A 224,570-nucleotide genomic window follows, 5' to 3' on the forward strand; every position below is an offset into this window, starting at 1 on the left:
ATTCAATAAGAAACAACTATTTAGTTAGGCATCGAAGTGTTGGTGCTTTTTTTTTGTGTTCTGCTTTATTCAATGATTCTATCTTGCTTAGAGGCGAGGGAGATGAAGTTTTTTTCGATTCATTATTTTTAGAGGCCTATCCATGGAGAAATTGCAGCCAGTTGTCGATTTTCTTCTTACTTATAAAAGTATTTTCAGTGTACTAATTTTATTCGTCATCTGGTTGTTGCGTCGTTTCTTGCTGTCCGTGATTCGCGGCAATGATGCCTTTATCTCGGAAAAGCAACGTAATTGGATGTCAAAAACCAAGAACGGCAGCTTTGCATTTACTCTGATTATTCTGTTTATCCTATGGCAGTCGGAGATCAATCAATTTGCGCTGAGTGTTACTGCGATTGCGGTTGCTATTGTAGTGGCGTCAAAAGAGATTATTCTTTGTTTTACTGGTTCAATCCAAAGGGCAAGTTCTCGTTCCTTTCGCATTGGCGATTGGATTGAGGTTGGCAAGTTAAGCGGAGAGGTGATAGAGCACAATATGATGGCGACAGTGATCCAAGAGATCGATCTTCATCATGGACAATATCATTACACAGGTAAAACAGCGACACTGCCAAACAGCATGTTCTTTACCTACCCAGTAAAAAACCTCAACTTCATGAAGCGCTACGTTTACCATAATTTTTCAATTGTGGTGAAGGACTTCGTTAATCTGTATCCGATGATCCCTGAGTTGACGGAAAAGATTGAGGAGCATTGTGCGTATTTTAGTGATGTTGCGATTCGCTATAACGCTATGATTGAAAAGCATGCCGGCTTGGACCTGCCTGGCGCGGAGCCGCATATTCACATTAGCAGCAACATCAACGCAGAGCAGATTGTGCACTACATGATCTTCTGTCCAACGGATAAAGCGAACCATCTAGAAAACTTGATTCGCAAAGATTTTATGGACATGTATGAACAGCGCTTTCCAATAAAGTCTGACTGATATAAACGTAAAACCTCCGAGCCTCAGCTGAATTGCTGGGGCTTTTTTATGGGTGAAATTGTCATTTGATATCCATGTTACAATTTGAAATAGATCTGCGGTTATAAATAACGCATTTTGCGGTTCAACTGTTGCTAAGATCACGTTTTCTTGGTAAATTCCCGCGCAATCTCAGAACACTCTGAGGGACACGCGTAATAAGCATTCAAGCTGATTGTGATATTACGTAGGGTAGGTATCAAACGACCTTCGTTTGATAGATGGGAATAAGATGCCAAGATGGCATTGAGAAAGGCACCCAACATGTATCATCAATCCAATTTGACAATCAGCTTCGTTCTACCGGCTTACACTATTATTACTGAGCCATGATCCGTCACATCTGACAGTTCACCCCCTTTAAATACTATTTTCCTAAGCATCTCTTTTTGAGTGATGTTTGCGTACTATATACCCCTAATGTTGATCCGTTGTTCTCAAGAATGAACAAGGGAAGGCATTACTCTAATTTAGGTAAATCTATGAGCTCTGCATTTGAATTTGAGATTGCGGCCACTAGCGCTGTTTTTTCAAGTGATGTCCCTGTTGTTGAAGGCATTTATGACCTAACACCAGATCAAATGTTAATTGACCAAGCTGAGCACGAATCTGAGGTTCGTTCTTATCCACGTCGTCTACCCCTTGCTATCAAACGTGCGTACGGTGCGTTAGTTGAAGATACACGCGGCCAAATGTTTTTGGACTGCTTAGCAGGAGCGGGCACGTTAGCCTTGGGTTATAACCACCCTGAGATTAATCAAGCGTTGAAAGAACAGCTCGAAAGTGGCTTGCCGTATCAAACACTGGACATTACGACTCAGGCTAAAGATACCTTTATTAAGCGAGTAAAAGCGTTTCTTCCAGAAGAGTTTTCTAAGAACTCTGCAATTCAGTTCTGTGGTCCTTCAGGTGCCGATGCTGTTGAGGCCGCAATTAAGCTTGCTAAACAGACAACAGGGCGCAATACCGTATTCGCATTCCGTGGCGCCTACCATGGCATGACCAACGGCACTATGGGCATGATGGGTAACCTTGGCACTAAAGCGCGTCGCACCGGTTTAATGTCCGATGTCCACTTTATGCCTTTCCCGTATAGCCTTCGTTGCCCATTTGGTCTTGGTGGTGATGCCGGTGCTAAAGCGAGCATTCGTTACATTGAGCGTCTTCTTTGTGATGATGAAGCCGGCATCATGAAGCCTGCGGCAATCTTCGTTGAACCTGTCCAAGGTGAAGGTGGTGTAATCCCCGCACCGGCTTTCTGGCTACGAGAACTGCGCCGCATCTGTGATGAGCACAATATCCTGTTAGTGCTGGACGAAATTCAGTGTGGTGTGGGTAAAACAGGTTACCGCTTTGCATTTGAAGAAGCAGGTATTTCTCCTGACATTCTATGCCTATCTAAGGCGATCGGCGGCGGCCTTCCTATGTCTCTACTTGTGTTCAAGAAAGAGAACGATACATGGAATGCTGGCGAACATACGGGCACCTTCCGTGGCAACCAATTGGCAATGGTATCGGGTGCTAAGGCACTAGAGATCATTGAGCGCGATGGCTTGGTTGAGCATGCAGCAAAAGCAGGCCAGTACCTCAGAGAAGGGCTTGAAGCGATTCAACGCCGTGTTAACTGCATTGCTGAAGTACGCGGCAAGGGCTTGATGCTTGGCGTCGAAATCGTTAAGCCTAGCGGTGAGCGCAATAAGTTTGGTGAGCGTGTGGCCGATGGAGAGCTCACTCTTGCGATTCAACGCGCGGCTCTAGAGCGTGGCTTGATGGTAGAAAAAGGCGGTCGTGATGGCAGTGTGATTCGTTTCTTGCCCCCAATTATCATCTCTTACGCACAGATTGATTTTGCTCTCAAAACTATGGAGCAAGCAATCCTAGCTGCGGGCGGTTCTTTGGTCGACCCTGAGCCAACTAACAAGCAGTGGCAAAAGCACTTTATCCATACTGGCGCACAGGGCGCAGATGAGTTTGCGAACGTTATGCATCACACCGTTGATGCAATGAAATCTGTATTTGAAGCGGTAGATAAGCCGTACTCTGGCATGGATCCTAAGGCTCTAGAAGCTCAGATCAATAAAGTTGACCTAGATGCTGGAAACCAAAACCTAACTGACGTTATTGATAACGCTTCAGATTTGGTTGCCAAAAACTCTATCATGGTTCAGCACCCTAACTGTATAGCGCACCTACATACTCCGCCGCTAATGCCTGCCGTTGCAGCGGAAGCCATGATTGCGGGTCTTAATCAGTCCATGGACTCATGGGATCAAGCCTCTGCCGCTACCTATGTCGAGCAAAAGGTTGTGGATTGGCTTTGCGAGCAATACCAGATGGGTGAGAACTCAGATGGCGTATTTACCAGTGGCGGCACTCAAAGCAACCAAATGGGTCTATTACTCGCGCGCGATTGGTTTGCTGATGTGACGAGCAAGCACTCTATCCAAAAGCTAGGTAACCCAGACTATGCAGATAAGCTTCGTATAATCTGCTCAGACAAATCACACTTTACCGTGCAAAAATCTGCAGCCTGGATGGGCCTTGGTGAGAAGTCAGTGATCTGCGTGAACACCTTTGATGATGGCACAATGGATACTGAAGCACTGGCTGAAACCATTGCCAATGCAAAGGCTGAGGGCTTAATGCCATTTGCTGTTGTGGCAACGGCGGGCACTACTGACCATGGCGCGATTGATGACATTCAAGCAATGGCGAGTATTGCAGAGCGTGAAAACCTGTGGCTTCACGTAGACGGCGCTTATGGCGGAGCTCTTATTCTGAGCAGCCATAAAGAGCGTCTAAAAGGCATTGAGAAAGCAGACTCAGTATCGGTGGATTTCCATAAGCTGTTCTATCAAACCATTAGCTGTGGCTCTTTACTGGTTAAGAACAAAGCGAACTTCGATTATCTGTTGCACCATGCCGACTATTTGAACCGCGAGCATGATGAGCTGCCAAACCTGGTTGATAAGACGATGGCGACCACTAAGCGATTTGATGCGCTCAAGGTTTACATGACCATGCAAAACGTCGGCCCCAAAGCGCTAGGTGCAATGTACGATCACCTGCTAGAGCAAACTCAGCAAGTGGCGAAGATGGTTCAGCAACACGAGATGTTTGAGCTCTTGGCTGATCCTGCATTGTCGACAGTCTTGTTCCGCTGTAAGCACTTAGATGCGTCTCGTCTAGATAAGCTTAATCAGAAAGTGCGTATCGAAGCCTTAGTGCGTGGCGTAGCGGTATTAGGTGAGACCGTGGTAAATGGTCACTCTGCGCTGAAATTTACAATTTTGAATCCGTGTCTGACCCTGTCAGATTTCGAAAAACTATTAAATGACATTGATAAGCTAGCGGTAGAGCTAGCGGCACAATAAAGGAAAGTAACAAATGGCAGTTTTGCAAATTGGTGCAGGTGGTGTTGGTTGGGTTGTTGCGCATAAAGCAGCTCAAAACAACGAAGTATTGGGTGACATCACTATCGCTTCTCGTACCGTCGCTAAGTGTGACAAGATTATTGAATCGATCAAGGGCAAAAATAACCTTAAAGATCCGTCTAAGAAACTAGAGTCTCGCTCTGTAGATGCCGACGATGTTGCTGCTCTTGTTGCGCTTATCAATGAGGTAAAACCTGACTTAGTGATTAATGCTGGTCCTCCGTGGGTGAACATCACCATCATGGAAGCCTGTCTACAAGCCAAGGTTTCTTACCTAGATACGTCTGTAGCGGTAGACTTGTGCTCAGAAGGTCAGCAAGTGCCTCAAGCGTACGATTGGCAGTGGGGCTTCCGCGACAAGTTCAAAGAAGCAGGTATCACTGGCATTCTAGGCGCAGGTTTTGATCCTGGCGTAGTAAGCGTATTCGCCGCTCACGCTGTGAAGCACCTCTTTGATGAAATCGACACTATCGATGTGATGGATGTTAACGCTGGCGATCATGGTAAGAAGTTTGCCACTAACTTTGACCCAGAAACGAACATGCTTGAGATCCAAGGCGATTCTTTCTACTGGGAAGATGGCGAGTGGAAACAAGTGGGTTGTCATGAGCGTATGTTTGAGTTTGACTTCCCATTAGTGGGCAAGCATAAGGTCTACTCAATGGCGCATGATGAAGTACGCTCAATGCAAGAATTCATTCCTGCTAAGCGTATCGAATTTTGGATGGGCTTTGGCGATGCATACCTAAACTACTTCAACTGTATGCGTGATATCGGTCTACTTAGCCCAGACCCATTAACATTACATGATGGCACGGTTGTACAGCCACTGCATGTTCTTAAAGCATTACTACCAGACCCAACGTCACTAGCACCGGGCTACACAGGCAAAACCTGTATTGGTACTTGGGTTCGCGGCACTAAAGACGGTAAAGCGCGTGGCGTGTTCATCTACAACAACGCCGATCACGAAGTGGCTTATGAAGATGTTGAGCACCAAGCGATCTCTTACACCACTGGCGTTCCAGCAATCACCGCGGCACTGCAATACTTCCGTGGCAAGTGGGCAGACGCTGGCGTATTCAACATGGAACAGTTGGACCCAGATCCGTTCCTAGAAACCATGCCTGAGATTGGTTTGGATTGGCACGTTCAAGAGCTAGATCCTGAGCAAGCACCAGACATTCAAGTTCTTAAGTAGAGCTTGAATCTCATTTTTTAGTGTTAAAGCCGGTAGTGATGCCGGCTTTGTTAGCTAACGAGACAACGATTTTATGAACCATTCTCAGTTGCAAACACCTTACTTCATGATTGATGAAGCAAAGCTTATTCAAAACCTTGAGACGGCTAAGAAGCTTAAAGAGCTATCGGGCGTGAAATTGGTTTTAGCGCTTAAATGCTTCTCGACCTGGGGAGTGTTCGACATTATTAAGCCCTACCTTGATGGCACCACAAGTAGTGGCCCTTACGAGGTGAAGCTAGGTTACGAGACCTTTGGCGGTGAGACTCATGCTTACAGTGTGGGTTACACAGAGCAAGACGTTATTGAAGTCGCTGATATTGCAGACAAGCTTATCTTCAACTCTCAAAGCCAATTGACGCACTATCGCCACTTGGTTGAAGGTAAAGCCTCATTGGGTCTTCGATTAAATCCTGGAGTGAGTGTTGCAGGGCAAGATCTCGCAAACCCTGCACGTAAGTATTCTCGTTTGGGTGTGCAGGCAGACCAAATTGATGCAGCGGTGTTTGATACTTTGCAGGGCGTGATGTTCCACATGAACTGTGAGAACAAAAGCGCTGACTCTTTCATCGAATTACTGGATTCGATCTCCGTGCAGTTTGGTCACTATCTCGATAAGTTAGAGTGGGTGAGCCTTGGCGGTGGCGTGTTCTTTACGTGGCCAGGATATGAGCTTGAAAAACTGGCGTCAGCTCTAAAAGCTTTCTCTGTAAAGCATGGCGTTCAATTATATCTGGAGCCTGGTGAGGCGATCATTACCAAGACCGCTGACCTTGTAGTGACAGTTGTTGATATTGTTGAAAACGAGAAAAAAACAGCGATTGTTGACTCTGCGACTGAAGCGCATCGCTTAGATACACTTATCTATGATGAACCTGCATCTATTCTTGAGGCGACCGAAGGGGCGGAGCATCATTACGTTATCGGTTCGTGTTCATGTTTGGCTGGCGATCAGTTTTGCGAAACGCAGTTCTCGCAACCACTGAAAATAGGCCAACGCCTGCACATTATGGATAGCGCAGGCTACACCATGGTGAAGCTCAACTGGTTTAACGGTATCAAGATGCCGTCAATCTACTGCCAGCGCACCAGTGGTGAAGTCGTTAAGCTTAACGAATTTGGGTACTCGGACTTTAAACGTTCGCTGTCACAGTGGGCAGTGTAATGTAACTTCTTGTCGAGCAGTGAAGAGCTGATAATCGGCTTTAAAACTACGATAAAAGGTCTAGCGATTTAGCTAGACCTTTGTTCTATCAGCAGTGCTAAGAATAACTCGATAGTTATGATGAGCTTCCCGCGGGATGTGGAACGTTTACACGAAACCGCCGCCTCCAGAGCGCTCACTAGGGTCGTCCCAGTCATAACCGCCCCCTCCAGAACGCTCGCTTGGATCTTCCCATTGATAGCCAGTTGTTAGTTTATCCGTAGGGTTTACAAGCACAAAGCAACCTCCAGTTTTCTCACTTGGATCTTCCCAAGTATAGCCGCTGTCTTCCTCTTCATGGTCGCTGCATGAGTAGAAGTTATAAGGGTTTAACAGCGGGGAAGTGTTGCTTTCCTTAGCAAGTGCAACCGGAGCCACGAACAAAGATGTTATCAGTAGAGTACTTAAAGTTTTCATTGTTTCACCTATACAGCTTTTATCTCAATACCTTAATTACATTCCCTGTCGAAGTAGAATTTCTTCGTGCCCGAAAAACACCGTTGCAAATGGCTTTGTGGAAGCCTCGATCCCAATTGGGATTGTTAATAGGCAGAAAATGCGTTTAGTTGTTAGTGGTTAGAACATAGAGTGTTGTGAACGCCCCCGATCTAAACCTTTCATGGATGTTTTACGGGGGATTAGCGTAGTTGGATTAGATATTATTGCCCGCATTGGCATTAGATGGTTACAAGCGCAGCCGTTTTTGTAGCCTGACCAACGGGCTTTGTTACTCTGAGTTTTTGTTTTTTGCTTTTCCGATGAGTAAGTGGAAATCGCTATGGCAGTGCACTATCGTCGGTAATTAGTTGAACACAGATGATGTCTTTTTAGTTATGCAGACGTATCATTGCCGATAGTTTTGATTTGGATACATTGCATGGAGACGACGCGATGAGTAAACAGGTAACGAAGGAAGCCCAAGTCTGCATTTTCAATTTTGACGACCTGGCAGAGGTGGCGAATTACTCTCTACTGGATAATCTGAACCCCGATCCAGAAGCAACTCCAGAGGGTATTGACCATTATCCTCGGCAAGTATTTTCCGGTCACTATGTCCCTGTTAAGCCAACGCCAATCGCAGACCCCGTTTATGTAGGTCATAGTCCCGGATTTTTCAAAGAGCTAGGGATAGATGATAGCTTAGCGCTTACCCCTGAATTCGGGCGCTTCTTCTCTGGCGATATGGGTCACCTGCCTGCGCCTATGCGAGATGTGGGATGGGCCACAGGCTATGCGCTCTCAATCTTCGGTACCGAATATGTTCAGCAATGTCCTTTTCAGACAGGTAATGGCTATGGCGATGGGCGAGCGATCTCCGTTTTTGAGGGCGTATTTAATAATAAAAGATGGGAAATGCAGCTCAAAGGTGCTGGTCCAACACCGTATTGCCGAGGCGCGGATGGCAGGGCGGTGCTTCGCTCGAGCGTACGTGAGTTTCTTGCTCAGGAGTATATGCATGCATTGGGCGTAGAGAGCACTCGCTCTTTGAGCTTGTTTGCCTCGCGATCAGAGACTGTGGATCGCCCTTGGTACAGTGAAGGATCTCAGTCAGAGAATCCAGATATTATGGTTGCCAATCCTGTGGCGATTACGACGCGTGTAGCACAGTCGTTTCTGCGGGTAGGCCAGTTGGAGTTGTTTAGTCGAAGGGCTCGTATAAATGAGCATCCAAATGCGATGTCAGAGCTTGAGATGATGGCGCTGCACATTATAGAGCGTGAATACAGCGAGCGGATAGATGTCGAGTTGCCACTCACAGAAAAGCTGCTTACACTAGCATCAGAGTTTAGGGCACGCCTAACCACCTTGGTGACTCAGTGGCTTAGAGTTGGATACTGTCAGGGTAACTTTAATAGCGATAACTGTTCTGTTGGGGGAGTTACCTTAGATTACGGCCCGTTCGGCTTCTGCGAGTATTTTGACCCTTATTTTCAACCTTGGACTGGTGGTGGACGCCACTTCTCTTTCTTTAATCAGCCCCTAGCTGCTGAGAAGAACTATGAAACATTTTGTGGCGCTCTTAAGCCGCTACTGAATGAAGAGGCACGAGCAAAACTAGATAGTCTAGTTGAGGGGTTTTCTTCGGTTATGACAGAGAAATCCAACAAGATGTGGGCTGAAAAACTGGGGCTAGAAACTCTGGATATCGAACTGTTTAACCAACTCTTAGTCTTAATGATGAAAACCCATTTAGACTACACTTTGTTTTTTCGCCAACTCTCGAACATACCTAAAGCGGTATCTGATTTAGCCTTAAGTTTTTATGCCAAGCCTGACGAGGAGCTTATTGATGAGTGGGCGCTGTGGCTAAACGCTTGGAGAGAGCGACTAGATCCCAATGTAGATATGGCCGAGATTTCACGCCGAATGAAACAGGTAAACCCTAAGTACACTTGGCGAGAGTGGTTAATTGTTCCTGCCTACGAACAAGCACAGAAGGGTGATTTTTCGATGATTCATGAACTGCAACAGGTTTTCGCAAACCCTTATGAGGAGCAATCTAAACAGATGGAAGAGAAATACTATCGATTGAGGCCACTAGAGTATTTCTCCGCTGGTGGTGTGTCTCACTACAGTTGCTCTTCTTGAGTGGGAAACGAAATATTACCGCCGTTGCATGGCTAAACATCTCTGGCAGTAGCAATACAGCTTGACCTGTCTAGAGCTCTAGAGTTTAACCTTGGTAATAACAGACTACTTGAAGACGCTAAAATAGAATCCGAATTTGGCACCTTAAAGAGCGATACCTTTAGCTCCAATTATTGGAGCTAAAGGGCTTTTGCTAACAGCTGGTTTGGAAGATAAATCGATATTGCCAAATAGAGCACTCAAGTGCTTATCCCCTATGGTACCCGCCACCAGTTCTTTCACTTGGGTCTTCCCAAGTGTAACCACCACCAGTTCGCTCACTCGGATCTTCCCAAGTGTAACCACCGCCAGTTCGCTCACTCGGGTCCTCCCAAGTATAACCACCACCGGTTCTTTCACTCGGGTCTTCCCAGGTATAGCCGTTTTGGACACCCATGTGTGTATTAAAATTAATGCTCGATGCAAGTGCTGCAGGCGCGACTAACAGAGAAGTCAGCAGTAAAGTAGTTAGAGTTTTCATGGTTTCACCTATGTAGTTGTTGTTCTCAATAGCTGAACCGCATTCCCTGTCGACGTGAAAATTAGTGCGTTCAAATTAAGAGACCCTGTCGAGTAACTAAAAATTTCATTATTTTTTTAGATCGGAACATAGTCGCAGTCATGAACATTGGTTTTCAAAGAGGTTGGAATCCAAGAAACTCTTAGGGTCTGTTGACCTTTTGCGATTAAATGGCTTCTGGACGAGCCCTTCTTGCCGAGCCCTTCGGGTAGCGCTTTGTTGGGCATTTCTACCGCGTTAGTCACTTTTCATGTGGAACCACCACACCTAAAAGCGACTGCCTTGTATTAATACCCAACAAATCGCTACAAAAATAACCTCAAAAGGTCAACAGACCCTAGTTATTTGGTCATATGCAATAGACTAGGGTTTACGATATCTAAGACTTCCTAATTCGCGGATGTGAAGTTTTGTCACCCTTTATGTATCAGTAGGCATTAATGATGAGCCGATTTTCTAGAGTGTTAGCCGAAGTAGAGTCCTGCACGCTGTGTAGTGAACATTTACCGCTGGGTGCAAGGCCAATAGTGCAGATGCACCCAGGGGCAAGGATACTCATCGCGGGACAAGCGCCTGGCAAGCGAGTGCACGATACAGGCATTCCATTTAATGACCCTAGTGGCGATCGATTACGTGCCTGGATGGGGATATCAAGGGACGTATTTTATGATCCTAAACAAGTCGCCTTGCTGCCTATGGGCTTTTGTTATCCGGGCACTGGCAAGTCGGGTGATTTACCACCGAGACGTGAGTGTGCACAGAGATGGCGTGAACAGTTGTTGGCAGAGCTGCCCAATATAGAGTTAACACTGGTACTCGGCAAATACGCTCAGAACTATCATTTTCCACAAACGAATCATTCATTGACCCGATTAGTGAGTGAATGGCAAAGCCATTGGCCTACAATGGTTCCTTTACCTCATCCAAGTCCAAGAAATAACATCTGGCTAAAGAAAAACCTTTGGTTTGAGAAGGACCTTATACCGCAATTACAAGCTAGGGTAGAGGAGGTGCTATCAAATTCTAAAAATTAGTCTCTAGTGCTTTGTCTCGAACATTTTTATTTCATTTACTAGTGAACTTAGGTACTTTGTAGGCTTCGTTGTTACGGTTTCTGGTAAATCTCGTCATGCCTCAATCACAAGTCAAATTCATCGCCGCTGATATGGATGGCACACTCCTCGATGAACATAGTCAGCTCAATCCTGAATTCTTTGAAATATTTGAAAAGCTCTACGATAAAAAGATCACCTTTGCGGCTGCATCTGGCCGTCAGTATTACAGCTTGATTGATATGTTTGCGTCGGTCAAAGACCGTATGATGTTCATTGCTGAGAACGGCACTATGGTGATGCACTTAGGAAAAGAACTGTATAGCTGTGAGATCGACACGCCAAGTGTAAAAGAGATTATAAAGTCTGCTCGGCAAATTGATGGCACCTATGTGGTGCTGTGCGGCAAACAGTCTGCCTATATTGAAACCGAAGATCAGCACGCTTTGGATGAGATCAAAAAATACTATCATCGTTGCCAGTATGTCAGTGACCTTTTGGCGGTCGATGATGAGTTTATTAAGGTAGCGATCCTCAATTTTGATGGCTCTGAAGAGCTTATCTATCCAAGCTTTAGTGAGCAGTTTGGTGAGTCACATCAAGTCGTAGTCAGCGCGAAGATCTGGTTAGATGTCATGAACAAGCATGCATCCAAAGGGGCGGCGATTAAACACCTGCAAAATACTTTGGGTTTTACATTTGAACAGACGATGAGTTTTGGCGATTACCTGAATGATTTTGAAATGCTCAAGGAAAGCTATCACTCTTATGCGATGGCCAATGCACACCCTAGAATCAAAGAAGTAGCGCGCTTCTCAGCGCCAAGTAATGTAGAAGCTGGTGTACTGACAACCATTAAAGAAAAAGTGCTAAAAGCCTAGCTTTATCTTTGCTGAGTCATCAAATCTTTTATAAAGAGCAGCAATGTATCTGAAGTGGATGGGAGAAAAAATGTGGGCCTTTAGACCTGTGCAAGCCGCGGTTGCGCAGCACAAAGCAACATTTAAAGAGTGGCCTGCTTTGACACCAGAAACCCCAGCAGAGAGAAACGGTGGAGTCGGTAACTAACGCCGTAAACACTATAAAAGCTCGCTTTCATAAGCGAGCTTTTTCGTTTTATCTAGCTAAACTAATGTTCTAACAAGCTAAGCTAGGGTTGCGTTTCAAGCTTCGACAACAACTCGAGTGTCTTCGCTTAGTGATTCCAGTTCTCGTGTGACATCATCAACATTAAGCTCTGCTGGCAACTTCAAAGCCAATTCAGCTGTGAACAGGCTAGAACTTACACCGCCGCCACCGGCGATAAACACGCGATGGCAATCCATGTCGAGGATGCTGATGCCCTGCCCATCAAGGACTTGGGTTATCTCATTGACGATGCCTGCTCGATCAGTAGAGTCGACTCTGAGGCTAAATATCTCCTCTTTATCGTGCAAAGAGGCATCAGCGTCAGTGAACTGACAGACAATATTCTCCGTGCTACTGAAGGCGCTCTTAACGGTTTCTGCGTTGTTCGCGGGTAAATCAACCTTGATGACTCCAGCGACTTGCTGGTCAATGAAATTAACCTTACTGATTAGCCACTTGCCGCCGTTTTCATGGGTGATTGCGGAGAGGCGCTTAATCGTCGATGGCGATGCAGTGCCGATGAAGTTCACGATAAATGTAGTATGCATGGTGGTTCCCCCCACAGTTTTGATAAGTCTATGAAATTCAAAACTAAATAATTGATATCACTAGTTTAGAAAACATTACCAAGGCTTGCATGATATTGGTCAAGAATTCACTCAACACATTGATTTTAATGTGAGAACTTAGATCTCAGATGTGTCTAATTTGCTTATAAGTGCTCCAACCACTGGCTATTAAGCGCAGATCTTCTATAAATAGGGTGAGATTTTGTGGAGAACCTTTTATGCTACGCAAGTTTATTTAAGGAAGTGAATATGATTATAAAACCTCGAATTCGTGGATTTATTTGCACCACAACACACCCTGTGGGCTGTGAAGCTAATGTAAAAGAACAAATCGCTTACACTAAAGCGCAAGGCCCAATTACAAACGCACCTAAACGCGTTCTTGTTGTAGGTTCTTCAAGCGGCTACGGCCTATCTTCTCGCATTGCGGCTGCGTTTGGCGGCGGTGCAGCTACTATCGGCGTTTTCTTCGAGAAGCCAGGCACGGAAAAGAAACCAGGCACAGCAGGTTTCTATAATTCAGCTGCTTTTGACAAATTGGCTAAAGAAGAAGGCTTGTACTCAAAGAGCCTAAATGGCGATGCTTTCTCAAACGAAGCAAAACAAAAGACCATTGATCTAATCAAAGAAGATCTTGGCCAGATTGATATGGTGGTTTACTCACTGGCTTCTCCAGTACGTAAAATGCCTGAAACGGGTGAAGTGATTCGTTCTTCACTTAAGCCTATTGGTGATACCTACACCTCTACTGCTGTAGATACGAACAAAGACCAAATCATCGAAGCAAGCATTGAGCCTGCGACCGAAGAAGAAATTGCAGACACTGTTACTGTAATGGGCGGCGAAGACTGGGAACTTTGGATCGATGCACTGTCTGAAGCGGGTGTATTGGCTGACGGTTGTAAAACTGTGGCGTACAGCTACATCGGTACTGAGCTGACGTGGCCAATCTATTGGGACGGTGCTCTAGGCCGCGCTAAGATGGACCTAGATCGTGCGTCAACAGCATTGAACGAAAAGCTATCGGCAACGGGTGGCACAGCTAATGTTGCAGTACTTAAGTCTGTTGTGACGCAAGCAAGCTCTGCGATTCCAGTAATGCCTCTGTATATTGCAATGGTATTTAAGAAGATGCGTGAAGAAGGTGTACACGAAGGTTGTATGCAGCAGATCTACCGCATGTTCAGCCAGCGCTTGTACAAGGCAGATGGCACTGCCGCTGAAGTCGATGAGAGCAATCGTCTACGCCTAGATGACTGGGAGCTTCGTGAAGACATCCAGCAACACTGTCGTGATCTATGGCCTCAAATTACGTCTGAGAACATCAGAGAGTTGACTGATTACCAAGAGTATAAAGATGAGTTCTTGAGCTTGTTTGGTTTTGGTGTCGAAGGCGTGGATTATGAAGCTGACGTTGATACGCTAGTGGACTTTGACGTTATCGATATCTAATGAGTTAGTATCTAAAAATACATCTAAGCCCCAGTTGTTTTTTGAACGACTGGGGCTTTTTTTGGTTCTAATACGCAATGAACCTTTTTTGCGTCTAGAGAACTCGTTTTAATTCTAGCGAAGCACTAATTTTATGGTCGTTTTATGAGCTATCCTTGTGGTGGGCTGATACAAAGCAGGTGCAGAGTATGAAAGTCAACGTAGCGATATCGCAAAAGCCACCAGTGCTGTTGGAATTGGAAAATAGTATTGATGTTGCTTTAAACATTATTGAAGAGGCTGCCGAGAAGGGCACCCAGTTATTGGTTTTTCCTGAAGCCTTTTTGCCCGGTTATCCGACGTGGATATGGCGGTTAAAACCTGGTGGAGACATGGCGTTGGGAAATGAAATTCACAGCAGATTGCGAAGCAATGCCGTTGATTTGCATAATGGAGGATTAAATAAGATTTGTGGTGCTGCGAAAGCCCACAATATGGTCATTGTTATAGGGTTCACTGAACTTGATTCCGAACATAGTGGTAGTAGCTTATATAATTCCGTCGCAGTTATTGATGCTGATGGCACCATAGTCAATCGTCACAGAAAACTCATGCCGACCAATCCTGAAAGAATGGTTTGGGGTATGGGTGATGCATCAGGATTACATGTCGTTGAAACAGCAGTGGGTCGAGTAGGCACTCTTATCTGTTGGGAGAATTATATGCCGATGGCGAGATACGCACTGTATGCTCAAGATATCGACATTTATGTGGCACCAACATGGGATAGTGGCGAAACTTGGTTAGCGTCAATGAATCATATAGCTCGAGAAGGGGGGTGTTGGGTATTGGCAACCGCGACAGCGCTTCATGGTCGAGATATACCTGATAATTTCCCTAGCGGCAGTGAACTGTTCAGTAAAGAAGAGTGGATTAATCCAGGGGATGCAGTTGTTGTTAAACCTTTTGGTGGAGTAGTAGCTGGCCCTTTGCATGAAGAGCAAGAGCTGTTGTATGCCGAAATTGAAACAGAAGAGTCAGCGAAGTCACGAAAAACTCTCGATGTTTCAGGTCATTATAATAGACCGGATATATTCCACTTTGAAGTTGATAGGCGTTCTATGGCTCCTGTCACCTTTTGGGATGATGGGGACTTCGAATAGACTATAATTACTTGGATAAAAATACGTTTCTTAGAAGCAGAATAAAGGTTAAGAAAGGACTTCTCAATAGACCGCGTATTGATGTTATTGCGGACGATTTAAGAAGCGCAAGATAGATTTGGGTACCTTGCCTTGTCGTATAAATCCCTTCGACCTAGGAAATTGGCTATGTCTAGATACTATATCGATTGTCGAGATTACCCTGGAGAAATAAATTGTTCTGTAGCTTTAGCCGCAGACTCCAAAGAAGAGTTATTGTTAGCGGTGGTTGAGCACGGTACTAAAGTGCATGGGTATGAAGACACCCCAGAGTTTCGTGAGCAGATAGTGAAAGAATTTAAAGAAGGCACACCTCCAGTATAAACATTCTGAAGTTTAGTTTTGCCGTCTCAGTGAGGCGGCTTTTTTGTGTATTGGCAAACACAAAAATGAATGGTCCGCCCCGATATTGCAACGACAATTAAGTAATAACGGAGTTGGTTTGCGTTAATGTATTCGGAGTCCACGTTGGAAACATTAAAAAGACCCTCAGTAATTAGTTTCTAATTACTGAGGGTCTCTTCTTTTTGTTTATGATAAAGCCATAAAAATACTACTTCTAATCAATTAAGCCATATTCTTTGCTTAAGATTTCAACAATCTCAGACTTTGGATTGGAGCTTAGCTGGATGGCATTGCCTGTGATCTTTTCGGCTATATTGGTATACGTTTTTGATAGATCCATCATCGCTGAAAGAGGCAGTTCATTATCGTTTGCTAATGCTTCACGCTCATTCATGCGGTCTTTGTTTAAAAGGATATCTGGATCTGGGAAGTGATTAAGCAAAAACTGACGGAAACCTTCTTTAGAGTTTTCCACGACTTCACCATTCTTATAAGCTTGCTCATCCCAAATACGTGAAGAATCAGGCGTACCTACTTCATCCATGTAGATAAGCTTTTCATTGCCTTTGCTATCCGTTACGTAACCAAACTCAAATTTGGTGTCGACAAAGATCTGTCCAATCTTCGCAAGTTCGTTGTCGATAACACTGAAGCCTTCTTTGAGCAGCACTTCGTATTGATCAACATCTTCCTTGGTTTGGAAGTTGAACGAGGCATAGTTATCCAGTAGGTCTTGGCGTGTGATATTGACATCATCAACTTCAGGGACATTAGGTATGCCCTTTAAAATGCCTTTAGTCGATGGGGTAATCAGTAGGTCTTGTAATAAGCCATCTTTAATTTGGCTTTCAGGTAAATCAATACCACAGAAGTTACGCTCGCCTTTTTCATAAGCACGCCACATAGAGCCTGTGATGTATTTTCTACAAATTGCTTCTACCATTACCGGTTTAGCTTTTTGTACTATCCAGACGAGCGGGTGGGGGATATCGAGAATATGGCTATCTGCTAGACCATTATCTTTAAACAGCTTGAACCAGTGATTTGAAATTGCGTTCAAAGCTGCGCCCTTACCAGGAACACCTTTTAGGTTCTCTTCACCATGCCAAATACAATCAAATGCTGAGATACGATCGCTAATAACCATAATAGCCAAAGGTGCATCATCAGACACATCATAGTTTTTTTCTTTGATTAAGCGACGGCTATCTTCTTCAGTTAGCCAATATACAGAACGTACCTTACCACTGTGAACAGGCTTGTCCGTGCGGATAGGCAGGTCATCGTTAACGTCTAATACTTGGTCAGCAAGATTCATAATTTATACCTAATAGGGCAAATACTGATGCGAATAATACACAGATCATTTTCACTATTCCAATAGAAAAGCAAACGATTGCGCCTAAGGTATTCTCTAAGGGGAGGTTTCCCCTTGGGTATCTTAAATTATTGTTAACTTAGTGAAGGTATTGAGTGTTTGACGTTGAGAAAAACACATCACAATCGTGATCTTTACCTAATTGCTGTAGCTGTTTCTGAGCGACGGCGTCAATGTTACCACTAGCAACAACTGCACTCGCGTTACCTGAGGTAATGGCTTTGATGACGACTTCCATTTCGTTACTTTTGTTCGAAGGCTTTAACTGAATAATTTTTTCGCAATCTACACTGTATGTTTGAAGGTCTTTAAGTTCAGGTAAATGGGTTTGCGCTGTAAATAGAATCCACTTACGGGCAGAGGATGCTTTAGCCAATCGCTCAAGGTTACAAGGCTGATAAGCGCTAGGTGAAAGACTTAAAGTATTGCTGTTATTCAGGTTTTGAAAGCGCATTTACTGTATCTCCATACATACTGTATGAATAAACAGTAATACTGATTCGATTAAAGATCAAGCTTAACAAATAAATTTTGTGCATAAAAAAACCCAGCGCTAGGCTGGGTCGTTGAACTTGCTCGAGGAGCTTAAGCTCTATGTCCGCTTAGAGATTCTTTTTGCGGAGTGACTCGTTCTTCATGATTGTAGCGTTTCACATCGATTAGCGCGGTTTGCTTGCAGGATTCGCAGCAAGAGTTGACGTAGCCGTCCATGTAAGTCAATTTTTCGACAAAGGCTAATTTTTTACACCAATCGCAATGTGAGAAGGTTTTTTGCATACCGTTAGTTACTCCATAAGTATTTGCATGTGATACTACCTTGTTTAATTCCGAGACAAGCTAGCATCGTTATTCCGATCCTCGCTACAAGGTTAAGTACGTAAGATTACACTAATAAGGCGCAAATGTTAAATATTTGTTTCATTTATTAACATTTAACTGCCTGTAACTATTATTTAAGTAATTTTTTTGCTTGTGCCCCTTCTACCGGACGACTTACCGATAGGGTTCTACCTTTCTTTAGCCCAACTTCATAGTCAGCAGTGAGATTTTTCATTGCTTCTTGAAGTTGCTTTTTAAAAGTTTCACGGTCGATATTTTTGAATTCTTTATCGATGTAGTTTTTAATTTTTTTGTCTGACTCGTCATCGGGGGCGATAAGAGGCAGTTTTTCGAGAGCGCCTTCTATCCAACCGGATAAAAATGAATTTACGCGCTTTGTCACCTCAGAAGCAGCAGTACCAGAACCTGCAAAGCTATTTCTGAATTTACCCGTATGTTCATTCATCTCTCGATAGACGACGTCGAATGCAAATGCAGCGAATATAGCGCGATCAGCCTCGCCGATGAACTCTACTCGTTTTAGACCTTTGTGGTTAAGTAGCACAGCTTCAACACCAAATCTGGTATTAATCCCACGTATGATTCGTAGAATATTACTACCTACGTTTGCAGGAAGCAGATGAGAGGACTGGGTTTTACCCATTTTGATGAACTCAATATCGTCTTTTTCAAGACCGTATTTGAGCATAAGGTTGTGTGCCATTTTGATAGCATTAGCCGCCTCATTAACATTGGCTGAATTTCCCAACTCAAGACACTTTGCTATTTTTTTCAACGCTTTTTGCTTGTTCATGCTTTCTCGGTACCACCAAAAGGGGGACACATTTTACTCCTTTTTTAACGACTCTGAAAGCCCAATTTGTGAGCATAGTCTCAAGTGGTTTTTATGCAGGAATAAATCATGTAAAGTGTTAGAAAATCAGACGAATTACTAAAGATCACGCCGAGCACAATGGAGTAGAGCGTGATTATCGCAGGAAGCAATATGTTACCAAGACTCAACCAAGACTCTTCTATCAATCCAATTGTCGAACGCTATCTCTCTGAGCTGCAACAAAAAGGCTTTCAGGGTGATATCGAAACTCAGTATGCAAGCAGGTTAGCTGTTGCTACTGACAACAGCGTTTATCAACAACTGCCACAAGCGGTCGTGCACCCTAGAACCCAGAAAGATGTTGAATTGCTAGCACAGCTTGGTAATGAGCCTGACTTTCATACTGTCCGATTTTCTCCACGAGGTGGCGGTACGGGTACCAACGGTCAGTCCTTAACTGAAGATATCGTTGTAGACCTTTCTAGGCATTTGAATCAACTGATTGAAGTCAATGTAGAAGAAGGGTGGGTGATTGTAGAAACGGGAATGGTTAAAGATAAGCTTAACGATCTTGTTAGACCGCACGGTTTTTTCTTCTCTCCAGAACTTTCTACCAGCAACCGCGCCACTGTTGGTGGCATGATAAATACCGATGCCTCAGGACAAGGTTCATTACGCTACGGGAAGACCTCTGATCATGTATTAGGGCTTACCGCCGTGTTAGCTGATGGTTCCGTACTTGAAACCGAACAGTGGAAGAGTGTTGAAGAGAATACATTTGCCGCTTCTGCCGTGAACGAAACCCAAAGAATCTGCCGAGAGCATCGCGCGGCTATTGAAGAGCGCTTCCCGCCGTTGAACCGTTTTCTAACGGGCTACGATTTAAAGAACTCTCTTCAAGACGATGAGTTTCTGCCCGAACGAGTACTGTGTGGATCTGAGGGTTCGTTAGGTTTCATTACACGAGCAAAGCTTAACCTGACGCCGATTCCTAAATCTCGCGTTTTGGTGAACGTAAAGTACGACAGCTTTGATTCAGCACTGCGCTCCGCAACCATGATGGTGGAAGCCAATGCTCTGTCTGTTGAGACTATTGATTCAATTGTTCTTAACTTGGCAAAGCAGGACATTGTTTGGCATACGGTGAGCGACCTATTAACCGAGGTACCTGGACAAGAGTTATTGGGTGTTAATATTGTTGAGTATGCAGGTAATGATGTTGCCGAGATAGACGAGCAAGTCAGTGCGCTTTGTTCAAGGCTCGATTCGATGATTGAGCGTGAAGAAGCGGGCATCATTGGCTATCAAATTTGCCGTGACCTAGGCAGTATCAACAAGATCTACGGTATGCGCAAAAAAGCAGTAGGTTTGCTAGGGGCGACAAAGGGCGCTGCTAAGCCGGTTGCTTTTGCCGAAGATACTTGTGTACCACCGGAAAATCTCGCGGACTTCATTGTCGAGTTTCGCGCACTGTTAGATGCTCATAATCTGCGCTATGGCATGTTTGGTCACGTAGATGCTGGCGTACTTCACGTTAGGCCTGCACTGGATATGTGCGATCCAAAGCAAGAAGAGTTAATGCATCAAATCTCCGATCAAGTGGTTGCCTTGGTTGCCAAATATGGCGGATTGATGTGGGGTGAACATGGCAAAGGCTTCCGTTCAGAATACGGCCCAGAATTCTTTGGTGAGCACCTTTTTGAGCAATTACGCCGTGTAAAGGGATCCTTTGATCCACTCAACAAGATGAACCCAGGCAAGATTTGTACCCCGCTAGAGTCTGATGATGAACTGGTAAAAGTGAAAGGCGTCAAGCGTGCGCATTTTGATCGTCAGATCCCTGTTACCGTCCGCGATAGCTTTAATGGTGCGATGGAGTGTAATGGCAACGGTTTGTGCTTTAACTACGATGTCGCTTCACCAATGTGTCCATCAATGAAGGTACTTGCAGACAGACGTCATTCGCCAAAGGGCAGGGCAGGTATCGTTCGAGAATGGTTGCGCCAGTTATCGGAACAAGGCGTTGATATACTCGATCTAGAAAGTAAAACACTCAAAGGCTCACTGTCTTTAAAGAGCATGCTAGATCGAATGACTAACCGCTTTAATAAGCGACACCATTATGATTTCTCTCATGAAGTGTATGAGGCTATGCAAGGCTGTTTAGCGTGTAAAGCCTGTGCCACTCAGTGTCCTATCAAAGTAGATGTGCCAAACTTTAGGGCGCGCTTCCTCAATTTGTATCACTCTCGCTATCAAAGGCCTCTTAAGGACTACTTTGTCGCTAATATTGAGTCCTTGCTTCCGGTAATGGCGCTGTCACCAAAACTAGTTAATACAGTGCTTGATGCGGGGTGGGTTCAGTCGTTAGTGTCTTCAACGGTCGGTTATGTGGATGCGCCATTGCTGTCTTCTCCGACATTGAAGCAACGTCTGAAGAGCCAACACGTTGAAAAATACGATCATCACAAACTTTCAAGCTTAAGCGATGAGCAAAAACAGCGTCATGTGATTGTGGTACAAGATCCGTTCACCAGCTACTACGATGCTCAAGTAGTGGATGACTTTGTATCTTTGTTGGTGAAGCTTGGATTTACTCCAGTAATGCTACCGTTTAAGCCCAATGGCAAAGCTCAGCACATCAAAGGCTTCTTGAAGCAATTCACTGATACAGCACAAAATACCTCACAATTTCTTGCTGAGGCTGCCAAGCTCAAAATGCCAATGGTGGGAGTAGATCCTGCGTTAGTGCTTTGCTATCGCGATGAATACAGAGAAACCCTGAAAAAAGATTACCCTGATTTTTCCGTAAATACAGTGCATGAATGGCTACTACCACAGTTGGAGACGCTTCCTTCTCGTGACAGTAACAGTCAAGAACCCTGGTACTTGCTAGCGCACTGTACCGAGAAAACCATGCTACCCAACGCGGAAAAAGAGTGGGGAGCAATCTTCAATCACTTTGGCGCTTCACTTGCGGCTGTGCCGGTTGGCTGTTGTGGTATGGCAGGTACCTTTGGTCATGAGGCAGATAAATTGCAATGGTCAAAAGACATCTACGGATTAAGTTGGAAGCCAAGCTTCGAGCGCTTACCTATAGAACGATGCTTGGTTACGGGATACTCGTGCCGAAGTCAGGTAAAACGCTTTGAGGGCTCAGTGGTTAAACACCCACTCCAAGCGCTATTAGAAGTGGTTTGACAGAGAAAAGCGAGGTCCTGATGGCCCAAGGCATTGCGCTTTGGTGGTGCTCATACCAAAAGGAACGCTCTGCGTTCCTTTTTAGTGCTCTGTGGATTTAAAGCTTGCACTTTTTAGCTACAAATAGGGGATGCAGGTAAACTCATTTGTGCCCCTTTTCGCGTTACGATCTATTTCACTCATTTCAATTAAGCGTAATTTGACTTACTAATAGTAATTTCATAGAAGTAGAAATGTAGCCAGATGGTACCTCCAATTCGTGGTGGCGACTTTACCTCCTAATTTAGTGTCCGTGATCATTAGACCACTACACTTGCTGGTATTCTGATTTATAAACAAAAAGCCCGTGCATTTTCATACACGGGTCTTCTAAACTACTTTTTTGCAGACGTTAATCTACGTATTTGATTGTGATCTTACCAAAATGTGAGCCACTTGATTGGTACTCGAATGCTTGTCCAAGTTCATTAAATTTGAAACTTTTGTCTAGCACTGGATGAATGTTATTTACTTCAAGTGCCGCGACCATTTTATTCTGCATTTCTCTACTACCGACAGCGAGCCCTGATATTTTGATATGACGTAGGATCAGCGGCACCATATCAATCTCGGCGGTTGTTCCACCCAATACGCCGATTAAAGCCAAATGGCCACCAGTGGCAACGGCATCAATAGAGTGTTTCAATGTTGCGCTCGCACCCACGTCTAAAACATGATCAACACCGCCAGAACGCTCGGCAATGGTCTTACCCCAATCTGCGTCAGTGCGGTAGTTAAAGACTTCGTCAGCACCAAGTTCTTTTAAGCGTGCCATTTTCTCTTCAGATGAAGACGTCGCATAGACATACGCACCTGCCGCTTTTGCTATCTGTAATGCGAAAATCGACATACCGCCTGTACCTTGAACGAGTACTGAATCACCCGCTTGTAATTTGCCTTCGACCATGAGTGCGCGCCATGCTGTGAGCGCAGCACAAGGTAAAGTTGCAGCTTCTTCGAAACTGTAATTACTTGGCATGCGAGTAAGAGCTTCTTCATTAACACATGAATATTCACTAGCAAAGCCATCAGCTGTGTCTCCGCTAATATCTAGCGTATTTTCTGTCGTTGGCTTGCCATTTATCCAGTTAGGGAAAAACAAGCTCATGACCTTGTCACCCGGTTGCCATTCAGTCACATCGGCACCAACGGAAACAACTTCGCCTGCACCATCTGACATAGGAACGCGACCATCGGCAACCGGAATACCACCAACACCAACTAGATAATCGTGAAAGTTTAAAGAGGTAGCATGCCAACGCACGAGAACTTCACTTGAGTTGGGCTGTGGCATGTCTTGATCAACGATGTTTAGGTTATTGAGGCCGCCGGGTTGGGTTACTTGATATGTTTTCATGTTTTATCGCTCTAATAATTTCTTGAATGATTTAACTGCTACACGCTGGTGTGGCAGATTTTTATAGGGGAGCTTATATGCTTATTCAGGCATGACCAGTTTATCAACGATATAGGCTTCAATATTGGTGGTTGCAGCCAAACGAATCGCCTTTGCGTCGGCATATTCTGGGTCGTTATGCCAAGCCAAAGCCGATTCTTTAGTTGGGAACTGAATGATCACACGAACGTGAGAAGGTGTACCGCTAACGCTAATTTCTTCATTGGTGCCAACGATAATCTCACCGCCATGTTTTGCGATAGTGGAGAAGGTGGTCTGTGCTGAGCCAGGGTTATATTGTGCGTACAATTCTTGGTCAGTAACATCATAATTAATTACGAAAAAAGCGGTCATGGTTAACTCCAATTAAAGGATTGTTGTTGCTCAGGTTCATAAACAATAAAAATAGGCGTTTAGAGCACTAAGTATGGCTTCTCACAGCAATCAGTCTCCTAAAGAGACTTTTATCTTCGAATAGTTCGAACATAACATCAATGTGTAAAGCACTTAGCGCGAGTAGCTGCCTTTAAGTTTTATGTAAGATAATCAAATAAGTCCTCTAACGCAACTTAAATTTAGATTTATTAGATTAAAATTGGTTGATTGGCAAGTTTTAGGCTTTATTTACAAGAGAAGTGGCTACTTTTCACTTAGGCTAACTTTAATAAATTAGTGACATTGAAGTCCTCTTAAGGGACTTAAATGTGTTGCGGTAGAGAGGTGGTATAAGTTAAAATCGATAAAGATTACAGAATTGAGTGACAATTATGACTCGAAAAAATATCGCCAACTACCCTTGTTCAGTCTCACGGACCCTCAATATCATTGGGGACCAGTGGTCGATTCTTATTGTCCTGGCCTCATTTCGCGGTATTGATACATTTTCAGGCTTGCTTCAACGACTTGGCATATCTAGGAATATTCTGACTGCCAGATTAGACAGTATGGTGTCTAACGACATTTTGGAAAAAATCCCAACCAGTTCAACACGTTCTCGATACGTGTTAACGCCAGCAGGAAAAGAGTTGTTACCAACACTTATGGCGCTTATGCAATGGGGAGATAAATGGTTGGCAGAAGGAAAAGGGGAGCCTTTGCGAGTTCTCGACCGAGAGAGCCATGCGCCGATCCAAAAAATGGGGGTAGTTTCACGAACGGGGAAATACCTTGAGTTGGACGACTTAAGATTTGAGAATGGTCCAGGGTTTATCATCCCTGATAGCGAATAAAGTAAGGGTTTTCTCCCATGCACCCCTTAAACAATGTATTCAAGGTATTAGTTTAAGGGGATGTCTTTATTGTCGGCGAATGTTTTTTGACAATCATTGATATTCCGATTAAATCTCCATGCAGAAATGTGGCAAATACATACAATAAAGCCAGTCCTAAAATTACATCAATTCATTAGTAGTCATATCTATTAAGGCGATATGAATCGAGCGAATACAACCGTCCTTGGTAGGGAAAATGGAAGTAAAAAGGCCAGAGTATTTTCATTCTTTGGCCTGTTGAGTATGTGGCCGTATCTTGAAACCCAATTAAGTGTTAAAAGTCATTCTTTTTATAAGGCAGGGTCGCTAACGCATAGTCCAACACTATGGCTAAAACCTCAATCTTTTGACCAGTACGAGCTTGTACTGCCAACCCATAACTTACAGATAATAAGTAATCGACTAGCATTTCTATCGTCGTATTTTTTGGCAAATCCTCGTTGTTAATCCCAGAGTTAAATAGCGTCATCAAGATCAGCTTTGTCTGTGATCCACAATCTCTCAAGTAGACAGTGGCCTCATCTGGAAAGCCAATACTGTCCGATTCATTCACACTTTTTACCAATAAGCAGCCTAGCGGGGTATCGTTATCCGTGAACAGTTGGATAAGCCCATGAAAACAGGCATGTAACCTTGTTTGTAAATCAGCTTCAGAATCAGTGGTGAGATGCTGATAATGAGGCTCAGCATATTGCGTTAAATAGTGTTCGAGTACTTCTTTAAATAACTGGTCTTTATTGCCAAACGCTGCATACAAACTCGGAGAATTGATGCCAAGCTCTGACGTTAAATTCGAAATAGACGTACCAGCATAGCCGTTATTCCAAAATAGGCGCATTGCTTTATCTAATGCAACATTTTTATCAAATGTTCTTTTTCGCCCTGCCATCAGTGAGTTACTCCCAAATAGATTACTTTCTTCCCGATTATTCTGTATCAATCGATACAAAATGTCAATTAACCCATTGACATTCTATATTGATCGTTACAGAATGTCATCACGCAAACTGTAGTGATCGATACAAAATGTACATCACACCAGTATTCAAGCGTAGGAATTGATTATGAATACCAATATTGAAAATAAAGTTGTTGTAATTACAGGTGCAAGCAGCGGTCTGGGTGAAGCAATGGCAAGAAAGTTGGCCGCCCAAGGTGCAAGCGTAGTATTAGGTGCGCGCCGTGTTGAAAAACTGAACGCGATTGTGGCTGATATTCAGAGCACTAATGGTCAAGCAGTGGCATTGGCGACAGATGTCACTAAGGCTGAGAGTGTTAAAGCATTAGTGGATTTAGCGGTATCTACGTTTGGTCGCGCAGATGTGATGATCAATAACGCTGGCATTATGCCGCTTTCCCCTTTAAGTGCACTGAAAGTGCAAGAGTGGAACGACACCATTGATGTGAATATTAAAGGTGTGCTCAATGGTATTGCTGCCGCGCTTCCAGTGTTTGAGCAACAAGATACGGGCCATTTCATTAATATTTCGTCTGTCGCGGGGCATAAAGTTTCGCCAGCGAGTAGTGTATATGCCGGCACCAAATTTGCGGTTCGTGCAATCAGTGAAGGACTACGTATGGAAGTGGGGCGTAATATTCGCACAACCATTATCTCTCCAGGACTTATCGAATCTGAACTCAAGCTTGGTAGCTCAGATGCCGCAACCTCTCAATTTGTGAACGAGGTGTATAAAGATGCCATTTCAGCGACGTCTATTGCTAATGCTGTTGCTTATGTGATTGAACAACCTGCTGATGTCGATGTTAACGAGATCGTATTACGCCCTACCGTTCAAGAATTTTAACTCGAAGCAATATCCTATCGGTCAGTGCGTAAGACGCATTGAAAATGAGAATGACAATAAAGTACAGGTTCGGAGTAAACGATGTTTAAGATGTTCATAAAGTTGACTGCTTGGTTCAATTTTCCAATAGCGCTTGGGCTCATGCTCCCTGAGCTTGTAATACCAAGCTCCGACACGCTGGTTATAGGGGTTGTATTGGGAGCATTTCTGATCTTTTCTGGTGTTGCCTTACTTTGGTCCACGGCCGATTTGAAAACGCGTTCATCAATTGTTGTGTGGAACGGCTTAGTACGTTGTGTTGGGTTTCTTGTCGTTGCCTATGCTTGGTCATTAGGATTATCTCCCCTTATTTTTGTTGTTATTGGTGCAATGGATTTAGTTACTGCGGCTATCTATTTCATTGGAAGCGTAAGGGTATCTGGCTTGTCTTTTAAGAGATTACTGTTAGGAGGCTCACCGAATAAAAATGCCGCAATATGATTGTCTGTTCTACCCATTCAATCCCTAATTACGAGAGAGAAAATTATGACTATTAACGCATTAAGAACACCAGATGAACGCTTTTCTATTTTGCCTGCGTTTCCATATCAACCAAATTATATAGATGATTTAGAAGGGTTTGATTCTCTTCGTATGGCTTACATTGATGAAGGTGATGTGACGGCTGAAAATACCTTTCTATGTCTCCACGGTATGCCGTCATGGAGCTACCTATATCGCAAGATGATCCCGGTATTTACCGAGGCAGGTCATCGTGTTGTAGCCCCCGATCTATTTGGTTTTGGCCGTTCAGATAAACCTGTAGATGAATCGGTCTACACCTTTGATTTCCACCGCGATAGTTTACTTCGCTTTATCGAACGTCTTGATCTGAAAAATATCACGCTGGTATGTCAAGACTGGGGCGGAATTTTGGGGTTGACCATTCCGATGGAAATGCAAGATAGATTCAAGAACCTGATCGTCATGAATACTGCAATATCAGTAGGAGAAACAGCGCCTGAAGGGTTTTATCAGTGGCGTGATTTCTGTGCCAATGCACCGGACATTCCTGTCGGTGGGATCTTTGCGTGTGATGCGGGCCCAGAAGTAAACCTGCTTGATGTACTTGCCTATGATGCGCCATTTCCTGACTACAGCTATAAAGCAGGGGCAAGGCGTTTTCCTACAATAGTCCCTGTTGAGCCTACAATGGACGGTGTTGAGCATGGCATTCGTGCCCGTGAATTTTGGTCAAACCAATGGGATGGTCAAAGTTATATGGCAATTGGTATGAAAGATACCGCGTTAGGTGAGGGACCAATGGAGTACCTACGCACCTTTATTAAAGGCTGTCCAGAGCCGGTGAAGATTGCCGATGCCGGTCATTTCGTTCAAGAGTATGGCATTGAGGTTGCGCAAAATGCACTGGTTGCATTTGGCTTAGAAAAGTAGTTGCCGATAAACGCGCCATATATTTTCGTATTTGTTTTTACGATCTCGTTTCAATCATACGGTCAACAGAAAGTTTACTGACTACGTTTGATATGAAGCGTTCATATTCAGATACTTACCCTCTCATTTAATTGTTAAAATAGGGGGTACGGAGTCAATGATGTTCAAGATATTAAGTTTACCTCTTATCGCTGCTACGTTCTTTTCTGGTGGTGTTTTAGCGAATACAACCGAGCAAGTGTTTTATGATTTACAGCCCGATCCTGTGATTGCCAATGCTGACCCTACTAATTTGAAACAAAGACCTTTTATTGTTGATAAAGAAGAGTACCCATTTAAGAGCCACTGGTATGATCGCAATGGTGTTTCTATGCACTATGTCGATGAAGGCGAAGGTATTCCGATTGTATTAACCCATGGTAATCCAGATTGGTCTTTCCTTAATCGAAATATCATTAAAGCAATGTCTAAGCATGCACGCGTGATTGCCTACGATCTACCTGGCTTTGGCTTTTCAGATACACCAGAGAATTTCAAATTTACACCCCAGGAACACTCTGAGTGGATTGAATCACTTATCTTTGATCACCTTAAACTTGATAAGTTTATCTTAGTGGTTCAAGACTGGGGTGGTCCAACTGGTTTGCATGTCGCGACCAATCATCCTGATAGCATTTATGGTCTTGTTATTAGTAATACATGGGCTTGGAAACCTGAAGGCCCGCTTAAAGAATTCTCTATGCTCATGCGTACACCTGAAATGGAGCGTAAGGTTATTGATCTTAACTTCTTTGCCGGTCCACTGATGACTCAAGGGCTTAACGAAAAATCGGCAGGTAATAAAGCGATCACTGATGCTTATGCACATGCTTTCCCTACACCGGAATCACGTAGAGGAACGATTGTATTTCCTCAACAGATCACCGAGGGTGAAGAGTGGGTGCAAAAGATTGAGGATCGCCTAGATACGTTAGCGGGTAAGCCGGTTCATTTTATTTTCGGGTTGAAAGATGAATTAACGGCCAACGATGAGAGTATAGCAAGGTGGCGTTCGCACTTTCCGAATGCGGATTTGTTGTTATTGCCAAATGCCAACCATTTTACGCAAGAAGACAGCCCTGAAAGCTTTGTCTTTGCACTGAGAAAACTCTTGAAAGAGGTAGGTTCAAATCTTGGTGAAAAGTGAACCTCAAAGGGCTATATGGAAATAGCCCTTTACTCTATACATTTAGATAACCGATAAAGTGGCCGACGGAGTCATACCTAAGAGCCTTTATACTGACGGCTAAATTGCGCGGGACAATGATACTGATCAGTCCCAGAAAGACTTACCATAGTCCAACTAAGGAATGTTTTACTAAATTAGCAAAAACGCAACTCGGAATTGTCCAAAACCTTCACAAGTTGAATTTTTACCCGTGGTTCGTTCTACCTCAGAAATGCCCCAAAGCTTGCTGCATCAATTAATAATGACAGAATACGGTTTGGTATTTGACCTAGTTAAAGTAATTCCATAAACCTGAAAGCATAGCTATGCGGCAGACCTTAATCAGAAGGCCAAAAACAGTGTCTCACAACACTGGCAACGGACCTTGTCAGCGAGATTGGTTTATTTACTGCACACTTTCAAGGTGAACCGGTAACAGAACAAAATGGCTATGCGGGTTACCTAATTCGTAGCAAGCCAGCAAGCCAGCAAGCCAGCAAGCGAGAATGAGGGTGGCATTCATAGTGGCCAGGGTATATTAGACTCACTAGTGCTGATTGATGCCTAGCTTTTCTCATGACGTGGTCAAGGTGAATGTCTGATGAAGAACCAGACTCGATCCCTGGGTTAAACAACTAGGCTTCCACAGAAATAACATTAGCTACCCCCAATAAAGGCCTGATTTTCAGGCCTTTTTTAATTCATCTTCGATGAAGGGGTTTTAGTTAAGTGGGGGGCGTTTTACACACTACAGCTATTTGATAACAGCAACTGAATATGGATCTCCATAATTAAGGAATGAATATTCTTTGAAATAACACTAGACCGACCGGTTTGTTTTGTGTAATCTGTGTACATCCTAAACAAAGAGGTGAAATTAGTGAATAGCATTACAACTTTAGAAATGATGCAGTTGCGTCATGCTCAGATGAAGAAGGCATACAGCTTAGAACCAATGCCATCAATGGATTCTCGTATAGAAAAGTTATCTCGTTTAAGAAAGAAATTGATTGATTACAGTGATCGATTTTGCGCTTCGATGAATCAAGATTATGGTCAGCGTAGCGTACAAGATACCTTGATTGCGGACGTGTTGCCGTGTATCGCCAACATCGACTACAGCATTGAGCATATGGCTGAGTGGATGGCTCCTTCTGTGCGAAGTTCTGGTGCTTTGTTGTCACTTTCTAATGTTGAGGTTGTATATCAACCAAAAGGCCTAGTTGGGATTGTTACACCATGGAACTTCCCTGTAATGCTATCTATTGGTCCACTGATCTCTGCAATCACTGCCGGAAACCGAGCAATGATAAAAATGAGTGAATTCACTCCAGCAACAAACGCTGTTATGAGTGAGATGTTGAGTGAGGTATTCAGCGAAAATGAGGTCGCCGTTGTTGAGGGTGAGTCTGGACTTTCTGCTCAGTTTAGTGGCCTGGCATTTGATCACATGCTGTTTACGGGTTCAACGGCTGTAGGTCGTTTGGTCATGAAGGCAGCAGCTCAAAATCTAACCCCAGTGACACTTGAACTCGGCGGTAAATCTCCGGTCATTGTGGCTGATGATGTATCAATGGAGCTTGCAGTTGAGCGCATTATTTATGGTAAGAGCCTAAACAATGGTCAGGTATGTGTGTCACCAGATTATGTTTTGGTGCCAGAAAAGAAAAAAGAAGCCTTTGTTAATGAATATAAGCGCCAGTATCAGGCTTTATTTTTAGAAGGTGTTGAGTCTGAAAATCTGACTTCAGTGGCGAACGAGCGTCAATATCAGCGCATTATTGGGCTTCTCAACACTGAAATTACATCAGGTACTCGGGTTGAACCTTGTCATGATTTGAGTATTGACGAGACTAAGCATCGCCTAGTGACTCACCTTGTAGTGGAACCAAAGCTTGAATCTAACATCATGAATGAAGAGATATTTGGTCCCTTATTACCCGTGATCGGTTATCAGGATATCGAGGTGGCGATTGAACTTATCAATAGTAAGCCGCGCCCATTGGCGTTGTATCTCATGTCATTTGATGAGGCGCTTCAACATCGAATCAAGAATACCGTTCATTCTGGTGGCATGTGTATTAATGACTGTGTGTACCATTTAGCCGTAGACGATACGCCATTTGGCGGTGTTGGTGAGTCGGGTATGGGCAATTATCACGGTAAAGAGGGCTTTATTACCTTCTCTCATGCCAAGACGGTAATGACCAGTGGTCAAGAGCACCAAGTTAAACATTTGTTCTCAGCGGAAGATAACGAATTCAAATCAGCTGTATTGGCGATGCTAGGAAAATAGTCGCCCCATCGGAATCTGAGAGTAAATTATGTTAGAACGATTTTTTGAAAAAACCATTCGTGGCTATTTGTTGATAACCGGTCTGCTGACCGCCAGTGCCTTTGCAACCTTTGTCGCTCCTGAGTGGAGTATGGTGAACCTGTTCTCCTACGACGAGCAAATGATGCAGAACAAGGAATATTTACAAGCTACCTACCAACATTGGGGCGTGATGGTTGGCTGTATCGGTGTGCTGTTAATGGCGTCGGCGTATGTGAAACCGCTTCGTACCTCAACCATGATTTATAGTGGTTTTGAGAAGGCGATGTTTGTCGGGTTATTTATCTACAATGTGTGTGTGAACGAGTACACATGGTTTTGGGGATGGAGTGGGGTACTTGCACTCGATGGCTTCGTTACATTGTATTCACTGCTCTACCTTTACTATTTTATTACTCGCGACAAAAGCCGTGAACCCGCGCATCTGCGTTAATTTATTTACATTAAATTCAATCAATTAGTTAAAAATTAAAGCAGTAACATGTCTCTGGCGAGTCACATGTACTAGGAAATAACAAATTAATACTAGACCGACTGGTCTGTCGGTGATATTGTTACTGCAACCAAACAAGAGGTAACAACCATGGCAACAACAAACTTTAGCTTTAATCTAAAAACTATCATTCATGCTCATGAAAATGGAATTCAAGATATCCCTGCTTTGTTTGAACGCATTGGCGCGAAGAAAGTGGTGTTATTTACGGATAAAGGATTAGAGTCGTTGGGTTTTGTTGAAAAATTTGGTGAGGTGTTTGCAGCTCAAAACCAAGTACAAATCGCAGGTGTTTATACTGATATCGAAGCCGATGCATCTTGTGACAACATCAACGCAGCTATCGCGTTCACTCGTATGGTGGGAGCTGACGGTATCCTATCAATTGGTGGTGGTAGTGTGATTGATGCCTCTAAAGGCGTTAAATATGCGATGCATAAAGGCATCGACGATATTCGAGAAGTGATTGCAGGCGGTGGTCATATGGAAGTGTGGCCAAATAACCAAGATATCCAGATCCCTCATATCGCGGTTCCAACAACTGCGGGTACTGGTGCTGAAGCATCGCCTATTGCTGTGTTCTTCAACGAAAAAGAAAACATCAAGGCGAGTCTGGTTGTATCGGGTCTTGAATCTGATATTGCGGTGTTAGATCCGGCACTGACTACCAAATTGCCAGCAAGTTTGACTCGCTCAACCGGTATGGATGCATTGACTCATGCTGTAGAAGCCTTGGTTTCGCCAATGAGCAACCCGTTTACTGACGCTTACGCGATGCAAGCAACCAAGCTCATCATGGCGAATCTACCGATTGTGATCAATGAGCCTGCCAATGTGGAAGCTCGCGCTAAATTACTTCAAGCAAGTACGATGGCAATCTCTGCTTTCTACTCTTCGCTAGGCGGTATTCCGATTCATAACTGTGCTCACGCCTTTGGTGCCATCAGCCATATTCCACATGGTGATGCGAATACAGTGTTATTGCCGATTGTGATTGAGGCACTACCTGAGTTCTATTTGCCACAATCAGACAAACTGGCGCAAGCCATGTCAGTAGATTCGTCTGGTACTCAGGAGATGATCTACGCACGAGTCGTCGATAAGTTGCAATTATTCCAACGTGAGATTGGTGCGATGACTGATTTTAAGCGTTGGGAAATTAATGCTGAGAAGAAAGTACAGATCGTCGATGCGATTAAGAAAGACATCTGTTTTCAGTTCTATCCAATCACTGACCACCACATCGATAACATCATTGAAGCGGTGATTTAATCAATTTCCATGTCCAGTAATTAGGGAAGACCTGGTCAAAGGATTGACGCTTTTTTTACTTAATTACCTCGCTTTCTTCGTCTGTGTTCAACAGATGAGGCCTGCATCATTGTACTGAAGGTTTTTACATGAAAACGCAAAATCTATTTCTATTAACCGCAGCGCTAGGCATCTTTCCTGTCGCTATGTCTTACGGCTTGTTCCCTCAACTGTTCTTTGGTATCGAGACCAACAGCATAGAGATCACCAATATTCTTCGTGCCATCATGGGCCTATATACTGCTATGGGTATCTATTGGTTACTAGCGGCCTTTAAACCACAGCTCACACTATCCGCGCTTTACAGTGTGGTGGTGTTTATGGGTGGCCTCGCTCTAGCTCGAGTGATAAGCATTAATCTAGATGGCATGCCAAATATGATTTTGTTGGGATACACGGCAATTGAGTTAGTGATTGGTGCCACGGCTTATGGATTGATCAAGGCGAACTATTCCGAAGCGGATGCGCAAAATCAACGTTTAGGAGAAGCATAATGAAAAGCAAGATTGTTATAAGCCTAGGGCTTGTTGCTCCTTTTATTGCGTATCCTGCTATTGGTGCGGCTTCAGCCGATGCGACCACAGAGAAGAGCCAACCGAACATTCTTTTGATTGTTGGTGATGATATTGGCATGGGTGATTTGCAACCATTTGGTTCAGAAATTAATACACCGACGCTCAACGCTCTGGCTGAAGAGGGTATTCGGTTTAATAACTTCCACGCCTCTCCTGTATCCTCGGTAACTCGTGGGCAGTTGTTCACTGGTGCCAATAGCATTGAGGTTGGCTTGGGATCATTTGACTATTCTATCTACCCCCCATCTAAGGGGAAGAAGGGCTATGAGGGATATTTGACTCGTGATGCTGTTACCATCACTGAACTGCTTCGAGACAGCGGCTATAACACCTATCATTCGGGTAAATGGCACTTAGGTTCAGGTGGCGGGCACGGTCATCCACCACAAGATTGGGGATTCTCTCAAACCTTTGGTGTCTACTCAGGTGGTTCGGCGCACTGGGATGATACTGACATGTACCCATCGGTAAAGGTGGCAGAAAAAGCGATCGCTGAGGGCAAGCAACCACCGGTGACTCAACAGAAGTTCTTTGAGAATGGCCAACAAGTTGAGCGTGTGAAAGGTATCTATTCTGATGATCTGTATACAGGAAAGATGATTGAGTACATTGAGGGCGGTAAGGAATCTGGAAAACCCTTCTTTGGTTATCTTGCTCTCACCACAGCGCACTTCCCATTGCAGGCTCCTTCAGCCCTTATCGATAAATACACCCAAATGTATGAGGAGTTGGGGTATGAAGGCCTAAAGAGGCAGCGCTATGAACAAATGATTGAGGCTGGGGTTTACAACAAGAATACGCCTTATCCAGCGGATAATCCGATTACAAAAAAATGGGATGACCTCTCTGATACAGAGAAGAAAACTCAGGCAAGGCTAATGGCTACCTATGCGGCAATGATTGAGGCGCAAGATTTCTATATTGGTCGCCTGCTAGATTACCTCAGAGAAACCGGCGAGTTAGATAATACGCTAGTGATTTATATGCCGGACAATGGTCCTGAGGGTTCTGATGCGATGGGACCATTGGCAAATGAACTGTGGACTAATTGGACAGAAGATCACTTTGATATGTCTGATGAAGCCATTGGTACTTCTCGCTCAAGTCGTCAGTTAGGCATCGAGTGGGCAAATGCCACCACGGGGCCATTACAGTGGTGGAAGTGGTTTGTCTCTGAGGGTGGGGTGAGAGTTCCTCTGATTGTGACGCCACCAAGCGATACTGGATTTGAGCAACAGGGCGTAATGTCTAATACCACGCTCAGTGTTAAAGATTTGCCGATGACCATTCTAGATTACGCTGGAATCTCTCATCCTGGTGAAACCTACAAAAATCGAAAGGTTGCAGCACCTTCGGGTCAGTCGATGCTCCCGTTCTTGTCAGGACAGGCAGATACGGTTCGCAGTGATGATGATTGGTTTGCCTTTGAGTTGTTCGGTAATGGCTTTTTGATTCAAGGAGATTACAAGTTGATGAAATTAAGAACAGGTATGTACGGTGATGGCGAATGGCACCTGTACAACATCAAACAAGACCCTGCGGAGTCTGTTCCTCTAGAAGAACAGCACCCAGAAACCTTTAAATCCATGATGGCACTGTATGAGCAATACGCCGAAGAACATGGCATTGTTGACGTGAAAGAAGATTGGAATCCGTGGCTAGGAGCCGCTGGCCATACAATGTCACATTAATAAATCAAAAAGCCCTCTTGTTGAATGACTTGAGGGCTTTTTGTTGTTTATAGATCTAGACCAACCAGTCGGTTTATTGTATTGTGTATGTCAAATAGAGATATGGATTCGATTGGGAAGGAATCTCCACCACTGGAGAAGAATATGACTGGTATAAATGCCCCGCAGTTTAATGGTAAAGCGCACACCAAAATGCAAGCCTTAGCTAAACCGATTGGTGCTGTGTGTAATATCGATTGCACCTATTGTTACTACCTGGACAAGAAGGAGCTTCTAAATTACTCAACGTCGGAATCTAAGGTCATGTCAGATGAACAATTAGAAACCTATGTTCGCCAATACATTGAGGCACAGAACACCCCCGAGATCATCTTTTCCTGGCATGGCGGGGAACCGACTCTACTTGGTGTCGATTACTTCAAGCAAGTCGTGTTATTGCAAAAAAAATACTGTCCAGAGTACAGTTCGATTACCAATGACATTCAAACTAACGCCACCTTATTAGATGATGAGTGGTGTCGCTTCTTCAAGCAGCATGACTTTGTGGTTGGCGTCAGCATTGATGGGCCAGAGGCGGTTCACAATCGTTATCGCACGAATAAGGCCGGCAGAGGCACGTTTAAGCAAACCATGAAGGGCATTGAACTACTGAAGAAACATCAGGTTACTTTTGCTACCTTAAGCTGCGTAAATGATGTGAGCGTTGAGCATCCCCTAGAGGTTTATCGGTTTTTACGTGATGTCATTGCACCTTCTCAGATGCAGTTTATCCCTGTTGTTGACAAGATAGATGCCCCTATCAATGGAAAGTGGCATACCTATGGCGACATGTCGATCATCCCAGTCAGCACGAATCTTGTTTCAGACTGGAGTGTAAAAGCGGAGCAATGGGGGCAATTTCTGATGGCTATTTTTGATGAATGGCTAGCCAATGACTTTGGAAAAGTATTTATCCCTTACTTTGATAACTTTTTTGCGGTGTGGTCAGGTCAACAAAGCACTATGTGCACGCTGAGTGAAATTTGCGGTAAAGGCCTTGCTGTTGAGCCCAATGGTGATGTTTATTCATGTGATCATTACGTGTATGAGGAATTCAAACTAGGCAATTTTAATCAACAAAGCCTAAAGCAATTAGCTTTCTCTCAGCGCCAGCAAACCTTCGGGTTTGCTAAACAGAAATCTTTGCCAAATCAATGCCTAGAATGCGACTACAAGTTTGCATGCCATGGAGAGTGCCCAAAAAACCGCATAATCCAGTCTGTAGACGGGGAAGATGGTCTCAATTATTTATGTTCAGGCTGGTTGCGTTTTTTTTCACACATAGATCCGATCCTTACCCGCATCCTTGTTCGTAATAATATTCAACTTGGAGAACGTTAATGTCGAATATCGTAGAAACCTATTTTGTTGTTGCACTGACTATGGCGTTGTTAAGCCTGTGGAAGACCTATTCGGGGCCAGCAATTGCAGGCGTCATGTCTTATTCCTATCCAGAAATGCTGATGTTCAACATGCTCCCGGCCTTACTTGCAGGTTATGCTGGTTGGAGTCTTGGCCCAATGACATCGTCGCTTTTTAATAGAAATCGACGCGTTGTATTTAGACCCAAACTTAAGCGATTTATGATTCGTTGGAATCGTTATGGACAGATATCCATGGCCATATTAGCACCGGTTTTAGTGGGGATCCCGAGCTATACCTTTGTCTCAAAACGATTGAATCAAAGAGGTATCAAAACCTTCGGTTTACTGAGCGTATCAATACTGTTTTGGAGTGGGTCAGCTTACTTTTGTTTTTTACTCTTGGATGTAGGGCAATACATACCGGTGGATAGCGTGATTCCCCAAAATATTTTAAACAGAATGGAATAAAAAACGGCTCACTTAATAAGTGAGCCGTATTTGTTTATTGAGTGAGCTTGATGGTTTCTTTCATGGCGCTTTCAAGCAGGCTACGGTCTTTTTGCATTGCAGCAAGAAGCGTACTGCCCAGCCACAACCCATAGATGGTTCGAGCGGTTTCATAGCCATTGTCTATATTGAAGTCCCCCTCCTTGATGCCGTGCTCAAAGAAGTGGCTCATTCTAAGAATGACCTTTTCAGCACCCTCATTTAAAGCCTTTTGCATTTGATTTGATGTACCAGAGATCTCACCGGATAATTTAACGACCAAGCATTTTATCTGGTATTCATCGGTCAGCTTTTCTGTGCACCAATAATCGAAATAAGCCTTAATACGCCCTTGAGGCGATTTATCTGTGTCCAGTAGGAAGCTTTCTAGAGTCTCAAGGTGATCCTCAAAATAATCGGTAAGTAATGTAGTACCGAAGTCTTCTTTGGATTTGAAGTGATGGTAAAAGGATCCCTTGGTTGCATTTGCTTCATTTAGGATCTTGGTCAGGCCAATACCAGCAAAGCCTTGCTCGCTGATCAGATCGAAGCCAACATCTAGCAGCTTTTGTCTTAAATCTTTCATTGTATCACCTCGATTTTAATTTCTGCTGTATTGTAAAGGGATATTATACCGACCGTCCAGTCTGTTTTTATAAAAATGCGATAAATAACTAGACCGGTTGGTCTGTTTGGGTTATATTAACCCTGTCCCATAAATCCAAGCGAGCGAACAGTTCGCTTCAACTGTATGAGAGCTTATGACATTGAACACTTCTATCGTAATTGCTGGCGCTACTGGCTTAGTAGGCAGAGAAACACTTAAAACTGTATTAGAAGACCAAACAGTCGAACGGGTAGTGAGTCTTTCTCGCCGAAAGATAGAAATGGAACATTCGAAATTACAACAATGGATTACCGCAGACTTGTCTATTCCGTCGAGTCATCAAATCAATCAACAACCGTCTGTGGGTATCATCGCTTTGGGTACCACATTGAAGAAAGCGGGCACTAAAGAGAAGCTAAAGGCTATCGATGTGGATTTGGTGGCAGAGACAGCGACTAAGATGAAGTCTATGGGCGTGAAGCAGTTAATTGTCGTCTCTTGTTTAGGTGCAAGTGTGAATGCAATGTCTCACTACCTCAAGTGTAAGGGTGAGATGGAAAGTCAGATAGAGGCTCTAGAATTTAATCAAACGACCTTCATTCAACCTGGCCCATTGGCAGGGGATCGCGAAGAGAAGCGACTGGATGAAAAAGTCTTACAAGGTGTAATGCAATTCATTTCGCCCTTGATGATAGGTAAGTTGAAAAACTATGCTCCTATTCAAGCCATTGATGTTGCTAAGGCAATCAATGCAATTGTGCATAAGAGACCTAGTGAGGAGATTACTCGAGTGAGTTCGTCAGAAATGCTGTCTTTGCTTTAGGGTTAACGTCAAAAATCAATGGCGTGATAAACAGCCAAACCTAATGATCTTAACGGGCGAACATCGCCCTTTATTTTAATACGAAACAAAACAGACCGGTCGGTATATAATGAAAGCGAAATGTATTCTAACTCTTTGTCTTGCCATGGTGACGACTTCAGCAGTAGCAAACAAAGACGTCGGTTTTTCCAGTGACAGTGAACTTGCTGCTTGGAGTTCTACAGATTATCAAACAGTGCAAACAGGTACCCGTACGACTTGGTTTGTGGATTACTACACACTAGACCACAAGCAAGATACCCATGGTAATAATGTTTTGGTCATGACCTTTTTACCAGAACAACTAACCAAGCAAAAAGTATCAACTGCCTTTATTGATGCGCTGGAAGGGGCAAACCCCGCTATCACTATGAATGACCCGATTATCAACGGCCTAATTGAGGGTTTAACTCTTAGTCTGAATGCTGGCGATACTGTCACCGTCATTGAAAAAGGGCATCAAATACAAGTACAGCATAATGGTGTTGTGGTTTACGCATTTGCTGATGCTGGTGGTCAGAAGGATGCATTGCTCAATATTTGGTTGGGAGAGAACCCAGTAGATGACTTTCTTAAACAGGTTTAAATCTGGGGTTAAATCCTTAGCAATATGCTTTGTGATTATCCTGCCAATTAAGGTCAGTAGTGAGGAATTAGCCATGTATGAACTAAATAGTGAAACAACCAAAGAATTTACCAAGGGGCTTAAGTATGAGCTTATGTTCCGAAAACTAAGTCGTCAGGTCTTTGAAGAACTAGAAGAAAATCCTGCTGGTGGGATGAAAAGCAAGAGTATCGCACTGTTGAATCGAATTGAGGCACACAACACTGTGGTAATGGAGCCGGTAAGGCGAGATTTTGGCGTCAGCACTCATATCAGTTGTACCGATAAATTGTTTGCTAACACAGTCACTGTTTCTCTGAAGGTAATGCCTTCCATTGGCTTTCGCTATCTCGAAGGCAGTGCGAGCCGCTTCGTTGATCAGCTTGAAGACATTGCGAGCTTGAGTCCAGCTAAATATGAAGAAGAGATGCGTTTTATGGTTGAGCATGAGCGAGCGTTACATGGTTACCTAGTGCACTTTAACCAGGGTCGATATATAGCCGCAGACTCCATCTTCGAAGAGTTTATTGAGCGCCATCAAATCAACTGACGCTAGATAGAAAGGGACTTCTTTATATCAATTGAAATATCCATTTATTTTAGATTTAAAGAGACATTGAATATGAAAAAACTTCCTATGATTGCCTTACTGGCGTTCCCTTTATTCGGTTGCAGTACTTCTGTAGATAATGAGGCTCATACAGCGAACCTTAATAAAGTTGATGCCATCGCGAGTAAGGTACAAGGCAATGCAAATCAACAAAGCTTGGATCATGTAATGACCATAGATCATGCCAGATTGGCGGCAAAAGACGGAGAACATCTAGATGCAAGCAGAGTTGAGTTTTTTGTCGACAACGAACTGAACACGGAACTGCTGCAAGAGAATATTGTTGCGGGCTTAGACTTGCCATTAAGGGTGTTGAGTTACTCTGAAGATAGCAAGATTAAAACCATGTATACGGATGCCGATTTCTTAGCGAAGCGTCATGGGTTGAATAACTCGGTGACACTGAATCAATATGATCAGCAAGTACAGTCCTTAATTGAAGGCAATGAGCAAGCCAAAGCCGCCCCCACTGAACAGTTAACTAGAGACTATGGCATCCAGAAGGTGGTATCAGACTTTGACTTCGATACCACTATTGAACGAATTGAACACGATGTTCTTGATGAAGGCGATACCGTTTGGTTTATGAACTGGGATTATCAGGAACAAGCGTCAAAATTAGGCAAAAGCCTACCTAAAGCCACGCTGTTGGTCTTTGGTGGACCTGCGCCAGGTGCTAAGGCAATGACGGACTTCTCAAGCATTGGTTTAGATGCATTTGGACAAAAGGTGTTGGTCTTTGAGCAAGATGGCGAGGTTATGATTGCCTATAACGATATCGTTGATTTTGCACAGTTGCACTATGACGATAGCGCCATTGCTCATCGAGTGATCAATTATCGTCTAGGCAGCACCTTAAAAGGCGCAATAGTCGATATTAACTAAGTACATCGATAACGTTAAATAAAGTTTCTCACCGCTACCCATACGTAAATAATTAATACCCATATTAGGTAGGCATTATTACGCATATTGGTAGTGGAATATATAAGCACAAGGTGTGCGATCAGTCTATATGGAATTTACCATGCATATGCCTTTAATTATTAATAAAGGTTTTGAATACTCGGAATAACCATGAAAATTAAATTAATTTCACTATCTTCAATTTTATTTATTTCAATGTCTGCTTATGCCTCTGAAGAAGAGCAGCAAGTAGAAGAAAATAAACAAGTAGCAGAAGTGAAAGCTCAACGCACAGGCTACCACGCTCAAGATATCCGTAACGTACAAACCAAGCTTGAGGCGGATTACTTTACTCACGATAACTTTGATGGTTATGCGGTAGGAGGGGACTTTGGTATTGGAGATAGTGCGAGCATCGGTGTTCAATATACGGCACTTGAATATACCTGGAATGATTTCCGAGGCAGAGAGAAAAGCTCTGACAGTGATGCTGTAGCAATTACAGGTCAGTACAACATCAATGAAAACATCGTGATTGATGCTCTTTGGAATGTGTCGGGTGATTATGACCAATTAACCTTTGGTGCTAATTACGTTGCAGATGCATCGTTTGGTGTATGGAACCTTGGTGCTAATTACTCTATGGGTGACCTAAATGACAGTGCTGATTTTGAAGCGGGTGTATTAATTCCATTCGGTGGCGATTTTTATTACCGCGGTGACTTTACTTATTATCTTGATTCTGGTTATGACAGTGAATTCGAAAATAAATTGGGTTGGAGTAACGGCACTATTGATATTAATGCCTCATATAACATGTATGAATTCGATGATTCGTACATAGGCGTTCATTTCGGTTACTTGTTTTAATTCCCAATTATTTAAATAAGAAGATATAATGAAAAACTTTAAAAAGACATTGTTAATCTCCGCTGTTGCGCTGAGTGTTCCTACACTTTCTGGTTGTGTGGGCAGCAACTTTGTGACGAAAAAACTAATGGAATTCAATGTTAAGGTAGTGGATAACCGTTACGCGCGTGGCGGTGTCAACTTCCTATTGGCACCAGTGTATGGCTTCACCACGCTAGCAGACTACTTTGTGGTGAACTCCATTGAATTTTGGACTGGTAAAAACCCTTTTGATGGCAGTCCACACATCTTTGATAGCAAGGTCGATACCTACATTGATATTAATGGTGACCTTGATCCTTCTCTTCATGACGCACCGGTTGACCCTATCAGTCAAAAGCAGATCGAAGAGAGCCAGATCCGCTCAATTGATGAAAATACAATTGAGATGGAGGTGACCTTTGTAGATGGCACTCAATCGACGGTTCAGGGGGTTAAGGATGGCAATAGTGTCACCTTTAGCGTTGATGGCGAGGTTGTCTCTACCACCAGCATTGGCGCACTAGAATCAGCGTTTGCGCAGCAGTCGTAATAAAAAGGGCTCCTCATTGATGAGGAGCCCTTTGTCATGATCTTCAATGATTAGTTAGCCGCAGCGGCCCACGGATTCCAATCTTCTGCTACATCAACAATGTTGTGGTCTTTTGCGTATTGCTGATAAGTCTTCATCATAGACTCAAACTTTTCAGGGAATTTATCCTCAAGAGGGACCGTTTCTGCAGGGTTGTCCTTGATATTGTACAGATGCCATTTACCATCGCCGTACATGCCCGTTCTGAGCTTCATTAGCTTGTAGTCACCTTGAATCACAAAGCCATTGCCAAATAATTCGAAGGCAAACCAATCATCTTCAGTACGCACCGTTTTTGAAGAACCTTCCAAGAAGGACTTCATAGATACGCCTGATGGGACAGGTATTTTACGATCTTTATAGCTATCACCAGGGTGCTTGACCTCAGCGTAATCCAGCATCGTCATCGGCAAGTCTTTCACACTCAAGGTGGTGCTCGACATAGTGCCTTGCTGATCAAAACTGCTGCTCTCTGGTGGGCGAATGATTAATGGCACTCGAATGCCACCCTCAGCTATGAACCACTTCCACCACTGCAAAGGACCCGTTGTCGCGTTTGCCCACTCTAATCCAAGCTGACGGCTAGAGTTTGCAGAGCCAATCGCTTCATCACTCATATCGAAGTGATCTGTGGTCCAATTCTTCCACAAGCTGTTAGCCAGTGGACCGAATGCGTCTGAACCCTCAGGGCCATTATCGGGAAGGTAAACAACCAAGGTATTGTCCAGTTGTCCACTTTGGCGAAGGTAATCAAGTAAGCGACCAATATAGAAATCATGAGACTCGACCATAGCGGCAAAGGTTGCCATCAAGCGGGCCTGAGTCTTTTTCTCTGCGTCCGTCAAGTCATCCCACTTCTTCGCAAGAGGATTATCTCCTGGGAATGGGGTGCCTTCAGGGTATATTCCTGCTTTGATCATGGATTCAAAGCGTTGTTTCTTGAGCCCTTCCCAGCCAAGCTTTTCGTACATGGGAACGTACTTTTCAATCAGCGCAGAGGGAGCTTGTAGCGGGAAGTGAGCAGTGGTAAGTGCGAGATAACCAAAGAAGGGTTTACCTGATTCACGACCCTCTTCAATATACTCAATCATTTTACCTGTGTAGAGGTCATCGGAATAAATGCCACGCACTCGGTCGATTTTTTCTCCGTTCTCATAGAATTGCTGATAAGTAATCGGTGGTTTCTTTCCTTCTTTTAGGGCTTTGTTAGCCACTTTAGTAGAAGGGTACATATCGGTGTTATCCCAGTGCGCAGAGCCCCCAGAGTAGACACCGAAGGTTTGAGAGAAGCCCCAATCTTGAGGTGGATTACCGTGTCCATGACCCGAGCCCAGGTGCCATTTACCCGAGTGATAGGTGTTGTATCCACCGTCTCTGAGAAGCTCAGCAATGGTGACAGTGTTGCGGGTCATGTAACCTTCGTAGCCTGGCTTTCCTTTTGCTGGGGGATAGAAGGAATAATCAAACGATCCCAGACCAACTTCTATGCTGTTAGCACCTGTGAGCATTTGTGCTCGGGTTACCGATGAAACGGGTGAGGCATGGAAGTTGTTAAAACGAATACTTTCTTCAGCCAAGGCCGTGAGAGTAGGGGTGTTGATCTCAGAACCAAATGGGGCGAGATCGCCTAAGCCAACATCATCACTGACAATGAGTAGAATGTTTGGACGGTCGTCTTCGGCCGCCATAACCATGCTAGGGACAACCAGTCCAAAACAGATCGTTATTTTTATCTTCATTAAATCTTCCTTAATCTATAAAAGCTTTTCTATTCAGTTTTGTCTTTCAGTAACATTAAACCGAAAACGCCAAATCCGAACTCCAGGAGCAGATAGAGCCATAACACTCCATTTGGATTACCGTCCACAACGATGCTTAGTATTCGCCCAGAGGCAAGACCAAACATAAATATAATGAGATTGATCAGAGCGCCACGAGTGTGTTTTTCTGATAGCGCGCCCATCACCCAATACGCCGCAGTAGCTAAATACAAGCCCATTACCGCTCGAAATATATGGGTAACCTCGATGCTATCTACGTTAAGGTCAAACAAGAATGGCAAAGAAACCTTTGGGGCTAACCCATACGAAAGTGCTATCGGTATGAGTCCGGCAGTGGCAAGGAGGAGAAATATCTTGTGTTTGTTCATAAGCGTTCCTTGTTTATAAAAGCGGTTACAGAGTTTTATATTTGCCATGGGTGACGGATTTATTATTTATCTTCAGCAGTTGGCTTATTTTGGGATCAACATGGTTGAAGAAATCCAGCCAGCCACTGCAAAGGTAATTCAGGCCTGGTTCGCCGTCTTCAGTGGTGAGGAAGCGGTTTTTGGGGCACTCCCCGTGGCAGGCGAAGCGGTAGTCACACTTTTGGCACTTCTTGGGTAGAGATTTGTATTTAGCTAAACCGAAGTCGGCTTGTTTTCGAGACAACGCTATTTTGCCAAGGTCAGTTTGAGTAATGTCTCCAATTTCAAATTCCGGATAGACATAGTGGTCACAAGAGTAGACCTTGCCATTGGGCTCAACAGCCAGGCCTTTACCGCAAAGCTCTGCTAGAGTGCACATGGTGCTCTGCTGTCCCATCCAAATGCCAATAAAGTTCTCAAAGTAAGGAATGAAAACCTTTCCAAAATCATACTTCATCCATTCGTCGAATACGGTTTTCAGAAATACACCCCAGTCTTTGGCTTGGACTGACCAAGGTTCCATGGTCTGTGTCACGGGGATAATGGCGTTGGAACCATTGCTGGTCCATTGGCTGTTAGTCGCAGAGTTACTCTTGTCGACCACAGGAATGAATTGGATCTGCTGGGGCTTTATTTCGTCACGCAAAAACCGGTAGACCCTCAATGGGTGTTGTGAGGTGACGTCATTAACGCAGGTAAGAGTCGCAAACTGTATGCCGTATTCGCGCAACAGCTTTGCCCCGCGTAGGGTTTTTTCAAAGGTGCCACGACCGGCGTGGTTTTTACGATAGTGGTTGTGCAGCTCCTCAGGCCCATCAATACTCAGACCGACAAAGAAATTATGTTTCTTGAAGAACTGGCACCACTTTGCATTGAGCAGCGTTCCATTGGTTTGAAGGTCATTGACGATAGTGGAATGCTCAGGAAGGTATTTTGCTTGCAGTTCAACCACTTTTTTAAAGTAGTCGAGCCCGAGTAAGGTAGGCTCACCGCCATGCCAAGTAAAGACGATTTCAGGGGTGTTTTGCCCTTGAATGTATTGTCTGATGTATTCCTCTAATAACTCATAGGTCATTGTCTTCTCTTCACGCTTGTCGTAGTCGAGAAGTTGTTGCTTACCTAGGTAGTAGCAGTATGAGCAATCAATGTTACACACTGCGCCTATGGGTTTGGCCAGTGCTTGAAACTTAGTGTGGGCTTTGCCTTGGTATTGCGGTATCTGAAATTCCATTTACGTGTCACTTATACATCGAGTGAAAACTAAAGTGTGAGCTAGAAATGAGCAGCCCAACCGATCAAAAAACCTTGGGACGCAGTGTTGTACGCGAAGGTGTCGCCATTGTCGTAGTCGACCCAAGTGGATTTGTAGGCGAGGTTTAAATCAGACCAATCATTGATGTGAAATCGAACACCTGTTTGGATTGAACTGGTAAAACTGGTATCACCGCTTAAACCTATGTCGCCATTGAGATAAAAATCCCAGTTCTCACTGAGTGGGGTGGTTAGACGGGCTCCAATGAGGTAGTCGACCCAATCTTCTTTCACATTGGGATTTAGATCTAAGTTGCCATCTGGGCCTCGAATAGACCAATCTATATCATTGTCCCACCACCTTATACCGGCCATGTAATCGATAGACCCAAAATTGTAGCTGTAACGTTTAAATACTTTTGCCTCTAAAACACCCTGTCTAACTTTTATCTCGTTATTTGCATTGCTGGGGCCATCACCAGACAGCTTCATATAGCTGTAGTCGACATAAAAACCCCATGTATTTTTATACAGTGTTTCCCAGTGCAACATAGCACCCATGTCGATATTATTTATGATGAACTCAGGATTGACATCGACGTCGGCTGAAACACCGCCAATCCGGCTATCACCGCGAATATTCAGAGCCAGAGCGTAGATCTCGATGGAGTGCTGCCACGCTGACGTAGTCTCTTTTGCTTCTTGAGCGTGAATAGTTGGGGCGATGAAAAATGCACAAGGTATGCACAGCAGATTTTTCTTGATTAACTGTTTCATAGTGTCACGATCCATGTGTATGAAATGTTGTAAGAATTTAATTCAAATAGTAGTCTTGTTGCAGATTGTTAACAATATTTATTTAATTATCAGGGTTATACGCAACAAAAGTGTTTATGGTTTGAATAAGAATAGTCACCAAGGATGGTTATGATGAAAAATTCACTAGTGATGATGTTAAGTCCCATCGTTTTAATGGCTTGTAGTCATGGCCCTATGGAATCGACGCCGCAGGACATTGCAGCTGTAGATACCAGAACAGAGTTGGTCACAAAAAAAGCAGAGCAATTGCAGTTGGAGCCTGTACTGTCTATTGACCACTCTCGTCTAGGAGCCGATGCAGGGGAAGACCTATCAGCGAGTCGAGTGAGTTTGTTCAGCGACGACAAGCTGAATGCTCAACTACTGCAACAAAACGTAGAGTCGGGGTTGGATCTACCCTTTAGAGTATTGAATTATGCTGAAGATGGCGTTGTCAAAACCCGATATACCTCAGCTGAGTTTTTAGCAAGACGCCACGGGATCACCAATAAACCGTCTTTAACAGCCTTTGACCAAACCGTAAAACAATTGGTTGAAGATATTCCCAATGCGACGCCAGCCTCCACGGCAGGCTTAACGCAAGGGTACGGGATCAGTCGAATTGTGTCTGATTATGACTTTGAAACCACAATCGAAAATATCAAGACATCGGTGTTATCTCAGGAGGGAACGATTTGGTTTTTGACCCTTGATTTTGCCAAGCGAGCTCAAGTTCAAGGGGGGACCTTACCTAAGGCGACTTTATTGGTATTCGGAGCCCCAGGCCCTGGCGCTAAGGCGATGAATGAGCACCTCAGCATTGGTTTGGATACCTTTGGTCAAAAGGTATTGGTATATCAAACCGGAGAGCAGGTTACGGTCGCATACAATGACATAGTTGAGATGGCGCGTCTGCATTATGACGATTCCGCGATAGCACACAGGGTCGTTAATGGCATGCTGGGTAAAACGGTTTCAAAAGCCGTTGAAAAATAGCAGTCACTCAATACAAGACGTCATCAATTGGCAGGGACATCCCCTGCCTAGTTTATGAACTAGGAATGAATGATTGGACTTCTTGTTCGGTATGGTATCCCCAGTCACCCTTATTGATGTCCAAAGTCACTTCACCTCGCAAGAAAAACCTTCCAAACTTGGCGAGTATCGCCTGAAACATAAAGGGTTTGGGTTTTGGATGAAGAAAAAATGAAATAAACCAAAACACAAGGACGCAGTAAACTACGGTTGTATATGAAGCTTTGGGAGTTTGGAAAGGTAGCGATTAGTTTAAGTGGTTGATGGAGTTTGACCAAAAGACTGGACCTTTCACAATAGCTTAGGTAATCCGTTAAATACTAATTTAGCAAGATCACTGGCAAACTTCTGTCCAATCACGTGTTAGAAAGTCGTGCCGAAGAATGTGATCACCAAGCAATTCTGTCGTACCTTAATTACCAAGCGACTTTGTCATTACATTAACTACCAAGGGATTTTGACGGAACTCATTTAGCTTACCTTTTAAAGTAATTAATGGAGCTTTAGAAGGGGCGAAGGATGTTCTATATGGATTCTAAATCCCAATTTACCGTCGATATTATCTGCAAAATCATCGATGGAAAAATCAGTATCAATAGCGCTACTACCTTGCTCAACAAGTCTCGTCGAACCGTTGAACGTTATCTCTGTCGATATCGGAAAGAAGGTATTCGCTTCATCATTCACGGTAATCGAGGGCGAACTCCAGCCAATAAGATCCCTGAATCGCTCAAGAAAGAAGTTCAAAGCCTCATACAAACTAAGTACTTCGATTTCAATTTGCAGCATCTTTCTGAAGTTCTCAAAAAGAATGAAGGTATCGTCATTAAGCGTGAAACTTTACGCTCTTGGGCACACGATATCCATCATGTTAAACGTGCAAAGCGACGTAGAAGCCGCGTCAGAAAGTACCGAGAGCGTATGGAGTTACCTGGGCTTATGCTTCAAATGGATGGGAGCCCTCATCGTTGGTTTGGGGATGAGAAATCTTGTTTGATAGCGATGATTGATGACGCTACGAGTGATATTCATGCTCAGTTTTTTCCCTCGGAGACCACTGAAGGCTGCATGAAGGTGATGAGAGCTTACATTGAGAAGCGAGGGATATTTAAGACGCTCTACGTCGATAGAGCGGGCATCTTCGGTGGTCCCAAACGGAGCAACTTCTCGCAGATGCAACGAGCTTGTGAAGAGCTCGGTATTGAAATTATCTTTGCTAACTCCCCACAAGGGAAAGGGCGTATCGAACGATCATTCGATACTTTCCAAGATAGGCTGGTACCAGAGCTACGAGTACGCAAGGTCACCGACATGGAGAGTGCAAATCGGTATCTACAAGAAGAGTTCATCCCTAATTACTGGGATAAAAAGGTTCGAGTTCAGCCCAAAAGTTCCCGCTCTGCTTTTAAGCGCTTACCTCCCAATTTAGATCTGAATGGCATCTGCGTACAAAAAGAATATCGAACAATACGACGTGATCATACGTTCGGCTTTAATAACAAAAGGTATGTCATCGATTCGCCCATTCGTTACTCTATTGAAAATCAAAAAATAGAGATCCGATGCCAGTTCGATGGCACATTCTGCGCTTATTTTGGCCACCGCCGATTAGATATCACGGAGTTGGTTGAGCCTCGTAAATGCAGTGAATATGGCAAAGAGGTTCAGCGGAAAATTGAAGCACTGGAACTCGTTGAACAGCTCGGCAGTATATCTAAAGCCGCCCGTATCCTTGGCTGTTCTCGCCAATCGCTTTATACCTATCAGAAAATCATGGCAGAAGAAGGGCCTATAGGTCTGAAACGGATCAATAAACCCCTCAAGCGCAACAAGAAGCGTATATCGGAGCATGCAGAAGACAAGATTATCGAGCTGACGCTACAGAACCCTTACTTTACATTGATGCAATTGATGATGGAGTTAAAACAACATGACATCACCGTGAGTATCGGCACGATTAAAAACATCTGGAAGGAAGAAAACCTTAATACCAGAGAGCTTAGGATTAAAAAATCACAATCGCTGAATATCGAGGTTTAAGGCGAGAAGTATCAATCCTAGCTAGAATGAAAGAGCATGACAGAATCGGTTGGTACTTATCCCGTCAAGATCCCTCAGTAATGACAAAGTCGTGCCGAAGAATGAGGCTTAGAACAAATATCTGCCCAAGAAACCAACGCCTCAATGAGTTTGATGTGACTATACACTGAGGCGCTTTGAGCACATATACTCGGTTGAAGCACCCCGATTTCAGATAATAAGTGCGACATTCATGGCAAGGTGTAGAAGAGGAAGCCAACTGCTGAAAGTGGTACGCTCTTCTCGCCAAAGAAACAAGCAGTACTACCATGAATTATCAGCAGTTGACCGAGGGCAAAAGATATCAGATTTCTGCCCTTTTGGAACGGGGAATTTCAGTGTTTGAGATTGCCAAAACAGTTAAATGCCACCGCTCAACCATTTATCGAGAGTTCAAGCGATGTGGCAAGAAAGAGCATTATTTGCCAGCCAGAGCACACCAACTGTCAGTAGCGAAACGACGGTATGCCCGCAAGTTTCGAATACCTCAGTCACGTATAGACTTTATAGAGATCTTGCTGACTATTGATTGGAGTCCAGAGCAAATATCTAATGTCTTAACGCGCGCTGGCGCAAAGGTGAGCCATGAGTGGATATACCGTTACGTTGCTCGTAATAAGCGACAGGGTGGCAAGCTGTATCGGCACTTGCGTCAAGGGCACAAGCGGTATCGACGAGGCAAAAAAGAGAAAGCGCCGGCTATCAAAAATGCAATTTCGATAGAGGAAAGGCCAGAGATTGTTGAGAACCGAGAACGTATTGGCGATTGGGAGATTGATACTGTATTGGGCAAGCACGGGACAGGATCCATCGTTACTATTTTGGAGCGTAAAACGCGTTTTTATCTGACAAGAAAAGTGCACTCAAAGTCAGTGAAAGATGTTACGAAAGCAACCATTGATATGTTGATGCCTTATAAAGATTTCGTGCATACGATTACAGTAGACAATGGTCGAGAATTTGCTGGCCATGAAGAAATAGGAAATGCACTGGAAGCCGATGTGTATTTCGCTCACCCCTACAGCTCTTGGGAGAGAGGTGCGAATGAAAACGCTAATGGCTTATTGCGACAATACGTTAAAAAAGGAACAGACCTAAGAACGGTTAGTGATGACGATATTGAGAGGGCGCAACAACGGATTAATTATCGTCCGAGAAAGTGTTTAGGGTTCAAACAGCCAGCTGTCATTTTTTAAGAAATGATGTCGGCTGCTTGAAAATTAAGAGTGTCGCAGTTTGGAGTTGAATTCGGGCACCACAAAAGCGCAATGCCTTGCTGATGGCCTCGCTTTTTCTTTAATAGTGGTCATTAGTGAAGCTCAATAGCGAATAGGTTACCCCACTCGAATATTCCAGAGCTCTTTGTTAACAATAAATTCATATAAAACTAATTTAATACGCACGCTCCTGTCATAAAACCTTCGTAAATTGCATCTCTTGTTTCGGGGGGCTTTATTCTTCGAACTATCTCATTGCGTTTTTTCCTATCCCCCCTTGGATTCTGTGCGTAATGCTAGGTAGTGACATTGAGTAGTAAAATGAAGTACAGAATTTCTTCAGTAATGGCGATCTCGATAGCTATTGCTCTTACCGGGTGTAAATCAGCATCTAATGACAATAACGATTCAAATACTCTCCCAGTAATGCCAGATGGTCGATGGACTTTTGGTGATATGCACGTTCATTCAACAGCCTCTGATGGCCATAATATTATTACCGGTGTATTAGATCGTGGATTTGAACGTTATGGTGGTGATTTCATCGTGACTACGGATCACTCTGGATTTAATGCTTATGAGATCAACGATGCACTGACACGTTTAGCGGTATCTGGTGAAGAGATCCTTAATCCAACGCCAAATGAAGAGCTGCATAGTCATGATTATGCCAAAGAATATTACGAAGACGACAAAGTTGGAGGTCATCGTCGCCATAATATAAGCATGGTGTATGAGAAGATCGTTGAATACCGTGAAAAATTACCGGAAGGTAAGTACCTGTTTAAAGGAATGGAATGGACCATTCCTTACACAGATGAACACGCGACACTTTTCATTCTTGATCAAGATGGCAATGTCGATATGCTGGCTGACTTTCATGATGAATACGCTAAAGGAGGAGGCAACTCCAAAGAGCTAGAACATAGCCTCAACGCTGTTCGTGAGTTGGAGGAGCACGATAATGCAGTCTTTGCATTCAATCACCCTTCTCGTAAACACAAGGTGACGATTGGTGATATACGTCATTTTCATAACGCAGCACCGAATGCAATGATTGGTATGGAAGGGGCACCTGGACATCAACGTAATCCATGGGCACGCGGATCTTATGCTGAGATTGAACCTATTGTCATCCCTGAATATGAAGACGAGTATGGCATTGCGTACAATGGTCAAACCTACGGTGGCTTTGACTACATGACGACACGTATTGGAGGCGTTTGGGATGCCTTGCTTTCAGAAGGCCGTCAGTTCTCAGTACTATCTCAAAGTGACTTTCATAGTTTTATTAAAGATTTTTGGCCGAATCAATACAGCAAAACTCATGTTTATCTGCAAGAAGAGTCTGGAGAAGGTCTGGTTGATGCACTTAAAAGCGGCACAATGTATGTGACTCATGGCGATATCATAAGCAATCTACATTTTGCAGCAACAGGCGCGGGTAACACAGCTTGGATGGGTAATACTCTTAGTGTTGATGCAGGGACTGATGTGGAGTTAACTATTCGTTTCGATATCCCTGAGTTAAATCACTCAGGACAAGAGCCCGACGTGGCCTTCGTTGACGTGATTGGCGGTGAGGTGACTGGTTATGTAAATGAACAAGATCCAGATTTCGAAAAGCCATTTACTGATACGACACGCATTCTGAAAAGCTTTGAAAAGGGTGATGCTGTGTGGAACAAAGAAGGTCGAACAGTCACTTTACGTATGACACTTGATAGCGTTGAAAGTGATATGTATGTCCGACTGCGTGGTAGCAACAATGAGAAAGGGACACCTGGATATGTTGATGATCAAGGCAACCCGGTATTAGATCTTGAGAAGTTTGATGATCAAGGGAATCCTATCGCTAATGCCAATATGCAAGCACGTTTTTCATCACCTGAAGAGCTAGCTTGGAGCGATCTTTGGTTTTATGCCAACCCTATATACATTCAAGTTAAGTAGTCTTGTAAATTTAGGTCTAGATTAATTCGCTCCTTGCTCAAGGAGCGAATTTTCATTTGAGTAAACTTATCTAATAGGCGCACAAGACCTGATCTAGTGCTTCTCGCCAATATCCTTCTTTAAATTTCCCTAGATAGAATTGAGTAACTATTTTACTTGCCCACTGCACCTTCAAAAGAGGAAATATGCAGTGCAAAAGTTTACCGCAATTTATATTACTACCTGTGGTTACAATATTAAGGTGTTTGATTCTACTTAGTCATTCAACCTTAAAGTGGAGCCACTATGAACCAGAAAGCAAAACAACTTTTACAGCACCTATGCGCTGAATACGATAGATTATCCGAAGAATTCAAATCTCGCTCTTTCCCTGAATTTTCAGAAACCATTAACCATGCATTGGGACATTGCTTTGTTCGATGCCCCGTTGGTAGCCAGCGTTTTTCAATCGTGTCGGTTAACTTTGATACTTCTGTGAGAGGGCAAGGGGTTCTAACCGAGTTCATCGATTATGTGAAACAGCACCCTTACCATTACCAAGGGGTGGAAGTGGCAACCATTGAGAATAAAAGCTTGGCAAAGCGGCTACGATCTCATGGGTGGAAATACAAATCTCTGTTTGGAAAAGTTTTCTTTTCAAACACGCCAACGCTGATCCAAGATTTTCAGTGAATCTACGGCTTCGACATTCAATGATTCGTTTAAAAGTCTGTTAGCATACGTAAAAAGCCTTGCCTTGACTCAGGCGCGCTGTCTCTATGGGTTGTGTACTCAACGTGCGCGCTTGCATCAGCTTCGTGCGATAGTTTTATACTCCAAAGTGCTCTAATTTCATTGGGTACCATAGAGTAACGCACATCGATAATTTTGAGTTTATCGGCTGGATCTTGTGCCAGAAAACCATTTGAAAATTGCCTGAAACGCTTGATGTCTTTCGCTTGTTGAGAGTTCGGGTCTAGCCAAGGAAAGTCTTTTGTAACGTTTAGCTTGTCGATGGATTCGCCAGAATACGTTTTTACCGATGCCCCCAATCTGATCGCATCCACATAGTATTTATCTTCTGTTTCGTAAATGACCTTCCACAGCAAAATGTTTGCGAATGTAGGCTTTGCTTCTAAGCGTAGCGGGGTATGTTGTCGCTCATTAACTAATTGCCATGCGCTCGCTTCTGCTCTGTCTCGCTGGACTACCCCTAGAGTTAGATAGATTAAGCCCCATAGAAGGGCAATACGTGCCAATAAAGGATTTCTCTTAAGCGTCGCAAATACCAACAAAATCAATATCGGTAGAGTAAAAGCAGGGTCAATAACAGAGATGGTATTCCATGCAAAACGTTCACTGGTTAGTGGCCAAAATAGCTGAGTGCCATAGGAGGTGCAGGAATCAAGTAGCCCATGCGTGCCGTAACCTAACGCACAAAACCCCCAGCTTTGCTTAAATGAGAGGCCACGCGGTTTCGCTATTAACCAATGCAAAACCAATGCACAAATAAAACTACCAATAGGGATGAACAGCAGCGAATGAGTAAACTGTCGATGAAATTCCAAAAACAATAGTGGATCACTCGATGAACGTATAAGCACATCTAGATCTGGGGCCATCCCAGCAAGCGCGCCTAATACACCAGCAACAACAATATGCTGTTTCTTAGTCAACGACTGAGGCACAGAAGCCCCGAGCAATCCTTGCGTTAATGGGTCCATTACTTACTCTTCGGTAGGTGTAGCTTGATACACGGAGTGCGATTAGTTTTAAAATTGAACCTAGTTTAGAAACAAGGTTACTCTTTAGCATAGATTAATCGCATTGGGTTGAGATGGAATAGAGGCCTAAATTAGACAAAAGGGTTTAGATGTAAAGCGCTGAACTATGATTTGCTAACGGTGCTGGATAACTAGAATTCTAGATCCAATAGTCCGTAAACATCAGTTGGTACTTGTGTGCAACCATGCAGAGAACTCGCATGGCGAAAGACACACTAAACGTTTTGTCAAACTCTAAACTAATTGATCATACCGCTTATGAACTAGTCTTATGTACACCAATGCATATAAGAAGCCACATTATAATGAATCATCGGCGGCATTTAGTTGAAGAAATGACAGTACCTACCCTCTGTTACACTGGAATAGATACGGAGCTGCTCTTCACCCATAATCAACCACTTCCCGGATATGCGTCTTATCCACTTCTCGCCGAACCGTCGACTCGTGCAATAATAGAAAAGATGTATATCGACCTCATAGCGCTGGCAAAACGTTATCAAACAGCGGTTATTTTGGATGCGATGACATGGATAGCCAGTTCACAACGAGGAGCAATGATTGGCCTTAATGAACATCAGCTACGAGACTTTAATCTGGATGCCATCAACCTAATGGCGCAAGTGCGAGATAAATGTGGCGATTTGCCTACATTGCTCTCGGCACAAATCGGCCCTCGAGAAGACGGTTATCAAGCAAATAATCAAATGACGGAAAAGGAATCTTTAGACTATCACTCAACACAGATAGCCACTTATAAGTCGACTCAAGCTGACTTTATTACAGCTGCCACATTGAGTTATCCCGAAGAAGCCGCAGGGATAGTATTAGCAGCAAAAAACGCAAAAATGCCTATTGTTGTCTCTTTTACCGTCGAACTCGATGGCAACCTTCCGAACGGACAAACGCTTGAAGACGCGTTAGCTAAGCTTGATGGATTAACGAAGCGTTACGCGTCTTACTTTATGATTAACTGCGCCCATCCATCGCACTTTTCACATATATTCACCCAGCAACCATGGGAGCAACGCATTAAAGGTATCGTGGTTAATGCTTCACAATGCAGCCATGCAGAATTGGATCGGTGTGAAACATTGGATTCAGGTGATCCCTTCGCATTGGGCAAGGAAGTTGCAGAGATTTGTCGTCACAATACTCAGATATCAGTAGTGGGTGGATGCTGTGGGACGAACCTTGAACATCTAGAACAGATCATGATAAATCTACGCGAGAATTGATGGTTAATAAGGCGAAGAAATATCGAAAACGATATCGCATAAAGGCCTTGTTAGAAGTTTCTGCTTTGAGCTTAGTTGCTGCAGGCGATTTTAATCAGAAGCCTTGTTCTTCTTGATGTACTTGTACGCCGCCCAAATAAGATAACCCGTTACACCGACGATGAGTGCCGAGCGAATGAGAATAGGGGCGTCATGCTCTAGTTCATTAACGTGCGGGACTATACTCGCGTACAGTCGTGTGGTGAAAAGCAATCCCATTATTAGCATAAAAACTTTGTTCATGTTACAGGCCTTTATATCAGTGCTTTATACAGAACAATGTAATCGTGAATGCCATCTCATTGAGAGCATGTTTTGTCCTGTTTGGATAAGAAGAATGCGCTTCTTAAACAAGCTCGTCAACGCGACATCCATTTATAACAGGTAAGCTAATTTTCCAAATTTGAAAATGCTCTATGCTTGGTTGGGTTAACTCTCTTGGGGATGAAGATTCATACTCTATCCTGAGGGCTATCTTTCAAACTCTAGTGATTGTATGGCTTCTTCAACGGACAGAAACTGTATCTTCGTCAGGCACATTTCTGCTTTGGAAAACTCATGCTCTTGAATCAATTGAGTTACGGATTGCAGTGATAGCGATGCCTTATTGGGTTCGAATAGATATGTGTCCCCTTTTTGCTTGATGGCGTAGCTTTGGCCTTTGCTATCAATCAGACAGTCGGAATCACCCCAAATGAGTCCTTCTAATTCTTGCTCTAACGTTAATTTTGAGTCGATAAATAGTAGTTCAGAGTCACCGTCTAACTTTAAAATACATGGCCATTGAATCATCGTCTTCCTCAAGAACAAAACCTACAATCCTGTTTTTCTACCGTAACATTAACCATCTAGGTGTTCTACTTATCCCAGTATGTGAACTCATTATCAAGGGGATGGGCAGTTTGATGATTTGCTATATGAGATAATTTTAGTAGTATCTCGTTTCCTGATCTTTGAGATAGAACTATGACCTTTAAAGCCGCAATTTTTGACATGGATGGACTGCTTCTTGATACTGAGCGCGTGTGTATGAATGCGTTTGAAAAAGCATGCCATACATTGGGTCTTGAATTTTTGAAGCCGGAGTACCTTGCTATCATTGGCCAAAATGCCCAGGGCGTAGAGCGTACTATCCGTGCCGGCTATCCTGATGATTTGGATTATCCAGCACTGCGTAAAGTGTGGATGGAGTATTACCACGATGTCACGCATCATCAGGCGATTCCCATTAAAGAGGGAGTGCTAGAGCTTCTTGATTGGCTAAAGGACAATAATATACCGATAGCGGTCGCTACATCCACAGAGCTAAGCTTGGCGAAAACAAAGCTTAAACTGGCGGGACTAGAGAGTTACTTCGATGTTCTGGCTTGTGGGTGTGAGGTGACTCATGGTAAGCCTGATCCTGAGATCTATTTATTGGCGGCAAGTAGATTGAATATAGATCCACAGCAATGTTTAGGTTTTGAGGATTCAAACAATGGTGTGCGCTCTGGTATTGACGCAAACTTGCAAATGTATCAAGTTCCAGACCTAGTTTCCCCAACCGATGAGATAGTCGCACTAGGACATCAAATTCTTCCTTCTATGCGTGATGTACTGCAACATCTAAAACAAGCGGGTTAAGCTTCCAGTTGACGGTAATCTAGGCCGTCCCAAATAACAAAATGCATTGCGAAGGTAAGACCTTCTGCAATGCATTTATCCGCTCTTATTTATCGAAATGCTATCTAGAATTTAGCGAAACTGAGGCATGTAGTCCAAGTTTGCTTGGATAGTTTCCTCTAGCGCTTTCTCCAAGATTGACCCTGTAGTCACCAGTGGATTCAATATCAAGGCTCTATGCGCCACGTTACGATTGCCGGTTACAGCAGCTTCAACTGTTAAAGATTCAAACTCTTTTAACACCTGAATGAGGCGCAAGGTATCGCTAGGAAAGGGCGCCACGCTGAGAGGTACAGGGCCTGACTTTGTGATCATACTGCTTACTTCTACGGTGCAGTCATCAGGTAGTCCTTGGATAGTGCCATTATTGCGTGTATTAACATGCATAATAGAGCGCTTGTCGTTGTAAATAGAGCTCATCAACTCGCAGGCCGCTTCCGAATAATATTGACCACCACGCTTTTCTAGCTCTTTTGGTTTTTCGCTTAGCTCAGGGTTTTGATAGATATCGAACAGACGTCTTTCCATGGCTTTCACCACTTCGCCACGAGTACCTTCACCGCTGGCTTCTTGTTGTTCTTGTTCCATGATGTCTTCGCTAGTGTAGTAGTAGCGTAAGTAAGCGCATGGAATCATGCCCATGTTGCGCAGTAATTCTGATGGCCACTCAAACTTAGGGATGTTTTGTGGAACCAAAGGATCGTTTCCAGATAGCATGGCATCTACCACATTTTGAAGCTTATCTTGACCGTTATGTAAAACTTGGCGAGCCCAGATAAAGTGGTTAAGCCCTGCAACTTGCAATACGAAGTCTTGCTCGTCCGCTCCTAATATTTCAGCAATGCCTTTTTGCATAATGACAGGTACATTGCACAAACCAACGGCTTTTACCTTGGTGTGCTTTAAAATAGCCTCAGTAACCATACCCGATGGGTTCGTAAAGTTGAGCAGCCATGCATCAGGGCACAACTCTTCCATTTCACGGCATATTTCCAAGGCTATAGGGATAGTGCGACACGCATTGGCAAACCCTCCTAGTCCATTGGTTTCTTGACCAATCATTCCATATTTAAGCGCAATACGTTCATCACGAATACGACCCTCTAAGCAGCCAGCACGGAATTGAGAACAAACAAAATCAGCATCTTTAAGTGCAGGCTTACGATCTAGGCTGACATGGACACTGATGTGCGACATGCCGTTCTTCGCCAACATACGACGAGTGAGCTCGCCAATAATCCTTACTTTCTCTGCACCATCTTTAATATCAACCAACCATAACTCACCAATGGGTAGTTCGTGATTACGCTTGATCAGACCTTCAATAAGCTCTGGTGTGTAACTAGAGCCTGCGCCAATAATAGTAATTTTTAGGTTCTGGTTCATGATGATGATTCTCGCTATGGATAAGATGATGTAATTTAAAAGCATTAAGGTTGGCTTTACAAACCAGAAATAAAAAGCTATGAATTAGCAAGTCTAATCCATGAGTGATGTCAAAGCGCTATGAATAAAAATCAACAAATTCTGTCCAATATGTACACCTTCGCCATTGCAGGAAAATCCCTTAGCTTTACCAAAGCAGGCGAAGAGCTGTTTATAACGCAAGGTGCGGTAAGCCAGAGAATTAAGTCCCTCGAAGCGCAATTGGGCTTTAGTTTGTTTATAAGAATGACGCGCCGTTTGGAGCTTACGAAAGAGGGAGAGCGATTACTTCAAGCATTGAATCAATCATTCGAGGTAATCTTTTCTGAGTTAGACGATATTAAGTTTAATGAGTTACGTGGTGAGCTATACATAGGTGTGGCGCCCACTTTTGGACAAAAATGGTTATTGCCAAGGCTTAAGAGTTTCCAAAACAAGTATCCAAATTTGAATGTTAAACTGAGGGTAAAAGCCAGTAGATTGGACTTCCAGCATGAGCCTGTCGATATCGCGATTTATTACAGCCAAGAAGAGCATCAAGGCTTTCATCGTCAAAAACTTTACGATGAAGAGCTTGTTCCAGTGTGTAGCCAAGAATACTTCAATGCACACTTTGGTAGCGAGGTACCAAGCGTAGAGCAATTTTCAAAAGCTACGATCCTGCACTGCACTGAGTCTTTAGAAGGTGGCGAGTCAGGAAAAGAATGGTCAATATGGCTTGAGAAACAATCAAAACAAGAGCTTAAATCATTTGATGCAATGCAGCGCACCTATCACTTTAATCACTCGGATATGGCGATGATCGCTGCTAAAAACAGCATGGGAATAGCAATAGCTAGGGCGTCACTAATACAAGAGTACTTAGACAGGGGGGAGTTAATTACGCCATTTGAGCGAGTTAATGCAGGGCGCGCATACGATTTGATCTGTTTAAAGGGGCAACAGGATAGAGCAAGGATTTCAGCATTCATTGCGTGGTTAACGAACCAAGTAGCACAAGAACAATGAGAGTTTCAGAAAAATAGCAAGGGAAGGGAAGTTTTGCTGACAGCTTTAAGCTAGATGTTAAAAAGGGCCTAATAGCTTTAGGCCCTTTGTCAATTTCCGACAGTAACCGCAGTGTTACTTGTTAAAGTTTGTTTTCGCTGCGTTGAACTTGTCTACGTAAGCCATCATGTCTTCTTCAACCCAAGGGATAAGACCGCTAGCAATCATACGTTTGCTACCTGTACCTATAACCTGACCGTCTCCCTTAAACTCGAAGTTCAGGGTTACTACACCGCGCTTACCATTAACATCAAAGGTGGCGCTAGACAGTTCTACTGTCGGCTCTTTGATATCAAAGCGATTAAATTCAAGCTTCATGCTTTCATAAATGATAAGAGGGCGTTTAGTGTTAAACATCATTTGCTCTTCTTTCATAAGAGGAACCATGATGTGCGGGAAGTTCATGCCTGAGAATTGTACATAGCCACGAATTACATTCTCAATTAGCTCAGCATCGGTGCAGATGTCACCGCGACGCTCCATGCTCAGATATTCTTTTCCTTTTTCATCTACCACCGCACTGTTTTCATCACATGCGTGGTTTAACTGCAATTCAACGCTATCACCCACCATTCCAGAGAAGGTGAATTTCATGTTCTGGCTTAGTCCTTCGTTCTGCAGCAATACCGCGAATAACAGGTCGCCGGGTACGCAGAAACGCTTGTTGTCTTCATCATGTATAGGGTTGAAGTCACCCGCAATGCCTTTAGCAAAATCGCTAGCTTGCTTGCGAGTAAAATGAATTGATGAATTATCACTTACGAAGTAGGGGGATAGAAACATAGTTGCGGCTTAAAGTCTTTGTAATTAGGGCAGATTTTAACGGAGTATATCAAAGGATCAAAACTTAATGGTCTATCCAGTGTGTAATTAAAGTTATATCAGTGTAACCAAGAGTGTTAAATAAAGGGAGTGTATCGATTGTTTGTTGATGCTCTCGCCTTGTAAACCTAGTAGTAGCAAGAGATTCGTTGTCGAATCAAAGTTATATCTAGAGAGGTACTGTCTGTGTGATTTAATCTCACATTTTTTAGCTGAATGCATGCTCTGCAAATCCTATTGATGAGATTCAGATCTACAGGTTATTATATTCAAAATCTATAAACTTATTCATTATTTCTAAGTATTATCAATGCCAATCGACATTGGTAAGCTTCTCCGCACAATGAAACAGATCATTTAGCACGCAAAATGTGCCTTAGGTGGAGAAACGATAATGCAATACGAAGGTAAGGTTTATAGACCTTGGACAGAAGCGAAAAGCATCCTCATCCAGACAACGCTGGGTTGCAGTATCAACACCTGCACGTTTTGTAGCATGTTCGATGATAAACGCTTTAAGGTTCGTGATATTGAGGATGTGTTTAAAGATATTGAACAGGCACGAGTGACTTATCCCCTGGTCGATTCGATCTTTTTGATTGACGGTAATGTGATGGCGGCTCGTACTGATTATCTGGTGAAAATACTCGACAAGCTTCGCAGTACCTTTCCTGAAGCGAACAAGGTCTCTATGTATAGTGGCTTGAACGATTTTAGGCGAAAAACAGTGTCAGAGCTCAAAGAAATCAAAGATGCTGGCTTGGACATGTGTTACTCGGGATTGGAGTCAGGTGATCCCGTGGTTTTGGAGAGAATCAAGAAGCGAATGACAGCGGAGCATGCCATTGAGGGTATGGCCATGGCTAAAGAAGCGGGGATCCAAACCCTGTTGTCGTTTATCTTTGGTTTAGGCGGTCGCGAGCGTTCAACAGAGCATATAGTTGCCACAACAGAGATCTTGAACATTACTCAGCCAGAAGAAATTGCACCGATGGCTTTGGCTGTGCAACCTGGGACAGTAATGGAGCAAGAGGTTCAGCGTGGCGAATTCATCATGCCGACCCAGATGCAGGTTTTGGAAGAAGAAAAGTACCTGATGGAAAACCTGAATATCGATACCTTCTATTGGGGAGACCATGGGAATAATTTAGTGCCACAAAAAGGGTACTTTCTTGATTCTAAGGCGCTATTTTTGGCCAATCTCAATCGAGTGATTAAGGCTAATCCGATGGCCTGTGATAATGTGATTCAAACCTTTTCTTGGTAACAATCTTAATGGCCTCTATTAAAGAGGCCATTTTCTTATTTGTTGATCGCTTGGTCCCAGTATGGGACATCACCAAAGTAGTCCTTAAAGAAATCAATAAATGCTCTGACCTTTGGTGCCAGCATTCGAGAGCTAGGATAGACGGCCCAGATTGCAGACTCTGAGACAATCGGAAAGTCTGTGAGTATTGGAACTAACGCACCACTTTCTAAAAGCTCATGGCAACACCAAGTAGAGCTGACGGCAATCCCTAGACCGTGCATACATACATCCCTTACGGCTTCACCATTATCGGCCCTAAAATCCCCTTTGGGCTTGACAGTTTTTTGCCCTTTTGGGGTTTCGAACGTCCAACTATTAAAGCTGGTTAGGTTGATGAAGTTATGTTCAAGAATCTCCTCGGGATGAGAGGGTACTCCGTGCTTGGCGATGTATTTTGGAGAGGCACAAACGATGCGAGTGTCTGCGGCAAGTTTTCGAGCGACTAGGCTTGAGTCTTTGAGTTCAGCATTTCGTATCGCAATATCAAATCCCCCCTCGACCAGATCTATGATTGAATCGGAAAAGCGATAATCGACCTTTAGACCTGGGTGGGCTTCCATAAACGCTTCCATCGCAGGGATAAGATGCATTCTGCCAAATGAAGCCGGAGCCGAAACCCTAAGTACGCCGGTAGGGGTTTTGTTTCCTGCACCGACTGATGCTTCGGCAGCCTCTACTGCGTTAATAACTTCTTCGGCATGGGGTAAGAAGGCTATGCCCTCTTGGGTTAATGACACCTTTCGGGTGGTTCGATGAACCAATCTTGTGCCCAATGCTTTTTCTAGCTTCGCAATATGAGAACTGGCTACGGCAGGGGTGAGAGACATCTCTTGTCCAGCTTGGCTAATATTGTGGGTTGATGCTAGACGTACAAATAATTTCACGTGCTCTATATTCATTAATTTTCAACACTATTAAACGTATTGACTAGAATACTAGTTGATTTTCAATGTATTGGACATGAATAACCAAGTGATTAATCGGTATCTAGACCTGTTAATTTGATGGATAACAAGGGGCTCTTTCAACAAAATGTGGAAAGTAATTCAACGGTTTAGTGTGTTGTCGCTTGCGCGTGCTTAGACTAAATTAAACGTGTCGAGAGCAATGATGTCGCTTTCACTAAAGGGGCAGGGACCTGTGTTAGGTGACTGCTTCTTAATACTTATTCGTAATATTGCACGTCAATATAGAGAACTAAAAAGGAAACTATCATGTCAAATAAATATTACTCAGTGCTAGAAGTTACTCCAACCAATGATGACTGGGTGGCAGATTACATAGGCCCAGCTAACGCTTTGGTGACTAAGCATGGAGGTAAGTATTTGGCGCGAACAAATAATCATGAGCGCTTGGAAGGCAGTCGAGAGAACCCAGCACTGCGCATCGTGATAGAGTGGCCATCTCGTCAAGCAGCCTTAGATTTTATGAATGATCCTGGTTATGTCCCGCATTTAGAGGCTCGCACCGCAGGCTCGGTAAGCCATCATGCCCTAGTTGAAGCAAAAGACGACCTCGCATAGTTTTAATTGTTGCTAAGAAAAGGCGTTGGGTAGTGATACTCAGCGTCTTTTTTGTTTTTTATCTCTTGGATTTGATGATTACGTTGTGCCTAGCAAAATATGTCAGGTGCAATATCGGGGTTGATTACTGTGAAAACTTGGAGGCTCTGCCATTACCTTTTAATACAGTCAGCCCCTTCTGTGTGACATTGCTCAGAAAATCGGTTGAGATTTTGACTCTTTTCTTTAAAATGCTCGTTCGTGCAAAGTAGGGCGTACATTAGTATTTGTACCAAATCTTGTACTCGATGCGCAGAACGGTATGGCTTCTCGCGCCAAATTCATTGCTTATCAAGCAAAAACAAAATTCATGTGTTGCTTCGTATGTAACACCACTGGAATAGGATATAAAATGCCTGTAATTACTCTTCCTGACGGCAGTCAGCGTCAATTTGACAACCCTGTATCAACTCTAGATATCGCAGCTTCTATCGGCCCTGGCCTTGCAAAAGCAACCATCGCTGGTCGTGTTGATGGCGAGCGTGTTGATGCTTGTGATCTTATCGAACAAGATGCAAGCCTAGAAATCATTACCGCAAAAGATGAAGTTGATGGTCTTGAGATCGTGCGCCACTCATGTGCTCACCTTCTTGGTCATGCTATCAAGCAACTTTACCCTGATGCGAAAATGGCTATCGGTCCAACGATCGATAACGGTTTCTACTACGACATCGATATGGAGCATCACCTTACGCAAGAAGATTTAGACAAAATCGAAAAGCGTATGAAAGAGCTTGCTAAGACCAAGTATCAAGTTGTTAAGAAAAAAGTCAGCTGGCAGGAAGCTCGCGATGCATTTGAAGCACGCGGAGAAACCTACAAGATTGAAATCTTGGATGAGAACGTTTCTAAAGACGATCGTCCAGGTCTTTACCACCACGAAGAATACATCGACATGTGTCGTGGTCCACACGTACCGCACATGGGCTTCTGCCAACACTTTACGCTACTTAATGTAGCGGGTGCATACTGGCGTGGTAATAGCGACAACAAGATGCTACAGCGTATCTACGGTACGGCATTCCACGACAAGAAAGCTCTTAAGGCGCACCTAACACGCCTTGAAGAAGCCGCTAAGCGTGACCACCGTAAGATTGGTAAGCATCTAGACCTGTTCCACATGCAGCAAGAAGCACCAGGTATGGTGTTCTGGCACCACAATGGTTGGTCTATCTTCCGTAATCTAGAAGTATTTATTCGTGAAAAACTGACTGAATACGATTACCAAGAAGTAAAAGGTCCTCTAATGATGGATCGTGTTCTTTGGGAACGTTCTGGTCACTGGGACAAATACGCTGATGCGATGTTCACCACGAATTCAGAAAACCGTGAATACGCGATTAAGCCAATGAACTGCCCAGGTCACGTTCAGATCTTTAACCAAGGTCTAAAATCGTACCGCGATCTACCGCTACGTATGGCTGAGTTTGGCTCATGTCACCGTAACGAACCATCAGGTGCGCTACACGGCATCATGCGTGTTCGTGGCTTTACTCAGGATGATGCTCACATCTTCTGTACTGAAAGCCAGATCCAAGATGAAGTAATTAGCTGCATCAAGATGGTCTACGATACGTACCAAACATTCGGCTTCGATAACATCGTAGTTAAGCTGTCTACACGTCCTGAAAAGCGCGTAGGTTCTGATGAAATCTGGGATGAATCAGAAAAAGCACTAGAGCAAGCGCTGCAATCTTTGGATATTTCTTATGAGATCCAAGAAGGTGAGGGTGCGTTCTACGGACCGAAAATTGAATTTACTTTGTATGATTGTCTGGATCGTGCGTGGCAATGTGGTACAGTGCAACTCGATTTCAACTTACCAGGCCGTTTAGGTGCAACTTACGTAGGTGAAAATAACGAACGTCTAGTTCCTGTTATGATTCACCGTGCGATTTTGGGTTCACTAGAGCGCTTCATCGGTATCTTAATCGAAGAATACGCTGGCTTCTTCCCAACATGGTTGGCGCCAGAACAAGCGGTAATTTTGAATATTACTGACAAACAGTCAGAATATGTTCAAGAAATCGCACAAAAATTGCAAAAAAGTGGAATTAGAGCCAAAGCGGACTTGAGAAATGAGAAGATTGGCTTTAAAATCCGCGAACATACTTTAAAACGTGTACCGTACATGTTGGTTGTCGGCGACCAAGAAATGGAAGCTGGCGAGATTGCAGTGCGTACTCGTAAGGGTAAGGACCTAGGCAAGTTCAAAGTGGATGATTTTATCTCTTACATCCAAGCCGAGGTTTCAAGCCGTAAGCTCAATCTGGAGGAATAAGCTATTAAAGGCGGAAGACGTGGTCAACAACAACCGGCCAAACAAAACCAGCATCGTTTAAACGATGAAATCCGAAGCGTTCGTGAAGTTCGTTTAAGTGACGCCGAAGGCGAACCAGTAGGTATCGTTTCTTATCAAGAAGCGCAGACTATAGCAGACGAAGCTGGTATGGATCTCGTAGAGATCAGCCCTAACGCCGAGCCACCAGTTTGTCGTGTGATGGACTATGGCAAGTTCCTCTTTGAAAAGAGCAAAGCTCTTAAAGAGCAAAAGAAGAAGCAAAAGCAGATCCAGATTAAGGAAATTAAATTCCGACCTGGGACTGATATTGGAGACTATCAGGTAAAACTACGCAACCTGACTGGTTTCCTTGAAGACGGCAACAAAGTGAAGGTAACAATTCGCTTCCGTGGCCGCGAAATGGCACACCAAAACATCGGTGTCGACGTTCTAAATCGTTTGAAAGCGGATACTGAAGAATTTGCAGTAGTCGAATCTTTCCCATCGAGAATTGAAGGTCGCCAGATGATTATGGTGTTGGCCCCTAAGAAGAAGTAATTATCGGCCTGCAAGTAATCTAACCTTGCTGCTTTAAAGTGGCAGGGTTTTATTCGCCCTAATTACTATGTTATTAACAACTCAACAATGCGGAGTTCTTCATCATGACTAAGATGAAAACCAACAAAGGTGCTGCTAAGCGTTTTAAGAAAACAGCTGGTGGTATCAAATTTAAGCACGCTGGTAAACGTCACATTCTGACTAAGCGTACTACTAAGAACAAGCGTCAACTACGTCCTAACGCAATCCTTCCTAAGTGTGAAGTGGCTGCTGTTATTCGTATGATGCCATACGCTTAATTCTTTTTAGTTTATCAATCGTTTAGTTTAGGAGAGACATAATGCCTCGCGTAAAACGTGGTGTACAAGCTCGTGCACGTCATAAGAAAGTTCTAAAACAAGCTAAAGGTTACTACGGAGCACGTTCACGTGTTTACCGCGTAGCTTTCCAAGCAGTTACTAAAGCTGGTCAATACGCATACCGTGACCGTCGCAACAAAAAGCGTCAGTTCCGTCAGCTATGGATCGCTCGTATCAACGCTGCATCTCGTCAAAATGGTCTATCTTACAGCCGTTTCATTAACGGTCTTAAGAAAGCATCTATCGAGATCGATCGTAAGATCCTTGCTGATATCGCAGTATTCGACAAGGCTGCATTTGCAGTACTAGTTGAAAAAGCAAAAGCCGCTCTATAATTTTTAGAACACTATAGCTTTATTTAAAGGAGACCCTAGGGTCTCCTTTTTTATTGCTTATAATTCCTGCCTGTTTGCAACTTTTATTCTGAATGAAAGTGTTTCTTTCCAAGTTCAATGGATTTGCTTAGGTCGTCCTTAATCAGTGGTAAGCAAAGCTCTCTAAACCACTGATGCTCTGGATCGTTGTTATACCGGGCGTGCCAAAGTAGGTAATAGCTGTGTTCATCGGTATCAAAGGGCATGGGTTTAACAAGCAAGTCTCTATCAGCAAAGCCTGCGGCAATGTGCAAGGGAACCGTCATCAATGTTTGGGTGAGTAGCAAGGCTTCAACACCTGAATCAAAGGAGGGTGCAGTGGCGAATATGCGCCTTTTTTGTCCAGCATCTGCGATCAGTCGATCCACTTCTCTTTGTTTATCAACAACGCCATTCACCAAAATGTGTTTAGCATCGGCGTAGCGCTTTGTGGTCATCGACCTATCGGCCAGGGGATGTGAGGCCGACATCAGCACAACGTACTTATCTCCACCTAGACGTTTTCCATACAGATTATCTGGGATCTCTTCTGCCATGGTCGCCACCACATCAACACTTCCCTTATGCAACTGACTAAGGTCTTCGCTTTGCCAAAGTTGCGTCGTTAAACTGGATAAAGGTGATTGCTTCTCTAGTTGCTGGCAAATAACCGGCAGTATCTTAGGGGCAATGAAGGCATTGAAGGCGAGGGTAAAGCGCCGAGTGATTTCTTTTGGGATGATTTCTTCAGGGGAATAGAGTCGGTTTAGCCTTTGCAAAAGCTCGGGCAGTTCTTTTTGCAAATGGTTAGCACGCTGGCTCAGTGAGAATTGATTGCCTTCACGGATCAAGATGGGATCACCGAAGGCATCTCGGATCTGCAGCAGTGTTTTACTCATTGCAGACTGACTGACATTCAACTCTTGGGCAGAGAGTGTCAGGTTACGGGTTTTGAGCAATGAATCCAGCGCGATTAACAGTTTATAATTGTGCATCTTTTCATCCTTGATAAGACTGAAACCATCCAACGAGCGGTAATTTCTACAACGTTTTTAGCATCCACACGTCACACATATTGTGTAGCGTCCCTTCTAACGGAGCGGACAGATGTTCAAAACCAAGCTTTTCGTAAAGACGCACTGCAGAGTTCATATTGGATAGGGTATCTAAATAGCACTGAGTGAAACCTTGCTCTTTGGCAAACTCTAAACAGTGGTTAGACAGGGCTTTGCCTAGACCTAGTCCTCTTGCTCCCTCTAGCAGAAACAATTTTTTTAGTTCACAAGTCGATGAGCCTTCAGTAAACGGTGCAACGCCACAACCGCCAACCACAACCCCACCTTTGAGCGCTACAAAGTAACGGCTCTTGCTCTCTAATGTGTAGTATCGACTCATATTTTCTACTTCAGGATCTGAAGGTCCATAGCCTTCACCAACGGCGCCAAATTCCTCACCTACTTTCTTGATGACCTCTTTAACAACAGGGTCAAACTCTGGGCTTATACTTACGATTTCTAAAGACATAGGATTTCCTCACTCTCTATTGCTGGTTTTTTAGTCTGTAGTAACAAGTTACGGTTATTTATCGCCATAGAGAAATGGATAAAATGACTACTTAGTATGAATTTTTCTCAAGTTTAGCAGAAAGGGAAGAATTATTATCATGCTAATTTGCTGAGTATTGTACTTGTCACAAGAGTAGGTTTGATAAATACTGAATTGTTATGAATCAGTATTTTAGGGATAAGAGATGAGCAATGTGTTGGTTGATTGTGTTTGGCTAAACGAGCATTTAGATGATAAAGATCTGGTACTGCTTGATGCCTTTATGCTGAAGGTCGTGGGCAAAGAACCTATTGAGTACCCAGAGTTCGTCACCATACCTGGCGCGTTGCCTTTTGATATTGAAAACGATTTTTGCGATAACGAATCGACGCAACTGCACGCACTTCCTACATCGCAACAATTTACTGAAGAGGTTCAGAAGTTAGGCATCAACAAGCAAAGTAAGGTCGTGATCTTCGACAATCAAGGCATTTATAGCGCCCCTCGTGCATGGTGGACGTTCAAGGTAATGGGCTTTGATAATGTGAAGGTTTTAGACGGTGGCTTACCTGCTTGGATCGAGAGCGGATACCCAACCAGTTGCGCTTATGCACAGGTGGCTGACAGTGGTGATTTTGTCGCTAGCTATGACTCTAATAAAGTGACTGACTATCAAACGGTACTATCAGGGCTTAACAATTCTCAACAATTGGTAGTGGATGCCAGAGGCAGCGCGAGGTTTAATGCCGAAGTAGCAGAGCCAAGACCAGGCGTTAGAGCGGGTCGAATCCCCAATTCTGTGAATCTACCTTTTGCATCGCTGATGGAGGGGAATGGTTTTAAATCGAAACAGGCACTCTCACAGCTGTTTTCCAATATCAATACTGCCAACTCTGAGCGCATAGTGTTTTCCTGTGGCTCGGGGATCACTGCTTGTATTCTTATCTTGGCCGCTCATGAAGTTGGTCTATCCAACACGATTTTATACGATGGCTCTTGGGCAGAATGGGGCTCTAATGAGACACTTCCACTAGGAGAGTAAACACAAAAAACGACATTCTGGAACAGAGAATGTGAGAAACTTTCATGTGTATTGAGTCTGTTATTTTATTAACAGACCCTAGTCAGCGTCGAATTATCTCACAGATAAGGCTTGTTTATAGGATAACTAAGGTAGCAGTCGCATCACCTTGCCACTGTCTGTGGTGATATATAGATAGTCATCGGGAGAGACCTGTATATCACGAATCCTTTCGCCTAGATCTTCAAACAAGCGCTTCTCTTCAATCAGTTCCTTACCGGCTATCTTGATAACGTTGATGTGAGTGAGCTTCAAGGCTCCTGCGAGTAGCTTACCGTTAAGATCTGGATAGCGTTCACCTCGATACATAATGAGTGAGGAGGGCGCAATCGATGGGGTGTAAACAAGTGAAGGTGCGGTAACCCCTTCTTGGTATTCAGAATCACCGACCATTAAAGGACCCCAGTATTCCTTGCCGTGAGAGGTCATGGGCCAGCCGTAGTTATGTCCTTTCTCAATCCTGTTTATTTCATCTCCTCCACGTGGGCCATGCTCTATTGCCCATAGTGTTTTTGTTACTGGGTCAAAGGTTATCCCTTGCGTATTTCTGTGCCCGTAGCTCCATATCTCAGGTAGGGCATTGTCACTGGTTACGTAAGGATTGTCTTTTGGTACTGAACCATCAGCGTTAATACGTAGAATGGTGGCAGCATGGTTAGAGATGTCTTGACCGTTATCTCTATCACCCCTATCACCAATAGAAAAATAAAGCATGCCTTCATCATCAAACACAATGCGACTACCAAAATGTCTGCCTGTATCTGAGTGAGATTGGGTAGGTAGCACTTCCTTGAAACTAGTGAGTGAGCCTTTGACATAGGTTGCTGAGGCTAAGGTAGTGCTCGGACCCTTTTTGTTATTTTGGCTGTAGGTGATGAACAACTGACGGTTGTCATTAGGGTGAAAGGCGAGGTCTAGTAATCCGCCTTGACCACTAGCATATACATCCTTAGGTTTGTATAGAGCTGTGACTTTTCCTGAGGGGATGTCTAGTTCCACGATAGAGCCATTACGCTCGCTAATGACGGCGGTTTTGCTATCTGCAAATTCGATTGACCAAGGCACTTTTAATCCAGTAGCTACGGTTTGCAAACTGTAGGCGTGGCTTAGGTTTACATAACCCAATGTTCCCAACGCAACTGCGAGTAAGTGACTTTTTTTCAACCTAAGCATGCCTGTTTCCTTTTAGCGCGACTGTCCAACTTGATCCCCGCAACGCTTGAATAGTGACATCCAGTATTGCGCGTGATTGATTGTTGCCTGTTTATATTCAGTATATGCACTTTGTACAGGATGATGGTATTGCTTGTCGAGATTGGCAGTATAAAGAATGCCGATATGCGGAGATAACGTATGGTAGGCGGAGTTTAGGTCTGCGAGGTAGGGCTGAATTTCCCCAACATAGTACTTCTGAAATACGTTTTTTAGTCTGCGATACTTTGTTGTGTCTCGGTTTTTCCCGCAGAATATAACGCTATCGTACTGCTTAAGTTGTTGTGTACTCGCGTGCAAATAGACAGTCGCAGATTGCAACGAATAGCTTATTCGACCGAGTTGGTCGTATTTTTCTATCTCTTCTTGATAACTAAGGATATCGAAGTATTCGGGTAACTCTCCCTCACGGTAAAGGGCGTGTAGTGAAGATAATTCTTCAAGCGCACTTTGCAGGCTATATAGCCCTTGATTAGTCTCTTCTGTGTACCAGTTTGTTGAGAATGCATTGGCGTAGAGAGCGTCACTGCTGTAGAGAGTATTAGTGATATGTAACGGCAGTTCTTGCCACTTAATGTTATAGATCCTTTGTAAGTCTTGGTTGAGGTCTGCGTTCAATTCATTCGTGGCTAGACACGATTTTAGTCCACTTAATAGAGCGACTTCATACTCTAAGCTTCGGAACTGATCTTGCACCTTACCCAGTACCGTGTTTCTCTGTGCGACCAACTCCATGAGATGACATTTAGAAAGTTGGAGGGCATCAACCAGTCCGACGGTTTGCCTAGAAGGTTGCTGAAAGAGATCGCGCTTTCTTGGGTATTCATAGGTTGAAGTTGCCACTTCTATCGCTTCATTTTCTTGTACGTTAGCAAGGCGTTCTAGATAGTTTTCGAATTTAGCTTCAACGCTCGATGAGCGTTCACAACCAAGTAAAACTAGGCATGCAGCCATGATAATAGAAATGGCGATTGCGCTTTTTGCTCCCTTCACACACTGCCCTCGAATATTATTCATAATCAGGTATACGCATTGCAAGAACAGATAGTCTAAGTAAGCTTGCTCATCCCCTTGTTCATCGAGTTGTCATCATGCTTCAAGCGTTGGAATAACCAACCTATGGCAACTAAGCACAGCCCTAAGCCTAAGAAAGACAAAGCGCGATATAAGCCCGTCAGCTGAGACATATCAATGACAAAGGCCTTAAAGATGACGATAAACAGAATGCCAAAGCCAATGTGGTGAGCTAACTGATTGACCTGTTTTTGTGACCAGACAATAGCGACAACCGACAGCAGTAGCCAAACAGCAGAATAGGTATAGAGCTCTAGTTCTTTGATGCCAAGCACTATGCCAATAGAACCACCATGAAAGTAATGCCGAATTAACGCATTGATGCCTAGGGCGATAAACGCACCTGAAGCGGCTAGCGCGTAAACAGAAAGTTGGGTTGGTATAAGCTTGAACCACCAACCAATAGCAAGAATCGCCCCAGGAATGACCCATAGAGGAATCAACCAATTAACAAGAAAGTAGTCCCCAAGGAATTGGTTAGTGAATAGTGGGTTTAATGTGGTGAACAGATGTACGTGAAGCAAGGCAGAGCCGCCAATTAACACGCAGGCAAAGTATTGATAAACCACCTTTATATTTTCTGTGCTGACTCTTAAACGGTATAGATAAATGAAAGAAAGCGCCAACCAGTTCATTGCTAATAGCGCTGACTCCTTGAAGGTAAGTGTCAATACCGAAGGATAGTCACCAACAAGAAAATAGCTTGTTTCAGTGGTGACGAATAACGCAATGAGGTGCAGTCGAGATCCTGATAACCAAGGCTCTATGGACGAACGCTTCAATTGAGCGCTGGTGGCATATAACAAAGCAAAACAGAAAGGGTAAATGATCAGTGTCCAATGAATACCCAAGATGGTTTCTGACTGATACTCAGGTAGCCATGGCGCTAGAGTGAGGCGAATTATTACCACCGCAACCATCACTTTGATTAACCAGTCTGGGGCACTGAAGTTGAATCGACGACTCCAGAAGGCAAGAGCAAGCAACTGAACCGTCAATGCCACGGTGAGCGTGCCTGCCTCAAGAAGCATGGTAAATATCAAACACAGGTTAGCGTTAGCTAGCAGCCAGCCGGAAACCAAAATATGAGGCTCTTGATACCTCTTGGTAATGAACACACCCACAATAGCTAAAATGGCTAGCTCCACAGACCACAAGGAGTAGAGCAGTTGGCTTGCTTCAGTGCTGGTTAATATATAGCTTGTAGCAAACAGCAAAGGCGTCGCACTCGCAAACAGTAGTGAGAATGCTGGGCGATTGGGGTAGCGACGGTGCATCATTGCGGAAAAAATCAAAAACGCGATGGCGCAGAATTGGGTGAACTGATGTGCTCCTGTGTACATGAATAGCATGTCGCTGACGTCAGATGTGGGTACATGAAGTACTAAGGTTATTATGGTGATCGCTAGTGCCAGCATTGGCCATGTATCAAAAGCAGAATGTCGGACAGACGCAGCGCAAAGGAAAGCAGCATAGATCAAGCTGCAGGTGATGAGCTCCGCTTGAAATCCATAGAGCGTGTAAAAGGCAATAAGTGGCGCCAGAGAACAGATTAACCCTGCTTGCTCTTTACGTGGCATGAGCAAGACCTTAAGAGACATTGCTACAGTGTTTTGTTGCAATAAACGCCATCCTAAAACAGGGACGAGAGTAAACAAGTAAAGGGATAACAGGCTAAAGGTAAGAAGCACGTAGATCTCAAATGAGGTGCTAGATATTAGCATCGTAATGAGAAGCCAAGCGAAATTCCCCGCAAAGCAGAGTCGCCACAACCATTCGCTACTTACTTTTTCAGAGATATAAACAGCAGAAGCACTGATAAATACCACAAACAGGGTGAGCTGCAACGTATTGGGTTGCAGTTCCCAAAATAATGCGGGTATCGCGTAACTGCCAATAACGCCAATGAAAGCAACAATAGGACCAAACCTAAGTGCCATAAAGGTGGCCAGTGAGGTAACAATGACAGTAAGAATCAACGCTGGGGTTGAGGAGATAAACTGATAGTAATGTGTCGAAACCACTATCATGGCAAAGCAGGTGATCACACCCGCCGAGGCCAATGCGGCGCTCACTTGATTGGTTTGGATATTAAACCGCTTAGGGTATCGAACAAGATATTCAGCACCAACCAACAGCGCAATACCAAAAGCAAAGCCTAGTGCGACACGAGCATGAGCTGAAATCAACCCAGCTTCAACCGCATATTTTGCAAGAAACACACCGCCAAGCGCTAATACAAAGCCCCCCAGCCAAAGCAGACTGTTGCTACTGAGATGTTCAAGCCACTGCTTGAACTTGATTTGTCCAGCCTCCCACGAAGGAGCGCTTTTACTTTGTGGTTCTGATTTCGGCTGATAAAGCTCTAAAGTCGGCGTTGCACTTGTTGGATTAGGGCTCTGAGTCTTCTCCACAGCGAGGTCGGATTCTTGGTTGTGTCTTTCTACATTTTGCAGCGCTACCTGAAGTTGCAGTTGTTCCAATTCACCTTGAAGCTTGGAAATTCGTTGATGGGCATAGCGAGCCATCACCAAACCAACAATGATGGCGATGAGGAGGACGAATTGTAGTAGGAGCATTATTTCAAACATGTAGGCCAAGTAATCCAGGTTTCGTTTCTTAAGCATAGCACCTTGAAACGTGTTGAATTACTTGGTTTTTCTTTACGCTTCTACATACTTCCTTTGGACAAAACCCTTAGCAAAAGCGACCCACTTATTGAGTACTATCCTTACGCCACGTATTGTAAGGTTTTAGTTTTTTTAAAGACAAATACAGTCCGGTTCTTATCAATTGCAAACTAGTGATCTCGATGTTTAATCGGTGGCGACCACTAATGCGATAACTGCTTTGGTAAGTAAGCGGCATTTTAGGAATATAGCGCTTATTTTGTCGGCAATATGTGTCTAGTTGCGTCTGTTCGAGGCAAAGATTTAATTAATCTTGAATTTCCGTTCATTTGGGTTTGGCTTTGTGGCTTCCTTTTATTACTATGTGTAGCTATTCAAAATACCCTAAGTCCCGATGGATACTGCCACTAGGCAGATGAGGAAACAATGCAACATCTACAAGAGATCATTGCTAATGCGACTGCTGCTATCGAAGAAGCACAATCGCTAGTCGCACTGGATGAAGTGCGCGTTCAATTCCTAGGTAAGAAAGGTGAGCTAACGCTTCAACTTCAAAGCCTAGGTAAACTACCACCAGAAGAGCGTCGCAGCGCTGGTCAAGAGATCAACAAAGCGAAAGGTGCAGTCCAACAAGCTATCGCAGCTCGTAAAGACGGCCTGCAAAAAGCTGAGCTAGAAGCTAAGCTTGCGGCTGAAACCATTGATGTGACCCTACCTGGTCGTCGCATTGAAAATGGTGGTCTACACCCAGTGACTCGTACTATCGAGCGTATGGAACAGTTCTTTGGTGAACTTGGTTTTGCAACAGAATCAGGCCCTGAAATTGAAGATGCGTTCCATAACTTCGATGCACTGAACATCGCAGATGATCATCCAGCTCGTACTGACCACGATACCTTTTTCTTCAACCCTGACTTGATGCTACGTACACACACCTCTGGTGTGCAGATCCGTACTATGGAAAACGGTAAACCACCGTTCCGCTTCATTGCTCCGGGTCGTGTATATCGTAACGACTACGACCAAACTCATACCCCAATGTTCCACCAGATTGAGGGTTTGTTGGTTGATGAGAACGTTAACTTTGCACAGCTAAAGGGCATCATCTCTGATTTCCTAGTGGCCTTCTTTGAAGAAGAAGTAGAGGTTCGTTTCCGTCCATCTTACTTCCCATTCACAGAACCTTCTGCTGAAGTGGATGTTAAGCGTAAAGACGGTAAGTGGTTAGAGGTTCTTGGTTGTGGCATGGTTCACCCGAACGTACTTCGCTCTGTAGGCATCGACCCAGAGCAATACCAAGGCTTCGCCTTTGGTATGGGCGTTGAGCGCTTGACTATGCTTCGTTACGGCGTAACTGATTTGCGCGCGTTCTTCGAAAACGACCTTCGTTTCCTTAAACAGTTCAAGTAATCCAGGGACACAATTAGATGAAATTCAGTGAATCATGGCTTCGTCAGTGGGTTAGCCCTGCGGTTACGACTGACGAACTAACACACCAAATCACAATGGCTGGCCTAGAGGTAGACGATGTTCTTCCTGTTGCTGGTGAGTTTACCGGCGTTAAAGTAGGTAAAGTTGTTGAGTGTGGTCAGCACCCTGATGCTGACAAACTGCGCGTAACTAAAGTAGATGTTGGCGCTGAAGAATTGCTAGATATCGTATGTGGCGCTTCAAACTGCCGCGAAGGTATCCTAGTAGCGGTAGCTACTGTGGGTGCTGTTCTACCTGGCGATTTCAAAATCAAGAAAGCAAAACTGCGTGGCCAACCGTCACACGGCATGCTGTGTTCATTTACTGAGCTAGGTATCGACATCGAGTCTGATGGCATCATGGAGCTTCCAGAAACAGCGGTAATCGGTACTGATTTCCGTGAGTTCCTAGACCTAAACGACGTAACGGTAGATGTTGACCTAACCGCTAACCGTGCGGATTGCTTTAGCATCCGTGGTCTGGCTCGTGAAGTCGGCGTTCTAAACCGTGAAGCGGTAAAAGAGCCTGAATTCGCAGTAGTTGCTGAGAGCATTCAAGACACAGTTTCTGTTGAAGTTAACGCGTCAGAAGCATGTCCACGCTACCTTGGCCGAGTGGTTAAGAACGTAAACGTTAAAGCCTCTTCTCCTATCTGGATGCAAGAGAAATTACGTCGCTGTGGCATTCGCTCTATCGACCCAATCGTTGATATCACTAACTATGTGATGCTAGAGCAAGGTCAACCAATGCACGCATTCGATCTAAGCAAGATTGAAGGTGGTATCGTGGTTCGTATGGCTGAACAAGACGAGAAACTGACTCTTCTTGATGGCAACGAAGCCAAGCTAAATGCAGATACACTGGTTATTGCAGACCACAACCAAGCGCTAGCAATCGCAGGCGTATTTGGTGGTGAAGGTTCTGGCGTAACAACAGAAACGACAGACGTATTGCTTGAGAGCGCATTCTTTGCACCGGATCATATCCGTGGCCGTGCACGCGCTTACGGCTTGCACACTGATTCATCTATGCGTTTTGAGCGTGGTGTGGATTACGCACTGCAGCACAAAGCAATGGAGCGTGCAACACAGCTTCTTGTTGAGATCTGTGGCGGTGATGTTGCTCCTATTGCTGGCGTTGAATCTGAAGCCGATCTTCCAAAAGCAAACACAGTATCTCTACGCCGCTCTAAGCTAGACAGCTTGCTAGGTCACTCTATCTCTGATGCTGACGTGGTTGAGATCCTTGAGCGTCTTGGCTGCACAGTTGAAACCACTGATGCTGGCTGGAACGCTGTAGCTCCAACATGGCGCTTTGATATCGCTATCGAAGAAGACTTGATTGAAGAAGTTGGCCGTATCTTTGGCTACAACAACATTCCAAATCAAGCGCCAATGGCGGCTCTTACAATGAACGACCACAAAGAGGCAAACCAGCCACTTAAGCGTGTTCGTGATTTGCTAGTAGACCGTGGCTACCACGAAGCGGTAACTTACAGCTTTGTAGAGCCAGAGCAGCAAAAGCTGATTGAACCAAACATTGAACCTTTAATTCTGCCGTTCCCAATCTCTGCTGACATGTCAGCGATGCGTGTGCAGTTGATTCAAGGTCTTCTAAATACCGTTGTTCACAACCAAAAGCGTCAGCAACCACGCGTACGTCTATTTGAATCAGGTCTTCGTTTTATTCCTGATGCAAATGCTGAAAATGGCATGCGTCAAGAATCAATGCTTGCGGGCGTTCTTGCGGGTACTCGTAGCGAAGAGCATTGGGACATTGAAACCAACACGGTTGATTTCTTTGATCTTAAAGGCGACCTAGAAGCGGTTCTTGAGCTAACGTGTGAAGAAAAGGCATACAGCTTTGCTGCAACTAAGCACCCAGCACTTCACCCAGGACAAGCTGCGGCTATCATCCTAGACGGTAAAGAAGTGGGCGTGATTGGTACGGTTCACCCAGAGCTTGAGCGCAAGTTTGGTCTTAACGGCCGCACTGTTGTGTTTGAACTTGAGTGGTCTGCAATTGCAACTCGCGTATTGCCTGAAGCGGTAGCGGTATCTAAGTTCCCTGCAAACCGTCGCGACATCGCGCTAGTTGTAGACGAAGCAGTCGCTTCTGGTGACGTAGTAGCAGCCTGTCTTGCAAGCGGTGGCGAGCTAATGACAGATGCAAAACTGTTCGACGTTTACCAAGGTAAAGGCGTTGAAGAAGGAAAGAAGAGTCTTGCGATTGCGCTTACTCTTCAATCAGTTGAGCGTACTTTGGAAGAAGCTGACATCTCTGGCGCTGTTGAAGCAACAGTTAACGCTGTTTCAGAGAAGTTTGACGCTGTATTGCGTGACTAGTTCTTATTAACTAGTACTAAAAATCTCAATATGAAATGGGGAGCCTGATGGCTCCCCATTTTTTTTCTATCTTCTAAGAAATTGTCCGTATTTGCACCGAGAATGGACAGAAAGTCGTTAGTACTACTTCAATGAGTCGAAATACGCTAGAATGCGCCTCACAATTTAAGTCTGAGCCTAATAATCTATGACCCATGCCACAACCCCTAACAGCTTTGCTGATCTTGCCTTAATTAAACCTCTTTTAGCGCGACTAGAAGAGCTGGAGTATCAACAGCCTACACCTATCCAAGCGCAAATCATTCCTAGTGTATTAGCGGGTCGTGACGTCATTGCCGGTGCGAATACTGGCTCAGGTAAGACAGCTGCATTTGCATTGCCAATGCTACAGGAGCTGTTCACCAAACATGATTTAGTTAAATCTAGCGCGAGCAAGGGTAACTATGTGTCTGGTTTGATCTTGGTTCCGACGCGCGAGTTGGCAAAACAGGTTGCCGATAACATCAAGTCTTACGCGGTGCACTTTAATGGTGAGATCAAAACTGTAGCCGTATTCGGTGGCGTATCGACTAATGCGCAAATGCAAGCATTGCGTGGCGGTACAGATATCTTGGTGGCAACGCCAGGTCGTTTACTTGACCTTATCTCTAGCAATGCCATCAAGCTTGATAGAGTTAAAACCTTAGTGCTTGATGAAGCAGATCGCATGTTAAGCCTTGGCTTTACCGAAGAGTTGTCTGAGCTTTTGGCAAAACTGCCTAAGCAAAAGCAAACACTTCTATTCTCTGCTACTTTCCCTGAACAAGTACAGGCGCTCACTCAAGAGTTGCTTAACGACCCTGTTGAAGTGCAGTTGCAAAGTGACGATGAGAGCACCGTAGTTCAGCGTGTATTTAACGTCAACAAAGGCGAAAAGACCGCTGTATTGGCGCATCTGATCAAGAAGCATCAATGGCGACAAGCGCTAGTATTTGTAAACGCTAAAAACAGCTGTGAGCACCTAGCCGATAAACTGTATAAACGTGGTATTGAAGCCGATGTGTTCCACGGTGACAAAGGTCAAGGTTACCGTACGCGTATCCTTGATGCGTTTAAGTCTGGTGAGATTGAAGTACTTATCGCAACGGACATCGCAGCTCGTGGTCTCGATATTGAAAAGCTGCCAGTGGTTATCAATTTCGACCTTCCAAGAAGCCCATCAGATTACATGCACCGCATTGGCCGTAGTGGCCGTGCAGGTGAAGTGGGTCTGGCTTTGTCACTCATCGACTATGAAGATCTGCACCATTTCAAGGTTATCGAGAAGAAGAATAAGATTCGTCTTGAACGAGAACAGGTCGCAGGGTTTGAAGTCGATGAAACCGTCACTCAAGAAATGATTGATGCGAATAAGCCAATGGCGGCACCGGCAGGCACTGGCAAGAAAAAGCGCAAGAAAAAAGGTCAGGGCGGCTCTGACATTTGGTTACAGAACTCTTAATCAAACACAGTCAATGCCAGCTCATCGTAGCTGGCATTTTTAATTATTTAGACCCTATTGATAAGGAACAGAGCATGAGCGGAACTCAAAGGTCGGACATTCACGCAGGATTAGAAGTGAAAATTGTTCTTAAAAAAGACCAACGCACCGGAACATTAACTTCGGGCGTAGTGAAAGATATTCTCACTAAATCTCCGAACCACCCACATGGCATCAAAGTTCGCCTAGAGAGTGGCGATGTGGGACGCGTAGAAGAAATACTATAAGCGTTACTCGTTAATCTTATCTTCAAATCCACCGAGCCTATCTAACGGGCTAGTGGTTCCAGCAAAATGCTCTCCAATGACATGGGTATAGATCTGGGTAGTGGCAAGATCTCTGTGCCTAATTAAATTCGGTTTTCAAACTATAACCTCGTGTACGGAGGCCTTGGCGAACTTCAGCTAAAAACAAGCTGGGCATAACCACATCTAACTTTACGGTAACCCGATATAGCTTATTACTCCCTTCACTTTTTCAGGTGTGAAAAAAGTGGTACTTCGCATTTTGAATTGCGAGTGATTTGTAATCAGAGTTCTTTCTGAGACTTGCTTGTTTGATACTAGGAAACCGGCTATCTGATTAAATGGGACTTCCTACTAACAAGTTGTGATTTTCTAACGTAATGGTAGATTAGTTCATTTGAATCAGTGAGTTAACGTTACTAGCTACACCATTGTGCAATTGCCAAGTAGGATATCTCACTAATAAGCTGTTAAATTACAAGGAGAGTTTCGTGGAAATAAAGGAAGTAAGTACCACATCAGTCTTAGTCGAACAGCTAAATTCGTTGCTAACTGATTGTATAGAAAGTGGAGCCTCTGTAGGCTTCTTAACACCTGTCGATGAAGAAGAAGTAAAGTTGTATTGGTTATCTGTAGAGTCCGACCTCAAGTCGGGAGCGAGAAAACTGTTTCTCGCTTATGAAAATGAAAATGTTGTAGGTGCAGTTCAACTGTCTCTTTGTTCTAAGCCTAATGGCTCACACCGAGGGGAAGTTGAAAAACTTATGGTTCATACGGGATCACGGGGAAAAGGTGTTAGTAGAAAACTAATGTCGCTAATGGAAAGCGTAGCTTGTGAACTTGGTTTATCATTGCTGATTCTTGATACACGTTTAGGCGACATTGCATCTTCATTATATCGTTCAATTGGTTACACCGAAGCAGGCCAAATTCCTCAGTTCGCTCGTAGTTCTACAGGTGAGCTTGAAGGCACAGTTTACTTCTTCAAACTATTGTAATTCAACAAACAATTTAAGAGTGATTCAGCACGCTTGGCATTTTTGGTTTGGGTTTAGTCCAGTGTTTACGGTGGTCAAATGAAGTGCCGTGGTCGCGTGCTTCACACCTTAATTGGGCGTTATGTACTAGGAGGAAAAATGGAATATTTTCAGTACTATGGAATCGACTGGATTGCAATGGTACTTACCTTCCTTGCTATTTGGCAGATAGGAAATAAGAACAAAATTGGATTCATTTTAATGATGTGCGGCAATACTAGTTGGATAGCTGTCGGTTATCTTACTGGTAGTGTGGCAATGATAATTGCAAATATCATCTTTTTCTCAATGAACCTTAGAGCAATCATCAAATGGTCGACACCAGAGAAAGAGCCTAAAGTCAGCGTTGCTGAACAGTCATCTACCAACTAAAAGGAAGTTAATGGCTCAGTTGTACTTTATCAGTGGTTTTATCGGTTCTGGAAAAACCACGTACTCCAAGGAATTGGCAGAAAAAACAAATGGTTTTCGGTTCTCAATCGATGAATGGATGATTCCGCTCTTCGGTGAACATATGGAGCGAGATGTACTTAATCAGCGGCTCCGAACATTGGAAAGCTTGTTTCAAGACGCTTCATCTCAACTCGTAAGGCTCGGTGTACCAGTTGTTTTTGATTTTGGCTATTGGTCACGAGATGACCGAGCAAGAATAGTATCTTGGGCTTCGGAGCAGGGTTATAGCTGCGAAATGCATTACCTTGATGTCTCATTTGACACATGTTGCCAGCGTGCTTTCGAGCGCAATGCAAACACTAGAGGAAAGTCCTACGAAATGACGCCAGAAATGTTGGAGTTGTTTTGGTCTTGGTTCGAAGTACCAACTCAAGACGAAGACGTCATTTGGGTTTCTAACTAGCTGAAAATACGCTTATAGCAAAGCGTTTAAAAGCGATTCCGTACCGTGTGCCAGTTTCGCTTCGCTCAATTTTGGCACTCGTTACTCCGCACTTTAACGCGGCGTTATCTGTCACAAGCCACTCGCTAATTTGGGTGAAATGTTGAGGATTGAAAATGAAAGATACAAAGAGTCAAGATGACAAAATTGCAGGGATGGTCTTTTCAAAAATCTATCCGCTGTATGTGGCAAAGGTTGAAAAGAAATTCCGAACGAAAGATGAGTTAAATGAAGTCATTTCTTGGCTTACTGGTTACGATGAAAGCGAACTTCAAAATCATATTGAAGGCTCAACTACATTTGGAGAGTTCTTTTCTAACGCAACAGTTAACCCGAATTCAAAATTAATCACAGGTAAGATTTGTGGATATAAAGTTGAAGATATAGAAAACCCTATTACTCAACAAGCTAGATATCTTGATAAATTAGTTGATGAACTTGCAAAAGGTCATGAAATGAAAAGGATTTTGCGCATATCGTAGAAGCGACAGATAACAAAGCGTTTAAGACGGGTTCCCAATGCTTGGCATTTTAGGCTTACTTCAGTTTAAGTGTTTATGTCACAATGATTTAGGTATGGTGGTTGGCGTTGCTCACCACTTAACGCGGCGTTATGCCTTTCTAAAAAAATGGACTTTTTACATGGAAATAGTAAAAGCAAAAATCGAGAACTTAGACGTTATTTCAACTCTTTTTGATTCATATCGAGTGTTTTATGGTCAAAAAAGTAATCCTGATATTGCCCGTGAGTTTATTCAATCACGCATTAACAATAATGAATCAGTGATATTTTTAGCACTTGATGACGAAGGTAATGGCTTAGGTTTTACTCAGTTGTATCCAAGCTTTTCTTCAGTTTCGGCTTCTAGGACTTGGGTTCTCAATGACTTGTTTGTTGCTGATACAGCTAGACGGATGGGTGTGGCTAAGAAATTGATGAATGCAGCGAAAGACATGGGGCTAGAAAACCAAGTAAAAGGTCTTGCTTTGGAAACGGCAGAAAGTAATGTGAATGCTCAGAAATTGTATGAGTCTTTAGGCTATGAACGAGAGTCAGGGACGTATCATTACTTCTTGAAACTACAGGCATAACAAAGCGTTTAAGAGTGACTCCAAACGCGTGCCGTTTTGTTTCGCTCACAGTATGGCACGCTATGTTTGTCGCACCTTAACGCGGCGTTATGTGGTTGCCATAAACGGAGAAATCAATTGATAGAATTTAAAACAATCGGCTTGTTCTTTGTTACGGCAATCGCGGAAATACTTGGTTGTTACTTACCTTATCTCTGGTTAAAAGAGGACAAGTCGGTTTGGCTTTTATTACCGGCAGCATTCTTCTTAGGGTTATTCGCATGGTTGCTGTCTCTTCACCCAACTGCGGCGGGTCGAGTTTATGCGGCGTATGGTGGAGTCTATATTTTTGTAGCCATTATTTGGCTTTGGATGGTAGATGGTATCCGTCCAAGTTTGTGGGATGTACTCGGCGTGTCAGTAGCACTGTTAGGTATGGCAATCATAATGTTCGCACCGAGAACCACATAACAAGCACTTCAAGACGGATTCGCGAACGCGTGCTGAACTCGCTTCGCTCAGACATAGCATACGTTCACACACAGCTTAGCTTGGCGTTATGTGCTTGGAGGGGAAATGCAATTTATCGAAGTCAAAAGTAGCCAAATTCCGCTAAATTTGCTGCTCGAAGCAGATCCTTCTGAAGCGAGTATTTCATCATATTTATCCAAATCATGGTGCTTTGCTGCACTAGATAATGAGCGTATTTTTGCGGTATGTATAGTTAAGCCAGAAACCCAAACCCTTGCTGAAATCTTCAATGTTTCTGTATATCCCAAGCTACAAGGTCAAGGAATAGGCTCTCAATTACTTAAGTCAGTTCTGTCTCAGCTACCAAGTAAGGGAATCACTCGTGTTGAATTGGGTACAGGTACCTTTGGTTATCAACTGACTTATTATCAACGCCTTGGTTTTCGCGTTGACTCAATCATCAAGGATCACTTCTTGCTGAATTACCCAGAACCAATCTATGAAAATGGTATTCAACACAAAGACATGCTGAGATTGTACGCACAGATTTAGCACGCACATAACAAACGTTTAAGAGTGATTCCATACGCGTGCCGACTCGCTTACGCTCAAACATAGCACGCGTATGTCACCGCTTAATGCGGCGTTATGCGTAAATGGAGGAAACATGGAAAATCAGGGAAAACTGTTCTTCTTCTGTGGCAAGATGGGAGCAGGAAAATCGACTAAATCTAAGATTGTGGCTGCTGAAAACAAAGCAGTTCTAATTTCAGAGGACGATTGGTTGTCAGCTCATTATCCTTCTCAAATTCAAGCATTTGACGACTACATTAAGTACTCCAATCTCATCAAGCCTTTTGTTAAAAGCCATGTTCAAAGTTTGTTGAATGTTGGGGTCAATGTTGTCATGGATTTTCCAGCGAATACTATTAAGCAAAGAGCTTGGTTCGTATCACTTTGCGTCGAAGTAGGTAGTGAACATGAGCTTTGGTATTTAGACTTAACAGATGAACAATGTTTATCCCAAGTTGCTAAACGTCGAGTTGAACAACCAGAAAGATCCATGTTTGACACAGAGGCTGTATTTCATCATGTGACTCAGTATTTTGAAGCTCCAGAAGCGAGTGAAAAACTCAGTCTGGTGCGTGTGGGAGAATACGCATAACAAACTGTTTGAGAGTGATTTGCAACGCGTGGCTTTTTTCTATGCGTTAGTTTTAGTGGTTAAGGTGGTATGCGGTAGCTTTAGTGTTGCGTTGCTCACATCTTAACAGGGCGTTACAAGCTAAAAGGAAGTTAATGGCTCAGTTGTACTTTATCAGTGGTTTTATCGGTTCTGGAAAAACCACGTACTCCAAGGAATTGGCAGAACAAACAAATGCTTTTCGGTTCTCAATCGATGAATGGATGATCCCGCTCTTCGGTGAACATATGGAGCGAGATGTACTTAATCAGCGGCTCCGAACATTGGAAAGCTTGTTTCAAGACGCTTCATCTCAACTCCTGAGGCTCGGTGTGCCAGTTGTTTTTGATTTTGGCTATTGGTCACGAGATGACCGGGCAAGAATAGTATCTTGGGCTTCGGAGCAGGGTTATAGCTGCGAAATGCATTACCTTGATGTCTCATTTGACACATGTTGCCAGCGTGCTTTCGAGCGTAATGCAAACGCTAGAGGAAAGTCCTACGAAATGACGCCCGAAATGTTGGAGTTGTTTTGGTCTTGGTTCGAAGTACCAACTCAAGACGAAGACGTCATTTGGGTTTCTAACTAGCTGAAAATACGCTTATAACAACGCGTTTAAAAGCGACTCCGTACCGTGCGCCAGTTTCGCTTCGCTCAATTTTGGCACACGGTTGTCACACCTTAGCGTGGCGTTATATGCTCAATGTGCAACTTTGTGGAGATTCTATGAAATTCAACCATTTAGGTATACCAACAACAGAACGATTCGAGGGTGAAATAGACTTACCTCACTTAAAGATGACCGTATCTGATCATGAAAATAATCCTTATGGTATCCAGTGGCAGCGCTACTGGGCTGATGCTCCATATCCTGAGTTGGTAAAAACTGTTCCCCATGCCGCTTTTGAAGTGGATGATTTACTGGCGGAAATTAAAGGTAAAAAAGTCATTATTGAACCCAATTCACCAAGTGAAGGCTTAATGGTAGCTTTTATTGAGGTAAATGGCGCTCCAGTTGAATTGATGGAATATTCTAAATAGCTGGCACTTGTTTATTGGTTATACATTACTGATAAAGAACAGAGCATGAGCGGAAGCCAAAGTTCGGGTATCGACACAGGCTTAAAAGTAAAAATTGTTCTTAAGAAAGATCAGCGCACTGAAACATTAACTTCAGGCGGTGTTAAAGACATTCTTACCAAGTCACCTAACCACTTGCATGACATCACAGTTCGCTTAGAGAGTTGCGATGTAGGACGTGTAAAAGAAATCGTTTAAGCCCAGTTACGCTATATTTCCTTCTAATACACTAAGCCTATCTATAGGGGGGGTGAATCCAACAAACTGCTCGCGAATAACGTAGGGCGTTATCTGACTATCTTCAGCCCCTTGTTTACTAATGTGAAACCGACAATGGGTTAGGTGAGAGTTCGCATTACCAGCAGTAGCTTGTGGGGATATTATTAGATTAATAGCTTGATGAACGGCTTGAACTCATGAGTTTGTCTAGTTGCTTTTGAGCTTTCTTTGGGTTCTCTAGGTCGACAATTTCTATCATTTCGCACTCATCTCTAACCATTTCATTGATAAGGCTGGGGTAGAGGCGACAATCTTCGGGTCTGTCCAAGTAAATGCTACAGGTGTATTTGTCTGCTTGTTCCGTTTTGGTTTTTGGTTCTAATTCTAAAAATGGGCAGCGGTGTAATTGCTCTTTTGTTTTCGGATCAAACCAGATATTCCCATCTTTCACATACTCAAAAATGTCTGGGTTAAATAACTCCCAAAGGTCTATCTCTTCTTGTGTGGCAGCTAAATCACCATTTCCATATTTGATGCAACATTTCCCGCACTGGTTACAATCTTTCATGGTGTTTCCGCTGAGTTGTGGTTAATACCCTTGAGTTTATCATCAATAGTCATACTGAGAACTAGCGTTTCAGGGCGCTACCTATTAATCAGTCGTTACACGCACGGAAAATGCAATGCACTATCTTCTTCGGTATTCCGTTATAATTCTTCCAATTATCAAAAATTTATTAAGATAGAGCATGAGACAGTACTACATCGTTGAAGGTGACACTTCTTCTAAAAAACAAAAATTGGCTTACCCAAAGATGGCACTTTGTGAAAGGTGTGTGGTTGATTTCGTCGTTATTAGTGAAGGTGAGAGAACTTATGAGCCGTGTCGAAAATGCGGCACTGACGACTAGGGTCTGTAACTCATTTCACAAAACAAGGAGGCTTTATGATTGAAATTGAGCGACTGAACCCCTCGCATATCCCTTCTGTAAAAGACATTCAACTCTCCGATGAAAGCATCAAGTACGCTTCTACAGCCGATGACTTCTTGCTTGATGGGAGTGATGCCACGCATCTTTGTGTGGTAAAGCATCATGGCTTGGTTGTGGGCTTTTTTAAGCTAGATCTCGCTTATGCGTCGACTTACCGTTTCTGCTCTAAGAACAGCATTGGTCTAAGAACCTTTGCGGTTGATCAAAGACAACAGGGCAAGGGTCTTGGCACTAAAACCGTAGAGGCTTTGAAAAGCTATCTTGCCCATCACTATCGACGCTATGACTTTGTGTATTTGACCGTAAATTGTAAAAACCTAGCGGCAATTGCGTGCTATCGAAAGGGCGGCTTTGAAGAGACAGGGGAGCTCTATCTTGGCGGTGAAGCGGGACCGCAACATGTGATGCGTCGCAGAATTACGGTGTAATTGTTTAATACTCCTCAAAATGATGATCAGAGCTTGCTAGTATTACGGTTCATAAGGATGAGTGCCAGTTAAAGGATGAACGATGGACTTTGAACTCTCTGAGCTAGAAAGCCAAGATAAATATCGCCTTCTTAACGGTGGCGTAACCCCTAGGCCAATCGCTTGGATCAGCTCACGATCAAAGGGAGGCATTGATAATCTTGCCCCGTACTCCTTTTTTACCGTCGCTAGTTGTAACCCTCCTGTACTTCTCTATACCCAAGTGACCCAAAGAAGTGGAATAGATAAAGACACTTTACAAAACCTAAAAGAAACGGGCGAATGCGTCGTTAACATTGTCGGTTCAAGCTTGTTAGAAAAGATGAATAGCACTAGTGCTGCCCTGAATGCCGATGTGAGTGAGTTCGATCACGCAGATATAGAACATACTGCCAGTAATAAGGTAAGCCCTTTATCAGTAAGAGATTCACCAATTCGTTACGAGTGCCATTTAAGAGAAATTATTTCATTAGGTGACCTTCCTGCAGGTGGAACAATTGTTCTGTTAGATGTTAAGTCTGTTTACGTTCGTGATGATTTGTATGTTGATGGGGTGATCAACCAAAAGCGGGTTGATACGGTGGGTAAGATGGGTGGTAATGACTTTAATGTTAATGCCAATATCGTTGAGTGTATTCGACCTTAAGTGCGAACAATCAATCGGTTAATCAAAGCATTTTTTAATTGTAAGGGAGCGCAATAGGGTATGGAAATCAAGATTTATCAGGTGGATGCCTTTGCCGATAGGGTATTTGAAGGCAATCCCGCTGCAGTGTGTCCCCTTGATGGGTGGCTTTCAGATGAGCTGTTGCAGAACATTGCCCAAGAGAACAATCTGTCTGAAACGGCGTTTTTTGTTGCAGAGGATAATGGTTACTCACTGCGATGGTTCACACCGGGCGGAGAGGTAGACTTGTGTGGTCACGCGACCTTAGCTGCCGCCCATGTGTTGTTTCAGCATCTTGGCTACTCTGATGAGGTCATCGCATTTCATACCATAAGTGGCGCTTTGCTGGTGGGGAAATCAGGCACAGGATATAGCATGAGCTTTCCTGCGAGCGACATTAAACCTGTAGAAGCACCCAGCGAGTTACATGCAGCTTTGGGCGTGACACCTGTTGAGATACTCTCAGATTTTGATTATGTGATCATCTTAGAAAGTGAATCCCAAGTTGCGTCCCTAACACCTGATTTTACAAAGCTTTCAAATCTAGGCTTACGTGGGGTTGTGGTATCGGCGCCGGGAGAGAATGTTGATTTCGTGAGCCGCTGTTTCTTTCCAAAGTATAACGTGGACGAAGACCCCGTCACTGGCTCAGCACATTGTGAATTGGCTCCCTATTGGGCGAAAAAGCTCGGTCGTGCTCAGTTAGTTGCTAAACAGCTATCAAAAAGAACGGGAACGGTCCAGTGTGAGGTCGTTGATGACAGAGTTATCCTGTCTGGGAATGCGATAGATTACATGTCAGGGATAATAACCCTCAAAGCATAGAGAATATTTACTATGAGAATGAAAAAGAATGGATGAGAGAAGCCAATCCTATTTAGATGCGTATCTAGAGTCCTTACCTAATGAGATCGCTAACAAATACACCTCTTTCAGCGCCGATTATTTTTGTGCAGACGAGTACAACGCCGATCTATGCACGCAGCTGATATTAAGCGGAGAAAAACGTGCTTCATGCAGTATGGAGTATTGGTACAGTCATGAGGGTGAGGTGATGCCTGAGGTTGGGCATTTGCAAGTCGTTACCAACTGGCAGGGTGAGCCCATTTGCATTATTGAAATCAGCTCTGTGGGCATTTGTAAATATTGCGATGTTACCGCTGAGTTTGCGGCGCTTGAGGGAGAAGGTGATAAATCCTTAGCGTGGTGGCGAGAAGCACACTGGAAATTCTTTAGTTTAGAGTGCCAAGAGCTGGGGATTGAACCTACTCAAGAGATGCGACTCGTTTTAGAGCACTTTAAGGTTGTCTACAGTGCGTCTTGATAGGTTTGTATGCAAAAGTACCGAACTCACTAAAGCTGAAGCCATCGAGCAGATCCACCAAGGAGCCGTCAGCGTTAATGGCGAGGCGATTACCAGTGAAGCTACTCAAGTTCATGAAAACAATGAAATAATCCTTAATGGTAAAAAACTTATTGCTCGAAGATTCCGATATATTCTGATGCACAAGGCTGCAGGCACTATCTGTTCTAATAAAGATGAAGTCTATCCTTCGCTGTTTAATCAAATCGCTATTGATAGGATTTCTGAGCTTCATATTGCAGGGCGTTTGGATGCGGATACTACCGGCATGGTATTAATAACCGACGATGGGCGCTGGTCATTTGACATCACCACGCCAACCAAAAAGTGTGAAAAAGTATATCGAGTTGGGTTAAGTCGTCCTATTGCTGACGATGCTGCTATTAAATTTAGCCATGGCCTTAGTTTGCAAGGCGAGGATAAATTAACCTTACCTGCCGTGCTAGAGGTGATAAGCCCAAAAGAGGTGCTGCTAACGATTACCGAAGGCAAGTTTCATCAGGTAAAGCGTATGTTTGCCGCGATTGGCAATAAAGTGGTATCACTGCATCGTGAGAAAATTGGCATGGTGTCACTTGATGTGGAAGCCGGGCAGTGGCGTTATCTTACTGCTGAGGAAATACTGTCGTTTACTAACGGTAAATGAATTTAAGGATGACTATGATCCCAGTTAATACTGCTATCGTTTCTGGAGTGGCACTATCAAAGATTGATGGCGAGATGAAACTGTTACTCATGAAAAGAGTGAAGGGGGACTTCTGGTGTCATGTGGCTGGTTCTATAGAAAATGACGAAACAGCAGTTGAGGCCATCATTCGTGAGTTTGATGAAGAAACTCAGATACAAGTCACCGAACTATATAACGCGCAGTTTCTAGAGCAGTTCTTCGAGGCTACTGTAAACGTAATTGAGCTGATCCCTGTGTTTGTCGTGCTGTGCTCTGAAAATCAAGAAGTCGAGCTTAACGAAGAGCATACAGAATATAGGTGGTGCAGTTTAAGCGAGGCGCTAGAGTTGGCACCGTTTCCCAATCAGCATGCGGTTTATAAGCATGTATGGTCTTATTTTGTTGATAAACCAGTAAACTCGCTGTATCGAGTTCCTTATCGTAATTGAGTAACTTGTAGGCAGAGTGTGTGACGCTCTGCCTACAAGTTAGTTGTCGTATCGCATAGCACCCACTTACCAAGGAGAATGGATGCTATAAGCTACATTATTGGTAGCGCTGTTTGAGTTCACGGTAGATGCAAGATGGTTGATCTTTACATTCTTCACGCAGGTTATCCCAAGCAGCACGTTTCTCGCGCTGCTCTTTAGCCTTAACAGTGATGGTTTGTTTTTGCTGATCATCAATTAGGTTAGAGTCCAAACCAAAACCGCCTAACGCTAATGCGCCAGACGAAACACTGACTAGTGCTAACAGGGTTAATAACTTCTTCATGACAACTCCTTATAACTTAAATTCGATGTTGAATGTGGTGTGAGGGTATTTAATCACCAGCATTGAAAAACAAACAGTTAGCTACCATCGGTATATCCGATAGGTTTGTAGGTGTATAGGTAATGAGAGTTAATAGATGTTTTTGAAAAAGACGAACTTTCTAACGTTAACAACCTGATTTTTACATTAGGGATTAACGGTATTCAATCACTCGTGCAACGTAACGGAATACGCCAGAGTCACCGTAGTAATCTTTGTATAGATCTACAGAGAAGAAATCAGGCTGATCTTTTTCAATGTGTTTAGCAATATCTGCGCTCAACTTGTCGATGTCATGTTGGTTGTATACGTGGAAAGTATGCACCTTCTCTAGACCCATTTTCTTCGCGTCGCGGCGAGTCACGTAGATGTCTTTGTATTCAGAGATAACGAAACCTTTGTACTCAATTTGTTGAGCATTGGTGTCGATGTCTTTTTCAATCTGAACCATTACCGGAACAGACGTTTCTAGTGAAGCCATATCAGCGTCAATTTTTTGCTGTTCTTGGCTGATGTTTTTTGCCATAGCGCCAGTAGATAGAAGAGTTAGAAGGCTTACTGCAATCAGTGTTTTTGTCATGATGTTTTATCCTATTGATACGGAGCGTTTGTTGTCCGTACTGTTGTGTTGATGGAGGTAATTTAAGGCAGTTTTTGCCCGTCACCAACACGGTTATGTAGGATTAGATCCATCGAGAAATACAATAAAAGAAGCGGAAAGCTTCGAGCTTGTCTGTTGAACAAAAGTCAGGTGCCAAGCTCCAAGCTCCAAGATTTCAGCTACAAGTCTCTACTTGATACTAGTCATCCCCGAGCGCTTTTCTGGGCCAGCACTCTGGTCGGGGATCTGTTTACTCACGCAATCAGATTCCCGCTAACAACATGCGGGAATAATGAAATGGACCCACCCTTTACACGGCGTCACAATGCGCCAAGATGAAGTTGAACAAACAAGCATCTAAATAAGGGTAGGTCCACATGACAAATGTAACGGTCGGATTAGATATTGCCAAGAATGTTTTTCATGCAGTGTTCGTCACATCACGCGGAAAAATCACTCGCAAGAAGCAACTTAAGCGAGCTACGACACTTTCATTCTTTGCCAAATTGACACCTCAAGTGATTGCCATTGAAGCCTGTGGTGCCTCTAATCACTTGGCTCGGGAGCTCATCAAGCTTGGGCATAAGGTTAAACTCGTCCCTCCACAACATGTCACTTCATATCGTCGTAAAAATAAGAATGACTACAACGACGCAGAAGCGATAGCGGAAGCCGCACAACGTGACAATATGACGTTTGTACCGATAAAAACCATTGATCAACAAGACGCTCAAATGTACCTGCGTATTAGGCAACGCTTGATTAAGCAACGCACTCAACTAATGAACCAGATACGAGGATTACTGCTTGAGTATGGGCTCTGTATGAATCGAGGTATCTCAGCCTTGCGTAGGTCCGTTCCTGAGTTCTTAGAAGACTCAGGTAACGAACTGACCTGGGTCGCTAGAGAGTTGTTCAATGAACTGTACCTGGAGTTCTTGTCCTTAAACGACCGTATTGAACAGGTCGAGAGCAAGCTAAAGGCTTTTGCTAAAGAAAATTATGTCTGTCAGATAGCGCAAAGTGTCGTGGGTATCGGACCTATCACCGCGCTAGCGTTGTATGCAGCCATTGGGAAAGGGACACAGTTTAAAAGTGGTCGACACTTCTCTGCTTGGTGTGGTCTGGTTCCGAGACAGTTCTCAACTGGAGGGAAATCTCAACTGTATGGCATCACCAAGAAAGGTAACGTCGTACTCAGAGCGCTTCTGATACACGGAGCGAGGAGTGTACTCCAATATGCAGATAGGAAAGAAGACAAGGTGAGCGTCTGGGCAACTAAGCTGAAGCATGAGAAAAGCTTCAACAAAGCCTGTGTAGCGTTAGCGAATAAGTTGGCACGCATTGTCTGGGCTGTGATTACACACAATAAACCGTACCAACTTAAAGAAGCATAACTTGATAGTGCTAACGCTTTAAAAAGTAAGGAATTAACCAGTTAAATAACACTCATCGTCAGTTGCGAAACATTTTACATCGATGGTTAGCGGTCATCCCGCCCCAGTGAAACTCTGACACCGTCATTGGCTCATCAGAAGCCGTGGGAATGATAAAGAGCATTGGGTGCAGATTACATCAAGGCCATGAGCACGATAGAGCTCAGTAAACAGGCCGAATATATGAACGACAATGACTCAATAACCAAGAATGTAAAATGACTTGCAAACTGGGTGGGTCCATATATGACGCTATAGTTGCCAGGACTGAATGATATGAGCTCAATAAACTAAAACCCCGTGTCTACTTTCACGGGGTCATATCAATCTCCCAGCTCCAAGATTGAAGCTTTCAGCTACAAGTCTCTTCTTGATATTAGTCATCCCCAAGCGCTTTTCTGGGCCAGCACTCTGGTCGGGGATCTGTTTCCTCGCGCAATCAGATTCCCGCTAACAACATGCGGGAATGACGCTATAGTTGCTTTATGGGGTTATGTCAGACTCCCAGCTTCAAGCTGAGAGCTAACAGCGAGAGCTTAGTCTCTCTCTTCAAACACTACCGCACTCCACGGTGGCACAATAGCCACATCATCAACCATTTCCGTGCCGTTTGCTAACGAGAAGGGACCAAGTTGAGAGTGGAAGCGGTGAGGCTTAAAGCTGCTCATGTTCAATTGATCTATGGTTTGAATGTCGTTGCGTGCGTTGATCACCACCACAATTCGCTTGCGCTGCGGATCTAGGTTCTTAAACGGCGCTCGGTCATCAATGCTCATGACGATTAAGCCTGGAAGCTGCTTTGAGCCAGTGTTATGGAATTTAATACGCTGACTGATTTCTCTGCCATCACCGAGTGTAAAGAGTGGGCTACTGGTTCTGATTTCCATCATCTCCTTAAAGTAGCGCTCCATAGTGGCGATATCACGCGGTGAAACATCCAACTTGCCCTCTGTGCTCTTATAGATGTTCTCAATTAACGCCCAGTTTTGCTCATCTTCGTCTGCACTTGGTAGCCCAATGTTCGAGTTATTGGACTGCTTGGTAAAGTCGACGCGGTTGTACCAATCTCCAGAATCATAAGAGTTTCTTTCCATTGATTTAGAGCGCAACAGCTCGCTGCCCATGTGGTGGAATACGACATTCTGTCCATACATGACAGTGCCCAAGCTGGTGGCGTGCATTCGGATGCGAGTATTAAGGTCGGCATCAAATGGTGTTTTGTATTGGTGATTGTCCCATAGGGTTTGGTTGTCATGTTTTTCAACGTAGTTGATGATTTCCCAAGCATCCTTGGCGTAGCCTGCGGGTTCGTTGTTGTAGTCCAACTCGGAGCCTTTGACGGTGCGGTCTTGGCTATCGGTAAACGAAAAATCTCTCAAGTTGCCCGCCATTCCAAGACGTACGATATCGGCTAGGTGTTTTGCTTGGACTTCATCGACCTTGTTTAACTCGTTGGGGTAAACAAACGCGCCATTGCCAAAGCCTTGTGAGGCTCTTATCTGCTCTTCTTTATCAAACGGAGAGCCGCCACGCACTGCGTCGCGCATGCGATCGGAGAAGGTGCCTATGCCTGTGCCATATAAATTGAGCTGAGAAGCTTGTTTAAACTGACTATCGCTTTTCACTTCACCGAAATCCCAGCCTTCGCCATAGAAATAGACCTCTGGATTTACTTCTTTTGCGGCATCAAGGGTGGCGAGTATCTGTGATTTTGGATGGTGCCCCATCAAATCCCAGCGAAATGCGTCTACCTTGTAATCCTTAGCCCAAACAACCACAGAATCCGTGATTAACTTTTCCATCATTTGTCGCTCTGGCGCTGTGTTTGCACAGCAGGTGCTTTCTTCTACCTCGCCAGTGACAGGATCTAATCGGTGATAGTAGTTAGGAACAATTTTATCGAGTACCGACTTGTCCGCCATGCCAGATTCATTGGTGTGGTTGTAGACCACATCCATGACGACATTCATCTTGATATCTGATTTTATGGCCAAAATCATCTTACGAAATTCGACAATGCGCTGCATGCCATTGGCTTCGGTCGCGTAGGAGCCTTCGGGTGTTGAATAATGGTAGGGATCGTAACCCCAGTTATAGCTGTCGTTTTGACTAATAGCGCGGCTTAACTCTTGAACAACCGGCGCTTCAAGAGAGTCTTCGCGAGAGAACTGTTCCAACACTTTTTCGCCGGATAATCCGCCATCGCAATACACGCCAAATTTAGGGTGGCGTATTAGGTTGGGGTTCATCTGGCACAGCCTTCTAAACGACTCATTAATATCTGCACGCTCTGTAAGCTCTTCGTTTACGGTTGCGAAGTCAAATACAGGCATTAGGTGCAAGTGAGTCGCGCCACGTCTTGAGAGCGATTTTAGGTGCGTCACAGGCAATGAATCACCTTCGGTAAAGGCTAGGTATTTACCTCGATAATGTTCCGTTGTGGAATCATCTAGCGCTGAAAAGTCACGAACATGCGTCTCGTAGATGATGAAGCTGGCGGGATTCTGTTGTGAAATAGGAGAAGAAAGCTCGTTCCAACCCGCTGGTGTTAACTCTGCGCTGTTAAGATCGACGATTTGGCTGTGTTGAGAGTTGGTGGACAAGCTAAGAGAATAGGGATCAGTCACTTGCAGTGTTTCCACTCGACCGGTTTCTGGATGATACAGGGTGACTTCATAGCGATAAAAATCGCCATGAGCTAGCCCTGTATATTCAGCAAGCCAACTACCAGAAGCATTGTCTCGTCTCATTAAAATCGGCGTTTTTGCTCTTAAGTCTTCATCGAAGGGTATGAGCTTGACCTGTTGCGCTGTAGGAGCCCAAAGTCTGAATGTGGAGGTATCCGATTCATGGTCAATAACAGCGCCGTATTCGAGCTTGGTTGCCTCATCTGCATATAAGCTGTCTAACAGCTCTGCGGTCTGCACTCGTGTTACTGAACTCAGTGCTCGCGCACCTTCCTCATCAGCATACGAAACTAGCCAGATTTGGCCGCGGATCATATTGGCAATGATATTGCTATCACCATCCTTGATTTCAAACGCTGCAAACTCATCGCTGAGATGAGGATAGTCTTGTTGCCAAGCTGAGGCGCTAGACGGTGCCAGCGTTAACGTTGTCGCAGTTCCTTCTATAAGGTTGTCTCTTTCATTAATACTCATGCCACCGGTTGTAGACATGACCAGTTCCGCTTCAGTGGTATTCTTGGGAACCAATATGAGCGAAGGTGATATCCAGTGGGAGTTGGCACCCTTTAGGCTAACCGCAGTTTCTGGAGGTGTGGTTGAGGGGGTATAAAAAACACGATTAGTATCTTTAAACACATAACCTACCTTAGCGCCTTCGTTAACATTATCTGAAAAACGCAGTTTTAAAGCGGATGTTTGATAATCAGGATTGAAGCGATGCGGAGTAAAATTGATACACTCAGCGTTGGGGTCTACCTGCAGATCCCAATACACCCCATAATCGGGATGCTGGCCACTAGGCTCTAAACCTGCGTTCCAATCGGTATTATCACCCATATAACCGTCACAGGTTTGATCATTCCACACATGCAGAACGTAATCGGGTTGAGCTTCAGCGGAGTTGAAATATATTCGGGCGATATCAGGATTAATTAGCGCGGTATCTTGAACTTCGTCTTGCGTTGCGCATCCAATACTAGCGAGTGCAAGAGCAATTGAAATAGACAGCTTGCACCTTGATGCAGGCATTGGAAACAATGTAGGCATGAAATTCCTTTTTCAAGCGGATGTTAATGAGATAAGTGTACTCAAAATTTTAAAAGTACCGTGTGAGCCTGTTCACTTTGCTCAACTATTATTCATAGGATAGTAGAACAAGTCACTGAATTTGCTCTATAAAACTCACGTTTTTGTAAACTTTACTTATTAAATAGTCTTGTTTGTTGACAAAATTTAACGTAAAAACACTTGAATTATCTAAGTGTCTAATTCTTATAAATATTATTTAGAAAAAAGTTGGCGAAAGTGAAAACCTTGGCATACACTTTCGATCGAGTCATCAATATGTAGTTGATTGTAGAGACAAATTTTAGGAGCTATCGTTGGTTTCAATGTAAGTGAAGCCTAGGAGTGACAAACTCTAGCGTAGCAATGGTTCATCTAGCTTTGAGGAAAGTTTTATGGCGCTCACCAAGGCCGATTTGGCTGAAAACCTGTTTGAAAATCTTGGATACAGTAAACGGGATGCCAAGGAAACCGTGGAAGTGTTTTTCGAAGAAATTCGAAAATCACTTGAAAGTGGCGAACAGGTAAAACTGTCTGGTTTCGGCAACTTTGATCTAAGAGACAAGAAAGAACGACCTGGTCGTAACCCGAAAACAGGTGAAGATATACCTATTTCCGCACGTCGTGTGGTCACGTTTAGACCTGGGCAAAAGCTTAAAGCACGAGTAGAAGAGCTTAAGAAAGACGACGTTAAATAACACGCCATTTGAGCAAAACAAAAAAAGAGGTCCTAGGACCTCTTTTTTTGATTTTTTGGAAACGTAGAAAACTAACGCTTTCTGCGTTTGTACCGAGCGTGATTCATACCAATTACAGTTATTTACTACGATTGGTTAGTAATGAATCTTAACCTTCTTGGCTGCATCGATAGCCGCATCAACGGCGCGCGTTGTATCTTTAGCGCGGGTCAAAATTACACCTAAACGGCGGCGACCATCAATGTCTGGCTTACCAAACAGTCTGATCTGCGTATCGGGGTTGCCTACTGCATCTTCAATACCTGTGTACGATAGATTGCTTGAAGTACCTTGACCTAAGATAACCGCAGAAGCTGCAGGGCCGGTTTGACGAACCTTGTTGATAGGGTTACCCGTGAATGCGCGAACGTGCAAAGCAAACTCTGACATATCCTGAGAGATCATGGTTACCATACCCGTGTCATGCGGGCGAGGGGACACCTCGTTAAAGATAACCTTGTCGGCTTTGATAAATAGCTCAACACCAAATAGACCGTAACCACCCAGCGCATTGACAATTTCTTCTGCAACGTACTCTGCCGCTTTAAGCGCAACATCAGACATTTGTTGTGGCTGCCATGATTCGCGGTAGTCGCCATCTTCTTGACGGTGACCGATAGGAGCACAGAAGTGAACGCCATCGACAGCACGTACGGTTAGTAGGGTGATCTCGTAGTCAAAATCAATGAAGCCTTCAACAATAACGCGACCTTCACCACTTCGACCACCTTCTTGAGAGTAGTCCCATGCATTCTGTACATCTTCTTGTGTGCGGATAACGCTTTGACCTTTACCTGAAGAACTCATCACAGGCTTAACCACGCAAGGCATGCCCACTTCAGTAACCGCTGCGTTAAAGTCTTCAAACGTGTCAGCAAAGCGATAGTTTGAAGTGTTCAGGTTTAACTCTTCTGCTGCTAGGCGGCGGATGCCTTCACGGTTCATCGTCAATTGCGTAGCGCGTGCGTTAGGCACAACAGTTGTGCCTTTTTTCTCAAGCTCTACCAAGGTGTCAGTAGCAATTGCTTCGATTTCAGGAACGATGTAGGTGGGTTTTTCTTTATCAACAATATTTGCTAGTGCTTCACCGTCAAGCATGTCCAATACATAGCTTCGATGCGCCACTTGCATTGCTGGAGCGTTTTCATAACGATCACAGGCAATAACTTCGATGCCTAGACGTTGACACTCGATGGCCACTTCTTTACCCAGTTCGCCAGAGCCTAGTAATAAAACCTTAGTTGCACCTGATGCCGTAGCCGTACCCAACATAGTATTTCCTTTAACAAGATGATTTTTTTCAGCAGATAATACTCAAATTTTCGCGTAGCGCAATCGTTTGCATGGCGAATTTGATGAATTTTTTGTGAGAACACCACAGACTAGGCTGTGGTGTTCGAATATGAAGATATTCTGTGGAGATTATTCGCCAATCGCAACGTAAGCGACAGGGATATCTGGATTAATCGCCTCGATAGTACTTTGAGTATCTGCAAGGTGCGAAATAGAGCCTTGGTTCATTTCAGCTAAACCGACTTCAGCTATCTCAGAGAAGGATATGCCAGCCATTTGCAGTTGCACTAGTGCTACCTGCAATGGTGGTAGGCTTGGGTTGAAGGCTGCGTTTTCTGCGTAGCTTCCACAAAATAGAGAGCCATCTTTGGTCTTGATAGACACGCCACTGTGATCTTTTGTGTAAGGGGCATGGCTGCGATTCAGTGCGTAGATAGCCTTTTCAAGTAGCGGATCGTTTTCAGTAAAGCTGTAGCCATGATCAACCGGAGACATCAAGCCCGACTCGATACCTAGGTCTTTTGGACCAAAGGACTCAGGTAAATACTGCTGTAGCGTCATTTCGTCGCGCTCTGGCAATTGTACAGAAAGGTGCTCAGCGGTAGAGAGCTCATTCATGAACTGGCGGCAGTGACCACAAGGGCTGAAGTTAATCGTGATATCAGAGATACCTTCTTCGCCTTTCATCCATGCATGGCTGATAGCAGATTGCTCTGCATGTACCGTTTGACCAAGTTGGGCACCCGCAAACTCAAGGTTTGCGCCAAAATACAGCTTTCCTGAAGTCCCTTTAACAATTGCGCCAACATAGAACTTTGAGATAGGCGCGACAGAGTAGGCTGCAGCAAACGGAAGTATAGCTACCTTCAATGCTTGTTCGTCAAGCTTGGTGATCTGCTTAAGCGTTTGAAACTGCTCATTGCTTAGCTCACCAGCAAACGAAGGAGAATCAAAGATAGATTTGAAGCCATCTACGTAGTTGGTTGGAAGGTCTTTGTAGAGGTCAATAAAACGCTGGCTCATTGCCGGTTCCTATTAGAAAAATCATTGCAAACAGCATAGTGCAACTCATTGCGAATAGGGAGACTAATCGGTGAGGTAAACGGTTTCGTTCACACTGAATGCTGTTTGTTTGCTCATTTTGAAGCCTTATCGGCTATAGAAAAGTGCTCAAGAACTGAGGCTAAGCATGAGTGTCATGACAAAGGGCGCCAGTAGAGAGGTGATAACGCCACATAAAACTAATGCTAGCGAGCTAAACGCCGCATCCTTTTGACTGTGTTCAAAGGCTGTGGCTGTGCCAAGTGCATGGCTAACGGTACCCATAGTCAGTCCCTTAGCAATAGGGTGTTTGATCTTTAAGAGCTGGTATACAGGATAGGCGAGTAGCGATCCGGTTAGTCCAGCCAGTAATACCAAAATGGCTGCAACGGCGGGTTCACCACCAAGTTCCGATGATACCTGCATTGCTATCGCAGTGGTCACGGATTTACCCATAATGCTAGCAAGTAACTGTGAATCGGCGCCAAGCAACACAGCTAGAAGGCCCGAGGATAGCATAGCGCCTAGGCTGCCTATAACGCAGGTGGTGAGAATTAACTTCCACTTTGCACGTATCTCGTTTAACTGCTCATACAGGGGATAAGCAAGGGCTACCACCGCTGGTTGTAACAGGTGTTGAATGAGCTCATTGCCTTCGTAATAGGTTTGATAAGGCACCTTAAAAAGCAATAAGAACGGGATAATAATCGCGAGACTAATCAGTAAAGGATTCGCCAAGGGGTGATGGGCTTTCTTGGCGATAAATCTGGCAATGAAGTAGACAACAATACTGAGCAATAACCACATATTATTTGTCCTCCGCTAAGAGCTTATCCAGCGCTAAAGAGAGGACAACCAAGATAAATAGGCTACCTAATACCGTACTCACCACGATGGCAAGGGCATTATCTAGCAGCATGTGGTAGTGGTTCATTAGACCGGCACTGATGGGAATAAACAGCAAGATCATGTACTTGATCAATAGTGAAGCACTAGGTTGTACCCAGTGAGGCTTGACCACTCCACTCACCAAACCTAGAAACAAAATCAACAGCCCAATCACACTTCCTGGTACAGAAAGTGCGAAAAAGTCCTGTATCCAATCACCGATAACAAGTGAAAGGACAATTAAGCCTGCACTAAGCAGATAGAAGAATGCCTTGCTGACCATTAACTAAGAAACCAACTGTTCAACGTAGTGATAGATGGCCTTGAGGATCTTCATCTTGTGCTCATCCCCTTGATGCTGCGCACCAAGGTTTTCTAGGTTTAACATATAATTAGGCAGTTCTTGCTCAAACTTATCACGGCAGTGAAGTAGCCATCGTTTCTGCTCTTGATCGGTTAGAGTATGAAAGAAATTTCGAGCTCGGTAGTTAAACAGCAAAGGAGCGATACGAGGATCTGTGACTTGAATATCCAGAGATCCTAATACCTCAGGCTTTGCATCTCGGATAATGCGCATCTGCGCCTTATCTGATGGTGAGAAAAAGCCGTTGTACAGTTGCTCTTCGATGTTTGGGCTGGTTGGAAACTCTCGATTTTCTGCGAACACCTCATCGAGTTTTTCTCGAATCTGCGGATGTTGCTGGAGCAACTGCTGTCTTCTCAAGCATTCTTCTTTGTCTATCTGCGTGCGTTCAATAGCGTCGTTCGTCAACACACCGAGAGGAGCAAGAATAGGGCACTTGTTAAGATGCACCAGTTTTACTGGGATAGGCAACTGACCCTCTTCAAGGTCGCTGCGTTTGGTATACAGTCTGTCTTTGATTTCATCGGCTGAAAGCTCAATTAACGGCGTAATGTCTTGAGTAAGATCGATGGTGATTAACGCCTTAATCGGTGTCCAACCAATTGGAGCAATTAGAGCGGTTTTCTGGTGCTCAGTGCTCAGCATGCCAGATACGTGAACCAGAGGCGTCATATTTACAATGTCGACTAGGGCGTTTAGCTTCTGTTTTCCTCTATGCTTATAGAAGAAATCAAATAGCTTAGGCTGGCTTTGCTTAACCTTTTTTGCCATCTCAATCGTGGCATAGACATCGGCCATAGCATCGTGGGCGTTGCTGTGTTCGATGCCGTTTGCAACCGATAAATGCTCTAATCGAAAACTGGTATTGCCTTCATCATTCTCTGGCCAGTTTACCCCTTCCGGTCGCAGTGCATGACAGGCACGCATCACATCCAGCAGATCCCATCTAGAGTTGCCGTTTTTGTAGCTCCACTCATAAGGTTCGATAAAATTACGATAGCAAGTGTAGCGAGTGACCTCATCGTCAAAGCGTACGCTGTTATATCCTAGAGTGCAGGTATTTGGGCGACTCATTTCATTGTGAATTGCAGTGATGAATTCTGGTTCAGATAACCCTTCCTTCATCGCTTTTTGCGGCGTAATACCGGTCACAAGCGCAGCTTCAGGGTTGGGTAGATAATCTGCAGGGGGTCTGCAATAGATGACGAGCGGCTCTCCAATGACATTTAGGTCGGCATCGGTGCGCACGCCAGCAAACTGACACGGTCTATCTTTTGCAGGACTGACTCCCCAAGTCTCGTAATCAAAGAAAAAGAATGTGGGTTGGTCCGTGTGCATAAAAAATATCCAAATATCAGTATGTTGTCAGTTATTAGACCATTGCCGAATGCGGATAGCAAACCTCTTTGGCAATGTGCGTATTCAAAGCTCAGCCTAAGTAATAAAACCAGCGTTTTTCCTACGCTATTTCTGACCACTTACTGTGATTGGTATAAGAGCCGTCGTATTGCTCGCCTAATACATCGTATTGTCATTGAGGCTTTCTTTCGGGACTTGCTGTATTGAATCCCAGTGCTCGACAATCTTTCCATTGCTGTCAAAGCGAAAGAAATCCATGGTGACGTACTGATCATCATCAGGCCATGTTTGATGGGTATGAAGGGCTACTAAGTCACCTTCTGCAATAGCGCGCACGAACTCAATCTCTTTATCAGGGTAGTGTTGATGCATTTCTGTAAAGTAGTCGATAAAGGATTGTTTACCATCCCCAACTAACGGGTTGTGCTGTATATAGTCATCTCCCACATACAACTCTACCGCTTGCTTAGGACTACCTAGATAGGCCATTTTGTAAAAGGCGATGGCGTTCTTTTTGTTGGATTCGAGCTTCATAGAGATGTGCCTTAGCGTTAACGTCATAGTGGTTAAAAGCTAGGCGATATTGTGTGATTGCGCGAACTCTAAATAAACAAAAACCGAGGCAAAGCCCCGGTTTGTTAGTAGTTGAAGGAGACCGCGAGCGATTAAGCGTTGGCTTGTTCCAACTGCTCTTGCTTCTCTTTACCTAGGATACGTGAAGTAATCGTACCTGCAGTCATTGCGCCAGAAACGTTTAGGGCAGTACGCGCCATATCAATCAAAGGCTCGATAGAAATGAGTAGCGCGGCAATCCATACAGGCAGTCCCATTGCTGGCAATACGATTAGAGCTGCAAAGGTTGCACCGCCGCCAACACCGGCAATACCAAATGAACTGATGGTGATGATAGCCACAAGCGACAAGATGAAGCTGAAGTTCATTGGGTCAATACCTACTGCCGGAGCCACCATGATGGCTAGCATTGCAGGGTAGATGCCTGCACAGCCGTTTTGACCAATGGTTGCGCCAAATGATGCCGATAGGTTTGCAATTGCTGGTGGCACGTTCAGTTTAGTGATCTGTGCTTCTACGTTTAGCGGGATCGTTGCTGCTGAGCTGCGTGAGGTAAATGCAAACGTCAGTACTGGCCAGATTTTCTTGAAGTACTCTTTCGGGCTAACGCCTACAAGAGACACAAGCAAACCGTGCACAACAAACATTAGGGCGATTGCCACGTAAGAGGCGACGATAAAGCCAAGCAGATTCAGGATGTCTGATGCGCTAGAGGTTGCAACGACTTTCGCCATCAATGCAGCGATGCCGTAAGGCGTTAGAGCCATAATCATTTTAACCAGACGCATCACCACAGACTGAGCCACTTCAACGAAGGTGCGAATTGGTTGCTCTAGTTCTTCTTTCTCGATCATTACTTTACGAGCGGCAATGCCCATAAGCACGCTGAAAATCACAACAGCAATGATTGAAGTAGAGCGAGCACCAGTCATGTCGCTAAACGGGTTTGTAGGAATAAAGCTTACCAGCATTTGCGGGATAGTGAGATCTGCAACGCGGTCAATACGACTCTCTAGTACGGCGATACGTGCAGTTTCGCGAGCACCTTCAGCCAGTCCTTCAGCCGTTAGACCAAATACTTGTGTAACGGCAATACCAACTAATGCTGAGATGGCGGTAGTAAATAACAACACGCCGATGGTCAGTCCACTGATTTTTCCAAGAGAGCCTGAGTTGTCCAGTTTAACGACAGCAGAGACCATAGATACCATTACCAATGGCATGATGATCATCTTTAGAAGTCCAACATAACCACTGCCGACCACTTTTACCCAATCTAGGGTTTGTGTAATAGCAGGATTCCCCTCGCCATAGATAAGCTGTAGCGCTAAGCCGAAACCACTACCAGTGACTAAGCCTAAAAGCACCAGGCGGGAGAGTGTATTTTGTTGTTTTTGTTTAGAAAATAGAAAATAGATGATACCAACAAAGACCGCTAGGTTGGCAACGACAGCAACTGACATAGTTATTCCTTTAAAGTGTAAATCCGTGTGTTTTTATAATCAGATCTTGAAAGAGAACATAGATTATCGAATTTTCCACTCAGTCATAAGTTCAAAAAGGAATAACATATTCCAGTTGTGGTTATAGAAGGTTAACTAATTCAACAACTTGATGGTTTCAATAGGTTAACGATTCATCTCTCGATAGTTGGCAATGGTTTCGTCACTGTCGTTAACATCAATACACAGGTGATCCACCAGATATCTCGCCACGGTTTGTGCATGAATAGGGCGCAGGTTTTCCAGCGGACCAAGCATAATAGGTTTCACGACCTTAAGGACTTTCTGCAGTACGACCTCGTCCCATCTAGGCGCTGTTCGGTCCCCTTGTAGCGGACCTGGCCTTGCAATAACAAGCCTCTCAAAGCCGAGTTTTCGCAAGTCTCGCTCCATCTCGCCCTTACATTTTAAATAGTGAGAGGGGGAATCAGCTTTAGCACCATAGCTAGAAACCACGCCTAATCGCTTAACGCCTAAGCTCTTCATTGTTTTCGCGAATGAGATAACTAAGTCATGGTCAATGCGATAGAGTGCTTCGTTGCTCCCCGCCTGTTTTTTGGTAGTGCCCAAACAAATAAGCCCAAGAGTTGCATTGATGTCTAGTGAGTGGTCGAATTCCTCATTGGGTAGGGTCACCAGTGAATCTGTCGAGAGCGCTAAGGGACGCCTTGTTGGCGCGTAGATTTTATCAACATATTCAGGGTGCTGCAGAAGATAGTCAATGGCGTGCTGGCCTATAAGACCGGTGCCGCCGGCGAGAATGAGATTGGGCTTTGTGATTTCCATAGAGAATGCCTATTAATAATACAGAGTTTCGGTATGATGTTGCTTCAATGTTACATCTAGATAGTAGGCTTAGGAAGGGAGAGTCCATGCCAGCACCATTATTTGAGTCCTCATTTTTACAAGACACACTACAAGCATCTGTGACTTCGCCTCGCTCTATTACACTGAGCAATGGCGTGCAAATGAGTTTGTTGCAAAAGGGAGTACTTAAAATATCCCCGCCTGCTGAGGCAAAACAAGCGAAACACATCGTTATTTCTAGCGCAATTCATGGCAATGAAACGGCGCCAATTGAAATGGTGGATGATCTTGCTAGCCAAATTGCGACGGAGTCTATTGTCCCTTTGCACCATTTACTGCTGATTATTGCGCACCCAAAGGCAATCCTTGCAGAAGAGCGATTTGTGGAAACAAATTTAAATCGTTTGTTTGGCGATGCTGAATATCCGCAGTCTCAAGAACTCGCGTTGGCGATTTCTCTAAAAGAGCAAGTCACTCATTTTTGGCAAGATGTGCCAATGGCAAATCGTTGGCATTTGGATATGCATTGCTCCATTCGCGCTTCTAAGCACTACACCTTTGCTATCAGTCCGCAATCGGCTTATCCAACCAGACAAAAAGAGTTCATCGACTTTATGCAAAAGGCAGGTATAGAAGCTGTGCTGTTATCCGAAGAGCCTTCAAGTACCTTTAGCTGGTTTAGTTCGAGTAAATTTGGCGCGCAGGCAGCAACCTTGGAGTTGGGGCAGGTGGCAAAGTTTGGTCATAACGACATGAATAAACTGGCGCAGTTTAGCAAAGCGTTTTTAGAGCTTGTTCAATCTGTAGAATCCAGCACCGCAGGAGATATGATCACCTACCAAGTAGACAGTTCAATCTATCGTGAGAATATGGACTTTGAATTCTACTTTGACAAAGCGTTACCTAATTTCTCAAGATTTTCTGAGGGTGAAGAACTGGGTAAAGATGGTGACAAGGTGTTGACCATGCCAGTAGAGCAGGGAGGGGTTGTGTTTCCTAACCCTAATGTCGAGCTCAAACAAAGAGCCGCACTGATTGTAAAACCCTGTGCGACTCGCTATGTCGACAATCAACTGACGGTAATAGATTAGGGTCATCAGACCTTAGTTGCTATTGTCAGCGAGAAAGTGATTCAACTTTTGCATACTTTGATCAAAGTAAGGGTTCCAACTTATCCGAGCCCTTACTTGAGTTTCTTCACCATCCCCAAATGCTGCAAACCAGACTTGGTCACTGGCCACTTCTGAACAATCTTCAGGCATGCCTTCTGGTTGCTCTCTAAAACACAGCCTTACCTCACCATCGCGTTTATAAATGGGATTGTCCGGTGAGAATACTAAGGATATGTGTGACGCACTCAGGATCTTCTGCTGGGGAAGGTCCATGCTATAGGTGGTAATGCGCTCGTCTTTATATTGAGTCTCACCAAACCACAGAAGCTCATTCTGACTGTTGGTGAATTTCTCGGAAAACTGTTCCACGGCATATTGCGAGTCAATGGTTTCGTCAGCTTCACTCAGCATTACAAAAGTAGGCTTGTCGTAATTAGCATCATCTATGTAATCTCGAACTACTGCAGATGTTTCATAATAAGTCGCGGCTCCATTCATATGCAGTGAGTTATAACGGGTATAGTTATCCTCTTTTGTTTTGTCTTCCCAATCGATAAACCATTTAGCGTAAGGGGAATACTTTGCCAATGAGTTACGTGGCTTAAATGCAGGAGAGAACAGCAATAGCCCTTTAACCGTTGGCTGTTGATAGGCTAAGGCGGTCACTAGGTTTGCGCCAGTGGAGAATCCTCCAAGCCAAATACCATCGACTTTTTCATTGAGTAACTGGTAATGATGAGCGACAACGTTTTGCCAATCCTCTAGTTCAGGAAGCGACAAATCCGCAGCTCGCGTTCCGTGACCGGGTAACAAAATAACTCGCACTAGATAGCCTTGGGCGGCAAGATCGGGAGCGATATCGACATAAGAGAACGGAGAATCGCCAAGCCCATGTACTAACAGAATACCTTGTCCATTTGGATTTTGGGGCACAAGCTCAAAAGGTGCTACGGCGGAGAGTTCGATTTGCCTATCGTCGGTAAAGAATACGCGATTTTCAAGTAACCACTCTTGTGTCTCGGCAAGGTAGGTTTGATAGTCTTCTTGCATGTAAGGCTGTAGTGATTTTGATGCGATAAATTGCGGATCTTCAGGTTCACTGGCACATCCAGAAAGAGTTAAAGCAAAGACGGGTAATAAAACTAGGTTTTTGCACTTGAACATTACTTATATCCTTATAAATGGTCAGTATGCTGGTTTATGTGTCCACATGCTTTAAGTGGGTTGAAATAATCTACTACAAAGCAAATTTGAGGCAATTTTGGTTGTATCAGTCATTTGAATGTAACTTAAATTTATACCAAGCATAGGTTTACTGTAATAAATACTCAGCATTATTCAATTAGATTAAGAAACTGATTTCAAGCTTGGTATCTATTTTGCTTTTTCTGTGAATTATCAAGCAGAAACCATAGATTTGAGTGATGAGTGGCGATGAAAGGATTGTTTGAGATTTGTACAATCTGTGACATTATTCACCAAATTGCATCTTGCTCACATGTTTGCGTGACCTATCTCTCATTATGATTATGTTGAGATTTGATCTTTTTAAAAGTGTGAGTTTAAGCAGATATATTTTGAAGGATTAATTTATTATCCCTGCAATGACGAACAAAAGAGCTTTTGAAAAGCCGTATGTCGTTTTTTTTTAAATTATATTAGTTCAATGTTAGAGGCCCCCAAAATGACGGAACATAATAATAATTACTCGCATTTGTCGAGTAACAAATTAGTACGTAACACAGTTGCATTAGTACTAGCAGGCGGGAAAGGTACTCGCCTCAAGGGATTAACCAAAGAGATCGCAAAACCAGCGGTTTCTTTTGGTGGTAAATACAAAATTATCGATTTCACACTTTCAAACTGCATCAACTCAGGTATTCGTCGTGTAGGCGTACTGACTCAGTTCATGGCACACGATCTTATCGATCACGTGCAAAAAGGCTGGGGCTTTATGACCAACTCTACGCTTGATGAGGGTGTAGCCATTATTCCAGCACAACAGCGTGTTGGTGAATCTTGGTACCGTGGTACAGCAGATGCTGTATACCAGAACCTTGATTTGATTCGCAGACGTAAATGCGAACAAGTTCTGATCCTTGGTGGCGACCACATCTATAAGATGGATTACTCTCGCATGCTTAACTTCCATGCTGAAAGTGGTGCGGACGTAACCGTTGCATGTATCAAGAAGCCAATCGAACAAGCGTCTTCATTTGGTGTAATGTCACTAGATGATAACGGTCGTATCGTTAGCTTTGATGAGAAGCCAGAAAATCCAACGCCACATCCAAAAGATCCAAGCCAATCACTTGTTTCTATGGGTATCTACATTTTCAATGCAGATATCTTGGACAAAGAGTTGAACGACGCTCTTCTAGATCCAGAGTATGGTCACGATTTCGGTCACAACATCATTCCAAACCTTTTAGAGCGTGCACGCGTAAATGGTTATGTATTTACTGAGCGTCACCCTGGTAACAACGGTTACTGGCGCGATGTAGGTGATTTGGATGAGTACTATGCAGCAAGCATGGACCTTGTAGCACCAGATCCTGAGCTAGATCTATACGATCACTCTTGGCCGATCATTACACAGCAGCAGCAACGTCCGGGCGCAAAATTTGTGTTTAACGACGAAGGCCGTAAAGGTTTCGCTGTAGATTCTGTTCTTTCAGCGGGCACTATTATTTCAGGTGCAGAGATTAATCACTCTCTTGTTGCAGGTAACTGCCGCGTTGAAGAAGGCACAGTACTTCAAGACAGCATTATTCTTCCAGAAACAGTCATTGGTAAGAATTGTCGTCTAACTAAGGTTATTGTGGGTGAGAACACTATCATCCCTGATGGCACAGTTATCGGTGAGAACCTAGAAGAAGATTCTAAACTGTACGAAGTTACCAAAGGTGGCGTTGTACTAGTGACTGAAGCAAGCTTCCAGTAAGCATTGCAAACGTTGATAAAATGGAGCCTATTGGCTCCATTTTTTTTGCAATCGAGATATGGTAGCGCGGTAATTATTCCAGGCAAAAATGCCTGCGAAAGTGTTACCGATTGCGGCCCCAATAAACAAACCTTGCAAGCCACCTAGGTATGCGCCGGCATACAAACACGGCAAAAAGAAAATAAACAGTCGACAAGATGAAACCAGTAATGCCTTCATTGGTTTGCCCAAGGCATTGGAAACAGAAACCAATAAGATACAAACGCCCAGCGGAGCAAGGCTAAAGGGGACAATGACCAAATGCATGTCCAAAATTCGCTCTACACTTTGTTCACCTGTCATTAAGGTAGCCAGTTGTCCCGAGATAATTAAGGTGATCAGCGCCACTAGTACTTGTGAGCCAAGAATATATACGCAGGCTATATTGACCAACTTGATGATCTTATCGCTGTCTTTTGCTCCAACAAATCGACCTATCATCGGTGGCATGGACATAGTTAAGGCAAGCACGCTGACAATAGCAAAAAACTCATAACGACTTCCCAATGCCCAAGCTGCAACCGCTGCTGTGCCGTATGATGCGAGAAGCTTAGTTGAAAGCATTGCTGCTAGAGGCGGCATCAATTGACTGGTCATTGCTGGCATCATGATACCGAACAGTGAACTGATGCTTTGTTTGATATCTAGGTTACCCCAGTCAAAGGAATAGTAGTGCTTAGATTTTATTCGGTAGATCACGTAGAGAATACCGATACCAAAGGCAATGATGGTTGCCAGTGCCGCGCCATGGATTCCCATATCAAAATAGAAAATGAAGATGGGATCGAGCACCAGGTTTAAGAGGCTGGTTACCACCATCATGATGCCGGGCAACATGGTATTGCCGTTTGCACGACATACGCTGTATAGAAAATACAGCACCGCACCAACCCAAGAACTGATCAGCCACACAATCCAATAAGTATCTATGATAGGAAAGACTTCTTCGGTTGCTCCCAGCAGAGACAGCAATGGTGAGCGAATCAAATACAAAAATAAGCAAATAGTGGCACAGCCAACGCTACCGAGTGCAAGCACCAATCCACCCAGTTGCTTGGCGTGCTTTTCATCGTTTGCACCCAATGCATGGGCAATGACAGAAGTGGTCGCGATGCCAAGGCCTACTTGCACCCCAATGATCAGTTGACCAATTGGAAGGGTGAAACCTTGCGCGGCGAGAGGGAGAACGCCAAGCTGTGCGATAAAGGCTGAATCAATAAGTTGGAAACTCATTAAAGAGAGTACGCCAAAGATCATTGGCCAGGTCATCTTGTAGAGTTCGATACCCAAGGTTCGGCTAGTTTGTGATTTCATTGATATCAGTTTGATTATTATAGGAATTATTTAGAGTAATAAGGGTAGTCGCTATCTGACCTCGCCGCGAGCGAGGTCAGCGGAATAAATCAGTATGTATCTAACAATTGATTGTTACTTAGCTTGTGTTGGTCGTCGACTTTTTTTGCGAATTCCGCAATTTCTGCAAACTGCTTCTTGGTCCATACATGACGCTCTTTAAGATGCCCCGGTAGGGCACTAAAATGCTTCTCAGAATTTGTAGCTACTAGAGTAAGGTAGCCAAATTCTTCTAGATGCTCATACTGTTTTAGTGACGTTGTCACTCTATCATCACTGTCACCCCAGTGTGGAGTGATGGTCAGTCTAGGTTGGTAGTCACGGGTTTTTACAACCCATTTGTCTGGTAGTCGTTTACCACTATCCCACCATTTTCCGTCTAAATCATCCATGACTTCTTCGGTTCGATCTTTATCTTGAGCCTCAAGTTCTTTCAACTTACGTAGGAATATTCTTGAGAATGCACCTTGGTATTGTTCTTTGGTGGGGGTTTTATTGTGCTCTAAAATCTCGATAGTAATCAGTGCACCAAGCATGTTGGAGTACAGATCTTCCGGCGAATAAGCGGAAGGGTATTCTTTAAACCCTGCGACTGACGTATATCCAAACCACTGAGCGACCTCATGCCACTGAGCTAAGCGATATCCTAGCAGTGCGCTAAGTTCGATCTCGGCTTTTTCCTGTTCTCCTGGTGTCATGTTCACAGGTTTTTCCGTCAATTTAATTACCCGACTGCGGAGCTCATCCTCAAGTACAATTTGTTTTTGCGTTCCAAGCTGGCCTTTGATTTGACTATATAGGTACAAGGTGTAATCGGCCGTATCCCTAACATGAGCAGTATCTATAATCCCGCCCTTTGCGGTATAGATAAGGCCATTAGACTCATCACCCGTTCCCATTAAGCTACTTGCAACCCCCTGTTCTCCGTCATTGTAAAGGTGAATATGAATATCATCTAATTCAACAATGTTGTTCACACGAAAAAACGGTACTGGAACAATGCCTAATTCGGATTTCATATTAATGCCAAATGCACAACAAGGGCGCACTCCACTAGGCGTATCTATTGCATAACTTGCAGAAGAAAAGAGAGTGATTCCAGCGATAAGTAGAGATTTAAATTTCATTAAATGCCTTTAAAGGGTTGTTTAGAACGCTTCATGTATATTGAAATAAACAGTGGTCTCGTCTCCAAAGCCTAGGTCAAGACGAACGTTGACTCTAGGTTTGAAAGCAAAACGATATCCGACTCCATAGGTAGGGAGCCAACTGTCTTCAAATAATCCTTCAAAGTGAGGGGCGATATTTCCTGCTCCGCCCCAAATTACAGCCCCATGTCGTTCGTTAAACTTGTGGCGGTATTCTAGCTGTGCGGCCATCTGATAGCGGTCTCTGTACCGGCCGCTATAATAACCGCGCATGCGATCGTCCCCACCCAATTTGCTCATAGCAAACCAAGGGAGGTCTTCATCGTTACTTAGCCCTTGCACAAAGTAATCAAAGGCGAGGATGTTATCGTCGTACACATTCACATACTCACGATAATTGATGGTCAGCTCTTCATAATCGTAATCACCCCCGAAGGTTTTTACATACCACCGATGTTCAAAGCTAACTAAGCGACCAGAGTAAGGATTGGTTTCATAGTCTCGGGTATCGTACTCAAGTGCCAAAATAATACCCAGGTTAGTCGTATCTTCTAATTGCTCTGGTGTTAATGCGCTACCGTCTGATTCTTGATGGTATAAGAACGTGGCGTCGATACCCGTTTTGATAAAGTAGCCATCAACAAACTGGTAGGAAACGGTGGGTTCTAATCTAAGGTATAGCGCCTCATGCTCAGTTTCATTGCCATCTTGTTCGGCTGCGTCTTTTCCCACCCCCCAATATTTACTTGGTGTTTGAGATAGGCGTCCTATCAAGCCCAACTTCCACTGGTTCTGATTTAAGAATGTGGTGTTGTCGACGCCTATTCCGTAGGTACCCTCAGACGATACATAGCCACTTAACGTTAGAGTCGAGAGCTGATTACCTGTTTCAAGGCCTTGAGGCGCATACAAACCCACGGCGGCAACACCAATACCGACACCTTGTTCAGGGTTGGCAAAGGGGCCCGGTAAAACGCCCCAATCCATGCCATCAGACAAATCCACCTCATTACTAGAGCCAAAGAATTCCAGTAAGTCGGTCACCCAACCCGTACCTTTGTTTGTAAGATCGTTACCTTCAGCAAATACGCACAAGGGAGCACTAGAAAGTAGCAGTACCGCTATGGGATTAGGACAACGCTTCATTAACCGCGCACACCAGTTTGACCTAAGGTGTTGGCCTTAGGCTTAAGTGCGTTGGGAAATAGGGTTAAGTTTGAGTGCATATCTAAAAGCGGGTGTCCAAAGAGATAAAGGCACTTTGACGGTCGCCGAAACCGAATTCACCAATGATGTTAAAGGTTGGGTTAATAACGTAGTTGAAGCCAACGACGGTGTTCCACTCAGATTCCAGCTCTTGCTGTACAACGAATCCAGCAGTTTCACCATCAGCCTCTATAAGGTCGACGAACTCAGCAGGAAAGAGATCTCTAAGATCGCCTTTAAGGGTTTGTTGAATATTTTGGTATTGGCCACCGACCCAAACACGAATAGGGTGACCATGATTGGTAAAATCATAGCCCACACGAGGCGTGACAACGATAGAGTCGATGCCACCATCAATCACGGTAAGATTTGTTTTGGTGTAGCTAGCATCAATAATGGTGAACCACTCTTCGTATCCGCCAGCCACAACAAAGCCACCGCCATACATATTACCGTCAAGGTCAAGTTTGAACGGGAGTTGTGGTAGTGTTAAGTTACGGTCATTGCCATAGTTGACGTTTACTATTATGTCGGTTTCAGAGTAACCGGAGATCTTTCCTGCAATGGCATAAAAGTTTAAAAATGGGAATAACCACATATCAGCACGAACAGTCCAAACTTCACTCTCTTGATAGCCACCAATTGTTTCAACATCAATACTATTAATTGGAATATCAGAGGGTATACCAGGTATCGCTGGTATTTCTGGAATACAAATTCCTGTCAAAGGAATACATTGCTCCGGTCGGCCTGGATAACCAGGAGTCCCTTCATTTCCTAAACTTGTTTTTAGTCCATTTAAGTCTATCGAAGTAACATTGATCCCTTGTTCAACCTTCATGTAACCCACGCTAAGTCCAAATGCTTTAGGCAAAACATAACCACGTTCTTCTGCTTCTGACTTCCAAATAGGGAGTTCGAATGATGAGGCGTATGAATAGGTGGGAGCAAAAGCAGTGCCGACTATGGCGGCGGCTGTGGAGAAACGTCTAAGTTCCATTCAGAAATCCAAAAGGTATAAAATTGTGATACGGATAACGCAATTATATACTCTTTTGGAAAAAAAGTGAGGAATTACACAGATTTAGAATTAACCAAGTGGGTGTTTTATATGCGCCTTGCTGAGTATTTCATCGATTAGGTGCAGTGTTGCAATGGTCTGCTCAGGAGATATCACCTCACTGAATAATTTTTCTTCTAGCAGACAGCTTTGCACTTCGCGAATTTGATACTCAAATCCCGAACCTTCGTGAGGTAGATTGAGCACAACGGGATCGTTGCCGTACACCTCAAGCGTTGCTTTCGTGGCATCCCAAAAAGCGCCATCAATGGTTATTTTTCCGTCACTACCATAGATGGTCATGCTGTTATCTAAATTGGACCTAAAAGAGCAGGTGAACTGGCTAGTGAAGTCGCCGTAATCCAATGTCGCAGAGCAGCGTTCATCAACATTGGTTTCGCCAACGAACACATTTGACGAGATACTCAGTGGCTCTCGTTTAGCTAAATACTGAGTTAAAGAGATATTGTAGATGCCTGCATCGAGCAACACCCCACCCGCAAGTTTTGGATTGAACAAGCGGTCTTCATAATTACGCTCTGCCTTGAACCCAAAAGTAGAGTGGATATTCTCTAGTTGTCCAACTTGACCTTCTTCAACCCAGCGCTTTACTTCAAGCCAAGTGGGAAGAAATCGGCTCCACAAGGCCTCCATTAAAAAGACGTTGTTGTCTTTAGCAATCTGAAACAACGCTTTTGCTTGAGAGGCATTAACGGTCAGCGGCTTTTCACACAATACAGCCTTACCGGCTTCAAGACACTGCTTAGCAGTATCAAAGTGAAACTGATGGGGACTGGCGATATAGATAACATCGATTTCTGGGGAGTTGATGAGCTCAGCATAACCATCAAACACATGCGTTATATTGTGTTGATTGGCAAAAGATTCAGCGTTAGGGCGGCTGCGACTGGCCACACCATGTAATCTGCCATCATTGATCGCGCTAAATGCTTCAGCGAAGCGATTAGCTATACGCCCCGGTGCGATAATTCCCCAGTTGATCATCTGTTATCCTTTTGGTTAGTCTTCTGATTTGAGTTCGTTCAATGGCAGCCAATCAATGGTGACAGCTGCTTGATTGAACATGTCTTCACTGACCTTGATCTTGTCTCCCCAACGCGAGAGAAAATCCGGTTCTTGTTCTGGGCAGTGTACCGCAGAGATGCCTGTTTGAATGATCTTCGCCGCACAGTTTGGACAAGGAAAATGGGTTACCCAGATCTCACAGCCGTCTAAGTCACGCTTGGCGAACAAGATCGCGTTTTCTTCGGCATGCAAGGTTTTCAAATACTTCATATCACGTTCATCGGTTTCAGCGCTGTCTGTAATACCGTGGGGATATCCGTTAAAGCCAACTGACACAATACGGTTGTGTTTGGTAATGACAGCTCCAACTTGAGTCGAAGGGTCTTTACTCCAAGAACCTACCAGTTCAGACATCTGATAAAAGCGCTTTGCCCATTTCGTTAGCATGTTTAATTCCTTGATTTAACTGAAAGTACAACGTCAACCTTAAGGGTTTTAGCTTAACGGTTATTCCTTACAAGCCAAAACATTTTTATTCGATTAACCGTATCTGTTTGTAATTTAGCCCAGATGTAGTTCGAACAAGATTCTGCTAGGCTTGTCGAAAATTTTGTCTATATGGTTGACCTATTGGTTTACTTGAACCAATAGTTAATCGTTGATTGCATAGGGTGATGTTTAATCTTGTTAATCCTTATTCGTGGCTTGCCTGGTTCAGGTAAGTCCACACTAGCCAAACAGCTAGAACGAGCCGATGATTTAGTGCACTTAGAAGCGGATATGTACTTCAGTGATGAGAACAATGAAAATTATCAATTTGATGCAAGCAAGCTTGGAGCGGCTCATCTTTGGTGCCAAAAGCAAACGCTAGAGCACCTCAAACAAGGCAACTCTGTTGTGGTTTCCAACACCTTCACTCAAGTATGGGAAATTAGGCCTTTTCAAAGAATGGCACAACAGTGCTCTATTGAGCTATACATATATGAATGTGAAGGGCAGTTTGCGAATGTTCACAATGTTCCATTAGACAAGATTGAAGCAATGCGCAAGCGCTGGGACGTCTTACCACGAGGTCTAAAAAAGCGTCTAAAATCAATTAAGTACTAATGCACAAGGAGAGTGGTATTGCGACAGTTTATCGAAGGCCTACCTAAAGTAGAGCTTCATTTACATATCGAAGGTACGCTAGAACCCGAACTCATGTTCGAACTGGCGAGACGAAACAACATTCAGATACCATTTTCTAACGCTGAGGAAGTTCAAAAGGCTTATCAGTTTAATAATTTACAATCCTTTCTTGATATTTATTATCAAGGAGCAAACGTACTGATCACAGAGCAAGATTTCTTTGATTTAACTTGGGCCTACTTACTAAGGTGTCACCAAGATAATGTGATGCATACTGAAATCTTTTTTGATCCCCAAACCCATACCAATAGGGGCATTTCCTTCGATACAGTCGTGAATGGCATTCATAGCGCCCTTATCAAAGCTCATGAAGACCTTGGTATAACCAGTCATTTAATTATGTGCTTTCTGCGTCATCTCGATGAGGACTCGGCGTTAGAAACACTTCAAAGCGCTTTGCCTCACAAGGATAAAATCATAGGAGTGGGTTTAGACTCTTCTGAATCTGGACATCCGCCGCAGAAGTTTCAAAAGGTCTTCCAGTTGGCATTAAAGGAGGGCTTTCTCACGGTTGCTCACGCTGGAGAAGAAGGGCCTTCAAGTAATATTCAAGATGCAATGACTATGCTGGGCGTGTCTCGTATTGACCATGGAATACGTTGTGTCGATGATCCAAAGCTTATTGAGACGTTACAAGTGTTGCAGATCCCATTGACAGTGTGCCCATTATCAAACGTCAAATTAAAGGTGTTTGATACCATGGAAGAGCACAACATTGTAGATCTGCTGCATCAGGGGCTGTGCGTGACCATTAACTCAGATGATCCTGCGTATTTTGGTGGCTATATGACGGATAACTTTCATCAAATAGCCCTGACTCACCCAGTGGAGTCCAAAGAGCTTGCTCAATTTACCCGCAATGCCATCAAGGCAAGCTTTGCAAGCGAAGCTCGTAAGCAAGATCTACTGCGACACTTAGAGGGTTACCTTGTCCAAGGGATCCACTGATTACTGATATTTGCCTAGAGCCAAGGTCAGGTTATTGATGACCTTGGCTCTGATGTGCAAAGGTTCAATAACCTCAACAAGGTTAGCGTTTTTCATTAACCACCACTCAAAGCCTAAGCTATCGCGTATTTTTGCTCGAATAGTGGTGTGCTCATCATCGGACTCTACAATGGATTGACACTCAGAAAGCTGAGTTTCTTCGATAAGGTGTAAGCCCTCATAGTTGTTGATTTTGAGCACAACTTGGGTGAATTGGCCCCCGGAGAAGTGAGGCACATGCTCTTCAATATATTGCTTAGCGCTAAAGTTTTGATGGGGCTTTAATACCGTAAAGCCGAGCGACATATCTGTGATTCTATGGATAGCAAAGGTGCGGTAATCTTGGCTGTTTTCTTTCACCGCCAGTAAATAAAAACTGCGACCATGCAAAGCAATACCAAGAGGCTCAACACTGTACACCTCGTCATGCAAACTGCCACGTTTTCGGTATTTCATTTTAAGCAGTCGCTTTTCTAATATTCCTTGCTCGATAGTGTCTATTAGTGATTCATCAAAGCTTGGAGAGGTGAGTTGAAACTCAATGGGCGCATAGCAAAAGCGCTCCTTCCAAAGCTCAATTCTTTTGTCTCTCTCGGCTTTACCTGTGCTGATAAGGTTTGATACCTCTTTGCGCATGGTTGGAGGAAGCATTTCTAGTACTTCGTGCTCAATAATTTGCAAAGAAAGGACGCTACTCATTGCAGCTGGATTGATAGGGTGCTGTTGACCCTGAGAGATCTTTATTTGATGAGGGCGTTTTTCAGTATCAATTTCGACAGAGTAATAGTCTGACGCCACCTTATTGATAACCCTTTGCACTGTCTTCATTTGGCTTTTGTCATCTAGGGTGGAGTCGATAAGATCCTTTGAAAGCAATATCTGGCGCAGTTCAAGACTGGTGACATAATCGGGATGGCAGGGGATATTTTGTAGAACGAGTTGATAGCGCTCAAACGTTTTGGACATTGCTTTACACCTTCTCATCAGATAACGTTGAATATTCTAGTTAAAGAGACAGTTTTTGTCTCTATATTGACCATAATTAGGGTCTGTTGACTCTAGTAATGTCATCGTTAAATGGAACAGAAAATATGCGATTTACTCTCGCAATCTGCATGATGGTATTAGCAACCTCATTCAGTGCATTTGCAGACAATACCTGCCGAACAGACTCTCTAGGCACAACGCGCTGTAGTGATGGCACTACTTATCGTACCGATTCATTGGGCACGGTAAGAGACAACAAAGGCAATACATGGCGCACTGACTCTTTGGGTACAGTAAGAGGCAGTGACGGAACAACTTACCGCACCGACTCATTAGGGACGGTAAGGGACAATAAAGGTAATAGCTGGCGCACAGATTCTCTGGGAACCGTTCGGGGAAGCGACGGCACTACCTGTCGAAAAGACTCTCTTGGCACGGTTAGATGCACTAAATAACAAGGAATTATAATGACATTAACCTATGTGATTTTTGGCTTAGTGGTTCTGCTGACATCAGCAGTGGCGTATTGGGTCGCTCAGCGTCCCGTTGGGCAGTTGAAGATCGAACTGGAGCTGGCCAATGCGGAATTGGTGAATCAGTCTGAACTGGCGCAGAGTACGCAACAAAAGCTAGAGCATGCCGAAGAAGATGTGAGCGACTTAGAAGTACGCTGTGCTCAACTTGGCTCTGAATTGCAGTCTGTTCGAGTTTCAGAGCATACCTACAGAAAACAGCTGAGCGAGAGAGAACAAACCTTGCGCCAGACCTCTGAATTGCTCAGTGAAGCAAAGGTAGCGGAGAGTTCAGCAACGGCCAGTTTCAAAGCCAAATTTGAAGAACTACAGCTTGAAAGCCAAAGAAGTCAGGCACTCAACGTTGAACTTCGTGAGCTAAATGAAAAATATTCCAATGCCATGGGTAAGATTGGAGAGCTTAACACTGAGATTGAGACCAAGCAGACGCATTACGATCAGCAAATAGCATTGCTTAAAGAGAGCAAGCAAGAACTGAGCAAAGAGTTTGAGCGTCTAGCGAATGAAATCTTAGAGCGCAAAGGTCAGGCATTTAAGCAGCTGAATACTGAAAGTATGAGTTCAATCTTGAACCCTATTCACCAGGAGCTAAGAGGCTTTAAGAGCAAGGTTGAGGATATCCATAGCAGGGAGACTGAGCAGCGCGTGCAATTGCGCACTGAACTACAGAATCTGCAAAAGCTTAATCGAGAAATCACCGATCAAGCGGATAAGCTCACTACGGCGCTTAGAGGCGAGAAAAAAGTGCAGGGCAACTGGGGCGAATTAATGCTTGAGAATGTTCTGGATAACTCAGGGCTTCGACTTGGCACTGACTACAAACGAGAAGTGAGTATTGATAGTGAAGAGGGACGCTTTAGACCTGATGCTATCGTTTATCTTCCGCAAAATAAGCACTTGGTTATTGATGCCAAGACCTCACTAAACGCCTATACGCGTTATGTGAATTCAGAAGATGTGAATGAGCGAGAAATTGCTCTGCGTGAACATGCCTCAGCGGTGCGCGATCGCATTAACGAGCTAGCAGCAAAAGAGTACAGCAAGCTACCGGGTCTTAACTCGCCAGAAGTGGTGATCATGTTCATTCCTATTGAATCAGCATATGTGGAAGCGTTAAAGGCGGACTCAAACTTGTTTCAGTCGGCTCTGGAGAAAAACATCCTTGTGGCCACCCCAACCACGCTACTAACTAGTCTAAACATAGTCAGACAGCTGTGGCGATTTGAAGAGCAAAACAAACATACAGCTGAGTTGGCGAACCGTGCAGAGAAGTTCTACACCAAACTCAATACGTTCCTGAATTCTATGGAAGGGGTGGGTAAGCAACTGGATAAAGCCAAAGAAACCTATGACAGAGCACTAGGGCAATTGCATACCGGTAAGGGAAACCTTATTAAGCAAGCGTCAGAGTTTAAAGAGCTGGGCGTTGCAGTCACAAGAGAGTTGCCAGCCGAGTTAGTCGAGAAGGCGAATCTGGAGCTTGAGTACCATCATACAGCACCTGAGTTGACTGTTATTGATCACAGCAATAGCTAAACGACTAAAACCACAAACACTATACTTAAGGCAATCAGGGTCAAGGCGATTGCCTTACGAGACAACGAATAATAAAGGAATAATCATGGCATCACGCGGCGTAAACAAAGTCATCATCGTAGGAAATTTGGGTACTGACCCGGAACTGCGTCACTTCTCAAACGGCAATGCAGTCGCCAATTTTACGGTGGCAACATCTGAGACTTGGCAGGATAAAGCGACCGGTCAGCAGCGAGAAAAAACGGAGTGGCACCGCATTTCTGTAATGGGCAAGCTGGCTGAGATTGCGGGTAATCACCTGCGAAAGGGCTCTCAAGTGTATATTGAAGGGCAATTGCAAACCCGCAAGTGGCAGGATAAATCAGGCCAAGAGCGTTACACCACAGAAGTAGTCGTGCAAGGCTTCAACGGCACGATGCAAATGCTAGGTGGCCGTCAGCAAGGCGAGCAAAGCAGTCCAGGCAATCAATATGCTGGTGGCTCAAACCAAGGCAATCAGTTTGGTTCGGGCAATGCACCTGCTAATGCACCGACTAATCCAAGTCAATCTGGCGCGCCGGGTGGGTTTACACCAAGCCCTGATGACTATGATGATATTCCGTTCTGACGTCATCAGTTAACCCGCAAAGATGCAAAAAAGCTCAATATACTGTTGAGCTTTTTTATGTCCGTTTGAGTGAGGCGTTCATTTTTATTTACTACGATTGGTATAAGGACACTTGTAGTCGCTAATCTTGGTATCTTGAGCTAATACCAATCGTACTAATTAACTGGTCATTCTAACTTGTTAAAATGCTCGACAACGGTGTTAGAATTTTTGATTGTAGAATAACTACTTATCGAAAAATTCTGCCTTGTTCTCGAGCATTTTTCCTGCGTTATTTCTGATCACTTACTTAGTGTGATTGGTACAACACGATGTCAGTAACGTTTGCTACTGTCGTCAATTGATAAGAACAAGATAACCATCAGCTTTATACTCTTTAGATGCTGAGTAAATACTCGGTAAAGACTCTAAGTTGATGATAAGAGAGATGTAACTGTGTTTGACGAAGAACTTGAAGAAGGGTGTGGCAGTATTATTGGCGATATCTTGGTTGGCTTTGGTCTGTTCTTTTTGGTGATCGGTTTTTTTAAGCTAATTTTTGCTGCCATTGAAGCCTTTTTTATTCTGCTGAGTTTCTTGTTCAATTGCATACTGTGGGTGTTCTATAAAGCGAAGTTAATATCGGGAAGGAGAAGCGGCGACCCAACGTCAGAGACAAATGATGAAGAGCTTGCCAGTTATGACGGGCGAAGCCCTTATGCCCATGGTCTAGCAGCCCTTGTGATGATAGTCGGTGGCTTATCTTTGTTTATGGGTAACGATGCGAGCAATGTTTCGGCAAATGAGCCTTATCGAGTGCATAGAGAGGTGGTTCAAACAGAGCCGGCTAAGTTACCTCTATTACAAGCAAAGGTGCTCGCGACTAAGCTCAATGCCCGCAAAGAGCCACATACAAAAGGCAAGATACTCTACAAGCTAAAACGCAACCAAACCGTTGACGTCTATATGAAACAGGGCGGCTGGTGGTTGGTCGAAGTAAATGGCGTTAGGGCTTGGGCAAGTGCCAAGTACCTGCAGGGTCAATAGGCACTATTGCTCAACGGTATCACTGGAGAACAAAATGGAAACGCCCAATTTTAATCTACAAATTGGGCGTTTTTGTTTGAACTGAGGTTTTCTAGGTCTTAATTACGGAGCTTTGCTAGATAACCAGTCAAAAATCGCAATCAAGCGCGAATCATCAAGATTGAAAAGCGCATCACCCACATACCACTCGATCATAGATTGATGCGGATTGCCGGTCACTTGAGGATTTCCAAGCCAGACCCGTTGCTCTTTGGCAAGTTGGTCTCTGATCTCAACAGCGGTTTCATAGTCGAAAGGTAAGATCAGGTGAAGCATATTCGCCTGTGGCACGACAGGGTTCAAGGTGAACTGTGGAAATGCCTCGAGCAACGAATAGATTTGTTGAGTGCGACTGTATAGTGCTGGCATTTGCTCTAAACGCTGCTCAAACTGCATCGCTGCAGAAACCACATAGGGGGTTCTATGGTAAACATTACCACCTTGGCGCTGCATCCACTTTCTAGCTAGAGCGATAAAGGATTCATCTCCCAATAATATTGAGCCACCGAGTCCGCCAAGCCCCTTATAAAGCGATACATAGGTAGTATCAAAACCAGTTGCTATCTCGTGGTATGGCTTGTCATAGAAAGCGGCAGACTCCCACAGGCGAGCTCCGTCCATATGCAGGTGTATGCTGTTTTCCTTGCAGTAGGCTTTGATGGCTTGTAGCTCATCCCATGGCAGCAACTGACCACCAATCTCGCGCATAGGGAGTTCGTACAATACCGCTGACAGTTCATCAGGACAAGAGGCCAAATCATCGACCTTCCAAGGTCGATAACGGTTTCCTAAATTGAGAATATTGAAGCGCTGTTGTAGCTGAAAGTTTTGATTCTCATGACGCAAAATATGACTGGTTTCATGCATTCCAACCAGCTTGTTGCGCTTTTGTCGGCAGACTAAATCTAACACTGTCGGTTGAGTAAGCGTGCCTGTCATTACGAATAGGCCGGCTTGGTAACCGAGTAGCTTTGCTATTTTTGCCTCAAAGCTCTGAATTAAGTCCCCTTCGCCATAGACGTCGTGCTGAATATCGTTATCTTCACACCATGTTGCCATTTGAGAGAAAAGCTCGGCGGGAGTAGGCGTGTGATGGCCTGATAATATGAGATCACATTCAGCGCGTAGGTTGTTTGCCATGTTACCCTTCCTTTGGTTTTAATTATTCATGCTATAGGAGTTATTAATTCGCCTCAACACTCTCTTTTATCAAACCAAACCTTTGCGATATTCATAAACCCGAGGCTGTTGATGTCTGTACCCCTAAGAGTGTGATGACTTTGGAAGGCAATCGACTTTTTCCATAGCGGTATGACTCTATGTTGTGTCAGATAGCGATGCTCTATTTGTGACAGTGTCTCTTTTAGGTCATCTGCATGCCTTGCTTCAGTGAGCCATTGTTGCTGTTTGAAAGGGGTGAGCAGGTTTGTGGCTGATTCACTAAGCAGCAACCAGTAATAATGGTCTAGAAACGAGTCGTCACCGACTAAGAAGTTGTTTACCCACACATCAGCGCTATGGATCTCGTTCACGTATTCGATGTTTACATCTAGACCAGAAAGATGCGTCCAGAGATGGCCTAAAGCATGACTGTTTCCTCTATATACCCTTAGCGACTTAGGAAGTTCCAAGTTAGTGTGGTCAGTTTTGTGTTCATGTTGAAATGAACGATCAAACAGTGAATCGCACAGTTGGTGTTGGCTTTGATAGTGCTTTAACAACACTTTTTCAGTTATCCCCGCCAGTGAAGCGCGCTGAATGTCATCTAAACGATGGCTTACACACAAGGCTTTAGTGCCAAGGTTGGAGGTAAGTTTTTGCTGCTTATTACCAACTAAAGTATCAGAGTCTTGGAACTCAAACAGATGTCCTACTGACGTTTTATTGGTCTCTAAAACATGCCAAAACTCGGCAGACTTGATGATGCCGTGATTGGCAAAATATTGCGTGTTTTTAAGTAGTGTCCATTTATCATTGGATTTAGCTCCCCAATGATAGGCTCCTGTGCCATACGGAAAGTCTGGGTCTGTAGGGTTGTCTAGATATACAGAGGCATGGATATCAGCAATAGCGTGCAGGAAAACGGGATCGTCATAAGTAAGCGTGACTTCTAGCCATTGATGATTGACCTCAATGGATTCAATGCTTTGATAGAGTTCGCTTGCGACTACGTCGACGCTCTTGTGCTGAAGCAGCACCTGTTTTACATGGTCTGGCGTTAGTAGTACCCCGTTATGAAAATGGACATCGGGACGGATGCGAAAGAAGTAGCTTAGACCTTCTTGATAAAACTGATGAGCAAGATGGGGCGTAAAGGTTTGAGTTGATTCATCAAAGTTAATCAAGGTATCAAACATGGCGGAGACATAAACACCCGCATTGCGGTCGGTCATGTGCATAGGATGACAATTGGGTAGTGCATAGGGCACTAACGAGACAAGTTCATCAGAGCGCTCATTTCCATCAGAGAACTCGGCCATCCATTCGGGAAGGTTTTGTTTGAATACGTTTTTATAATCGAAAATATCCGCATATCGAGAAGCCTCGTCTAGCTCCCCCTTCACCACATATGATTTGATTGCACTGCTTAATACATCGTGGAATGAGTGCACGATATGCAGCTGTGTTTTAATTCCTCTTCCTCTGCCTGGTTGCCATTTTATCCAGCCTAGATCAGAAAGGTTCTTCATTGTCTTTGCCACATTTCGAGTTGAGCAAGACATGACCCGAGCCAGTGTTTGACTGTCTACTGTTGTCGCTTCGGTACCAAAGTAACGATCGAGCTGTTTTAAGCGATTGAGTTGAATGGTGCTGCTTGGTTTTTCCATAATAGCGACTTAAAAGCAGAAAAGCTGGAAAGGTTAATTAATAGAATAGTTCATCTTTAATGAGGATCAACAAAGGTGGGGGGATGTTGATCCTCGATTAAATCTAGTATCTAGGGTCTGTTGACCTTTTGCGATTAAATTTTGCTCGACCAGAAGCCATTTAATCAAGGCGAGGGACTTGCCGCCTAGTCATCTAAGCAAAAGTCGCTCAACGAAGAGTAAATGGCTTCTGGACGAGCCCTTCTTGCCGAGCCCTTCGGGTAGCGCTTTGTTGGGCATTCCTACCGCGTTAGTCACTTTTCATGTGGAACCACCACACCTAAAAGCGACTGCCTTGTATTAATACCCAACAAATCGCTACAAAAATAACCTCAAAAGGTCAACAGACCCTAGCAACGAGACTAAGAATCGTTGTTTTCAGGTCTCCAGCTTAATGCGCTGGCAATGCTGCCCACAACTACAGCGTCTTGCTGTTGTTGTGTTAGCTCTGGAAGCATTTGTAGAGTCATAGAACCGTTGGTTTGTGTAGCCGCAACTTCTTTACCATCGATGGTGAAGCTATAACCCAATGGTTGACCCACCTCAAATGCAGAGCCTTGCGCTTTTTTCACTGCAGCAAGTTCGACTCTAGTTCCATTTACCGTGACAAAGCCTGCTTCTTTGCTTGAGCCCATTAGGCTTTTTTCAGGTGTGATTTGGTAATGGCCTACAGACTTACCCTCTTCAGTGACATCACATTGGAATGGGTCACTGTCGGACATTGAGATTCCACCAAGAGAGAAGCTAGATTGTTCGCCACTGCATTGGATCTTCCAGTGTTGACCTTGCTTGCTATCGACACTAGCAACCATACCGCCTTCACTAGAACCAACAACGCCAAACCAACTTGATTTTGAGGCGTCTCTAGAGAATCTGCCACTGTATTGGTCTGCAATCTTAAACGTGCCTTCATCGCCAAACCCGCCAAATTTCCCATCAACCGAAATCGGTACAATAGGTTGTGCGGATACTGCGTCAGATTTCACCATTATTGCGGTAGATGCGCAGCCAAAAAGACTGCTTGCGACCAATAAACCTAGTATTAGCTTTTTCATAATAGCCCTCGGAGCTGTTCTTTAGATGCAGTGAGTATATGAAACTAAAACTGGAAAAAAGAGGAAGTGCGTAAATAGAGGTGTTCTACTTTTATAGTCGATAACCAGGTTGACGACAAGAATGTTGCTAGAGGGATTACTGCTTACAAAAGAAAAAGACCGAAGTGATAAACACTGCCGGTCTTTTTTGTAGAGGTTATACATTAGGAGCTATACATAGAACTCGAAAATTTATCCAGAGACTGTAATTACTCTTTTTTCTGAGTCCAAGTGTGGAATGCGTTGCGGTGCTGCTTCTGCTGCATTCGTTGCTTATGTTTACATTGTCGTCCAATACGAGTTCTGCGTGTGCGGCTAAGGCGGTTCATTAGTTTTACCAAAATGTGTGGTCTATTACGTTATGCAACAAACAAAAGGGCGAACAGCTGTACAATAACTGGTCACCTTTTAAGTATGTATTCAAATGTAGGATCTTTCCCAATTATTTTGCAGGAGAGATCACAATGAAGCACATTAATTGGGCAATCTTAAGTGTAGCGCTTGTCGCGGGTTTAGCGAACGCTAGTGAAATAGACAACGGCGGCACATCTGATGAAGCGACAAGCTTTTTCTCTGGTATTACATTGGGAGCAGGTTACGCTCAAGATGACTTCAATGGTATAAACCTGAGAGGATATAGCGTATTTTCAAGAGGCTACTTAGTACGCGATTGGAAAGAGTATTTGTTTACAGATTTTCGTATCAGTACAACATCAAAAGACGATATAGATCTTGACCGATATCAAGCAAGTATTGGTGTTGATTATCCTTACCAAGTGAGCGAAAGCATTACATTAAAACCTTATCTAACTTCAGGTTGGGCTTGGGACAAAATTAAAGCTGGGCCTTATAAAAATCATGATAACGGCTATTTGGCTGCTGTCGGTGTAGAAACCCAGTTTGGCGACCATGTTGTGACTAACTTAGGCTATTCAGAGCAATTTTCTGGAGACTTAGACGCAAATCAATTCATATTAGACGTAGGCTATAAATTTAAGTAATCACGTTAAGGAACCCACTGATATAAAACAGTGGGTTTTTTGCATCTTTAAATCGTACTTGGTATTGTTTTGTTTTTTAAAGACGAAAAATGTCGCCAATTAACAGTATAATGAAAACTAGTGAACAAACGAGGTACTGACAAATGTACACCCAAGGTGATTTATGCCCCCATTGCGGGATTCTTATCATGATGCCAACAGATTTAGAGCCAGTTTGTCTGTGTTGTGGTAAAACTATTAATGAAGACGAAGAAGAGTAGCCTCGTCTTATTAAGCGAATTAAGCCCTATCTTTCATAGATTTAGGCTATTGTGAAATGTTCTATCTCTTTACTTTTTAAACGACTTTCCTACGTTGGTTTTGATGAAAATACTGCACACCTCTGACTGGCATTTGGGCCAGAATTTTTTTACTAAAAGTCGCCTAGCTGAACATGAACAATTTATTCAGTGGCTTTTAGGTACCGTCGAGACCGAAAAGGTCGACTGCGTCATTATCGCCGGCGACGTGTTTGATACGGGGACTCCTCCAAGCTACGCTCGTGAGTTGTACAATCGCTTTGTTGTGGATATGCACAGATTAGAGTGCCAGCTTATCGTTCTTGGTGGCAACCACGATTCAGTCGCCATGCTCAATGAGTCAAAACAGCTTCTCAAGCAGCTTCATACTCAGGTGATAGCGAGCGTAGGGACAGAGATCTCAGAGCAAATACTAGAGATAAACAAGAGTAGCGGGGATGTTGGCGCTATTGTATGTGCCGTTCCTTTCATTAGACCAAGAGATGTGATTAAGAGCGTTTCTGGAGAGTCGGGAAGTGAAAAACAAAAGGCACTCGGTGAGGCGATAAAAGCCCATTACTCAACCCTTTATCAAAGCGCTTTGCAGTTGCGTTCACGCAAAGAGTTAGATGTGCCTATCATTGCGACAGGGCATTTAACCGCGCTTGGGGTAACCACCTCCGAGTCAGTTCGAGATATCTATATTGGCACGTTGGACGGGTTTGCCGCTGATGGATTCCCGCCAGCAGATTACATTGCCCTTGGCCATATCCACCGCCCGCAAAAGGTCGCTAAAAGTGATCATATTCGTTATAGCGGTTCGCCAATCTATCTGAGCTTTGATGAGCTTAAATCACAGAAACAAGTGGTGGTGGTTGAGTTTTCTAAGAGCCAAGTAACGGAAATAAAACCGGTTATGGTTCCTTCGTTTCAGCCGATGTATTCCTTAAAAGGGGACTTGGCGAGTTTGCAGCAACAATTGGATAGCATCGACGTTGCAGAAGGGACATCTGTGTGGGTGTCTATTGAAGTTGAGGTTCAAGATTACTTAACGGATCTTCAGCAAGCCGTACAAAAGATCATTGGTGACAGAGAGATTGAAGTATTACAACTGCGCCGTTCAAGAGCGCATAGAGAGCGTACGTTAAATCAGGAGCAAGCCGAAACCTTGTCAGAACTTAGCCCAATAGAGGTGTTTAGTAAGCGTTTAGCCAATGAGGTCTTTGATAGCGAGGAAGACAAAGCGAGAGAGCAGAGAATAACAACGCGATTTAAGCGGATAGTTGAAGATGTCGAAGGGGAGAAACCATAATGAAGATCCTTAATCTCACCTTCGAAAACCTAAACTCACTCAAGGGCAAATGGCATATCGATTTCTCTTCGCCTTCTTTTATTGAAAGTGGCTTGTTTGCGATTACTGGTCCTACTGGCGCAGGCAAGACCACCATTCTCGATGCCATTTGCTTAGCCATCTACCATGAGACACCAAGACTGGGTGGGATCTCAACATCAAACAATGAAATCATGACTCGTGGCACTGCCAGTAGTAGTGCAGAAGTGGAGTTTGAGGTTAAGGGTAAGGCCTATCGAGCACACTGGAGCATGCGCCGCTCTCGTAATAAGGCGGACGGCAATCTGCAACCTGCTACGGTTGAACTAGCCGAAGTAGAGTCTGGTACCATTATCGCCGACAAGGTGAAGACAAAGAACGAGCAGGTCAACGAGATAACGGGGCTAGATTTTTCTCGATTCACGAAATCCATGATGCTTTCTCAAGGGCAATTTGCCGCATTTCTCAATGCCAATGCCAACGATAGGGCTGAGTTACTAGAAGAGCTCACAGGCACCGAGATCTATGGCCTGATCTCAGAGCGCGTTCATCAGCACTACAGCGATGCAAAAGTCGCTTTAGGCCAGCTCAATGCACGCGCCGAGGGCGTTGCATTGCTGTCGCAAGACCAACTTAAAGGGTTAAACGAACAACAAGTCGCACTCACAGCATTGAGCTCAAGCCAGCAGTCGCAGCAAGCGTTATATCAATCACAGCTGAACTGGTCGGGGCAACAAGAGTTGCTAGAACAAAAAGTGACAACGCAACAAAGTAGCCTTGCGAATGCACAAGCCGAGCTTCAAGCCTTGCAACCCGACATTGAAAAATTGCAGCGAAGTGCTCCAGCAGTAGGTATGCGCACCAGCTTTGAACTATGGGCCAATACCAAGTCTGAAAGCGAGCAATTAGAAACGCAAATTGCGGGTAAACAACAATCGATTGATGGACAAAACAAAGCTCTTGAGCCACTTCAAGATGGGGTACATCAAAGCCAGCAACGCCTGAATCAAGCAGTAGAACAACGAACTCAGTTACAAGAGTTAGTGCAGCAGCAGATCGTTCCGCTAGATACTCGCATTGCTGAGCAGAAAAAGTCAGTGACACTGCAAGCGACGGCAACTGAGGAGTCTGTTCAGGCACAACAAGGCTTAAACAAGAGGAAACTTGAGCTATTAGCTGAAGTCGAGTCTGCGCAAAAATCCGTGACTGAAGGGAAAGTCTATCTAAACGCTCACGCTAAAGATGAATGCCTACAAGGTGCCTTACCTTTGTGGATGCAGAGCTATAAGCAATATGCGCAATCGTTAGCTAAGTCCAAACAAGCAACAGAGTCGGTTACGTCCCTCAATAGTGAGCACAGCAAGGGTAAACAGGCTCTAGATTCAATACAGCAAAAAGTGGAAGAGTTGAAGCGCGTTTTACTGGAAAAAACCAAGCTATTTTCTGGTACACAAGAGCAGTTAGAAATCGCCCTTAAAAATGGCGATACGTCATCATTGCATGACCAACTGCAGGCTTTGCAAAATAGTCACCCTAGCTATATAAGACTGGAAAATGGCAATGCTAAATATGCTGAGAACGGTAAAGAATTACTTGAGCTTACTCAGTTTATAGAGCAGCAAACAGACTTGATTGCGAAACAGCGACCACAGGTCACTGAACTTCGCAGTAAGCAGGATCAACTTGAGCAAAGTATATTGGATATTAGGCAGCTTCTTGATCAAGAAAGTGAGCTGGCTAAGTACAGATCGCAGCTAGATAATCACACGCCGTGCCCGCTTTGCGGCTCCGCCGAACATCCTGTGTTGCAGTCTAGCGACAGTGTTGATGTGACTAATTTACTGACGCGACAAACAGACACAAAGCATCAACTCACTCAAACTACGACAGCGTTAAAGGCGCAAGAAGCACAGTTAAATACACTGCTTAGCCATCTGCAACATTCTGAGAAAAAGTATCCATCTCTGTTACAAGAAAAACAGAAGATACAAGAACTGTGGGGCACGCTTACTGCATCACTTGGCTTAGTTTTAGAGTTAGGTGACAGTCAAGGTGTTGAGCGCCTGCTTCAGCAAAACGCTGAGCAACAAAACCAAATCAATGCTCAGCTTAAGCATTTGGACAATCTTCAGAAAAGCCGAGATGAAGCGAATAAGGCGCAGCAAGAATGCCAGGCCTCGGTTTCATCGATGACTGATAATTTAAATGCACAATCGAACGCCCTTGCTCTTATCAACAGCAAACTAGAATCCGCGCTAAATGAAGCCAAACAATGGAGTGATAGGGCAAGCACTGTTTGGAGTGAATTGGCGACGCAAGTCAAAGCGTCAGGGTTTGATTTGCCAGAGGCCGATACCGAGCAGTGGTTTAACCAAAAGCACGAAGACCTCACTCTCTGGCTAAAACTAACCGCTGAAATACAGCAATCAGAGCTGCAACTAGATAGATTGCGTACTCAAAGCCATTCTTTAGAAGAGACGCTAGTTTCTGCAAAAGTAAGGCTTGAACAAGAGCGCTCTCGCTTAAAAGAGATGCAATCAAGCCTGCTAGACGATGAAAAACTGCGCCAAGAGTTATTTGCGGATAGATCAGTAACTACTGAATCTGAACGTATGCGCCTAGAGGTTGAAGGGGCAGAGCAGCGCTATAAAGTAGCGACGGAAAATAGAGATTCGTGTAAGAGCAAGATTGCCACGCTATCGGGCGAGTTAACATCAATGCACCAGCAGAAACAGCTTGTTGGAGACAAATTATTGCAACGCACCAAGGCATGGGAGAGCGAATTACAATCGAGCCCTTTCTCTTCCATTCATGAGTTTCAAGCAGCGTTACTGCCTACACAAGAGAGGGATGCGCTCACTGCAAAGATTGAAGAGAGTAAAAAGAATCTAGAGCATGCAAAAGCCACCCTTGCCAGCGCAAGCTCTGCGTTGCTTGCACATAAGCAAGATGCAGAAGAAAAAGGCTGGGATCTGCCCCCTCAGGCTACCCTAGAGCAAGAATTGACTCTAATAAAGCAAGAAGCAGAGCAAACGCTCAAACAGCAGGGCGAAATTACTCAGCAGATCGCCTCTGACCAGGTTAATCGTCAGCGTTTAAGTGGTTTGCTGGATGAAATAGAAAAGTTTGAGCAAGAGTACAATGATATCTCACACTTGAACTCGCTGGTGGGTTCGGCAAAGGGAGACAAGTTTAGAAAGTTTGCTCAAGGTCTGACCCTAGAGAACTTGGTGTATCTTGCGAATAAGCATTTGGCGCGCTTTCATGGTCGATATGAACTGCAGCGTAAGTCCGATGATGGCCTTGCTCTTCAGGTTCTGGATACCTGGCAAGGAGATGCGGTGCGTGATACCAAGACCTTATCCGGCGGTGAGAGTTTCTTGGTCAGCCTTGCATTGGCATTGTCCCTTTCTGATTTGGTGAGCCATAAAACCAGTATCGATTCGCTGTTCCTTGATGAAGGCTTTGGCACGCTTGATGCGGAAACCTTAGATATGGCGCTCGATGCACTCGATAACTTGAATGCGTCGGGTAAGATGATCGGTGTTATTAGCCACGTCGAGGCTATGAAGGAAAGAATACCACTGCAGATCAAGGTATCTAAACGAAGTGGTCTTGGTGTCAGTGAACTCAGCCGAGAATACGCCTTGTAAGGCTAGGCAAATAACTGAACACAAAACAGTCGCTACTATAGCGACTGTTTTTGTCTTAAATATCGCTATTGTGGAACAAGTTTAGCAATTGATTCTATAAGGGTGGGCGATGATTAAGTGGGGCGTGGGTATAGCTGTGGTGTTGGCGTTGTTAAGCTACTGGGAATTGGCACTGTTAGCCATTATCTGCATCCCAATTATTATGGTAGCTCTTCCGACTATGGTAATTACAGCAGGTGCTATGCTAGGTGTACTGCTTGCCAAAGGGCTATTGATCTTATTGCTAATCTTGATTTTTGGGTAGGCGTTGAAATGATGTGGAGTCTGTGATGAATTACCAAGAATTCAATAAATTTTGTCGCTCATTTAAGGCAACAGACCATGTTGTGCAATGGGGTAATGCTGATGTCTGGAAGGTAGGCGGCAAGGTGTTTGCTATTGGCGGATGGAGTAAAGACAAAACACCCGCATTTACGTTCAAAACCTCAGATCTAAACTTCCAGTTTTTAAGTGATCACCATGGATACATCCCAGCACCTTATTTTGCCAGTCGCGGAATGAAGTGGATCCAACAAGTGGATACCGGTGGCCACTTGGATGAAGAACTAAGATATTATCTGTCTGAATCTTATCGCTTGGTTGCCCTGGGTTTAAGTAAACGTAAGCGAGCAGAGCTTGGTATCGACCTCTAAACTATTCCTGTGACATCTCACTGTTACCACGTCAACATGCTTGTTATTGCCAAATTGTACTAAACTCACTCGTCTGACCACTTTGAATTTTAATTATCCACCAGTTCGGAAAAGGAGAGCCCAGCATGTACCCATTTTTTCGCCTTGCTAAGGTGTATTGGCAAGCACGAAAACAATCTTCATTAAAGATAAGTGATAAAACGACGACGCATTTTTCTTGCCGTCCATGGGATCTTGATATCTTTAACGAGCTTAACAATGGTCGAGTGTTAACCCTTTACGATCTCGGACGAACGGCATTAGGCATTCGTTGTGGGCTGATGAACGTGCTAGCAAACAAACGCTGGGCGTTAGTGGTAGCAGGGAGTTCAGTACGCTATAGAAAGCGTATCCATATGTTCAACAAAATCACTATGCACACTCAATGTGTAGGCTTTGATGATAAGTGGCTTTATGTAGAGCAATCCATGTGGGTAAAAGGCCAACCTTGTTCTTCGGTATTGATACGAGCCGGTGTGACATCTAAGCAGGGGATTGTAAGTCCAAGCGAGGTGCTAGAAGCGATGGGTGAACCCAATCTGTTTGGCGCACTGCCACTTTGGGTCAATGAGTGGGTTGATTCAGAGCAACATCGTCCATGGCCGCCACTAGATGGTGAAGTGGAAGCTAAACCTCAAGTAGAGCAAGCTTAATCATTCTAACGAAATGAGAGGGTTAGGGTGTCTTGTTTGTAAATGTTGTTTAAGGGGGCGCTGCGAGTCAGAGGTTGCCAGTTCGAGAAATGAATTTAATACGAATTAGGATGTTCCAGATACAACAAAGCCCGCTTTAAGCGGGCTTTGTTGTTAATTTGGTGGGTCCGGGCGAATTCGAATCGCCGACCCCTACCATGTCAAGGTAGTACTCTAACCAACTGAGCTACGGACCCAAATTTATACAGGATGATTGTCCTGTGCGAATTAATATACGATGGTAGTTCCCACCACGCAACACATAATTAGGCTAGGGTCGATCGTTTGATTAATTCTCAATCAATGTGCCTTATTTCTACCACATAACCCATACTGTCACGGTTTTTACCGTTTATCTTTTCCTCATTTGCGTTCGCTATTTTAAGTGCACTGTTTCATTACTCAGTCAGCCTGATTACAACATGCAACTTAATCAAACAGATCATTCTAGGAAGTCCGAACTAACATACATTTCACGGTTGATCAACAAACCTAAGATGAGGTATGAAACAACGAGCAATTCAACACCTAAACAAGTTAAGCTTTGCGATATCAATGGCGTACCAAGGTGAGTAGCTCGCCTGAAGCGACGATTGAATAACAGAGGTAAGCTTTACATCAGCTTAAAGTTGGTAGAGTTATAAATAGTTACAGAAGAAGCAAAACTGAAATTCAGATTACGCATACACTCCTGTTATCACAGGTCATGGTAATTAGAGAGCCTATGACATGGTGCTGAGCTTCAACGGCTTAATGAGCTTTATGACAATAAAACCTAATAGAGAAGAGACCATGAAAAAACGTATATTCGCATTAATACTACTCACCGCAACTTCAGCGGTTGCCGATGTTCATACTCCATATGAGCGAGAAGACACAGCTGTTCCAATATACGGTACAGAGATGGGTGGTATTGATGGTCTCAACTTCGCTTGCTTATCGAACGAAGCCTACAGCACTGATGAGTTCAACAAGATTGGTAATGCTATTCAGCAGTACTACATTTCGCAACACGATATGGATATCAAGGCAATGATCGGGTCGCCATATTGGGATGAGGGCTTTCAGGCAGGGGCGAGTCGCTACGAGACGGGTTCTGTATCTAAACAACTCAAACTCTGCGATAGCTTGCGTTCGCATGACATCGAAATATTAGCCGAGAAAGATATTTGGAAAGAGCTTTCTAGCGCGGCTGACAAGTACTATTACGGTGCTTGATTCTGAACAAGCCATACAGACTTTATGTTAATTAACTAACACCGCAATTCCGTTTTTCTTCATATTGACGGTGTGGTTTATCCCACATCGTATAGTGAAGACAATACACTCTCGAATCCCTTCGCTAACAGCTGCTTTTCTGACTATAAATACGACTGATGTATCGAATATTCGTCTAATGTACTAATCAATTACGATGGGTAGATAAGTTGAGCGGACAGGGATATTTTACGATGAATGTTTAAAAATTATGAGTACCGCTATCTTGTTTAGAAAGAACAGTAGTTTAAGAGGTAAAGAATAGAAGTGCTGAAGTCACGTAATACTCTAATTGAGATACGAGCTCATATTTTGTTGTTCAATACGATTGCAGGTTAATTCAAGAGGATGGTGGGTCCGGGCGAATTCGAATCGCCGACCCCTACCATGTCAAGGTAGTACTCTAACCAACTGAGCTACGGACCCATCTTCTTGAACGAGAGAGATGTTATCCATAAGAGGGCTAGGGTTCAAGTACAAATCTTCTGTTTGTGAACTGTTTGCCGTTTTTGTAATCGAGTGAGAAAGTTTTTGCTTGGATTTTCATCAATTTGCATCTATTTAAGATGTTGCATTCGTCAGAGCTCGATACAAAAGTGCATTGCATGTTTGTCTTTTACTGAACCAGCTTAAAGCATCTGACTGTTTTGGTTTTTTTATCCAGTGCATCACCAAAGAAAGCGCCACCATTACTCTCATTGATACCAAATAGGATGTGTTTGTCTTTTTGAAAATTGGTCTCAGCCCTGACCTTGCTCTCATACATACCATCACCTCTAGGCTTCATTATATTTAGCTTGTTGGGTAATCCATTCGGAGCGATCGATTCACCCAGTTTGTAGTGTAGGAACGTACTATTTGATAACTTCGAGACAACGGTGTCTCCGCATACGAAGATGTCTTCAAAATTGAATGATTTTGCTTCTACTGATACCGAAGAGAGGAGTAGTGCGAAAGTAGCGATAAATTTTTGCATTTTTCAATCCGTTAATCAGCCATCCTTAGCTATTGATACCTTGTTATGCATAGAATGCTTGCAGTGCTAATAAAGGAAAAATCTTCACCAATTGAAGATTGCCAAAGTCGGGAATACAACTTTCATTTCGAGTTACTTTTTCTAACTCGGACGTATCTTGTATGTTCATTTGCTCGTTGTTCTTTGTACGAGTAGGGAACTGGGTTTTAAATGCCCAGATGGAATAGAAGAGTTGGCCTTCGATATAGTAGATGCCGTTGCTTCGATACTCTTTTGATTGTTTGCTATACATTTTCAATTCCTATTTAGATTTAGGTGATTGCCTTAGTGTTTTGATTCAGTGTCTTGTATACGCTAGTTATATAGGAGCAGTAAAAGTAAGACCTACTTTGACTTTCATCTCAAAATAGGTATCTGATATCTTTGCTGATTAACTATTGGTCAAGTACAACTGTCCGTGTATGGGGTTTCAAAAGAGCAAGATTCAAGAGTTTCCAGAAGGGTATCGAACATGCAGAAGCGTTTGACTTAACCTCCGGTATTCCTCACAGACAAGGTTGAAGATTTATTCAACACTATCTGATTGCCTTACAGCGAGTTGTGTTATTGATGGTAGATTTGAGGCGATGTTTTAGCGATTGCACTTCATAAGCTTGGGGAGAATCAAAGATCAGGCTCCAGGTAGTTGAATATTCAGCTAAATTTGTCATTCTGATCTAGACAATTATTAACGGAAGCTAGCTTGCACATGGAACAGTCGGATCAATCGATAAACCTCATCCGCGTTGAAGATATTCGGTTTTTTGTCGATCTTCTCATGCAACTGGATGGCGATGCCTATCAAATTTTGCGTGAAGCAACCATACCGAACGATATTCATCAATCGGACAGCTATGAGTTTTTACCTGAAAGTGCACTGAAAAATGCAGTAGAGGTGCTAGGTTCACATCATACTCAAGCCGATCTAGCGTTGATTTTCTGGGAGGGGATTCGTAGGGACTACATTCGTAGATTCGTATCTAGGCTGTCCAAACACGATACCTTGTTAGAAGCGTGCGAAGAATTATCACAATTGGTTAAGTTGGCCTCACCAAGCTCAAGGATCTATCCAAAGTATACTGCCGGTTCTTGGTGGCTCACCCGTGAAAAAGCAGGGCAACATGAGCAATGGTATGAACATGCTGAATTGTTTTCGGTGTTGTTTATGATTGAGTTCATACGTTCGCTAACCCATGTAACCTGGTCACCAGAACAAATCGCTCTAGTGAGCAGCAATAGTGATGCGTTTTCTTCACTACCAACCTTGAACAATGTGAGCTTTATCTGTGAACGAAACCTGGCTGGGATTAAGATTCCAGATTCATTAATGGAAGGAGAAATTAAGAATCTAAGCAAGGCGTTTGAAACTGATAGAGTGGGGATAGATCATATCGCGTACTCAACACCTAGCTTTATGGATACGTTCAAGCTAGCACTATCACCTTACCTATCTATGGGGAAACTCCCCATCAAAATTGCGGCAGAAATTCTACGGCTCAATGTGCGCACCTTACAAAGGCGTCTTGCCAAGGAAGGCTTGGTTTATCAGGCTTTAATTGAAGATATGACCTTTGAGCTTATTAAAGACGCAATGCGTTCTTCTGATGAATCCATCACTGCTATAGCCAATAAATTTGGATATTCAGATGCAGCGCACTTTAGTCGCGCCTTTAAGCGTCGATACGACCAAACTCCCAGCGCCTACCGTAAAGCAGGCATTTCCAAATAAAATTTAATCACTATTTGTTTCGTTGTCACCAAATGGCAATTATGAAGATTCGTAAATCTCTATTATTGCACCTAAGCTATTGAGAGTTACTGATTTTGGCACACTGTGTGTTTAGTTCAGCAGTGAAAGAATCGGCAATTTGGGTGAGCATCATAAGCCCAGTAATGGCTTCATTGTTAGATGGAATTACCGTTACCTAGTGTGACGAATCACAATGGATATTGAGTTTGACGCTTCATAGGAAACAAACATGAAAAACGTTTTAAAGCTAACGGCAGTTGCAATTTCTTGTTCAATGGCATTCTCAGCTTCCGCTGCGACGACCATATTTAAAAATGTAGACATCTTTAACGGTACTGAAGAGAAGCTTTACGAAGATTATAGCGTGAAGGTGGTCGACAATAAGATTGCAGAGATTTCGTCTAAAGAGATCCAAGCAGAAGAAGGCGCAACGGTAATCGATGGCCAAGGTAAAACGCTGATGCCTGGACTGATCGATGGTCACGCGCACGTAATGATCAACTACAGCTTTGATGAGATTGAAAAAAACAAAGACCTTACTGATATCTCTATTAACTCAGTCAAGGTAGCAGAGCGCTTTCTAGACGATGGTTTTACAACGGTCCGTGATATGGGTGGCCCTGCGTTTGGTTTGTCTCGTGAGATTGAAGCAGGCAATGTGAAAGGCCCTCGTATTTATCCATCAGGTGGTTTCATTTCTCAAACATCTGGACATGGTGATTTCCGTGACCGTGGTGATGCGGGTTACAACATTTCGACCACTGGTGATATTTCAAACTTTGAAAAATTTGGTATTGGATCAACAGCCGATGGCGTGCCAGAAGTGCTTAAGGCAACGCGTATCAATCTGCGTAATGGTGCAACCCAGATTAAGATCATGGCCGGTGGCGGCGGTTCGTCTCGTTTTGACCCAATAGACACCACTCAATACTCGGTCGAAGAAACCTGTGCAATCGTTGAGGCTGCAAAAGACTGGGGCACTTATGCCGCAGCGCACGTATTTAACGACCGTGCTGTCAACCGCCTTCTAGACTGTGGGGTGAGAACATTCGAGCACAGTTTCTTTATCAATGATGAAACCATGAAGCGAATCTCAAAAGAGGGTGGCTACGTGGTTCCACAAATGTGGGGTCTCTCTCCTGATCTTGCTAAAAACCCATTGATGCCAAAAGAGAAGCTTCCAATGGTCGCTCAGCTACAAGAAGCTTACGGTGATTATGGTCAGCGCCTTCTAGAGAACGATGTGAAGGTGGTATTTGCGTCTGATTACGTTGGTGTTAACTCAGATGCTGAACGAGCGCGTCGTTATGAAATCTACTGGCGCACTCAAGCCTTTGGTAGCAACTTTGAGGTGCTAAAGCAGATGACGTCAACGGCTGGCGAAATGCTAGCGATGTCAGGCCCGCGTAGTATTGCCAAGGGTAAGTTAGGTGTCATCGAAAAAGATGCGATTGCAGATATCTTGCTTGTAGAAGGTAACCCGTTAGAAGACATGGGCGTACTAGGTGCAAACGAGAAGTGGTTTGATGCGGATCCTGAATACAAGAAAATCGACACCATTAAGCTGGTCATGAAAGACGGTAAGATTTACCGAAACGAAATGTAATAGCTGTCATTGTGGTGAATAAGAAGGGCGGAGTTTGCTCTGCCCTTCATTTGTAAAATAGTTGTCTAAGGTGTTGATAAATGAAGTTTCTAAAACAAGTTTTGCTGGGATGCACATTATTATGTTCTTTGAATGCGGTCGCCGGTGACGACGTCACGTTTTGGCAAGAATTGATTCCCCAGATACAAACGGTTGAAGACCCATTTGCCGCCTTGGATTCTAATCAACTTTATGATCTTGGAACCATCGCCCGTTTTCGCGAAGCGACTAAAATCGATGGATTTACACCTTCGCAAGAATCTGTATCTGAAGTAAAGGCGTTAGAGGGAAAGCTTCAAAAGCAAGGGGTGAACGTCGAGCAACTCTTCGTAGCACGTGAAACCATTATGGAACAACGCACGCAAATGGCGACATTACCCAACTCCAATGTCTTAAACAAGAAACATAAGATCCCGGGCTTTATTACCCCTTTAGAGATGGAAGGTACGCTAGTCACTAAATTTTTCTTAGTCCCAACAGCAGGAGCTTGCATACACACACCGCCACCGCCACCGAATCAGATTATTTTGGTTGATTATCCGCAAGGAATTGAATTAGTTAGTTTAGCTACGCCTATTTGGGTTGAAGGGGAGTTGACGGATGGCAAAGTGACGGAAGATGTGAACTATGCCGACGGTGCAGCAAATGTAGAGGCGGTATACCAACTATCTGCTGACGATGTAGAACTTTACCAAGCTCAGTAATCATCCTTCATCAAATATGTAGCTGGCGCTAAATGGGCGTTTTAGCTGCAGCATAAATAGTAAAATTTCTAAAATTCAAAAACTCAGGCCAAGACATGATAGATATCTCTAAACGTACTCGTATTGCATTTAGCCTTGCTTCTATTCTTAGTACTCCTTTGGTATTTGCTGAAGGTGCCAACTTTGAAGGCCCAGACTCTGTAGAGAACACCATTGCCGCACAAAAAGAAGATCAAAAGGATTGGCGTGAGCATCTAGCCCAAAAAGGTTTTACGTTTGGCGCAGATTATTTTGCTCTGGGGCTGACCAGCAGCGATGGTGCTAATGGAGACAGTGCTTCGTCCGCATCGGGTGTAGCGCGTATCTATGGCCAGTGGAATCTTGTTGGACTTGAGAGTGGCAATACCGGTGGTCTGGTATGGAAAATCGAGCATCGTCATGCTTATACAGATAATGCACCAAAAGACTATTCAGGGATCACTTTCCAGGCCGAAGATAACATCGGTTATGTAGGAATGATTGCACCTGCTTTTAGTGACCAAGGTTTCCGTGTAACTGACTTAAACTGGAAACAAAAGATCAATGGTGGTCGAGGCACCATTCAATTTGGTTGGCAAGATGTCACCAACTATGTAGATACTTACGCATTAGCGAGTCCTTGGACTGGCTTTACCAATCTCGCGTTTTCAACAGGCTCAGGAGCAATGGGCCTTCCTGATGATGGTATTCTGGCGCTGTCTGCGGGTCACATGATTGGCGACAACTTTTATGTCGTAGCGGGTATCGCGGACGCTAACGGTGAATCTGACGATATCTTCGATGGCTTTGATACGGCTTTCGGTAGCGACGCGTCTTATTTCACTACACTAGAATTGGGTTGGACTGCTTCACAAGAACAAATCTACACCGAGAATTTCCATGTCACCTTATGGCATATGGATGAAGGGTCACGTCACAGTCTTTCTTCATCAACGCTACCGGATGGCACTGTTATCGGTGGTGAGTCAGGTCAAGGTATTAACTTTTCTTACAGTACCTTCATAACACCCCAATTGATGCCCTTTATCCGAGGTGGTTTCTCTGAAGGTGATGTAGCCTTGTACGACACGTCGATTTCGGTTGGTTTTGGATACTTTGGCTTGGGTGCACCTAAGAATAATCTTGGTTTTGCCATTAACTGGGCAGAAACCAACAGCGATACCTTACAAGCATTTGCCGATGATGACCAAGTCACTGCAGAGCTTTACTACAACATGCAATTTGGCAATCATTTCCAGCTAACGCCTGATGTACAGTTTATACATAATCCTGCTATGTCTAATGAAGACACGGCGTTGGTATTTGGTGTGCGTGGACGCGTATTCTTGTAATACTGTTACTCACTCCTAATTCCATAAAAGGGTCCTGATTTTGTCAGGACCCTTTTTGATCTTGCTAGGCTAGCTTTACCTTTTTGATTTGTTATAGTGAAATAAATCAATAGCTTGATGAATTACTAGGAGAGTTGATGGAAGTAACAGTTAGACGTTCAGAGCCGCAAGACGCAAGAGCCGTCAAAGAAATATATGAGTGCACCACTGCCTATATGGGTACTCTGCAACTGCCTAATCCATCACTAACATTATGGGAAGGGAGACTATCTAATGTTCCTGACCATGTATTTTCCTATGTAGCGGTTGCTGGTGGCGAGATCGTTGGCAATATCGGCTTTGAAGTATGTACAAACCCAAGGCGTCGACATGTGGGATCATTTGGTATGGGCGTTAAGGATCTGCACCAAGGAAAAGGTGTCGGGACGGCATTGCTCGCGACCGTGATCGACTTGGCCGATAACTGGCTTAACCTGAAACGCTTAGAACTGACGGTCTATGTAGATAACGAATCTGCTATCAATTTATATATGAAGCATGGCTTTGTCATTGAGGGCGAGTCCCAAGCCTATGCATTTCGAAATGGAGAATATATCTCTGTGTATCACATGGCGAGAATCAAAAGTTAGACCATTACTGAGCTTGCAGTAATATAAACCTGCACACTATTTAAATGTTATCTTCGGTTGAGTTTTCAGCCCTAACAGGAAGTCTTATGAATTTGGATAAAGCTAAGAAACGAATCGCGAAACAGGTTAAAAAGGGCTTCAACGGTTATCCAAAAATTACTTTGATGTACTTTGGGTCTTCAAAAGACTGTGCGACTGAAGTGGCTGTTCAGTTTACTTTGAGTGAAGGCGATAGTGCTCAAGAAGAGCGTTTCGCTTGTGAAACAGAGATTAGAAACAATGAGTTAATTCAGACCACGTTACTTAAAATAATCGAGAGAGCTAAAGTGAACTCAGTTATTGAGGTTGAAGGCGTTACAGTTCTTTAGTTCAGTTGAATAGTCTCATTGCAATAGTCTCATTGCTTTCCACTTATGGTTTGGAGTTCATAATCTAGGGTTAGCTTAGCGTTAACTCTATCTCGAAATTACGGAGTATTGAATGTTAGAACACTCAGCGACTGTTCGATGGAAACGCGGTGAAACTGAAGCTTTCAGTGACAACAACTACAGTCGAGGTCACACTTGGGAATTTGATGGCGGCGCATCTGTTTTAGCTTCAGCATCACCTCATGTTGTTCCTCTACCACTTTCTGTTGAAGAAAACGTAGATCCAGAAGAAGCCTTTATCGCCGCCTTGTCTAGTTGTCATATGCTTGTCTTTCTATCGGTTGCCGCAAAGAAAAAATACGTCATTGAAAGCTATACGGACAATGCAGTGGGTACGCTAAGTGAAAATACCAAGGGCAAGATGGCCGTCACTCAAGTAGTGCTCCGTCCTAAGATAGTATTTTCCGGTGAGCGTATTCCGACAAGACAGCAATTAGAAAAAATGCATCATCTGTCTCATGAAAACTGTTTTATTGCTAACTCAGTAGAAACAGAGGTAATCACGGAAATAATTAGCTAAAGACTTAACCTAAAACCGTACAAGGAACAGTAATGCTCGTATATGGAGATCTGCAGTCTGGGAACTGTTTAAAGGTAAAATTGATTCTGTCATTCCTTGGCATAGAACATCAGTGGATTCACGTGAATATTCTAGAAAATGAAACCAAAACCCCTGAGTTTCTTTCTATCAACCCAAACGGGAAAATACCTGTTGTCGTCTTAAATGACGGGCGCACTTTAAGCGAATCAAATGCTATCTTAGGCTACTTTGCTGAAGACACTGATTTCCTCCCAAATGAGACATTCCAGAAGGCCAAAGTGTATGAATGGTTGTTCTTTGAGCAGTACTCACACGAGCCTAATATTGCGGTGGCTAGGTTTATTCAAAAATACCAAGGAATGCCTGAAAGTCGAATTGACGAGTTCAATTCTCTACAAGAAGGTGGCTGCAAAGCGTTGGCGCTAATGGATAGCCAGTTGTCTCAATCACGTTTTCTCGTAGGCGAACAAGCGACTATCGCCGATATTGCTTTGTATGCTTACACCCATGTTGCAAACGAAGGTGGGTTTAATTTGTCAAACTATCCTCACATACAGCGCTGGATTGCGAGCATCGCAGCAATAAATGGCTATGTGGGCATGTCTTGATTACAAGGTAACGTTAAATGATGGAAACAACCCGATTGCGCTTAACTCCTCCTTCATTAGAGGATCAGCCCGCTATGCTGGTGGCCATAAAAGAAAGCGAGAGAGAACTTGAGGAATTCTTACCTTGGGTCCCATTTGCGCTTTCACAGCAGGCATCCATTGAAAATACCCAGCAGGCCATAGAAAACTTTGCAGGCTTTAAGGATGAACTTCGCTACTCTCTAATAGAAAAAACATCGGGTAGATTAATAGGCGCTATAGGTCTGATTATTCGCGATAAAGAAGTGCCTTTCTTTGAGATAGGTTACTGGCTGCGAAGCGATAGTGTCGGCAAGGGTTTTATCACCGAAGCGGTGACTAGGTTAGAAGAGTATGCCTTTGATGAGCTTAAGGCGAACCGCATCGAAATAAGAGCGGCGCAAAGCAACGTTAAAAGCAGGAGTGTTGCTGAACGCTGTGGTTATGAACTTGAGGCAACCTTGCGCAATGAACGACGACTACCTTCAGGAAAGTTGGATAACACCCTTGTGTTTGTAAAGGCAAGTAATACCAATCGTAGTAAATAACTGGCCATCCTAGCTTGTTAAAACACTCGATAACGGCGTTAGAAATTTTGATTGTAGAATAACTGCTCATCAACAACTTCTGCCTTGTTATCCAGCGTTTTTCCTACGCTATTTCTGACCACTTACTTACTGTGATTGGTATAACTAGCGAGCCATGTTGGCTCGCTATCTTAAATAATCTTATTCTAGCTCTCACAAACTTCGTAATTGGATTTACGTCGACAAACCACATACCAAATCAGTGGCAGTGACATGAACAGTGCCATCATCTGCAATGATCCTAGTGGCAAGAAGTTAACGATACCGATCAGTGTAGAAGCTCCTGCCATCTGGAAGAAACCTAATAGTGAAGCGGCGGTTCCTGCGCGTTCACTAAATGGTGCTAATGCAGCGCTACAGCAAATGGCCAGCGTTAAACAGAAACCAGTACTTGCAATAAATACAGGCCCCATGAAGGCAATAGGACTATCTACGCCTTGCAGTAGCAAGATTGAAGCCGCTGCCAGGGTGCACATAGCAATCGCAAGTTTCAGTGCTCGTGATTGACCTAAACGGCGAATGATAATCGGCGCGGTAAACGAACCTAAGATGTTGATGAGGGCATTGCTGCCAAACCATAGAGAGAAGGTGGTTGGGTCTAAGTTTAACTCGACCATAAGGCGCACTGGAGCCACGCTAACAAAGGCAATAATAATGGCCATTGCTAACATCACAAGACCTGCGTTAAATCTAAAGGTGTGGCTTTGCAAAATGGGTTGGTATTGTTTCCAGTTTATAAGCTTAGGGCTAGATATGGTATTAGACGGGCGAGTTTCCGGTAAACGCAACAAAGCAAATAGAGTCACGAATAAGGCATAACCTGCCATAAAGTAGAAGGTTGCTCTCCAGTCCCATGTTTCACTCAACCAACCGCCTAGCATTGGCGCCAGTGCAGGAATGACGCAGATAACACCATTAATGTAACTGTAGATAGATGCCGTTCTCTCGGTACTATAGCTATCGCGCACGCCAGACATTACCCCCACGGATACCGCACATGTGCCCAAACCTTGCAATATTCGGGCAAGCCATAGCACTTCAATTTGCATGGCTAATGCGGCAACTGCAGAGCCAAAAATATACAGCAGTAGTCCACTTAGAATAAGGGGTCTACGTCCGTAGCGATCAGCCAAAGGTCCTGCAAGCAATTGACCCAAACCTAAAGCAGCGAGAAAAAGTGTGATGGTGGTTTGGATGTTTGCCATGGGGGTCTGTAGATTGTCTGCCATTTGCGGGAGCGCAGGGAGATAGATATCAATTCCCATAGGGCTTATGACGATCAACAGTAAGAAGAGATAAATAGGGGCTTTGTGGTTCATTTGTATCTTTGCCTGTGAAGTGTAGGGCGGCAGTGTATCAACGTTGCGATATGACTAATATTGAATTATTGTCATCAGATACTTTCTTAAATGGAATATCTGATGAAGCTGGACCATATAGACTTAAATCTGCTCAGGTTGATGTTAATTCTGCTTGAGGATGGGAGCGTGAGCCGTGCGGCAACACGATTGAACCTCAGTCAGTCGGCAGTGAGCAAGCAATTAACTAAGCTACGAGAGCAGCTTGGTGCTGTGTTAGACGATCCACTGTTTATACGTACAGGTAGAGGGCTAACCCCAACAGCCAGAGCCTTAAAGCTGGAAACACCGCTTCGCCAATGGCTAAGAGATTCGCACATTATGTTGCTTCCTGAATCTTTTGATGCAGCGAACGATGAACGTACCTTTACCATCAGTATCTGTGAGACAGCATTCCCAGTTATTGTCCCTAGATTGATGCCTAAACTGACTCGGCTTGCGCCAGGGATGCAACTGAGCATCGTTCCTAAATCTAAGGCAAGCCTGAACCATTTGAATCAAGGTGATTTGGATCTGCTGATCGTGGCAAGAGATACAGATCACCGTGTAGAGGCGCCTTATCATGTCTGCGATCTTGCAGAGCAACCGAACCTAGAGCTATATCGCGATAATCATGTCTGCTTGGTTAGCCAATCTCACCCTATTTCTATAGAGGCATGGGACGAACAAGGCTTTTTGGACTCAGACATCATTCGAATCTTTGTAGAGGAGAGTGAGTTTTGGTTGTTAGACCGAGTGGCAGCCGAACAGGGTCAACGATTGAAAGATAAGGCTAAGGTGCCTGATTTTCATAGTGCAGCGTTACTGGCGCAACACACCAATATGTTTTTTGTATGCACCTCGATCTTTGCTAAACAGTTGGTGCAAAGGTACCCGCTGAAACCATTACCCCTGCCTTTTGAATTAAAGCCGGTAAGCTACCGCATGCTCTGGCCAAGTATGTTGCAACAGGATTCTGCCCATCAGTGGCTCAGAGAGTTAATCACAGAATGTTGCCAGGATCTGGTTTAGTCATTCAGTGGACTACGTTATATGTTGGCTCTAAACACTGCACGCCATTGCGTTGGCGAGACATGATATGCTTTTTTGAAGTGTTTTCGAAATACACTGTCAGAGCCGATACCAATTAGCTCAGCAACGGTAGAAATAGAATAATCAGTTGATTCTAAGAGAGTCTGGCTTAAGTCCAGTCGTTGCTGTGTTAACCACTCCCCAAATGAGCACCCATATTGAGCTTTGAATTGTCGAGTAAAGGTTCTTCTACTCATTGCACATTGTGCAGCAACACTATCAAGGTCGTAACTGTTACCCAGATTTTGTGCAATCTCGTTGATCACTAACACAAAGCTTACGCTTGTATCGGCACGTTTATCTATGGGGGAGGGAATGTACTGTTTCTGCCCCCCGTTGCGAAATGGGGCGGTAACCATGGTGCGGGCGATAGTAGAGGCAATTTCATTTCCGTGTAAACGCCGAACTATATGGAGGCAACAGTCTAATGATGCGGCCGTTCCTGCGGAAGTAATGATGTTACCTTGTTCAATAAATAGGGGGTTACAGTCGATGCTCACATTTGGGAAATCTTGTTTAAATTTCTCTGAAAATGCCCAATGGGTTGTGGCCTTTTTTTTATCCAATAGACCGGTTTTCGCTACGACGTAAGCGCCCAGACAAAGGCCTACTATAGTGGCTCCTCTCTGATGAGCTTCAATTAATTTGTCGAGTAACGCTTTGCTTGGTTCAGGCAATGCGTTGGGCCAACTTGGGATGACCACTATGTCTGCGCTGTCGATAAAGGATAAATCTTTCTCAATAGAGATAGTAAATCCAGAGCTTAGGGAAACATCTGCTGCGTTTTCGCTACACAAGCAAAGGTCAAACATCGATTGCTGTTGAATGAACACATCCTGAAATACCAAGCATGGGACAGATACGTGGAATGCGCTTATATTGTCTACAGCAACGATCGCAATAGTGTGTTTGTTCATAGGGTTTCCTGAGGAACCAGATTGGCCCAATATGACTGAATGTTGTCTTATGGGCAGTGTTGTATAAAGGTATCTTACTTCATACTGAGTTATCAATGATTTGGGGGAAGTTATGAAAATTCATCATCTAAGAAGCGCAACATTCGTTATTGAGTCTAATGATAAGATCATTTTGATAGATCCAATGCTGGGAAATAAAGGAACCTTACCACCTTTTTCAGTGTTTAGATTTAGTGCGAAAAAAAATCCAACCGTTGATTTACCCTCAAATGCGAGTGAGATTTTAGATAAAGTGAATAACGCTCTTATTACCCACAGCCAAACTTTTGGTTTCAAGCCTTTGCAGCATGGTGATCATCTTGATAGTGCTGGAGAACAGTTCTTGATTGCAAACAATATTCCCGTGGTTACACCAAGTAAAGACAAGGCTTATTTAGAACGATATCGCTTAACAGTAGAGCAGGGTTTAGAGTCTTGGAAGAGAACCCCTTATCTAGGGGGGCATATTACCGCTATACCAGCACAGCATGGTCATGGTTGGATACATAAGGTAATGGCAAATGGTTGTGGCTTCTTTTTGGAGCTGCCCAATGAGCCGAGTCTCTACATCAGTGGTGACACTGTACTCACCGATGATGTTCGCAAGGCATTGAGTGAACTCAATCCAGATATAACGGTCGTTGCGACAGGGCAGGCACAAATGGATGTTGGGCAGCCGTTATTGATGTCGTCAGATGAGATACTGACGTTCATTCGCCTTTCTCCAAACAAAGTCATTTGCAATCATATGGAAGCGTTAAATCATTGCCCATTAGATAGAGAGACGTTAAGACGTTCTCTGCGCGCAGAAGGTTTACTCGATAAGGTCCTTATTCCAGATGATGGTGAAGTACTGCATATCTAGCGTAGGGGTGTGCCGCAATCATCAAAGTGATTTATGCTGCATTAAGGTCCATTTAGAACGTTCACAGGTGGACTCTATTAGAAAGTTGTCCGACTTTTCCTTAAAGCTTGCCATTGAAAAGGTGGCATAAAACGGTCTTAATTTGGTTTGCTTCGACGCAGCATATGCATGGAAATGAAAGTTTGAGTTACCTAGAGATAAAGCAAGTTGCTCTTTTTCACTTGGAGCGACTGCTAAGAAAACTCACTCAGCCGCAAGAGTCACCGCACTAAGCGCTATGTACCTCAAAAGACCTCCCAAGTCCATGTAAATAACAATACCGCAATAATGACGGCCAAGCTAACGTGACACTTTTTAGCTCCTCGTAATTGAAATTAAGGCAACGCTTATCAGTATAAAAACGGCTGTTACTGCCGGGATAAATATTTTGAACAGCGACTTTTCTTTCTTGCTTGTTTGGCTTTTTTCATTGCAAGTCATATGCTTACGCCTTCAGGAAATAGTGAAAGTAGTTTGAGAACTCATTTAACGGATTTTTGAGATTGAACAGGAATGTGTGAATTTAATTATTGTTTTAGCTTTCCGGTTACTTGTATGTAATTGAATAGCATCGAGTTAGAAGGATACTGCCGTCGTTATTGTTTACCTACTCGCTTATGTCTGATTAAACTCTACAAAATGCAACCTATCGCACTATAACTAATGGTGTTTGTTGATTTTAAAGGACGGCTTTGATGGTAAAACTGCATTTATAGAGCACAATTCTCGGGTCTATTTTAGGCAATACAAGTGTCAAAAATGGTGAGTTGATAACATGATTAGATGGATTAGCGTTCGGGTGTTAATAGTGGATATACGGGCTACGCTAAGCACCATTCAAACAAGGGAATTCATATTGTAAGGTATGAGTTGCTGGTGGATGAGGGTAAAGTTTTATGCATGGAAAAACCGGCTTGATAGGATTGGTGACATCGATTAAGAAAAAGAGAAAGACACATTATGCTTTGGCGCCGTATCTTTCTCTTCTTAATCCATCAGGAGGCAATCTAGCGAGAAGCGAACTCTAACTGAACTTCAGGGCTCTGGCGATGCATCCACTTAATGCGCATTGATAGTAATACTGCAGCAGTGGTTAAACCAATAATAAAGCCATACCAGTATCCGTGAGCGCCCATAGGCTCAAATAACCAATCTGTAGAGCCAAGTACATAGCCGATTGGCAAACCGATCATCCAGTAAGAGATAAAGGTGCGATTAAAGATAGATTTCATGTCTTTGTAACCGCGAAGTGCACCTGCGCCCACCACCTGAACGGTATCACTAAATTGATAAATGGCGGCAAGCAGCAACAATTGGACTGCGAGATCAGTTACTGCTCTGTTGTCGGTGTACAGGTTTGCGATATTATCTCTAAATAAAACGGTGAGTATGGCGGTAACAGCGGCAATCGCTAAACCTAAAAATATACCGACACGGGTCGCAATGCGTGCACCTTCTGTATCTTCCTCTCCCAACTTGTGGCCAACACGTATGCTTACCGCGCCACCAATGCTCATGGGGATCATAAAGACCATTCCCGATACGTTGATAGCGACCTGGTGGGCTGCAACGATAATTGGGCCTAATGGAGAAACTAATAGGGCGACGACGGCAAACAAGGTTACCTCAAAGAAAATAGCCAGCGCCACCGGAAGCCCAAGCTTGAATAAACGATATTGTGCTTTTAGATTTGGTTTATGCCACTGTTCAAACAGACCAACTTTTGCCAGTCGTTTAGAAGTCATGGTATAGAAGAGCAACATGCTAAACATTATCCAGTACACTATGGTTGTGGCCACACCACAGCCAATACCGCCTAGAGCAGGCGCACCCAACTTTCCGTATACAAAGATGTAGTTCAGTGGAATGTTAATCAGTAGCCCGACAAAACCTATGACCATTGCGGGTTTGGTTAAAGACATTCCATCGGTAAAGCTTCTGAGTGTTTGGAAGAATAAGAATGCTGGCACTGCTGGAAGCATTGCATACATGTACCCAGTCGTGATGTCTGCCATGGACACATCGACATCCATCAATCCCAAGATAGTACTGGTTTGCAGTAAGACGAATGCTATTGGGAAGGCGATTAATACCGCTAGACTAGCACCTTGCTGAATCTCGTTAGCGATCTTGTGTTGATGCCCTCTACCGTTAAGTTGTGCCACGATAGGGATTAGTGCCATCAAGATTCCGATACCAAATAAAATAGAAGGTAGCCAAATACTTGAGGCGATCGCAACGGCTGCCATATCCGTTGCACTAACGCCGCCGGCCATGATGGTGTCCACCACACCCATGCCTGTTTGAGCCACCGAGGCAATGAGGATCGGGGTCGCTAGCTTTATCAGGTTCTTGGCTTCTTTTTGGTAACGGTGCACGGCGTTTTCCTATATTCATTCAGGGGAGGAATAGTAATACCAAACTGTTGAGCGTGCTATGGTTTTTCCAGTTTTTATTGCTCTATTTATCGATGCCTATGTAGCGATTGCCTTGATGCTTTAAATGTCTCTAAAAAGGCCCGCATGGTATACTTTTGAAAAATTAGAAAGGGTGTTAAGGGGAAATATGTTTACAGGAATTGTTCAGGGAACGGCTCGCGTTATCTCAATAGAGCAGAAGCAAGATTTTCAAACTCATGTCATTGAATTACCAGACTCATTGAGTGACAACATTTCCGTTGGGGCGTCTATTGCTCACAATGGTTGTTGTCTTACGGTGACCAAGGCAGATGACAGTAGAGTCACTTTTGATCTAATGAAGGCAACCTTGGATCTGACCAACTTGGGAGAGCTTCAATCAGGTGACTACGTCAACGTAGAGCGGGCTGCGCGCTTTGGTGACGAGATTGGCGGGCATAATATGTCCGGTCATATTTCTGGAACCGTCACCATTACAGATATTGTAAAAAGCCCCAATAACCAAACTATTTGGTTTGAAGCTAACACTGATAGTATTCGTTATATCTTGAAGAAGGGGTACATAGGCCTTGATGGATGTTCGCTAACCATTGCCGAAGTAGAAGGTAATCGATTTAGCGTGAATCTTATCCCTGAGACCCTTACTCGTACTTTATTTGGCCAGCGTGCCGCAGGCGATAGGATTAACCTTGAGGTTGACCCTCAAACACAGGCAATTGTTGATACTGTGGAGCGAGTGCTAGCTCAAAAAGCACTCTAGAAGATTTGCTCGTCGTCAGCATCAATCCTTAGTTCTACTTTATCTCTGACCTCGTCAAGCTCCATACTGAGGTGGATAGAGTGGCAACAGGCAGGGCAATCATCATAGAAGTCTTGATTGCCCTGCGTCGTATCTAGGGGAACCGTAATATGTTGTCCACAGTGTGGACAAGAAACATGTCGTTCAGCATATTCTTTCATAATGGTGCTCCTGACGCTGGGTTCAGTCTTCACGCATATTGTTTGAGTAGTTCGTCTATCCTCAGTTGCGCGTCATGTAAATAGTGCCCGCCGAATAGATTACAATGGTTCAACACATGGTAAAGATTATAGGTGTTTTTGCGCTCTTCATAACCTTCAAGTAGGGGTTTGATGCTCTTGTAACCTTGATAGAAAGCATCAGGGAAGCCCCCAAATAACTCGGTCATGGCAATATCACACTCTCTATCTCCCCAATAACAGGCAGGATCGTAACAAATAGGTCCAAACGGCGATTCGGCACAGTTGCCATGCCACAAGTCACCATGCAACAAGGCTGGTTTTGGATGGTGATTGGATAGCGAGAACTTGACGCTGTCTATGATTTCTTCCAGATTCCCAAACTCGATGCCTTTTTCTTTCAGTAACTGTAGTTGCCAGCCTATGCGCTGTTCTGCAAAGAACTGACACCACTTTTTGTGCCAACGGTTGGGCTGTACAGTGGCGCCAATATAATTGTCATTATCAAATCCGTACTCCTGCTGATCACCCCAAGAGTGTAAACGCGCAACAGCTTTACCAAACTGGTAGCTGGCTTCGTGATTAGATAATGGGTGTGTAGGCAGGTAATTGAGAATCAAAAAAGAGGCTTCTTTGGTTGAACCAAAGTGCACAATCTCTGGAGTGGCAACGGTATTAGAGAGTCTCAATTCGTTAAGGTTATCAACTTCAGCAGAAAAACTAGCAAGAAAATCCTTACTATTTATCTTGATAAAGTAACGCTGCTCTCCATCACTGATCATATAGCTTTCGCTGATATCACCGGAAGTGATACGGATCTTTTCTTCGATCTTGAATTCAAACATTAATACGTCTGAAAGTTGTTGGGTTATCGCCTGCCACATAAACGTACGCCTCAGCTGATCCTTACGTAGTTAAGTTTAGGCTAATTCTCGTTGGGTAATAGCAGTAGAGTGGTATTACCTAGTCTGGATCAAAAATTTTTTGTAGGAGTTGCTAGTTTACACGGCGAATTTGCCAGAATACGTCGGCCCAGTAAGGGGAGTCCAATCTGGATATGATGACGCCGCGAGATGTAGAGGCATGCATGAAGCTGTTGTCTTCTACATAGATCCCTACATGTCGCGTGTTGAAGCCTGTTTTAAAGAACACTAAGTCACCAAAACGTCTGTCGCCGTAGTCTACCTCGACACCCATCTGGCTCTGCAGTTCAGTGGTCCTTGGTAAGGGGTGTTTGAACAACTGTGAATAGGCGATTTGGGTAAACGCAGAGCAATCTATGCCGTTTCGTGTTGTCCCTCCCAGGCGATAGGGGGTCTGATGCCACACATTGTAAAACCGAAATAACTCATCACTTTTTTGTGCAGACACCTTGTCGTCAATTTGCTGGTCAATCTGGTTTGTGTTTACTCGTGCTTGAGAGTTCGTTTCGGGACCAGAAGCACACGCTGTAAGAAGCGAGCTTAATGTAAAGAGTAGTATTTTATAACGGCTTAGGTGCTTCATTAATTCTTCCTAAAAGGCTGAGTCAGCATTTTATCAATTCGTTGCTCTTGAGGCTCTCGGAAAACACCAATACCAATGTTCATCCCTTGATGACCCAACTTTGGTTGCTCTATGTAGCTACCAAATAGGCGATCCCAGATAGATAGGCAAAAGCCATAGTTGGAGTCGGTTTCTTGTCTTATGGTGGAGTGGTGGACCCTGTGCATATCAGGTGTCACTATCCACTTGCGAAGCATTCGGTCTACTAACAAAGGTAGGCGCATATTGCTGTGATTAAACATGGCGCTGGCATTGAGTACGACCTCAAAGATGATAACTGCAACCGGTGGCACACCGAGGGCGATGACTATGCCTATCTTTATCCACATGGACAACCAGATCTCAATGGGGTGAAAACGAGCGCCAGTGGTAACGTCAATGTCTTGGTCTGCGTGATGGACTTTATGTAGGTTCCACAGCGCAGGTAGCGTGTGAAATAAACGATGCTGCCAATAGATGGCACAATCTAGTGCTATTACAGCAACCGCAGTGGCGATAGGTAAAGGGACAGACAACCAATACAGCAACCCAATTTGGTTTTGCTCAGCCCATAGTGCGGCCTCTACGGCTAATAAAGGCATGGTAATCATCAAAATCACTGAGTTAACCCCGGTTAAACCGAGGTTGTTTAACCAACGAAAACCTTTTGGCTGCGTCAGTGGACGCTTGGGTTTAAGAGCCTCTATTAGTGCACAAATACATAGCACCGCTATAAAAACACTCAACCTTATGGATGCAACGTCCATTAATTATTTTTCTCCAAGGTGATGACAATTCTGGTGTGCTTCATTACTCTTACTTCCTTTTACGCAGTAGGGCGAAAAATGCGTGTACATGCCGTTCATAAACTCGTTGAGTACAGACTGAAACAATCCACTAAGCCCTTTAGTGCCAGAGGCTCCAAGGTAGATCGTTGCCCACATTGCCGCATTGCACAACAGTATTGTATCTGTGCTCATCAGCCCAAAGCTCACACTGGCTTTGCATCCTTGTTGATATACTCGGACAACGAAGTGCTAAAACCGAGCAATACTGGGCGACTCATTGCCGATATTTGTGGTGACGTCCATGCATATCAATGGAACCGTACTGAGCCTGATGCGCAGATGCTATCTCTACTACAAGATACAAGGTATCAGCCCATTCTGATATTTCCAGAAAATTATCTATTTGATTCTAATGAGCTTGTTCCAGATGATAGGCAAAGCTTTGTTCAGGATAAAATGCCGCTGTTTATTTTTCTAGATGCCAGTTGGCGTGAGGCGCGTAGGATCTATAGAAAGTCAGAGTATCTGCATCATTTACCTGTTGTGTCTATTCAACCAGAAAAAATCTCTGAATATGTAATGAGAAAATCAGAACATGAACAACATCTCGCCACTTGCGAGGTTGCTTCGCTTGTTTTTCAAGAGTTTGGATTAATCCTTGCGAGTGATGAACTGCAATCTTGGTTCGAAGTGTTCAAAGAAAGCTACATGCTGAGCAAAACTCGAGAAAAGAGAGATTTTAGCCGCCCAATACTCAATCAGTATTTATCAAAGTAGGGTTTTTAGTTACATCTTCGAGCGTAGTTTAACCGAATAGACTGATCGGGCTGTATTTTATGGCAGTCATCACGGTATGTATGCCATAAGATCTGGATAATACGAATTATTTTTCAATGAATTATACGGTTTAGTTTAGGAGATAACTGATGTTTTATGGCTTTGATGTGGGCGGCACTAAGATTGAATTTGGTGCGTTTAATGAGAGTCTGGAGCGTTTAGCGACAGAACGAGTGCCAACACCTGGTGATGACTATGCAAAGCTAGTTGAAACATTGGCAGGTTTGGTAGAAAAATACGATGCGCAATTTGGTGTAGAGGGTCTTATCGGCTTTGGTCTTCCAGGTATGGAAGATGCAGAAGACAATACTATTTTGACGGTAAACGTACCAGCAGCAAAAGGTAAGCCTTTACGCGCTGATCTTGAAGCTCGAATTGGCCGCAGCGTCAAGATCGAAAATGATGCGAATTGTTTTGCGCTGTCTGAAGCATGGGATGATGAACTAAAAGATGAAGAGTCGGTAATGGGCTTGATTCTTGGCACTGGTTTCGGTGGCGGTATCATTCATGAGGGTAAGGTTTTCTCTGGTCGTAACCACGTAGCAGGTGAGGTGGGTCATACCCGTCTTCCTATCGATGCATGGTTCCACTTGGGTGAGAACGCGCCTTTGCTAGGCTGTGGTTGTGGTAAGAAGGGTTGCTTAGACAGCTATCTATCTGGTCGTGGCTTCGAGCTAATCTACGCTCACTACTTTGGTGAAAAGAAGAAGGCTATCGACATCATCACCGCTTATAACGAGGGTGAAGAAAAAGCGGTTGAACACGTAGAGCGCTTTATGGAGTTGCTAGCAATCTGTTTTGCCAACATCTTTACGGCTTACGACCCGCATGTGGTTACTCTTGGCGGCGGTCTATCAAACTTCGAATTGATTTACGAAGAAATGCCTAAGCGTATACCTAAGTATTTAATGCCAGTGGCTAAGTGTCCTAAGATCATCAAGGCGAAACACGGTGATTCAGGTGGCGTACGTGGCGCAGCATTCCTAAATATTCGATAATCTTATCCCTTAGATCATCAAATAGAAAAGAGCACTTCGGTGCTCTTTTTTTGTCTAAAGATTCGCCCATAGATTGATCAGATGAATATGAATTGTTAAGTATCCTGTTCTGTTTATTCTATAAATGTAATTTTCGGTTCTTTTCACAGCAAAAATCTACAAATATTGGCGCTACTTTGCTATAAACACGCTTCAAATTTTCATGCCTGCTGAGAAGCAGTGAACAGGGGAATCATTTAATGAGACTTGCACACAAACGAAACGTGCAGATGAAGCTGCAAAAGCGCATCAAAACGAGCACTAAAACTGCTGCTTCTAAGACAGTGGTTAAAGCTGAAACAAAAGCAGCATTAATGACTGCAACCGTTGAAGTTAAGGTTGAAAACAATGCAGAAGCGAAGGCTTCAGACATTGCACTTACTCCAAAGCAACAACAGGTATTGGATATCGTTGTCGCTAACGCTGAAGGCATTAACCCTAAAGGGATTGGCTTAGAGGCAGGACAAGAAGAATCTAAAGCGGCTTCTTGGGCAACTGGCGCACTAAAAAAATTACTGACTGAGCATCTTGTTCAAAGAGAACAGTTGTCAGGAAATAAGGTTATCTACAAGGCTTTATAGTTTGAGCTTACGATACTAAGGTCAACAGACCCTAACAATGCCTCGATAAGTCGGGGCATTGTTGTATTTGGGGGAAGGTAATACCAATAGTAGTCAATAACTGATCATCCTAGCTTGTTAAAACACTCGATAACGGCATTAGAATTTTGGATTGTAGAATAACGACTTATCAAAAAGTTCTGCCTTGTTATCCAACATTTTCCCTACGCTATTTCTGACCACTTACTTACTGTGATTGGTATAACAATTGCGTCTTGGGTTAGATAAATTATCAAATTTGCGGGCTCCTGTGTATTTATACAGTGCCTGAATGAGACCCAATAAAAAGGGACCGTTAGGCCCCTTATGTTATTTTTTGCCAATCGGCTTGTTCTCTTTTGGTTTTAGCGTGATCTTGCCAAAGCCCAACTTTCTGAAGTAGTTGTCACGATAATCACGAACAGCTTTAGTATCAGAAACCGCTTCAATTTGTTGTTCCATCTTCAGGAACTCTTTCAGATCGATTCCCTCAGCTTCCGCTACCGCTTCATGAATATTGCGGTGTTCCTGATAAGAGAACAGTAGTTCTTTGTGTTCTTTGTTGTATACGTATTGAATCGTTCTTGCCATTGTATTCTCTGTTTAGTATTCGACGAATCATCGATGGTTAAGCTGGTTGTGAACTCACAGCAATGCGCGGTGGAGTAATGCCGTTCTTCTTGAACTCTTTCATTACACGCAGTGTGATATCAGTTTCGAACAGTTTCTCATATCCCGTATCGACAACATAGGCCTTACAGGTCAATTGTATCGCTAAATAGTTCTCAGTGATGGTTTGTTTGACTAAAACAACAACGGGTTTAGGAAGATGTATGTATCGGCTCGATGAAGCGGCCTCTTGTATCAGGTTTCTTGCTAGGTCTATGTCCTGATCCATTCCGATAAAGAAGGGGATAACTACTTGCATATCCAATGCACCGTAGTTGCCACTGACGGTGACTTCATTCAAGAATTTGTTATTAGGAATGGTAATGATGTCATCATTCAGGGTTCGCATTCGTACTGAGCGCAATCCAATGGTAATAATGTCGCCATAGTTCCCTTCAAAGGTGACACGGTCACCCACTTGGAAGGGACGGTCGATCATTACCGTTAAGCCTGCGATAAATGAAGCCGCTAGATCCTTTAAGGCAAAGCCCACCGAAACCGCAAGCGTACCGCCAATCAGTGCCAATATATGGTCGTTGATTCTGAAGCTGATCATGAACACCACAATACCGGCCGTGATGTAGATGAAAAACTGCAGGAAGGACTGTGCTTTTTGCAAAAGCATTCGGTACTGAACGAACTGAGTACTAACACTATCCACTATAGAGTCGATGAATCTTAGCAGTAACCAAGTACAGGCAATGATCAATACAGAAAATAGTACACCGCCCCAACGAACCAAGCTTGCAAAGTCCTGAATAGCGGTAACATCTGGCACTTCTTGCATTGCGAAAGAGAGACTACTGAAAGTAGTGATGAAAACAAGGAACAAAATTCTTAGCATATTATTTTACCAGTAGATGCTGACGGTGAAGGACATTAGTAACGTGGCGATACCAGTGATCTGAAATCTTTGCCTTATCGTCACTCCATTCAATGTAGCCACGGCTTTGGAAATAACGCAGAGTTCCTAATACTTCAGAGAGACTCAGCTGAGTACACTCAGACAGTTCTTCTTGGTTTGCCACTTCTAATTGAACAATTGAGCGAAGCACTGCCAACATAGGTTTTGGCATTTTTTCTAGCTCTTCAGATTCAGGTGCTCTAAATAACCTAACCACTATGCTGTCATCACTTTTATTGCGACGTAAAGACAATCTAAAGAATCTAAGGGCTACCGTTGGATTGCCATCGGCGTAGTGCCAAAGGATTCGATAGAAGCCATTTCGAGCACGGTCTTCTTCACTGATATTGTCGTGATCCCACTGTTTTGGTACCACAAGTCCCTCAAACGAGAGTCGATATTCATCTGATTGGTTGATTCGGGATTCCAATAGTTGAGAAACTTGCGCCTCGTTCCAGTTTGGAAGAAAAGAAACCCAATCAAACAACAATCTTTCTCCGCGAGCTCTATCTACAAAACGCCAACTCGCTTTCTCGATAGCGAGTACAGCGCGGTGGTTCTTCTTAGAACGACGTAATAGGTTAGTAAACCTAATTAAGCCATTGAGTCCACCCACCATAGGTTTTACTAAGCGCTGACCGTTATCAAGGGCAATGAGGTAGCTTTCATTACTTTTTCGAAGGTGGTTAAGGATTTGTATCTCGCCAGCTTCTCGATCAAGGCCTAATTGCTCGGCAAACTCTTGGATAAGTTCTGAATAACCCGCATAAGGGCAGTTGAGATAGATAGGCGTGGCATTCTTGACCTTATGAAGCAACTGTTTAAGGAAGGTAGTTGTGCCAATACCGCGCTCACCGGAAATAACACACACAGCAGGGTTGTTAGACAGTACGTATCGAGAGACCTGTTTGAACTCATCCGTTGCGTAGTCAATCAAGGTGCTGTCTTCGTGTCCTGGTGTAATGTACTTGAAGGTTTCGTCACCCTTAATGCGAACAAAGTTTTGTGAGTGCGCTTCACTTTCATTTTGTTTAGCGACTTCAATTTTGAAGAGGTAGGCGAGACCTTGACTGAAGAAGGTAAAATTCGACAGTTTGGCAACGATCATGCCCTGACATGTTGCGGTGAAAATCCAAATAATACCCAATACGGTGGCGATGATATTGAGCAGAAAGGTATTCTCATTCTTTTCAGCCCAAACAATCCATAGGGGTTTCTCTGGCATTTTTGCAATGCGACGGAAAACAATAGGTCGCCACTTACGCAAAACATTGATGGTAATAAGTACAAACCAGAAGAACACCAAACTAGATATCCAGTAATAAATGGTGCCTTTACCCACCATTCGCTGTGAAATCTGCAGGAATACGCCAACAAAGATAAAGCTCCATACATACCAACGTATCGTAGACAATCGAAGTGCGACGATTTCTTTACTGGAAGTGCGGCTGTTGCGGTAAGCGAATTCTAGAATAAAGCTAATCGCAATCGAGCCTCCTAAGATCCACCATGTGAAAATCTCTAGGACAATAAGCTGACTTAAACTTGGTATTGTAGAGAGCACACGCAGCGATAGAGTGATGGCAATAAGTACCGCTATAGCGCGATTTGCTCGACTGATATACCAAACCAAACGCATCCATAGAGGAGGACGAGTGCCATATTCTGTTTGTGCATTTTTGAAGGCTTCAATAAATCGCTTACTGTTGGCTAGCCACCAAGTCAGCACAAAGTAGATAAATAGAACCTTAATTACCGCCCACATCAAAGGGATCGGAGAAATAAAGATATCTTTGAGCAGCGCTTTAAAGCTGCGTATTTGCAGATGAAATAGAAACTCGCCGTTTAAACGCGTGATATACCACTCTTGCTTAAACTGAATCACACCAGACGGGCCAAAACCAGCAACTAAGTCTTTGGTAGAACTACTGGCGAGCCTTAGTAGCTTAGCCTTACTTTTACCTAAGCTACTTAGTGTCAGCCAAGAACGTTCAGCTATTTGCCAGTTTTCATCAGTGCTGTCGTCACTATAGGTGTTAATCTGCTCGTCGAACTGGTCAGCGTGTTTACGTTGCTCTGTAATGACCGCTTCCATCAACTGATTGACCTTGTCTCGATCCGCTCGCGACATAAACAGTGGCTCTGGCAATGTATCTATCTCTGTAGCAATGCTGATAGACACTTTGTCGATATTCGGTTCATCTGCTAAATCGTATTCCCAATTGGCATGAGCGCCAAAAGAAAATAAAGCGAGCAGCAGAGGAAGGAAGAATAGTTTTGAACGCATGATTCTCTCTTGTCGGTTTGATTCCTTGAAAAGTTTAGTGCAGAGAATGTGTTTCACGAAATTTTTTGTGAAAAAACATTGAATTAGAGGTAAAACATTTCACTAAAAGATGCGATCTCAGTCTCTTTATTTACCCCTTGTATGAATGTTAATCTTTATTAACAATTCATTAGCAATTGCTTTGGGGCCTCTATTATGAACTTTCCATACAAAAACATAGTCGTGTTAACCGGTGCTGGTATCTCAGCGGAATCGGGAATCCAAACGTTTCGAGCTCAAGATGGGCTTTGGGAGAATCATCGTATTGAAGACGTTGCAACACCAGAAGGCTTTGCTAAAGATCCCGTGTTGGTGCACTCTTTTTACAATATGCGCCGCCAGAAACTCTTGTCTGAGTCTATTCAGCCAAATGCGGCACATAAAGCGTTGGGGCGTCTTGAAGAGATGTTGGATGGAACTGTCACGGTAGTGACGCAGAACATCGATAACCTTCACGAAAGGGGCGGGACCAATAACATAGTGCATATGCATGGTGAATTACTGAAGGCTCGTTGCAGCGAATCAGGTCAAGTGGTTGAACAACTGACAGACCTTAATGATGGTGATCTGTGCCATTGTTGTCAGATACCTCATCAAATGCGACCGCATATTGTTTGGTTTGGAGAGATGCCGCTGCAAATGGATAGAATCTATGCCGCGATAGAAGAGGCGGATCTTTTTGTTTCTATCGGTACATCAGGGGTGGTTTATCCGGCAGCAGGTTTTGTGCATGATGCGAAAATGCACGGCGCGCACACCATAGAAATCAACCTAGAGCCGAGTGCGGTGCAGAGCGAGTTTGAAGAAAAGCGCTATGGCCCTGCAGGTGTTGAAGTGCCTAAATTGGTCGAAGAGTTGCTCTCGTAAACCAAAGTGTATTAGCGCCTTTTAACGTCTAGGAATAGTTGTTCGTATTTCAGGCGACTGTCAGGTGAATTGAGCTTGAAGTGACCATTTTCAATAGTCTCAGCAGATAGCAATTGCAGTCGTTGGCCCTCTATAGAAAGGCCATCAATCACAGGGGTTAAGCCTGAGTAAAGTGAAATTTGTGACTGAACGGTCTTATGCATAAGGAAATTCATTAGCAAAAGCGCGTCTTCTTCTGCGTCGCTGTCAATGTTCATAGACAGGGCATAGGCATCTAAAATAGCGCCTTCAGTAGGCCACTCAATTGCGATGTCCGCATCTTCTAGGCTGCCAATATACGCGTGGTCATTACTCAATATACCAACAGAGACTTGTCCCGATAGAAAATGCATCTCTGGGTCTTCTTTTGATAGGAAGGCCGCATTATTTCGCATATCGAGGAGCCATTGTTTTGATTGTTCTAGTTGCTTGTCGGTTGCATTGTTGATGGGATGACCCATGGCCAGAAGTGCAATAGAGACCAGTGTTTGAGCATCATCTAAAATGAGAAGTTGCCCAGTCCACTGTTCATCATGAAGATCAACCCATTGTGAAAGCATCGAGGGTGGCAACATTTTAGAGTTGGTCGCTATACCGACACCTTGAACCATCAAAGGCACTGAGTATTGGTAATGTTGGGCAAGTTCGACTCGATTTAACTCGGGTTTAATCTTGCTTGCGTTGGACAGCGAGCCTTTTGCTAGCGGCTTAAAGTGGCTCACGAGTTCTGTTTGTGCTGGGAAATAGCTGTACGGAATTAACGTAAGATCTACGGCGGAATAATCTCGTCTACTGATATGTTGTGGGGTGTCTATATTATAAACACGTTGCTCTACGATGATACCCGTTTGAGCGGTAAACTCAGATAGAACAGACGGCGGGATCAGATTGTTGGGTAGATAGATACTGACGGCACGCGCAGTGATACTATCTACAGATTCTTCTTCAAGCGGCTGCTCTGATTTAGAAAAAACAGAAAAGCTAAAGAATAAGGATAGAAGGCCGAAGGTCTGAGTAATTCGCATTAGTAGAGCCATAGTTGTAACGTTAGCTTTCCCTTAAGTATCTTTTAGGGCGCGAGTATAACAGAAGCGCAACGGTTTGCACTTAAAGAGGTTTCGTACGATTCACGCCACGATTTTGAGATGTTGAAAATTTGTACGAGAAATGGTGCAGATGGTTTGTTTGTATGCTCAAAACAGAGTTAAGTGATAGGACCTTATGCTTAGGACTATGCCGTAACGCCAGTTTACAGGTATACTTGCGCCAGAATATTTTCTTTTAAAGGCAAGGACCTAAAGATTCAATGAGCGATCCGATAGAGAAAAACTTCAACCTTGGTGGTAGCGTAGAAAAGGCACTGGCTGGGGACTTTGAATTAAAGCCCATCAGTGTGATTAGTGAAGCATGGCAACTGACGATGCGTAACTTTTTGACTTTTTCTCCCGCTGTTATCCTTCTTATCGCCATCCAAGCTGCCATTTTTATCGTTGCACTTAAACTGCAAATTGGTGATCTCTCAGCAATCTTAGTTATGTTTCAAGACCCTGAGTCTTTGCAGCCTGGCATCTTTCAATCGATCTTTGTGGCGAACTTTAGCTATGAAGTGGTAGCAGCGCCTATCTATGCTGGCGTTGCGTTGATGGCAATGAGTCATGCGGCAGGCCTGAGAACCGAGACCAGACACATCACCAAAGGTTTGCCCTTTATGATGCCTGTAATTCTGGTCACTATGCTCAATCTATTGTCTCAAGCAATTGCTGGAGCATTACTGCCGTTCTTATCTCTTTATCTTTCTCTTGCCTTTAGTAATGCGGTTTTATTGGTCTGTGAGAAGCGTCTGACCCCAGTTAAAGCCCTATGGACATCGATGCGCGCAGTGAATAAACGCATCTTCTCTATTGCGGTTATCTATCTTGTGACCATGTTTGCATTTGTTGCTGGCATGATGCTGTATGGTCTAGGTCTAGTTATCGCTGTACCGTTTTTCTTCCATGCAAAAGGTATTATCTACCGCAATATGTTTGGTATTCGCTTGCAGGTTGTTGCCACACAACAAGATGCACCAAAGCAAGAGACGGAGCAAGATGAGCATATTGATGAGTCTGACGATGACAACACCCCTCCAACATCGGGTACCCCTCGAGGTGGCTCAAACACATTTGATGCATAGGAAAATCGCTTAAAATGAAATGTCGTATATTGACCGCGGCGCTTTTGGTCATGGGCCTAAATACAGCACAGGCCGAAGAATACATGTTTACCTACAGCAAGCTGTATTCGCCATTAAAACACAATCTGAAAGAGCCACAACAAGACGTCAAAGTAGGGCTCTTCTTTACAAACTTTGAAACCAAACAACCTTGTTCAATAAATAAGGCTTGGATGGAAAAAGAAGAACACTTTGAAGAGTTGACTATCAGTGAGAACGGAGAGGTGAATGTGCCTCTAGATAGTAACCTTAAGAGTGCCAATCCTTTAGTTTATATTCACACGCAAAAAGACGCGCGTTGTGATTACTCTTTGGTTGTCTTAACAAAAGAGCCTTTGAAAGGAGAAGTAGGGTATGCAGAGTTAGAGAGTAAAACCTCTCAAATGAAAACTGTGCTTGGCGGTCTAGGTGGTATGTTCTCGAGCTGGTTTACTCCAGATATTGAAGGCGTAACACTTGAGTTCACCCCGGATACTGTTAAGCAAATCATGCTTTCAAATGGCAAGGCTGTCCCGGTCAACGAACAAGGAAAAGCCATCCTTAAGTTAGAGGATTTGAGTGACGGTGTCACGGCTAATATATCTGAGCAAACTCAACGGGTTATGCCATACATTCAACAGTAATGCAGATACAAAAAGGCCGGAGCAATTTAGTCTCCGGCCTTCTTTTATTCGGTTGGTAATTATACCAATCGTAGTAATACCAATCGTACTAAATAACTGGTCATCCTAGCTTGTTAAAATACTCGATAACGGCGTTAGAATTTTTCATTGTAGAATAATGACTTATCAAAAAGTTCTGCCTTGTCCTCGAGAATTTTTCCTACGCTATTCCTGATCACTTACTTAGTGTGATTGGTATAAATAACTGATCATCCTATCTTGTTAAAACACTCGATAACGGCGTTAGAATTTTTGATTGTAGAATAACGACTTATCAAAAAGTTCTGCCTTGTTATCCAGCGTTTTTCCTACGCAATTTCTGACCACTTACTGTGATTGGTATTAAACGTTAGTTACGTCTAACTGAAGCTTAGGGTCAAACTCCATTGGTTCATTTTCTGTCGTTGCTACAGGCATCTCTTCTTTATCAAAACCAATATCACCGCCATTGATCACGCCAGAATCTTGGTCAACCGATTTAAAATCGAACAAATCAAAGTCTGCTAGATGGCTAGGTACTACGTTTTGCATAGCACGGAACATGGTTTCTATACGGCCTGGGAATTGCTTGTCCCAACCGTTTAGCATCTGCTTGATATTTTGACGCTGCAAGTTTGGCTGTGACCCACAAAGGTTACACGGAATGATAGGGTATTCGCGCATATTGGCAAACTTGATGATGTCTTTTTCACGACAGTAAGCCAATGGACGGATTACAACGTGCTCGCCGTTATCTGAAACCAACTTTGGTGGCATTGCCTTCATCCTACCGCCATGAAACATGTTCAAGAACAGTGTTTCTATGATGTCATCACGGTGATGGCCAAGGGCAATTTTGGTTGCGCCAAGCTCTTTGGCTGTACGATACAAGATACCGCGACGCAGACGTGAGCAAAGAGAGCAGGTTGTTTTGCCTTCAGGGATCTTGTCTTGAACGATAGAGTAGGTGTCTTCTTCTACAATCTTATATTCAACACCAAGAGTCTCTAGATATTCTGGAAGAATATGGTCAGGGAATCCTGGTTGCTTTTGGTCAAGATTAACAGCAATCAACGAGAAATCGATTGGAGCACTCTTCTTAAGGCTCATCAAGATCTCAAGCATAGTAAAGCTATCCTTGCCTCCAGATAGACAAACCATAATGCGATCGCCTTCTTCAATCATGTTGAAGTCTCTGATTGCGTTGCCTGTGTCACGACGAAGACGCTTTTGCAACTTGTTAAAGTTGTATTGTTGGGCCTTGGTGCGCTCTTGAACTTGTTCGCTCATTTAACTATCCGGATCTTGATTAAAAAGAGAGTGCGTATGATACGGATATTCTAGGCAGTTTCCAGTGAAAAAACCGCGAACATAAAAAAGCGGTGTTGCCACCGCTTTAACTATGAACTTGTTTGATCATTTACTGAAGCTAACTGCCGTGCGGATCCAGTGGGCTTACATAACCGCTCGGTTTGAGAGCCAATACGTCACAATTAATTTCATCAATGATGTTTTCCGCTGTGTTACCTAGGAATACCGCTGACAAGCCAGTTCTACCAGAAGTACCAAGTACAACTAATCCAGCGCCAAGGTCTTTCACCGCTTTAGGTATAACATCTTGAGGTAAGCCTTGCTCAACAATGGTTTGCTCTTCCGCTATGCCATATTCTTGTCGAAGGGCTTTCATGCTTTTCAGGTGGTGACCGCGGACAGAATCGGTGTAGATGGTTGGATCAAACTCAGGTAATTCGACGGTGATGTTTGGAGGAGTGATAGGGTAAGAGTTGACTAAGTGCATCTCAGCATCAAGTCGGCTTGAGAGATCAAGTGCCTGTTCAACCATTCTGTGGTTGAGCTCAAGGTGAGCCTCATTCTCTGAACCAACGTGAACGGATACCACTACATGACCTTTCTCTGGCCAATCATGGTTTTTAACCAGCAGTACGGCACAAGGGCATTTTCGTAGTAGGTGCCAGTCTGTTGGGGTAAATAGCACAGATTCGAGAAGGTCATGTTGGCGTGTTGTTTTAACTACAAGCTCATAGTCTTTAGCAAACACTTCGCTGATGATGGCTTCATAAGGTCTGTTGTGCCAAACCACCTTAATATCGAGCTCAATGTGCTCATCATCTCTATAGGGTTCTGCGACTTCTTTCATCCATTGTTCACGTTGATGGATCACACCAGCGCGCATCGCATTTCTTTCATCAGGGGAGAGCATAGATGTCATTTCATACGAAAAGTCATATATTGCGAGGAAAAAAGTAATCTTACTTGGTGACTTACTTTTCTTTCCGATTTGCATGGCTCGAGCCAAGGCTGGCTGCTGCTCTGCGTCGATATTGGCAACAACCAGAATGTTGTTGTATATACTCATAGACCACCCGTTTCATTCTATTAACGATAAGTACAATATAACTCTACTGTGAAGAAAAGTGTTAGATTGCAATCTAAGATTAGACGAAAAAAGAGTGACTTATTAGTGATTTAGAAGAAAAAAATGAGGAATTTGAAGTGACTCAACTAAGAGTCACTTCAAAGAGTCGGTTAGCTACGGCTAGCGCCTGCTAATTTTGCGAGAGCATCGTGGTCGTTGATCGTAATGTACTTACCTTTAACAGCAAGAATATCTGATTTTTGGAAGCGACCTAATAGACGACTGATAGTCTCGACCGTTAGACCAAGGTAGTTGCCGATATCACCACGTGTCATGGTCAATCGGAATTCTCTTGGGCTGAAGCCACGCTGAGAAAAACGCTCAGATAGGTTATACAGGAAGGCCGCTAAGCGCTCTTCTGCATTCTTCTTAGAGAGAAGCAAAATCATATCCTGATCGCCTTTGATCTCACTGCTCATCAAGCGCATGATCTGCTGGCGCAGTTTTGGCATTTTACCTGACAAGTCATCAAGAATTTCATAAGGGATCTCACACACCATCGACGTTTCCAAAGCTTGTGCGAAGCTTGGGTGTGATTGCGTGTTGATCGCATCGAAACCAACCAAATCGCCCGCTAGGTGGAACGCGGTAATCTGCTCGTCGCCTTGTTCGGTAATTGTGTAGCTTTTGATTGTCCCTGAACGAATCGCGTACAAGGATTTCAACTCGTCACCAGCCTTGAAAAGCTCTTGGCTTTTCTGAATCGGCTTCTTGCGTTCAATGATCTGATCGAGTTGATCAAGCTCTGTATCATTCAGCGTAAATGGAATGCAAAGCTGTGAAATACTGCAATCTTGGCAATGAATAGCACAACCACCGGACTGTATACGCTTTGTTGCTGGTTTCTCAATATTAATCATATTTATTAGATTTACATATAATTGATTTACGTCAATATACTAGCACTTTCAACCCTAAATGGGTAGCCATATAAACGTTCGTTATATCAGATAGTTAACTAATTCATTTGACTAATTAGCTAACAAAAATATTGAGTACGTTGCATAAGCAATCATCAAACTTCCAATTATGCGACGAACGATAGGAGATCGAAAAAACTGAGAATACTTAGCGGAACCCGCGCCAATGAGAATCATTGCGGGTAGGGTGCCTAATCCAAAGCACCCCATAATTAGTAGGCCATTAGTTGCGCTGCCAGAGACCGCAGCCCAACTCAACATCGAGTAGACCATTCCGCAAGGAATCCAGCCCCACACCATACCAAAAGGGTAGGCATACCAAGGAGAGCGCAAAGGAATCATTTTAGTCGCAACAGGAGAGAGAAACTTCCATAAGTACTGTCCCATTTTTTCTATCTTTAAAAGTCCGTTCCACCATTGCGCCAAATACAAACCTAATAACAGAATCATCACAGCAGCGATGGCGCGCAATACGGTTAAAAAGTGGGTGGAATCAAAAACATTGACACTACTTGCGACTGTACCGCCAACGAGTGCGCCAATGACAAGATACGAGGATATGCGCCCAAAGTTATACAATAGAGTAATTTGGAACGAGCTCTGGCGTCCATTTAAAGCAACAGCGCTGGCTATTCCACCGCACATTCCCATGCAGTGACCTGCGCCGGCTAGTCCAATAAGAAAGGCACCTAACCAATCAATATTGCTCATTTCTCTTTCTTACTCTCGTCAGACGGAATGTCATCTTCTTCGAACAGGATGTTATGTCCTTGGCGATCAAGATCTTCAAACTGCTCCGACTTAACTGCCCATAGAAATACGGCCACCGCTATGGCGACCAGTACGATTGCTATGGGAATCAGAATGTATAGACTTTCCATGTTTATTTAGTAATCTCAGTGAGTTAGTAACTACGATGATGGAGCTTGCTGACATGCCCACCACGGCAATATAAGGCGCGACCAATCCGCAAACCGCTAGTGGCAGAATGAGTAGATTGTATCCAAGCGACCAAGCTAGGTTTTCTCTAATTATCTTACGAGTTTTAAGGGCAAGGGTGCGCGCCTCGATTAATTTATCTAACTTATCTCCCAAAAGTACCATATCCGCTGAGGATTTGGCGACATCAGTCCCGCCGCCCATTGCGACAGAAAGGTGGGCACCAGCAAGGGTCGGGGCATCATTAATACCATCACCGATCATGAGTGACACATCTTTCTTAGGGAGGCTATTGAAATAGTTGAGCTTTCCCTCAGGGCTTACACCAGCTTTGAGCTCGTCAATGCCTAACTGTTTGGCGACAGGCGCCGCATTCAGTTCGTTGTCGCCGGTAAGTAAGGTCGTGCGAATACCTAAGTTTTTAAGAGATTGAATGAAGCCTTGGCTGCTGTCTCTGATTGGGTCACTGTAAGTAAAGGTTGCCGCCAATTCATCATTGATAGACAGATAAACCGTATGCGGTGTGTTTGCAATTGTGCTGTCACAAACAAACTTATAACTGCCTATCTTACAATCTAGCAAATCCACTTTTCCGGTGAGACCAGAGCCTATATGGTTTTCTACCGCTTCAGCCGTTATTGACTCATCAATGTGTGGTCTAAACGCCACGGCGATAGGGTGGTTGGCGTGAGCTTCAAGGGCGGATGCAATTGCCAGCACCTGTGATTTTTGCCACTGTCCAAAAGTCGTTACGCTAGCGAGCGATACCTTTCCTTCAGTGAGCGTGCCTGTTTTATCGACGATGACGTGATTGATCTTACATAGTGTCTCAATGGCATGCGACTTTCGTAATAATATGCCAAGGTCGCCCATTCTTGAGGTTGAACAAGTAATGGCGGTTGGCGTCGCTAACGAAAGGGCGCAAGGGCATGTGGCAACCAATACGGCCAACATGATCCAAAATGCGTCTTCAGGTTGGTTCTGCTGCCAATAGAAGTAGGTGCAGGCAGAAATAATCAAGATTGCGGCTACGAAATAACGGGCTACAACATCCGCTATTTCAGCGATCTTTGGCTTGGTTGCCTGTGCTTCATCCTGAAGCCTAACAATATTGGCAATCATGCTTTCTTGTTTGCGACAGGCAACTTCTAAAGTAAAGGTTTGCTCACCGTTGATAGTGCCGGCATACACTGTTTCGCCAGTACTTTTCTTAACGTGCAAAGACTCTCCGGTCAGCATCGATTCATCGACGAATACCGCTTTATCCAGTACATAGCCATCGGCGGGAACGTGTTCACCCGCTAGCACTCGCACACGGTCTCCGATGCTTAGGGTTTTAACCGGCACCTGGTTGCCATCTTCTAGTGTCGCCATAGCAGGGACAAGCTTTAGTAAGTTGGCACTGGCCGCGGCTGCCTTGCGACGTGCTCGCATCTCGAGAAATCTTCCGAGTAATAAGAAGAAGGTAAACATTGAGATGGATTCAAAAAACACTTCGCCACTTTGTGTAAAGGTAGCGATTAAACTTGCGAAGTACGCAAAAATTAAGGCAATAGAAACGGGTACGTCCATACCGAGTGTTCTGGCTTTTAAGCTTCGCCATGCATTCATGTAAAAGGGCAGAGCAGAATATAGCAGAACAGGTGTAGCGAAAATCAGACTGACAATTCTGAAATAGTGTTTAAACTCAGGCTCTAAGTTACCGAATACCTCAAGATACAAAGCCACGGCCAGCATCATGACCTGCATGGTTGCCAGTCCCGCAATACCGAGCTTGTATAGGTATTGCTTCATCGCTCGATAATAGGTTTCTTCTTGTTTATCGGCTTCGAAAGGGGCTGCTTTGTACCCTAGTTTATGGATCGCGCTCAGTAATTCACTCAGCTTGGTTTGTGTTTTATCCCAAGACAATAGGGCTCTATGAGTGGCGGTATTGACGTGAATACGAACCACGCCCTTGTGTGCATTCATTTTCTTTTCAATTAGCCAAGCACAGGCGGCGCAAGATACCCCTTCGAGTGACAACGTCACTTCCGAGGTGTTTTCATCATTGCGTACAAACTCGGATTGCACTTGCTCGTTGTCGTAATGGATCAACGATTGCAACTGTTCAGGAACGAGATCGACTCGCTCTGCTTTCTCTGTACGGTATTGATAGTAAGAGCTTAAACCACTATCTACGATAGTCTGTGCCACGGATTCACAACCAGGGCAACACATCTCTCTCGATTCTTTTAGAATCGTGACGCGATAGTTCGTGTTCTCTGGTACATCTTCACCGCAGTGATAACACGATTTTTCCATAATAATCAGTTCATTAATGGTGCTGGAGTGGAACTAGGGAAGGTCATTCGACCTTGAATTAGCCATTGCTTATCATGCGGGCGCAGTTCAATAAACCATGGGCCTTGCAGTGGTTCGTCTAAGTGAATCTTGTACGTGCCAGAAGGATTGGCCGTCGCGAGATAGTCAAAGTCTCTGTCAGGTAATGTACGGTGGGAAAACTCGATATTGAGAGCAGGGAAGTTACTGAGCTCACCTTTGTTTAGCTCAATGACGATATCACTATCACTAGAGTATACCATTGCAGAAAGGTTGAGATCTTGAGCCACACTGACCTTAGACAGGTCTATGTTGATGCCTTTGCCTTTTTTATAGTAATCCTCTGAAACCAGCGAAACGGTATGTTGAGATAAGATATAAACGCGAAAAAGTGTGCCGAATACGGTGGTTAAGATCAAAAGAAGTATGAACCAAGCCCAAAAATGCTTATACCAAGGCTTTACCATAAAAAAGTTCTCTAATTGAAAAATGAAAGGATGATTGTAAAGAAAAGTCAGCCCCTATGGGTAGGGGCTGTTATTGAGTTGTTACTATTTATCTTGGTTGCTCAGGCTCCACACGTAAGCTGAGACAAGTTGTACCTTCTCTTCGCCTAGGATGTCTTTCCAAGCAGGCATAACGCCCATACGACCGTTAGTTACCGTTTCGGTCACTGCCGCTCTTGAGTCACCATACAGCCAATTGTTATCAGTTAGATCAGGTGCGCCAACAGCAGGGTTGCCTTTACCATCTGTACCATGACATGCAGCACACACTACAAAGCGCGATTTACCTGCCGCTGCTTCACGAGCATTCACCTTACGGCCCGATAGTGAAAGGGTGTAACTAACGACTTCTTTAACGCCGTCTTCTCCTAACACATCAATCCAAGCGGGCATCTCGCCAATTCGACCGTCCATTACCGTTGAAACGATCGCTTCAGGCTCCCCGCCATACAGCCATGCGTTATCCGTTAGGTTAGGGAAGCCGAGCTGACCACGCGCATCAGAACCGTGACACTGAGAACAGTTTTGTAGGAACAAACGTTGACCTACTTTTACTGCTTCTTCGTTAGCTGCGATTTCAGGGATAGGGCGCAAGCCACTACCGTTGTCGGTCATCGCAAGCTTGCTGAATGCTTCGCCAAAGTAGGCATCAGCATCTTCCAACTCTTTTGCGTATTGAACCAATTGCTTGTTCTCTTGAGAACGAGCGATAGAGGCTCGAGACTCTTCAATGCTGGTTACCGTTTGGTCAGAACTCTGCCAGCCTAATAGGCCTTTATAGTTACCAAGACCTGGGTAAAGCGCAAGGTAGACAATCGCGAAGATGAAAGTGGAAATGAACAAGTACGTCCACCACTTAGGCAAATCATTGTTGAGCTCACGAATACCATCGTATTCATGTCCCATGTCATCGCCTGGATCAACACCCATTTTGTCCTTAACACACCAGCGAAGGATGATAGCAACACCTACCAAGGTCCCTACGGTGATGAAGGTAATCCAAAGACTCCAAAATGTAGTCATTATTTAGTCTCTCCTTGCTGGTCTTTCTTCGGGCTTTGTTCGTCCGCAAATATAAGATTTGCGTCCTCTTCGAAGCGAGCCTTGCGGTTTTTACCGAAAGCCCACCACACAACGCCGCCAAAGCAGACAAATAGTAGAATTGTCCAGATGCTGTGAATAACACTGATATCCATATTCACTCCTTACTTCATCGCATGGCCGAGAGACTGAAGATAAGCAATCAGAGCGTCCATCTCTGTTTTGCCTGCTACGTCTTGAGACGCAGAAGCCACTTGCTCGTCAGTATATGGTACGCCAAAGTTGTTCTTGAAGATCTCTAGTTTCTTCTGCGTTAGTTTGCCGTCCAATACGTTTTCTTCTAACCAAGGGAAGCCAGGCATGTTTGATTCAGGCACAAGCTCACGGGGATTAATCAGGTGAACACGATGCCATTCATCAGAGTAGCGACCGCCTACACGAGCCAAATCAGGACCAGTACGTTTAGAACCCCAAAGGAAAGGGTGCTCCCAAACACTTTCACCCGCAACAGAGTAGTGACCGTAACGCTCTGTTTCAGAACGGAATGGACGAATCATTTGGCTATGACATACGTTACACCCTTCACGGATGTAGACATCACGACCTTCCATCTCTAGTGCAGAGTACACGCGCAGGTTCTGTACAGGCTCTGTGGTTTGCTTTTGGAAAATCAATGGAGTGATCTCTACCAATGCCCCCAAGCTGATTGCAAATACAATCAGAATTGCCAGTAGTCCAACGTTTTTCTCAACTAGCTCGTGGCGATTTTTTGGATTATTAGCCATATCAAATCTCCTATTGTGCTGGTTGAGGAACAGCTTTAAGACTGTCCTTTGGTGCAGCGATGGTCTTGTAGGTGTTGTACGCCATTAGGAACATACCTGCCAAGAAGATAGCGCCGCCGATGAAGCGAACCGTGTAGTACGGGTAAGACGCTTGCACAGATTCAACGAAGCTGTAGGTTAGAGTGCCGTCTGGGTTAACACTGCGCCACATCAGGCCTTGCATTACGCCAGAGATCCACATTGCTACGATGTAAAGTACGGTACCAACAGTCGCTAACCAGAAGTGAACGTTGATCAGGCTTACTGAGTACATACGCTCTTGACCGAACAGCTTAGGAACAAGGTGATATACCGAACCGATAGAAACCATTGCAACCCAACCTAACGCACCAGAGTGTACGTGACCAATAGTCCAGTCGGTGTAGTGAGACAGTGCGTTAACCGTTTTAATCGACATCATTGGTCCTTCAAAGGTAGACATACCGTAGAAAGACAATGAAACGATTAGGAATCGCAAGATTGGGTCATAGCGCAGTTTATGCCAAGCACCAGACAGCGTCATGATACCGTTGATCATGCCACCCCAAGATGGAGCAAACAGAACAAGGGACATCACCATGCCTAGAGACTGAGTCCAGTCTGGCAATGCTGTGTAATGAAGGTGGTGCGGACCAGCCCAAATGTATAGAGACACTAGAGCCCAGAAGTGAACGATAGAAAGACGGTAAGAATAAACAGGTCGTTCAGCTTGCTTAGGTACGAAGTAGTACATCATACCAAGGAAACCAGCAGTCAAAAGGAAACCAACAGCGTTATGTCCATACCACCACTGAATCATGGCATCGACGGCACCGGAGTACATCGAGTATGACTTCATTGGAGAGACAGGAATTGCCATGCTGTTTACGATGTGCAATACCGCAACAGTAAGGATAAAGGCTCCAAAGAACCAGTTGGCGACGTAAATATGCGATGTCTTACGCTTAACCATAGTTCCGAAGAACACGATTGCATAAGCTACCCAAACGATAGCGATGGCGATATCGATTGGCCACTCTAGTTCTGCGTACTCTTTGCCGGATGTAAATCCTAAAGGCAATGAAATAGCAGCGGATAAAATAATCGCTTGCCAACCCCAGAAGGTGAATGCCACTAAAGGACCACCAAATAGGCGCGCTTGACAGGTACGCTGAACCACATAATAAGATGTGGCAAAAAGGGCGCTTGTACCAAACGCAAAAATAACCGCATTAGTATGAAGCGGTCGTAGACGAGAGTAGGTTAACCACGGCGTATCAAAGTTAAGCTGTGGCCAAACCAACTGAGCGGCAATCAAAACACCCACACCCATGCCGACAATACCCCAAAGAATGGTTACCAGGGTAAATTGACGAACAACGGTGTAGTTGTAGTTTTGTTCAAGCTGCTTTTCTTGGCTCATTTGCATGCTTCCAATTTATTATTAACTACACTTTTCCAACACAACGCCAACAAGTTGACGCAACGACATATACCAACAAAATCCGAGGAAAATGAGTCAAAAACGCTCGACTTCCTAAAATCCATTTTAAAGATGGTATTAACAGCATGAATTATACGGAATTAACATTTGAATGACAGAGACTTAACTATAGGAATGAATAGAGTTTTCCTATTTAATGTAAAAAGTTTGAAGTTTGTTACAAAGGAGTCATTTAATGGCCGCAGAAAAATTGACCAAAGGGCGTTTAATTCAAATTATTGTGACATTTGCTGTGCTTATCGCTGCGTTCACTTGGCGAACAATTGAACATAGTGATAACAAATTAACAAGTGAAACGAGTTGTATAGCCGCGAATTCGTGCCATTTTGAGTTCAACAACAGCGACTATCAGCTAGAATTGGACCGTGAAAACTCGGCGTTTCGTGTGATTAGAGTGTCAAAACGAGAAAACGATGACTTCGTAGAATATCAGGGAGGAAGTCATCATATTTCAGAGTTTATACCTATTGATAACAGCAGTGAGTTTACTTTTAGTGTCAGAAACAACGAGCAAATATTGCAGGTGAATGTTAACGACAAGTGATATTTATCACCTAGGCTATGAGGCTAGGTTTATCTTTACATCGCGCGCACTCAACACACCAAACAGGGCACAAAAAACACCCGTAATCGCAATGACCATTAATGAGGCTGTCCAGTTCCCAGTGGCTTGATGCAAGTATCCAAGAAGTGGTGGCCCTATCGTCGCAAAGCCGTAGCCTAAGCTCTGAGACATCGCGGATAAAGCTGCTGCTTGAGAGGCGTTATTGCTTCTTAGGCCAACAAACGACAAGCCGATGACAAAGGTCGAGCAGTTGCAAAACCCAAACATAAGGGTCCAAAAGATGGCCAAGTGTGGAAACCAAATTAGTCCTAGAGTCGCTGCTACAGTGCCTATTGCGGTCAATAAGAACAGAGCTTGTGTGCTCTTAAGTCTTGATAGGAAGGGGATCAAGACAAGCCCAGGCCATATCGTCGCGAACTGTAACAATCCGTAGATGTAACCTGCTTCTGTTTCGGTCATACCTTGGTCTAACAAGATTTTTGGTAGCCAACTAGCAAACGAGTAGAAGGTAAATGAGTTTAAACCTAGCGCGAGTGTGACTTGCCAAGCAATAGCACTCGAAAGAAGCTGCTTGATGCTTACTCCCTTATGGTGACTGTTATGGTTTTTTGTATTTTTCGAACGAAACCAGAAGACCAACGCCAGCGTGACGAAAAACAGATTAAACAATAGTGCAAACTGCCAGCCTGATAGGGGCGTTACCGTTAGGTGTGATAAGGGAACCATTGAGGCGGAAGAGAGAGTCGAACCAATCCCCATGGTGAACGTATATAAAGATGTCATCACCGCTATACGTGTAGGGAAATTCATCTTAACGGCTACAGGCAGCAGGACATTGCCAATAGCGATACCTGCTCCAATAAACACAGTGCCCAAATATAAGGTAGCAACACTACCAATGGAACGTAGGCACACCCCTAAAAATATGGAAAACAGGGCTAGGCAGACACTCTTCTTTAAGCCAAACCGTGTAAGAACGGTTAAGGCTAGTGGAGATATTAAGGCAAAAGAGAGTAGTGGCAGCGAGGAAAGCATGCCCAAAATAGTGGAGCTCAGATGCAGCTCAACCATAATCTGATCAAGTAAAGGAGCCAGACTGGTAAAGGGACCGCGTAAATTGGCCGCTAGCAATAATATACCACATAGAGCTAGGTAGTGGTTGCGTGTAAGAGACACAGATATTCCAGTAGTGAAGAGCAAGTGATAGATTATAAAGGAGTAATGTTTTCTTGTAGAGTGTTGATTTGTAGTAATTTATAGCCTTAGCAATCCATGTATATAATCACTTAATGCACTATAACTAAATCTTTATTGGTTATTACATTACTACTTGAGACCTCGTTTTCACCATGAAAGCTAAGGCTTCTAGCAAAACACAAGATAAAATGGGCTTGGGGCCTTTCTAGTTGATGAACAGCATAAACGATCTACACATTTAGACATAGATCGACTTTCAAATAAGACGAAGCGTGCAAAATGTAACGCATGTAACAGTCTGCTTATATGATAAGACAAGCTTATTGCTAACAATGATATTTTTAGCGCCTCTTTAAAATTCTAGAAAGTGCCTTTATGTTAAGAACTATTGTCGCTAGTACCATTGTATTGGTGTTAGCAGGATGCGGAGGAAGCAGTGTCAACTCTCCAGCATCAACTAATCCTAATCAACCAATCAATCTGCCAATTGATGAAACAGGTCAATATAGTGTAATTAGCTCTACAGAGCTTAACTCGGACGGCCCAGAAGGCATGGAAACCTATGACTTGATTGAGAGTGTTTTGGGTCGAGGTGCCATTGAGGCCCCAGATCTCTATTCAAACAACGACCCTGATGGCGGTAGACATATCGTTGAAGAATACGACGAGGTCATCGGCAATCATTTTAAGTTCATCATGCATCTCGAAGATGGAGATCGTGATAAAGGGCGGGTAGATCGACAAAGAAACGAGATTAAGGCATATGATAAATCGGCTGATAAATTAAAGGGTTACCTAGGTAAGACCTTTGAATATAGCTGGAAATTTAAAATTGGTGATGACCTTAAGGTAACGAAGCACTTTACTCATCTATTTCAGTTAAAGGCAGTAGCCGAGAAAAATAGTGATGACTTTGTTATTACGAGCAGTCCGATACTCACACTTACTGCTAACGTACGCAGCAATCAAAGTGGCCTTGAAGTAAGGCATGTTCATTACAACAAAGACCGCACAGGTACAGTAAACAACACGCTGGTTCATACCACAAAAATGGATAACGTAGATTGTATCGCAGGACAGTGGATTGAGGCCTTTGTGAGAGTGAATTACAGCGAGTCTGGAGGTCTGTACATGACACTCACGCCATTGGGCGAATCTAAGCCAATGATTGAGATCAACGAGAGAAACATTGAAATGTGGCGCTCAGGATTAGATGGACGTGACGGAAACTTTGTAAGACCTAAATGGGGTATTTATCGTTCGCTTAAATCTGAGGAACTATTAAACCAAGATAAGGATGAGGTTTATTTTGCGGACTTTAAGATAAGAGAAGTGAAACCTGTTAGCAACGAAACTACAAAGTAGCTCATTCAAAGCCAAGTCTTATGGACTTGGCTTGTTAGTTTCTATTTATTAGTAATATATAGAAACTAAGCAAAAGAGTGAGAGCGGTTTAAGACTCTCGAGACAGTAACGCAAAAAACAGAAGTTGGATTGGCAGCTACTTGGACCAACTGAAACTTCAAAGAAATACATCAGCAACTATGAGCAATAAGTTCTAAGTTGCTATCGAGAGAAATGGTTAGAGATAAGTTGAGGGAGGGACGAGTCACAGGTATTTAGTAGCCATTCATAAAACCTTATTTAACATAATATACATAATGCGCACTTAATCTAAAGGTTTAAAATGGCGGTTATAATGCTTTAAACTCAGCCCCTAGCGCTTATGAGCGTGATTTTTTGCACCTGGCAACGCGCTACGTAAAATATGACGTGTTTTGTTAGGCACACTCTTTGAAAACTTAACTCGGAACTGTTCTCTAGACTTGTAAACCTTCATCGTACCGTTGAATGGATTTTTACGAGCGATGTCTTTGCACTTGTGAAGAAATGACTTATCAACTTGGCCTGTGTGCGAGCTGACTTCACCTTCTTTAAACGTCAGCTTCATTTTTGGTTTATCGTAAAGCACGATCGCAAATATAAGCGCTGCTGCGATCAAAATGACATATAACATGATTGCCTCCTACATCGAGTGCGAATTAGTCTGATAAAAGTTTGCTGAGGTCTTCTTTGAGTAAGTTGACCTTTTCGTTGGCTTTTTCACTGCGCTGAGCTTCACTAAGTAAATACTCAATGGCGTCAGACAAGGTGCAACCCAACTCGTTGGCTCTATGAGAGAGTTTTTCCCAAACACGATAATCCAAATCTATGGATTTCTTGCGTGTGTGCACTTGTTCTGCGTTGAAATGACGCTTTCGCTTGGCCCGAATGGCTTGTTTGAGCTTGTTATCTAACTCAAGAGACATGTGATTATCAATCCATTCCAGCACTTGAACCGGTTCGTGTTCGATAGCGCGAAGTAGTTCTACTGCTGCAGCGTCTGCGCTGCTGTCTAGATGGCGAGTGACTTTCTCACCTTCTTTCCATTTTTTTACTAAATAGTTCCACTTCCAACCACATTCTAGGTTTTCAAGTTGTTGATATTTCATGATTGTTAATCTAAGTCCATTTAAAAATTAAGACGTACAGTGACAGCGTAACCCTAGTCACTCAATTTGACAATGCAAAGACCTTGCATATTTGTTGTAAAGCACAATTTGATGTAACCAAGTCTAAAATAAGCGCTCTGAAATGCATCAAGTACACTATTTTTCGGGTTATCTGTTAATAGCTTAGGTATACTAAGCAGATAGTATATTTTAGTAAGTTTTTATGAAATCGATAGATTGGCAACTCGCAACTCCACAACACCATCAAGTAATAGACTCTAGTCTATCTCTTTTTCAATACCAAGAAGCCCCTTTTGTCTCATTACAGCCTCGATTAGACGCAAGTTTAAAGCGTTTTGTTGCGTTAGCAGATGATGCGCCTTTGTTGGCTATCAACGGCTCTGATACCGTATCAGTAAAGAAAGATGTTGCCTCTATCCTTTCTCAGTTAACGCAAAAGAGTGTTCATCATACAGAATCTATTGTCGCTGAAGAATTGCTAGGAAGTTACATTGTCACTGATTCTGGTGATGTTCAATCATCAGTGGGTCTGTTTGAAAAACACAGTAACGGCTACCTAATTATTTCCGCCAACGCGGTGTTATCGCAACCGACTACTTTGTTGGCCATTCGTGCATTATTGGCTGGTGAAGACGTCGCTAGAGTGGCAGCAAGCAAGAATGGGTTTTCACCTAAGCAACGCTTTAAAAGCGCTGTTAAGCTCATCATTGTCGGTGACCGCAATCAGTTGGCTGATTTAGATTATCTAGACCCAGCCTTCTCTTCTTCTCACACAATGTTTACTGAAGTTGAAATGGACATTCGCGTCGATACGACTACAGCACCACTCTATTTAGGCTACATTGCGAGTCTAGTTCGAAGTGCTGGTTTGCCCGACATGTCTGCTGAAGCAATCCATAGCTTCTTAACGGCTGGTGCCCGCGTATGTGAAGAGCAACACTTTGCTCCACTATCAGCCTCTTGGATTCGAGCTTTGCTGCGAGAAGCTGCGCTAGAATCTAATTCAGAGACGATTGAAGCCAAGCATATAGATGCCGCACTTGAAGCTCGCTACTACCGAGAGTCTTATCTTCCAAATAGAGCACTTGACGACATTCTTGATGGCCAGGTTTTAATCCAAACCCAAGGTAATGAAGTTGGTCAGGTTAACGGCTTAACGGTAATTGATATCCCAGGTCACCCTGTTTCCTATGGAGAGCCTGCTCGTATTTCTTGTGTTATTCACTTTGGCGATGGTGATGTATCCGACGTTGAACGCAAGGCAGAACTGGGCGGCAACCTTCATGCTAAAGGCATGATGATTATGCAGGCCTTCCTGAGTAGTGCTCTTAATCTTGATGAGCCTTTGCCTTACTCTGCTTCTATCGTATTTGAGCAATCATATAGTGAGGTGGATGGCGATAGTGCTTCTTTAGCGGAACTTTGTGCCTTTGTGAGTGCCTTATCTGGTTATGAAATCAAGCAAAATATTGCGGTAACCGGCGCTGTTGACCAGTTTGGTCGTGTTCAAGCGGTTGGCGGACTCAATGAGAAAATTGAAGGCTTCTTCTATGTTTGTGCCCATCAAGGATTAACGGGCGACCAAGGGGTTATTCTGCCGAAGTCGAACCTAAGACACCTTTCATTGCACAAAGATGTTGTTGACGCAATTAAGCAAGACAAGTTCCATATCTGGAGCGTAGAGGATGTAAACCAAGCTTTACCTATCATCACAGGACAAGCATTTAGTGGCGAGAGTGATGATACTATCTTAAATAAAATCGCCGAGCGCATCGACCGACTCAATCAGCACGATATCAGCGAAAGTTTACTTGATCGCTTAAAAAGAGTGCTGTTTAGGGACTGATCGGAGTTGTAAGTACTATACTGCATCACATAAGATGCAGGTTCAAAAAATCTGGAGACTCAATACAATGCAACAAAAACCTTGCGATATCGCAAACTCATATGATCGTGACGACCTATTAGCATCAAGCCGTGGTGAGCTATTTGGCCCTCAAGGTCCTCAATTACCAGCTCCTAACATGCTGATGATGGACCGAGTGACTAAAATGTCACAGACCGAAGGTGAGTTTGGCAAAGGTCTTATTACTGCAGAACTAGATATTACTCCAGACCTTTGGTTTTTCGATTGTCACTTCCCAGGTGACCCTGTAATGCCTGGCTGTCTTGGTCTAGACGCTATGTGGCAACTCGTTGGTTTCTTCCTTGGCTGGATCGGCGGCGAAGGTAAAGGTCGTGCACTTGGTGTAGGCGAAGTTAAATTCACAGGTCAGATTCTTCCTACAGCGAAGAAGGTAACCTACGAAATTAACATGAAGCGCGTAGTTAACCGTAAACTGGTTATGGGCATGGCTGATGGCCGCGTGCTAGTAGACGGTAAAGAAATCTACGTTGCTAAAGACCTTAAAGTGGGTCTTTTCCAAGATACATCTAAGTTCTAAGACTGATTTAAATCTTTTCTTCTAAAGCCATGACCTTGTGTCATGGCTTTTTTTGTTGCGCCCTTTTCTATTGTTCTAGTAGATAGTTTTTTGAGGAAGAAGTGGATTAGATCTATATTATGCATCTAAATATTTTAGTTATAGTGCGTTAAGCATGTAAAAACAAGACCCCATCTGGGGTCTGTTTGGATGAGGTTATTTATATAGACCGGATTCCATGTCACCTTTCGCGTCTCTCCAACCGCCCAACCATTGTGATTTGGCATCGGTTTGCTGGTATGGGCAAGTATCGCTTGAGCGACCATTAAGCCCCGCTTTGTAACCTTGGGACTGTGCTCTCTCAAGACGGTCGCGTTTTTGTCTCTTCATAGTTAAATCCTCTAACCTTTCGATAAACAAACTAAAGGCGCAATAAATTTCTTTGTACGCGAGTATGGGATATATCAGTCCGTTAATGTTTTCTGAAGTATCTACGTTCAAAGAATGTCGAAGCGCCCATATAAGATTCGTCTATAAATGGCATTTTCTCAAGGTGAAAAAAAGGACAACACACAAATTGTGATGTTGTCCTTCGTTAACTATACCGTGGGTCTTCTTTAGAAATATTGAAGAATTACTTTTTCAGTTTTCTGCGAAGTCCTATAAGACCAAGTAAACCCAGCATCCAAGGAGCCACACTGCCCCCCTGACGTTCAACGGCTTCCTGCTCTACACTTCGAGGGGTAATTGTTGCGGTCGCTTCTGGTGAATTAAAATCAATCGTAGGTACCAACTTAACGGCTACGACAGTTTCAGTTCCTGTACCACCATCACAGTATGCATTATGACCAGTATTATCATAACCGCCAGCACAGTACAGCGCTGTCGCCGCAATCTCACCTTTATCGTTAATGTCTGAAGCTGCAATGATACGGAACTGGTTGTTATTCCCGGAGGTATCATCGTCATTTGTTAGGTCATCAAGCCACCAAGCACGGTTTTGAAACAATGCTCGACGTGTAGTATGTGTGCCAACATCGAAATCGTATGGGTTAATAAACCCACGATGTCTACGTTGCTTACCATTGTATTCACGTGCTGTTTCAGCATCAATAATACCTACAATTTCATTGTAGTTATTCACCGCTTTCGCTTCGCCACCAGAGCCGGAGAAGAAGATAGACTCTCCCGTTTCAGACAGGTAAGTCGCCGAAGGTGACTCGGCCGCCGCATCCGCTACAAAAATACGATTGGCCGCGGCACCATTTTCTGGATAGAAGCCACTACGCTTGGATTCACCAATAACAAGCAAATTGTTATTGATATCAGTTGCACGAGTGTTGGCGTAGATGTAATCGCCATCATCTTCTACTTCAGCTCTAGCAATGTACTTCGTTGTCCATTGATTGTCCGTTGTAGGTAAAGGTTCACCAACTGCGAAATTCGGATAAAAAATCGAGGCTTGCATTAGAAGGTTATTATCATCTCTTCTGGTGTTATAACCAACAAGTAAAGGCTGGCCTTCATATTCAGTAGGCTCCGCTGTGCTACCATCCTCATTTTGGATAAGCGCACTGTTAGGTACTACAGCGCCACGCACACTCGACATATACGACTTCTGATCACGAATAAACTCTGTGTCTTCACTCAGCTTATTCCAAGTAGCAACTGATATACCGGTTGAACCATCGCTACTCCAGATAAAGCCCTTTGTAGAAAAAGCAAAATTCTGACAGTAATCTTTCGCGCCAGGATCAGCTATAGATTCTCCGTCGCTAAAGCAGCGACCAACATCACGACCATCGTAGTCTTTATCGCCATCACCATAATCAAAAGGCGCTACCGATGCACTTCCTACTATGTAAGTTGGTCCTGTACCAGCGGGATAAACAAATGAATCGAATGCCATGGTTCGCCCCATTTTAGTGACAATGTCACTAACTGGTTCATCATTGAAAGTGGTAGCTGGCGGCAAGATAGTTGTGCCCACAAATCCACGCTCACGATAAGCAAGCCCATAATTACCAAAGTCATAGTAGCCACTACTTGTGGTTCCCATAACTTGGTCATCTACACTGTATTTGTTTACGATAACGTTGTTAGAGCCAGAAACTAAGGTGCCACCACCAGGGACATAAGCACTAGTTGGTGTAGCCATTATCTGAGCGCCGTTATCAAATCCATTTGCGTTAGCGGTATAGCCCCAATAATAGGCTTCACGTTCGCGCTCTAGACCACCCGAATTGTTTATTCCTTCCCACTCCCTTGTAGCCCAGTTCTCACAACTGTTGTAGCCAAGTTGGCGGTAACAATAGCTTTCAATATCGCCAAAGTCTTGATAAACAAAAGTGTTATCAAGGCCAAAAGGGGCTTCATCGCGAAACGGTAAACCGTCTGTACCATTTCTGGTATCACCGGCCACACTACCCGTTTCATCAATGGCACTACCATAAGATTCAAGGCCAAGGCCCGTTGGTAGTGTGACCATCTCTACGTTGTAAAGATTGGCACTTGCACTGTAAGATGCCATAACCAAAGTGGCTACGGCTGAAAGTTTAAAGATACGACTGCAATTCAAAATATCTTATTCCTGCTGCATTGCTTCGAGCTCTTCCCAGCGCTCAAATGCTATTTCTAGTTCCTGTTCCTTGGAGGCTAGCTCCTCTAGCACAGGCTGTGTTTCCTCTACTGGAAGTGCAAAAAATGCGGGGTCATTAACCCTTTCCTGTAGGCCTTCTAATTGTTCTTCAAGTTGTTCCAGAAGCTGTGGTAACGATTCTAACTCACGTTGCAACTTATACGACAACTTTTTACTGGTATTGCGACTTGGTTTGCTTGCTGCCTTGTCTTTAACCACAACATCAGACGAACTCGCAACAAATTCCTGCCTAGAGGCCTTAACTTGTGCTCGCTGCTGCTGTGCGTCATGGTAACCACCAACAAACTCTTCGATACGGCCATTGCCTTCAAAGATCCAACTCGCCATTACAGTGTTATCCACAAACTCACGATCGTGGCTTACCAAAAGTAATGTTCCCTGATAGTTGGCAAGCAAATCCTCTAAAAGTTCCAAAGTTTCGATATCTAAATCATTGGTTGGCTCATCGAGCACCAATAAATTGTTCGATCTTAAGAAAATTCTAGCCAAAAGCAGGCGGTTTTTCTCACCACCAGAAAGTGCTTTAACCGGAGAACGAGCTCGACGTGGCGAGAACAAGAAATCTTGGAGGTAGCTAAGTGCATGACGCTCCCTGCCCCCCACCATAACTTCCTGTTTACCGTCTGCAAGGTTATCGATAACTGTCTTTTCTGGGTCTAATGCTTCACGGTACTGATCAAAATACGCAACTTCAAGCTTAGTGCCGCAGTGTAAGCGACCTGAGTCAGCTTCTAGTTGGCCTAACATCAGTTTAAGTAAGGTACTCTTACCACAGCCGTTAGGGCCAATCAGGGCAATCTTATCGCCTCTCATTACCGTAAAACTAAAGTCATCAACAATCTGCTGACCATCAATTTGGTAGCTCAGGTTCTGTGCTTCAAACACAATCTTACCACTGCGGGTACCATCATCGATTTGAATATTGGCTTTACCCTGCACTTCAATGCGATCTTTGCGTTCACGGCGTAACTGTTTAAGCGCTCTTACGCGACCTTCGTTACGGGTACGACGAGCTTTAATGCCCTGGCGAATCCACGTTTCTTCTTGTGCGAGCTTTTTATCAAACTCGGCGTTCTGAGCCTCTTCTACACGTATCGCTTCTTCTTTATCGATAAGATATTGCTGATAGTTGCCAGGGAATGACGACAGCTTACCTCTATCGAGATCAACAATTCGGGTCGCCATAGATTGGATAAAGCTTCTATCGTGCGAGATAAAGATTATTGAACCGCGAAAATCCTTTAGAAACGTCTCTAACCACTCAATGGTAGTGACATCCAGGTGGTTTGTGGGCTCATCAAGAAGCAGTACGTCTGGGTCACACACTAATGCGCGAGCCAACGCGGCTTTACGTTGCCAACCGCCCGAAAGGTCCGTCAGCAAGGTATGACCGTCTAAACCTAGCGCTTCCAATACATTGGTAATACGGCTTTCAAAGCGCCAAGCACCACTGTGCTCTAGCTGTTCCTGTACCTTGGATAAGCGGTTAATATTCTTTTCGCTAGGGTCCTCAGCGACAAGATCCAACTGATCTTGATAGATCTTAAGCTGTTTTCCTATTTCAGCTAGGCCTTCTGATACGTAATCAAGGACAGTGCCGGCTTGGTTTCGTGGTGGATCTTGCTCAAGGCGGGATACCACCACATCTTGAGTGATCTGCATGTGGCCATCGTCCATCTGCACATCACCCGCGATGACCTTCATCAGGGTAGATTTACCGGCACCATTTCGACCGACTAGACAGACGCGCTCTTTTTCTTGTAGCTGGAAGTCGGCGTTATCCAATAAAGGGATATCACCGAATGCCAATTGACCATTATGAATGGTAAGTAATGCCATTATTCTCTAACCACTGTTGTAATTGTTGTAAGTTGAAGGGCCAGTTAAGCTCTGAGTTTTCAATGTGAACCACAGGTATTGTGACCCCGTAACGTGAAAACAGCTCATCATCGAATGCTATATCAAGGATTTGGGGTTCAACTCCTACTGTGAGCAGCAGCTTATGTGCTTGCTCACAGAGATGACACCCTTCAGTGCTGTATAGAATTACGCTCACTACGCATTCTTCTCCAAAGAGACCAACCAGCAATTGTGAATGTGCTTGTTGCGAGCAAAGTCCAGTGGCAACGTCTTATCTGAGATATTCTGCGCTCTAAGGCCCAGCTCTTTAATCGCCTCTAGGTCCATTTTGAACTGGCGCTTATTGTTTGAGAAAACAATGGTCCCTTCAGGACGTAACAATCTCTTTAGGTGCGTCATGAGTTGGATATGGTCGCGCTGAATATCAAATGTCTGCTTCATTCTCTTAGAGTTTGAGAATGTAGGCGGATCGATAAAGATAAGATCGTACTGCCCTGTTGCCGTTTCTAGCCATTGTAAGCAATCCGCTTGTACAAATTGGTGTTGCTTGCCCTTGATGCCGTTAATGGCTAAGTTCTCTTTTGCCCAATCCAAGTAGGTATTCGACATATCAACCGTTGTAGTTGATTTAGCGCCACCTACAGCGGCGTGAACCGTTGCACTGCCTGTGTAAGCAAACAGGTTCAGGAAGTCACACCCTGCTGCCATCTGACCTATCTTACGTCGCGTCAGCTTGTGATCGAGGAATAAACCCGTATCTAAGTAGTCGAACAGGTTTACTTTTAACTGAACACCATATTCGTTCACTTGCATCTGATGGGATTTTTGCGCCAATTTTTGATATTGGTTGGTGCCTTTTTGTCTCTGACGTACCTTAAGAACGACATTATTGGCCTCTACTCCTGTTACTTGAATAGATGCACGAATGATGTCAGTCAGCCTACGCTTAGCCACTTCTGGGTCGATAGTCTTCGGCGCCGCATACTCTTGAATAACCAGGTGATCTGGATAGACATCAATAGCAACATTGTAATCGGGAAGGTCAGCATCGTAGATTCTGTAGCAATCTAGGTGCTCTTTCTTTGCCCACTTACCAATTTTGCCAATGTTCTTTTTCAAGCGGTTGGCAAAGTCTGGTGCCACAATGGCTTCAGTCTTTGGCGCATCTGTAGTGGAGGCAGCTTTAGCAGAAATCGCGTAGTTCTTCTGTAAACAGTTCAAAGCACCATTGTTCACTTTGTATTGCTTATCAGCGCGCATACGAAGACAGCTAAGCAGTTCATCGGAGCTTGAGAAGATAGACGCATTCCAGCCACCAAACTGTGCCTTCATCTGCGCACCAAACTCAGAGTAAAGAGCAATTAGGCCCGGCTCAGTACTTAGACGCTCACCGTATGGCGGGTTACAGATAATGGTACCTTCAGCTGAATCCTTAGGCGCTTCAATTTGCGTTGCATCGCCCAAGCGAAAATCAATCAAGCCTTCGATGCCCGCTCTTACCGCATTCTTTTTCGCTGTTTCTAAAACGCGCGGATCATTGTCGTAGCCGATCACTGGCACTTCAAACTTGTTGATACCGCGACGTCCGACAACTTTAGCTTCAGATTTTACTTCAGCCCACAGTGCGTAATCGAAATCTTTAAGGTTCTCAAGGCTCCAACTAGTGCGAGCGTGACCGGGTACCACATTGGCTGCCAGCATTACGGCTTCTATCAGTAGAGTACCTGAACCGCACATTGGGTCGATAAGCGGAGATTGCTTATCCCAGCCGCTTCTCATCACGATGGATGCCGCTAGCGTCTCACGCAAAGGTGCACGTCCGGCTTCGGTACGATAACCGCGCTGGTTGAGCCCTTGTCCCACCATATCGACACCCAATATTGCATCTTCTCTATGAAGACGAACATGAATGCGAAGATCTGGACGATCTTTGCTGATCTCAGGTCGAGGCAGGTTAGCTTTGGTGAAGGTATCAACGATGGCGTCTTTAACCTTCATTGCACCATATTGGCTATTGCGTATTTCACGGTTAGTACCATTAAAGTCCACAATAATAGATTTGTTTGCGTCAAATAGGTTCGGCCAACGTACGGACATGCATGACAGATATAAATCCATATCGTCTACGCATTTGAACTCTGCAAGAACACGTACAAAACGCGAAGCGGTACGGCTAGACAAACAGGCTTTATAGATCTGTTCTAAATCTGCCTTAAATCGCACCCCTGCCTGTACAGGTTTTAGGTCTTCAATTCCCAAGTTCTTAAGTTCCTCTACCAATAAATTTTCTAAACCATTGGCCGTTACCGCAAGGTATTGATGCATGTTAATCACTAAGCTGCTAATAAAATGGCGTTAATTATAAACCCTTCTAATTGGAAATTCCGAAATTTCTCCCTTAATTGGCTCTAATTGTTCATTTCTAGAGCACCACTTTGTGTTGGTTGACTTTCAACACGCTTGTCTCAGCAGATAATCACTCTTCTCTATTTTTCACGGCAAATTGGTACTCATACCGATAGTGAATGCTTATTCATACTATTTTTGGTATATACCAGTGCGCATTTAAGACTGAAAGTTACCTACAAAAAGCGCTAAAAAGGGAAATAAAACCGGTAATCCCCCCTCCAATTGGCACGTTGCAGCGGTAATGAGGACAAAAAAGAATTTAAAAAATGTGCACTTGCAACAGCTGGCATCACACTAATAAGGATTAATTAGAGTGACTTAGTGAAATTGTGAGATGGGATTACTCAACTTGATGGGTATTCAAGCAAAGAAAAAGGCCGCTTTAGAGAGACTCTAAAACGACCTTGGGGAATAACAGTGAGTGTTTTTTATCGCAATTAGCGGGAGCTAGGACACCATTTGAATGTGGCTTTGACAGAACATGGTATTGGCTGAGCGCATTCTGTCGTGCATTACCTTAATAGGTTCACAAAACGACATCGCTTTACTTCCGGTAAGGTAAAAGTCTTCCGTACTGACTGATATGACGATGCTCGCTGTTTCTGACGATTCCACCACCATAAAGTGGCCAGTATTGTATTCGTTTTGCAGTTCAACAATCTCCCCTTCCTGTGGCTGATATCCTGCAGACTGGGTTTCAAAGAACCAGCTTTTTGGCTGCACAGGCTTATGGAAGCGCTTAACTGTCACTGCTTTAAGTACAAGTTCAGCTTGTCGTGGGATAGATAAAGGTAGGCCTTTAACAGAGTCTTGGAATACATGATAGATATCGGCGTCTTCAACTGAAAACGGCTGCGGAGTAAATGCAGATTCGATAAGAACTTTGCGAGGGAGATCAGAGCGAAATACCATGTCTTCGCTAATCTCAAGCATCAGAGAGGATTTATCCTCGTCGTAGTACCAATTCCATGTATCGCTTAGCTTAAGCATAACTCTGTCCTGTTTTAAACTCGGTTTAAGTAAGGCGCTACACCATCCCTTTGCAGGGTCCACGTTACTTTCCGATAATTCTACTAACAGGAGACGAAAAAAAAAGGGGAAAACAATTCCCCTTCTCTTTAGCTAAACAGTTGGTTTTACTGCAAATTGATTACAGATTCTTAACGATATCTTTAACCAAGTTGGGGCCTTTATAGATAAAGCCCGAGTAAACCTGCACCAATTTAGCACCAGCCTGCATCTTTTCTTTTGCCGAAACGTAAGAATCGATACCGCCAACACCAATAATTGGGATCTCATCGCCCAACTCCTGATGCAGCTTAGCGACAACCTCAGTACTACGCAGTTGCACTGGGCGACCGCTTAAACCACCCGCTTCATCTGCATGCTTCATACCAGCAACGATGGTACGGTCTAACGTAGTGTTAGTCGCGATTACTCCATCAATGCAGTGCTTGCGCAGTGAATCACAAATCTGAACAACCTCATCATCACTCAAGTCTGGAGCAATCTTAAGAGCAACAGGTACATAGTTACCGTGTAACTCATTAAGTTCTTTTTGTTTGGCTTTCAAGTCACCAAGGAGTGAGTCTAATGCCTCACCATACTGAAGTGAACGAAGATCCGGTGTATTCGGTGAAGAAATATTGACTGCGATGTAGTCAGCGTACTGATACACTTTCTCCATACAAATCAGGTAGTCACTGTTACCCTCTTCGATTGGTGTATCTTTATTCTTGCCAATGTTAATACCAAGAATGCCATCAAATTTGGCCTTCTTAACATTTTCGACTAGCGCATCAACACCTAGATTGTTGAAACCCATTCGGTTGATGATGCCTTCCGCTTCTAGCAAACGGAACATACGAGGTTTGTCATTACCTGGCTGCGGACGTGGTGTCACTGTACCCACTTCTACGAAACCAAAGCCCATCGCATCGAATGCTTCAATACATTCTGCATTTTTGTCTAGACCCGCAGCCAAACCCACTGGGTTTCTGAAGGTTAGACCCATACATTCAACAGGACGATGTGGCAGTTTTTGACGATAGAAAAGATCGAGAGGAGTGCCGGTAATTTTTGGAAGATAATTAATTGCGAGATCGTGCGCCGTTTCGGCGTCGAATTGAAATAAGCCAGTTCTGGCAAGACGGTAGAGCATTGTGCCTCCGATAAAAAAAAGCCCCGTGTAAACGGGGCTGTATTATTTACTTTGTAGCTTCACAATTCAAGTTCAAAAGCATCAACTCTCTCAAAGCAACGGAAAATTTAGCAAATTCATGCACATTACCCACCTTAAACTCGTTCAAGGTATTCTCCCAACGTTGCAATGCGATACGATTGCTGACGATCCAGTTTTCAATGGTCTCTTCTTCTGAAAGAGGTGAATCGCCACAATTGCATTTCAACACTTGCACAGTCAGTTGACGTTGCTGCCAATCGAGGTCTTCTCTGAAGGCGGCTCGAGCTAATGCCTGCCAGTTGTTATCCACTACCTGATTATTAATTTGATCAAGGAACCAATGTAGAGACAATCTATCACCTAAGTAGAAATAGAGTTTTGCAGTGCGTTCTATGGTGGTACCACACTCTTTTGCCGCTAGGGAAATATCGTAACAGCAGTACAGGCTTGAAAGTCTGGCTAAGTAATTAGCCAATGATTTATCAACGCCCTTCTCAATCCATTGCTGGGCAATGGTTTGATGTTGCTCCACTTCACTTGGCACCAAGAATTGATCAAGCTTACTCACGATAACCTCAACGTCAGCTTTGAAACGCTCAACCAGTTGTTCGACACTACTATTGTGTGAACGATTTCTTAGCATCCAACGGGTTAATCGTCTCAACGTTCGACGTATCACGACCATGAGTTGGTATTGGACACCGGTTTCAATGCGATTGTCATGTTTACGAATGTTGCTAAACACCTCAGAGAACTTAAACAATTCTTTAGACGCAGCAAAGGCATTCGCTATATCAACAACACTTGCGCCTGTTTCTTCTTGAAGACGGGTAACGAAATTACATCCCATTTCATTAACTATCTCATTAGCAAGTGCCGTTGCAATGATTTCACTACGTAGTGGATGAGAATCCATACTTGCAGAATAGTTACGTCGTAACCTATCAGGAAAGTACTCCACCAGCATACGAGAGTGATATTTATCATTTGCGATCGCATCAGTGGCAAGCTGCTCTTTTAATAGCATTTTTCCATAAGCCACCAGCACAGAGAGTTCAGGTCTACTCAGGCCAACACCCTGCTTTTCTCGCTCTTGAAGCTGCTCATCATCAGGAATGTATTCAAGTTGTCTGTCTAGATGACCCGCTTTCTCCATAGTGTGAATAAAGCGCATTTGCTCTTTCATACCATTAACGCCTTGCTCTTCTGTCACAGAGATTGACTCAGCTTGACAATAGGCATGGTGCAATACGATTTCCGAAACGTCTTGTTCCATCGAATCAAGAATTTCATTTCTTTGCTTTAACGTAAGGTCACTATTTTGCACTAAGCCATTGAGCAGGATCTTAATGTTTACCTCATTATCAGAGCTATCCACTCCGCCTACATTATCAATAAAGTCGGTATTGACACGCCCCCCGTTCAGCGCAAATTCAATTCGCCCAAGTTGGGTCAGTCCGAGGTTGCCCCCTTCACCGACAACTTTTGCACGGAGTTGATTGCCGTTGATGCGCAATGAGTCATTGGCTCTATCGCCGACTTCAGAATGGCTTTCTTTGCTCGATTTAACATAGGTGCCGATGCCGCCATTCCATAATAGATCCACTTGCATCTTTAAAATATGCTTTATAAGTTCATTGGGCGCCAGCGCGTCTTCACTTGTGCCTAACATTGCCTTTACTTCAGGTGACAGTGTCACTGATTTTGCTTTTCTAGAGAAAACGCCACCACCCTTTGAAATCAGAGACTTATCATAGTCATCCCAACCTGTTCGCGGCGTATTGAATAAACGATCGCGCTCTTTGTAGGAACTTGCGGCATCCGGATTAGGATCAATGAAAATATGAAGGTGGTTAAACGCTGCTTGCAGCAAGATATGTTTAGACAACAGCATGCCATTACCAAACACGTCACCCGCCATGTCACCCACACCAATAACCGTAAAGTTTGTTGTTTGACAGTTCACGCCTAACTCACGGAAATGTCGTTTGACCGATTCCCACCCCCCTTTTGCCGTAATACCCATGACTTTATGGTCATAACCATTTGAACCGCCAGAAGCAAATGCATCCCCCAGCCAGAAGTTGTAGTCTTCAGACACGCTATTGGCGATATCAGAAAACGTAGCGGTGCCTTTGTCCGCAGCTACAACCAGATATGAATCATCTTCATCGTGACGAACAACATTGGTTGGCGGTACTAAGTTGCCTTCTACAATATTGTCAGCCACATCGAGCAAAGAGCTGATGAACATGCGGTAGCAACGCTGTCCTTCGGCAAAGATCTCGTCTCTACCCGACAGCGTATGTTGTTTTTTACAAACAAAGCCGCCTTTTGCTCCGACAGGTAAAATCACCGTATTTTTAACTTGCTGCGCTTTCACTAGGCCCAGCACTTCGGTTCGAAAATCCTCTTGTCTGTCCGACCAACGTAAACCGCCACGCGCGACTTTGCCTCCGCGAAGATGCACGCCTTCTACGTCTGGCGAATATACGAACATCTCAAACTCTGGCACAGGTTTCGGGATCTCAGGGATCTTCTTAGGACTGAGTTTTAATGCCAAACACGGCTTGCGCTCGCCATCTTTGGTTTGCTGATAGTAGTTGGTACGTAGCGTTGCTCGTATCATCTCTACATAACGACGCACGATACGATCATCATCGAGGCTCTCTACTTTCTCTAGTTGATCTTTGATCTGCTTGATCACTTTCAACTGAGAGGCATCGTCACCGTTATTTTTTGGAAGGAAGCGTTTTTCAAACAGCGTCACCAGGTTATTGGCAAGCTTAGGGTGCGCGGCTAACGTATCTCCAATGTAGTGCTGACTGAAAGGAAAACCAACCTGGCGCATATACTTAGCGTAAGCACGTAAGATTGTGGTCTCCACACCGGTAAGACCCGCACCTAGAATGAGTCGATTAAAACCATCATTCTCTAGCTCCCCTTTCCATACACCGGCAAACGCTTGTTGGAAACGGTCTCTGACCTTATTAAAATCAACCGCATTACTGCCTTTATGCAGCATAGAGAAGTCCAAGATCCAATAGGTCTCACCATTCTTGGTCTCGACTTGATAAGGAGACTCGCCGATGACTCTTAGATCAAAGTTCTCCAGCATAGGCATCACATCTGACAAATGAATTGGCGAGTGCTTATGATAGAGTTTAAGGTGAACTACCTTTGAATCGATTAGCTCTTCTTGTGGTCTGTAGAAAAGCATTCCAAGCTGATTAAACTCATTTAAGAGTTCTAAACGCTCTATATCCGCAACGGCCGCATTGGGTAGCACCGCTTCTTGATACGATCTTGGGAAGGCTTCCATATAGCGCTTAGCAATAGGTAAGCCTCGACTTTCGCCCAAACTAGACACTACCGCTTGCTCTAATCTATCGCCCCACGTAGACGACGCTTCCATCAAGTCTTGTTCAATGCTCTTGGTATCGAAGGTCAGGTTACTGTCTTCAACACGCACAATGTAATGAGTGCGAGCAAGCGGGCTTTCAGAAAAGTAGGTGGTAAACTCTACTTCTTGGTTTGTGTTGAATGCGCGCTTGAAGATGCGTTGAGTTTGGCGTCGAAGCTCGGTGTTATAACGCTCTTTTGTCACATACACCATACAGCTTAAGAAGCGACCAAACGGGTCTTTACGCACAAACAATCGGATCATGTCTCGATCTTGCATCTGCACTACGCCCATCCCTATGTGCAAAAGCTCTTCTTCACTGGCTTGTAGCAGTTCATCTCTAGGATAGGTTTCTAAGATGTTGTGTAGGGCTTTGAACGCATACGACCCTTTTAAAAAGCCGCTGCCTTCTAGAATACGCGCTACTTTGTTGCGGACTAAAGGAATGCTCTCAACGCTTTGGTTATATACCGCTGAAGTATAAAGGCCGGTAAATCTATGCTCTCCAATGACTCTACCTTGCTTATCAAAGGTTTTAATACCTATGTAGTCATTGTAAGCAGGTCTATGGATACGAGATGGACGGTTGCCTTTAGTTAGAATGAGGATATACGGCTTAGTGGCCTCTTCTCTCGCAGACTCAGAAAAATTAGAAAGCTTAGTCGCGCGTACGCGAGATTGATCGGTAAACAAACCTAGCCCAGCTTCTTCTGTTGGCTCTAGGATTTGTTCGTCATTAACTTCGACAAGTCGGTACTCTTTGTACCCCATCAAAGTGAAGTTGTGATCGCCTAGCCAATTCAAAAACTCGAGGGATTCTTCAACATGTTTGTTATCTATGCCTTTAACTTTTTCAAGTCCCTTCACCTGCTTAACGACTTTCTTTAAGGCGTCTGTCATAGGTTGCCAATCATTCACAACCGAATGTGTATCGCGAACGACACTCTCTAACTCTTGTTGCAGATCATCCATCTGACTCTTATTAGAGAGTCTATCCACCTCAATATGGAACACCGACTGCAGTTGGCCATCGAGGGTTTTGTTGTTGATATCAAACACTTTGCCATTCTTTAGGTGCAGCTTGGCTGGGCCATGCAACATTATGTGACTGGATAGTCCCATACGTGACAGTGTCATTTTAATGGAGTCAACCAAGAAGGACATATCGGGTAAGATGATCTCAACTATGGTGTGCGTTGACTGCCAGCCATGTCGGCTCAAGGTTGGGTTAAATACCTTTACCGATAAATCATCCAGATCCTTCTCTTTCATATGTTGCCAGAGGCTTACCACAGCGCCATACAAATCAGACTCATTTCGAGAAACTAGGTCATCATGCGAGATATTGCTAAATAGATGTTGCGCAAGCTTAGTCACTACAGTTTGATGAGCGGGATCAAGCTTGTCTTCGATCAGTTGATAGACTTTTTCAAGTAGTACAGGGACTAGGGGTTCACGTGCATTCATGGGGCACACTCCGTCAGAGATTTTTATTGTTATGTTAATGCAAGGCTAGTAAATCACGTCACACAAGCAGATAAATCTGCCTATTGGCGCTATTGTAGGTTTTTTATTTCATCATCGTTACATAATTAAAGGCGCATTCTCTAAAAATCTTCAATATGTGACGAAACTGTTAATAAGCAAATCTTTCCCTTGAATATAGAACAAAAAAAGGCTTAGCGTCATGCTAAGCCTTTTCATTCATAAGCAATTGTTTGTTATGTAATTATTTAAGTGCAGCTTCTACTTTTTCAAACAAATCTTTCGCCAAGTTAGGCGTATCGCGCAATACCTCTAACTCTTTGCGCATCATTTGCTTTCGTTGCTCGTCGTATCGGGCGAATTTAAGCATTGGGTCTATTAAACGTGATGCGACTTGCGGGTTGCTTGTATTCAATTTTGCTAGCATCTCCCCTGCAAATTGATAGCCACTGCCGTCTATAGCATGGAAGCCGTAAGGGTTGTTAAAGAATGAACCCAATACACTGCGAACTCGGTTAGGATTCTGCATGCTAAATGCGCTGTGCTCCATGGCAGATTTCACTACAGATAGCGCATTCGAACTCGGCTTTGAACCTTGCAGCATAAACCACTTATCCATCACCAATCCATCGTGACTCCAGCGTTCACTAAACGCATTCATCAGGACGTCACGGCTTTCTAGATCAGATTGGTTTGCCGACGAAAGTGCCCCTATGGTATCGGTCATGTTATCGCTGGCTTCGAACTGCAGCTTCGCAAGATGCTGATGTTCTTCTAAACACGATAGAAACCCTAAACAGGTATTACGAAGAGCGCGCTGAGCAATGCTTTGATGGGAAATGTCATACTCACCCCCATTCAGTGATTGATAAGAGAGTAACAGTTCGTTCTCAAGGCCTTTGCCAAGTGCTAGCTTAAGCTGTTTAAGCGCCTTTGAAATGCCATCAATATCTATGGTTTCAAACCAACCGCTGACTTCACTATGAGGAGGTAATGTTAACGCTTCAGCAACAAAGGCTTTGTCTAAGCTCTCATCAAGGAGCAAGGCTTTGAACGAATTAATCACATCAAGAGAGAGCTCAATATCGACTCCCTCGGTAACCGCATGCTTTATGTATTGAGACAGTAGTGTCTGCCCCGCATCCCAGCGCGAGACTTCATTGGTAGAACACTTCATCAGCTGAACCAACTGAGTTTCCGAATAGTCATATTCTAGCTTCACAGGAGCGGTAAACTCTCGAAGCAATGAAGGGGTTGGCTTTTCGTCAACGTGCTCAAATACAAAACGGTGCGATTCTTGGGTAATGTGCAGTAGTGACCCTACTTCCTTTTCATCGATGATTAGTGGAATAACAGAGCCATCTTGGCGATACAGTTCAATATCAAACGGTATATGCAGAGGCAACTTCTCTTCTTGAGTGGCAGTTGGCGCCGTATATTGACGAACATTTAGGGTGTAGGTCTTGCTAGTCGCGTCGTACTCATCGGTAACCGTTACGGTTGGCGTGCCTGATTGACTGTACCAACGCTTAAACTGGCTCAAATCAACACCAGAGGCATCTTGCATTGCCGCGACAAAGTCATCACATGTCGCAGCAGTGCCATCGTGACGCTCAAAATACAGCTTCATGCCGGATTGGAATCCTTCCTCTCCCAACAAGGTATGAATCATTCGAATCACTTCACTGCCCTTTTCATATACGGTCAAGGTATAGAAGTTATTCATCTCTATTACTTTGTCCGGACGTATTGGGTGCGACATTGGGCTTGCGTCTTCGGCAAACTGTGGGCCACGAATAATGCGCACGTTATTGATTCGGTTTACCGGACGAGAACCCAGATCACTAGAAAACTCTTGGTCTCTAAATACCGTTAAACCTTCTTTTAGGCTTAACTGAAACCAATCACGGCAGGTGACTCGGTTGCCTGTCCAGTTATGGAAATACTCATGACCAATAACGGCTTCGATGCCTAGGTAATCTTTGTCTGTTGCAGAGGCTTGATCCGCAAGGACATATTTTGAATTGAAGACATTAAGTCCCTTGTTCTCCATCGCGCCCATATTAAAGAAATCTACCGCTACGATCATGTAGATATCAAGGTCATACTCTAAGTCGAACCGCTCTTCGTCCCACTTCATGGAATTTTTGAGGCTGAGCATCGCATGATGAGCTCTATTAAGGTTGCCCTTATCAACAAAAATCTCTAGAGCGACTTTACGCCCAGAGCGCGTAGTATAGCTATCGACCAATTGGTCAAAATCACCGGCTACTAAAGCGAATAAGTAGCTTGGCTTTGGGTGCGGGTCTTGCCATTTCACCCAATGACGACCATTTTCTAGTTCGCCTTCTGCGATCTTATTACCGTTACTGAGTAGGAATGGAAAGTCAGCTTTGTCTGCTTCTATTGTGGTGGTGTACTTAGCCAATACATCCGGTCTATCAAGGAAGTAAGTAATGCGCCTGAAACCTTCTGCCTCACATTGAGTGCAAAACGCGCCATCTGAAAGATACAACCCCTCAAGCGCAGTGTTGGCAGATGGATTGAGTTCAGTGGTGATAGCCATATCAAATTGAGTCGGTAAGTTTGAGATAATCAAACCTTCATCATTCAATTCATAGTCACTCCAATCAACGCCATTGATGTGCAGTGCTTTGAGATTCAGCTGTTCCCCAACCAAGCTTAAACGTGTCGTATCGTCGTTGGCCAAAACCGTCGATGTTGCAACCACCACTGTTTGCGTTTGATGCAGTTTAAATACCAGATCGATGCTATCGATATTGTGAGAAGGGGTTGCGTAGTCTTTACGATATTTAGCGACAGGCTGAACAGGAGCTGCGTCTTTCATTCCTACTTCCTATGTAATGATGTTGTAGAGGGTTTAGGGTCTATTTTTATTACAAAAATTACAAGTGTTAGGCACGTTCGAGCTTAATAATTTGTAGCCTAGATAGAACTTATATCCGGTCTTGGTTATTTAGCGCTCAATCTAGACTTCGTCAATCAAATCTACCTAGCAATGTCTGCCCTTTATTCAATCGTTACGACATAAAAAAGGCACCTTGTCGGTGCCTTTTCCTGAAACAAGATTCACCGCATTCGCGCCAGTTCGGCGTACATATCTGTGCCTGTACCGGACAGAGTCAGTGTGTCGTCATTTAAACTATAGCTCGATTGGGTTTCGCCGTTTTCATAGAGCAACACTAAGTGCTCGTTTTCAATGTAATAGATGCCGCGTTTGATGGACTCTTGGCCTTGTTCTCCACTGGCACGAAACATAAACACAAAGTCTGGCTGAAGTATCAGATCCAATTTTTGAACCTTACTAGCAAGGATATCTTCGCCCGCCAGTACCTGGCTTGACCAAATGCCTGCGAGAGGTTTCGACAGCGCTTTATGAAAGGTTATGCCGTTAAGATTCAGGCGATTGTGAGTAGTCTTGTATGCGTAAATTTGCGGAGTTGATGTGTTCAGGCCGAGTACAACGGTATCGTCACTGGCGTTGTACAATCCTTCCCAGCGTTCTACAGAATAGTCTTTCTTCTGAATGTCGATTGTAAAATAATAGTTTGAGTCAAAGCTCAGTCGAATAGTTAAAAAGTCATCCTGTGTAGACTCCGGAGCAGGATTAGTGATGTACCATTCCCCTAACAAAAACGGATAGTCAAAACTCGGTTCTTTATTTTCATTAGCACTGACATTAAATGACTGTAGCGCGACCAAGAAGAAGATAAACAAAATTCTGCGCATCATTAATCCTTAGTTTTCCCCAAACAATTAAAGCTTAGGTACTCTTCTACGATAATGCGAAGAATTTTGATCTAAATCACATTTATTATACCAATCGTACTAATTAACTGGTCATTCTAACTTGTTAAAATGCTCGACAACGGTGTTAGAATTTTTGATTGTAGAATAACTACTTATCGAAAAATTCTGCCTTGTTCTCGAGCATTTTTCCTGCGTTATTTCTGATCACTTACTTAGTGTGATTGGTATTATTTATCAAGAAAACAATAACAGCATAAAAAAAGGTGGCTAATAAGCCACCTTTTACATCGTATATTTCAGCAATGCTAACTGCTCGAGGTATCAGACAACATATCAACCATTATTGAAATTGATTCATCGAGATAAGCATCAGGCGCTTTATAATCACTTGGTACATCGTCTAGTGACTTAAAGGCCTCTTCATCGTTCGCTTTTTGGCGCTCGTTAATTCGCTCAAGACGTTGTGCTTCGCGTTTCTCAGACTCTTGTTCACGAGTCTTAAGATTCAGAGAAAGCGCATTTGAGTCCTTCTCTTCTTTATAGCGAACAATATCGTCTTCGATGAAACCAAATTCCATGTCATTTTGAATACGCTTGACATGTTGGTCGGTCAATTTCTTGATCAGTGCTGACTCATCACTCAGCTTGGTGTACTGAGCAGGCTCAATACTATCCCAAGGTAATGCGTTATCTTCCACACTCTCACCTGTTTCAGCAGGGTCGATAGGCGTTGGATAATGAATGTCAGGGATCACACCTTTGTTTTGCGTACTGCCACCGTCAATTCGATAGAATTTTTGAATGGTGTATTGTACATAGCCTAATTCGTTATCAAACAGATCATAGATATGGTTTAGCGAGCGATGCTGCTGTACCGTACCTTTACCGAACGAATTTTCACCAAGAATAACCGCACGTCCGTAATCTTGCATCGCAGCCGCAAAGATTTCGGAAGCCGATGCGCTATAACGGTTGACCAATACCGTCAGTGGACCGTCGTAGCTAATGGCATTGCCATTGTCTGCGTTAACATTGATACGGCCATAGCTGTCTCTCACCTGCACTACAGGACCACTGGTGATAAACAGCCCAGAGAGCGCCGTTGCTTCACTTAATGCACCACCGCCGTTATTGCGTAGGTCCACTAAAATGCCATCAACATTCTTCTCTTTAAGTTCGGTAATCAACTTGTCAGTATCTTTGGAAAGTCCCACGTAAAAACTAGGCACTTCAAGAACACCAAACTTCTTACCGTCTTTTTCAATGATCTCAGACTTAACCGCTCTGTCTTCTAAGCGAACTTTATCGCGAACGATAGTGACGACGCGAGTTTTAGCATCTTTACCATCAGGCAAGATTTGTAAGTTAACCTTGGTACCTTTTGGTCCCTTAATAAGATCAACAACATCATCAAGACGCCAGCCAATGACATCGACGATCTCTTTACCATCTTGTCCAACGCCAACAATTTTATCGCCTTCACCGAGTTCTTTACTGCCCGCAGCTGGACCACCAGCAACTAATGAGCGGATGACCGTGTAGTCATCAGTCATCTGCAGTACCGCGCCAATCCCCTCTAGAGATAGATTCATCTCAGATTGGAAAGTATCGGCATTACGTGGAGAAAGGTAACTCGTATGAGGATCTACCTGACGAGCAAATGCGTTCATGTATAACTGAAAGACGTCTTCGCTTTGAGACTGTGAAATTCGCTTCATCGCATTGTTGTAGCGTTTCGTCAGAATCTCTTTGATCTCTGGCCATTCTTTATCGGTCAGAGCCAGATTAAGCGCGTCGTACTTCACTCTCTTGCGCCACAGCTCGTCAATTTCTTTCGAATCTGTCGGCCACGCTTCTTCGCTACGATCTAGCTCAATAGATTCATCAACATCAAATTTGATTTCATCATCAAGAAGGTCAAGGGCATAAGCATAACGTTCAAAGCGCTTTCTCATTGAAATGTTATACATCTCAAACGCAATGGTGTTATCACCCTCTTTTAAAGAATCATCTAGCTGTGTTCGATAGGTATCAAAACCATCGACTTCAGATTGAGTAAATAGGTTGCGACTAAAATCCAACATATTGAGATATCGGTCGAAAATCTCTGCTGAAAACTGATCGTCTAATTTGAATTGCTTGTAATGAGAGCGAGTAAAACGTGAAGTCACTCGTTTAGCAGCAGTTTGATGCTGAACTTCAGGGGTGAGAACAGGTAAGTCTTTTACCGTGAGGTTTGCTTCGACAGCATTTGCAGAAGCAGCTAGCATAACGCTAGCCGCAATCAGCGTAATCTTTGAACGCATTTTCATTCGCAGGATAAGCTCCTTTTAAGCGCGAAGATGCTCCGCTTTAACGACCATTTGCAGGCCATTATTGAGTTGCACTCGCACGTCGTCCTTGTTTACTTCAACAATGGTCGCAGCCATGTTGCCTTTACCCATGTTCACATTAACATTGTTACCAACAGAGATCTCATCGCTGTTCAATGCACGTGTTTCCACTGGGGCTTGCTTAGGTTTTTCTGCTCTTGGCTTAGGCTTGCGAGCCGGAGCTGCTTTTTTAGCTTGAGCGCGTTTTGCTTTTTGCTCTTCACGGGCTTTATCAGCCTGTTCTTTTCTGCGAGCCGCTACGCGAGCCTTGCTTTCTGCAAGTGCTTGTTGCGCATGGTCCACATGTTCTTGCTCTAGTACGCCACAGTCGTTGCCATCTAGGTCAACACGTGTCGCACCAGCTTTAACGCCATGTAGATAGCGCCAAGATGAAGTGTACTGTCTTAGTGCAGCTCTAAGTTGAGTCTTGCTCACTTTAGAGTCTTCACTTAGACGCTCTGCTAAATCCTGAAAAATACCAATTTTCAGTGGCTTAGCTTCGCCTTCTAAAGTAAAGCACTTAGGGAAGCATTCGGCAATATAAGCAATCACTTCTTTACTGGTTTTTAATTTTTCGGTGTTTTCCATGCGGGTTCCTGATTAAACGCGACTCTTGCGCGAGATTCTCAATAATATTCAGCGCTATTATAAAGACATGACAAGTAAAAACCACACCCGAGTGGTATTTTACTTAGAGTTAATTGGCTCATTGAGCAATTTTTCGACCATATCCATCAACAATACTAACCCTTGTTCGTCAATTTCGCTAAATCGGTCATGCAATGGGCTGTCGATATCTAACACACCCGCCACTTCGCCATTTATTGAAAATGGGATAACAATTTCTGAATTACTGGCTGCATCACAGGCAATATGCCCTTCAAACTGGTGTACATCTTTAATGCGCTGAACCGTATTGGTTGCTGCTGCTGTGCCACAGACGCCTTTACCCCAATTAATACGAACGCACGCCGGGTTGCCTTGGAAAGGCCCCAGTACTAATTGGTCGCCCTCTTTTAGATAGAAACCTACCCAGTTAATGTTCGCCAATTCCATGTTCAGTACTGCACTGATATTCGCTAAGTTTGCGATCAGGTTACTTTCACCGCTAATTAATGCTTCAACTTGTAGCGATACCCTTTGGTAGTCTTTGATGTCCACTTTTTGTTACCTATATTGAAATTGTAACCAAACTCTTTGAAATCCTTCACAAAAGGACTCAATATCCAAGATTGCGTATATACTGCAAACTGTAACCGATAAATCATTGAATCTAAACCACCTACGGCAACAAATGTGCTAGCGTAGCAACCGACATAATCTAGGTACGATAAACTGCATGGCAACAACTCACAATGCAATTACCAGTAATTCTGAACTGCGCCTGTGTCAGGGGTGCGGATTAGCTGTGTCTTCAACACCTATCAATGAAAGCCAAGACGCCTATTGCCCTCGATGTGACACACAGCTCTACCGTGGTCATAGACACTCTTGCTCCGGAGATGTTGCCCTAGCCACTGTGGGCCTTTTGCTCTTCATCCCTGTTATCCTCTACCCTTTTCTATCAATACGTCTTTTTGGAGAGTACATCAGCGCCACACTGCTTGACGGCGTATTCTTACTGATTGATGAAGGCTTTGCATTTGTTGGGTTTCTTGTTCTTTTTTGCGGCTTCTTAGTTCCCCTTGCTCACTGCGTCTGTGTCATTACTGCCAATCTTGCCCTCAAGCAAAACAACACACCGCTGATGCGCTGGAGTATGTACGGCATTTATCATCTTAAGCATTGGATGATGATAGACGTGTACATTGTCAGCATCGCAATTTGCTGCTTCAAGCTCACCGATTACAGTGATCTTATTTTTGGCTTAGCGCTGCCTGTATTAGTTGTGCTCCAGTTAGCGTGCTTAGCATTAGTATTGCGCGTAAGTCCACGCAAGTACTGGCAAAGACTGGATGAGATTCAAAACCTAGAGCGCCCAATCAGTTCCACAATACCCCCTGACCAGTTACACGATTGCCCTCAATGTCATTTAGTACAGACTCATACCGAGCATTGCGTTCGTTGCCACAATAAAATGAAGCGCAATGCTAAACAGTCCCTGCAAGCTACATGGGCCTACTTGATTGTTGCCACTATCGCCTTAATACCAGCCAACGTAATCCCAATTTCTATTTTGTTTACCAATGGTGCTCGCCTCGAGGATACGATTTTTTCTGGCGTAATATCCCTAGTAAACAATGACATGCTAGTAATCGCAATCATCATCTTTATTGCCAGTATTGTGGTACCCGTCGCCAAGATACTCGGTATCCTCTATCTACTACTTTGTATTCACTTCAAGCGCACGGTTTTTCATAGACAGCGTATGATGCTGTTTTATATAGTAAAATGGATAGGGAAATGGTCGATGGTGGACCTCTTTGTTATGTCTATCATGCTAACCTTAGTAGATAGAGGACAAGTTCTTAATTTCACACCCGGCTATGGCGCGGTCGCATTTGGCATCGTAGTTGTCTTTACCATGTATTCTGCGGATGCATTAGATCCGCGTTTGATTTGGAAAAATCATACTTATAAGCATTCAATCTCAACTGGTGACACTTTTTCATGACAGAACAAAATCACTCACCCCTACCGACTCCTAAGGTGAAGCGCTCAACGGGACTCTCACCGCTTTGGGCACTGCCTATCTTGGCGCTACTGCTTGGTGGTTGGCTAATGTACAAAAGCATCAGCGAAGCAGGACAGCAAGTCCGTATTCATTTTGCCAATGCACAAGGCTTAATCGCGGGGCGCACAACCATTCGCTTTCAAGGCCTCGAAGTTGGGATGGTGCGTAAGCTTGAACTGGCTGAAGACCTCAATGGGATCTACGTAGATGCTGAGCTCTACTCTGATGCACTACAGCTGTTAGGTGAAGACACCCAGTTTTGGCTAGTCAAACCCACCGCCAGTCTATCTGGGGTATCTGGATTGGATGCGCTTGTTTCAGGTAACTACATCGCGATACAAAGTGCGACAAAAGGCTTTAATACTCCTCCAAAGACATTCGCTGCACTGTCTAAGGCCCCACAGGACTTGCACAGCGGCAGTTCAGAAGGTTTACGCCTTACTCTTAGAAGCAAGGACCTTGGCTCTGTGAACGTCGGATCAAAGATCCTGTTTAGAAAAATACCGATTGGTGAGGTTTACAGCTTTAGTCTCGATGAAGATGGGAAATCCGTTGTGTTACGCGCTTATATAGACGAAGAGTATGACCACATCATTACCAGTGAGAGTCGTTTTTGGAATGTATCGGGCATCAATGCAAAAGTCGGTTTCGATGGCGTTGACGTCAGAGTTGAAAGTCTTGCTGCATTGATTGGAGGCGGTATAGCCGTCGACTCTCCTGCTCAAGGCCATCACGTAGAGTCCGACACTGAATTTAGGCTTTATCCTGATCTCGCAACCGCCGGTCGCGGTATTCCTATCAAGATAACCCTTCCAGACGACAACAATATCAAGCCAACAGGGGCTCCTCTTATTTACAGAGGCATTGAAATCGGTCAAATCACCAATGTGCAACTCAGTAAAGATCGACAAGACATCATCGCTCAAGCCACCGTTGAACCGGCTTATCACGACCTATTGAATTCAGGGTCTCAATTTCTTCTTGAAGAGGCAACCCTGTCTTTAACAGGCGTTGAAAACCTAGGTAACTTTGTAACTGGCAATTTTTTGACCTTATTACCTGGGGATGGAGAAGCAACCCGCTCATTTAAAGCCGTTAAGCAAGACGAACTCAACACTCAAGACAGTGGAAATCTAGCATTGTCTTTAATGGCTGAGCATAGCTTTGGATTAGCCAATGGATCGGCAGTGCTTTACAAGGGCATTCAAATTGGTCACGTTACGTCGTCACAATTGCATGACAATGGTGTCAAAGTTAACGTACTGATTGACTCACAGTATCGTGCATTGATTCGCTCTAAAAACCGCTTCTTTGTATCGAGCTCAGTATCAGCAAGTTTTGATGCTGGCGAGCTGAACGTCAACGTACCTCCCCTTCAGCACCTTTTGGCGGGAAGCATCAGCTTTATTCGGGAAGGCAGCGAGTCCGTTAGTTCAAGCTATACGCTCTATTCCAGCGAAGCGTTAGCCGAACTTGCCGTTTACACTAAGTCCGGTAGCCAGGTAATTTCTCTTCTCGCTTCTGAGATGCCCCCTGTAAACGTTGGAACGCCTGTTTTGTACAGAAACCTAGTCGTGGGGCAGGTATTGGATTACAAGCTAGGACACTCGGGCATGGAAGTAAAAATAAAGCTCGATAATCAATACCATCACCTTATCAACAGCAATACCGTTTTTTGGAACCATTCTGGTGTAGAGATTGACGCGGGTCTATCGGGCGTATCTGTTAAAGCAGCCCCTTTATCTCGAGTGCTACAAGGGGGGATCGCCTTTGATACCTTGCCTGGTGTTGAGAATAAACTGGGCAAACACTATAAGCTTTACCCTAATCAAGATGACGCTCGCCAGTTTGGAAAAATCATACGCATAAATGCGGCTGATAATGCCACTGTGACCAAGGGAACCAAGATCAAATATCAAGGTGTCGATGTGGGAGAGATTACTCTTGTGTCGCCGCTATTTGAAAAATCCGGCGTTGAAATGCTCGCACGCATCTATCCTCAGTATGTTTCCAAGATTGCCGTTAAGGGTACCCAACTTTGGCTCGTGAACCCTGAGATCAGCCTGAGTGGCGTTAAGAATCTAGCCAGCGCTATCATTCCGACCATTGAAGTGAAACCGGGTAAAGACAGTGCCAAGAAAAATCAATTCACCCTACTGCAAAAAGCACCATTAGAAGATGGCGTCACCTTTTATTTGCAGAGTGAAATCAAAGGCTCGGTATCAAAAAACACCCCTATCCTCTACCGTGAAATGGAAGTCGGCTACGTTAGCGACGTTCAGTTGGGCGAACTCGCCGATCGAATCATCATCACTATCAAAGTGGATAAAGACTACGCCTATTTAGTGAGACAAGACTCTTTGTTCTGGAATGTATCAGGCCTAGATGTCTCTATTGGCTTAAGCGGCGCAAACGTAAAGGCTGGGACTGTTGATAGTCTGCTTAAGGGGGGTATTGCGTTTACTACACCGGAACAGCAGAATTTGCTACCAATGGCAAAAGCAGAGCGTTCTTTCTACCTGTACAAAAAGGCTGAACCCGCTTGGCTGGAATGGCGCACCGCGATTCCTAAACCTTAGAAGGGTTCTCTTAGAAGAGAGACGCTATCAATGCAACGCGTCTCTCCTCTTTCAACGCTATACACTTTCAAGATAAAGCGAGCATTGCTACACTTCGCATGCTCGCCTTTCTCACAGGAATCCTACCTTGCATCAAAACGTATATATCCCGGAGCAATTTGTTCAACTTATGAAAGAACAAATGCCTTCACACCTAAAACTAGATGAATTGCTAGAGGCGTGTAAGCGTCCTTTAAAACGCAGCATTCGAGTCAATACTCTGAAGATCTCCGTTGAAGATTTTAAAGAGCAGGCATTAACAATGGGCTGGACATTAACACCGGTACCTTGGTGCAAAGAAGGCTTTTGGCTTGATAACGTCGATGAGTCTACCACGTCACTAGGCAATACCAGCCAACACCTTGCAGGCCTATTTTACATTCAAGAAGCCAGTTCTATGATGCCAGTAACGGCACTATTCGATGACCTCGCCGTTGATGCTAATTTTCGAGTATTGGATATGGCCGCGGCGCCGGGTTCAAAGACCACACAGATTGCCGCCAATATGGGCAAACAAGGCTTAGTGGTTGCCAATGAATTTTCAGCAAGCCGAGTCAAGATACTGTTTGGTAATTTAATGCGCTGTGGCATTGGCAACATGGCAATGACCAATTTTGATGCTCGTGTGTTTGGTCCTTGGCTTCCAGAAACCTTTGATGCCATTTTGCTCGATGCGCCATGCTCTGGTGAAGGTTCGTTACGTAAAGACGCAGACGCAATGAAGAACTGGAGTTTGTCCTCTGTTGAAGAGATTGCCAACACTCAGCAAGACTTAATAGAGAGTGCCTTTCACGCCTTGAAGCCAGGTGGAACACTTGTCTATTCAACCTGCACGCTAAACCACCAAGAAAACCAGCACGTGGTCGATCACCTGTTGCAAACCTTCATCGGTTCTATTGAAGTTGAATCCTTAGATGACCTTTTCCCCGATGCTTCTCTGTCACTAACAGAAGAGGGATATATTCATGTATATCCCCAAATCTATGACTGTGAAGGCTTTTTTATTGCTAAGTTCAAAAAGACGGGCTCAGTAACTGCGCCAAAAGTGAAAAAGCGCTTAGGTAAGTTTCCTTTTCAACGAATGTCCAACAAGGACAGTGACATTGTCACAAACTCATTAATTGAAGCCTTAGGGATTCAGATATCGGACAACTTTTCCTTATGGCAACGAGATAATGAAGTATGGTTGTTCCCAGTACTGATAGAACCCCTACTCGACCAAATGCGCTTTCAACGTATTGGTATCAAACTCGCCGAAACTCATAAAAAAGGATATCGCTGGCAGCACCAAGGCGTTGTCGCTATGAGTCAACACAACGAAGACAATGCCGTGGACCTAACCATAGATGATGCGCGTGAATGGTACATGGGGCGCGATATTCGACCAGAGGTTCCTTCTAGTAAAGGTGAAGTACTGGTTCGCTACGATGGTGTGACCATAGGTATTGGAAAATGGGTGGGTAATCGCATAAAGAATGGATTACCAAGAGAAATGGTTAGAGACAATAACTTGTTCTAATTCATAGAGATGAAGTAGAAGCCTGCAACTTAGTGTTTGAAGATAGGCGCTCTTGTGTGGCAAGAGCGCTTTAGTGTACTAAACTTATTCCAATTAATCGGTTAGCGCAGGCTCTTACATAGAGCCATTCCCCAAAGCCTAGGTCAGGATAGCCTAGGCTATTTTTTGGCAGAAATTCACTATTTTACTAAGTGAATTCCATCAGTTTCGATAGTAATCAATCCTGCTTTGTACAACCCGCCAATCGTCTTTTTAAATGTGCCTTTACTGGTGCGGAACACCTTAAAGATGGCATCTGGAGAAGACTTGTCATTAAGAGGCAGGAAGCCCTCTTTTTTATTCAGTAGATCCACCACTTTCTCACTAAGATCATCCATCTTAGCGACACCAACTTTCTGCAATGACAAATCAATCTTGCCGTCATCACGTACTTGTTTAATGTAGCCCTTAAGGCGCTTGCCGATGAACAGCTTACCAATGACATCCGAGCTAAAAATCATGCCCCAATGTTCACCATTGATAATGGCTTTGTAGCCGAGGTCACTGCGTTCAGCGATCAACAGTTCCACTTGGTCATTCGCTTTATAATGATGCGGCGTTTTATCAAGCCATTTGTTGAACTTAGTGGTGCCGACGATACGACCGCTGGCATTGTCAGTGTAGACATACACTAATATTGTCTGGCCTTCATTAAAACGAGCACGTTGTTCACTATAAGGAACCAGCAAATCTTTCTTTTCGATACCCCAGTTAACAAATGCACCCGTGGCGTTGATACTGGTAATTTCCATCAAGCCCCACTCGCCTACTTGTGCGATAGGATTTTCACGCGTAGCGCAAAGTTCGTTGTCGGAATCAAAGTAAAGAAAGGCTTTCACTATCTGACCAACTTCATGCTCCTCACTGAGCTGTTTTTTAGGCAAAAGCACGCTTCCATAATCGTAAGCGTCTAGAAAAACACCAAAGTCAGTGATTTGGGTGATTTTAAGTGAGTTAAGTTGGCCAATTTTAATCATATTATTACTCGAGTTTGACGATATCGCGACGATTGTATTGCCTTACCCCAACAATACAAAGACTTTTCTAGCACTTTGCACATTACAAAGGATTAGCACTCGTTACTTAATCTAAATTAATAACGTCACATTGTGGATGCTCTAGCAAAAACTCTTGCAGTTTCGCTTTGCTTGCCAAGTCTTCTGTAATCAAAATCGCAGGCTTACGAGCCGCATTGGCTTGTGTTAGTACCAGTGATAGCAACTCAGTGACTGATTCATGTTCCACATTGTAGCCAGCTGATACCGCTTCGTTATTCCTGTCCACGCCGAGAGTAAGCTGTGTAAGTGAAGCTAGGTCGATGCAGACACCATCGAAGTACTTTAATAGGCGCTCTGAAAGCAACACAGAGGACGGCGTGTCAGCGCCAAATAGAACCTTAAGGCCGTTTAATCCACGAGGTAGACCTTGCTCTGCCAAATTATCGATGACCTTGGCGGCATCACTCAAGCTACGCACAAAGGGAACAACAATCTCTACAGCAACGCCTTGCTCTCTGAGGCCCTTAATGAACTGACACTCAACCGCAAAGCTGGATTTATAAAAGTCTGAGGCATAACGCGAAACGCCCCGCATTCCCAGCATAGGGTTTAGCTCTTGCTCTTCTAAGCTGCCGGCAATCAACGTAGATAAAGAATTGCTATCGCAATTGCTCAGTTGCACGCGTACACGCTTATGCTCAACTAGCTTAAGATCTTTTGCCGTTTCGTTTAGAACTTCTAGATAGAACTCTCTTAGATCTTGACCGTTCACAACAGCGTCAAGGGCCATTTTGTCCGCATCAGTTAGCGTAGAGTCTTGGCCAATAAGTGCAGGATGAAAGAACACGCGCTCTTGAATGACATCCCCAATAGACAGCAATACATGCTCTGCAGTGTCGTTAACTTGTTGCAACGAAGAGCCTAATATAATTTCCGAATTTAGCGTGTTTGGCATTTGCGTCCCTTTCTAGATCTAAGTAGCTATTATCTGATTCAAAATACCACCTCACACCGACGATTCAAATACTTAACCGAAAATTTAGGCGAAGAAAAATACTGAGTAACCCCCTTACGCTGACTAAGGATGCTGCTCACTGTTCATAACCCTCTTTAGCGTGCATTTCTTAGCCAAATAACTAAGAATTTCTCTATTTTTGGGTAATGAAGTTTATTCCCTCTCGTAATTCCGCTATCTTTAGCCCAATTTCGCTATAAGAAGAAAACAAAATTATGTCTCTAAAAACTGATGAGTTGCGCACTCAACCACTCGGTCCAATGCCAACGCCAGCTGAGTTATCTCAAAATCACCCTCTTACCGCTGATGTTGCAGCTCGTATTGAGGAATCTCGTCGCCAAATCGAAGCTATCTTAAAAGGCGAAGATAAGCGCCTGCTCGTGATCGTTGGTCCTTGCTCTATTCATGATACAGAAGCGGCGATGGATTATGCAGGTCGTCTAGCGGCAATTCAGGACCAATACAAAGACCAACTATTCATTGTAATGCGAACCTACTTTGAGAAGCCCCGCACCATCATCGGTTGGAAAGGCCTGATTACGGATCCGAATCTAGATGGCTCATACGCACTAGAAACCGGCCTAAACAAGGCGCGTAAGCTACTTCTAGATATCAACAAACTAGGACTGGCTACCGCAACTGAGTTCTTAGACATGATCACAGGCCAATATATTACTGACCTTATTTCATGGGGCGCAATTGGCGCTCGTACAACTGAATCTCAAATTCACCGTGAAATGGCTTCTGCGTTATCTTGTCCTGTAGGCTTTAAGAATGGCACAAACGGCAGCGTAAAAATCGCTATTGACGCAGTGCGCGCATCTAAGGCTTCACACTACTTCTATTCGCCGGATAAAAATGGGCGTATGACGGTATATCGCACTTCAGGTAACCCTCACGGTCATGTGATCTTACGCGGTGGCGACACTGGACCAAACTTTGATACACAATCAATAGAGAACGCTTGTAATGCGCTTGGCGAAGTAGGCTTGCCGAAACGACTTGTTGTCGACTTTAGTCACGCGAACTGCCAAAAGCAGCACCGTAAACAACTAGACGTAGCAAAAGAAATCGCAAGTCAGATAAAATCAGGCAGCACCTACGTTGCAGGCATCATGGCAGAGAGCTTCATCGAAGAAGGCAATCAGCCAATGGACGACCTTTCTGCACTGCAGTACGGAAAATCTATCACTGACCCATGCCTAAGCTGGGCACACACAGTAGAGATGCTGGATATTTTATCAGACGCTGTTAAAACACAACTTTAAGGAGAAGAAGTAAATGCCTTCATTTGATATTGTTTCAGAAATCGAAGTTGTCGACGTGCGACACGCGGTAGAAAACGCGAATCGTGAACTTGCTACCCGTTTTGATTTCAGAGGCGTACAAGCCAGCTTTGAATTCAAAGATGAGCAAGTAAAGCTGACCGCTGAGGCTGAATTCCAACTGCAACAAATGCGTGACATTCTGCGTGGTAATTTGACCAAGCGTGGTGTCGACGTCAATACAATGGATTCTCAAAAAGAAGAAGCATCAGGCAAGAACTGGTACCAAACCGTGCTGTTTAAGCAAGGTATCGATAAAGAAATGGCCAAAAAACTGGTTAAAGCAGTGAAAGACGCCAAGCTTAAGGTTCAAGCGAGTATCCAAGGTGAGAAAGTTCGTATTACAGGCAAAAAGCGCGACGACCTACAATCAGCTATCGCACTAATCAAGAGCTCAGACCTTGGTCAGCCATTCCAATATGAGAACTTCAGAGACTAACTTTCAGTAAAGTCTAAAAATACTAACGAGGGCCATTGCCCTCGTTTTTTGTATTTCTACCCTGCCACCATTTGCTGTTTTGTTTTACTTGCTGCCACTAACATATAGATGCACGTTGCTAACAAAGCTGCGAACAAATAGCCAAGCAATCCGTGTACTTGAAAAAGAAACCTATCTGCTACGACAGGACCTGCAACGGAGCCAATGCTATAGCTAAACAGCATCACTTGTGTTGCTGAGACAATAAAGCGCTCATCGAGCTTTTCGCATCCAAGGTTTATTGCCACCGGGTAAATACCAAAGGTTGCCATTCCTAGCAGAAACAGTGCCCCCGAAAGCAGAGCCACCGAAGACGAAACAAACGTTAAGCCTATAGCAAACATACCTAGCATACACAGCAGCGCCATTAGCATGACTCGGCTCATGAATTTGTTAAGCTTGTTGACCAAAGGCTGAACCAACATTCCCCCCAAGATCACCAACGCCATCAAACTGCCTATATCAGTATGCTCAATTTTACGGTTCGCTAATTCTACCGGCATAAGTCCATATATGGCACCCAGCGTAAGGCCCGATACAATACAACCGATAATGGCTGCGTGGTTAAGCCTTGATATTTGCTTAAAGGAAAGTGCTGCCGACTCTTGGCTATTAGGCTGTGTGCAGGCAACAAACTTTAAGACTAAAACCGCCGCAACGATGGGTGAGACAATCACAACAAATGGCATAACGCCATTGATTCCAAAAACGCCAATACCCAGTTGTCCAAACGCAGAACCGCCATATAGCGAAAGCATGTATAGGCTTAATCTCTTCATTCGAGACTCTTCATCACCAGACATTAGCCAAGACTCAACAATGACGAAAATACCCGCAACGGCAATACCTGCAGCAAAACGTGCAGCTAACCATACAAAACCATTGGCAAACACTGGTAAGACCACAACCGTTAGGGCAAATGCCACCAAACACCCAATGAAAGCGCGTCGATGCCCTACCTGATGAATAATACGTTCAACAATGACGGCACCGAATAATAAGCCTGCATAAAAAGCACTCGCAAGCCAACTCGCATAGTGTGTTGGAATATTAAACTGACCCAACATTAGAGGGATCAAGCTCATTAAATAGCCCGAAGCCACAGCGTAAAAAGTCAATGCGATAACGGGTACGGTGATACGAGATACACCTTCAGGAAGAAGTGCTTTTTCCAATGTCTTGCGCCTAATTTAATTAATGATTTGGAAGGAATTAAGGCGCGAATATGGGATTAATTTAGGGCTAAGTAAAACAATGAATTTTTAAGGATTCGATAAAAGATTTTTATGACAATATCACAAGGAAAGCGTCCGTAATTTAATGTTACGGACGCTGTGAATTACTTGGTAAGTGCTTGATTTAGCCACTGATCAAACTGAGATTTCGGTAAGGCGCCACTGAGCATATCTACGCGTTGGCCATTCTTAAACACCATGACCGTTGGAATGCTTCTGATTTGAAATTGTGCGCCCAACTGTTGCTGCGCCTCGGTATCAATTTTGACACAGCGAACCTGACCTTCGCGCTCTTTTGCCACATCAGAAAACACTGGCGCAAACCCCACACACGGATTACACCAAGGTGCCCAAAAATCTACGACGATAGGTGTATCACCTTCAAGCAAGGCTGCAAAGTTGTCGCTTGTTCCTTCGATAGGAGCCCCATCAAGTAGAGCCTGTTTGCATTTCCCACATTTAGCGCCTTCTGAGACACGTTCATTAGGGATTCGATTTAGACCGCCACACGAAGGACAGCGGGTTTTAAATGATGACATAACTTCCTCATTTTTATTAATAGATTGATTGTTCGAAGGCTTTCGCTGTTATCTCGCGTATCCCAAAACTTGTATACGCCCGTAACATAAGGAAAGCTCTGACAGCAGTCCCTTGTTGACCTCAGGGAGTAATACCACCACAGAACGGCGCAGTTCCTGTTGCTCTTCTAGTCGTTTTTTAAGCTCAGGCACCTCACTCCATGAAATACGCTCCGCATCTCGTCGGCAACTATCAGCAAATACGGAATCTAATTCATGATGATAGAGCACCATCTCTGCCGATTGCATCAGGCGTAAGGCCTTGAGAGTAAGCATTTCAAAATCACTGCCTGTCTCAATCCAATTGACACAGTAACTTGGCTCAAACTGTTTGCTGTCCAGCGTAACCTCATAACAGGCTTGCAACTGTGATTTCGACTGTGAAGATTTAACCTCAGTTGCCTCGAAAAAGTACTCCCAAAATAATCGTCTGCGAGTCACATCTGGCAATCTCTCTTTGATATCGGCACGTTTAGACGCTGCAAAGTCAGCCAGTAGACCTAAATTTTGTGGAAGAACCGCCTCAAAGGTACGCCTTAGGTTGCGAATAAGGACAGGCGAACTACCGCCACTTGAAAACGCAACCTGAATGCGTCCACGATTTATCATGGAAGGCGTAATGAAATCACAATACTCCGTATCATCAACCACATTGACCATGATCCCTGCTCTTTTCGCATCGGCATGCACTCTGTGGTTGAGATCTGGGTTATCTGTTGTTGCCCAAATTTGCACGAATTCTTCGATGAGTTCTTGTTGGTAAAAGCCTTTTATCCAACTGAGCTTATCTTCTTCATACAAAGAAAGTAAAAATGGCTCTAATGTAGGTGAAACTACCGAGACAAAAGCGCCAGCCTTGAGCAGGCTCTCTACTTTTCTGCTTGCTACTTCCCCCCCACCTACAACCAAAACTGGTTTGTGATAGAGATCATAAAACAGAGGAAAATATCGCATTATGTTCCTTAAATGTTAATTGCCCAAATTAAACCCAAGTCACCATTTTGGTGCACACTAAAAATTACACCGCTAAGTGTGACATTGAAATACTCTGTAATATTTGCCCTGGTGGAATTTATCACCTTAAATATATTAATACTCCACACATTACACTGCTCGGGCTATTTATATTGGAAATTTTCTCCGATTCCCCAAAGTTACACAATGTTGCACTATTTACAAACTGACAACATTTAGTCATTCTAAAGTGGTTAGTTAAGAGTAAATCACAATTTGTAATTAATTGAGATACTTAGCAACCTCAACTACTTTGTATACGGGTATGAAAAATATGCCCCAATTTAGTGAATCGTACAAACGAATTCACGTTTAATGCAGAAATGCAAAGTCGTACTAGGTGATGCCTCATCACCCATGGATTTTAAAAGAAAGGATACGAATAGATGGCGAATAAACTCACAATTCTAGCTTCAGTAGTAGCTGCATCGGCAGCTGTCGTAGCGACGTCTGCATCAGCAGCAGATAGCACGCTAGACAAAGTATTAGCTGCAGGCTCTCTCACCTGTGGTGTGAGCACTGGCCTTCCAGGCTTTTCGAACCCTAACTCAAAAGGTGAGTGGGAAGGTATTGATGTTGAGTACTGTCAAGCGCTTGCTGCAGCGGTTCTAGGCGACAAAACTAAGGTTAAATACGTACCTCTTACAGCGAAAGAGCGTTTTACGGCGCTTCAGTCTGGTGAGATCGATGTACTGTCTCGTAACACGACTTGGACTCAGCACCGTGATACGGCACTAGGTCTAAACTTCGTAGGTGTTAACTACTACGATGGTCAAGGTTTTATGGTTAAGAAAGACCTAGGTGTTTCTAGCGCGACAGAACTTGATGGCGCAGCGGTATGTGTACAGTCAGGTACAACTACTGAGCTAAACCTTGCCGATTACTTCCGTGCAAGCGGCATGGAATACAAGCCAGTAGTATTTGATACAGCTGCGCAGACTTCTGCAGGTTTCGATGCAGGACGCTGTGACGTGCTGACTACTGACCAATCTGGCCTATACGCGCTTCGTCTAAACCTTAAAGATCCTTCTTCTGCCGTCGTATTACCAGAAATCATCTCTAAAGAGCCGCTAGGCCCAGTTGTTCGCCAAGGCGACGACAAGTGGTTTAACGTAGCTAAGTGGACGCTTTCAGCAATGATCAACGCTGAAGAGTACGGTATCTCATCTAAAAATGCGGATGAAATGCTGAAGTCTTCAGATCCAAATGTTAAGCGTATCCTTGGTGTTGACGGTCCTAAAGGTACTGCACTAGGCATTAAAGATGACTGGGGTTACCAAGTGATTAAGCAAGTAGGTAACTACGGCGAAAGCTTCGAACGTACTGTTGGTACTGGCTCTCCGCTACAGATTAGCCGTGGTGTTAACGCACTATGGAATGCGGGTGGCTTTATGTACGCGCCACCAATGCGTTAATCCTGAAGTAGTAACCAAAGGGCGGCCTCACCGCCCTTTTGTTTAAATGGATTTAATTAAAGGTTAGTTGTATGACGCCACCGAAAGTAAACCCCGCCGCCTCGAGTTCGGCATCAAAAAGTTCCAACCTCCTCTATAACCCCACTTTCCGAGCCATCGCCTTTCAGGTTATTGCTGTATTAGGCCTGGTTTGGTTCTTTTACAGTATCGTCAATAATGCACTGAGTAACCTCGATGCACGTGGCATCGCGACAGGTTTCGATTTCTTATCAAAAGAAGCCGGTTTTGGTATTGGGCTTCACCTAGTCGAATACGATGAAACTTATAGCTACGGCAGAACCTTCATTGTTGGCCTACTTAACACCGCCTTAGTGGCAGTATTGGGGATCTTTTTCGCTACAATACTCGGCTTTATCATGGGTGTTGCTCGCCTATCGAGTAACTGGCTAGTCAGTCGCTTAGCTGCTGTATATATCGAGATATTCCGTAATATTCCTTTGTTACTGCAAATTTTCTTCTGGTATTTCGCAGTATTGCAGGCGCTCCCATCACCAAGACAAAGCTTGAGCCTTGGAGAAGCGGTCTTCTTAAACGTTCGCGGCTTGTTTATGCCCGGACCTGTTTTCAATGAAGGCAGTGGTATCGTTATCGCAGCACTGGTCATAGCGATTATCGCGTCAATCTTTGTCAGCATTTGGGCTAAAAACAAACAAAAACTAACCGGTCAACAAACCCCTGTTGGTCGTATTTCTGTTGCACTAATTATCGTTCTACCTTTGATTGCCTATTTCATTGCGGGAATGCCAATCAGTACTGAATACCCTGAACTTAAAGGTTTTAACTTTAAGGGTGGTATCAGTATCATTCCTGAGTTAGCCGCCCTTACTTTGGCACTGAGTATTTATACGGCCTCGTTTATTGCCGAAATCGTGCGTTCAGGTATTAACGCAGTTAGCCATGGTCAAACCGAAGCAGCAATGTCATTGGGTTTACCTCGCAGTCGTACGCTACGTTTAGTCGTCATTCCGCAAGCATTGCGTATCATCATTCCACCACTGACTAGCCAATACCTCAACTTAACTAAAAACTCTTCTTTAGCCATGGCTATTGGCTACCCAGATCTTGTGTCAGTATTTGCTGGAACAACACTGAACCAGACGGGTCAGGCAATCGAAATCATCGCAATGACAATGGGTGTCTACCTGACATTAAGTCTACTGACCTCTCTAGTCATGAATATCTACAACAAGAAAGTTGCGCTGGTGGAGAGATAATATGAGCATACATCAATTTCAACCTGATCTTCCGCCACCCTCTAGTTCTGTAGGAGTTGTAGGTTGGTTACGTAAGAACTTATTTAGTTCACCATTAAACTCCATCGTATCTGTGATATTGGGCTACCTTGCCTTTGTCCTTATCAGCAACGTTGTGAGCTGGGCATTTGTCAACGCAGATTGGGTCGGCACTACACGTGATGACTGCACCAGTGCGGGGGCATGTTGGGTGTTTATTAGTGTCCGTTGGGAGCAATTCATGTACGGCTTCTACCCTGAAGCTGAACTGTGGCGCCCTCGCCTATTTTACGCAACATTAGCACTATTTGTTGCTGCGTTAATCTATGAAAAGACACCGAAGAGAACCTGGATTTGGTTGTTCTTCGTGAACGTCTATCCATTTATCATTGCAGCTTTGCTGTACGGTGGTATTTTCGGATTAGAGGTAGTAGAAACGCACAAATGGGGCGGCTTGTTAGTTACACTGATTATCGCTCTGGTTGGTATCGTCGTTTCATTACCTATTGGTGTGGTTTTAGCACTGGGTCGACGCTCCGAGATGCCAATCATACGTAGTATGTGTACCGTCTACATCGAAGTATGGCGTGGTGTACCGCTAATCACCGTTCTATTTATGGCTTCAGTAATGCTACCTTTGTTCCTTTCTGAGGGAATGGAGACAGACAAACTGATTAGAGCCTTGATTGGTGTGGTGATGTTTAGTGCTGCTTATATGGCAGAGGTGATTCGTGGTGGTCTTCAAGCGATTCCAAAGGGACAATATGAAGCAGCGGATGCGTTAGGGCTCACATATTGGAAGAAAATGCGTTTAATCATTCTTCCACAAGCGCTTAAGATTACCATTCCTTCGATTGTGAATACCTTCATTGGTTTGTTTAAAGACACAAGTCTGGTGCTGATTATTGGTATGTTTGATGTACTTGGCATTGGTCAGTCTGCGAATACCGACCCTGAGTGGCTTGGTTTCGCTATCGAAAGTTATGTATTTGTCGCGTTAGTGTTCTGGGTATTTTGTTTTGGCATGTCGAGATACTCGATATGGCTAGAAAACAAACTGCACACCGGTCACAAACGATAATTATCAAGGACGTATTATGACGCAACAACAAGATTACATGATCCAGTTGAAGGACATGAACAAGTGGTACGGTGAGTTTCACGTACTAAAGAACATTAACCTAGAGGTTAAGAAGGGCGAAAAAATTGTTATCTGTGGACCATCAGGTTCCGGTAAATCAACAATGATTCGCTGTATTAACCGCCTAGAAGAGCATCAGCAAGGGAACATCTTTGTGTCCGGTACTGAACTCACCGAGGACTTAAAAAACATTGAAGCGGTTCGTAAAGAGGTAGGGATGTGTTTTCAGCACTTTAACCTATTCCCTCACCTTACTGTTTTGGAAAACTGCACTCTGGCTCCAATTTGGGTTAAAAAATTGCCTAAAGGTGAAGCTGAAAAGATAGCAATGAAGTACCTAGAGCGAGTCAAGATCCCTGAGCAAGCAGACAAATACCCGGGCCAGCTTTCCGGTGGTCAGCAGCAACGTGTCGCTATCGCTCGCTCTCTTTGTATGAACCCTCAGGTAATGCTATTTGATGAGCCAACGTCTGCGCTTGACCCTGAGATGGTACGTGAAGTATTGGATGTAATGGTTGAGCTTGCCGATGAAGGTATGACAATGCTATGTGTAACGCACGAAATGGGCTTTGCAAAAGAGGTGGCAGATCGGGTTATCTTCATGGATGCCGGAGAAATCATTGAAGAAAACAACCCTGTGGACTTCTTCGAAAACCCACAATCGGACCGTACACAAAACTTCTTGTCGCAAATACTGCACCACTAACGGCAATTTTCACGTAGAATAGAGGTCAGCTAAGCTGCCCTTTTTACTTTGCTTTAATTATAGCCGTTACCATTTGTTACACTTTGCGGTTCACTCGGTAACACTATTTGCTTAATATCAAGTTGGCTTAGGCGAATGTCATACTTGAAATATGGAACTTTTCGCCACATATCTATACTAATTATTTAAAAGGTCTTTGAGGAACTCTATGAACAGTCCAATGGTATCACGCACTCGCACGCAAGAAAGTGTGCTGCAAACCAACAAGGTTTTGCGTAACACCTACTTCTTGTTATCACTAACACTACTTTGGTCTGCTATCGTTGCGGGCTTCTCTATGGCAATGAACCTACCTCGTCCAGGTCTGATCATTATGCTAGTTGGCTTTTACGGCCTACTTTTCCTTACTGAAAAGAACCGTAACAACAGCATGGGTCTAGTGTTCACATTCCTATTCACAGGCTTTTTGGGTTACACCACAGGCCCTATCCTGAATGCATACATCGGCGCTGGCATGGGTGACACCATTGTGACTGCGCTTGGCGGTACAGCACTAGCATTCATGGGTGCATCAGCATACGCTCTAACCACAAAACGTGACCTTTCTTTCTTAGGTGGCGTATTAATGGCTGGTTTCGTTGTGCTATTGGTTGGCATGGTTGCCAACATCTTCCTACAAATGCCAATGATTCACCTAGCAATGAGCGGCATGTTCGTGATGTTCTCTACTGGCGTAATCTTGCTAACAACACAGCAGATTGTTCGCGGCGGTGAGACTAACTACATCTCAGCGACAGTAAGCCTGTACGTATCAATCTACAACCTATTCATCAGCCTACTAAGCATTCTAGGCATCATGAACAACGATTAATTTTGATTAATCTCTGAGTTGTTAAGCCCGCACTAGTTGCGGGCTTTTTGTTTTTTAATGATAATTCAATGTATGGAATCCAAATTAGGAACAGACTATGTTTGAATTTAACGGCAAAAGCATAGAAACCGACGCGCAAGGCTACCTACTCAACTTTAAGGATTGGGAAGAAGGCATGATCGCTATCTTAGCCGAAGAGGAAGGCATTGAACTGACAGAGGCTCACCTGGAGGTGGTGCATTTTGTACGAAACTTTTATATAGAGTTCAATACCTCACCTCCAGTTCGAATGCTGGTCAAGGCGATGGAAAAAGCGCACGGTCCAGAAAAAGGCAACAGCAAATATCTTTTCAAGCTGTTCAAAAAAGGTCCCGCAAAGCAAGCGACCAAATTGGCAGGACTGCCAAAACCGGCCAAGTGCTTATAGGATATTAAAGCCTGAATAGTGCCTAAATTCGGCTTCTGATGGAATACAGCTTTCTACAGAAGCCGTTCTTGGTCCTTGTTTAAGCCAGTCACCTAACTGGTCTATGCCCGACTCAGAACCACAAGCCATTACTTCTACATTGCCATCATTGAGATTTTTCGCATAACCGGTCAAACCCAGCTTTAACCCTTCATGAGCTGTGTGATAGCGAAACCCCACCATTTGTACCCTTCCCGACACTAAGAACTTTCTACAGATCGACACCATATCGCCTCCTGATTGTCCAAAATAGATTCAACTATAAGAATATCTAAGAGTATAAGCCCTTCTGATTTGCTTTTAGCGGATGCTTACACGACAATGTCACAAAATTTCCTTCGAGAACTACATTCCCTATGAGTGCATCTATAAAACTTGCCAAAGGCAGAGATAAATCTGTTCGCCGTCGCCATCCGTGGATCTTTTCTAGAGGTATAGAAACGGTTTCAGGTGATCCTCAACTTGGCGATACTGTGGATGTGTTTGCACACAATGGACAATGGCTAGCAAAAGCAGCCTACTCGCCTCACTCTCAAATTCGCGCTCGTGTATGGAGTTTCGCTAAGCAAGAGATCGACACTCAATTTTTCATCAAGCGCATCGAGCAAGCGCAAATGTTGCGTGATGAATGCATTGCTGAGGGCGGACTTACGGGTTATCGCCTAATTGCTGCAGAATCTGATTCTATGCCAGGTGTCACCATTGACCGCTACCAAGATTACATGGTGTGCCAATTTTTAAGTGCCGGTGCTGAAAAACTTAAACAGAACATTGTAGATGCTCTTGTACACTGCTTTCCAAGTTGTTCCGTTTACGAACGCTCTGATGTTGCCGTACGCAAAAAAGAAGGCTTAGAAGAGAGTACAGGCCTTTTACATGGCACAGACCCAACAGAGCCTGTAGTGATTGAAGAGAACGGCGTTAAGATTCAAGTGGATATTAAGACGGGTCACAAGACCGGCTTTTATCTTGATCAGCGTGACAGCCGTCAACATTCAATGAAGTATGTGAAAGGTAAACAGGTTCTCAACTGTTTCTCTTACACTGGTGGTTTTGGCTTGTATGCTTTGAAAGCTGGCGCTGAGCGAGTCATCAATGTTGACGTGTCACAGCCTGCTCTTGATATTGCAAAGAAGAATGCAGAAATTAATGGCTTTGACGTTAAAAAAGCGGTCTTCCTTAATGCTGACGTATTTAAAATCCTGCGTGAATATCGCGATCAAGGTACACAGTTTGATGTGGTAATTATGGACCCACCTAAGATGGTGAGCTCTAAAAACAACCTCACTAGTGGCGCTCGCGGTTATAAAGACCTAAACATGCTAGCCATTCAGATCCTCAAACCAGGAGGTACGCTACTCACTTACTCGTGCTCAGGTTTGATGGAGTCCGGTTTGTTTCAGAAAATCATTGCAGATGCCGCGCTTGATGCAGGACGTGAAGTGAAGTTTGTTGAATCCTTTACTCAGGCAAGTGACCATCTTTTTGATACTGCCTATCCCGAAGGACTGTATCTGAAAGGGTTTGCTGCTAAGGTAATTTAACTTAACGTGAAAACAATAAAGGCTTGCATACGCAAGCCTTTATTCTATCTGCAACACTATAGTGATTAATCGGGTACTACGACTATCTGGGCTAAGATATCATCGGCATTGAAATTGCCAGTATCCGAGATCAAATCGCCAAACTGCTCTCGACTATCTTCTATGACAATGGTTTGTGTACCAGACTCATGCGCGATGTCCAATGTAATATCCTCACCAACTACGAACACCTCAATTGAAGCGAGCAACTCATCTAGGTTATTGCTTCCAGTATCATCCAGAATGTTATTCAGATTAATACTGTCCTCTCCGACAGTGAAGTTTTGTACTACGTCAGTCCCGTCATCAAGTTGACCGTCATTCCAGGTAAATATATCGAAGTCAGAGGTTCCGACTAAGATGTCTTCACCAAGACTAGCTAGTATAGGATTCTCTTCCTCAACAGCAGCTAAGCTTGCGTTTGCAACCGGTTCTCCATCTAGAATTTTAACGTCAATTTGATCTTGTGACGGTTTAGGTTGACCAATATTGACATCAACCAAGTCAATAGTGAATGTCTCATCTCCCTCTATTTCACTATCAGGTGTACCATAAATCTCCATTGAGACAATATCATCATCTGATGCACCTTTAGCTACCGTCTTATCTGTATCGGTCACGTTAGTAATGATGACGTCAATCGTTCCATCTTCCCTTTCAATAAAGGTTGAGTTAAACCCGTCAGTAGTGTTAATTAAGACATCGTAATCATCTAGAGTGAGACCAGCAGCCATATTAGCAATAGCAAAAGAGAAAACTAACGATGCTCCAGCTCGAATGGTAACGTTACCGCCTTCTAACAATTTGACATTGATAGAGCTACCAAAATTACCTTCTGTCACCTCATTGAGTTTCTTCGGAGTAAGGCCCCACGCAGCATCGTTATCTTCTCCACCAATAAAGCTGACTGTCACTTCAGATATATCACTAAGCCCATCAGGATCCGTGACCAAAACATTAAATTTGTGAGTGCAATCAACATCCTCTTCAAGCCCTTGCTTAAGAGTTATCTTCCCAGTTTCAGAATCTATATTAAACAGCTCATTAGGCTCTTCGAAGCTATAGGTTAATACATCGCCATCAGCATCTTCGGCTATTACAGCGCCTATCGTATCACCAGCGCTAGACCCTCTACTCAGTGCTACAAATAAGTAACTATCGTCATTAGGCTCATCACCAGGTTGATCATCACCAGAGATAAACTCAGGCGCATCGTTCACATTCGTTAGGGAAACGTTCACAACTGCGGTATCTTCACCGCCGTTGCCATCCACTACTTTCACCGACAGATCAAAGTCGCCTACATCGG

212 protein-coding genes, 2 tRNA genes and 1 pseudogene are annotated in these 224,570 nt (G+C 44.0%); 118 read left to right on the plus strand and 97 right to left on the minus strand.

Translation table 11 applies throughout. The features are described from left to right. Window positions 1–142: 142 nt before the first annotated feature. The 4 genes from D5I41_RS14230 to nspC all read left to right on the plus strand — a co-directional run bounded on the left by D5I41_RS14230 (window position 143) and on the right by nspC (window position 6,866). Window positions 143–988 carry a mechanosensitive ion channel family protein gene (locus D5I41_RS14230; RefSeq protein WP_119010340.1) on the plus strand — a complete coding sequence of 282 codons (846 nt, stop codon included), beginning with the start codon at window positions 143–145 and terminating at the stop codon, window positions 986–988. A 521-nt stretch (window positions 989–1,509) separates the two neighbouring features. Continuing rightward, on the plus strand, window positions 1,510–4,401 hold the full coding sequence (locus D5I41_RS14235) for a pyridoxal phosphate-dependent class III aminotransferase (protein ID WP_119010341.1): 2,892 nt from the start codon (window positions 1,510–1,512) through the stop codon (window positions 4,399–4,401). 13 nt (window positions 4,402–4,414) lie between these two features. Continuing rightward, the gene (locus tag D5I41_RS14240; RefSeq protein ID WP_119010342.1) at window positions 4,415–5,662 is read left to right on the plus strand and encodes a carboxynorspermidine synthase; all 1,248 of its coding nucleotides are present in this window, start codon (window positions 4,415–4,417) and stop codon (window positions 5,660–5,662) included. A gap of 73 nt (window positions 5,663–5,735) precedes the next feature. Further along, window positions 5,736–6,866: a carboxynorspermidine decarboxylase gene (gene nspC, locus D5I41_RS14245; protein WP_119010343.1), complete on the plus strand. Its 1,131-nt coding sequence runs from the start codon at window positions 5,736–5,738 to the stop codon at window positions 6,864–6,866. Between the two features lie 147 nt (window positions 6,867–7,013). On the opposite strand, the gene D5I41_RS14250 is transcribed toward nspC, so the two are convergent. Next, window positions 7,014–7,322 carry a hypothetical protein gene (locus D5I41_RS14250; protein ID WP_119010344.1) on the minus strand — a complete coding sequence of 103 codons (309 nt, stop codon included), beginning with the start codon at window positions 7,320–7,322 and terminating at the stop codon, window positions 7,014–7,016. 474 nt (window positions 7,323–7,796) lie between these two features. On the opposite strand from D5I41_RS14250, the gene D5I41_RS14255 reads away from it, so the two are divergent. Continuing rightward, window positions 7,797–9,494, plus strand: coding sequence for a protein adenylyltransferase SelO (locus D5I41_RS14255; protein ID WP_119010345.1), 1,698 nt, complete (start codon window positions 7,797–7,799; stop codon window positions 9,492–9,494). A 247-nt stretch (window positions 9,495–9,741) separates the two neighbouring features. Here the strand turns inward: D5I41_RS14255 and D5I41_RS14260 are convergent, their stop codons facing one another. Next, window positions 9,742–10,014: a hypothetical protein gene (locus tag D5I41_RS14260; RefSeq protein WP_119010346.1), complete on the minus strand. Its 273-nt coding sequence runs from the start codon at window positions 10,012–10,014 to the stop codon at window positions 9,742–9,744. Between the two features lie 482 nt (window positions 10,015–10,496). Here D5I41_RS14260 and D5I41_RS14265 point away from each other — a divergent pair, with 482 nt between their 5' ends. The 3 genes from D5I41_RS14265 (at window position 10,497) to D5I41_RS21250 (ending at window position 12,173) form a co-directional block, all read left to right on the plus strand. Further along, window positions 10,497–11,087, plus strand: coding sequence for a uracil-DNA glycosylase family protein (locus D5I41_RS14265; RefSeq protein WP_119010347.1), 591 nt, complete (start codon window positions 10,497–10,499; stop codon window positions 11,085–11,087). A gap of 95 nt (window positions 11,088–11,182) precedes the next feature. Continuing rightward, a complete protein-coding gene (locus D5I41_RS14270) occupies window positions 11,183–11,986 on the plus strand; it encodes a Cof-type HAD-IIB family hydrolase (protein WP_119010348.1) in 804 nt (267 codons plus the stop codon). 43 nt (window positions 11,987–12,029) lie between these two features. After that, window positions 12,030–12,173, plus strand: coding sequence for a hypothetical protein (locus tag D5I41_RS21250; protein ID WP_371860119.1), 144 nt, complete (start codon window positions 12,030–12,032; stop codon window positions 12,171–12,173). Window positions 12,174–12,268: 95 nt separating this feature from the next. Here the strand turns inward: D5I41_RS21250 and D5I41_RS14275 are convergent, their stop codons facing one another. Beyond that, window positions 12,269–12,781, minus strand: a complete 513-nt coding sequence (locus D5I41_RS14275) for a glycine cleavage system transcriptional repressor (protein WP_017030746.1) — start codon at window positions 12,779–12,781, stop codon at window positions 12,269–12,271. A 270-nt stretch (window positions 12,782–13,051) separates the two neighbouring features. Here D5I41_RS14275 and fabV point away from each other — a divergent pair, with 270 nt between their 5' ends. From fabV to D5I41_RS14290, 3 genes are all read left to right on the plus strand, one after another. Next, window positions 13,052–14,254 carry an enoyl-ACP reductase FabV gene (gene fabV / locus D5I41_RS14280; RefSeq protein WP_119010349.1) on the plus strand — a complete coding sequence of 401 codons (1,203 nt, stop codon included), beginning with the start codon at window positions 13,052–13,054 and terminating at the stop codon, window positions 14,252–14,254. A 188-nt stretch (window positions 14,255–14,442) separates the two neighbouring features. Continuing rightward, the gene (locus tag D5I41_RS14285) at window positions 14,443–15,396 is read left to right on the plus strand and encodes a carbon-nitrogen hydrolase family protein (RefSeq protein ID WP_119011520.1); all 954 of its coding nucleotides are present in this window, start codon (window positions 14,443–14,445) and stop codon (window positions 15,394–15,396) included. Window positions 15,397–15,564: 168 nt separating this feature from the next. After that, a complete protein-coding gene (locus D5I41_RS14290; RefSeq protein WP_017027558.1) occupies window positions 15,565–15,759 on the plus strand; it encodes a DUF1059 domain-containing protein in 195 nt (64 codons plus the stop codon). A 235-nt stretch (window positions 15,760–15,994) separates the two neighbouring features. Here D5I41_RS14290 and D5I41_RS14295 read toward each other — a convergent pair whose 3' ends face one another. The 3 genes from D5I41_RS14295 to D5I41_RS14310 form a co-directional block, all read right to left on the minus strand. After that, entirely contained in the window at window positions 15,995–17,098 is a 1,104-nt protein-coding gene (locus D5I41_RS14295; RefSeq protein ID WP_119010350.1) for a phosphoribosylaminoimidazolesuccinocarboxamide synthase, read from the minus strand. A gap of 139 nt (window positions 17,099–17,237) precedes the next feature. Further along, on the minus strand, window positions 17,238–17,612 hold the full coding sequence (locus tag D5I41_RS14300) for a hypothetical protein (RefSeq protein ID WP_119010351.1): 375 nt from the start codon (window positions 17,610–17,612) through the stop codon (window positions 17,238–17,240). A 495-nt stretch (window positions 17,613–18,107) separates the two neighbouring features. Continuing rightward, entirely contained in the window at window positions 18,108–18,791 is a 684-nt protein-coding gene (locus tag D5I41_RS14310) for a DUF2786 domain-containing protein (RefSeq protein ID WP_119011521.1), read from the minus strand. Window positions 18,792–18,983: 192 nt separating this feature from the next. Between D5I41_RS14310 and ydiJ the strand changes: the two genes are divergently transcribed. Further along, complete coding sequence (gene ydiJ, locus D5I41_RS14315) at window positions 18,984–22,013, plus strand: D-2-hydroxyglutarate dehydrogenase YdiJ (protein WP_162892878.1); 3,030 nt, start codon at window positions 18,984–18,986, stop codon at window positions 22,011–22,013. A gap of 391 nt (window positions 22,014–22,404) precedes the next feature. Here ydiJ and D5I41_RS14320 read toward each other — a convergent pair whose 3' ends face one another. Next, the gene (locus tag D5I41_RS14320) at window positions 22,405–23,409 is read right to left on the minus strand and encodes a zinc-dependent alcohol dehydrogenase family protein (protein ID WP_119010354.1); all 1,005 of its coding nucleotides are present in this window, start codon (window positions 23,407–23,409) and stop codon (window positions 22,405–22,407) included. Between the two features lie 81 nt (window positions 23,410–23,490). After that, entirely contained in the window at window positions 23,491–23,802 is a 312-nt protein-coding gene (locus D5I41_RS14325; protein ID WP_119010355.1) for a DUF1330 domain-containing protein, read from the minus strand. 413 nt (window positions 23,803–24,215) lie between these two features. Here D5I41_RS14325 and D5I41_RS14330 point away from each other — a divergent pair, with 413 nt between their 5' ends. After that, entirely contained in the window at window positions 24,216–24,677 is a 462-nt protein-coding gene (locus tag D5I41_RS14330) for a winged helix-turn-helix transcriptional regulator (protein ID WP_119010356.1), read from the plus strand. Between the two features lie 316 nt (window positions 24,678–24,993). On the opposite strand, the gene D5I41_RS14335 is transcribed toward D5I41_RS14330, so the two are convergent. Further along, a complete protein-coding gene (locus D5I41_RS14335) occupies window positions 24,994–25,608 on the minus strand; it encodes a TetR/AcrR family transcriptional regulator (protein ID WP_119010357.1) in 615 nt (204 codons plus the stop codon). Between the two features lie 175 nt (window positions 25,609–25,783). On the opposite strand from D5I41_RS14335, the gene D5I41_RS14340 reads away from it, so the two are divergent. The 12 genes and pseudogenes from D5I41_RS14340 to D5I41_RS14395 all read left to right on the plus strand — a co-directional run bounded on the left by D5I41_RS14340 (window position 25,784) and on the right by D5I41_RS14395 (window position 37,441). Beyond that, window positions 25,784–26,524, plus strand: coding sequence for an SDR family oxidoreductase (locus D5I41_RS14340; RefSeq protein ID WP_119010358.1), 741 nt, complete (start codon window positions 25,784–25,786; stop codon window positions 26,522–26,524). An 81-nt stretch (window positions 26,525–26,605) separates the two neighbouring features. Further along, complete coding sequence (locus tag D5I41_RS14345; RefSeq protein WP_119010359.1) at window positions 26,606–27,004, plus strand: hypothetical protein; 399 nt, start codon at window positions 26,606–26,608, stop codon at window positions 27,002–27,004. 45 nt (window positions 27,005–27,049) lie between these two features. Beyond that, entirely contained in the window at window positions 27,050–27,958 is a 909-nt protein-coding gene (locus D5I41_RS14350; protein WP_119010360.1) for a haloalkane dehalogenase, read from the plus strand. A 160-nt stretch (window positions 27,959–28,118) separates the two neighbouring features. Next, complete coding sequence (locus tag D5I41_RS14355) at window positions 28,119–29,144, plus strand: alpha/beta fold hydrolase (protein WP_162892843.1); 1,026 nt, start codon at window positions 28,119–28,121, stop codon at window positions 29,142–29,144. A 390-nt stretch (window positions 29,145–29,534) separates the two neighbouring features. Further along, a pseudogene (locus D5I41_RS14360) lies at window positions 29,535–29,733 on the plus strand (glutathione synthase); the annotation flags it as partial. A 336-nt stretch (window positions 29,734–30,069) separates the two neighbouring features. After that, window positions 30,070–31,461: a coniferyl aldehyde dehydrogenase gene (locus D5I41_RS14365; protein WP_119011522.1), complete on the plus strand. Its 1,392-nt coding sequence runs from the start codon at window positions 30,070–30,072 to the stop codon at window positions 31,459–31,461. A 28-nt stretch (window positions 31,462–31,489) separates the two neighbouring features. Continuing rightward, entirely contained in the window at window positions 31,490–31,933 is a 444-nt protein-coding gene (locus D5I41_RS14370) for a hypothetical protein (protein WP_119010362.1), read from the plus strand. Between the two features lie 150 nt (window positions 31,934–32,083). Then, window positions 32,084–33,265 (plus strand): iron-containing alcohol dehydrogenase, encoded by a 1,182-nt coding sequence (locus D5I41_RS14375; RefSeq protein WP_119010363.1) that lies wholly within the window; start codon window positions 32,084–32,086, stop codon window positions 33,263–33,265. Between the two features lie 128 nt (window positions 33,266–33,393). Next, a complete protein-coding gene (locus D5I41_RS14380) occupies window positions 33,394–33,798 on the plus strand; it encodes a DUF4345 domain-containing protein (protein WP_119010364.1) in 405 nt (134 codons plus the stop codon). Beyond that, window positions 33,798–35,570: an arylsulfatase gene (locus D5I41_RS14385; RefSeq protein WP_119010365.1), complete on the plus strand. Its 1,773-nt coding sequence runs from the start codon at window positions 33,798–33,800 to the stop codon at window positions 35,568–35,570. The genes D5I41_RS14380 and D5I41_RS14385 overlap by 1 nt, the downstream gene beginning before the upstream one ends. Window positions 35,571–35,714: 144 nt before the next feature. Then, a complete protein-coding gene (locus D5I41_RS14390) occupies window positions 35,715–36,950 on the plus strand; it encodes an anaerobic sulfatase maturase (protein ID WP_119010366.1) in 1,236 nt (411 codons plus the stop codon). Next, window positions 36,950–37,441, plus strand: a complete 492-nt coding sequence (locus D5I41_RS14395; protein WP_119010367.1) for a hypothetical protein — start codon at window positions 36,950–36,952, stop codon at window positions 37,439–37,441. Before D5I41_RS14390 ends, D5I41_RS14395 begins: the two co-directional genes overlap by 1 nt. A 34-nt stretch (window positions 37,442–37,475) precedes the next feature. On the opposite strand, the gene D5I41_RS14400 is transcribed toward D5I41_RS14395, so the two are convergent. Continuing rightward, a complete protein-coding gene (locus D5I41_RS14400; protein ID WP_119010368.1) occupies window positions 37,476–38,045 on the minus strand; it encodes a TetR/AcrR family transcriptional regulator in 570 nt (189 codons plus the stop codon). A 175-nt stretch (window positions 38,046–38,220) separates the two neighbouring features. On the opposite strand from D5I41_RS14400, the gene D5I41_RS14405 reads away from it, so the two are divergent. The 6 genes from D5I41_RS14405 (at window position 38,221) to D5I41_RS14430 (ending at window position 42,489) form a co-directional block, all read left to right on the plus strand. Beyond that, entirely contained in the window at window positions 38,221–38,889 is a 669-nt protein-coding gene (locus D5I41_RS14405) for an NAD(P)H-binding protein (RefSeq protein WP_119010369.1), read from the plus strand. A 109-nt stretch (window positions 38,890–38,998) separates the two neighbouring features. Beyond that, complete coding sequence (locus D5I41_RS14410) at window positions 38,999–39,514, plus strand: chalcone isomerase family protein (protein ID WP_119010370.1); 516 nt, start codon at window positions 38,999–39,001, stop codon at window positions 39,512–39,514. A gap of 73 nt (window positions 39,515–39,587) precedes the next feature. Then, window positions 39,588–40,082 carry a hypothetical protein gene (locus D5I41_RS14415; RefSeq protein ID WP_119010371.1) on the plus strand — a complete coding sequence of 165 codons (495 nt, stop codon included), beginning with the start codon at window positions 39,588–39,590 and terminating at the stop codon, window positions 40,080–40,082. Window positions 40,083–40,154: 72 nt separating this feature from the next. Continuing rightward, window positions 40,155–41,027 carry a DUF302 domain-containing protein gene (locus tag D5I41_RS14420; RefSeq protein WP_119010372.1) on the plus strand — a complete coding sequence of 291 codons (873 nt, stop codon included), beginning with the start codon at window positions 40,155–40,157 and terminating at the stop codon, window positions 41,025–41,027. 192 nt (window positions 41,028–41,219) lie between these two features. Further along, on the plus strand, window positions 41,220–41,918 hold the full coding sequence (locus D5I41_RS14425) for a hypothetical protein (protein WP_119010373.1): 699 nt from the start codon (window positions 41,220–41,222) through the stop codon (window positions 41,916–41,918). Between the two features lie 28 nt (window positions 41,919–41,946). After that, window positions 41,947–42,489, plus strand: coding sequence for a DUF3332 family protein (locus tag D5I41_RS14430; RefSeq protein ID WP_119010374.1), 543 nt, complete (start codon window positions 41,947–41,949; stop codon window positions 42,487–42,489). 50 nt (window positions 42,490–42,539) lie between these two features. Here the strand turns inward: D5I41_RS14430 and D5I41_RS14435 are convergent, their stop codons facing one another. The 4 genes from D5I41_RS14435 to D5I41_RS14450 are packed head-to-tail and all read right to left on the minus strand — an operon-like array spanning window position 42,540 to window position 46,744. After that, a complete protein-coding gene (locus tag D5I41_RS14435; RefSeq protein ID WP_119010375.1) occupies window positions 42,540–44,267 on the minus strand; it encodes an arylsulfatase in 1,728 nt (575 codons plus the stop codon). A gap of 29 nt (window positions 44,268–44,296) precedes the next feature. Further along, on the minus strand, window positions 44,297–44,677 hold the full coding sequence (locus D5I41_RS14440) for a DUF4345 domain-containing protein (RefSeq protein WP_119010376.1): 381 nt from the start codon (window positions 44,675–44,677) through the stop codon (window positions 44,297–44,299). Between the two features lie 25 nt (window positions 44,678–44,702). Next, on the minus strand, window positions 44,703–45,947 hold the full coding sequence (locus D5I41_RS14445) for an anaerobic sulfatase maturase (RefSeq protein ID WP_119010377.1): 1,245 nt from the start codon (window positions 45,945–45,947) through the stop codon (window positions 44,703–44,705). Between the two features lie 41 nt (window positions 45,948–45,988). Beyond that, complete coding sequence (locus tag D5I41_RS14450) at window positions 45,989–46,744, minus strand: hypothetical protein (RefSeq protein ID WP_119010378.1); 756 nt, start codon at window positions 46,742–46,744, stop codon at window positions 45,989–45,991. Between the two features lie 153 nt (window positions 46,745–46,897). On the opposite strand from D5I41_RS14450, the gene D5I41_RS14455 reads away from it, so the two are divergent. From D5I41_RS14455 to D5I41_RS14475, 5 genes are all read left to right on the plus strand, one after another. Continuing rightward, entirely contained in the window at window positions 46,898–47,761 is an 864-nt protein-coding gene (locus tag D5I41_RS14455; protein WP_119010379.1) for a DUF302 domain-containing protein, read from the plus strand. Window positions 47,762–48,319: 558 nt separating this feature from the next. After that, on the plus strand, window positions 48,320–49,840 hold the full coding sequence (locus D5I41_RS14460; protein WP_119008727.1) for an ISNCY family transposase: 1,521 nt from the start codon (window positions 48,320–48,322) through the stop codon (window positions 49,838–49,840). A 308-nt stretch (window positions 49,841–50,148) separates the two neighbouring features. After that, window positions 50,149–51,075 carry an IS30 family transposase gene (locus D5I41_RS14465; RefSeq protein WP_119010380.1) on the plus strand — a complete coding sequence of 309 codons (927 nt, stop codon included), beginning with the start codon at window positions 50,149–50,151 and terminating at the stop codon, window positions 51,073–51,075. Window positions 51,076–51,417: 342 nt separating this feature from the next. Beyond that, the gene (locus D5I41_RS14470; protein ID WP_119010381.1) at window positions 51,418–53,049 is read left to right on the plus strand and encodes a CehA/McbA family metallohydrolase domain-containing protein; all 1,632 of its coding nucleotides are present in this window, start codon (window positions 51,418–51,420) and stop codon (window positions 53,047–53,049) included. A gap of 285 nt (window positions 53,050–53,334) precedes the next feature. After that, on the plus strand, window positions 53,335–53,721 hold the full coding sequence (locus tag D5I41_RS14475; protein ID WP_119010382.1) for a hypothetical protein: 387 nt from the start codon (window positions 53,335–53,337) through the stop codon (window positions 53,719–53,721). Window positions 53,722–53,750: 29 nt separating this feature from the next. Here the strand turns inward: D5I41_RS14475 and D5I41_RS14480 are convergent, their stop codons facing one another. Beyond that, window positions 53,751–54,752, minus strand: coding sequence for a metal-dependent hydrolase (locus tag D5I41_RS14480; protein ID WP_119010383.1), 1,002 nt, complete (start codon window positions 54,750–54,752; stop codon window positions 53,751–53,753). A gap of 524 nt (window positions 54,753–55,276) precedes the next feature. Between D5I41_RS14480 and D5I41_RS14485 the strand changes: the two genes are divergently transcribed. Next, the gene (locus D5I41_RS14485) at window positions 55,277–56,050 is read left to right on the plus strand and encodes a homocysteine S-methyltransferase family protein (protein ID WP_235868923.1); all 774 of its coding nucleotides are present in this window, start codon (window positions 55,277–55,279) and stop codon (window positions 56,048–56,050) included. A gap of 90 nt (window positions 56,051–56,140) precedes the next feature. On the opposite strand, the gene D5I41_RS14490 is transcribed toward D5I41_RS14485, so the two are convergent. Together D5I41_RS14490 and D5I41_RS14495 are read right to left on the minus strand one after the other, a co-directional pair. After that, on the minus strand, window positions 56,141–56,332 hold the full coding sequence (locus tag D5I41_RS14490) for a hypothetical protein (protein ID WP_119010384.1): 192 nt from the start codon (window positions 56,330–56,332) through the stop codon (window positions 56,141–56,143). 228 nt (window positions 56,333–56,560) lie between these two features. Then, on the minus strand, window positions 56,561–56,881 hold the full coding sequence (locus D5I41_RS14495) for a DUF4144 family protein (RefSeq protein ID WP_119010385.1): 321 nt from the start codon (window positions 56,879–56,881) through the stop codon (window positions 56,561–56,563). A 174-nt stretch (window positions 56,882–57,055) separates the two neighbouring features. On the opposite strand from D5I41_RS14495, the gene D5I41_RS14500 reads away from it, so the two are divergent. Further along, the gene (locus D5I41_RS14500; protein ID WP_119010386.1) at window positions 57,056–57,712 is read left to right on the plus strand and encodes an HAD family hydrolase; all 657 of its coding nucleotides are present in this window, start codon (window positions 57,056–57,058) and stop codon (window positions 57,710–57,712) included. Between the two features lie 111 nt (window positions 57,713–57,823). Here D5I41_RS14500 and D5I41_RS14505 read toward each other — a convergent pair whose 3' ends face one another. After that, complete coding sequence (locus D5I41_RS14505) at window positions 57,824–59,137, minus strand: 6-phospho-beta-glucosidase (protein WP_119011524.1); 1,314 nt, start codon at window positions 59,135–59,137, stop codon at window positions 57,824–57,826. Between the two features lie 120 nt (window positions 59,138–59,257). On the opposite strand from D5I41_RS14505, the gene D5I41_RS14510 reads away from it, so the two are divergent. Further along, a complete protein-coding gene (locus tag D5I41_RS14510; protein ID WP_119010387.1) occupies window positions 59,258–60,184 on the plus strand; it encodes a LysR substrate-binding domain-containing protein in 927 nt (308 codons plus the stop codon). A gap of 114 nt (window positions 60,185–60,298) precedes the next feature. Here D5I41_RS14510 and D5I41_RS14515 read toward each other — a convergent pair whose 3' ends face one another. Next, on the minus strand, window positions 60,299–61,006 hold the full coding sequence (locus tag D5I41_RS14515; RefSeq protein WP_119010388.1) for a DUF3581 domain-containing protein: 708 nt from the start codon (window positions 61,004–61,006) through the stop codon (window positions 60,299–60,301). Window positions 61,007–61,439: 433 nt separating this feature from the next. Here D5I41_RS14515 and D5I41_RS14520 point away from each other — a divergent pair, with 433 nt between their 5' ends. Continuing rightward, on the plus strand, window positions 61,440–62,312 hold the full coding sequence (locus D5I41_RS14520) for a radical SAM protein (protein ID WP_119010389.1): 873 nt from the start codon (window positions 61,440–61,442) through the stop codon (window positions 62,310–62,312). Window positions 62,313–62,347: 35 nt separating this feature from the next. Here the strand turns inward: D5I41_RS14520 and D5I41_RS14525 are convergent, their stop codons facing one another. Beyond that, window positions 62,348–63,253 (minus strand): LysR family transcriptional regulator, encoded by a 906-nt coding sequence (locus tag D5I41_RS14525; RefSeq protein WP_119010390.1) that lies wholly within the window; start codon window positions 63,251–63,253, stop codon window positions 62,348–62,350. A 315-nt stretch (window positions 63,254–63,568) separates the two neighbouring features. On the opposite strand from D5I41_RS14525, the gene D5I41_RS14530 reads away from it, so the two are divergent. The 5 genes from D5I41_RS14530 (at window position 63,569) to rplT (ending at window position 67,449) form a co-directional block, all read left to right on the plus strand. Further along, a complete protein-coding gene (locus D5I41_RS14530; protein WP_119010391.1) occupies window positions 63,569–63,877 on the plus strand; it encodes a DUF1330 domain-containing protein in 309 nt (102 codons plus the stop codon). 391 nt (window positions 63,878–64,268) lie between these two features. Further along, window positions 64,269–66,197: a threonine--tRNA ligase gene (thrS, locus tag D5I41_RS14535; protein WP_119010392.1), complete on the plus strand. Its 1,929-nt coding sequence runs from the start codon at window positions 64,269–64,271 to the stop codon at window positions 66,195–66,197. A gap of 3 nt (window positions 66,198–66,200) precedes the next feature. Next, window positions 66,201–66,755, plus strand: a complete 555-nt coding sequence (gene infC, locus D5I41_RS14540) for a translation initiation factor IF-3 (protein ID WP_119010393.1) — start codon at window positions 66,201–66,203, stop codon at window positions 66,753–66,755. A 104-nt stretch (window positions 66,756–66,859) separates the two neighbouring features. Then, window positions 66,860–67,054, plus strand: coding sequence for a 50S ribosomal protein L35 (rpmI, locus tag D5I41_RS14545; RefSeq protein WP_017027530.1), 195 nt, complete (start codon window positions 66,860–66,862; stop codon window positions 67,052–67,054). Between the two features lie 41 nt (window positions 67,055–67,095). Beyond that, window positions 67,096–67,449 carry a 50S ribosomal protein L20 gene (gene rplT, locus D5I41_RS14550; protein ID WP_004401084.1) on the plus strand — a complete coding sequence of 118 codons (354 nt, stop codon included), beginning with the start codon at window positions 67,096–67,098 and terminating at the stop codon, window positions 67,447–67,449. 83 nt (window positions 67,450–67,532) lie between these two features. On the opposite strand, the gene D5I41_RS14555 is transcribed toward rplT, so the two are convergent. Further along, window positions 67,533–68,462: a LysR family transcriptional regulator gene (locus D5I41_RS14555; protein ID WP_119010394.1), complete on the minus strand. Its 930-nt coding sequence runs from the start codon at window positions 68,460–68,462 to the stop codon at window positions 67,533–67,535. 46 nt (window positions 68,463–68,508) lie between these two features. Continuing rightward, window positions 68,509–68,991, minus strand: a complete 483-nt coding sequence (locus D5I41_RS14560) for a GNAT family N-acetyltransferase (RefSeq protein WP_119010395.1) — start codon at window positions 68,989–68,991, stop codon at window positions 68,509–68,511. Between the two features lie 226 nt (window positions 68,992–69,217). Between D5I41_RS14560 and D5I41_RS14565 the strand changes: the two genes are divergently transcribed. After that, a complete protein-coding gene (locus tag D5I41_RS14565) occupies window positions 69,218–70,054 on the plus strand; it encodes a sulfurtransferase (protein WP_119010396.1) in 837 nt (278 codons plus the stop codon). A 126-nt stretch (window positions 70,055–70,180) separates the two neighbouring features. Here D5I41_RS14565 and D5I41_RS14570 read toward each other — a convergent pair whose 3' ends face one another. The 3 genes from D5I41_RS14570 to D5I41_RS14580 are packed head-to-tail and all read right to left on the minus strand — an operon-like array spanning window position 70,181 to window position 75,006. Beyond that, window positions 70,181–71,266, minus strand: a complete 1,086-nt coding sequence (locus D5I41_RS14570) for a PQQ-dependent sugar dehydrogenase (protein ID WP_119010397.1) — start codon at window positions 71,264–71,266, stop codon at window positions 70,181–70,183. 12 nt (window positions 71,267–71,278) lie between these two features. After that, window positions 71,279–72,322, minus strand: coding sequence for a DUF3080 family protein (locus D5I41_RS14575; protein WP_235868924.1), 1,044 nt, complete (start codon window positions 72,320–72,322; stop codon window positions 71,279–71,281). 32 nt (window positions 72,323–72,354) lie between these two features. After that, window positions 72,355–75,006 (minus strand): DUF2339 domain-containing protein, encoded by a 2,652-nt coding sequence (locus D5I41_RS14580; RefSeq protein ID WP_235868925.1) that lies wholly within the window; start codon window positions 75,004–75,006, stop codon window positions 72,355–72,357. Window positions 75,007–75,435: 429 nt separating this feature from the next. Between D5I41_RS14580 and pheS the strand changes: the two genes are divergently transcribed. The 15 genes from pheS (at window position 75,436) to D5I41_RS14665 (ending at window position 86,524) form a co-directional block, all read left to right on the plus strand. Beyond that, window positions 75,436–76,419 carry a phenylalanine--tRNA ligase subunit alpha gene (pheS, locus tag D5I41_RS14585; protein ID WP_119010398.1) on the plus strand — a complete coding sequence of 328 codons (984 nt, stop codon included), beginning with the start codon at window positions 75,436–75,438 and terminating at the stop codon, window positions 76,417–76,419. Window positions 76,420–76,436: 17 nt separating this feature from the next. After that, window positions 76,437–78,824 (plus strand): phenylalanine--tRNA ligase subunit beta, encoded by a 2,388-nt coding sequence (gene pheT, locus D5I41_RS14590; protein WP_119010399.1) that lies wholly within the window; start codon window positions 76,437–76,439, stop codon window positions 78,822–78,824. A 187-nt stretch (window positions 78,825–79,011) separates the two neighbouring features. Beyond that, entirely contained in the window at window positions 79,012–80,304 is a 1,293-nt protein-coding gene (locus tag D5I41_RS14595) for a DEAD/DEAH box helicase (protein ID WP_119010400.1), read from the plus strand. Window positions 80,305–80,378: 74 nt separating this feature from the next. Beyond that, on the plus strand, window positions 80,379–80,570 hold the full coding sequence (locus tag D5I41_RS14600; RefSeq protein ID WP_119010401.1) for a YwbE family protein: 192 nt from the start codon (window positions 80,379–80,381) through the stop codon (window positions 80,568–80,570). Between the two features lie 509 nt (window positions 80,571–81,079). Further along, window positions 81,080–81,586: a GNAT family N-acetyltransferase gene (locus tag D5I41_RS14610; RefSeq protein ID WP_119010402.1), complete on the plus strand. Its 507-nt coding sequence runs from the start codon at window positions 81,080–81,082 to the stop codon at window positions 81,584–81,586. A 138-nt stretch (window positions 81,587–81,724) separates the two neighbouring features. After that, a complete protein-coding gene (locus D5I41_RS14615; RefSeq protein ID WP_119010403.1) occupies window positions 81,725–81,997 on the plus strand; it encodes a nicotinamide mononucleotide transporter in 273 nt (90 codons plus the stop codon). A 10-nt stretch (window positions 81,998–82,007) separates the two neighbouring features. Continuing rightward, window positions 82,008–82,481 carry a P-loop nucleotide/nucleoside kinase family protein gene (locus D5I41_RS14620; RefSeq protein ID WP_119010404.1) on the plus strand — a complete coding sequence of 158 codons (474 nt, stop codon included), beginning with the start codon at window positions 82,008–82,010 and terminating at the stop codon, window positions 82,479–82,481. A 155-nt stretch (window positions 82,482–82,636) separates the two neighbouring features. Continuing rightward, a complete protein-coding gene (locus D5I41_RS14625) occupies window positions 82,637–83,002 on the plus strand; it encodes a DUF2200 domain-containing protein (RefSeq protein ID WP_119010405.1) in 366 nt (121 codons plus the stop codon). A gap of 160 nt (window positions 83,003–83,162) precedes the next feature. Further along, window positions 83,163–83,612 (plus strand): GNAT family N-acetyltransferase, encoded by a 450-nt coding sequence (locus D5I41_RS14630; RefSeq protein WP_119010406.1) that lies wholly within the window; start codon window positions 83,163–83,165, stop codon window positions 83,610–83,612. A gap of 117 nt (window positions 83,613–83,729) precedes the next feature. After that, window positions 83,730–84,062, plus strand: coding sequence for a YnfA family protein (locus tag D5I41_RS14635; protein ID WP_119010407.1), 333 nt, complete (start codon window positions 83,730–83,732; stop codon window positions 84,060–84,062). Between the two features lie 105 nt (window positions 84,063–84,167). After that, window positions 84,168–84,614 carry a GNAT family N-acetyltransferase gene (locus D5I41_RS14640; protein ID WP_119010408.1) on the plus strand — a complete coding sequence of 149 codons (447 nt, stop codon included), beginning with the start codon at window positions 84,168–84,170 and terminating at the stop codon, window positions 84,612–84,614. Window positions 84,615–84,729: 115 nt separating this feature from the next. Beyond that, window positions 84,730–85,227 (plus strand): P-loop nucleotide/nucleoside kinase family protein, encoded by a 498-nt coding sequence (locus D5I41_RS14645; RefSeq protein WP_119010409.1) that lies wholly within the window; start codon window positions 84,730–84,732, stop codon window positions 85,225–85,227. Window positions 85,228–85,361: 134 nt separating this feature from the next. After that, on the plus strand, window positions 85,362–85,835 hold the full coding sequence (locus tag D5I41_RS14655; RefSeq protein WP_119010410.1) for a P-loop nucleotide/nucleoside kinase family protein: 474 nt from the start codon (window positions 85,362–85,364) through the stop codon (window positions 85,833–85,835). A gap of 137 nt (window positions 85,836–85,972) precedes the next feature. Next, entirely contained in the window at window positions 85,973–86,287 is a 315-nt protein-coding gene (locus D5I41_RS14660) for a hypothetical protein (RefSeq protein WP_119010411.1), read from the plus strand. Window positions 86,288–86,332: 45 nt separating this feature from the next. Beyond that, window positions 86,333–86,524: a YwbE family protein gene (locus D5I41_RS14665; protein WP_119010412.1), complete on the plus strand. Its 192-nt coding sequence runs from the start codon at window positions 86,333–86,335 to the stop codon at window positions 86,522–86,524. A gap of 190 nt (window positions 86,525–86,714) precedes the next feature. Here D5I41_RS14665 and D5I41_RS14670 read toward each other — a convergent pair whose 3' ends face one another. Beyond that, a complete protein-coding gene (locus tag D5I41_RS14670; RefSeq protein ID WP_119010413.1) occupies window positions 86,715–87,113 on the minus strand; it encodes a YkgJ family cysteine cluster protein in 399 nt (132 codons plus the stop codon). Window positions 87,114–87,491: 378 nt separating this feature from the next. On the opposite strand from D5I41_RS14670, the gene D5I41_RS14675 reads away from it, so the two are divergent. The 6 genes from D5I41_RS14675 (at window position 87,492) to D5I41_RS14700 (ending at window position 91,150) form a co-directional block, all read left to right on the plus strand. After that, complete coding sequence (locus D5I41_RS14675) at window positions 87,492–87,965, plus strand: GNAT family N-acetyltransferase (protein ID WP_119010414.1); 474 nt, start codon at window positions 87,492–87,494, stop codon at window positions 87,963–87,965. Window positions 87,966–88,047: 82 nt separating this feature from the next. Then, complete coding sequence (locus tag D5I41_RS14680) at window positions 88,048–88,650, plus strand: flavin reductase family protein (protein WP_119010415.1); 603 nt, start codon at window positions 88,048–88,050, stop codon at window positions 88,648–88,650. Between the two features lie 60 nt (window positions 88,651–88,710). Continuing rightward, entirely contained in the window at window positions 88,711–89,496 is a 786-nt protein-coding gene (locus D5I41_RS14685) for a PhzF family phenazine biosynthesis protein (RefSeq protein WP_119010416.1), read from the plus strand. Window positions 89,497–89,524: 28 nt separating this feature from the next. Next, entirely contained in the window at window positions 89,525–89,995 is a 471-nt protein-coding gene (locus D5I41_RS14690; protein ID WP_119010417.1) for an ASCH domain-containing protein, read from the plus strand. Then, window positions 89,985–90,680, plus strand: a complete 696-nt coding sequence (locus D5I41_RS14695) for a pseudouridine synthase (RefSeq protein WP_119010418.1) — start codon at window positions 89,985–89,987, stop codon at window positions 90,678–90,680. Before D5I41_RS14690 ends, D5I41_RS14695 begins: the two co-directional genes overlap by 11 nt. A gap of 14 nt (window positions 90,681–90,694) precedes the next feature. Continuing rightward, the gene (locus tag D5I41_RS14700; RefSeq protein WP_119011527.1) at window positions 90,695–91,150 is read left to right on the plus strand and encodes an NUDIX hydrolase; all 456 of its coding nucleotides are present in this window, start codon (window positions 90,695–90,697) and stop codon (window positions 91,148–91,150) included. A gap of 97 nt (window positions 91,151–91,247) precedes the next feature. Here the strand turns inward: D5I41_RS14700 and D5I41_RS14705 are convergent, their stop codons facing one another. Beyond that, complete coding sequence (locus D5I41_RS14705; protein ID WP_119010419.1) at window positions 91,248–91,475, minus strand: hypothetical protein; 228 nt, start codon at window positions 91,473–91,475, stop codon at window positions 91,248–91,250. A gap of 193 nt (window positions 91,476–91,668) precedes the next feature. Continuing rightward, complete coding sequence (locus D5I41_RS14710) at window positions 91,669–92,094, minus strand: hypothetical protein (protein ID WP_119010420.1); 426 nt, start codon at window positions 92,092–92,094, stop codon at window positions 91,669–91,671. A 398-nt stretch (window positions 92,095–92,492) separates the two neighbouring features. On the opposite strand from D5I41_RS14710, the gene D5I41_RS14715 reads away from it, so the two are divergent. Then, window positions 92,493–93,512 carry an IS110 family RNA-guided transposase gene (locus tag D5I41_RS14715; protein ID WP_119009901.1) on the plus strand — a complete coding sequence of 340 codons (1,020 nt, stop codon included), beginning with the start codon at window positions 92,493–92,495 and terminating at the stop codon, window positions 93,510–93,512. 575 nt (window positions 93,513–94,087) lie between these two features. On the opposite strand, the gene pulA is transcribed toward D5I41_RS14715, so the two are convergent. Further along, the gene (pulA, locus tag D5I41_RS14720) at window positions 94,088–97,285 is read right to left on the minus strand and encodes a pullulanase-type alpha-1,6-glucosidase (RefSeq protein WP_119010421.1); all 3,198 of its coding nucleotides are present in this window, start codon (window positions 97,283–97,285) and stop codon (window positions 94,088–94,090) included. Between the two features lie 413 nt (window positions 97,286–97,698). On the opposite strand from pulA, the gene ihfA reads away from it, so the two are divergent. Next, window positions 97,699–98,001: an integration host factor subunit alpha gene (ihfA, locus tag D5I41_RS14725; RefSeq protein WP_017027221.1), complete on the plus strand. Its 303-nt coding sequence runs from the start codon at window positions 97,699–97,701 to the stop codon at window positions 97,999–98,001. Between the two features lie 135 nt (window positions 98,002–98,136). Here the strand turns inward: ihfA and purT are convergent, their stop codons facing one another. The 8 genes from purT to D5I41_RS14765 all read right to left on the minus strand — a co-directional run bounded on the left by purT (window position 98,137) and on the right by D5I41_RS14765 (window position 105,846). Further along, window positions 98,137–99,312, minus strand: coding sequence for a formate-dependent phosphoribosylglycinamide formyltransferase (gene purT, locus D5I41_RS14730; RefSeq protein ID WP_119010422.1), 1,176 nt, complete (start codon window positions 99,310–99,312; stop codon window positions 98,137–98,139). Window positions 99,313–99,462: 150 nt separating this feature from the next. Beyond that, window positions 99,463–100,356 carry a cytidine deaminase gene (cdd, locus tag D5I41_RS14735; protein WP_119010423.1) on the minus strand — a complete coding sequence of 298 codons (894 nt, stop codon included), beginning with the start codon at window positions 100,354–100,356 and terminating at the stop codon, window positions 99,463–99,465. Window positions 100,357–100,503: 147 nt separating this feature from the next. After that, on the minus strand, window positions 100,504–101,181 hold the full coding sequence (locus D5I41_RS14740; RefSeq protein ID WP_119010424.1) for a CidB/LrgB family autolysis modulator: 678 nt from the start codon (window positions 101,179–101,181) through the stop codon (window positions 100,504–100,506). 1 nt (window position 101,182) lies between these two features. After that, the gene (locus tag D5I41_RS14745) at window positions 101,183–101,545 is read right to left on the minus strand and encodes a CidA/LrgA family protein (protein ID WP_102480378.1); all 363 of its coding nucleotides are present in this window, start codon (window positions 101,543–101,545) and stop codon (window positions 101,183–101,185) included. A 3-nt stretch (window positions 101,546–101,548) separates the two neighbouring features. Then, window positions 101,549–102,964: an exodeoxyribonuclease I gene (sbcB, locus tag D5I41_RS14750; protein ID WP_119010425.1), complete on the minus strand. Its 1,416-nt coding sequence runs from the start codon at window positions 102,962–102,964 to the stop codon at window positions 101,549–101,551. 177 nt (window positions 102,965–103,141) lie between these two features. Next, window positions 103,142–103,519 (minus strand): nuclear transport factor 2 family protein, encoded by a 378-nt coding sequence (locus D5I41_RS14755; protein WP_119010426.1) that lies wholly within the window; start codon window positions 103,517–103,519, stop codon window positions 103,142–103,144. Between the two features lie 131 nt (window positions 103,520–103,650). After that, window positions 103,651–105,021: an L-cystine transporter gene (locus tag D5I41_RS14760; RefSeq protein WP_119010427.1), complete on the minus strand. Its 1,371-nt coding sequence runs from the start codon at window positions 105,019–105,021 to the stop codon at window positions 103,651–103,653. Between the two features lie 165 nt (window positions 105,022–105,186). Then, window positions 105,187–105,846 (minus strand): NAD-dependent epimerase/dehydratase family protein, encoded by a 660-nt coding sequence (locus D5I41_RS14765; RefSeq protein ID WP_119010428.1) that lies wholly within the window; start codon window positions 105,844–105,846, stop codon window positions 105,187–105,189. Window positions 105,847–105,932: 86 nt separating this feature from the next. Between D5I41_RS14765 and D5I41_RS14770 the strand changes: the two genes are divergently transcribed. After that, complete coding sequence (locus tag D5I41_RS14770) at window positions 105,933–106,958, plus strand: succinylglutamate desuccinylase (RefSeq protein WP_119010429.1); 1,026 nt, start codon at window positions 105,933–105,935, stop codon at window positions 106,956–106,958. Window positions 106,959–106,970: 12 nt separating this feature from the next. Here D5I41_RS14770 and D5I41_RS14775 read toward each other — a convergent pair whose 3' ends face one another. After that, window positions 106,971–108,143: an alpha/beta hydrolase gene (locus tag D5I41_RS14775; RefSeq protein ID WP_119010430.1), complete on the minus strand. Its 1,173-nt coding sequence runs from the start codon at window positions 108,141–108,143 to the stop codon at window positions 106,971–106,973. Between the two features lie 520 nt (window positions 108,144–108,663). Here D5I41_RS14775 and glgC point away from each other — a divergent pair. Next, window positions 108,664–109,923, plus strand: a complete 1,260-nt coding sequence (gene glgC / locus D5I41_RS14780; RefSeq protein ID WP_119010431.1) for a glucose-1-phosphate adenylyltransferase — start codon at window positions 108,664–108,666, stop codon at window positions 109,921–109,923. 27 nt (window positions 109,924–109,950) lie between these two features. Here the strand turns inward: glgC and D5I41_RS14785 are convergent, their stop codons facing one another. From D5I41_RS14785 to D5I41_RS14810, 6 genes are all read right to left on the minus strand, one after another. After that, complete coding sequence (locus tag D5I41_RS14785) at window positions 109,951–111,276, minus strand: MATE family efflux transporter (RefSeq protein ID WP_119010432.1); 1,326 nt, start codon at window positions 111,274–111,276, stop codon at window positions 109,951–109,953. 89 nt (window positions 111,277–111,365) lie between these two features. Beyond that, window positions 111,366–112,442 (minus strand): DUF4056 domain-containing protein, encoded by a 1,077-nt coding sequence (locus tag D5I41_RS14790; RefSeq protein WP_119010433.1) that lies wholly within the window; start codon window positions 112,440–112,442, stop codon window positions 111,366–111,368. Window positions 112,443–112,463: 21 nt separating this feature from the next. Beyond that, a complete protein-coding gene (locus D5I41_RS14795) occupies window positions 112,464–113,609 on the minus strand; it encodes a BamA/TamA family outer membrane protein (RefSeq protein WP_119010434.1) in 1,146 nt (381 codons plus the stop codon). 82 nt (window positions 113,610–113,691) lie between these two features. Next, window positions 113,692–114,669, minus strand: coding sequence for a hypothetical protein (locus D5I41_RS14800; protein ID WP_119010435.1), 978 nt, complete (start codon window positions 114,667–114,669; stop codon window positions 113,692–113,694). A gap of 90 nt (window positions 114,670–114,759) precedes the next feature. Next, window positions 114,760–115,734 (minus strand): Gfo/Idh/MocA family protein, encoded by a 975-nt coding sequence (locus tag D5I41_RS14805; RefSeq protein WP_119010436.1) that lies wholly within the window; start codon window positions 115,732–115,734, stop codon window positions 114,760–114,762. Between the two features lie 15 nt (window positions 115,735–115,749). Beyond that, window positions 115,750–116,202 (minus strand): dCMP deaminase family protein, encoded by a 453-nt coding sequence (locus tag D5I41_RS14810; RefSeq protein ID WP_119010437.1) that lies wholly within the window; start codon window positions 116,200–116,202, stop codon window positions 115,750–115,752. Between the two features lie 237 nt (window positions 116,203–116,439). Between D5I41_RS14810 and D5I41_RS14815 the strand changes: the two genes are divergently transcribed. Together D5I41_RS14815 and D5I41_RS14820 are read left to right on the plus strand one after the other, a co-directional pair. Continuing rightward, complete coding sequence (locus D5I41_RS14815; protein ID WP_119010438.1) at window positions 116,440–116,862, plus strand: ATP-binding protein; 423 nt, start codon at window positions 116,440–116,442, stop codon at window positions 116,860–116,862. A gap of 18 nt (window positions 116,863–116,880) precedes the next feature. Further along, entirely contained in the window at window positions 116,881–117,891 is a 1,011-nt protein-coding gene (locus D5I41_RS14820; protein WP_119010439.1) for an adenosine deaminase, read from the plus strand. Here the strand turns inward: D5I41_RS14820 and D5I41_RS14825 are convergent, their stop codons facing one another. Further along, window positions 117,892–118,896, minus strand: a complete 1,005-nt coding sequence (locus D5I41_RS14825; RefSeq protein ID WP_119010440.1) for a helix-turn-helix transcriptional regulator — start codon at window positions 118,894–118,896, stop codon at window positions 117,892–117,894. It abuts the gene before it with no gap. A 125-nt stretch (window positions 118,897–119,021) separates the two neighbouring features. On the opposite strand from D5I41_RS14825, the gene D5I41_RS14830 reads away from it, so the two are divergent. From D5I41_RS14830 to D5I41_RS14845, 4 genes are all read left to right on the plus strand, one after another. Beyond that, entirely contained in the window at window positions 119,022–119,372 is a 351-nt protein-coding gene (locus D5I41_RS14830) for a hypothetical protein (protein ID WP_119010441.1), read from the plus strand. A 12-nt stretch (window positions 119,373–119,384) separates the two neighbouring features. Then, window positions 119,385–120,986, plus strand: a complete 1,602-nt coding sequence (locus D5I41_RS14835; protein ID WP_119010442.1) for a DNA recombination protein RmuC — start codon at window positions 119,385–119,387, stop codon at window positions 120,984–120,986. A gap of 85 nt (window positions 120,987–121,071) precedes the next feature. Continuing rightward, window positions 121,072–121,593, plus strand: coding sequence for a single-stranded DNA-binding protein (gene ssb, locus D5I41_RS14840; RefSeq protein WP_119010443.1), 522 nt, complete (start codon window positions 121,072–121,074; stop codon window positions 121,591–121,593). Between the two features lie 435 nt (window positions 121,594–122,028). Beyond that, entirely contained in the window at window positions 122,029–122,619 is a 591-nt protein-coding gene (locus tag D5I41_RS14845) for an SH3 domain-containing protein (protein ID WP_119010444.1), read from the plus strand. Window positions 122,620–122,721: 102 nt separating this feature from the next. Here the strand turns inward: D5I41_RS14845 and D5I41_RS14850 are convergent, their stop codons facing one another. From D5I41_RS14850 to D5I41_RS14860, 3 genes are all read right to left on the minus strand, one after another. Then, entirely contained in the window at window positions 122,722–123,798 is a 1,077-nt protein-coding gene (locus D5I41_RS14850; RefSeq protein ID WP_119010445.1) for a threonine aldolase family protein, read from the minus strand. Between the two features lie 53 nt (window positions 123,799–123,851). Further along, a complete protein-coding gene (locus tag D5I41_RS14855) occupies window positions 123,852–125,486 on the minus strand; it encodes an SgrR family transcriptional regulator (RefSeq protein WP_119010446.1) in 1,635 nt (544 codons plus the stop codon). A 401-nt stretch (window positions 125,487–125,887) separates the two neighbouring features. After that, window positions 125,888–126,580, minus strand: coding sequence for a VV20781 family protein (locus D5I41_RS14860; protein ID WP_119010447.1), 693 nt, complete (start codon window positions 126,578–126,580; stop codon window positions 125,888–125,890). A gap of 503 nt (window positions 126,581–127,083) precedes the next feature. Between D5I41_RS14860 and D5I41_RS14865 the strand changes: the two genes are divergently transcribed. The 6 genes from D5I41_RS14865 to D5I41_RS14890 all read left to right on the plus strand — a co-directional run bounded on the left by D5I41_RS14865 (window position 127,084) and on the right by D5I41_RS14890 (window position 134,265). Continuing rightward, window positions 127,084–127,620, plus strand: coding sequence for an outer membrane beta-barrel protein (locus tag D5I41_RS14865; protein ID WP_119010448.1), 537 nt, complete (start codon window positions 127,084–127,086; stop codon window positions 127,618–127,620). A gap of 363 nt (window positions 127,621–127,983) precedes the next feature. Beyond that, entirely contained in the window at window positions 127,984–129,210 is a 1,227-nt protein-coding gene (gene sbcD / locus D5I41_RS14870; RefSeq protein ID WP_119010449.1) for an exonuclease subunit SbcD, read from the plus strand. After that, the gene (locus D5I41_RS14875) at window positions 129,210–132,881 is read left to right on the plus strand and encodes an AAA family ATPase (protein WP_119010450.1); all 3,672 of its coding nucleotides are present in this window, start codon (window positions 129,210–129,212) and stop codon (window positions 132,879–132,881) included. The genes sbcD and D5I41_RS14875 overlap by 1 nt, the downstream gene beginning before the upstream one ends. A gap of 109 nt (window positions 132,882–132,990) precedes the next feature. Beyond that, on the plus strand, window positions 132,991–133,185 hold the full coding sequence (locus D5I41_RS14880) for a hypothetical protein (RefSeq protein ID WP_119010451.1): 195 nt from the start codon (window positions 132,991–132,993) through the stop codon (window positions 133,183–133,185). Window positions 133,186–133,210: 25 nt separating this feature from the next. Next, window positions 133,211–133,573 carry an MmcQ/YjbR family DNA-binding protein gene (locus D5I41_RS14885; RefSeq protein WP_119010452.1) on the plus strand — a complete coding sequence of 121 codons (363 nt, stop codon included), beginning with the start codon at window positions 133,211–133,213 and terminating at the stop codon, window positions 133,571–133,573. Between the two features lie 125 nt (window positions 133,574–133,698). Further along, complete coding sequence (locus D5I41_RS14890; protein WP_119010453.1) at window positions 133,699–134,265, plus strand: acyl-CoA thioesterase; 567 nt, start codon at window positions 133,699–133,701, stop codon at window positions 134,263–134,265. A gap of 159 nt (window positions 134,266–134,424) precedes the next feature. Here D5I41_RS14890 and D5I41_RS14895 read toward each other — a convergent pair. After that, window positions 134,425–134,501: transfer RNA gene (locus tag D5I41_RS14895), tRNA-Val, on the minus strand. A 595-nt stretch (window positions 134,502–135,096) separates the two neighbouring features. On the opposite strand from D5I41_RS14895, the gene D5I41_RS14900 reads away from it, so the two are divergent. Further along, on the plus strand, window positions 135,097–135,522 hold the full coding sequence (locus D5I41_RS14900) for a hypothetical protein (RefSeq protein WP_147094851.1): 426 nt from the start codon (window positions 135,097–135,099) through the stop codon (window positions 135,520–135,522). Between the two features lie 388 nt (window positions 135,523–135,910). Here the strand turns inward: D5I41_RS14900 and D5I41_RS14905 are convergent. From D5I41_RS14905 to D5I41_RS14915, 3 genes are all read right to left on the minus strand, one after another. Next, a tRNA-Val gene (locus D5I41_RS14905) sits at window positions 135,911–135,987 on the minus strand. Window positions 135,988–136,177: 190 nt separating this feature from the next. Beyond that, window positions 136,178–136,537: a hypothetical protein gene (locus D5I41_RS14910; protein ID WP_119010455.1), complete on the minus strand. Its 360-nt coding sequence runs from the start codon at window positions 136,535–136,537 to the stop codon at window positions 136,178–136,180. A 43-nt stretch (window positions 136,538–136,580) separates the two neighbouring features. Further along, window positions 136,581–136,829 (minus strand): hypothetical protein, encoded by a 249-nt coding sequence (locus D5I41_RS14915; protein ID WP_119010456.1) that lies wholly within the window; start codon window positions 136,827–136,829, stop codon window positions 136,581–136,583. A 456-nt stretch (window positions 136,830–137,285) separates the two neighbouring features. Between D5I41_RS14915 and D5I41_RS14920 the strand changes: the two genes are divergently transcribed. The 9 genes from D5I41_RS14920 (at window position 137,286) to D5I41_RS14960 (ending at window position 144,817) form a co-directional block, all read left to right on the plus strand. After that, on the plus strand, window positions 137,286–138,305 hold the full coding sequence (locus tag D5I41_RS14920) for a helix-turn-helix transcriptional regulator (RefSeq protein WP_119010457.1): 1,020 nt from the start codon (window positions 137,286–137,288) through the stop codon (window positions 138,303–138,305). 250 nt (window positions 138,306–138,555) lie between these two features. Continuing rightward, window positions 138,556–139,932: a metal-dependent hydrolase family protein gene (locus D5I41_RS14925; RefSeq protein WP_119010458.1), complete on the plus strand. Its 1,377-nt coding sequence runs from the start codon at window positions 138,556–138,558 to the stop codon at window positions 139,930–139,932. 80 nt (window positions 139,933–140,012) lie between these two features. Next, window positions 140,013–140,675: a DUF3299 domain-containing protein gene (locus tag D5I41_RS14930; protein WP_119010459.1), complete on the plus strand. Its 663-nt coding sequence runs from the start codon at window positions 140,013–140,015 to the stop codon at window positions 140,673–140,675. Window positions 140,676–140,770: 95 nt separating this feature from the next. Continuing rightward, window positions 140,771–142,045 (plus strand): carbohydrate porin, encoded by a 1,275-nt coding sequence (locus D5I41_RS14935; protein WP_119010460.1) that lies wholly within the window; start codon window positions 140,771–140,773, stop codon window positions 142,043–142,045. 137 nt (window positions 142,046–142,182) lie between these two features. Further along, complete coding sequence (locus tag D5I41_RS14940) at window positions 142,183–142,674, plus strand: GNAT family N-acetyltransferase (protein ID WP_119010461.1); 492 nt, start codon at window positions 142,183–142,185, stop codon at window positions 142,672–142,674. A gap of 86 nt (window positions 142,675–142,760) precedes the next feature. Next, on the plus strand, window positions 142,761–143,042 hold the full coding sequence (locus D5I41_RS14945) for a hypothetical protein (protein ID WP_119010462.1): 282 nt from the start codon (window positions 142,761–142,763) through the stop codon (window positions 143,040–143,042). 112 nt (window positions 143,043–143,154) lie between these two features. Further along, window positions 143,155–143,622 (plus strand): OsmC family protein, encoded by a 468-nt coding sequence (locus D5I41_RS14950; protein WP_119010463.1) that lies wholly within the window; start codon window positions 143,155–143,157, stop codon window positions 143,620–143,622. A gap of 32 nt (window positions 143,623–143,654) precedes the next feature. Beyond that, window positions 143,655–144,251: a glutathione S-transferase family protein gene (locus tag D5I41_RS14955; RefSeq protein ID WP_119010464.1), complete on the plus strand. Its 597-nt coding sequence runs from the start codon at window positions 143,655–143,657 to the stop codon at window positions 144,249–144,251. 20 nt (window positions 144,252–144,271) lie between these two features. Continuing rightward, entirely contained in the window at window positions 144,272–144,817 is a 546-nt protein-coding gene (locus D5I41_RS14960; RefSeq protein WP_119011528.1) for a GNAT family N-acetyltransferase, read from the plus strand. A 185-nt stretch (window positions 144,818–145,002) separates the two neighbouring features. On the opposite strand, the gene D5I41_RS14965 is transcribed toward D5I41_RS14960, so the two are convergent. Then, window positions 145,003–146,175 (minus strand): multidrug effflux MFS transporter, encoded by a 1,173-nt coding sequence (locus tag D5I41_RS14965; protein ID WP_119010465.1) that lies wholly within the window; start codon window positions 146,173–146,175, stop codon window positions 145,003–145,005. Window positions 146,176–146,277: 102 nt separating this feature from the next. Between D5I41_RS14965 and D5I41_RS14970 the strand changes: the two genes are divergently transcribed. Next, window positions 146,278–147,225: a LysR family transcriptional regulator gene (locus D5I41_RS14970; RefSeq protein ID WP_119010466.1), complete on the plus strand. Its 948-nt coding sequence runs from the start codon at window positions 146,278–146,280 to the stop codon at window positions 147,223–147,225. Window positions 147,226–147,242: 17 nt separating this feature from the next. On the opposite strand, the gene D5I41_RS14975 is transcribed toward D5I41_RS14970, so the two are convergent. Further along, a complete protein-coding gene (locus D5I41_RS14975) occupies window positions 147,243–148,202 on the minus strand; it encodes a GlxA family transcriptional regulator (protein WP_119010467.1) in 960 nt (319 codons plus the stop codon). 112 nt (window positions 148,203–148,314) lie between these two features. Here D5I41_RS14975 and D5I41_RS14980 point away from each other — a divergent pair, with 112 nt between their 5' ends. Then, window positions 148,315–149,106, plus strand: a complete 792-nt coding sequence (locus D5I41_RS14980) for an MBL fold metallo-hydrolase (RefSeq protein ID WP_119010468.1) — start codon at window positions 148,315–148,317, stop codon at window positions 149,104–149,106. Between the two features lie 1,046 nt (window positions 149,107–150,152). On the opposite strand, the gene D5I41_RS14985 is transcribed toward D5I41_RS14980, so the two are convergent. Further along, window positions 150,153–151,523 (minus strand): MATE family efflux transporter, encoded by a 1,371-nt coding sequence (locus D5I41_RS14985; protein WP_119010469.1) that lies wholly within the window; start codon window positions 151,521–151,523, stop codon window positions 150,153–150,155. Between the two features lie 187 nt (window positions 151,524–151,710). Here D5I41_RS14985 and D5I41_RS14990 point away from each other — a divergent pair, with 187 nt between their 5' ends. Next, on the plus strand, window positions 151,711–152,322 hold the full coding sequence (locus D5I41_RS14990; protein WP_119010470.1) for a riboflavin synthase subunit alpha: 612 nt from the start codon (window positions 151,711–151,713) through the stop codon (window positions 152,320–152,322). Here the strand turns inward: D5I41_RS14990 and D5I41_RS14995 are convergent. The 4 genes from D5I41_RS14995 to D5I41_RS15010 all read right to left on the minus strand — a co-directional run bounded on the left by D5I41_RS14995 (window position 152,319) and on the right by D5I41_RS15010 (window position 154,831). Next, window positions 152,319–152,522, minus strand: coding sequence for a CPXCG motif-containing cysteine-rich protein (locus D5I41_RS14995; protein ID WP_102321835.1), 204 nt, complete (start codon window positions 152,520–152,522; stop codon window positions 152,319–152,321). The genes D5I41_RS14990 and D5I41_RS14995 overlap by 4 nt on opposite strands. 29 nt (window positions 152,523–152,551) lie before the next feature. Then, the gene (locus D5I41_RS15000; RefSeq protein ID WP_119010471.1) at window positions 152,552–153,424 is read right to left on the minus strand and encodes a fructosamine kinase family protein; all 873 of its coding nucleotides are present in this window, start codon (window positions 153,422–153,424) and stop codon (window positions 152,552–152,554) included. 112 nt (window positions 153,425–153,536) lie between these two features. Then, a complete protein-coding gene (locus D5I41_RS15005) occupies window positions 153,537–154,046 on the minus strand; it encodes a C40 family peptidase (protein WP_119010472.1) in 510 nt (169 codons plus the stop codon). Further along, window positions 154,046–154,831: a sterol desaturase family protein gene (locus D5I41_RS15010; protein WP_119010473.1), complete on the minus strand. Its 786-nt coding sequence runs from the start codon at window positions 154,829–154,831 to the stop codon at window positions 154,046–154,048. The genes D5I41_RS15005 and D5I41_RS15010 overlap by 1 nt, the downstream gene beginning before the upstream one ends. 78 nt (window positions 154,832–154,909) lie before the next feature. Here D5I41_RS15010 and D5I41_RS15015 point away from each other — a divergent pair, with 78 nt between their 5' ends. The 3 genes from D5I41_RS15015 to D5I41_RS15025 all read left to right on the plus strand — a co-directional run bounded on the left by D5I41_RS15015 (window position 154,910) and on the right by D5I41_RS15025 (window position 157,307). Further along, complete coding sequence (locus D5I41_RS15015; RefSeq protein ID WP_235868926.1) at window positions 154,910–155,629, plus strand: tRNA-uridine aminocarboxypropyltransferase; 720 nt, start codon at window positions 154,910–154,912, stop codon at window positions 155,627–155,629. Between the two features lie 149 nt (window positions 155,630–155,778). Beyond that, entirely contained in the window at window positions 155,779–156,687 is a 909-nt protein-coding gene (gene nagK / locus D5I41_RS15020) for an N-acetylglucosamine kinase (protein ID WP_119010475.1), read from the plus strand. Window positions 156,688–156,926: 239 nt separating this feature from the next. Beyond that, a complete protein-coding gene (locus tag D5I41_RS15025) occupies window positions 156,927–157,307 on the plus strand; it encodes a MarR family transcriptional regulator (protein WP_119010476.1) in 381 nt (126 codons plus the stop codon). Between the two features lie 348 nt (window positions 157,308–157,655). On the opposite strand, the gene D5I41_RS15030 is transcribed toward D5I41_RS15025, so the two are convergent. From D5I41_RS15030 to D5I41_RS15040, 3 genes are read right to left on the minus strand one after another with little or no spacing between them, the layout of a single operon-like run. Next, window positions 157,656–157,916 (minus strand): DUF2960 family protein, encoded by a 261-nt coding sequence (locus D5I41_RS15030; RefSeq protein WP_017030652.1) that lies wholly within the window; start codon window positions 157,914–157,916, stop codon window positions 157,656–157,658. 37 nt (window positions 157,917–157,953) lie between these two features. After that, entirely contained in the window at window positions 157,954–158,781 is an 828-nt protein-coding gene (locus tag D5I41_RS15035) for a mechanosensitive ion channel family protein (RefSeq protein ID WP_371860110.1), read from the minus strand. Window positions 158,782–158,839: 58 nt separating this feature from the next. Next, entirely contained in the window at window positions 158,840–161,185 is a 2,346-nt protein-coding gene (locus tag D5I41_RS15040; RefSeq protein WP_119010478.1) for an ATP-binding protein, read from the minus strand. A 195-nt stretch (window positions 161,186–161,380) separates the two neighbouring features. On the opposite strand from D5I41_RS15040, the gene cobB reads away from it, so the two are divergent. Further along, a complete protein-coding gene (cobB, locus tag D5I41_RS15045; protein ID WP_017030649.1) occupies window positions 161,381–162,091 on the plus strand; it encodes a Sir2 family NAD+-dependent deacetylase in 711 nt (236 codons plus the stop codon). A gap of 11 nt (window positions 162,092–162,102) precedes the next feature. Here cobB and D5I41_RS15050 read toward each other — a convergent pair whose 3' ends face one another. Beyond that, complete coding sequence (locus D5I41_RS15050) at window positions 162,103–163,155, minus strand: ABC transporter substrate-binding protein (RefSeq protein WP_235868927.1); 1,053 nt, start codon at window positions 163,153–163,155, stop codon at window positions 162,103–162,105. A gap of 281 nt (window positions 163,156–163,436) precedes the next feature. Between D5I41_RS15050 and D5I41_RS15055 the strand changes: the two genes are divergently transcribed. Beyond that, complete coding sequence (locus D5I41_RS15055; RefSeq protein ID WP_119010480.1) at window positions 163,437–164,303, plus strand: DUF2189 domain-containing protein; 867 nt, start codon at window positions 163,437–163,439, stop codon at window positions 164,301–164,303. 14 nt (window positions 164,304–164,317) lie between these two features. Further along, window positions 164,318–164,965, plus strand: a complete 648-nt coding sequence (locus D5I41_RS15060; RefSeq protein ID WP_119010481.1) for a DUF2987 domain-containing protein — start codon at window positions 164,318–164,320, stop codon at window positions 164,963–164,965. Between the two features lie 381 nt (window positions 164,966–165,346). Here D5I41_RS15060 and ttcA read toward each other — a convergent pair whose 3' ends face one another. From ttcA to ccoN, 11 genes are all read right to left on the minus strand, one after another. Further along, entirely contained in the window at window positions 165,347–166,273 is a 927-nt protein-coding gene (gene ttcA, locus D5I41_RS15065; RefSeq protein ID WP_119010482.1) for a tRNA 2-thiocytidine(32) synthetase TtcA, read from the minus strand. Between the two features lie 139 nt (window positions 166,274–166,412). Next, complete coding sequence (uspE, locus tag D5I41_RS15070) at window positions 166,413–167,360, minus strand: universal stress protein UspE (protein WP_119010483.1); 948 nt, start codon at window positions 167,358–167,360, stop codon at window positions 166,413–166,415. 170 nt (window positions 167,361–167,530) lie between these two features. After that, window positions 167,531–168,280, minus strand: coding sequence for a fumarate/nitrate reduction transcriptional regulator Fnr (fnr, locus tag D5I41_RS15075; RefSeq protein WP_119010484.1), 750 nt, complete (start codon window positions 168,278–168,280; stop codon window positions 167,531–167,533). A gap of 111 nt (window positions 168,281–168,391) precedes the next feature. Further along, a complete protein-coding gene (locus tag D5I41_RS15080) occupies window positions 168,392–169,051 on the minus strand; it encodes a sulfite exporter TauE/SafE family protein (RefSeq protein WP_119010485.1) in 660 nt (219 codons plus the stop codon). After that, the gene (gene ccoS, locus D5I41_RS21445) at window positions 169,048–169,221 is read right to left on the minus strand and encodes a cbb3-type cytochrome oxidase assembly protein CcoS (protein WP_119010486.1); all 174 of its coding nucleotides are present in this window, start codon (window positions 169,219–169,221) and stop codon (window positions 169,048–169,050) included. Before ccoS ends, D5I41_RS15080 begins: the two co-directional genes overlap by 4 nt. Next, window positions 169,142–171,583: a heavy metal translocating P-type ATPase gene (locus D5I41_RS15090; RefSeq protein WP_119010487.1), complete on the minus strand. Its 2,442-nt coding sequence runs from the start codon at window positions 171,581–171,583 to the stop codon at window positions 169,142–169,144. The genes ccoS and D5I41_RS15090 overlap by 80 nt, the downstream gene beginning before the upstream one ends. Window positions 171,584–171,588: 5 nt before the next feature. Then, on the minus strand, window positions 171,589–172,068 hold the full coding sequence (locus tag D5I41_RS15095; RefSeq protein ID WP_119010488.1) for a FixH family protein: 480 nt from the start codon (window positions 172,066–172,068) through the stop codon (window positions 171,589–171,591). 84 nt (window positions 172,069–172,152) lie between these two features. Then, a complete protein-coding gene (gene ccoP / locus D5I41_RS15100) occupies window positions 172,153–173,130 on the minus strand; it encodes a cytochrome-c oxidase, cbb3-type subunit III (RefSeq protein WP_119010489.1) in 978 nt (325 codons plus the stop codon). After that, on the minus strand, window positions 173,130–173,303 hold the full coding sequence (locus D5I41_RS15105) for a cbb3-type cytochrome oxidase subunit 3 (protein ID WP_017028971.1): 174 nt from the start codon (window positions 173,301–173,303) through the stop codon (window positions 173,130–173,132). The genes ccoP and D5I41_RS15105 overlap by 1 nt, the downstream gene beginning before the upstream one ends. Before the next feature lie 9 nt (window positions 173,304–173,312). Continuing rightward, window positions 173,313–173,933 (minus strand): cytochrome-c oxidase, cbb3-type subunit II, encoded by a 621-nt coding sequence (ccoO, locus tag D5I41_RS15110; RefSeq protein ID WP_017028972.1) that lies wholly within the window; start codon window positions 173,931–173,933, stop codon window positions 173,313–173,315. 10 nt (window positions 173,934–173,943) lie between these two features. Next, window positions 173,944–175,374, minus strand: a complete 1,431-nt coding sequence (ccoN, locus tag D5I41_RS15115; protein ID WP_162892844.1) for a cytochrome-c oxidase, cbb3-type subunit I — start codon at window positions 175,372–175,374, stop codon at window positions 173,944–173,946. A 256-nt stretch (window positions 175,375–175,630) separates the two neighbouring features. Between ccoN and D5I41_RS15120 the strand changes: the two genes are divergently transcribed. Then, on the plus strand, window positions 175,631–175,999 hold the full coding sequence (locus tag D5I41_RS15120) for a hypothetical protein (RefSeq protein ID WP_119010491.1): 369 nt from the start codon (window positions 175,631–175,633) through the stop codon (window positions 175,997–175,999). 15 nt (window positions 176,000–176,014) lie between these two features. Here D5I41_RS15120 and D5I41_RS15125 read toward each other — a convergent pair whose 3' ends face one another. After that, complete coding sequence (locus D5I41_RS15125; RefSeq protein WP_186811117.1) at window positions 176,015–177,202, minus strand: MFS transporter; 1,188 nt, start codon at window positions 177,200–177,202, stop codon at window positions 176,015–176,017. A 390-nt stretch (window positions 177,203–177,592) separates the two neighbouring features. Here D5I41_RS15125 and D5I41_RS15130 point away from each other — a divergent pair, with 390 nt between their 5' ends. Continuing rightward, window positions 177,593–178,582, plus strand: a complete 990-nt coding sequence (locus D5I41_RS15130; protein ID WP_119010493.1) for a heparin lyase I family protein — start codon at window positions 177,593–177,595, stop codon at window positions 178,580–178,582. Window positions 178,583–178,934: 352 nt separating this feature from the next. Here the strand turns inward: D5I41_RS15130 and D5I41_RS15135 are convergent, their stop codons facing one another. Both D5I41_RS15135 and matP read right to left on the minus strand, forming a co-directional pair. Next, the gene (locus D5I41_RS15135) at window positions 178,935–179,234 is read right to left on the minus strand and encodes a DUF3634 family protein (RefSeq protein ID WP_119010494.1); all 300 of its coding nucleotides are present in this window, start codon (window positions 179,232–179,234) and stop codon (window positions 178,935–178,937) included. 25 nt (window positions 179,235–179,259) lie between these two features. Beyond that, window positions 179,260–179,709: a macrodomain Ter protein MatP gene (gene matP, locus D5I41_RS15140; protein WP_102334929.1), complete on the minus strand. Its 450-nt coding sequence runs from the start codon at window positions 179,707–179,709 to the stop codon at window positions 179,260–179,262. Window positions 179,710–179,932: 223 nt separating this feature from the next. Here matP and D5I41_RS15145 point away from each other — a divergent pair, with 223 nt between their 5' ends. Together D5I41_RS15145 and fabA are read left to right on the plus strand one after the other, a co-directional pair. Beyond that, on the plus strand, window positions 179,933–181,576 hold the full coding sequence (locus D5I41_RS15145; protein ID WP_119010495.1) for a S16 family serine protease: 1,644 nt from the start codon (window positions 179,933–179,935) through the stop codon (window positions 181,574–181,576). Between the two features lie 67 nt (window positions 181,577–181,643). Further along, window positions 181,644–182,174, plus strand: coding sequence for a bifunctional 3-hydroxydecanoyl-ACP dehydratase/trans-2-decenoyl-ACP isomerase (gene fabA, locus D5I41_RS15150; protein WP_017028980.1), 531 nt, complete (start codon window positions 181,644–181,646; stop codon window positions 182,172–182,174). A gap of 195 nt (window positions 182,175–182,369) precedes the next feature. Here the strand turns inward: fabA and rmf are convergent, their stop codons facing one another. The 13 genes from rmf to msrC all read right to left on the minus strand — a co-directional run bounded on the left by rmf (window position 182,370) and on the right by msrC (window position 203,455). Beyond that, window positions 182,370–182,543 carry a ribosome modulation factor gene (rmf, locus tag D5I41_RS15155; protein WP_026012689.1) on the minus strand — a complete coding sequence of 58 codons (174 nt, stop codon included), beginning with the start codon at window positions 182,541–182,543 and terminating at the stop codon, window positions 182,370–182,372. A gap of 244 nt (window positions 182,544–182,787) precedes the next feature. Then, entirely contained in the window at window positions 182,788–184,731 is a 1,944-nt protein-coding gene (locus D5I41_RS15160) for a DUF3466 family protein (RefSeq protein WP_119010496.1), read from the minus strand. Window positions 184,732–184,737: 6 nt separating this feature from the next. Further along, window positions 184,738–186,651, minus strand: a complete 1,914-nt coding sequence (locus tag D5I41_RS15165; RefSeq protein ID WP_119010497.1) for an ABC transporter ATP-binding protein — start codon at window positions 186,649–186,651, stop codon at window positions 184,738–184,740. Beyond that, a complete protein-coding gene (locus tag D5I41_RS15170) occupies window positions 186,629–186,868 on the minus strand; it encodes a glutaredoxin family protein (RefSeq protein ID WP_119010498.1) in 240 nt (79 codons plus the stop codon). Before D5I41_RS15170 ends, D5I41_RS15165 begins: the two co-directional genes overlap by 23 nt. Next, on the minus strand, window positions 186,868–188,997 hold the full coding sequence (rlmKL, locus tag D5I41_RS15175; protein WP_119010499.1) for a bifunctional 23S rRNA (guanine(2069)-N(7))-methyltransferase RlmK/23S rRNA (guanine(2445)-N(2))-methyltransferase RlmL: 2,130 nt from the start codon (window positions 188,995–188,997) through the stop codon (window positions 186,868–186,870). The genes D5I41_RS15170 and rlmKL overlap by 1 nt, the downstream gene beginning before the upstream one ends. A 531-nt stretch (window positions 188,998–189,528) precedes the next feature. Next, complete coding sequence (locus D5I41_RS15180; RefSeq protein WP_119010500.1) at window positions 189,529–190,071, minus strand: cell division protein ZapC; 543 nt, start codon at window positions 190,069–190,071, stop codon at window positions 189,529–189,531. Window positions 190,072–190,231: 160 nt separating this feature from the next. Next, window positions 190,232–191,242, minus strand: coding sequence for a quinone-dependent dihydroorotate dehydrogenase (gene pyrD / locus D5I41_RS15185; protein ID WP_119010501.1), 1,011 nt, complete (start codon window positions 191,240–191,242; stop codon window positions 190,232–190,234). A 46-nt stretch (window positions 191,243–191,288) separates the two neighbouring features. Next, window positions 191,289–196,133 (minus strand): NAD-glutamate dehydrogenase, encoded by a 4,845-nt coding sequence (locus D5I41_RS15190; protein WP_119010502.1) that lies wholly within the window; start codon window positions 196,131–196,133, stop codon window positions 191,289–191,291. A 262-nt stretch (window positions 196,134–196,395) separates the two neighbouring features. After that, entirely contained in the window at window positions 196,396–198,999 is a 2,604-nt protein-coding gene (pepN, locus tag D5I41_RS15195) for an aminopeptidase N (protein WP_119010503.1), read from the minus strand. A gap of 242 nt (window positions 199,000–199,241) precedes the next feature. Then, window positions 199,242–199,901 (minus strand): hypothetical protein, encoded by a 660-nt coding sequence (locus tag D5I41_RS15200; RefSeq protein ID WP_119010504.1) that lies wholly within the window; start codon window positions 199,899–199,901, stop codon window positions 199,242–199,244. Between the two features lie 326 nt (window positions 199,902–200,227). Then, window positions 200,228–202,234, minus strand: coding sequence for a carboxy terminal-processing peptidase (prc, locus tag D5I41_RS15205; RefSeq protein WP_119010505.1), 2,007 nt, complete (start codon window positions 202,232–202,234; stop codon window positions 200,228–200,230). Between the two features lie 18 nt (window positions 202,235–202,252). Further along, a complete protein-coding gene (gene proQ / locus D5I41_RS15210) occupies window positions 202,253–202,882 on the minus strand; it encodes an RNA chaperone ProQ (protein WP_119010506.1) in 630 nt (209 codons plus the stop codon). A 99-nt stretch (window positions 202,883–202,981) separates the two neighbouring features. Further along, window positions 202,982–203,455, minus strand: a complete 474-nt coding sequence (gene msrC / locus D5I41_RS15215) for a free L-methionine (R)-S-oxide reductase MsrC (protein ID WP_119010507.1) — start codon at window positions 203,453–203,455, stop codon at window positions 202,982–202,984. A gap of 178 nt (window positions 203,456–203,633) precedes the next feature. Here msrC and D5I41_RS15220 point away from each other — a divergent pair, with 178 nt between their 5' ends. From D5I41_RS15220 to rsmF, 3 genes are all read left to right on the plus strand, one after another. After that, window positions 203,634–204,908 (plus strand): paraquat-inducible protein A, encoded by a 1,275-nt coding sequence (locus D5I41_RS15220; RefSeq protein WP_119010508.1) that lies wholly within the window; start codon window positions 203,634–203,636, stop codon window positions 204,906–204,908. Next, the gene (locus D5I41_RS15225; RefSeq protein WP_119010509.1) at window positions 204,905–207,547 is read left to right on the plus strand and encodes a PqiB family protein; all 2,643 of its coding nucleotides are present in this window, start codon (window positions 204,905–204,907) and stop codon (window positions 207,545–207,547) included. Before D5I41_RS15220 ends, D5I41_RS15225 begins: the two co-directional genes overlap by 4 nt. Window positions 207,548–207,674: 127 nt before the next feature. Then, entirely contained in the window at window positions 207,675–209,105 is a 1,431-nt protein-coding gene (gene rsmF, locus D5I41_RS15230) for a 16S rRNA (cytosine(1407)-C(5))-methyltransferase RsmF (RefSeq protein WP_119010510.1), read from the plus strand. A gap of 179 nt (window positions 209,106–209,284) precedes the next feature. Here rsmF and D5I41_RS15235 read toward each other — a convergent pair whose 3' ends face one another. Further along, entirely contained in the window at window positions 209,285–210,121 is an 837-nt protein-coding gene (locus D5I41_RS15235; protein WP_119010511.1) for a CvfB family protein, read from the minus strand. Between the two features lie 106 nt (window positions 210,122–210,227). After that, the gene (locus tag D5I41_RS15240; protein ID WP_119010512.1) at window positions 210,228–211,097 is read right to left on the minus strand and encodes a putative PEP-binding protein; all 870 of its coding nucleotides are present in this window, start codon (window positions 211,095–211,097) and stop codon (window positions 210,228–210,230) included. 275 nt (window positions 211,098–211,372) lie between these two features. On the opposite strand from D5I41_RS15240, the gene D5I41_RS15245 reads away from it, so the two are divergent. Next, window positions 211,373–212,425 (plus strand): 3-deoxy-7-phosphoheptulonate synthase, encoded by a 1,053-nt coding sequence (locus D5I41_RS15245; RefSeq protein WP_119010513.1) that lies wholly within the window; start codon window positions 211,373–211,375, stop codon window positions 212,423–212,425. A 13-nt stretch (window positions 212,426–212,438) separates the two neighbouring features. Continuing rightward, window positions 212,439–212,921 carry a YajQ family cyclic di-GMP-binding protein gene (locus D5I41_RS15250; protein ID WP_017029000.1) on the plus strand — a complete coding sequence of 161 codons (483 nt, stop codon included), beginning with the start codon at window positions 212,439–212,441 and terminating at the stop codon, window positions 212,919–212,921. Between the two features lie 56 nt (window positions 212,922–212,977). Here D5I41_RS15250 and D5I41_RS15255 read toward each other — a convergent pair whose 3' ends face one another. The 3 genes from D5I41_RS15255 to D5I41_RS15265 form a co-directional block, all read right to left on the minus strand. After that, on the minus strand, window positions 212,978–214,135 hold the full coding sequence (locus tag D5I41_RS15255; protein ID WP_119010514.1) for an MFS transporter: 1,158 nt from the start codon (window positions 214,133–214,135) through the stop codon (window positions 212,978–212,980). A gap of 164 nt (window positions 214,136–214,299) precedes the next feature. After that, window positions 214,300–214,734 carry a thioredoxin TrxC gene (trxC, locus tag D5I41_RS15260; protein WP_119010515.1) on the minus strand — a complete coding sequence of 145 codons (435 nt, stop codon included), beginning with the start codon at window positions 214,732–214,734 and terminating at the stop codon, window positions 214,300–214,302. A gap of 48 nt (window positions 214,735–214,782) precedes the next feature. Further along, on the minus strand, window positions 214,783–215,727 hold the full coding sequence (locus tag D5I41_RS15265) for a precorrin-2 dehydrogenase/sirohydrochlorin ferrochelatase family protein (protein WP_119010516.1): 945 nt from the start codon (window positions 215,725–215,727) through the stop codon (window positions 214,783–214,785). Between the two features lie 446 nt (window positions 215,728–216,173). Between D5I41_RS15265 and D5I41_RS15270 the strand changes: the two genes are divergently transcribed. The 6 genes from D5I41_RS15270 (at window position 216,174) to D5I41_RS15295 (ending at window position 221,639) form a co-directional block, all read left to right on the plus strand. Continuing rightward, on the plus strand, window positions 216,174–217,202 hold the full coding sequence (locus tag D5I41_RS15270) for an amino acid ABC transporter substrate-binding protein (protein ID WP_119010517.1): 1,029 nt from the start codon (window positions 216,174–216,176) through the stop codon (window positions 217,200–217,202). Between the two features lie 71 nt (window positions 217,203–217,273). Continuing rightward, window positions 217,274–218,476 carry an amino acid ABC transporter permease gene (locus D5I41_RS15275; protein WP_119010518.1) on the plus strand — a complete coding sequence of 401 codons (1,203 nt, stop codon included), beginning with the start codon at window positions 217,274–217,276 and terminating at the stop codon, window positions 218,474–218,476. A gap of 1 nt (window position 218,477) precedes the next feature. Continuing rightward, window positions 218,478–219,575: an amino acid ABC transporter permease gene (locus D5I41_RS15280; protein WP_119010519.1), complete on the plus strand. Its 1,098-nt coding sequence runs from the start codon at window positions 218,478–218,480 to the stop codon at window positions 219,573–219,575. Between the two features lie 16 nt (window positions 219,576–219,591). Continuing rightward, window positions 219,592–220,341: an amino acid ABC transporter ATP-binding protein gene (locus tag D5I41_RS15285; RefSeq protein WP_119010520.1), complete on the plus strand. Its 750-nt coding sequence runs from the start codon at window positions 219,592–219,594 to the stop codon at window positions 220,339–220,341. A 208-nt stretch (window positions 220,342–220,549) separates the two neighbouring features. Further along, window positions 220,550–221,212 (plus strand): Bax inhibitor-1 family protein, encoded by a 663-nt coding sequence (locus tag D5I41_RS15290; protein ID WP_119010521.1) that lies wholly within the window; start codon window positions 220,550–220,552, stop codon window positions 221,210–221,212. A 97-nt stretch (window positions 221,213–221,309) separates the two neighbouring features. Then, window positions 221,310–221,639 carry a TusE/DsrC/DsvC family sulfur relay protein gene (locus tag D5I41_RS15295; protein ID WP_119010522.1) on the plus strand — a complete coding sequence of 110 codons (330 nt, stop codon included), beginning with the start codon at window positions 221,310–221,312 and terminating at the stop codon, window positions 221,637–221,639. On the opposite strand, the gene yccX is transcribed toward D5I41_RS15295, so the two are convergent. Beyond that, a complete protein-coding gene (gene yccX, locus D5I41_RS15300; protein WP_119010523.1) occupies window positions 221,634–221,906 on the minus strand; it encodes an acylphosphatase in 273 nt (90 codons plus the stop codon). The genes D5I41_RS15295 and yccX overlap by 6 nt on opposite strands. 128 nt (window positions 221,907–222,034) lie before the next feature. On the opposite strand from yccX, the gene D5I41_RS15305 reads away from it, so the two are divergent. Further along, window positions 222,035–223,222 carry a class I SAM-dependent methyltransferase gene (locus D5I41_RS15305; RefSeq protein ID WP_119010524.1) on the plus strand — a complete coding sequence of 396 codons (1,188 nt, stop codon included), beginning with the start codon at window positions 222,035–222,037 and terminating at the stop codon, window positions 223,220–223,222. Window positions 223,223–223,287: 65 nt separating this feature from the next. Here D5I41_RS15305 and D5I41_RS15310 read toward each other — a convergent pair. Further along, on the minus strand, window positions 223,288–224,570 hold a 1,283-nt coding region (locus D5I41_RS15310; RefSeq protein ID WP_162892845.1), incomplete at its 5' end, for a cadherin repeat domain-containing protein.

The organism is Vibrio superstes (assembly GCF_003569005.1).
Taxonomy (GTDB): Bacteria; Pseudomonadota; Gammaproteobacteria; order Enterobacterales; family Vibrionaceae; genus Vibrio; species Vibrio superstes.

Coding starts and splice junctions, on each gene's coding strand:
- D5I41_RS14230 (WP_119010340.1), top strand. CDS start 143: ATGGAGAAATTGCAGCCAGTTGTCGATTTTCTTCTTACTTATAAAAGT.
- D5I41_RS14235 (WP_119010341.1), top strand. CDS start 1,510: ATGAGCTCTGCATTTGAATTTGAGATTGCGGCCACTAGCGCTGTTTTT.
- D5I41_RS14240 (WP_119010342.1), top strand. CDS start 4,415: ATGGCAGTTTTGCAAATTGGTGCAGGTGGTGTTGGTTGGGTTGTTGCG.
- nspC (WP_119010343.1), top strand. CDS start 5,736: ATGAACCATTCTCAGTTGCAAACACCTTACTTCATGATTGATGAAGCA.
- D5I41_RS14250 (WP_119010344.1), bottom strand. CDS start 7,322: ATGAAAACTTTAAGTACTCTACTGATAACATCTTTGTTCGTGGCTCCG.
- D5I41_RS14255 (WP_119010345.1), top strand. CDS start 7,797: ATGAGTAAACAGGTAACGAAGGAAGCCCAAGTCTGCATTTTCAATTTT.
- D5I41_RS14260 (WP_119010346.1), bottom strand. CDS start 10,014: ATGAAAACTCTAACTACTTTACTGCTGACTTCTCTGTTAGTCGCGCCT.
- D5I41_RS14265 (WP_119010347.1), top strand. CDS start 10,497: ATGAGCCGATTTTCTAGAGTGTTAGCCGAAGTAGAGTCCTGCACGCTG.
- D5I41_RS14270 (WP_119010348.1), top strand. CDS start 11,183: ATGCCTCAATCACAAGTCAAATTCATCGCCGCTGATATGGATGGCACA.
- D5I41_RS21250 (WP_371860119.1), top strand. CDS start 12,030: ATGTATCTGAAGTGGATGGGAGAAAAAATGTGGGCCTTTAGACCTGTG.
- D5I41_RS14275 (WP_017030746.1), bottom strand. CDS start 12,781: ATGCATACTACATTTATCGTGAACTTCATCGGCACTGCATCGCCATCG.
- fabV (WP_119010349.1), top strand. CDS start 13,052: ATGATTATAAAACCTCGAATTCGTGGATTTATTTGCACCACAACACAC.
- D5I41_RS14285 (WP_119011520.1), top strand. CDS start 14,443: ATGAAAGTCAACGTAGCGATATCGCAAAAGCCACCAGTGCTGTTGGAA.
- D5I41_RS14290 (WP_017027558.1), top strand. CDS start 15,565: ATGTCTAGATACTATATCGATTGTCGAGATTACCCTGGAGAAATAAAT.
- D5I41_RS14295 (WP_119010350.1), bottom strand. CDS start 17,098: ATGAATCTTGCTGACCAAGTATTAGACGTTAACGATGACCTGCCTATC.
- D5I41_RS14300 (WP_119010351.1), bottom strand. CDS start 17,612: ATGCGCTTTCAAAACCTGAATAACAGCAATACTTTAAGTCTTTCACCT.
- D5I41_RS14310 (WP_119011521.1), bottom strand. CDS start 18,791: ATGAACAAGCAAAAAGCGTTGAAAAAAATAGCAAAGTGTCTTGAGTTG.
- ydiJ (WP_162892878.1), top strand. CDS start 18,984: ATGTTACCAAGACTCAACCAAGACTCTTCTATCAATCCAATTGTCGAA.
- D5I41_RS14320 (WP_119010354.1), bottom strand. CDS start 23,409: ATGAAAACATATCAAGTAACCCAACCCGGCGGCCTCAATAACCTAAAC.
- D5I41_RS14325 (WP_119010355.1), bottom strand. CDS start 23,802: ATGACCGCTTTTTTCGTAATTAATTATGATGTTACTGACCAAGAATTG.
- D5I41_RS14330 (WP_119010356.1), top strand. CDS start 24,216: ATGACTCGAAAAAATATCGCCAACTACCCTTGTTCAGTCTCACGGACC.
- D5I41_RS14335 (WP_119010357.1), bottom strand. CDS start 25,608: ATGGCAGGGCGAAAAAGAACATTTGATAAAAATGTTGCATTAGATAAA.
- D5I41_RS14340 (WP_119010358.1), top strand. CDS start 25,784: ATGAATACCAATATTGAAAATAAAGTTGTTGTAATTACAGGTGCAAGC.
- D5I41_RS14345 (WP_119010359.1), top strand. CDS start 26,606: ATGTTTAAGATGTTCATAAAGTTGACTGCTTGGTTCAATTTTCCAATA.
- D5I41_RS14350 (WP_119010360.1), top strand. CDS start 27,050: ATGACTATTAACGCATTAAGAACACCAGATGAACGCTTTTCTATTTTG.
- D5I41_RS14355 (WP_162892843.1), top strand. CDS start 28,119: ATGTTCAAGATATTAAGTTTACCTCTTATCGCTGCTACGTTCTTTTCT.
- D5I41_RS14365 (WP_119011522.1), top strand. CDS start 30,070: ATGATGCAGTTGCGTCATGCTCAGATGAAGAAGGCATACAGCTTAGAA.
- D5I41_RS14370 (WP_119010362.1), top strand. CDS start 31,490: ATGTTAGAACGATTTTTTGAAAAAACCATTCGTGGCTATTTGTTGATA.
- D5I41_RS14375 (WP_119010363.1), top strand. CDS start 32,084: ATGGCAACAACAAACTTTAGCTTTAATCTAAAAACTATCATTCATGCT.
- D5I41_RS14380 (WP_119010364.1), top strand. CDS start 33,394: ATGAAAACGCAAAATCTATTTCTATTAACCGCAGCGCTAGGCATCTTT.
- D5I41_RS14385 (WP_119010365.1), top strand. CDS start 33,798: ATGAAAAGCAAGATTGTTATAAGCCTAGGGCTTGTTGCTCCTTTTATT.
- D5I41_RS14390 (WP_119010366.1), top strand. CDS start 35,715: ATGACTGGTATAAATGCCCCGCAGTTTAATGGTAAAGCGCACACCAAA.
- D5I41_RS14395 (WP_119010367.1), top strand. CDS start 36,950: ATGTCGAATATCGTAGAAACCTATTTTGTTGTTGCACTGACTATGGCG.
- D5I41_RS14400 (WP_119010368.1), bottom strand. CDS start 38,045: ATGAAAGATTTAAGACAAAAGCTGCTAGATGTTGGCTTCGATCTGATC.
- D5I41_RS14405 (WP_119010369.1), top strand. CDS start 38,221: ATGACATTGAACACTTCTATCGTAATTGCTGGCGCTACTGGCTTAGTA.
- D5I41_RS14410 (WP_119010370.1), top strand. CDS start 38,999: ATGAAAGCGAAATGTATTCTAACTCTTTGTCTTGCCATGGTGACGACT.
- D5I41_RS14415 (WP_119010371.1), top strand. CDS start 39,588: ATGTATGAACTAAATAGTGAAACAACCAAAGAATTTACCAAGGGGCTT.
- D5I41_RS14420 (WP_119010372.1), top strand. CDS start 40,155: ATGAAAAAACTTCCTATGATTGCCTTACTGGCGTTCCCTTTATTCGGT.
- D5I41_RS14425 (WP_119010373.1), top strand. CDS start 41,220: ATGAAAATTAAATTAATTTCACTATCTTCAATTTTATTTATTTCAATG.
- D5I41_RS14430 (WP_119010374.1), top strand. CDS start 41,947: ATGAAAAACTTTAAAAAGACATTGTTAATCTCCGCTGTTGCGCTGAGT.
- D5I41_RS14435 (WP_119010375.1), bottom strand. CDS start 44,267: ATGAAGATAAAAATAACGATCTGTTTTGGACTGGTTGTCCCTAGCATG.
- D5I41_RS14440 (WP_119010376.1), bottom strand. CDS start 44,677: ATGAACAAACACAAGATATTTCTCCTCCTTGCCACTGCCGGACTCATA.
- D5I41_RS14445 (WP_119010377.1), bottom strand. CDS start 45,947: ATGGAATTTCAGATACCGCAATACCAAGGCAAAGCCCACACTAAGTTT.
- D5I41_RS14450 (WP_119010378.1), bottom strand. CDS start 46,744: ATGAAACAGTTAATCAAGAAAAATCTGCTGTGCATACCTTGTGCATTT.
- D5I41_RS14455 (WP_119010379.1), top strand. CDS start 46,898: ATGAAAAATTCACTAGTGATGATGTTAAGTCCCATCGTTTTAATGGCT.
- D5I41_RS14460 (WP_119008727.1), top strand. CDS start 48,320: ATGTTCTATATGGATTCTAAATCCCAATTTACCGTCGATATTATCTGC.
- D5I41_RS14465 (WP_119010380.1), top strand. CDS start 50,149: ATGAATTATCAGCAGTTGACCGAGGGCAAAAGATATCAGATTTCTGCC.
- D5I41_RS14470 (WP_119010381.1), top strand. CDS start 51,418: ATGAAGTACAGAATTTCTTCAGTAATGGCGATCTCGATAGCTATTGCT.
- D5I41_RS14475 (WP_119010382.1), top strand. CDS start 53,335: ATGAACCAGAAAGCAAAACAACTTTTACAGCACCTATGCGCTGAATAC.
- D5I41_RS14480 (WP_119010383.1), bottom strand. CDS start 54,752: ATGGACCCATTAACGCAAGGATTGCTCGGGGCTTCTGTGCCTCAGTCG.
- D5I41_RS14485 (WP_235868923.1), top strand. CDS start 55,277: ATGTATATCGACCTCATAGCGCTGGCAAAACGTTATCAAACAGCGGTT.
- D5I41_RS14490 (WP_119010384.1), bottom strand. CDS start 56,332: ATGAACAAAGTTTTTATGCTAATAATGGGATTGCTTTTCACCACACGA.
- D5I41_RS14495 (WP_119010385.1), bottom strand. CDS start 56,881: ATGATTCAATGGCCATGTATTTTAAAGTTAGACGGTGACTCTGAACTA.
- D5I41_RS14500 (WP_119010386.1), top strand. CDS start 57,056: ATGACCTTTAAAGCCGCAATTTTTGACATGGATGGACTGCTTCTTGAT.
- D5I41_RS14505 (WP_119011524.1), bottom strand. CDS start 59,137: ATGAACCAGAACCTAAAAATTACTATTATTGGCGCAGGCTCTAGTTAC.
- D5I41_RS14510 (WP_119010387.1), top strand. CDS start 59,258: ATGAATAAAAATCAACAAATTCTGTCCAATATGTACACCTTCGCCATT.
- D5I41_RS14515 (WP_119010388.1), bottom strand. CDS start 61,006: ATGTTTCTATCCCCCTACTTCGTAAGTGATAATTCATCAATTCATTTT.
- D5I41_RS14520 (WP_119010389.1), top strand. CDS start 61,440: ATGCAATACGAAGGTAAGGTTTATAGACCTTGGACAGAAGCGAAAAGC.
- D5I41_RS14525 (WP_119010390.1), bottom strand. CDS start 63,253: ATGAATATAGAGCACGTGAAATTATTTGTACGTCTAGCATCAACCCAC.
- D5I41_RS14530 (WP_119010391.1), top strand. CDS start 63,569: ATGTCAAATAAATATTACTCAGTGCTAGAAGTTACTCCAACCAATGAT.
- thrS (WP_119010392.1), top strand. CDS start 64,269: ATGCCTGTAATTACTCTTCCTGACGGCAGTCAGCGTCAATTTGACAAC.
- rpmI (WP_017027530.1), top strand. CDS start 66,860: ATGACTAAGATGAAAACCAACAAAGGTGCTGCTAAGCGTTTTAAGAAA.
- rplT (WP_004401084.1), top strand. CDS start 67,096: ATGCCTCGCGTAAAACGTGGTGTACAAGCTCGTGCACGTCATAAGAAA.
- D5I41_RS14555 (WP_119010394.1), bottom strand. CDS start 68,462: ATGCACAATTATAAACTGTTAATCGCGCTGGATTCATTGCTCAAAACC.
- D5I41_RS14560 (WP_119010395.1), bottom strand. CDS start 68,991: ATGTCTTTAGAAATCGTAAGTATAAGCCCAGAGTTTGACCCTGTTGTT.
- D5I41_RS14565 (WP_119010396.1), top strand. CDS start 69,218: ATGAGCAATGTGTTGGTTGATTGTGTTTGGCTAAACGAGCATTTAGAT.
- D5I41_RS14570 (WP_119010397.1), bottom strand. CDS start 71,266: ATGCTTAGGTTGAAAAAAAGTCACTTACTCGCAGTTGCGTTGGGAACA.
- D5I41_RS14575 (WP_235868924.1), bottom strand. CDS start 72,322: ATGAATAATATTCGAGGGCAGTGTGTGAAGGGAGCAAAAAGCGCAATC.
- D5I41_RS14580 (WP_235868925.1), bottom strand. CDS start 75,006: ATGCTTAAGAAACGAAACCTGGATTACTTGGCCTACATGTTTGAAATA.
- pheS (WP_119010398.1), top strand. CDS start 75,436: ATGCAACATCTACAAGAGATCATTGCTAATGCGACTGCTGCTATCGAA.
- pheT (WP_119010399.1), top strand. CDS start 76,437: ATGAAATTCAGTGAATCATGGCTTCGTCAGTGGGTTAGCCCTGCGGTT.
- D5I41_RS14595 (WP_119010400.1), top strand. CDS start 79,012: ATGACCCATGCCACAACCCCTAACAGCTTTGCTGATCTTGCCTTAATT.
- D5I41_RS14600 (WP_119010401.1), top strand. CDS start 80,379: ATGAGCGGAACTCAAAGGTCGGACATTCACGCAGGATTAGAAGTGAAA.
- D5I41_RS14615 (WP_119010403.1), top strand. CDS start 81,725: ATGGAATATTTTCAGTACTATGGAATCGACTGGATTGCAATGGTACTT.
- D5I41_RS14620 (WP_119010404.1), top strand. CDS start 82,008: ATGGCTCAGTTGTACTTTATCAGTGGTTTTATCGGTTCTGGAAAAACC.
- D5I41_RS14625 (WP_119010405.1), top strand. CDS start 82,637: ATGAAAGATACAAAGAGTCAAGATGACAAAATTGCAGGGATGGTCTTT.
- D5I41_RS14630 (WP_119010406.1), top strand. CDS start 83,163: ATGGAAATAGTAAAAGCAAAAATCGAGAACTTAGACGTTATTTCAACT.
- D5I41_RS14640 (WP_119010408.1), top strand. CDS start 84,168: ATGCAATTTATCGAAGTCAAAAGTAGCCAAATTCCGCTAAATTTGCTG.
- D5I41_RS14645 (WP_119010409.1), top strand. CDS start 84,730: ATGGAAAATCAGGGAAAACTGTTCTTCTTCTGTGGCAAGATGGGAGCA.
- D5I41_RS14655 (WP_119010410.1), top strand. CDS start 85,362: ATGGCTCAGTTGTACTTTATCAGTGGTTTTATCGGTTCTGGAAAAACC.
- D5I41_RS14660 (WP_119010411.1), top strand. CDS start 85,973: ATGAAATTCAACCATTTAGGTATACCAACAACAGAACGATTCGAGGGT.
- D5I41_RS14665 (WP_119010412.1), top strand. CDS start 86,333: ATGAGCGGAAGCCAAAGTTCGGGTATCGACACAGGCTTAAAAGTAAAA.
- D5I41_RS14670 (WP_119010413.1), bottom strand. CDS start 87,113: ATGAAAGATTGTAACCAGTGCGGGAAATGTTGCATCAAATATGGAAAT.
- D5I41_RS14675 (WP_119010414.1), top strand. CDS start 87,492: ATGATTGAAATTGAGCGACTGAACCCCTCGCATATCCCTTCTGTAAAA.
- D5I41_RS14680 (WP_119010415.1), top strand. CDS start 88,048: ATGGACTTTGAACTCTCTGAGCTAGAAAGCCAAGATAAATATCGCCTT.
- D5I41_RS14685 (WP_119010416.1), top strand. CDS start 88,711: ATGGAAATCAAGATTTATCAGGTGGATGCCTTTGCCGATAGGGTATTT.
- D5I41_RS14690 (WP_119010417.1), top strand. CDS start 89,525: ATGGATGAGAGAAGCCAATCCTATTTAGATGCGTATCTAGAGTCCTTA.
- D5I41_RS14700 (WP_119011527.1), top strand. CDS start 90,695: ATGATCCCAGTTAATACTGCTATCGTTTCTGGAGTGGCACTATCAAAG.
- D5I41_RS14705 (WP_119010419.1), bottom strand. CDS start 91,475: ATGAAGAAGTTATTAACCCTGTTAGCACTAGTCAGTGTTTCGTCTGGC.
- D5I41_RS14710 (WP_119010420.1), bottom strand. CDS start 92,094: ATGACAAAAACACTGATTGCAGTAAGCCTTCTAACTCTTCTATCTACT.
- D5I41_RS14715 (WP_119009901.1), top strand. CDS start 92,493: ATGACAAATGTAACGGTCGGATTAGATATTGCCAAGAATGTTTTTCAT.
- pulA (WP_119010421.1), bottom strand. CDS start 97,285: ATGCCTACATTGTTTCCAATGCCTGCATCAAGGTGCAAGCTGTCTATT.
- ihfA (WP_017027221.1), top strand. CDS start 97,699: ATGGCGCTCACCAAGGCCGATTTGGCTGAAAACCTGTTTGAAAATCTT.
- purT (WP_119010422.1), bottom strand. CDS start 99,312: ATGTTGGGTACGGCTACGGCATCAGGTGCAACTAAGGTTTTATTACTA.
- cdd (WP_119010423.1), bottom strand. CDS start 100,356: ATGAGCCAGCGTTTTATTGACCTCTACAAAGACCTTCCAACCAACTAC.
- D5I41_RS14740 (WP_119010424.1), bottom strand. CDS start 101,181: ATGTGGTTATTGCTCAGTATTGTTGTCTACTTCATTGCCAGATTTATC.
- D5I41_RS14745 (WP_102480378.1), bottom strand. CDS start 101,545: ATGGTCAGCAAGGCATTCTTCTATCTGCTTAGTGCAGGCTTAATTGTC.
- sbcB (WP_119010425.1), bottom strand. CDS start 102,964: ATGCACACGGACCAACCCACATTCTTTTTCTTTGATTACGAGACTTGG.
- D5I41_RS14755 (WP_119010426.1), bottom strand. CDS start 103,519: ATGAAGCTCGAATCCAACAAAAAGAACGCCATCGCCTTTTACAAAATG.
- D5I41_RS14760 (WP_119010427.1), bottom strand. CDS start 105,021: ATGTCAGTTGCTGTCGTTGCCAACCTAGCGGTCTTTGTTGGTATCATC.
- D5I41_RS14765 (WP_119010428.1), bottom strand. CDS start 105,846: ATGGAAATCACAAAGCCCAATCTCATTCTCGCCGGCGGCACCGGTCTT.
- D5I41_RS14770 (WP_119010429.1), top strand. CDS start 105,933: ATGCCAGCACCATTATTTGAGTCCTCATTTTTACAAGACACACTACAA.
- D5I41_RS14775 (WP_119010430.1), bottom strand. CDS start 108,143: ATGTTCAAGTGCAAAAACCTAGTTTTATTACCCGTCTTTGCTTTAACT.
- glgC (WP_119010431.1), top strand. CDS start 108,664: ATGACGGAACATAATAATAATTACTCGCATTTGTCGAGTAACAAATTA.
- D5I41_RS14785 (WP_119010432.1), bottom strand. CDS start 111,276: ATGAAATCACAAACTAGCCGAACCTTGGGTATCGAACTCTACAAGATG.
- D5I41_RS14790 (WP_119010433.1), bottom strand. CDS start 112,442: ATGAAATTTAAATCTCTACTTATCGCTGGAATCACTCTCTTTTCTTCT.
- D5I41_RS14795 (WP_119010434.1), bottom strand. CDS start 113,609: ATGAAGCGTTGTCCTAATCCCATAGCGGTACTGCTACTTTCTAGTGCT.
- D5I41_RS14800 (WP_119010435.1), bottom strand. CDS start 114,669: ATGGAACTTAGACGTTTCTCCACAGCCGCCGCCATAGTCGGCACTGCT.
- D5I41_RS14805 (WP_119010436.1), bottom strand. CDS start 115,734: ATGATCAACTGGGGAATTATCGCACCGGGGCGTATAGCTAATCGCTTC.
- D5I41_RS14810 (WP_119010437.1), bottom strand. CDS start 116,202: ATGCTAACGAAATGGGCAAAGCGCTTTTATCAGATGTCTGAACTGGTA.
- D5I41_RS14825 (WP_119010440.1), bottom strand. CDS start 118,896: ATGTCCAAAACGTTTGAGCGCTATCAACTCGTTCTACAAAATATCCCC.
- D5I41_RS14830 (WP_119010441.1), top strand. CDS start 119,022: ATGCGATTTACTCTCGCAATCTGCATGATGGTATTAGCAACCTCATTC.
- D5I41_RS14835 (WP_119010442.1), top strand. CDS start 119,385: ATGACATTAACCTATGTGATTTTTGGCTTAGTGGTTCTGCTGACATCA.
- ssb (WP_119010443.1), top strand. CDS start 121,072: ATGGCATCACGCGGCGTAAACAAAGTCATCATCGTAGGAAATTTGGGT.
- D5I41_RS14850 (WP_119010445.1), bottom strand. CDS start 123,798: ATGGCAAACAACCTACGCGCTGAATGTGATCTCATATTATCAGGCCAT.
- D5I41_RS14855 (WP_119010446.1), bottom strand. CDS start 125,486: ATGGAAAAACCAAGCAGCACCATTCAACTCAATCGCTTAAAACAGCTC.
- D5I41_RS14860 (WP_119010447.1), bottom strand. CDS start 126,580: ATGAAAAAGCTAATACTAGGTTTATTGGTCGCAAGCAGTCTTTTTGGC.
- D5I41_RS14865 (WP_119010448.1), top strand. CDS start 127,084: ATGAAGCACATTAATTGGGCAATCTTAAGTGTAGCGCTTGTCGCGGGT.
- sbcD (WP_119010449.1), top strand. CDS start 127,984: ATGAAAATACTGCACACCTCTGACTGGCATTTGGGCCAGAATTTTTTT.
- D5I41_RS14875 (WP_119010450.1), top strand. CDS start 129,210: ATGAAGATCCTTAATCTCACCTTCGAAAACCTAAACTCACTCAAGGGC.
- D5I41_RS14880 (WP_119010451.1), top strand. CDS start 132,991: ATGATTAAGTGGGGCGTGGGTATAGCTGTGGTGTTGGCGTTGTTAAGC.
- D5I41_RS14885 (WP_119010452.1), top strand. CDS start 133,211: ATGAATTACCAAGAATTCAATAAATTTTGTCGCTCATTTAAGGCAACA.
- D5I41_RS14890 (WP_119010453.1), top strand. CDS start 133,699: ATGTACCCATTTTTTCGCCTTGCTAAGGTGTATTGGCAAGCACGAAAA.
- D5I41_RS14900 (WP_147094851.1), top strand. CDS start 135,097: ATGAAAAAACGTATATTCGCATTAATACTACTCACCGCAACTTCAGCG.
- D5I41_RS14910 (WP_119010455.1), bottom strand. CDS start 136,537: ATGCAAAAATTTATCGCTACTTTCGCACTACTCCTCTCTTCGGTATCA.
- D5I41_RS14915 (WP_119010456.1), bottom strand. CDS start 136,829: ATGTATAGCAAACAATCAAAAGAGTATCGAAGCAACGGCATCTACTAT.
- D5I41_RS14920 (WP_119010457.1), top strand. CDS start 137,286: ATGGAACAGTCGGATCAATCGATAAACCTCATCCGCGTTGAAGATATT.
- D5I41_RS14925 (WP_119010458.1), top strand. CDS start 138,556: ATGAAAAACGTTTTAAAGCTAACGGCAGTTGCAATTTCTTGTTCAATG.
- D5I41_RS14930 (WP_119010459.1), top strand. CDS start 140,013: ATGAAGTTTCTAAAACAAGTTTTGCTGGGATGCACATTATTATGTTCT.
- D5I41_RS14935 (WP_119010460.1), top strand. CDS start 140,771: ATGATAGATATCTCTAAACGTACTCGTATTGCATTTAGCCTTGCTTCT.
- D5I41_RS14940 (WP_119010461.1), top strand. CDS start 142,183: ATGGAAGTAACAGTTAGACGTTCAGAGCCGCAAGACGCAAGAGCCGTC.
- D5I41_RS14945 (WP_119010462.1), top strand. CDS start 142,761: ATGAATTTGGATAAAGCTAAGAAACGAATCGCGAAACAGGTTAAAAAG.
- D5I41_RS14950 (WP_119010463.1), top strand. CDS start 143,155: ATGTTAGAACACTCAGCGACTGTTCGATGGAAACGCGGTGAAACTGAA.
- D5I41_RS14955 (WP_119010464.1), top strand. CDS start 143,655: ATGCTCGTATATGGAGATCTGCAGTCTGGGAACTGTTTAAAGGTAAAA.
- D5I41_RS14960 (WP_119011528.1), top strand. CDS start 144,272: ATGGAAACAACCCGATTGCGCTTAACTCCTCCTTCATTAGAGGATCAG.
- D5I41_RS14965 (WP_119010465.1), bottom strand. CDS start 146,175: ATGAACCACAAAGCCCCTATTTATCTCTTCTTACTGTTGATCGTCATA.
- D5I41_RS14970 (WP_119010466.1), top strand. CDS start 146,278: ATGAAGCTGGACCATATAGACTTAAATCTGCTCAGGTTGATGTTAATT.
- D5I41_RS14975 (WP_119010467.1), bottom strand. CDS start 148,202: ATGAACAAACACACTATTGCGATCGTTGCTGTAGACAATATAAGCGCA.
- D5I41_RS14980 (WP_119010468.1), top strand. CDS start 148,315: ATGAAAATTCATCATCTAAGAAGCGCAACATTCGTTATTGAGTCTAAT.
- D5I41_RS14990 (WP_119010470.1), top strand. CDS start 151,711: ATGTTTACAGGAATTGTTCAGGGAACGGCTCGCGTTATCTCAATAGAG.
- D5I41_RS14995 (WP_102321835.1), bottom strand. CDS start 152,522: ATGAAAGAATATGCTGAACGACATGTTTCTTGTCCACACTGTGGACAA.
- D5I41_RS15000 (WP_119010471.1), bottom strand. CDS start 153,424: ATGTGGCAGGCGATAACCCAACAACTTTCAGACGTATTAATGTTTGAA.
- D5I41_RS15005 (WP_119010472.1), bottom strand. CDS start 154,046: ATGAAGCACCTAAGCCGTTATAAAATACTACTCTTTACATTAAGCTCG.
- D5I41_RS15010 (WP_119010473.1), bottom strand. CDS start 154,831: ATGGACGTTGCATCCATAAGGTTGAGTGTTTTTATAGCGGTGCTATGT.
- D5I41_RS15015 (WP_235868926.1), top strand. CDS start 154,910: ATGCGTGTACATGCCGTTCATAAACTCGTTGAGTACAGACTGAAACAA.
- nagK (WP_119010475.1), top strand. CDS start 155,779: ATGTTTTATGGCTTTGATGTGGGCGGCACTAAGATTGAATTTGGTGCG.
- D5I41_RS15025 (WP_119010476.1), top strand. CDS start 156,927: ATGAGACTTGCACACAAACGAAACGTGCAGATGAAGCTGCAAAAGCGC.
- D5I41_RS15030 (WP_017030652.1), bottom strand. CDS start 157,916: ATGGCAAGAACGATTCAATACGTATACAACAAAGAACACAAAGAACTA.
- D5I41_RS15035 (WP_371860110.1), bottom strand. CDS start 158,781: ATGCAAGAAGTGCCAGATGTTACCGCTATTCAGGACTTTGCAAGCTTG.
- D5I41_RS15040 (WP_119010478.1), bottom strand. CDS start 161,185: ATGCGTTCAAAACTATTCTTCCTTCCTCTGCTGCTCGCTTTATTTTCT.
- cobB (WP_017030649.1), top strand. CDS start 161,381: ATGAACTTTCCATACAAAAACATAGTCGTGTTAACCGGTGCTGGTATC.
- D5I41_RS15050 (WP_235868927.1), bottom strand. CDS start 163,155: ATGCGAATTACTCAGACCTTCGGCCTTCTATCCTTATTCTTTAGCTTT.
- D5I41_RS15055 (WP_119010480.1), top strand. CDS start 163,437: ATGAGCGATCCGATAGAGAAAAACTTCAACCTTGGTGGTAGCGTAGAA.
- D5I41_RS15060 (WP_119010481.1), top strand. CDS start 164,318: ATGAAATGTCGTATATTGACCGCGGCGCTTTTGGTCATGGGCCTAAAT.
- ttcA (WP_119010482.1), bottom strand. CDS start 166,273: ATGAGCGAACAAGTTCAAGAGCGCACCAAGGCCCAACAATACAACTTT.
- uspE (WP_119010483.1), bottom strand. CDS start 167,360: ATGAGTATATACAACAACATTCTGGTTGTTGCCAATATCGACGCAGAG.
- fnr (WP_119010484.1), bottom strand. CDS start 168,280: ATGATTAATATTGAGAAACCAGCAACAAAGCGTATACAGTCCGGTGGT.
- D5I41_RS15080 (WP_119010485.1), bottom strand. CDS start 169,051: ATGAGCAATATTGATTGGTTAGGTGCCTTTCTTATTGGACTAGCCGGC.
- ccoS (WP_119010486.1), bottom strand. CDS start 169,221: ATGGAAAGTCTATACATTCTGATTCCCATAGCAATCGTACTGGTCGCC.
- D5I41_RS15090 (WP_119010487.1), bottom strand. CDS start 171,583: ATGGAAAAATCGTGTTATCACTGCGGTGAAGATGTACCAGAGAACACG.
- D5I41_RS15095 (WP_119010488.1), bottom strand. CDS start 172,068: ATGGTAAAGCCTTGGTATAAGCATTTTTGGGCTTGGTTCATACTTCTT.
- ccoP (WP_119010489.1), bottom strand. CDS start 173,130: ATGACTACATTTTGGAGTCTTTGGATTACCTTCATCACCGTAGGGACC.
- D5I41_RS15105 (WP_017028971.1), bottom strand. CDS start 173,303: ATGGATATCAGTGTTATTCACAGCATCTGGACAATTCTACTATTTGTC.
- ccoO (WP_017028972.1), bottom strand. CDS start 173,933: ATGGCTAATAATCCAAAAAATCGCCACGAGCTAGTTGAGAAAAACGTT.
- ccoN (WP_162892844.1), bottom strand. CDS start 175,374: ATGAGCCAAGAAAAGCAGCTTGAACAAAACTACAACTACACCGTTGTT.
- D5I41_RS15120 (WP_119010491.1), top strand. CDS start 175,631: ATGGCCGCAGAAAAATTGACCAAAGGGCGTTTAATTCAAATTATTGTG.
- D5I41_RS15130 (WP_119010493.1), top strand. CDS start 177,593: ATGTTAAGAACTATTGTCGCTAGTACCATTGTATTGGTGTTAGCAGGA.
- D5I41_RS15135 (WP_119010494.1), bottom strand. CDS start 179,234: ATGTTATATGTCATTTTGATCGCAGCAGCGCTTATATTTGCGATCGTG.
- matP (WP_102334929.1), bottom strand. CDS start 179,709: ATGAAATATCAACAACTTGAAAACCTAGAATGTGGTTGGAAGTGGAAC.
- D5I41_RS15145 (WP_119010495.1), top strand. CDS start 179,933: ATGAAATCGATAGATTGGCAACTCGCAACTCCACAACACCATCAAGTA.
- fabA (WP_017028980.1), top strand. CDS start 181,644: ATGCAACAAAAACCTTGCGATATCGCAAACTCATATGATCGTGACGAC.
- rmf (WP_026012689.1), bottom strand. CDS start 182,543: ATGAAGAGACAAAAACGCGACCGTCTTGAGAGAGCACAGTCCCAAGGT.
- D5I41_RS15165 (WP_119010497.1), bottom strand. CDS start 186,651: ATGGCATTACTTACCATTCATAATGGTCAATTGGCATTCGGTGATATC.
- rlmKL (WP_119010499.1), bottom strand. CDS start 188,997: ATGCATCAATACCTTGCGGTAACGGCCAATGGTTTAGAAAATTTATTG.
- D5I41_RS15180 (WP_119010500.1), bottom strand. CDS start 190,071: ATGCTTAAGCTAAGCGATACATGGAATTGGTACTACGACGAGGATAAA.
- pyrD (WP_119010501.1), bottom strand. CDS start 191,242: ATGCTCTACCGTCTTGCCAGAACTGGCTTATTTCAATTCGACGCCGAA.
- D5I41_RS15190 (WP_119010502.1), bottom strand. CDS start 196,133: ATGAATGCACGTGAACCCCTAGTCCCTGTACTACTTGAAAAAGTCTAT.
- pepN (WP_119010503.1), bottom strand. CDS start 198,999: ATGAAAGACGCAGCTCCTGTTCAGCCTGTCGCTAAATATCGTAAAGAC.
- D5I41_RS15200 (WP_119010504.1), bottom strand. CDS start 199,901: ATGCGCAGAATTTTGTTTATCTTCTTCTTGGTCGCGCTACAGTCATTT.
- prc (WP_119010505.1), bottom strand. CDS start 202,234: ATGAAAATGCGTTCAAAGATTACGCTGATTGCGGCTAGCGTTATGCTA.
- proQ (WP_119010506.1), bottom strand. CDS start 202,882: ATGGAAAACACCGAAAAATTAAAAACCAGTAAAGAAGTGATTGCTTAT.
- D5I41_RS15220 (WP_119010508.1), top strand. CDS start 203,634: ATGGCAACAACTCACAATGCAATTACCAGTAATTCTGAACTGCGCCTG.
- D5I41_RS15225 (WP_119010509.1), top strand. CDS start 204,905: ATGACAGAACAAAATCACTCACCCCTACCGACTCCTAAGGTGAAGCGC.
- D5I41_RS15235 (WP_119010511.1), bottom strand. CDS start 210,121: ATGATTAAAATTGGCCAACTTAACTCACTTAAAATCACCCAAATCACT.
- D5I41_RS15240 (WP_119010512.1), bottom strand. CDS start 211,097: ATGCCAAACACGCTAAATTCGGAAATTATATTAGGCTCTTCGTTGCAA.
- D5I41_RS15245 (WP_119010513.1), top strand. CDS start 211,373: ATGTCTCTAAAAACTGATGAGTTGCGCACTCAACCACTCGGTCCAATG.
- D5I41_RS15250 (WP_017029000.1), top strand. CDS start 212,439: ATGCCTTCATTTGATATTGTTTCAGAAATCGAAGTTGTCGACGTGCGA.
- trxC (WP_119010515.1), bottom strand. CDS start 214,734: ATGTCATCATTTAAAACCCGCTGTCCTTCGTGTGGCGGTCTAAATCGA.
- D5I41_RS15265 (WP_119010516.1), bottom strand. CDS start 215,727: ATGCGATATTTTCCTCTGTTTTATGATCTCTATCACAAACCAGTTTTG.
- D5I41_RS15270 (WP_119010517.1), top strand. CDS start 216,174: ATGGCGAATAAACTCACAATTCTAGCTTCAGTAGTAGCTGCATCGGCA.
- D5I41_RS15275 (WP_119010518.1), top strand. CDS start 217,274: ATGACGCCACCGAAAGTAAACCCCGCCGCCTCGAGTTCGGCATCAAAA.
- D5I41_RS15280 (WP_119010519.1), top strand. CDS start 218,478: ATGAGCATACATCAATTTCAACCTGATCTTCCGCCACCCTCTAGTTCT.
- D5I41_RS15285 (WP_119010520.1), top strand. CDS start 219,592: ATGACGCAACAACAAGATTACATGATCCAGTTGAAGGACATGAACAAG.
- D5I41_RS15290 (WP_119010521.1), top strand. CDS start 220,550: ATGAACAGTCCAATGGTATCACGCACTCGCACGCAAGAAAGTGTGCTG.
- D5I41_RS15295 (WP_119010522.1), top strand. CDS start 221,310: ATGTTTGAATTTAACGGCAAAAGCATAGAAACCGACGCGCAAGGCTAC.
- yccX (WP_119010523.1), bottom strand. CDS start 221,906: ATGGTGTCGATCTGTAGAAAGTTCTTAGTGTCGGGAAGGGTACAAATG.
- D5I41_RS15305 (WP_119010524.1), top strand. CDS start 222,035: ATGAGTGCATCTATAAAACTTGCCAAAGGCAGAGATAAATCTGTTCGC.